Genomic DNA, 230,686 nt, shown 5'->3' with positions numbered 1-230,686 from the left:
TTTCCCTATGCATAATCAGATCTTGAATCGCTTTTAATACAATCTGCTCTTTTGTTTCCATCTGAACCTCCACTCTTAACTGGTTAATAAAATGGTACTAATAATGAAGAAAGGAGTCAAAAGAAATGTGGTTGTTAGTAAAATAATAGGTCATCAGACCTTAAAATTGTATATGTACTTTTATACTAGATTTCCCTCATCCTGTCACATGCTATAATCATGGGGATGTCATCCAAATTATCATAATGAAAAGGTGAGCTAAATGAAACCTGAACAACTAATGGCCATTCGCCAATTAGAAGAAAAGATACATCTGTTTTCCTCTGCTGTGAACGGAACCTTCCATGCATCGGACGATTTCGTTCTATCCAATACTCAAATATCGACTGACACGTTCAATTTGCTCTTACCGACATCAGCTCAAATCCAAGATCCAAAAAAAGTGAAAGCTGCCATTGAACACATGCGGTCACAGAAACTCATCTTCAGCACATGGGTCGATCACCGTTTACTCCATCCTGATTGGGCTGATTTATTAAAGGAATATCACCTTCAAGAGGTCGAACGCAATACCATCATGATGCTTGAGCATACAGGTGACATTGATCCAGTCACATCCTCATCACTTACAATCAAGGAAGTACTTGATGAGCAGACACTATTTGATTACAAACATATCTTTATTGAACTATTCAAAGGATCGACTGAGGCCGCCGCCTTAGAAGACTATTTCCAGCATTTTTCGATTAAAAAATTACACTCAAAAGCTCGCATGTTCGTGGGGTATGAACACCACAAGCCGGTCACAACAGGCTTATTATTCGAGACAAACGACAGCTACGGTATTTATGATGTCATAACAAAGGCAGAACACCGCGGAAAAGGACTTGGCAGTGACATGTTCCATTACCTTTTGACCAAGACAGAGAATAAACAAAAATGTGTCATCTTACAAGCATCAGCAGACGGCAAAAATATTTATCAACGTGCCGGCTTCCAACCAATCGGTGAAATGGCCGTCTTTGAATAGAAAGGTACTTTTCTTGTGAATTTGAAATGAACATAAAAAAGCTGCCTAAAGATAGGCAGCTATTCAGCATGATGCTGACGATCCATATAAAGCGGCGGTCTCTTCAGCGAAATCACCGCACAGCTAAAGGCAATCAGTACAAACACAGCACCGAATTTAGCCAGATCAACAGATGAACCGGTCATCGTAAACATGACTCCGCCAACCGCTGATCCAATCGAAATGCCGATTTGCAAGGCAGATGTATTTAAGCTCTGCTGAATATCAGACGTGACAGGATCTGTTTGAATCAAATAACTCTGCAAAGCAGGCGTCAGTGCCCAGCTGAGCGCTCCCCAAAGGACAACCATGACCATAAAGAGCGCGAACACCCCCGCTGTATAAGGAAGGATAAACATGACGATCGCAAACGCCATAGTCACAAGCAAAATGGCTTTTCCTGAACCCAGTTTGTCACTGAGCCAGCCGCCAAACCCATTCCCGCCTATCGACGCAAGTCCGAAGATCAAATAACAAATACTAATCCAAAACGGGGTCATATGCAGAACTTCCATCAGAAATGGAGTGAAATAAGAATAAAGCATATAATGGCCTGCAAGCATAAACAAACTGATCAAGTGTGCACTAAAAATTTTCGGATGCCCTAAAGAACGAATCTGCTCTCTAAGAGGCGTCACTTTTTCAACAGGCATTTTTTCCAATAGAAAATAGATCAGCACCATCGATATGGCAGAAAGAATACTGATTCCTAAAAACATCACTCTCCAGCCAAAGCTCTCTGTAATAAAAATACCGATCGGTACACCGAGAACAAGTGAGGAGCTAATACCAATAAAAATCAGCCCTAATGCTTTCGCACGATGCGCTGGTTCCACCAATTTGGCAGTGATCGTCAAAGACAACACCACCACAAGCGCTGTACTCATCGCAATCAACACCCTAGATATCATGACAAGGGCAAAGGTCGAACTAAAATAAGTGAACACATTTCCTATTGTAAACACCAATAACGCGATTAAGTAAAGGCGCTTTCGTTCGATTTTGGCTGTCGCAGTCAGCAGCACGGGTGCTGAAATGGCATACACAATCGCAAATACCGTAATGAGCTGTCCGGCTGTTGCAAGAGACACATTCAAATCCTCTGCAAGACTTGGCAGAATGCCACCAACCACAAGCTCAACTAATCCAACCGCAAAAGTAGAAACGGCTAATAAATATACTCTCCAGTTCATGTCTAACATCCCTTCTGTATATCATCGCTTTCACTTTTGATACAGGGTGCAGACAAACAAAAAAACCCTGATTACAAAAAAGGAAAGCGCGCTTTTGTAATCAGGATTTATCGGATCCTGGTAGAAACCCTCAAACCATATTATTGAGGTTATACAAGTCTATTTTTTTCTTCAAATATATTAGCATAGCCTTTCATAACTCGCAAGCTGTAAAAATAGAAAAATACTGCCATTCCGTTACCTAAATAAAAGGCGCCGTAAAAGGAATCAGAACAGCTTGCTTTCTCCTCCATTTACAGGTAAACTGATGAAAAATCAACGAACGAGGATCAACGTAGATCTGGAATAGTAGCTTGAATCGATCTTTAACAGAGAGGGAACGGTGCTGAGAAGTTCCTACTGACATCTTCAAGTGAACCTGCCGATTTAGTTCTGTTTCATACAGCGGTTCATACCGTTATCATGATTGAGTGTAAAGCTGTGCTTTAAATTAGGGTGGTACCACCAGGAATGGTCCCTAACTTAAAGTACAGCTTTTTTGTTTTAAAAAAGGAGGAACCTGCAATGTCAAAGAAACAATTTGTTGAGAAAATTACAAGCATGGAAGTCGACTTTGCCCAGTGGTATACAGATGTTGTCACAAAGGCGCGGCTCGTCGATTATTCAAGCGTGAGAGGCAGTATGATCATTCAGCCGTACGGCTTTAAAATTTGGGAGAATATTCGCGACGAACTTGACCGTCAGATTAAAGAAACGGGTCATGAGAATGTCTATATGCCGCTCTTTATACCAGAGAGCCTGCTTCAGCAGGAAAAAGATCATATCGAAGGCTTTGCTCCTGAAGTGGCGTGGGTGACACACGGCGGTGAATCCGAATTACAAGAAAGGCTCTGCGTCAGACCGACCTCTGAAGTGCTGTTCGCTGAGCATTACAAAAACATTATTCATTCCTACCGCGATTTACCGAAGCTATATAACCAATGGGCCAATGTCGTCCGCTGGGAAAAGACAACACGTCCCTTCCTCAGAACCCTTGAATTCCTATGGCAGGAAGGGCACACGTGCCATGAAACTGAGCAAGAAGCGATTGAAGAAACAGAAAGAATGCTTCACATTTACGCTTCTCTTTGCGAAGATCTCCTTGCCATTCCTGTCATTAAAGGGAGAAAAACAGAGAAGGAAAAATTCGCCGGCGCTCGCTTCACCTATACGGTTGAAAGCTTGATGCATGATGGAAAAGCGCTGCAAACTGCCACTTCTCATTTCTTCGGGAACGGATTTGCCAAAGCATTTGGCATCGAATTCTTAAACCGTGAAGGAAAACTAGAGCACGTCCAGCAAACCTCTTGGGGTTTCACAACAAGAATCATTGGCGCGATGATCATGGTTCATGGCGATGACAGAGGGCTCGTCCTCCCGCCAAATATTGCGCCAACCCAAGTGCGTATCGTGCCAATTGCTTCTCATAAAGAAGGGGTGCTGGATCATGCCTACGAATTGAAGGATCGCCTCGCCCGCATCGCACGTGCTGACATCGACGCAAGCGATAAACAGCCAGGCTGGAAATTCAACGAGTGTGAAATGCAGGGTATTCCGCTACGTGTAGAAGTAGGACCAAAGGACATCGAAAAAGGACAGGTGATGCTTGCAAGACGAGACACTGGTGAAAAGCAAGCTGTCACGTTAGATGCCCTTGAACAAACCATCACAGCAACGCTTGAAGACATCCAGCGGACGATGTACGAAAAAGCGAAAGAACGATTACATGAAAAGACATCACACGCCCACACAATCGAAGACATCGAGCAAATTCTTGCGGAAGAAAACCGATTGATTAAAGCCATGTGGTGCGGTGATGAAGCCTGTGAAAACGACATTAAAGAAAGAACAGGTGCGACCTCACGCTGTATTCCATTCGAACAGGAAACCATTTCTGACACATGTGTCTGCTGCGGAAAGCCTGCATCTGATATGGTGTTCTGGGCGAAAGCCTATTAAGAATATGAACGATAAAGAAGCATCTCTCATGATGCTTCTTTTTTTGTTAAAAAGACCCAAACACCCATTGACCTCACCTGCATGATCCCCTATAATTCATATTAATATAATCGGTTTTTAAGACTTTAACTGGAGTGGTGATACATGAAACGCTGGCCCTCATTCTTTGCCGAACGCTGTCCTAAATGTAAATCAGCATTAGAAGTCTCAAAGTCCAATGCCCTGCAAGGCAAAGTCGTGAAAACATGTCCCAACCTTCATTATCAAAAAGAGTACCACCCAGCACTAGAAACGTATATCGAGCACGATGACGTCCAATAAAAAAGACCAACATGCTTGCTTTGTTGGTCTTTTCTTTATAAAATATCCAGCCAAATTTTGACCGCTGTCGCCGTAATCATCACAGCAAGTGCCCATTGCAAGTAGACGGCGTTGATTTTCTGACCGACCTTCGCACCAATCGGAGCTGCCATCAAACTTGCCGCCATCAGCACAACAGCAGGAAGAAGCATGACCTGACCCGTCAATACCTTTCCAGTCGATGCGCCTATCGCAGAAAGAAACGTAATCGCAAGTGACGACGCAATCGTCATCCGGACAGGAATTTTTAAAATAGACAGCATCACAGGCACTAAAATAAAGGCGCCGCCTGCACCTAATACCCCTGAAACACTGCCAATCACAAAGGCAATACCTGATGCCAGTCCTTTATGAAAAGTGACTTCTCCCTCTGCGTCTGCACGCTGTCCTTTTTTCGGAATCAGCATGAGAATAACCGCCACAATGGCGAGTAATCCATAGACGAGATTCATCCCTTTCTCCGGTATAAAATGTGATACATAACTGCCTAATAAGCTGCCCGCCAATATACTGCTTCCCATATATAAAATCAGCGAGCGATGTAAAAATCCGCTTTTTCGATAAGCGAGTACACCACCCAGCGTCGAAAAAAGCACTTGAATGGCACCAATCCCTGATACCTCGTGAGCTGATAGTGCCATCACACCGAGAAGAGGCGGGATATAAAGAAGCATGGGATAGTTGATCACAGATCCGCCGATCCCCACCATCCCTGATAAGAAGGAACCAATACATCCGATGATAAAAAGTGTAATCAAAAATGCAAAATCCACGCTGGTCTCCTCCTTTGCAAAAGGAAAAGGGGATCTTCAGCAGATACCCCTACATCCTTTAGGACCCTTTTCTCATCCAGAACTTCAGCACGTGACCTTCTTCTGTCTGCGTGATCAATTCATGTCCGCTTGACTTCGCCCATGCGGCCAAGTCAGCTTTAGCCCCTTTATCTGTTGCATGTATTTCTAAAACTTGACCTTCCGCCAAGTCGTTCATTTTTTTCTTCGTTCGAATAATCGGCATTGGGCATGCGAGCCCTGTTACGTCTAATAGTTGATCAGATGTCATTTAATCGTTCCTCTTTTCTTATTTTATTGGACATTATCGAATCGCACAACGGTTTGGACCCATTTCCATTTCACGCTGCTCTTCCACATCTGGGTTCAGCTTCCCCATATTGGCTTGACGAATCTCTTGGAAGGCATGCGGCTGTGCAGGCAGACCTTCCGTCACCATCTTTCTAAACACATGTTGATCTTCAATATGGAGCCCATGATTTTCTTTTAAAAGTGAGCCGAGCTCCTTCCAAACACTGCCGTCTTCATTCATTTCTTCGATGGTCATGAAGTGCGCAGGCAGAACGATGTATTCCTTTGAAAACGCCATATACCGTTCATAAAGCGTCTCTCTCAAATCATCTACCCAGTCCTCCGCCATTCCAGCAAGATCAGGTCTTCCAATTGAATCAATAAACAAAATATCACCTGAAAGAAGATATTGATTGTCTACGATAAAAGATGTTGAGCCGATTGTATGTCCCGGGGAATAAATGGGTTGAATATCAATAGAAGCTGCTCCAATCGTTATCCGCTGTCCTTCTTCAAGACGTTCATATTCAAAGGTTACCTCTTCTGCATCTTTTGGCGGCAGCCAGTAGGTGGCACCCGTTTGTTCAGCCAACTTTTTCCCACCAGAAATATGATCCGCATGGAGGTGAGTATCCAGCACATGCGTCACAGAGACATCATGCTTTTTCGCAAAATCGATATAGATCTCCGTCATTCGAGCTGCATCCACAACCGCGGCTTCTCCATTGGACACGATCATATAGGACAGACACCCTTTGCCCATTCGTACAAATTGATACAGCTCTCCTCCGCCGCTTAAATCACCTATTTTCACTGGCTCTAGATGCTCACTCCATGCCTTCATGCCGCCCTGCAAATAATGAACAGGCACGCCAGCCTCTGAAAGCATCTCTGCCACCAGGATAGAGGAACCTTCCTTAGCACAAACCACCAATACTTCACGGTCACTAGGAATGTGCTGTAAAAGGTCCTCTACTCCGTCAAGCAGATCAAAATAAGGCACATTCAAATCAACGATTGCTTCCCCTTCAATCTTCCAGTCCTGCACATCTGCTTGATTTCGCACATCTAGCAAAAAGAGCGGCTCTTTGCCCACGATCTTTTTTGTTAACTGCTCTGCAGTCATGGCTTTAACCGTCATGTTTTATTCAGCTCCTATTTTTCAATGGCTCCTGTCCAGCTATTCATGCCTGGCACCACATTGATTAATTGTTGAAATCCTTTCTCTTTTAGCTTTTGCGCAGCTAATTCACTTCTTCTGCCTGAATGACAGATGAGATAAATGTCCGATTCTCTTGTTAACTCCTCAGCACGATGTTCCACCTCACCAAGCGGGATATGAACAGCTCCTGGGATATGCCCCGCTTCGTATTCATCCAGCTCTCGTACATCCAAAATAAACAGAGATTGATCTTCTTTTACCTTCTGTTGAAAGGCATTCAAAGATATTTCCGAAATCATAGGCTCTTCCTCTTGCGCTCCGCCCTTACGAATCAAATGATGGAGCACCTGTCCTTCTACTTTTGTTCCTAAAAACTCATGGCCGGCACTTTTTGACCAAGCCGCTAAATCCGCTGCTGATCCTTTATCGGTAGCTTGCACTTCAAGTACATCTCCTGGCAAAAGCTCATTCATTTGTTTTTTTGTTTTCACAATCGGCATCGGGCATGCCAATCCTTTTGCATCTAAAATGACTGTTGGTTGCTGCATGTGATGTCCTCCTTTATATAGGGGTGGGGGTATATTTTTATGCTTGCTTAATGCCAAGTATTCATACCACCCTTGATGTTTGTAATATGAGTAAATCCTTGCTTCTTCAATATTTTCGCTGCCTGCATACTTCTCATTCCGCTTTGGCATATCACGTAGATCTCTTCATTTTTCTCAAGCTGAGAAGCTCGTTCTTTTAACTGAGGTAAAGGAATGTTTCGAAACCCTTTAATATGGTTTGTTTGAAATTCTACTGGAGATCGTACGTCAATGAGCTGTTGACCTTGGTTTTTCAGTTTTTTCTTCATATCAGCTGCATCCATTTGGTTCACACCTCGAACCGGCAGGAAACGGCTCACAAGTAAGCCAATCACCAGGATGAACAAAATCGTTTGAATCATTTCATCACCTCACTAAATAAATAAATTCACATTCCCAATTTCAGCCTCTGCTAAATACGCCGCCACACCAGCATATTGAATCTCATCTAATAATTCTTTCTCCTGCAGCCCTAAAAGGTCCATCGTCATTGTACATGCTACGAGGTTGATCTCCTGTTCCTTTGCCATATCAATGAGCTGCGGCAAGGTCATGGCATTGTGCTTTTTGATGACGTGCTTAATCATCTTTGGGCCCATTCCAGCAAAATTCATCTTTGAAATGCCCATTCGATCAGCCCCGCGCGGCATCATCTTGCCAAACATTTTTTCTAAAAAACCTTTTTTCATTGGCACCATTTCATCCTTGCGCAAGGCATTCAGCCCCCAAAAGGTATGAAAAATCGTCACTTCATGATCATAGGCTGCTGCACCATTGGCAATAATATAAGCCGCCATCGCTTTATCATAATCTCCACTAAATAGCACAATCGTCGTGCGTTTTTTCTGTTCTTCCATCTTGCTCCTCCTCCACTATTACCCATGGGGGTATATAGAAAATAAAAAATATATACACATACCGGTGAGGGTATATTATAACAAGTAAAAAAATCCGTCAACCTTCAAAGGCTGATGAATTTCTTACCGGCTTTTCACCAATAGCTCAACCGCTTCTTTCACAAGACCCTCCGTATCCTTACCTTGTTCAAGGCTTTCACGGACACATTGTTCAAGATTTGTACTCACAATCACACCCATTGCACGATCAATGGCATTGCGTGATGCAGACAGCTGCGTCACCACCTCGCGGCAATCCTTTCCCTGCTCCATCATCGCAAGAACCCCTTTAATCTGCCCCTCAATCCGGCGAAGACGGTTCTTCATCTGTTGATTATATTCCATTCACAAGTACCCCTTTCTATTCTTTCTATGAACAGATAGTATACCCTAAGAGGTATTTAGTCAAACGACTTGCCCTTCTCATTGGTAGAGAATGTGAAAATAATTGCACATTCCACCATTTATTGATAAAAAGAAAATAATCAACGAACGAGAAATCATGAAGAAAAGAGGACAGCCCATGACTTTACATCATTATATTGGATCAAACAAAGAACTGCCGCTTGGTACCATTGGTCAAAATCCCACCTATAAACCATTCTCTGAACTCAATATCAACATGTTTGATAAAAAACAAAAAAAGCCAAAAACCTATCAAAAAGAAGAACTTTTGATAGAAGTATTTGAAACAGAAGAGGATTTCGAAGGCATTCACATTGATTATCTAGATACCGTCTATGAAGCGGTAAGAAACAAATTCACGCATCCTTTTGTTTATGAATTAGACATCATTCATTCTCTTCGTGCACTTTTTAAATTCATTGAAAAAGAGCTGTCACAAGGAGAAACCATCGAAATCTATTCTTGTGTAGATGGACTCGAAACGAAAGAAAAGGATGATCAATTGGATGTAGAAATTGACCTAAGCAAAAAACGGTTTGGAAAACATATCGATTTTAAAGAGATCGATGAACTGATTGATATGTTTGAATTAGAAAACTTACAATATGTGTTGGTGAAGAAATAGACCTCCTGCGGTAAAAGTATAGAGAAAAGGGGACATCATCATGAACTTGACATGTGAATCTAAAAATTTTGATGATTATTTATGTGAACTAGCTGAAGTTGATTATTCTCATCCTCTTATTCGAGCAAAATCAAATGAACTTTTCAATCCATTGCAGACAGAAATAGAAAAAGCAAAAGCAGCCTATGAGTTTGTTCGAGATGAAATTCCCCATACATGGGATATCCAATCCAAACGAGTGACTTGTCATGCATCAGAGGTATTAACTTATAAAGAGGGAATTTGCTACGCAAAATCGAACCTATTAGCTGCTCTATTGCGCTCACAAGGAATACCCACAGGTTTCTGTTACCAGCGATTAATGTTGTTCGATACGCCAGATAAAGGATATTGTATTCACGCATTAAATGCAGTATTTCTGCAATCACTTAATAAATGGATTCGATTAGACTCTCGTGGCAACAAAACAGGAATTGATGCTCAATTCTCACTGGATCATGAAAGATTAGCTTTTCATACCCAACAAGAATTAGATGAAGTCGACTATCCTTTGATATATGTAAGACCCCATCCAAAAACAATGAGTATTTTAAAAGAACATACAGACGCTATTGAGATGTATCAACACCATTTACCAGAAAAGATATAGGCTTGGGGCCAAGAACCTTCGACAAAGCCAAACGTGAAAATAAACCGGTGCTTGTTAGCATCGGTTATGTCCCTTGTCACTGACGGCTTGGGATCTATTTTATATTAACGAAACCTAGCCTTCAATCAAACGTTTTAACTTAAGCTCCGTATCAGTATCCTCAACTGGAGTATAGACGCTGCATCTTAGATCAGTATCCCCATACACTTGTAATGAAGTGAGATTAAACAACATTTTACCTGCCTTAGCATGACGAAATTCAATTAATACTTCAGGTGCATAGCTGATCTCATTTTCATTCCAAATTTTACGAAACTCAGGATATGCCTGCTCCATTTCTTCTATAAATTGCTCATACCAGTCATCTGCCACATACTGTCCGTAATACGTTCTAAATATGGCGATATATCCTCTAACAAAATGCTCCCAATTCACCGCTAAACTTTTAAATTCCTTTCTTGCGAATAGTAAGCGTATGATATTCCTTTCTGCCGGGATGATTTGTTCAAAGTCCAAAAATACGTTAGCTGCTGCTTGATTCCAGCCAACAATCTGACTTCTTCTATCAGATATAATCGTCGGGCAATAACGAAGTTCCTGCAAAATTTTCACTAAAGCCGGACTGATTTCCTTCTCATTCTCAATGATAAAGGATTGTTTCACTCCTTCCTCTAACGCTAAAGCGTACAAATATCTCCTTTCATCGTTATTTAATTGTAATGCACGAGAAATCGCATCTAATACCGAAGTTGATACTTTTATATCTCTTCCTTGCTCTAACCATGTATACCAAGTAAGACTCACACCGGCTAGTTGAGCCACTTCTTCTCTTCTCAGCCCTGGTGTTCTTCTGCGGGTTCCTACAGGTAAACCAACCATTTGGGGCGTAATTTTCGAACGTTGGTTTTTTAGAAATTCTGATAATGCTTGAAGTCTTGTTTCAGGTTTCATGAAGATCTCCCTTTAAAATATTATTAATTATACTAGGATAAACAACAACTTGTAATAGGATAACACAATGGCTAAAGTTAATAAAAACAAGGAGGGAATGATCATGAAAAGAGTTGTCATTACTGGAATGGGAGTTATTTCTCCACTTGGAAATGATGTAAATAGCTTTTGGAATCAACTAATCAAAGGACAATCGGGAATATCTCTCATTGATTCTTTTGATACAACTGATTATAAAACAAAAATAGCTGGAATCGTTCGTGATTTCGATGCAGATGAAATATTGGGAAGAAAAGAAGCAAAACGATTAGACCGTTTTAGTCAGTTTGCCTTAGCAGCAGCCGAACAAGCATTAGAAAATTCGCAATTACAGTTAGATCAAGTTGATCTTGAACGTTTAGGCGTATATGTTGGTTCAGGAATCGGGGGAATCCAATCGCTTGTTGATCATGTCAATGTATTAGATAAACGAGGTCCCTCAAGAGTAAGCCCCAGCCTTGTCCCCATGATGATTTCAAATGCAGCTGCGGCCCAAATCAGCATTAGATTAGGGGCACAAGGGCCATCATTGTCACCAGTCACAGCTTGTTCTATTGGGAACACCGCTATTGGTGAAGCTTTCAATGCGATCCGAAATGATGATGCAGATATTATATTTGCCGGAGGAGCAGAAGCTGCTGTTTCACAGATATCTTTGGCCAGTTTTGGAAACGCACACGCACTATCTACTAGAAACCAAGACCCAAGCCGGGCCAGCCGTTCATTCGATACAGATAGAGATGGCTTTGTGATGAGTGAAGGCGCAGGTATCTTAGTATTAGAATCATTAGAAAACGCGATTCTTAGAGGTGCGCCGATATTATGTGAAGTAGTGGGGTACGGAGCTAGTTCAGACGCTCATCATATGGTAGCATCCCACCCAGAAGGTAAAGGTGCCTACTTAGCCATGAAAAAGGCGTTGAGAAGTGCAAACATATCAACAGATGATATTGATGTTATTAGTGCACATGCAACAAGTACACAAGTAGGTGATCGTTCAGAAGTTCTAGCTATTAAGAAATTATTTGGTGAACGTTCAGGTGAAGTTCCAACAACGGCAAACAAATCAATGACAGGGCATATGTTTGGTGCTGCCGGCGGAGTAGAAGCCATTGCTTTAGTGGAAAGTTTGAGACGAGGAATGATTCCGCCAACTATTAATGTAGAGAATCAAGATCCAGACTGCAACTTAGATGTTGTATTAGAAGCGAGACAGCTTCCTTTGAAATACGGGCTATCCAATTCTTTTGGTTTTGGAGGACATAATTCAGCCATCTTGTTAAAGCATTACGATTGATGTAGCTATCAAGGGTTTATAGCCCTTGATTTTTTTATTTTGGGAATACCTCACAGACAAATTATGAAGGGCCTCAATCTGATATATTAACCCCACAGATTTATACTATTATACTATATTTACATTAATTGTAATATATTAGATCGAAAAGCCATTTAAAATTCTTAATGTAAAAAGGTACATTTTGGCTACGCGCAAGCAATTTGATTGCATTTCTTTGCTGCAATAGCAATACTTTCATGTCTTGACATGATAGATGTTGAAATGCAAAAAAAAAGAAAAGAGGATAACAAAAGTTATCCTCCGCTTTAATATTTATGTTCATGCTTTTCTAATCACTCAGCTTCATTGTTTGTTGTAGCGCTTGCGTTTTCAACACTATGTGCTTCACCATGACCTGGCCCGAAAAGATTTAATATTACAACTCCTACAAGTATCAAAACAATCCCAGTAACACTAGCAACGTTAATTTTTTCTTTCCAAATCAAAATCGAGATTATTGTAGTAAGAATAATACCTATACCAGACCAAAGTGCATAGGCGGTATTCAAAGGTATGGTCTTCATTGCAAGTGATAAGAAGAGCAGGGAGCCTATAAAAGAAATAATTGTACCAATAGTAGGGTAAAGTTTTGAGAAGCCTTCTGCAGCCTTGAGCATAGAAGAACCAATAAGTTCACCAATAATTGCGAGCAATAAATATAAATATGCCATTATTACTCTCTCCTCCTGTATAAAAAATCAACGACTTAAAAAACTGTATTAAACCTTTATAGGTTTACTTCACTAAATCTTTATTAAGTACAACTTTACAAGAAACCAAAAATGTTTTTAAGTCTTTATTTTTCAAAAAAATTGTGCGCAAAATGACTGGTGATCCTTAGTCCAGTAGATAAAATCTAATCTAGATAATCTAATAAGATATAAACTAAACTGCACTATGGTACAGTAAACATAAAAACAAATAATGAAAAGTGAAAGAAGGTGAACCAATGCCCACTAACAATAAGCCCAATAGATTAATCGCTGAGAAGTCTCCTTATTTACTTCAACACGCTCACAACCCAGTTCACTGGTACCCGTGGGGGCAAGAAGCATTCGATAAAGCCAAACGTGAAGATAAACCAGTGCTTGTCAGCATCGGTTATGCCACTTGCCACTGGTGCCACGTCATGGCACACGAAAGCTTTGAAGATCAACAGGTCGCTGGCATCTTAAACGAGCATTTTATTTCGATTAAAGTCGATCGTGAGGAGCGTCCAGATATCGACTCTATGTATATGTCTGTTTGTCAGATGATGACGGGGCAAGGCGGCTGGCCGTTGAACGTGTTTGTCACGCCGGATCAAAAGCCTTTTTATGCTGGGACATATTTCCCGAAAAGAAGTGCTTACGGGCATCCTGGCTTCATTGAGGCACTGACACAATTGCTGGATGCGTACCATAATGACCGAGATCATATTGAATCATTGGCAGAGAAGGCGACAAATAACCTGCGGATCAAAGCAGCAGGGCAGACAGAAAACACGCTGTCACAAGAGGCAATTCACAAAGCCTATTACCAGCTCATGAGCAGCTTTGATACGCTGTATGGCGGATTCGGCTCCGCACCGAAATTTCCTGCACCTCATATGCTCTCATTTCTGATGCGCTATTACGAATGGACAGGACAGGAGAATGCGCTGTATGCAGTCACGAAAACGTTAGATGGCATGGCAAATGGCGGTATATACGACCATGTTGGTTCGGGTTTTTCTCGTTATTCAACAGACGAGAAATGGCTTGTGCCGCATTTTGAAAAAATGCTGTATGATAACGCGCTGCTGATGGAAGCTTACACAGAAGCGTATCAGCTCACCTCAAAACCTGAGTATGAAAAACTTGTCCAACGCCTGATTCAATTTATTAAACAAGATATGATGAATCTAGGCGGCTCCTTTTATTCAGCGATAGATGCAGATTCTGAGGGGAAAGAAGGACAATATTACGTCTGGGCAAAAGATGAGATCATCACCCATTTAGGGGAGGAGCTTGGCGCTTTATTTTGCGACTTCTATCACATCACAGAAGAGGGGAACTTTGAAGGGGAGAACATCCCTCATACCATTTCTACCTCTTTTGAGGACATCAAAGCCTCTTTTTCGATCGACGATAAAACCCTTCAATCCAAGCTGCAAGAAGCGCGGCATATTTTACAATCAGTCAGACAGCAGCGACCCGCGCCGCTTGTCGATGACAAGGTGCTTACATCTTGGAATGCGCTGATGATCGCAGCTCTCGCCAAAGCAGGAAGGGTCTTTGATGCAGAGGAAGCGATCCGTATGGCGAAGCAGGCGATGTCTTTTCTAGAAACACACCTCGTCCAACATGATCGGCTCATGGTCCGCTACAGAGAAGGTGACGTGAAGCATCTCGGCTTTATCGAGGATTATGCGCATATGCTAAAAGCGTATATGTCTTTATACGAAGCGACCTTTGAGTTAGCGTGGCTGGAAAAGGCGGCAGCCATTGCCGAGAACATGTTTGAGCTGTTTTGGGACAAGGAAAAAGGGGGCTTTTTCTTCTCGGGATCAGATGCGGAAGCGCTCCTCGTTCGAGAAAAAGAAGTGTACGACGGCGCCATGCCTTCTGGTAACAGCACCGCACTCCATCAGCTTTTGAAACTCAGCACAATGACAGGACGTCAAGACTGGCTGAAAACATTAGAACAGATGTTCAAAGCCTTTTATGTGGATGTCTCTTCCTACCCAAGCGGACACACAGCGTTTCTGCAAGGGCTCCTAAGTCAATATGCGGCGAAAAGAGAAATCATCATTCTCGGAAAAAACGGCGACCCTCAAAAAGAACAGCTTTTACAGGCGCTTCAAAAACGCTTCGTTCCATTTGATATCATATTGACTGCCGAAACAGGGAAAGAATTAGCGAAGCTCGCGCCCTTTACAAAAGATTACAAAACAATCGATGGCAAAACCACCGTGTATATTTGTGAAAATTACAGCTGCCGCCAGCCAATCACCGATATCGACGAAGTGATGGAACAATTATTCCACAATTGAGTTTGTCATGAGATGACTATGAGAAGACAAAATGAGGACAAACAGATAAAAAACATGTCAATCCGCTAACAAATTGTCTGTACGGTTTTATTTTTCCTAAAAAACGGTTAGAATGCGCACTAGACGTTCTCATACCGAAGGGAGAGAAAATGATGAAAAAGGTATCATACACACTCATCGCTTGTTTGTTATCTGTTGGACTTGCAGCCTGCTCGTCAAACGATGCCAAACAAGATAAGCAAAACGACGCAGCCAAAAACAAGGAAACAACACAGGCTGATCAAAAAGAGCAGCAAAAGCAAATGGAAGAAATGCAAAAGAAATTAGACGCACAAAAAATCGATGATCAAAAGGTCGTTGCGACCGTCAACAAAGACAAAATCACAGGCAGTGAATACAATAGCGCCTTATCTACCATTCAAGGCCAGCTTCAGCAGTCCGGGCAAGACCCCACTTCTAAAGAAGGCGAGAAAGCAGTCAAGAAACAAACCATTGATGCGCTCGTAGGACAAGAGCTCATCCTGCAAGATGCTGAGAAGAAGGGCTTCAAAGCCTCTGACAAAGAGGTAGATAAGCAGCTAAAGGAAGAAAAGAAACAGTTCAAAGACAACGCTCAATTTGAAGAAGCACTTAAAAAGAGCGGACTCACATTGGATCAGCTGAAGAGTGACATTGCCGACAGCATCAAATACAGCCAATATGTCGATAAAGAAATCAAATCAGCCTCCGTCTCTGAGAAAGACGTCAAAGCGTACTATGATCAATACGCAGACCAAATGAAAAAACAAAAGCAAAAAGCACCAGAATACAAAGAGGTTAAATCACAAATTAAAAAACAGCTAGAATCTCAAGAAAAGCAAAAAGAAGTCCAAAAAGAAATTGAAAAACTAAAGAAATCTGCGAAAATTAATGTTTCTCTATAACCGCTAAGAAAAAATCCGCCATTGTGCGGATTTTTTTGTTACTTCATGAACTATATTTCCAAATTTATGACAAAAGCCTCATCATAAACGTCTCTTCCATCCGATATGATGGGAGTACAAAAGAAAGCGCTAACAATTCTTTTGTCTCTAAAAAGGTACAGGATCAAAAGCAATTCTCGTACTTTTGCTTCAGTCAATCGGACATCTACAAAAGGAGGATCATTATGTTCAAATGGTTTAAACCTGCTCCACATATCGACAGGCTTGATGATGCCAAAACAGACGAGACGTATAAGCGGCTGCGGCTGCAAGTCTTTCTAGGCATCTTTATCGGGTATGCGGGCTACTATTTGCTGCGCAAAAATTTCGCTTTTGCTATTCCATATCTACAGGAAGAGGGGTTCACAAAAAGTGAATTAGGCTTTGTACTCGCAGCCGTATCCATTGCTTATGGCTTTAGTAAATTCATCATGGGGATGATCTCAGACCGCTGTAACCCCAGATACTTTTTAGCCGCCGGACTCTTTTTATCAGCTCTTATCAATATCCTATTTGTCTCATTTCCGTGGGTCACATCCAGTGTATGGATCATGTTTTTATTCATGTTCTTAAACGGCTGGTTTCAAGGCATGGGGTGGCCGCCATGCGGACGTACGATGGCGCACTGGTTTTCGGTTAGTGAACGTGGTACGAAAATGTCCATTTGGAACGTCGCTCACAATATCGGCGGGGGGATTCTTGCACCGCTTATCACATTAGGGATTGTACTGTTTGCGACGTGGAAAAGCATCTTTTTCTTCCCTGCCATCATTGCCATTATCGTCTCCTTCGTGATCATTCTTCTTGTACGGGATACCCCGCAATCCACTGGTCTTCCGCCAATCGAGGAATATCGAAATGACTATCCGGCACAAAACTATGAGGATCAAGAAAAAGAATTAACAGTGAAAGAAATTTTATTTAAATATGTACTCAACAATAAATTCCTATGGTATATCGCCATTGCCAACGTGTTTGTATACTTCGTCCGTTACGGTGTTGTTGACTGGGCGCCGACCTACTTAACAGAAGCAAAGGGCTTTTCACCAGAGCATTCACGCTGGTCTTATTTTCTTTATGAATATGCAGGCATTCCCGGTACATTATTGTGCGGCTGGATTAGTGACCGCTTCTTCAGAAGCCGCCGCGCACCAGCTGGCGTCATCTTTATGGCCGGGGTGTTAATTGCCGTTCTTGTTTACTGGCTAAACCCTGCAGGCAATCCAATGGTCGATAACATTGCCCTTATCAGCATCGGTTTTTTGATTTACGGACCTGTCATGCTCATTGGACTTCAAGCCATTGATCTCGCTCCGAAAAAAGCGGCTGGCACTGCTGCCGGACTGACAGGCTTCTTCGGCTACATTGGCGGCTCTGCCTTTGCCAATGCCATGATGGGTGTCGTCGTGGATCACTATGACTGGACAGGAGGCTTCATTTTACTGGTTGGTTCTTGTGTGCTTGCGATTGTTTTCCTCGCCATGACATGGAATACAGGAAAGCGCGTAGAGCAAGCTTAATGAAAATCACATAAAAGATTCATATCTGCCCAACATGCTCTTTACATCTATTTCTTATGATAGAGGCAGTTACCGTAAAAGGAGGATAAAATATGAAGAAAAGTAGATTACTTGCTTTCGTGTTGCTCTCTTTTGCTTTACTGTCTTTTGCGTGGGTGCCGGCCACCGTATCGGCACATGAAAACCTTTTATCTCCAGATCGCATCTTAACCGTTGCACACCGCGGAGCATCAGGGTATGCACCAGAGCATACCCTGGCTTCCTACAAGCTCGCCAAAAAAATGAATGCAGATTACCTCGAACTCGACCTTCAAATGACAAAGGATGGACATCTCATCGTGATGCATGATGAAACCGTTGACCGAACCACAAACGGAACAGGCTGGGTCAAAGACCTCACACTTGCCGAAATCAAACAGCTTGATGCTGGTACATGGTTTAACGAAGCAAATCCCGACAGACAAAATGCCAACTATATCGGACAGAGAGTCCTTACATTAGATGAGGTGCTGCGCTATTTCGGTAAACGAGAGAATTATTATATTGAAACAAAAAAACCAGACCTTTATCCGCAAATGGAAGAAAAACTATTGGCCGCCTTAAAGAAACATCATTTTCTTGGGAAACACACAAGAAAAGGGCAGGTTATCATACAATCCTTTAGTCAGGACAGCCTGATAAAGCTGCAGAAATTAGCTCCACGCCTGCCAAAAGTACAGCTATTAGACAGAAACCAAATGACATCCATCACAGACGATCAGCTCGACTTTATCAAAACGTACGCCGTGGGTGTTGGACCGAATTTCAGAGCATTAACACCTGAAAACGTCCAGCAGGTCAGAAGCCACGGACTCCTCCTTCATCCATATACAGTCAACAGCGAAGCAGACATGACCCGTCTACTGCAATACGGCGTCACCGGTCTTTTCACCAACTTTCCAGATGTCTTTAACCGTGTAAAAGCTTCACTCTAAATAAAAAAGCCTTGCGGTCCATCCCGCAAGGCTTTTGATTATTTCACCGTTTGATCAGAAGAAGCTGTTTCAATCGGCTTTCGTTTTCCAATTCCAAATACAAAAAAGCTAAGTGCCACTAAAATCAAGAATCCAATTGCTACAATAAGAGAAATACGCGTATCCTGATTAATGAGCATAAACACAAGAACCATCAATAAAAATCCGATTGTAAGATAGTTAGAAAACGGTGCTAGCGGCATCTTGAACGGGTGCTGATCAAGCGCTGCCCCCTTCGCCTTTCTGAAGCCGATATGACTAATCAAAATGACAAACCAAGGCACCATCCCAGGAAGGACACTCGCACTATACACGTAGACGAAAATGTTTGGCGGAGAAACATAATTCAGGACCACTCCTATCGCTAAACCAATCAGCACAGCGAATGTCCCAAAATACGGTACACCGTTCTTCGAAATTTTCGTAAAGAAAGCAGGCGCCTGACCATTCACACCTAATGTATAAAGCATACGGCCCGCACTGAAAATACCACTATTACAGCCGGACATCGCTGCTGTAATGACAACAAAGTTAATAATACCAGCAGCTGCTGTAATCCCGATCTTCGCAAACGTCGCCACAAATGGACTGCCAAGGGTATTCAGCTGATCCCAAGGATACACAGTCACAATGACAAAGATCGCACCGATATAGAAAATCAAAATACGCCAGATGATACTTTTGATGGCATTTGTCAGCGTCTTTTGCGGATTTTGCGCCTCACCCGCTGTAATCCCAATCAGCTCGACACCTTGATAAGCAGCAATAACTAGAGACAATGCAAACAGGAATCCGCTAAACCCACCTGTAAAGAACCCGCCATGCGCCCAAAGGTTAGACAGCCCAATAGGAGTTCCGCCATTTCCAAAACCGAAGAAAATAATGCCTAAACCTGCAACAATCATCAAGATAATCGTCACAATTTTGATCATCGCAAACCAAAATTCAAATTCACCAAATGACTTAACCGAAATCAAGTTGGCCGCTCCTAAAATGATCATCGCAATTAACCCTGGAATCCACGCAGGCAGCTCTGGGAACCAATATTTCATATAAGCCCCAACCGCAATAATTTCAGACATTCCGACAATGACCCACTGGAACCAGTTACTCCAAGCCGTCATATACCCTGCAAGCGGATGAATATATTGATGCCCGAATGTAGCAAACGACCCTGTACTCGGCTCAAGATATAACATTTCTCCCATCGCACGCATAATAAAAAAGATAAAAATACCACACACTGCGTACGCTAGAAGAACCGATGGACCTGTCCACTGAATGGCCTTCGCTGACCCCATAAATAAGCCAACACCGATTGTGCCGCCAAGAGCGATCATTTGAATATGGCGGGCACTTAACCCTCTCTTTAATTCCTTTTGAGCCACTTTTCTTCCCCCTCATCAACAAACAACATAAAAAATAAAAATCAGAATTTTCATTCTGATTGAGAAACATCAATCTTTCGATGTATATTATCATAATAAATCTACCCTTAAAAAACAATTGTTTTTTTGAGGAAAACACTATTAACAAAATATTCTGACATAAAATTAAGTTCAAATTGTTTTATATTGATATAATCAATAACCAGAAAAATCTTCAAAAAAGACCGCTCACACGGTCTTCTAAGCTCAAACTGTAAATTTATAGGAACATCAGCAATTGCTTTCCTAAAACACTTTCCTCTGATAAATCACAGTAGAAAGTCCCCAAGACAGCAAGTAGAAGATCATAATCAGCACAGCTGACCCCGTATATAAAACAGGGATCGATAAATTCATAATAAAATCAGTGATCCCACTAAATTGCTCTGCTAAATAGAGAACAACAGGCGGTCCCATAGCAGATAATACGATAAAGCCAATGATCACTGCCGTTGTGATATAACCAGACTTTAAGATATAAAACAATGGAAACGTACACGCCGCGAACAATAAAAACAACCCGCTGCCAATCGCAATATCTGACAGCGAAAACAGCTTCCCAAACACAAATAATGCAGCGCTTGTCAGCACGATCGCAATACTCATATAGAAAATGGCGCCAAGATAACGTGATGCGATAATTTCTTTACGTGTATAGGGCAAGGAGTTTAATAGAATATTCGTTTCTGCCTTTTCATCATACGCATATGTGTTAAATGGAATGAAGACACTAGCGACTAGAAACGTCAATACTGGATGGACATCCATGAAAATAAAAAATAAGATAAACGGAATAAAAATAAGTAACTGCTTCTTTTGCAAAATCACATCACGCTTAATTAAATGAAACATGCGCAACCCCGCCTTTCAAATAAAACATGATATCCTCAAGCGACGCCGGTTCAATCACAACAGCATCCCCAAAAATAAGTTTCACCTCATCAATCCGATCTGATAATGCTTCAAAACCTGCTGATGTACGCTGAATATGGATAAACGCCTTTTCTGTGTCTCGATCCAATAACTCCAGGCTCCCTTTCACAAGCGTATAACTTTCTGCCACTTCATGAATCGACTGTTGAAAGACCAATCTTCCATTTTGTATAAACGCAATATAATCCGCGATCCGGTCTAAATCAGTCGTCACATGCGTCGAGAAAAAGATCGTCTTATTTCCATCAATCATCAATTCTTGTAACGTGCTGAGCAGCTCTCTTCTAAAAACCGGATCTAAACCAGCAGTTGGTTCATCCATGATAATCAGCTCTGCATGATGTGACAGCGCAATCGCAAGTGAAGCCTTCATCTGCATCCCTTTTGAAAATGTTTTAATCGCTTTATTCAGCGGCAGACCAAACTGTTCAATATATTGATCAAAAAGCTGGTCATCCCAACGTTTATAGGCAGGAGCCACAATCCGTTTGATGTCCTTTAAATTCAATCCTGGAAAAAAAACATTGGCATCGTAAACAAATCCGATTCGTTCCTTAATCTCTTTTTCATGAGTATGATAATCCAATCCAAAGACCTTTATGTCACCTGAATCGGGTTTTAACAAATTCATGATCATTTTAATGGTGGTCGACTTACCCGCTCCATTCTCTCCAATAAACCCTGTAACAAAGCCTTTCTTAACCCGTAAATCAAGATCCTGAACGGAAAAGTCCTTGAATCGTTTCGATACTCCTTTGAATTCAATCACATGCTCCACTCATCTCACTCCTCATATAAGAACTTTAATAACTGCTGCAATTCATCAAAAGATAAGCCTAATTCTTTCCCGTTTGTAACAACCGCTCCAAGCTGTTCCTCGATCACCTTCAATTTCTTCTCTCTCATCACTTCTAAGTTTTGTTCCGCAACAAAAGATCCCTTGCCTACAATCGAATAAATAAATCCCGCTTTCTCTAACTCTTCATACGCTCGCTTTGTTGTAATCACGCTAATTTGTAGATCCTTCGCCAGTTTTCGAATAGACGGCAGCGCTGCACCTTCCGCAAGCTCACCCGTTAAAATCATCGATTTGATTTGATTCGTAATTTGCTCATAGATAGGCTCCTTAGAATGGTTAGAAATCGTAATTTGCATATAAAAACCTCTTTTTTCAGATAGTTGAAACAAAATATTGTATATACACTATATATACATTATATACACACTAAAAGAATATTCAAGCATTTTAAAAAATGTTCTCCTCATTTTTTTAAAATAAAAAACCGCACAGCCCTTAAGCCATGCGGTTCTTTAACAAAATGCTTTACTTCCAATATACCCATTTTCCCATAAGCCACTCCACAGGACCTCTTCTCCATTTTTTCAAATAGAGATAGCTGATGAACAGCTGTGCTGTGTACAGTCCGACAGCAAGCAGCAGCCCAAACATTGATCCCAATTGTCCAAATAGACCAAGTCCATAAGAATAGAAAATCGTTGTACAAATAATCGACTGCGCCAAATAGTTTGAGAGAGACAAACGGCCAAGCCCTGCAAGCAGACGTTTGAGACCTTGAGCTGCCTTCGAATAGTAGAAAACAATAAAGGCTTGAATATACCCAATCGTGAGCACATAGGCACCCAGCGTAATCACCAATTCACTCCAAGGAGCATCAATGAACGTCGCACATTTTAAACCGAGCCCGATGATAATCATCCAAACCCAGCCTTTACGATAAGCCATGCCTCGATCTTCTTCTGTCAAATGACCCTTTTTCCCGATCGCCATGCCAAGCAGTGCAAACGGGCCAACCATGATCGTACCAAAAAGAAAACCTAATATCGGCATAAGCGTAATGGTCACGATCGCCAGAATCATGGTCACAATCATCATATCGTCTTCAACCGTAATCCGGCTGAGCAAAATATCCCCATAATCACCTTTTGCATACACATCGGTTAATAAATCATCAGTTCCATAAACAAATTTCATCATGTATGGCAAAACGACTAATGACAACGCACCTAACACACCCGACCAAATAAGCATTGTTTTAATCCGGCTGCTCAAAAACATCATCAAGAAAAACGTACAAGCTCCATAATAAAGAAGAATGTCACCGTTCCAAATAAAGATGTAATGCAGCATCCCAAGCACAATCAAACCAAAACCACGGCGAACGACAATGGCATTCGTATTCAGCCCCTTGGCCTTCGTCGATTCAATCAGCTTGATAAAAGAATACCCAAACAAAAAGGAGAAAATCGGATAAAAAGACCCTTGGAACAAAATTTCCGTCACATATACACCGAATTCCTGTCCCCAAAAACTCGAATCAAACATTTTCTCAAAATCATAATCATATTGGAAATTAAGCATATTCACAATCAAAATACCTAATAAACTAAAACCACGTAAACTATCAATAAACTCAACCCTAGATCCCTTCAACACGACAGCTCCTTCGGACAATATAAAGATAAAGCATATTTATCCTACCACACTTTTAAAAAAATGGTTTCCATCCCCATGTGAAAAAGTGCGTTTTAAGGTAAATTTAATAAAAAAACCTAGAATCTATATTCTAGGTATCATACTGAATACTTATAACTTATGACTTTCTTCTTCCCGCAGCACACGCTTCAAATAAAACAAAATTCCCAAACCGAATAAAATCAACGCCATTTCCAAGTTTGCAGAAATCGGCAGCCATTTCAGCATCATTAAAATCAGCAAAACCCCTCCAACACCTGCGAAAAAAATGACGTTTCTTTTTAATTCTTTGTTTGATTGAAACAACACTCTCTCCTCCACTGTTTATCCAATTGAATGTTTTTCTAACTTTTTCAATATTCTTTCCCAGCCGGTATCTCCCATTTTTCGATCTATTAACTGCCCCTCTTGATCAAAGAGGCAAAAGCTAGGTAATCCTTGAATCTTATACTTTGCAACAATCTCATAATCTTGATCCAATACAATAGGAGCGTTCATATTCTTTTCCTCTGCATACTCTGAAACAACATCTGCCGATTTTTCCTCTTCTGTATATGGAACATGGACACAGGTTAAATGAATACCCAGCTCATTCACACGTTGTAGGATATGATTTGTTAATTCTTCACAATGAGGACAATTGACTGACCAAAAATAAAGAAGCTGATGCTGTCCCTTAGGTACACTCCTTTGATCTGAAGGGTAAATCCAAGGAAGATTCTCAGGCCAGTTGAGTTTCTGCGTTCCCACTATACATCCCCCTTATCTTTTAGCTGAAAGGCGATGATTTTTCCTAAAGCTTCCTCAGCAGCAAAAGGAGTGACGCTGCCTGTTGGATTTTCTTGTTCTTGTTTTAAGCACTCGTACATGTTTTTTTCAATTTTTGATGGATCAATCCAAGAGATACACCATGATGCCCAGAAACAAGTAGGTCCCTCATAACGTTTAGCAAGTGCCAGAAGAAATGGCAAGCTAGGTTGCCCAATCCTCATGAGTGAAATGGCAGCGGCCATTCTTGTATCTTCTTCGTCACTTTCTAATAGCCGAGCTAGCGGTTCTGCTGCGTCCCCCGCATCTGCTCCAAATTCACCAAGTACCGCTGCTGCAATGTTCCGCAGAGAGCCTTTTTCTTTTAAAGCCTCAACAAGGACGGGCACTGCATCTTTTCCATATTTTCTTAAATCTCCTATTGCTTGAACGATCGTTACTTCATTTGTATTGGCCAATTGTTGAACTGATTGAGACAGCTTATTTTCTGGTTTCATTTACAATCAACTCCTCTTTTTAATGAACCGCACGGTATCGATAACAAAGCACATAAAATCCAGCCCCAGCCACTAGGGATACAATTGTAGTCAACAAGCCATCAGTGATGAGATGAACGATAATAATGACCATAGCACTGATCACAGACGCAAATAGCAAGGATCGATAATAGATGGCCAAAGCAAAACTCCTTTCTCGTCTCAGAGGCTGCATAAAGGCAAAGAGCCGTATGGCCAAAAACCATATATAAACTCCTCCACCAAATAAGATCCAATACAATACATCCTGAATCTCAACCAAATAAAGAGAAATCAAGTAGAAAGCATACAGCCAAAAGGTTTGAAACACTTCTAACAGAATGATTTTTTGATATAAAGCTCCTGGAAAAAGGTAGAGCACTCCTGTTTGTGCGTGTCTTACAATCCCTGCATAATATGAACTAAAAAGAACGGATGCCGCCATGACGATCAAGAATAGATTCAGCCAATCTGAAAAATAAGTAAAGACGACATAGTAAGTACCAATTAACAGCATAGTAGATAACAAATGGAAGGTCCTATACTTTTTGATCAGCAATAATTCAATCCAAAGAAAAGCCCAGATGCCCGTTAATGCTGGAAGTCCCCACCATGTCTTGCCCTTTTTTTGAACCATTGGACTTGATTGAATATGTTTCCCCTCAAATTCCTCCCAAAATACTGCCTCTTTGACTAAAGACTCCTTCATCTCTAAACGATGACTAGCCCTGTACATCATCATGAAAGATAGAAACATCACTCCAATAAAAATAAAGACAGAAAGAATGGAGAACTCTTCGATCATACGTCCAGCTTGAAACATCAAAGAATCAGCAATGTTCATCAATGAAGGCTGTTTCATCACCAATTGATTCAAAACAAGCAGTGCAAAGCTGAAAAACATCAAGACAAAACCGAGTAAGAGCAAACGCTTGTATACTCGAATGGTTCTAGCACAAGACACCGCAATCATCCAAGTTTCGACCAAACATAACAGCCCTGTCAGGATGAGTGATTTGCCAAGCAGAAACGGGTACTGCTGCGTCATAAAAAACAGAAGAAGGTCCACAGCCAAAGCAGAAATAATGAGAAGAGCCCCTCGCCAGAAAATGTGATATATCCACACACTGATAACAACCGTCCATAAAGAAGCGCCATTTCCATATAACCAAATGATATCGTTCATCTGACTAGGCAGCCGATTCGTAAACAAACCAAAACCCGTATAAAGAACAAACAAACAGACAATGATCCATCCTGCTGCAACCGCATTCCAATCACCCATACTTGAAACTGCGCTTAGCTGAAAACCAATTGCCGCTATGAAAAGAAGTAAGATCAGAAAAGGCATTTTCTTTTCTTGATTTTTACTGATCAAGCGCCTTTGAGATTTCATCCATAAAAGGGAGAGTGTGTTATTCACTTGACCACTCCCCCAGAAGTTGAATAACTTCTGCCCTCCACTCAACCTGTTCTTCCTTTAATTGAGGAACATCCATACTCTTCATGATGGCACCGTCTCGAATCAACAAAACCCTGCTAGCGGTATCAAGGACAAACTCCAGACTATGAGTCGACACAAAGACCGAGCCACCTTGACTGCTTTTTTGTCTCAGCCAATCCGACAGCCACTGTTTTGACGGTATATCTAACCCAACAGTCGGTTCATCTAATATAAAAAGGGAGGCATCTTGAACAATGGCCCCTGCTAAGACAACACGCTGCTTTTGGCCTCTTGACAGCCTTCCGCACAGTTCATTCATCTTTTTTTCCATATTTACTTCTTTCAACGCTCCATATACCTTTTCCTTGATCTGTTTTAAGCCTTTATGATATCCACGTGCACGGAATTGAACATGTTCAGCAACCGTTAGGTCTGGATACAAATAGGGGTGATCAGGAATAAGCGCGACTTGTTTTTGAACATGGGCATGACCAGGCGGGAAACCCTCAATGAGAATCTCCCCTCCATCTGGTTTATATAGACCTGTTACACACCGAATCGTTGTCGTCTTCCCGGCACCATTAGGACCAAGCAGCGCCACAACCTCACCTGCTTCGATGGAAAATGACAGACCTTCTATCCCATCACCATTGCTATATCGTTTGCTTACATTTTGAACCTCCATGAATGGCATCAAATCTCTCCTTTTGATTAGAGTGATGTATGCTTATCTATGGTGTGTTATAAAATCAAAAAACGAATGTCATTAGACCTACTAATCTATAACCCTAATATTACCATATAGAGAATAACAAGGTAATAGGAATGAGGTAATCTATTCTATATACAACGGAAAAAGAAAATAGATTATGTACAAAATAAAAAAAGATTGGGTTGCAGTATCCCAATCTTTTATCTATTAACCCAAAACGATCTCCTGACACGCCCAAGCATCCACCTCTACCTTTAAAGCAGGAGAAGCCAATGCCACCACATAAATCATTGTCATACAAGGCAGATGATCGCCTAAAAACTGCCCCATGATTCGTTTCCTGCTCTCAGCATCGAACTCTCCCACGAGATAAAAAACTAGTTTCGTTATATCTTCCACGGCCATATCAGCCGCTTCTACATTTCGTTTCACATTCTCTAACGCTAGCTCTAGCTGCTCCAACGGGCTCACTGGAATTGTTCCATCCGTCTCCATTCCCACCTGACCTGATAAGGTTAACCACCGCTGTGCTCCAGTTGTCTCTATTTGATGGATATATGGTGCAAGTGGCGGGTGAATGGTCTCAGGATTACGTGATGTTCTCATGAATAAAAACCTATTTTCTGAAAATACAGTCAATTTTTATCATCATATCAAACTTTCAACCGTATTCAGACTTTTATGCTCATGGTAAACCTGAAGAAACAATCGCAACAGCCTGCTATAATTCCTGTTTTCTAAAAAGAAACCATCCGATGAGAAAAAAGAAAACAATCAATACCGATACACCTAGAAAACTTGTAAATGCCTGATCCGAATAAGTCCCCTTATGAATCACCTCTTCGGCTGCACTTGTCACGCCTTTAGGCGCAAACTTCCCTAATGTCTCTTCATAAAATGAAGGGACGGTAAACAGAATAAGGTTGATCAAAAGCGACACACCGCCAGCTGTGACAGAACGTTGAAAGAACGCCGAAGCACAAATGGTCGATACCACAATCAGCAATAAATTTGGATAATAAAGAAGTGTTCCTTTTAACACATTGACCCAATTCACATGCCCAAATTGAATGTCCACATAATAAACAGAGGCAAGCACCGCCACCACCAAACTAAACAAAGTCAAACAGGCATAGGCGCATATTTTCGAGACATAGTAACTCATTCGACTGATCGGTTTCACCATAATCATCGCGGTTACTCCAGAGGCACGCTCTCCAGCGATCGTCCCCATCACGATCATAATCAGGATAAACACACCTAGCGAATCAAATTTACTCAATGCACTCGCCAAAGCCTCTCCTGCACTTGGCTCTGGTATATAAAATGTAGACCCTTCAGGTAAATTAGCTGATTTCGATAGAAGATCTGGCAGCATTTTGAGCGTAATAGGCTGCGTAATCATTAAAATTGTAAAAATAATAGGAACAAATAAGATTTTATAGCTAGTGAATAACTCCTTAAATTCCTTTTTCAACATCATCATGCATTCACAACCTTCATGAAAATATCTTCAAGCGTCAGCTTAGATAGTCGATAATGGAGGAGAACACCGCCAGATTCAGTGATGAGACGAGGCAGCTCCTTCAATGCTATTTGTTGATCGTTTACTCGCACCTGATAAGCATCTCCTGTCTCAAAGCATTCCTCCACCCACTCCCGCTCCTTTAACAAAGCCAATAATTTCGTATCCTGTTGTTCTAATTGAAATTCAATCACTGGCTGGATATAGTCTTCTTTGATCTGTTTCATGGAAGAAGACATCTCAATTTTGCCACTGTTGATCATAATAATATGATCTGCCACACGTTCAATGTCATCTAAAATATGGGTCGACATAAAGATCAACATCTCTTGTTTCAGACGCTCAATCAATGTCAGAACGTCTTTTCTCCCCATGGGATCAAGTGCAGACACAGGTTCATCCAGGATGAGAACCTTCGGGCTGTTGATAAGCGCTTGCGCAATGGCAAGCCTCTGCTTCATGCCTCCGCTATAGCTGCCAATGGCACGATCCTTCGCCTCATACACCCGGCAAAGCTTCAACAGCTCCTCTGTTTTGGAGCGAATGATTTTTTTCTCTAAGTGAAATAACCCGCCAACCCAATGCATCCACTCCTGCCCCGTCATATCCTGATAAAATGCAGGATGCTGCGGACAATACCCAATCACATGACTGATTTGGTCCATCTCCTTTGCGACATCCAAACCAGCCACCTTCACGACCCCAGAAGTAGGACGAGCAAGCCCCGTCAAAATCCGGATCGTCGTTGTCTTCCCCGCTCCATTGGCTCCTAAAAAACCAACACATCCAACCTCCCCAACGGAAAAAGAAACCTCTTTTAAAATTTCATGCCGTCCATACGATTTCGTCAGCCCGTGACACTCCAACATATTCAAGCGAATCCCCCCTACTAAGATTGTTTACGACCAAAAATGAAATACGCAATAGGACCGGCACTCGCCACAAACACAATCACCAAAGCCCAAACCCACTTCACCTCTCCTCTGATTCTCGATGGGTCTCTTTTCAACAAATCAAACAAACCAATCACCATCAAAATCGCTTGCAGCAAAATAAGAGGTAAAATCATTTTCACATCCATCCACGCCACTCCTTTTCAAACAACAATTTGTTTTGGTATTACTTCTTTTGACGACATGAAGAGTGAATTAGTTCAAATGGATTTTATTTTTATTGGTCGAATGATCTATAAGATATAAAAAAGCCCAGTGAAGGTTAGTTCACTGGGCTTGCTTGTTATTCTCATGATGAACCTCTTAAAATCTTTTCCATCTTCTTTCCTTTCGCTAACTCATCAATCAGCTTATCCATATACCGAATGTTTTTCATGGTTTCTTCCTCAATGTCCTCTACTCGAACACCACAAATGACGCCTTTGATTAAACTGCGGGAAGGATGAAGCTCAGGAGCCTCAGCAAAAAAGGTTTCAATGTCTATCTGTTTATCTATCTGTTCCTGCAGCTCTTCTGGACTGTACCCTGTTAACCAACAAATAATCGTATCGACTTCAGATTTCGTTCGTCCCTTTCTCTCTGCCTTTGCGATATAGAGAGGATAGACTTTTGCAAAGCTCATTGTGTAAACTTTATGTTTGGTCATGAGTTCTTCTCTCTTTCTTTGTTAAATATTTGTCCTGTATTACCTAGACCAGATGCGTTTGAAATTTCCGTTTTAATATACTTAGCATATTATACCCCATGTGAAGTTATGGTTTTAAATACAACTTATTAACGATGATAAAAAACTTTACTATTTCCCTTTTTATTCTTTTCATCTTTTTTGAAAGCCTTTTAATTAAGAAATTGAACGATACAAAATCCAAGGAATATATCATTGATCCTTCAATCGTTGTAGGACCACCAATTAACAAATAAGAGCTAGTAAACAATACGATAAAACCTATCAAGAAAAAACAATTCCTCTTTTCTCCTTTTTTAAGTATCGAATAAAAATAACATATCCCTTTTGAAAACGATCAATATATTGTAAAGAAAGCAAGCTTGAATTATTGTACCCACTAAAATATCATCGTACGATCAAATCTATAAGATCTTGATCATTTTAGTACAACAAAAAACCTCTAAAGACAATTATATCTAAAGAGGTATCAAAATGTTGTTTTGGAATAAAGATTGATTAAAATCTAATAAATTTCATGTAATATTATAACTTATTCAACAATTGCCTCTCGGAAAGTTTTCAATCAACTTTTCTATTATTAAATCCGTAAGAACTTCTATTTGTTCATTACTTACATGCTTTGTTCTTAAATAATTTTTTATTACCAATCTCATCCTGGCTTTTTTACTTTCAAACATAATCCAATCAATGGTATAATTCCCCTTGATAATTTCAATTATTTCGTCCCGATAATTTTTAATATTATTAAATCTCTCTTCTAATAAAACAATTTCTAAACTTGCTTTAATATTAGATGTTATTTCTTCTATTTCTTCTATTTCTTCTATTTCTTCTATTTCTTCTATTTCTTCTATTTCTTCTATTTCTTCTATTTCTTCTATTTCTTCTATTTCTTCTATTTCTTCTATTTCTTCTTCGTTTTTTGGAGAAAAACTAAATGATATATCAGCAATATTAATTAAATCATCTCCCATAGAAGTAGCATCTATATTATCAAGCTTAATTAATTGAATTTGCGAGCTCACTAAATTTTCAATTTCCACCACAAAATATAAAGAAGTTTTTAATTCATAGGATATACCAGTTTTTCCAGCTTTAAATTTCCCTTTTAATTTAAATTTAAACAATCCATCTCCTACTTCATTGAGATCAATTATTTTTGGTATAATTTCAAAATCTTTAACGGTACATAATATACCGTTTAATTCAACTTCTTGAAAAGCTTTATACTCTAATTCATTTATTAATATTTCAAGATATTCTTCTAAATTATCATATAGCATTTCTAATCTAATTCGAGTACTTTTTTCTACTGAATACTTTTCAATAACTAAACCTAATTGATGCGTTTCATCCTTCCCATAAATCTCTATATTATTACCTGTTATTCTTTTAAATTCCATCTTTAATTCTTTTTCTTTTTTAAAACCTTTGTCAGCTGTGTAAAAAATGAATTCTCCATCATTTTCTTCCGCAAATTCTAGGATAGATTCCCAAATTAGAGCATCCTTAAAACCTTTATCTGACTTCTTATCTTTTCCTTCAAAAGGTGCTTCTTTATTTAATGCTCTTTCTACAATTCTTACAAATTTTTCTTCTCTACATAATGAAAGGATCTTAATACCTCGTCGTGCAATGTATTGGTTTTTTTTCTTTTCTAAAAAAGGTTCATAATCAAATTTTTCATCTATTTTTAAATCTACTTCATAAATTTGATTGAATTTTAAGTAAGAGTTTTTCATCATTTCAATACCTTCATTATAAGATTGTAATTGTTGTTTAAACAGCTCTTTTACTGTAATGTCTGGAACTCTTAATTCGAACCTATCTATAACATCATTTCTTTCAATTTTCCCTTGAAATTCATCATATGTTGAATTAAATTCAAAAATCGAGAAATCTATATTTTTTTTATAAAGTGTGTTTGTATCGAAAATTATATATGTTTTCATTATTTCTACCTCATTGATAAATAAATTATCTTAATTCCCTAAAAATTTACTGCTATTACACTAACTTTTAATAATAATTAATCTACTTATAAAAAACTAGGTATGAAATAAAAATCATACCTAGTTCCTTAACTTACAATTCCAGCGCAAGTTGCTCTGACATTAATTCTGCTTGTTCAATTACCGTTTCAACTGCTTGTTTACTGATTTCTGGTGGGTAACCGTATTTTTTCAATAGTCGTCTAACCATGACACGCATTTTTGCACGTGCAGAATCACGCAGATTCCAATCAATACTCATATTTTCTTTAATAGACATTGTTAGTTCATGGGCAATAATTTTCAAAGTGTCATCACCTAAAACCTGTTCAGCTGTATCATGAGAAGCTAACGCATCATAGAACGCGACTTCTTCCTTGTCCATACCATTTTTCTCTCCACGTTTATAGGCCTCATCCATTTCTTTAGCTAATTCAATTAATTCTTCGATAACCTTTGAAGTTTCAATAGTACGTTTGTTGTATTTATTTAGCGAATTTGTTAGCATTTCTGAGAATTTACGCGCCTTAATTAAGTTACTACGCTGTACATTTTTCACTTTACCGTTTAATAAACGATTCAGTAATTCCACCGCTAAGTTCTTTTGTGGTAAAGCTCGAACATCTTCTAAAAATTGGTCCGATAAAATCGAAATATCTGGATTCTCTAGACCAAGCTCTTTATAAATATCAATCACATCTTCAGAAATAACTGATCTTGAAATCAATTGATTAATCTGTGCATCCATTTGTGTCGCTGTTTTCTTTTTGCTACCATCACTAATGGTTTTCACAATACTTGCTTTTACAGCCTTGAAGAAACCAATTTCATCATTTAGTTCCTCAGCTTCTTTCGTCGTTGCACATAGCGCATAAGCTTTAGATAATTCTGTTACCAGATCTAAAAAGCGTATCTTTTCTTCTTCACCAAGTCCAATCACATAATCCATTGTATTGATAATAGCCTTAATGCGTTGTGATGACTTTTCAGATTTAAAACCCGAATAATCATGACCATACAACATTTCTAAAATTAGTTGATGCTTCTCTAACATGATATCTACTGCAAGTGCTGTATCGACACCAGCCGTTTCACGATCACTGTCAGTATATTGTTTCAATGCTTCTTTTAAATTATCCGCAATACCAATATAATCGACGACCAAGCCACCTGGTTTGTCTTTAAATACACGGTTTACACGAGCAATAGCTTGCATTAAGTTATGGCCTTTCATCGGTTTATCAATATACATCGTATTCATTGCAGGAACATCAAACCCTGTTAGCCACATATCTCGGACAATGACGATTTTTAACGGATCATCATTATCTTTCATACGACGAGCTAAAAATTCACGACGTTTTTTCGTACCGATGAATGGCTGCCATTCTACTGGATCGCTAGAGGAACCAGTCATAACAATTTTAATCGCACCCTTATCATCGTCATCTGAGTGCCATTCTGGTCGGATTTTAATGATTTCTTTATATAAATTAATTGCAATTCTACGTGACATCACGACAATCATTGATTTCCCAAACATCGCTTTTTCACGTTCTTCATAATGGTGAACTAAATCTTGTGCCATTTTTTCAACACGTGAACTAGCACCAGCAACTGCTTCTAAACGTGACCATTTTGACTTTAGCTTTTCTTTTGTTGATAATTCTTGGTCTTCTGTAATATCTTCATAATCATCATCAATCGCTAATCCTTCTGGTAGCTCTAAAGGAATAACACGTGATTCATAGAAAATTTTAACCGTCGCACCATCTTCCACAGCCTGTGACATATCATATACATCAATATATTCACCAAATACAGCTGGTGTATTACGGTCTGTTGATTCTACTGGAGTTCCTGTGAAACCAATAAATGAAGCATTTGGTAATGCATCACGAACATATTTTGCATAACCATATTTCACTTCACCTTCATGGTTTTTTTGTTGCGATAACGCTGCACCAAAACCATATTGTGAGCGGTGAGCTTCATCTGCCATGACAATGACATTTGTACGGTCTGTTAAACACGGCATTTCACCTGTTTTTTCATCTGGTGAAAATTTTTGTAATGTTGTAAAAATAATACCGCCAGATTCTACACTTAGTAATTCTCGTAAAGAATCACTCGATTGCGCTTGGCTTGGTGATTGACGTAAAATATCCTTGGACACCGAGAACGTTTTATACAACTGATCATCTAGATCATTACGGTCAGTTAAAACAACTAATGTCGGATTATTCATAGTCTTAATAAGTTTACCTGCATAAAAGACCATCGATAAACTTTTACCAGAACCTTGCGTATGCCATACGACGCCAATTTTCTGGTCGCCATCTTCTTTTGTTGCTAGTTGTGCTTTCTCAACTGCTTTGTTGACCGCATGATATTGATGGTATGCCGCTAAAATTTTAAAAGTATTTTCACCATCAGATTGGAATAAAATAAAGTTTTGAATAATGTCTAATAAACGATTAGGCTCTAACATGCCATTAATCATCACTTCAAGTTGAGGTTCAGCTGGTCTTGCTAATGAAGTACCATCAACAGTACGCCATTTCATAAAACGTTCTTCATTTGCTGTAAGTGAACCAACGCGCGCATTAATACCATCGCTTGTAATTAAGAAAGCATTGTAACGGAATAGTGTAGGAATCGCTTGTTTATACGTTTGAATTTGATTGTATGCATCGGAAATATCAACATCTTCATTCGTCGCATTTTTGAGTTCCATGACGACAACAGGTAACCCATTTACGAACACAAGTACATCAGGGCGTTTATTTGATTGCCCTTCAATAATCGTAAACTGATTGACTGCCAGAAAGTCATTGTTTTTATAATTTTCAAAATCAAATACATAGACAGAAACAGTGGGGTTATACCCATCTGTTCCTTGTACTTGTATCTCAATACCATCTGTCGCAAGCTTATGGAATTGTTTATTATTCAAAATTAAATTTGGCGATGCATTTGCTACAATTTTTTGAACGGCTTCTTCAATCAATTTTACATCAAGTGTTGGATTAATTTTTCGTAAGGCATTACGTAAACGATCAACTAATACAACATCTTGAAAGCTAGCACGCTCTGGATTTTCACCATCAGGTGCAATATCTGGTCCTTCTACAATGTCATAACCAAGTTCCTCCAACCACTCTAATGTTGCCACTTCTAATTCTGATTCATTATATTTGAACATCCTTTACACCTCCAAATCATCTGGAATTTCAATCTCTCCCGATAACAGTTTAGGGAGAAGTGTGTCGCGAAGTTTTTGTAAATTGATATTTTCTTCTTCTAACAAACTCATTTTTTCATAAAATCTACTAACCGTATTTTCAAAATTTGTTATTAATCTTTCATTTGAATAAACATATTTCAATCGTTTCAAGTCATTCAAATTTATTGCATTAAATACCGCACCATTAGCCCCTAAAATAATTTCTTTAACTAAATTCTCTACAACATTATATAAATAAAATTGTTTATCTTCTTTATGTTTTAATGCAAAACAAGATTGATTCATTGCCATAGGTCTATTAGCCAAAGCCAGTTTTCCCACTGTACCGCGAGCTGTAATAAATAAAGTGTTCTTAGGATATAATTTGCTATTACATTTTTCTAATCCTAAATCGGTGATTGATTTTTCTGTAGTAGTTGTATAAAGATTATTTTTTGCATCTTTTGGTGTAAAAAATGGAATAGTTCCATTCCAATAGCTTTCTTCTTTTGTTTTAGGAGTACCACCGCTTAAAAAATTCACATTTTCAGAAAGATACTTTACAGTCCATCCCTCAGGTATCTCCCCTAACTCACTTTCTACCATTTCCCCACCACTTGATTTATAAGGCTGTCCTTCTTCATTTGGAAATTCAAAATCGATAAACCACTGTTTGAAAAGGGTTTGAGAGAGTTGTTCAAGATTTGAAATTATGGATTCATTAATCTTTAATTTATTATCAAACTTCGAAATAATACTTACTATTCTTTTTTGTATTTGAAGATCTGGTAAGAAAATTTCTATTCTATTTAAAGTTTCTGTTCTGAGACTTGGTATAGTTGTTCCTTCATTATAATAATCAAAATCTATTTGTGACAGATAATAATAAAGATATAAAGGAACCACTTTTTCTTCATTTATTTCAGAGTAAAATAAGGTATCTACTGTCCAAAAAGGTTTATCAATGTACTTAACTTTATTAATACTCCCTTTTCTTCCGATTAAAACAGAGGGCTTATCATATAAAAACTCCTTGGCATACCCCATTACTCCACCTGTTCCTAAAATAGGAAAATCTCCGTTCTTATCTTCTACTTTTTTTTGATTTTTTCCATATTTTAATTTTATAACGTCTTGTAATTCATAACGTTTCAAATTAAATTCCATACCCAATACCACCTAACGCCTTACGAATCTGATTTTCTAATTCCTTCGATTTCGCAAATTGCTCTGATAGTTCACATGTTAAACGGGTCATTTTTTCTTCAAATAGTTCGCCATCATCTTCTTGTTCTGCTAAACCTACATAACGTCCTGGTGTTAAAATATGGTCGTTATTGCGTACTTCTTCAACTGTTACCTCTTTACAAAAACCTAATTCATCAGTATATTCTCTTGCATTCGTACCACGCCACGCATGGAATGTGCCAGCAATATTTTGAATGTCTTCATCAGTAAATTCTTTATGTGTACGATCTGCCATAAATCCTAAATTACGTGCATCAATAAAGAGAATTTTATTATTGCGTTCACGTTTACCTGTTTTTACTTTATTTTTCGATACGAACCATAAACATACAGGAATTTGCGTTGAGTAAAATAGCTGACCAGGTAGTGTTACAATACATTCAACTAAATCATTTTCAATTAAGTTTTTACGAATTTCACCTTCGCCACCGGAATTAGAAGACATCGAGCCATTCGCTAAAACAAAACCTGCTGTACCAGCTGGTGCTAGTTTTGAAATCATATGTTGTACCCAAGCATAGTTAGCGTTACCTTCTGGTGGGATTCCATATTGCCAACGCATATCATCTTTTAGTTTATCGCCACCCCAATCTTTAATATTGAATGGTGGGTTCGCTAAAATATAGTCTGCCTTTAATCCTTTATGTAGATCATTCAGAAATGTATCTGCATTATGCGGCCCAATATTACCATCAATTCCTCGAATGGCTAAGTTCATTTTACAAAGTTTCCATGTTGTCGGATTCGACTCTTGGCCATATACAGATAAGTTGTCAATACGTCCTTGATGTTCTTTTACGAACTTAGATGATTGAACGAACATACCACCTGATCCACATGCAGGGTCATATACTCGTCCCTTATAAGGCTCTAACATTTCAACAAGTAAACGTACGACTGAAGATGGTGTATAGAATTCCCCACCATTCTTTCCTTCTGCACTTGCAAAGTTACTTAAGAAATATTCATATACTCGTCCGATAACATCTTTCTCTCGACTATCTTCATCTCCGACTTTAAAAGAGAATAAATCAATTGTTTCACCTAGACGTGTTTTATCTAATTCAGGACGTGCGAAAGCTTTTGGTAGTACACCTACTAATGAAGGGTTCTCTTTTTCAATTGCTACCATTGCTTTATCAATGAATTGACCGATTTCAGGTTTCTTCGCATTTTCTTGAATGAACGACCAACGCGCTTCTTTTGGTACGAAGAAAATATTTTCCGCTACGTATTCATCCCGATCTTCTTCATCTGCCCATTCATCTTCTTTTAACTCTAAATACTTCTCTTCAAAAGCATCTGATACATATTTTAAAAATAATAATCCTAATACGACGTTTTTATATTCACCAGAATCCATTGATCCTCGTAACTTATCAGCCATTTTCCATAACTTTTCTTCAAATCCTAGATTTGCTGTTGCCATGTTGTTGTCCTCCTGTAACCTATATCTTATCTATGTCTATTATATCATTTAAATCAAATATCAATTGAAAAAATAACAATATATTCTAATTCGCCTCAAACTTAAAATGCTTATAATCTGATCAGTTCAAGATCCTCCTCCCTTTATCAACTGATTTTCAAATATTGAAATCTAGTTCTTTTATCACAAAATACCCCTTTAGAAAACGATATCTAAAGGGGTATCAAAAATCCGATTTTATTGAAACCTACTCCACCGTCACACTCTTCGCAAGGTTACGTGGTTTATCCACATCACATCCGCGGTGAAGTGCTGCGTAGTATGCGATCAGCTGTAATGGGACAACAGATGCAAGTGGTGCAAGTGCTGGGTGTACAGCTGGAAGGACGAAACGGTCGCCTTCGTCTTCTAGGCCTTTTAGTGAGATGACACATGGGTTTGCTCCGCGTGCAACGACTTCTTTGACGTTACCGCGAATGCTGAGGTTCACGTGCTCTTGCGTTGCAAGGGCAATGACCGGTGTGCCTTCTTCAATTAAAGCAATTGTGCCGTGTTTGAGTTCTCCGCCAGCAAAGCCTTCTGCTTGGATGTAAGAGATCTCTTTTAGTTTTAGTGAACCTTCAAGGCACACATAGTAGTCAAGTCCTCTTCCGATAAAGAATGCGTTACGTGTCACTGTGAAGAAGTCACGAGCGATTTGTTCCATTTCATCCTTTTGATCCACAAGGGCTTCCATTGCGTTTGCTACAATACCAAGCTCTTTTACAAGATCAAAGTCAAGAGATTGACCATTTAATTCAGCTGCAACAGATGCAAGGATTGCAAGTACAGCGATTTGAGCTGTGTAGGCTTTTGTTGAAGCCACTGCAATTTCTGGTCCTGCATGAAGAAGCAATGTGAAGTCCGCTTCACGAGAAAGCGTAGATCCTGGTACGTTTGTGATCGTTAATGCTTTATGACCAAGCTCTTTCACTTGAACAAGTACAGCACGGCTGTCCGCAGTCTCTCCAGATTGAGAAAGGAAGATGAACAACGGCTTTTTCGATAGAAGCGGCATGTTGTAAGAGAATTCACTTGCTACATGGACTTCTACAGGTACTTTTGCCCAGTCTTCAATGTATTGTTTACCGACAAGACCAGCATGGTAGCTCGTTCCGCAAGCCACAATGTAAATGCGGTCTGCTTCTGCTACCGCGCTTGCGATATCGCCAGCGACTGACAGTTTGCCGTTTTCGTCTTGATATTCTTGGATGATTTTGCGCATAACAAGCGGCTGTTCATCCGTTTCTTTTAACATGTAGTGAGGATATGTGCCTTTCTCAATGTCGCTTGCATCAAGCTCAGCGATATAAGAAGGACGTGTCATGATATCACCGTCCAGGTTTTTAATAATAACCTCGTCTTTTGTAACAATGACCATTTCTTTATCCATTAATTCCGCATATTCGTTTGTTACTTGAAGCATCGCCATTGCGTCAGAAGCCACAACGTTGAAATCTTCGCCGAAACCAACCAATAATGGGCTTTTGTTTTTCGCCACATAGATTGTTTCTTTGTTTTCGTTATCGAAAAGGGCAATTGCGTAAGAGCCTTTTAGTTGAAGAAGCGTTTGACGGAAAGCTTCTTCTGTATCAAGACCTCTGTTTACAAATTGTTCGATGACTTGAACAACAACCTCTGTATCTGTGTCGCTTTTTAGTGTGACGTCTTGTAAATATTCGCGTGTCAATTGTACATAGTTCTCAATGACACCGTTATGAACAAGCGTAAAACGGCCAGAAGCACTTTGATGCGGATGCGCATTTAGATGACTTGGTACACCGTGTGTTGCCCAGCGTGTATGTCCGATTCCTGCTGAAGATGCTACGTTTGCATCCACGACTTCACGAAGCTCAGCGATACGTCCTTTTTCTTTGAACACATGCACACCATCTTCGTTTGCCACAGCGATACCTGCTGAGTCATACCCGCGGTACTCAAGCTTCTCTAAACCTTTTAATAAGATTTCCTTCGCATCATTCTGACCAATATAACCTACGATTCCACACATAAATATTCTTCCTCCCGATCATGTGAAAGGGACAAAGAAAGCCTACTAAAATAGAAGGGACATTTCTTCGTCCCTCTCTACATGTTTATTTTGGGAGATCATGTGTATTCCCTTTGTACAAAGAGTCACCTCTTTGGTTTAAAGAAACACTTACGGCTGTGATCTCTTTTTTTGATCAGCCGGGAGGCATCCGCCGAAAATTCGATAACCTCCATCCTCGTCAACTAAGCATCTTTCGTCCGATCGCTTAGTTCGGGCGCTATAATTATAAGAGAGTTTCTGAACATCTACCCTGCCTTTCCTGATAGAATAAAAATCCAGTAACACAAGGATGATTGTACTATAAGGTCTGACCTCCGTCAATCACAATTTAGCGGGTGATCCCCTTCATTTGAGAAAGTGAGACCTCCATACACTATATGCGATGAGGCTTGTCACGTTCTACCTTCGATGTGCTCTCCTATGTATGAAGGCAGCTGCAAGTTGCCCTCGCTTATATCATTCGTATAGATCCATCCAATTATGTCGTTTATTCGAAAAAAAGCAAACCGCTGGCAGCGGTTTGCTTTCATCTATTACTCAATTCCCATTTCTTCTTTCACAACAGCTGTAATTCGAGCCACATATTCATTACACAGCTCTTTTGTTTTCGCCTCTGCCATGACACGTACAAGCGGCTCTGTCCCCGATGGACGAACTAGGATACGGCCGTCACCATTCATCTCTTTTTCGACCTCTTGGATCACCGATTTTACTTTTTCATTTTCTTCTACTTTATATTTATCAGACACTTTCACATTCACTAAAAGCTGCGGGAACTTTTCCATTTCCGCTGCAAGCTCTGATAATGTTTTCCCTGTCGCTTTGAGCGTATTCACAAGCATGATCGCAGAAAGCATGCCATCACCTGTCGTATTATAATCAAGGAAAATCAAATGACCTGACTGCTCGCCGCCGACATTATAGCCGTCTTTTTTCATCGCTTCAACCACATAGCGGTCCCCAACAGCAGTTTGAATGCTCTTAATGCCTTGCTTCTCAAGCGCTTTATAGAAACCAAGGTTACTCATAACCGTTGACACGACGGTGTCATCCTTTAATCGGCCTTCATCCTTCAAATAACGTGCACATATGTACATAATTTGATCGCCGTCTACGATATCACCTTTTTCATCGACTGCAATTAAACGGTCACCGTCACCATCAAACGCAAGACCAATATCGGCACCCTTCTCCTTCACAAAAGCAGAAAGTGCTTCTGGATGAGTGGAGCCTACACCATCATTGATATTCAATCCGTTTGGAGATGTTCCCATTGTAGACACATCAGCATCTAAATCTGCAAATAAATGTGTCGCTAGAGAAGAGGTTGCACCGTGTGCACAGTCAAGCGCCACGTGAATACCTGTGAAATCCTCGTCCGCTGTCTGCTTTAAGAATTGCAGGTATTTCTGACCGCCTTCAAAGTAATCGTTCACCGTTCCAAGATCGGCTCCAACTGGGCGTGGTAATTGATCGACTGGCTGATCCATCAGCTGTTCAATTTCGTTTTCCTGTTCATCTGACAGCTTAAAGCCGTCACCGCCGAAGAATTTAATGCCGTTGTCTTGAACTGGATTGTGTGAAGCAGAAATCATGACACCCGCTTCAGCATCCATTGCCTTCGTTAAATAAGACACACCAGGTGTTGAGATCACACCTAGACGCATCACTTCAGCTCCAATTGAAAGTAAGCCTGCAACAAGCGCTCCTTCTAACATATGACCAGATACACGTGTGTCTCGACCAACGAGTACCTTTGGACGTTCTTTATCCTTCGTGAGCACATAGCCGCCAAATCTCCCAACTTTAAATGCGAGCTCTGGCGTTAATTCGCTATTCGCTACACCCCTTACACCATCAGTTCCAAAGTACTTGCCCATGTTTCAATCGCTCCTTTTTTACCATTCAAGAGGACGCTTCGTCCTCTTTTTTATCTTCTTTGACCCGCTGTCTTTGACTCGATTCTTTCTTTGCTTTATCTTGCGTGGATTCTTCTTTACTCTTCTCACCCTGATCATCGTCATTAGTTGATGGATCTTGTTGATCTTTTTGATCCTTCCGATCATTCGTCGAAGCCGGCTGATCCTCTGTATCAGTAGAAGTGAGTTTCACTTTGACCTTTGATCTCGATAATGTCCAAGTCACATTTTGAGGACCATTTACTTGAACTTTGACCTCATGGGTTCCTTCGTTCAAGTCCCCTGCATTGATATAGGCTTCAACATCTGAAGCCTTTAGTTTATCAATCGCACTCTTTGATCCCTTTGCTGTTAACGTGATCCGTCCAGAAGATGGGCTCACAAAATCAGATGTGAGATCCTTGCTCAAACCCACGACAGAAATCGGTACATTATCGATCTTTTTTTCTTCAGCTGTTGCAACCTTCACTTTGATCTTAACGGTTTCGGGTGATACCTTTTTCACACCATCTGGCAGGGGAATATCGGCATCAATCTCCGTATCATCTTTGATCTTGCTTAGGTCCAGCTTGACGCCATCAATAAAATCAAGGGCATCCAGCACCTTTTGAGAGCCGTACACTGTGACCTCACTCGGGCTTGTCTCAATGCTTGAGATGCTGATCCCTTCTGGCAAGCTGCCCGTCCGCTCAATTTTAAAAGGGACCTTTTTGCTTGGACTCGAGATTGGGACTGTAATATCCACCACTGACGGACTTACTTCAACTGGCAGCTCATTCCCGCTGCTATCATACACAGTGAGCTTCGCCTCTTTTTCAATTTGCTGATCGACATCTTCTAAGTTCACAAAAGCTTTAATGACAGAAATTTTGTCGATGACGTCCTTTGATCCAGTAACTGTGACCTTTTTCGGATTCACAATGGGCTGTTCAGGTGAATAGCCGTCTTTGATTTTATTTTGATTATAAAACTCGGTTTCAACAGGAAATTCAGCTGTCGTTTTTTCTTGTATCGTCACAGTCGTCACAGATGGATTAATCGATAGTGTGAGTCCCTTCGATACATCTCTTGCCTTCAGCTCCACTTTATGTGTACCTGTCGATAAGTTCTGCATGTCTGCGTAAATTTCAAAATTCTTTGTTTGTCTTGCTGTTTTCACAGCACTAGTTGATCCTTTAATCGTGACATTGACTGTCTGCGGCACACCAGTGACGACGTACTTCTCGTCATCATAATACGCTTTAACAGGAATGTCGGTTAAAGTTGCTTCATCTGTCGTCGATGTTGGGAAAAAGGATTCACCGATTTTTTTCGGCGTGGGCGCTTGCGCTGAATTGACTGCACCATACAGCAATAAAGCGAAGACCAATGCAAGAAGCTTAACGGCCCAGCGATTATTCAAAATCTTATCCATTTTTCTTGCCCCTCCAATACCATTTGGTCGAGGAAGCATCTTTGCTGTTCTTACTAAATTCAGCAATCAGCATTTCTTCAAGCGCTTCTTCTGTCAATTCTCGGTGGAGATCACCATTCCTTGCGACAGAAATACCGCCAGTTTCCTCAGAAACGATGACAGTTAAGCTGTCTGTCACTTCACTAATTCCGACTGCCGCCCTATGACGCGTCCCCAGCTCCTTAGAGATAAAAGGGCTTTCTGACAGCGGTAAATAGCAAGCTGCAGCTGCAATCTCATCCCGCTTCATAATGACAGCACCGTCATGAAGCGGTGTATTCGGAATGAAAATATTAATGAGCAGCTCTGAACTCACCTTTGCATTCAAAGGAATTCCTGTCTCTATGTAATCATTCATTCCGGTATCGCGCTCAATTGTCAGCAGTGCGCCGATTCTGCGTTTCGCCATATAGTTAATTGCTTTTGTAATTGCCTCGATCGTTTTCTGCTGCTGCTCCTCTACAGGTGTCCCGCTTCTTGAGAAGAAACGGCCGCGCCCAAGCTGCTCAAGCGCTCTCCTTAGCTCTGGCTGAAAAATAATAATGATCGCAAGGAATCCCCACGTAATCGCTTGATCCATCAGCCATTGAAGTGTGTTAAGACCGAGATACGCACTTCCCATCCTGACGAGAACAATGACCACAATTCCCTTTAAAAGCTGAACCGCTTTTGTTCCGCGGATGACCATCATTAATTTATATATCACATACCAAACAACGAGAATATCAACAGCATTACCGAGGTACTGCAAAAAAGGAATATCCCCTAAAGCCATTTCCTCGTCCTCCAGAATTTTCAGTTATTCTTCGTTTGATGCATTTTTTAATATAAAAATAGCCTATGTATCAATACATAGCGTGGCTATTATACCACATTTTGTTTCAGCAAGGAAAATAGTTGCCATATCTGGCTGAGTTGCTAGTATGCGTGAATCCCACCAATGTATAGAAAAAGAGCAGCCCCCTTAGAGACTGCTCTTTAAGCCGATTGAGTTACTTTTGCTCCTCTGGCCCAATGACCCGCATTACGTTTTGTGCTGTTGATTTCATTTTGTACCAGATCCAATCAAATACTTCATTAATTTCATTAATTTGACCAGTGACTTGTCCGGCAGAAGCAGTCAACTGTTCCCCATTGACGACGGTGACATTTCCATCAACCTTGCCTTCTACAATCAGCTTGCCATTTTTGACAGTGACATCACCCTTTACGGTTTCTCCTTTAGGTACGGTCACTGTATCATTTTCAACGACGAGATTCGGCTGCTTTGACACACTGAAATTATGATCGGTATTCCAGCTCGTAAACAGACTGCCTCCCATTAAAATGAGAAAGAGGGCAGCGGCTACCATCAGCGGGTGAGCTTTGATCCATCTTTGAACCGACACACGCTTTTTCTCCTTTGGAAGACCTGCCATCACCTTTGCAGTGAAATCAGATGGTGCTTCTATATGAGATGTACTCTGCACTAGCGCGATGGATTTCTCAATTTGTTGAAAATGAGTACGGCACTCCTCACACGATTGCAGATGGCTTTTTAATTCTTTTTCGTCTTGGGGCTCAATGTCCCCGTCTAAATACTGATGCATAAGCTGGACGATTCTATCCTGACAGCTCATCAAAATCACCTCACTCAAAGGTCTCTCAACTGTTTCCGGAGAGCCTCTCTACCCCTGTGTATTCTCGTTTTCACCGTACCAACTGGTATATTCAGAATCTCACTAATTTCTTTTAACGAGAGTTCATCAATATACTTTAATACGATGACCGAACGATATTTGTCGGGTAATCTTAAAATTTTTTGCTGAATGGTACTCGATAATTCAAGAGACACCACCTCATCCTCTGGCAAAATGCCATCAGCAGCAATTTGAGAATACATATTTAATCCTTCTGTTCCTGCCACCTCTGCATCTAAATAATAATCCGGCTTTTTTTTGCGAATACGGTCGATGGTCAGGTTGGTTGCAATGCGGTACAGCCACGTGGAAAACTTGCGATTCACATCAAAGCTTTCGATATTCACATAAGCACGAATAAACGCCTCCTGCGCAATATCCTCCGCTTCATGTGCATTCCCAAGCATACGGTAGCACAGCTGATAAATTTTGTCTTTATACAGGTCTACGATGTCTGCAAATGCGTTCTGGTCGCCTTTTTTCACTTGCTTAATTCTCTTTTTAATCATTGTGTCCATAGTATATTCAACCTCTGCCTTCACCGGTCTTTATGTATACGAACCTCTTTCCAAAAGGTTTCATTCTCCTCTAAAAAATAGTGTAACAAATTTTTGACAGTGTGTTACGCTTATCAACCGGTAAAAACCTTAACATATCCTTAAATTTTCCCAAAACAAAAAAAGAACGGGAACAAGTCCCGCTCTACAATAGCTTTTCACCCATTAATGAACCAATTAACGCAACTGCCGCTTCAGCAGTTTTGTTTTTCTCATCTAAAACCGGATTTACTTCAACAAATTCAGCAGACGTTAAAATACCCGCCTCCTCTAAAAGCTCCATTGCGAGATGACTCTCCCGGTAACTAATGCCCCCTGCTACCGGAGTACCTACACCAGGGCATTCCGCTGGATCTAATCCATCTAAATCAAGCGACAGATGGACACCATCTGTTCTCTCCTTTAGATACGCAATCGCTTCCTCCATCACCCTTGTCATCCCTAAACGATCAATTTCATGCATCGTATACACTTTAATGCCTTTCTCTCGAATCAATGCCCGCTCTCCTTCATCTAAAGATCGAGCACCAATTATAACGACATTTTCAGGCTTCAATTTAGGCGAATAACCGCCAATGTTCGTTAAATCAGCATGCCCAAAACCGAGACTGACAGCAAGCGGCATGCCATGAATATTTCCAGAAGGAGAGGTTTCCTCCGTATTCAAATCCCCGTGTGCATCATACCAAATGACCCCTAAGTTTTCATAATGCTTGGCTACCCCAGCAAGTGTGCCAATCGCAATGCTGTGATCACCGCCTAAAATGAGCGGAAACGAACCAGATTGCACAATACTGTCAACCTTCTCAGCAAGCAGCTGATTTGCCCCAGCATTCTCCGTCAAATTTTTCAGCTTTTCACTTGTATATAAACCTTTCTCATCATCTCTTTGTTCAACTGGAATATCTCCAAGATCCTCTACATCAAATGAGAGCGTTTCCAATTTTTCTTTTACGCCTGCACAACGAATCGCACTCGGCCCCATATCGACGCCCCTTCTCGTTTGACCCAAGTCCATTGGAACTCCAATAATCGTGACCTTCTTTTGCTCTCCCATATGTACATCCCCTTTCCGTTCATGCTTATATTTTACTTTCTTGATGCCTTCTGACTCAACTCGACAACATTTTGAATAGTTATACAGTCCCTCTGCCAACATAAAAAAAGACACCTTTTTCAAAAAGGTGTCTTAACTGGGCTAGCTGGATTCGAACCAACGCATGACGGAGTCAAAGTCCGTTGCCTTACCGCTTGGCTATAGCCCAAAAATGGTGGAGGGGGACGGATTCGAACCGCCGAACCCGGAGGGAGCGGATTTACAGTCCGCCGCGTTTAGCCACTTCGCTACCCCTCCACATATGGAATTGATAAAGAAAAAACAGTGCCGGCAAGAGGACTTGAACCCCCAACCTACTGATTACAAGTCAGTTGCTCTACCAGTTGAGCTACACCGGCATATGGTGGAGGATGACGGGCTCGAACCGCCGACCCTCTGCTTGTAAGGCAGATGCTCTCCCAGCTGAGCTAATCCTCCACATCATGGTGACCCGTACGGGATTCGAACCCGTGTTACCGCCGTGAAAGGGCGGTGTCTTAACCGCTTGACCAACGGGCCAGTTTGTCAAGTTTGTTGTTTCCGTGAAGCTGACAAAAGTTATTATATACAGGTTGTCCCCCTTTTGTAAAGGGGATTTTTATTTTTTTTATTTTCTAACTATTTACTCCCTATTCGTTCAACAATTTGACTGAAATATAATTTCAATATTCAAATATAATATTGAAATTTCATATCATACTCAATATACTGAAAATGAAGAAATAAGGAGGTATGTCACATGCAGCCATCTCAACTGCGTTCTTTGACAACAGAATCAAGAAACCCAAACACAATGGGAATTTCTCAAGCAGATCCGCTTGAAATACTCCAGATGATCAATGAAGAAGATATGAAGGTCGCTCAAGCAGTCAACCTTGTACTTCCACATGTCAAAACAGCAAGTGACTTTGCTTATGAATCCATCTCAAATGGAGGCCGACTCGTTTATTTAGGCGCCGGAACAAGCGGCAGAATTGGCGTAATGGATGCTGTCGAATGTCCGCCAACCTATAGCGTCTCACCTGATGTGATTATAGGCATTATGGCAGGCGGGAACTCAGCCTTTTCTCAAGCTGCCGAAGATGTGGAAGACAGTGAAGATGCCGGCAAACAGGATTTAGTACACATCCACCTGACATCAAAAGATACAGTCGTCGGTATTGCCGCAAGCGGCAGGACACCTTATATCATCGGCGCTTTAAACTACGCAAAGTCAATTGGAGCTAAAACAGTAGCACTCAGCTGCAATGAACAAGCAGAAATTAGCGAGCTTGCAGATTGCGCCATTGAGGTTATTGTAGGACCAGAAGCCATCACTGGGTCAACAAGAATGAAAGCAGCATCCGCTCATAAAATGATTTTAAATATGCTTTCCACCTCAGTCATGATCAGACAAGGCAAAGTATATGAAAACTTGATGGTTGATGTAAAAGTCAGCAATCATAAATTAAAAGAACGCGCCATCACCATCATTCAACATGTGACAAATGCTTCCTACGAACAAGCCGTGAAGACTCTTGAAGCAGCAGACTTAGAAGTCAAAACGGCCATCGTCATGCTCCAAACAAATACAGATAAGAAAACAGCCAAAGATTTACTCAACAAAACGAATGGCCATATTGACAAAGCGATCTCACGTTATCAATCCTAAAGGAGGCAGAGCTCATGTCAGCAGGTGGACTTACCCTACTACACACAATCAAATCAAAGCTTCCCCAATCTGAAAAAATCATTGCAGACTATATCCTTGCCCATCCTGACAAAGTCATTAAAAGCACAGTACATGAAATTAGTCAGGCAGCCGGCGCAAGCAGCTCTGCAGTCATCCGCCTTTGTAAATCTCTCGGGCTGGATGGCTATCAAGATTTAAAAATGCGGATCGCTGGAGACTTGATACATGACGATAAACAAGGCTACAGAGATATCGAACAAGATGAACCGCTTCAATCCATTATTCAAAAAACAGCAGGAAACTCGATTCAATCGATTAAGGACACCGCTTCTATTTTAAATGCAGATGCTTTAGAAAAGGCTGTTCAATTACTGCTGCATGCAAACCAAATTCATTTTATCGGTGTTGGTGCATCTGGCATCGTCGCAGCTGATGCCCAGCAGAAATTTCTCAGAATTAACTATGCAGCGACAGCCTTCACTGACATGCACATTGCATCTACGGTCATTGCAAATGCGGGTGAGAATGACATTGTGTTTGGGATCTCCTTTTCAGGAGAAACGTTAGACATCATTCAAGCCCTTCAGCTCGCAAAAGACAATCAAGTGAAAACCATTGCTTTAACACATCCAGGTCATACAAGCGTTTCTGCTTTATGTGATGTTCACCTATCGACGTCCGGTTCCAATGAAGCACCTTTTCGCAGTGCTGCCACTTCCTCTAGAATGGCACAGCTCTACTTAATTGATGTCTTGTTCCTCAGTTTAGCTTCTCGTCAATATGAAGAGACAGCCCAATATATTGACAAAACAAGGCATGCCATCCGCTCCATGAAACGAAAATCAAAGGGGGATTCAACATGAGTCATCAAAAGAAATATCAGCAGTTGGCGAAAGACATTCTTTCACTCTGTGGTGGTTCTGAAAATATCTCTTCCCATACACATTGTATGACAAGGCTCCGAATTACACCGTTGGACAATGAAAAAGTTCACGTCACAGCAATCAAAGAACTCGATGGCGTCATTGGCGTCGTCGAAGCAGAAACGCTTCAAATCATTTTAGGCACTGGCGTTGTCAACCAAGTATCAAGTGCGTTTGAAGAGCTGCTAAATGCCTCTGGCTCTTATGATTTAAACAACGAAGCACAAAAAAACAAGCAAGCCATTTCACAAAAGAACCGCACACCATTCAAGCTGTTCTTACGGCGGATTGCCAGCATTTTCATTCCAATTATTCCGGCACTAGTTGCCTCAGGTCTGATTACCGGGATAACAAAAGCAATCGTGCAAGCAGGCTGGCTTGACGAAAAATCTCAAGCTGCGATTATTTTAACGGTTATCGGTTCTGGACTTTTCGCTTATCTCGGGATATTAGTCGGAACAAATGCCGCAAAGGAATTTGGAGGCTCTCCTGCATTAGGCGCATTAGCTGGTATCCTCATTATTAACCCAGCCTCCGCAGACATTATGTTATTTGGCACAAATATTCTACCAGGCAGAGGCGGACTCATCGGTGTTCTTCTAGCCGCCATCTTTATGGCACTTGTGGAAACCCGAATTAGACGCTTCATCCCGCAATCACTTGATATCATCGTCACACCAACCATCACACTACTCATTACAGGCATTTTCACGTACGTTGTCTTCATGCCAGTCGGCGGATTTATATCTGATGCCATCACCTCAGGACTGACTTATCTATTGAATATGGGCGGAATTTTCGCAGGATTTGTTCTTGGTGCTACCTTCCTCCCACTTGTTGTAACAGGACTTCACCAAGGGCTGACACCCATTCATATGGAACTCATCAATTCAATTGGAGATGACCCGCTTCTGCCAATTCTCGCTATGGGCGGTGCAGGACAGGTAGGCGCTGCATTCGCCATTTATATGAAAACAAAAAAGAAAAAGCTCAAAAGAGCCATTGCTGGCGGACTTCCTTCAGGGATGCTGGGCATTGGCGAACCACTCATTTTTGGTGTCACACTCCCGCTGGGACGACCATTTCTCACCGCTTGTCTTGGTGCAGGAATCGGCGGCGCATTTCAAGCCTACTTCCAAATTGCGACGAAAGCCATCGGGGTATCCGGTCTTCCATTAACCTTTATTGTTCACACACATCAAATGCTTCTTTACTTAATTGGACTATTTATCGCATATGTTGCTGGATTTTTCTTCACATACTTATTTGGGTTTCATGATGATATGGCTGTTGAATTCGAGGATCACAATCAATAAGGAGGTCTAGACCTTGAAGAAATGTTTTCTTTTGATCACATGTCTGCTCATGCTCCTTGGTTTACCAGTACAAACATTTGCAACTAGCTCCCATCCTGTATCGTCTTTGTCTAAAACAGCACCTGAAGAATATCCCGTCTTAAAAAAAGCAAAACGACCGGAACAAGTGGGTTTTTCTTCCAGGCAGCTGAGGAAGGTTGATCAAATGATTCAAAATGACATCAAAGCAGGATTTCCAGGAGCCGCTCTCATCATTATCAAGGACGGAAAGATCGTCCATCAAAAAGCCTATGGCTACCGGCAAAAATATGATGGCACAACAGAACTCAAATCGTATAAAAAAATGAAAAAAGATACACTATTCGATTTGGCATCCAATACAAAAATGTATGCGACCAACTATGCCCTGCAAAAGCTTGTCTACGAGAAAAAACTTGATGTCAACGAAAAAGTACAGACCATCCTTCCAGATTTTCAGGATGAACCTGATGCAAAGGTAACCGGTAAAGACCAGCTTCGGGTAAAAGATCTTCTCACCCATTCTGCGGGTCTCCCTTCCAGTGTCTTATTTTATAGCAAAGAATCAGCTGGCACTTTTTATTCTCAAGACAGAAAAACAACGATGAAATGGCTGCCAAAGGTACCGCTGCAATACAAGCCAGGTACCCAGCACATTTATAGTGACATTGATTACATGCTGCTAGGCATGATCATCGAAAAGAAAACAGGCATGCCTCTTGATCAATATGTCGAGTCAACAATTTATCGGCCGCTAGGTCTCAAACATACCATGTTCAATCCGCTGCAAAAAGGGTTCAAGCCGAAGCATTTTGCAGCAACTGAACGTTTAGGCAATTCACGAGACGGTGTCATCGATTTTGAAAACATCCGACGGTACACCCTGCTAGGTGAAGTACACGACGAGAAAGCATATTACTCAATGGCAGGTATCTCCGGCCACGCTGGACTTTTCTCGAACACCTCAGATATGGCCGTGCTGCTTCAGCTGATGCTTAATAAAGGAGGCTATGGAAAAACAACCATTTTTGATCAGGCTTCTATCGATCTCTTTACAGCCTCATCTGATACGAACCCAACTTACGGGCTAGGCTGGCGAAAAAACGGTCATACTGACATGGAATGGATGTTTGGAAAATATGCAAGTAACGAAGCCTATGGGCATACTGGCTGGACCGGCACAATGACGTTGATTGATCCTAAACACAATTTAGGTGTCGTGTTGCTGACGAATAAGAAACATTCACCCGTTGTTTCACCAGAAACAAATCCTAATCAATTTGAAGGCGACCTGTTCCCAACTGGTACTTATGGAAGCATCATGACCGCAATCTACGAATCTTTTCAGTAAAAGGAGGAATTCGATGTTGAAAGCTCTCTTCCCCGCTGCACTGGTTTTAGCCCTGCTAACCTCTTCCATTCCAACGGAAAAGGTTAGCTCTGCCTCTCTGCCAACCGCTAAACAAATGGTTCAAGACATGTCACTGGATGAAAAGATAGGTCAAATGCTCATGCCGGACTTTCGCAATTGGCAAACAAAAGATGAATCCGCACCTACAGGCTTCACAAAGATGAATAACGAAGTATCTCATCTTGTAGAAAAATATCATCTAGGCGGTGTCATCTTATTTGCCGAAAATGTCGTTGATACAGAACAAACCGTGAAACTCACCCATGAATTTCAAAAAGCATCACCAAACATTCCTTTACTCATTTCCATTGATCAAGAAGGCGGAATCGTCACAAGGTTACAAAAGGGAACACATTTCCCAGGAAATATGTCGATTGGTGCCTCTAGAAGCAAAAAAAATGCATATGACACAGGAAAAATCATCGGAAAAGAATTAAACGCCTTAGGCATCAATACAAACTTCTCTCCTGTGCTTGATGTGAATAATAACCCAAACAACCCCGTCATTGGTGTCCGTTCCTTTAGCTCTGATCCTGCTCTTGTCTCTAGACTTGGCCTTCAAACCATGAAAGGACTTCAAAAGGAAAAGACCATTTCCACACTAAAACATTTCCCGGGACATGGTGATACAGCCGTCGATAGTCACTACGGCTTGCCGCTCGTAGAGCATGACCTAGATCGTTTAAAAAGGGTTGAGCTGTATCCGTTCCAACAAGCGATCAATGCTGGTGCAGATATGGTCATGACCGCTCATGTGCAATTTCCTGCCATTGATGACACAACGTATCGAAGCAAAAAAGATGGCGAGGACATCATGGTTCCAGCAACCTTATCAAAAAAAGTCATCACAAACTTATTAAAAGAAGAGATGGGCTTTCACGGTGTTGTTGTGACAGACGCTCTAAACATGAAAGCGATTGCAGATAATTTCGGACAGGAAGAAGCCGTAGTGATGGCCATTAAAGCAGGTGTCGATATCGCTCTCATGCCAGCACCAGTCACCTCATTAAAAACAGAGAAAAACCTAGAGAATGTATTCAATGCTGTCAAACAAGCGATTTTAAAGAAAGAGATTCCGATATCTCAGATTAACGAATCTGTCGAAAAAATTCTTCAATTGAAAATCAAACGCGGCATTATTTCCTCCAAAAAACCAATCAGTCTTGAGAAAAAAATCAAAAAAGCCACTCAAGTCGTCGGGAAAAAGTTGCACCTTAAAGCAGAACAAAAAATGGCATGTGAAGGAATCACCCTGCTTAAAAACAACAAAAAGACCTTACCTTTCAAGCCTAAAAAGAATGACAAAATCGTGGTCATGGCACCTTATGAAGATCAGACAAAAGCAATGTCTGTCACAGTCGAATCTCTCATGAAACAAAAAAAGATCAAGCCTGTAAGCATCCAGTCATATGCTTTTGCGGATAAAACGTTCACCAAAGATACAGCCAAACTGATTCAAGAAGCTGACTATGTCATCACTGGCTCTTACGTTGTCCAAAATGATCCAGCTGTGAATGATGGCGTAATTGATGACAATGTCCAGGATCCGAAAAAATGGGCAACCGCCTTTCCTCGTGCTGTCATGAAAGAAGCAGCAGCACAAAACAAAAAAATGGTCATCATGAGTCTTAGAAATCCTTATGATGCGGCAAATTTTGAAGAAGCCGATGCCTTACTAGCTGTGTACGGTTTTAAAGGCTACTCAAACGGACAATTCAATCAGCCAAATATTCCTGCTGGACTAGAAGTGATATTTGGAGCTGCATCACCTAAAGGGAAACTGCCAGTTGATATCCCATCTGTCACTCATCCAAATCAAACCCTTTACCCATTCGGCTATGGCCTCAACTTGAAAGGGAAACAGATCAAATAGGAGGGATTCTCTTGAAGAAAACAGTCAGTTTCATACTCGCAAGCTTTCTCATGATGAGCACATTGACCGCTGCCTCTCCCGCAGAAGAACGAATAGTCACAAAAGGGAAAAAAGCATCAGTCAAAACAGGGATCGAAACACTACTCTCAAGCAATCTTTCATGGCTAAAAGGAAAAAGAGTTGGTCTCATTACAAACCCGACTGGCATCGATGCAAATATGAAAAGCAGTGTCGATCTCCTATTTGAACATCCAAATATCAAGCTCACTGCTTTATATGGACCTGAACACGGCGTACGCGGCGATGCACAAGCAGGAGAAGGCGTCGAATCCTATACCGACGAAAAAACAGGGCTTCCTGTTTACTCTCTTTATGGAAAAACAAGAAAACCAACTCCTGAAATGCTGAAAAATGTAGATGTCCTGCTGTTTGATATTCAAGACGTTGGTACTCGTTATTACACCTATATTTACACGATGGCCTATGCGATGGAAGCCGCTAAAGAAAACAACATTCCCTTTGTTGTCCTAGACCGCCCAAATCCCATTGGCGGACTAAAAGTAGAAGGACCTGTTTTAGAGCCTGAACACGCCTCATTTGTAGGGCTCTATCCCATCCCATTAAGACATGGAATGACTGCTGGTGAGCTTGCAAAACTGTTTAACAAAGAGTTTCATATCAATGCTGATGTAACAGTCATCAAAATGAAAAATTGGAAGCGGTCCATGACATTCGATGATACAAAGCTGCCGTTCGTCCTTCCTTCTCCTAACATGCCAACAGTGGATAGTACCTTTGTATATCCTGCCACAGGATTAATTGAAGGCACAAATGTCTCTGAAGGCAGAGGAACGACAAAACCATTCGAGCTCATTGGTGCACCATATATCAATAGCAGCGAGCTGGCAGATCATTTAAATAAGCTAAAACTAAAAGGCGTTCAATTTAGACCTGTGTCATTCACCCCCACATTTTCTAAACATGCCGGTACACTATCTCATGGTGTGCAGTTATACGTCACAGACCGCTCATCCTTCGAAGCGGTGAAAACGGGGTTATCCATTATCAAAGCAATACATGATTTATACCCTAATGACTTTGAGTTCCTTCAAACAGGCAGCTTTGATAAACTCATCGGGAATGGCTGGATGAAAGAAGAAATCAATAAAGGAACTTCCGTCAAACATATGATGAAACGCTATCATCACGACCTCAAAACATTCGAAAAGAAACGAAAAAAATATCTCATCTATTAAGATCACAAAAAAACTTCCATCTATCAAAGGATGGAGGTTTTTTCATGAGAAAGATTTGGTCACAGCAGGTGCTTTCAGCTCAAAACGATTGAGTAAGAAACCAAACAAGGCAGCAAGCACTTGCTGAAACAGCATGCCAATCACCACAGGAACAGCGACAGCAGGCGGGAAAAAGCTAATGGCAAGCACAGCCCCCGCACTAATGTTTCTCATACCGCCCGTATACACGATGGCCACAATCTCTCCTTGAGTACATTTCATCGTCTTTCCAATCAACCATGCAAACGCATATCCGCTCATCGCAATGAGAAACACAGTCGCTGCCTTGCTAAAAAATGCGGCATCCAGTTCACGCAAGTATGGCGCAACAACAGAACTGTTAATCGACACCACTACAAACAAGCCTATTTTTGAAAAAGGTGACAGTGTCTGACTAATCATTTTTGTCACAGCAGGCTTTGCATATTGACGAACGAGCATCCCTAAAATAGATGGAAGCACCACCATCCCAAACAGCCCTTTCATGATCGCGACCATGTCCATATGAACCTGTGTACCGGCCAAAAGTGACAAACTGGCTGGCACTATCAATGGCGAAAGCAATGTATCAATTAAAATAATGGATAACGTTAACCCAACATTCCCCTTATACATTGCCGCCCATATTAAACTAGAAACTCCTGTGGGAATCACCATTGCAAGTGTCAAACCGGTGATCGTCATAGCATCACCCGCAAATATGAGATGTCCCGCTGACCAAGCATAAAGAGGCATCAACACGTGCAAAATCATAAACGATAAAATCAAAGGCAATGGGTGCATCACTGTATGCTTTAAAGCCGAAAAAGTAGAAGACAAACTCCCTGCAAAGGTCATAACAGCAAATACCCATGGCACTAAAAACGTAAAATCCTTTAAATAGGCCGCCAATAAAACACCGAGTAACACACTAAAAGGTGTAATGAGCGGCATCATCCGGCCGAGTACTTGATTCAAACGCACAAGCATGCCGGCCACCTCCATCCCTTCACTTTCTTGCCTTTTCTATTGTAACAGACAGAAAGGCCTTTTTAAGAACCACTCACCTGTTTCATAAGCTTTTGACTTGATGTATCCATTCCAACTACGTCCACCTGGACGCCATTTGCTTGATACCTTTCCTTTATACGTTCTATCGCTGATACACCTGATTCATCCCATATACGTGCTTCAGACAAATCAATCACAACAGATTGGAGTTCTTTCCCCTGATGGAAAGCTTGGATCAAGTCAGTGACAGAAGCAAAGAAGATTTGTCCTTTAACTCGATATTCCCAAGTACCTGTCTGGCTTTCTTTAGACGTAATATGAAGCTTCGATATCTTTGCGACAAAGAATACCGCACTAAGCAGTACACCTGCAAAAACGCCTTTTGATAAATCATGAGTCAACACCACCGTCACGACCGTGACAACCATCACAATAGAATCTGTTTTCGGATTCTTTTTTAGCTGCTGAAAAGAACTCCAATCAAATGTGCCAATGGAAACCATGAACATCACAGCCACTAGAGCAGCCATCGGAATTTGAACCACAACATCACCTAGTACAAAAATCAGCACCATTAAAAAAGCACCCGCTACAAAGGTAGAAAGCCGGCCTCGTCCACCTGCCTTCGTATTAATCACAGATTGACCAATCATCGCGCAGCCAGCCATACCACCAAAGAATCCTGCAACCACATTAGCAATCCCTTGACCTCTCGCTTCCTTGTTCTTATTACTAGACGTCTCTGTCATATCATCGACAATCTGTGCGGTTAAAAGAGACTCAAGTAAACCAACCATCGCAAGTGCTAAAGAATAAGGAAAAATGATAGCAAGTGTTTCCCAACTAAACGGAACTTGAGGAATCAGAAAAACAGGCAAAGAACTTGGAAGCTCTCCCATATCTCCAACAGTTCTAACATCAATATGTCCAAATACAGCCAATAATGTCATTACAATAATGGCAATGAGTGGGGAAGGTATCACCTTTATCACCTTAGGCAATAAATAAATGATCAGCAGGGCACCACCTGTCATCATATACATGGCTAATGATTCCCCAACGAAATGTGGAAGCTGAGCCATGAAGATCATAATAGCCAACGCATTGACAAAGCCAACCATGACGGACCTCGGAATAAATTTCATCAAACGAGATACTCGGCACAATCCGAACACAATTTGAATCAAACCCGTCAAAATCGTAGCTGCAAACAAATATTGCAACCCATGATCAGCAACCAAGTGAACCATGACGAGAGCCATAGCCCCTGTTGCAGCCGAAATCATGCCTGGGCGTCCACCAACAAACGAAATCACAATCGCAATACAAAACGATGCATACAACCCGACTTTCGGATCAACGCCCGCAATAATCGAAAACGCAATGGCTTCAGGAATTAAAGCCAGCGCGACTAATATACCCGCAAGAACGTCCTGACGTACATGTCCAAACCATTCTTGCTTTACAAATAAATCTTTCAAACCATCTACTCCTTTTTATATACATTCCGTACATGGAAAAAGAAGATCAACTATACCTGGAGATGAAGAAAGGAAAAACAAACGATACTTCACTTTCGGGGGAAAAGAGGAACGTACAGAGTCTTTTGATATAGAGGATATCACTTTAGTAAGAATAAAAGAAAGAGACTGAAGAATCAAGAACAAAAAGAAGGAGATAAGTAAAAAAGCGATGCAACAATGCTGTGCAAGCCGTTTTATTCGCTTTCCTAAAGTCATCAGTCTATTGATCATCGAGCAGTTCAATATATATGTAAACAAACAAAAAAAGCCTTCTCATCATCGAGAAACCTTGTCATATCAACATATAGAGGAAAGCTTCCAAGCGGGCTCGAACCGCTGACCTCTTCCTTACCATGGAAGTGCTCTACCTACTGAGCTATGGAAGCATGGCTCCGCAGGTAGGACTCGAACCTACGACCGATCGGTTAACAGCCGATAGCTCTACCACTGAGCTACTGCGGAATGATAAAGTAACTTCTTCCATTGGAAGGATATAAACAAAAAGCTTGGCGGCGTCCTACTCTCACAGGGGGAAACCCCCAACTACCATCGGCGCTGAAGAGCTTAACTTCCGTGTTCGGTATGGGAACGGGTGTGACCTCTTCGCTATCGCCACCAAACCTGATGGAGAGAATGTTCTCTCAAAACTAGATAACAATGTTCAAACTTCACATTAGAATATAGGTTAAGTCCTCGATCTATTAGTATCTGTCAGCTCCACGTGTCACCACGCTTCCACCTCAGACCTATCAACCTGATCATCTTTCAGGGATCTTACTTCCTTGCGGAATGGGAAATCTCATCTTGAGGGGGGCTTCATGCTTAGATGCTTTCAGCACTTATCCCGTCCGCACATAGCTACCCAGCGATGCCCTTGGCAGAACAACTGGTACACCAGCGGTGCGTCCATCCCGGTCCTCTCGTACTAAGGACAGCTCCTCTCAAATTTCCTGCGCCCGCGACGGATAGGGACCGAACTGTCTCACGACGTTCTGAACCCAGCTCGCGTACCGCTTTAATGGGCGAACAGCCCAACCCTTGGGACCGACTACAGCCCCAGGATGCGATGAGCCGACATCGAGGTGCCAAACCTCCCCGTCGATGTGGACTCTTGGGGGAGATAAGCCTGTTATCCCCGGGGTAGCTTTTATCCGTTGAGCGATGGCCCTTCCATGCGGAACCACCGGATCACTAAGCCCGACTTTCGTCCCTGCTCGACTTGTAGGTCTCGCAGTCAAGCTCCCTTGTGCCTTTACACTCTGCGAATGATTTCCAACCATTCTGAGGGAACCTTTGGGCGCCTCCGTTACATTTTAGGAGGCGACCGCCCCAGTCAAACTGCCCACCTGACACTGTCTCCCTGCCCGATAAGGGCAGCGGGTTAGAAGGTCAATACAGCCAGGGTAGTATCCCACCGATGCCTCCACCGAAGCTAGCGCTCCGGTTTCCAAGGCTCCTACCTATCCTGTACAAGCTGTACCAACATTCAATATCAGGCTGCAGTAAAGCTCCACGGGGTCTTTCCGTCCTGTCGCGGGTAACCTGCATCTTCACAGGTACTATAATTTCACCGAGTCTCTCGTTGAGACAGTGCCCAGATCGTTGCGCCTTTCGTGCGGGTCGGAACTTACCCGACAAGGAATTTCGCTACCTTAGGACCGTTATAGTTACGGCCGCCGTTTACTGGGGCTTCAATTCGCACCTTCGCTTACGCTAAGCGCTCCTCTTAACCTTCCAGCACCGGGCAGGCGTCAGCCCCTATACTTCGCCTTACGGCTTCGCAGAGACCTGTGTTTTTGCTAAACAGTCGCCTGGGCCTATTCACTGCGGCTTCTCGGGGCTTTAACACCCTAAGAAGCACCCCTTCTCCCGAAGTTACGGGGTCATTTTGCCGAGTTCCTTAACGAGAGTTCTCTCGATCACCTTAGGATTCTCTCCTCGCCTACCTGTGTCGGTTTGCGGTACGGGCACCTCTCACCTCGCTAGAGGCTTTTCTTGGCAGTGTGGAATCAGGAACTTCGCTACTAAATTTCGCTCGCCATCACAGCTCAGCCTTTACGGGAAACGGATTTGCCTATTTCCCAGCCTAACTGCTTGGACGCGGATATCCAATACCGCGCTTACCCTATCCTCCTGCGTCCCCCCATTGCTCAAATGGTGAGGAGGTGGTACAGGAATATCAACCTGTTGTCCATCGCCTACGCCTTTCGGCCTCGGCTTAGGTCCCGACTAACCCTGAGCGGACGAGCCTTCCTCAGGAAACCTTAGGCATTCGGTGGACGGGATTCTCACCCGTCTTTCGCTACTCATACCGGCATTCTCACTTCTAAGCGCTCCACCAGTCCTTCCGGTCTGGCTTCACAGCCCTTAGAACGCTCTCCTACCACTGTTCGTAAGAACAGTCCGCAGCTTCGGTGATACGTTTAGCCCCGGTACATTTTCGGCGCAGAGTCACTCGACCAGTGAGCTATTACGCACTCTTTAAATGGTGGCTGCTTCTAAGCCAACATCCTGGTTGTCTAAGCAACTCCACATCCTTTTCCACTTAACGTATACTTTGGGACCTTAGCTGGCGGTCTGGGCTGTTTCCCTTTCGACTACGGATCTTATCACTCGCAGTCTGACTCCCAAGGATAAGTCATCGGCATTCGGAGTTTGACTGAATTCGGTAACCCGGTAGGGGCCCCTAGTCCAATCAGTGCTCTACCTCCGAGACTCTTACCTTGAGGCTAGCCCTAAAGCTATTTCGGAGAGAACCAGCTATCTCCAGGTTCGATTGGCATTTCACCCCTACCCACACCTCATCCCCGCACTTTTCAACGTGCGTGGGTTCGGGCCTCCATTCAGTGTTACCTGAACTTCACCCTGGACATGGGTAGATCACCTGGTTTCGGGTCTACGACCACGTACTCATGCGCCCTATTCAGACTCGCTTTCGCTGCGGCTCCGCATCTTCTGCTTAACCTTGCACGGGATCGTAACTCGCCGGTTCATTCTACAAAAGGCACGCCATCACCCGTTAACGGGCTCTGACTACTTGTAGGCACACGGTTTCAGGATCTATTTCACTCCCCTTCCGGGGTGCTTTTCACCTTTCCCTCACGGTACTGGTTCACTATCGGTCACTAGGGAGTATTTAGCCTTGGGAGATGGTCCTCCCGGATTCCGACGGAATTTCACGTGTTCCGCCGTACTCAGGATCCACTCTGGAGAGAACAACATTTCAGTTACAGGGCTGTTACCTTCTTTGGCGGGCCTTTCCAGACCTCTTCGCTTATATCGTTCCTTTGTAACTCCGTATAGAGTGTCCTACAACCCCAAGAGGCAAGCCTCTTGGTTTGGGCTGTTCCCGTTTCGCTCGCCGCTACTCAGGGAATCGCATTTGCTTTCTCTTCCTCCGGGTACTTAGATGTTTCAGTTCCCCGGGTATGCCTTCTCATACTCTATGTATTCAAGTATGGATACTACTCCATTACGAGCAGTGGGTTTCCCCATTCGGAAATCTCCGGATCAAAGCTTGCTTACAGCTCCCCGAAGCATATCGGTGTTCGTCCCGTCCTTCATCGGCTCCTAGTGCCAAGGCATCCACCGTGCGCCCTTTCTAACTTAACCATTTCTTACTTTAGAAAGAATCACTATGTGTGATGAACTTTGCATTGCATTCAATGTGAATGTATTACTTATTGTTATCTAGTTTTCAAAGAACAATCCTGTCTCGCTAGAGACATGTTTTGAAGGAATGATCCTTCAAAACTAAACAAGACGAAAACGCACGCTGCTCCATATATCCTTAGAAAGGAGGTGATCCAGCCGCACCTTCCGATACGGCTACCTTGTTACGACTTCACCCCAATCATCTGCCCCACCTTCGGCGGCTGGCTCCATAAAGGTTACCTCACCGACTTCGGGTGTTGCAAACTCTCGTGGTGTGACGGGCGGTGTGTACAAGGCCCGGGAACGTATTCACCGCGGCATGCTGATCCGCGATTACTAGCGATTCCAGCTTCACGCAGTCGAGTTGCAGACTGCGATCCGAACTGAGAACAGATTTATGGGATTGGCTAAACCTTGCGGTCTTGCAGCCCTTTGTTCTGTCCATTGTAGCACGTGTGTAGCCCAGGTCATAAGGGGCATGATGATTTGACGTCATCCCCACCTTCCTCCGGTTTGTCACCGGCAGTCACCTTAGAGTGCCCAACTGAATGCTGGCAACTAAGATCAAGGGTTGCGCTCGTTGCGGGACTTAACCCAACATCTCACGACACGAGCTGACGACAACCATGCACCACCTGTCACTCTGTCCCCGAAGGGAAAGCCCTATCTCTAGGGTTGTCAGAGGATGTCAAGACCTGGTAAGGTTCTTCGCGTTGCTTCGAATTAAACCACATGCTCCACCGCTTGTGCGGGCCCCCGTCAATTCCTTTGAGTTTCAGTCTTGCGACCGTACTCCCCAGGCGGAGTGCTTAATGCGTTAGCTGCAGCACTAAGGGGCGGAAACCCCCTAACACTTAGCACTCATCGTTTACGGCGTGGACTACCAGGGTATCTAATCCTGTTCGCTCCCCACGCTTTCGCTCCTCAGCGTCAGTTACAGACCAGAGAGTCGCCTTCGCCACTGGTGTTCCTCCACATCTCTACGCATTTCACCGCTACACGTGGAATTCCACTCTCCTCTTCTGCACTCAAGTTTCCCAGTTTCCAATGACCCTCCCCGGTTGAGCCGGGGGCTTTCACATCAGACTTAAGAAACCGCCTGCGAGCCCTTTACGCCCAATAATTCCGGACAACGCTTGCCACCTACGTATTACCGCGGCTGCTGGCACGTAGTTAGCCGTGGCTTTCTGGTTAGGTACCGTCAAGGTGCGAGCAGTTACTCTCGCACTTGTTCTTCCCTAACAACAGAGCTTTACGATCCGAAAACCTTCATCACTCACGCGGCGTTGCTCCGTCAGACTTTCGTCCATTGCGGAAGATTCCCTACTGCTGCCTCCCGTAGGAGTCTGGGCCGTGTCTCAGTCCCAGTGTGGCCGATCACCCTCTCAGGTCGGCTACGCATCGTCGCCTTGGTGAGCCATTACCCCACCAACTAGCTAATGCGCCGCGGGTCCATCTGTAAGTGACAGCCGAAACCGTCTTTCATCCTTGAACCATGCGGTTCAAGGAACTATCCGGTATTAGCTCCGGTTTCCCGGAGTTATCCCAGTCTTACAGGCAGGTTACCCACGTGTTACTCACCCGTCCGCCGCTAACATCCGGGAGCAAGCTCCCTTCTGTCCGCTCGACTTGCATGTATTAGGCACGCCGCCAGCGTTCGTCCTGAGCCAGGATCAAACTCTCCGAAAAAGTACAAAACCGAAGTTTTGCTTTTCGCCAGTTTGACTGACTACCTATGAAGTTTCATAGGATTTTTTTATAAAAACTCGAATTAACAGGTACGTTTTGTCTTGTTTAGTTTTCAAAGATCATCTCCGCCGTTCTTAGCGGCTTTAATAATATAACATTTCGCTTCATATTATGTCAACAACTTTTTTCAAGTTTATTTCCCGAAGCGTTTTGTGTTTGTCACTGTGTGTCAGCGACGATTAATAATATATCACGAAAACATTCTATTGGTCAACGCCTTTTCGAAACTTTTTTTGAAATAGTTTTATTAAGCATCTTAAACCCTTGTCCTGCATACAATCAAGTAACAATCTTGGACAAGGCAGGAGTGTTTGAATTGAGTCGATTATATGTGTTGCCTATTAAACGGCTGAAGCAAGTTGTCATTATTCTTGTAGCAGCCCTTGCAGCTGCAACCTTTTTTTATGTACAAAAGGCACCGCCGCTGTCGGTATTTAAAACTGAACATGGACCCCGAGCCATTTATAAAGGAGAGACTTCATCAAAACATGTCTCTCTCACTTTTAATATTGGCTGGGGGGATGAGAAGGCTGTTCCTATTTTAAATGTCCTTCGAGAGTACGGTATAAAGAACGCCACTTTCTTTCTGTCTGCTTCTTGGGCTGAGCGTCATCCTGATATCGTGAAACAAATTAGGGAGGACGGCCATCAAATTGGAAGCCTCGGCTATGCTTATAAAAATTATAGCCAGCTTGAAGATAGTGAAATCAAGCAAGATCTTGTCCGTGCACAAAATACATTTCAAAAGCTTGGACTAGATGACATTCAACTATTAAGACCGCCAACTGGACAGTTTAACGAAACAGCACTGAAAATTGCCACACAGTACGGTTATACCGTTGTTCATTACAGCATCAATTCACAGGATTGGCTGAATCCGGGTGTCGACCAAATTGTTCAAAATGTAAATGATCGAATGAAAAGCGGAGACATTGTTCTCCTTCACGCCTCAGATTCAGCAACCCAAACCGCTCAAGCCTTACCAGCTATTTTGAAACAAATAAAAGAAAAGCATTTAAAAAATGTGACAGTTGGCGAACTGATCTCCAACACGAAAACAAAGTCATCAGAAGTTAAGTAGCTTTCGCTTTTGAAAACCGCGGCATCGCTAAAAGCTGAAACGCATTACAGCCTAATAGCGGGAACAGCATTAAATACAGCCAGTCCTCTTCATTGACTCTGAGCGCCGGGAACCATTCTAACGACGTGATGACGACCATGAGAAACATTGCAGAAACAAATGTTTTCTTAGAGGACTGCTGCTGTTTAAAATAAGCCACGATCAATGCAAACACACCGATAAAAACAGGCAGCCACAAGTATGGAAGAAATGAATCATTCTCCCCGAAAAACAAAAATCGCAAGTAAGCTAAATCAAACAGCACAAAAATCACAAGAAACAGCTGAATGGTATTCCATAAAGAATGTGACCGGAAAATCTCTAACGCAAACCGGTGCACCGTCAAGAAGACAACAAACCCCATCTGGCTAATGACACTAAAGATCATCCCTACACCAATGAACCAAAACAATACAGATGCGATCTCTAGAATTTCAAACGATATAAAAAGCTTCTGATATTTCCCCCACTCCAGCGCAAAGCCTACCACGCTTGTAATGACCGCTCCAACAGCTAGCACAGAGAAGAAAAAACGAACTAAATCCCGACTTTTCATTGAATTGATCCAACCCCTATTTTTGTTATGTATAAATTTACGTGAAACATTCATATTAAAAGTAAGACATGTAACGAAAGGAGCCACAGTATGTCAAAAGGCATCTTGCGTATAATGAGCTGTTTTCTTCTTTTATCTCTAACAGCTTGTGCTCCCAAAACCCAATCCTCATCTAATATGGACTATGACGAAACAAAAAAAATGGTCGTCGATATATTAAAGACAGATGACGGTAAAAAGGCCATTCAACAGTTATTAAATGACGAGGCAATGAATGAAGCTTTGGTAATGGATGAACAAACTGTGAAAAAAACGATAGAGAAAACACTGACTTCTGATAAAGGCAAAGAGTTCTGGAAGAAGGTCTTTGAGGATTCTAAATTTGCCGAGACTTTCGCAAAATCCATGCAGCAACAGCATGAAAGAATGTTAAAACAGCTAATGAAGGATCCTGACTATCAACAGCTGATGATGGATATTCTCAAGGATCCTGAGATGGAAAAGAAATACGGTGAACTGGTAAAAAGCAAAGAGTTTAGAAAACACTTAGAAAAAGTCATTACGGAAACATTAAGCAGCCCTCTTTATAAGAAGAAATTCGAAGATGAGCTCAAAAAGGCAGCATCTGAAAGCAGCAGTGATTCCGGATCGCAAGGAAGCGATTAGTTAAACATCACCCGAGTGGCATTCATCCACTCGGGCTTTCATTATGCTTTCACTGCTAATTGTTCAATGACTTTATTCGCAATGTGTTGATACACTTCTCCTGTCGGATGACTTGCATCATAGACAGAAGGCGCAAAATCATCCTCATTCCAATCAGGCTGTCTTAAAGGAATTTGGCCAAGGACTGATACACGCAGCTCTTCAGCCAGCTTGTCCCCGCCGCCTTTTCCAAAGACGTATTCCTTTTCACCTGTTTTTTTGCTTTCATAATAGCTCATATTCTCAACGACCCCGAGCACCTCATGATCTGTTTGCAGTGCCATTGCGCCTGCTCTTGCTGCAACGAAGGCAGCCGTTGGATGCGGTGTAGTGACAATAATTTCTTTACAGCTAGGCAGCATTGTATGAATATCAAGCGCTACATCTCCCGTTCCAGGCGGAAGGTCTAATAGTAAGTAATCTAATTCTCCCCACTCAACTTCGTGGAAGAAGTTATTTAACATTTTTCCAAGCATCGGTCCTCTCCAAATAACCGGTGCATTTTCTTCAACAAAAAAGCCCATTGAAATCACTTTGACACCAAAGCGCTCCACAGGAATAATTTTTTCCCCTTTAACTGTTGGTCTGACAGTGATTCCCATCATATCCGGTACACTAAAGCCATAAATATCAGCATCAATCAGCCCGACTTTTTTCCCTAGACGAGCCAGCGCTACAGCAAGGTTAACAGAAACAGTCGATTTACCAACGCCGCCCTTTCCACTCGCAATCGCTAAGAACTCAGGCGGATTTTTAGAGTTAAGCAGGGTTTCTTCCTCATCTTGTGATGGCATAAACTTTTCAAGTGTTTCCTGAGGCAGTTCCTCAAAACGAAGTCCTACTGTGTTAACGCCTGCTGTTTTCAAGGCTTGTACGATGTCTTGCTGCAGCTTCATCTGCTCAGCAGTGCCTGTTTTGGCAATGGCCACCTTTAGGCTCACATGCTCTTTCTCAGGCTTTAGGCTGATTTCCTTGATGGCATCCAGCTCACCAAGCGGTATATGAAGGAAAGGTTCGTCCATCTTCCCAACTAGTTTTCTCACATCATCTTGTCCGATCATAGCAGAACCTCACCCTTTATTGAATTCGTTTACAATCCAAGTATATCATACATATCCTTACAATGTCTGTCCTGTTTGCCTGCGATCAAAAGGAAAAAGCCCCTTATTCAGGCGGCTCTTTTTGCTCTGTTAAATATCTTAAAATCCCTTTATAAATAGAGGCAGCAATTTGATCCTGATATTTAGGTGTTGCCAGCTGGCCAGCCTCTTTCGGGTTGGAGAGAAATCCAATTTCCACAAGAGCTCCTGGCTTTGTGACATTTTGCATTAAATAAATGCCATTAATCCGCTTCGCCTTTCGATCTGTGTTTTCAAGATTCCTGCGCAATTCATCTTGAATGAACTTCGCTGCCTTTTCATTTTCTTCATACTTTCCGTAAAAAAACGTCTGAGCCCCGCTCCATTTGTTTGATGGTATCGCATTTAAATGAATGCTTAAATAGAGATCCGCTTCAGATTCATTGATGACTTTGACGCGGTTCCTTAAATCCTCCGCTTTCTTTCTGGCATATCCCCTTGTATTCTTTGATGATAAATCAGAATCATCCTCTCGGGTCATGAGAACAAGCGCTCCCTGCTCCTGCAAATAGTCACGTATCTTCATGGATACATCCAGTGCAATCTCTTTCTCAAGCAGTTCTCCTCCTACAGCCCCTCCATCTGGACCGCCGTGCCCCGGATCTAAATAGATGATCTTCCCGCTTAGAGGCAAATTCCACGATTTCCACGAATCATCATTTAGAAATTGAAACCTGAATAAGAATAAGAGGACAATAAACCCAATTAAAAACCCTGTCCACTTCAGCTTTCTTTTCATCCCTGTCCCTCCCATACACCATTATTTTATAGATATGGGACAAGGACTGGAAATATGCTTAGTGCAGCCGAAGCTTGTGTCTTTTTTCTGATTCACGAAAGCCTTCCTGCCACCACATGCTTAAAAAATCCTTTGCAAATGGATATAAACATGACATTTTCCGCTCCATACGGAACATATTCCCCCACGATTGCAAGCATCCTGCCAGCTCTTCAATCAGCTCAGCTTCCTCCTGGAAGGACCGCTTTTTGATATCGTCGAATGATTCGCCGTATTTACTCGACTCACCGTATCTCCCGCCAGCTAAGAAAGCTTCAATGGCGAAATCGATGCAGCCATCACTCATAATACCCGCTGGATCATCTGCAAATGGAAACAGCTTCTTTGTGAATTTCTCGGAAGCAGCCGTTACTTGTTGAAGAGACAATGTACGCAAAAGCTTCTTTTCAAGCGTGACATCTCGTTTTGTTTTCAGTTGATAAAATGAAAGCACTTCTGCCATGGACTGAACTCCTTTTTTCTTTGTATTGTTCGTTGGTTTGAACAAAACATGCAGTTCAGTAAATGGAAATGACGGCCTGTGAACGATCGGAATGGAAAATTGTGATAAAATAGACATTTACATATAGAAAGAAAAATAAAGGGGCAAAATCAATGAAGAAATGGATGTATATCCTGCTGCTACTTACAGTCGTCCTATCTGCGTGCAGCAGTCAAGCCAGCGAGAAAAAGAGCGATATGAAAGGAATAGCAGACATATCCTTAAAACAACTTTCAACACACAAAAACACGTATCTCGGTGACAATTCAGCCATTCGTGAAATCTTATCAGATCTTCCTGGAGGCGTCATTCGTGAATTTGAAATCATCGATAGGAAAGCATTAGACGTCACGTATGGAGTAAAAGAAAATGCAGGCTATACAGAAGAACAGTTTGACGCCTTCTGGTTTGATCAAAAGGATACGATCGAAAAAACGTATTTATACAACGCCATCGCACTTTTTATTCTGGTCGATAACGTAGAGCAAGTGACACTTAACATGAGCTCTAAAGACGAGCCGTCCGTCACGTTTAAAAGAAAACAGCTAGAAAAAGAGCTCCCTCACCCTTTTAAAAAGTACAAAGACGATACAGCGCTTTGGCAAAAGGAACTGGTTGATGGAGTTGTGAAGTCAAAAAAGAAACGCCAAGATGTATACAAAGCGTTTCCAATGCAGAAATAATAAAACAGAGGGCGATATCCCTCTGTTTATTTGATAATTATGTAGTGAAAGCCTGAATCAATCGTTGTCGAAAGTTTTGATCCCCTGCTGCAGTAAACATAAATTCGTTGAATACTTCCCCAATCCAGTGAGAATTCTTCGCTTTTGGATCATTGATAAAAAGAGAAATGCATATAGATGAGATATCCGTTTTTCGATATAAATTAGCTGTGAAAACAAACAACGTCGCTCCGCCTTTATACCAAATATATTGATCTTTTTCCGTCTTCAATGTTTCTCCAAGCACAATTTGGCTAAAAAGACCCTTTTCTTCTGTTGTTAACAACTCATCCTGCAGACGTTTCATAAAATGTGCATATTGATTGGTTGTAGACTTTGTCAGCTTTTGTGTCAGTAATGATTGAATATGAAAGCTTAATAAGTCATTTTTCATCATTTTTTCTTCTAACACCTTTTTATGCTCTGGGTCATTTTTCATGATATTAAAAATCTCACTCATTAGAGATTTATATTGCTCATGAGATACACCGCTCATTTGCTTTAATGCATCCTGCTCATGATCAGATACATAAGCGGGCCACAACAACTTTGGCGTCAGCGGCATGAGTTCATCATGTTCTATAAGACCAGCTTCTTTCATCCGATCATTGATCTTTTCTAAGCCCAGCCGGTCAATCAAATAATCCGTACAAGCATTCGAACTGAATTGCATCATCCCTTTGGCAACATCTAATAAAGTCGCATGCTCAGAAAAATTATTGACCTCCAGCCAGTACTTGTGTGAACCACCGTCTGTTCCATCAATATAATACCGTTCTATATCAGACAATGCCACTGCTGGATACAGCTTTAACAAAATGAAATAAAACCACTAATTTCACCGTACTTGCAAGTGGCGTTTTTTGATCAGCATTCCACTCTAACACCACATCTTCATTTTCAATGATTGTCACTGATACTTCCTTTTTGTTCTTTGTTACAAATGTCAAAAGGTCTTCCATCGCTTCCTTTAAACCGATTTTCTGCAACATGTTTCTCCTTTCCAAATAACAGAGGATTTACATGTTTAATATAACAAATATTTCAAATAAAGGCACAAAAAAGGCAGAGGTTCGTGAATCCTCCGCTTCTTGTTGTCCTTATTCATGGGGCAGATGCAGCTTCATTCCTTCATGTGTGGCTTCAAACCCTAATTTCTCATAAAAATGGCGTGCTTCTGGCCTCTGTTTGTCTGTTGTCAGCTGAATCATATGACATCCGCGGTCGCTTGCGCGTTGTATAGCCCACTTTATGAGCATCGAGCCGACTCCTTTTCCTCTATGGGCCGAAGCCGTACGAACTCCTTCGATGGATGCTCTCCATCCTCCTTGATGTGTAAGAAATGGCGTCATGGTTAACTGAAGAACCCCAACTGCTTCTTCCTGGTCACACGCAACAATGAGTTCAATATTTGGATCAGCATCGATTGAATGAAAGGCTTTAATATAGCTTTCTAATAACGGGCGAGTGTAACGCTCTCTCTTTTGACCTAACTTATCATCTGAAAGCATGAAAATGATTTTGTCGAGGTCTTCTTGCACAGCTTCTCTAAATGTCAATTGATTTAAATTCAATGAAAGCACCTCCTATGATGGATGGAAACCATCTTCACTTACCAAAATACCAATTGCAACCGTTTTTTTTATAAGATTTGATCAGCTGCTTTTTTTAACCACATAACTAGGCGGCAGTGTGTACCCTTGGTTTTCTTGAATGGGAAAACTCAATGATAAGAAATGCTTCAAAGATCCTCATGGCGAAGTCCCTCTTCTGCTTATTTGATCTGATTATATCAACATCGAAAGCGGAGTGATATTTGAAATGGTGAATTACTTCATATCATGAAAACTTATCAAGCCCTCTTCACGAACCATTCCTCTTGTAAGATGGCATAGTAAAACTCATCCCACCACTCATTTCCTTGTGGTATACATTTTTTAAAATACCCCTCTCTCCTCATCCCCATTTTCTCCATCACTCTCCACGATGGCACATTCTCAGGCTGACAAGTGGCAATGATCCGATGTAAGTTTAGTGTGTGAAAACCATGATGTAAGACAGCATACGCCGCTTCTGATGCATAGCCCTTGTTTTGATAGGCAGGATTGAAGACCCAGCCAATCTCATATGTGTGCTCACCAAAGTAAGAATGAAACACGATATGTCCGATGCATATCTGATCTTCTTTTAATAGAACAGCAAAATTCTTGGCTTTTTTAAGACGATTATTTTTAACAAATTCCTTCGCATTTTCTTTAGAAAAAACACCTTCCGGAATATACTTCATCACCGCCGGATCAGATGTATATGCATAAACATCATGCCAATCATCCTCAGCAAATGATCGAATGAAACACCTTTCTGTTGTTAGATTCATATGACACCCCTCCATAGACTTCGTTTTTTAAACAGAAACCTTGCTATGATCCTATTTTATATGTTTCCAAACAGAAAAAAACACAAATAAAAAAGCACCAGCAGGAGGGACTGACCCCCGTTTTTGAGACAGGGATCAAAACACCTTTATACAGCCAATTGCCGATAGTTGATCGGTGATTGGTTGTTTAGTTTTGTTTGAATACGAATGTTGTTATAATAATAAATGTATTCTTTGACAGTGCGTTCTACAATGTTGGTTGTAGTTCGATCAATGCTGTTAAGATAGAACGTTTCAGACTTTAGCGAGGAATGAAACGATTCGATGGAGGCATTATCAGCGGGCGTCCCTTTACGGGACATGCTCATGGTAATGCCTTTTATATGAACAGCTTTCTGATACTCGTAAGATGTATACACAGAACCTTGGTCGCTATGTAACACACAGTTTTCAGGCAGTGCTGGGAGCTGATCAAGTGTGTTTAAAATAAAGTCTGTGTCCTGCTTATCACCAATCGTAAACGCAATTACTTCTCCATTATATAAATCCAATATACTGGAAAGGTACAATTGTTTCTGTCCATAAGGCAAATACGTGATGTCCGTTACTAGTTTTTCAAGAGGGCGATCAGATTGAAAGTTCCGATCCAGTATATTACCGGCCACGGCATAGGGCTGCCCATTCTTCTTACGCTTTTTCATTTTAACCCGGCACTGCCACTGGTTTTTCTGCATGATACGTTGAACAGTTTTATGGTTAATATGCATCCTCATTTTTAGTATGGCTGTGATTTTTCGATATCCATATCGATACTTGTGCTCTCGGCACAACGTGCCGATTTGTTCCTCTAGTTGTTTTTTAGAATGATTCTGAGTCAGATCTTTTTTCCATCTATAGTACGAAGCGCGTGAGACGCCTAAATGGACACAGATGTCCTGTACTGTCATTGTTTTGCACAATTCTTCTACCAGTTTGATTGACGTTTCCTTATCAACTTCCTTTCCAATTCGTTGTACTTTTTTAAAACTTCATTCTGTTGACTCAGATAGCGATTTTCTGCCTGCAGTCTCTCTAATTCGGAAGAGTACTCGGGACCCTTTCTATGGGTATATTGTTTTCCAACAGGCTGTTCGAACCGGTGTGTATCCCCAGCCTTATGCCACCTCACCCATGTCTGAACCTGCGTTTTATTTTTGATATTCAATTCCCGCAAAATCTCTTTCATTGATACGCCTGCCAATCTCATTTCTACAGCCTTCTGTTTGACTTCAACCGGATAACTCACTCTTGTCCCCATAGAAAAAACACCTCCATGTTTTATTTCGGATTACAACGATCCGTTTTCAAACTTGAAGGTGTTTTTTATTTGTCTCATCTTATGGGGTCAGTCCCAGGATGCTGATGCTTTTTTTATAAGGTTTGTCTGTAACAAACCTTTGTAAAACGTCCATACAATATAAAATTGATTAACGTTTTGAGAACTGAGGTGCGCGACGTGCGCCTTTAAGACCGTATTTCTTACGCTCTTTCATACGAGGGTCACGAGTAAGAAGTCCAGCACGTTTAAGTGATGTACGGTACTCAGGATCTACTTCTAGAAGAGCACGAGAGATACCGTGACGAATTGCTCCAGCTTGACCAGAGAATCCACCACCGTGAACATTTACAAGAACATCGTAGCTGTTAGCTGTTTCTGTGATGTTCAAAGGCTGTTTCACGTCTTCGATTAAAGCAGCGAATGGAATGTATTCAGTAATTTCACGATTATTAACGACGATACGGCCTTCACCTGGAACTAAGCGAACGCGCGCTACAGAACTTTTACGACGACCTGTACCGTAATATTGAACCTGTGCCAAATTGTTAACCTCCCTTATAATTAACCGCGAAGTTCGTAAACTTCAGGTTGTTGTGCTTGATGTGGATGCTCAGAACCACGGTACACATTTAATTTTTTGAACATTTGACGACCTAGTGGACCCTTTGGAAGCATACCTTTGATAGCAAGCTCCAGCATTTTCTCAGGGTAGTTTGTACGCATCTCAAGAGCAGTTCTTTGTTTCAAACCGCCTGGGTGCATCGTGTGACGGTAGTAAATTTTGTCCGTCAATTTCTTACCTGTTAATTCAATTTTCTCAGCATTGATGATGATGACGTGATCACCTGTATCAACGTGTGGTGTATAAGTTGGTTTGTGCTTACCGCGCAAAAGTGATGCTACTTCAGTAGAAAGACGACCTAGAGTCTTGCCTGCCGCATCAACAACTAGCCATTTGCGCTCAATTGTGCTTGCGTTCGCCATTGGTGTTGTACGCATGAGTTTCCCTCCTAAATAAATCAATGAATTTTCCTTGAATCAAATGCTACGTTCTATTTCAAAACACAGATAAGTCTTCCGGGGCTTATTTGTGGGGTTGAAATACATACCATATGATATCTTATAACTTTCTGCTTCCTGTGTCAAGAACATGTTACACCTGGTTTAGTTGTCATAGAAAACTTCCCATAAATACAGTCCGTGACTAGGCGCAGTCTTGCCTGCCGCTTCGCGATTTCGGGCGGCAAGCATAGCTTTTATCTCCTCAGGGTGAAATTTACCAGAACCGATTTCAAGCAACGTTCCAGCGATAATCCGCACCATGTTGTATAAAAAGCCATTCCCTCTCACACGCATTTCAAGCCCGTCTGAGACGTTTTTCCACTCGAGGGCATAAATAACCCTCACCTTGTCCTGAACCTCTGTATTGGCCGCACAAAAGCTTGTAAAGTCATGTGTCCCAATCAGGTGCTCAGCGGCTTCTCTCATTTTATCGATATCCAGCCGGTAAGGATAGTGGCAGGCATACTGTCTCGTGAACACATTTTGGTGTGTTTCCGTTGAGACCTTATAACGGTACTCCTTCGAAACAACACCAAATCTGGCATGAAACGAGTCATCGACCTCCTCAGCCTTTAGAACACGGATATCATCCGGCAGCAAGCTGTTAAGGGCAAAAGGCCATCTCTCCATCGGGATCGAGAGCGGGGTGTCAAAATGGATGACCTGTCCCTTTGCATGGACACCGCTGTCCGTCCGGCCGGAAGCCACAATCGGAATCAGTTCATCCTGTTTGTGCATTCTTGCAAGGGCTGACTCTATCTCCGTCTGAACGGTTCGCTGCCCTGGCTGCACCTGATAGCCTTTAAAATGTGTCCCATCGTAGGATACGGTACATTTGACCTTCATCTAGGAATCACCTAATTTCTAAGCAGCACAAGGAGTGCTGTTAACAAGATGAATAAAAGCAGCGTGAACGTGTCCTTCATGCCCCAGACAAGCTGACGGTACTTCGTCCGTCCTTCTCCCCCGCGGTAGCCTCTCGCTTCCATCGCGGTCGCCAGTTCTTCTGCACGCTTAAACGCACTGACGAAAAGCGGAACAAGCAAAGGAACGATGGCTTTCATGCGATCCTTTAAAGGCCCGCTTGTAAAATCAACACCTCGTGCCATTTGTGCCTTCATGATTTTATCCGTCTCTTCTAATAACGTCGGAATAAACCGAAGAGAGATGGACATCATGAGAGCAAGCTCATGAACAGGCAGTTTGATTTTACGGAATGGGTGCAGAAGCTTCTCCATCCCGTCTGTCACTTCTATAGGCGTTGTAGTTAACGTAAGAAGTGTCGTCATCATGATGAGATAGACAAAACGGAGTGAAATGAATATTCCTTGCTTTAAACCTTCTTCATAAATATTCAGAAAACCAAAATGGAATAGCAAGGCGCCATCCTTTGTCATGAAAATATGCAGAATAAAGGTAAACAGGACAATCCATAGGATCGGCTTCATTCCCTTGAGAATAAAGTATAGCGGCACCTGAGAAACCATCACCACAAGGATGGTAAAGACACCTAAAAGCCCGTAAGTGATGTAATTATTAGCAAAAAAAACAATAAAGACAAAAAAGAAAATTGATAACAGCTTTGTCCTTGGATCAAGACGATGGACAAAGGATGAACCTGGCACATATTTGCCGATAATCATACTATCCATCATGATGTCGTGTCCTCCTGATAAAGAGCTGTTAAGGCTTCTGCCATTTCATCCATGGTCAGAAGCGGCCTTGGAAACGTAATACCAAGCTTTTCTTCTACAGTCTGCTGGAATTTAATCGTTTCTGGGAGGTCGAGACCAAACGAAGACATGTCTGTACGATTGGCAAACAACTCTCTCGGCGTGCCTGTCGCCTTCACTGTCCCTTTATGCATCACAATCATTTGATCCGCATAATGAGCGGCATCTTCCATACTGTGTGTGACCAGAATCGTGGTGAGGTTTGCCTTTTGATGAAGGTCATAGAACATGTCCATGATTTCCTTCCGCCCGCGTGGATCCAGCCCAGCAGTCGGCTCATCAAGCACAAGCACCTCTGGCTCCATCGCTAAAACGCCTGCAATCGCCACACGTCTCATTTGACCGCCGCTTAGTTCAAAGGGAGATCGAGATAATAAGGACTCAGGAAGACCAACCAGTTTCAGCATCTCCTTCGCCTTCGCTTCTGCCTTCTCTTGAGGAACGCCGAAGTTCATCGGGCCAAAGCAGATATCCTTGAGGATGGTTTCCTCAAAGAGCTGATGCTCAGGAAACTGAAACACGATGCCTACCTTTTTCCGGAGGGGTTTCATATCCTTCTGCTTTTTATTGGCTTGTAAAACTGTCTTTCCAAGCACAATGCTCCCCTTCGTTGGTTTGAGCAATCCATTTAAATGCTGCAGCAATGTAGACTTACCAGAGCCCGTATGACCAATGACAGCGACATAGCTGCCCTCTTTGATGGAAGCATTGACATCATACAAAGCGAGACGCTCAAACGGCGTTTTCATTTGATAACGATGCTCTAATTCTTTGATCGTAATGTCCATAGCTCTTTCACCAATCCTTCTTGTGTCAAATGGGCATTTGCAAGCGGCACACCTTGCTGCTTCAATTGCTTGCTCAATCGATAGGAAAATGGCAGATCAAGTCCAATCTGAACCAGCTGTTCATCTAGTTCAAATACTTCCTCTGGCGTTCCCTCGGCAAATTTCTTCCCGCCATTCATCACAATGACGCGGTCTGCTTTGGCAGCCTCGTCTAAATCATGTGTGATGGAAATGACTGTGACTGTTCCTTGTTCCTTCAGTAGTCTAACAGTCTCTAACACTTCTTCACGGCCAATCGGATCAAGCATTGATGTTGCTTCATCCAAGATCATGATGTCAGGGCTTGCGGCAAGCACACCTGCAATGGCGACTCTCTGCTTCTGCCCGCCTGATAGATGGTGCGGCTCTTGATCAAGAAACTCCTGCATATTGACCTGTTTGACAGCCCAATCTACACGTTCTATCATCAATTCCCGCTCAACCCCGTTATTTTCTAAACCAAAAGCCACATCATCACGAACTGTTGAGCCCACAAATTGGTTATCTGGGTTTTGAAAGACCATTCCAACCTTTTTGCGAATATCCCAAACACTTTCTTCTTTGAGCTCAATCTCTCCAACCTTGACCGTACCAGCATCCGGTAAAATGAGCCCATTCAGCACACGGGCAAGTGTGGATTTACCTGAACCGTTATGACCAACAATGGCGAGCCATTCATTTTGATTCACATGCAGTGACACTTGATCTAAAGCGGGCTTGTCCGCATCCTTGTGATAACGAAATACAATGTCCTTTACGTCAATTAATGTCTTCCCCATCTCTACCGGACCTCCTCTCAGCTCAACCTCTTCTTTGCTTATTCCTAAAAAAGCCGTAGTACCTAAAAAAGGGCATAGATCCAGTTATGAACTGTCCCGCCCTTTCTTAGATACACGATATGTGATTAAACTAATTCAATGACAGCCATTGGTGCGCCATCGCCGCGACGAGGTCCAAGCTTCATGATACGAGTGTATCCACCTTGGCGATCTTCGTAGCGAGTTGCAACGTCAGCGAATAATTTTTGAAGTGCATCTTGGTTTGTTTCAGCGTTAGCTACTTCATTACGAATGTAAGCTGCAGCTTGACGGCGAGCATGAAGATCTCCGCGTTTGCCAAGAGTGATCATTTTTTCAACTACAGAGCGAAGTTCTTTCGCACGTGTTTCAGTTGTTTCGATGCGTTCGTTGATGATCAAATCAGTCGTTAGGTCACGAAGCATTGCTTTACGTTGTGCACTAGTGCGTCCTAGCTTTCTGTATGCCATGTGATGTCCCCTCCTTAATTAGAGATGCTGTATGAATAAAAAACACACGAAAATCCTAGTTCACAATGAAACTAGTCAATCGTCTTTACGAAGACCCAGTCCAAGTTCTTCTAGTTTCGCTTTCACTTCTTCAAGAGATTTACGTCCAAGGTTACGAACTTTCATCATATCCTCTTCTGTCTTGTTAGCAAGCTCTTGAACAGTGTTAATACCCGCACGCTTCAAACAGTTGTAAGAACGAACAGAAAGATCAAGCTCTTCAATTGTCATTTCAAGCACTTTTTCTTTTTGGTCTTCTTCTTTCTCAACCATGATTTCAGCATGCTGAGCTTCGTCAGTTAACCCAACGAAAATATTCAAGTGTTCAGTTAAAATCTTAGAACCTAGAGCGATCGCTTCTTTCGGTCCTGTGCTTCCATCAGTCCATACATCTAGTGTTAATTTATCATAGTTTGTGATTTGCCCAACACGGGTGTTCTCCACTTGATAAGTCACACGAGATACAGGTGTATAGATTGAGTCGATCGGAATCACACCGATTGGCTGATCGTCTCTTTTGTTTGCATCAGCAGGATTGTACCCGCGACCTCTTTGTGCAGTTAAGCGAACACGGAAGCTCGCATTCTTGCCAAGAGTTGCGATGTGAAGATCTGGATTTAAGATTTCAATATCGCTGTCGTGTGTAATATCAGCAGCTGTTACAGTACCTTCATCTTGTACATCAATTTCAAGCGTCTTCTCTTCTTCAGAGTAGATTTTGAGTGCAAGCTTTTTAATGTTTAAGATAATCGTTGTAACATCTTCAACCACGCCTTCGATCGTTGAGAATTCGTGTAAGACACCATCTATCTGGATCGATGTTACAGCTGCACCAGGAAGTGAGGATAAAAGGATACGACGAAGGGAGTTCCCTAAAGTGGTACCATATCCACGCTCAAGTGGCTCTACGACAAACTTGCCATACTTGGCATCGTCGCTGATTTCAACCGTTTCGATTTTTGGTTTTTCAATTTCGATCATCTAATAAAACCCTCCTTCAAAACGTCGAAACCTCGAATAGAATCATATGAGATTCCATCCGAAATTCCTCATTGTTTAGTCCCGTATGTGCTCAGGCAACGAGTCGTGTATTCGTCTCATAAATAACTGTATCATAACCCATTATTGACAGGGACACAAAATCTATACAAACAAATTACACGCGGCGACGTTTTGGTGGACGGCATCCGTTATGAGGAACTGGAGTTACGTCTCTAATTGCAGTAACTTCAAGACCTGCAGCTTGAAGTGCACGAATTGCAGCTTCACGACCAGAACCAGGACCTTTAACAGTTACTTCAAGTGTTTTAAGACCGTGTTCGATAGAACCTTTAGCAGCAGTTTCAGCAGCCATTTGTGCAGCGAAAGGAGTAGATTTACGAGAACCTCTGAATCCTAATGCACCAGCACTTGACCAAGAAATTGCGTTTCCATGAACATCAGTAATCGTTACAATCGTGTTGTTGAAAGTGGAACGGATATGAGCGATTCCAGCTTCAATATTCTTTTTCACGCGACGTTTACGCGTATTTTGTTTACGAGCAGCAGCCATTCTTTAACTACCTCCTTTACTTATTTTTTCTTGTTAGCTACAGTACGACGCGGACCTTTACGAGTACGCGCGTTGTTTTTTGTGTTTTGTCCACGAACAGGAAGTCCTCTACGATGACGGATTCCGCGGTAGCTTCCGATTTCAATTAGACGCTTAATGTTAAGTGAAACTTCACGACGAAGGTCACCTTCTACTTTAAGTTTGTCAATGATATCACGGATTTTACCAAGTTCGTCTTCAGTTAGATCGCGAACGCGAGTGTCTTCAGAAACACCTGCTTCTTTAAGGACTTGTTGCGCAGTCGTACGACCAATTCCAAAAACATATGTTAAAGAAATGACAACACGCTTATCACGTGGAATATCTACACCAGCAATACGAGCCATGATTTGGGCACCTCCTTGTTATTAGCCTTGTTTTTGTTTATGTTTTGGGTTTTCACAGATCACCATTACTTTTCCTTTTCTGCGAATCACTTTACATTTTTCACAGATAGGTTTAACAGATGGTCTCACTTTCATGTGTTTCCAACCTCCTTCTTCCGGAGTTGCTTTATTTGTAACGGTACGTAATTCTACCACGAGTTAAGTCATATGGAGATAATTCTACCGTAACTTTGTCTCCAGGTAAAATGCGAATGAAGTGCATACGGATTTTTCCTGATACATGAGCCAAAACTGTATGACCATTCTCTAGTTCAACTTTGAACATTGCGTTTGGCAAAGTTTCTGCTACAGTACCTTCCACTTCAATTACATCGTCTTTCGCCATTCAAGTGTTCTCCCTTCTTCAAATCAGTAACTTGCTCTCTGACAAATGTCCAAATGAGAATCTCTCAATTGTTCATCTATCACCCGACCTGTTTTGAATATACTGTTCTGAACTTCCGGAGATACGCAATCATAAAAGGTTATATGATTGATATTTTTTCTTAGGAGAATGAAATTTACGCTTTTCTCCGTCTGCGATTAGTACATGGCAGCCAACGAACATGCCGATGACACCTGTATACTGATCTTGTTCTTTCTTTGGACTATACAGACAACCTGCCCGATTTGGGCCTGAAAGGCTTCAGTGAAGACCTAAATCTTAGTCAGTATATCAAAACCTGTATCTGTAATCGCAATCGTATGCTCAAAATGAGCACACTTTTTCCCATCAACCGTTACAACCGTCCAGTTATCAGCCAATGTTTTCACATATCGGCTGCCTGCGTTCACCATCGGTTCGATGGCCAACACCATCCCAGGTTTTAGCCGCGGGCCTTTGTTGGGCGGACCATAATGAGGAATTTGAGGGTCCTCATGAAGATCCTGTCCGACCCCATGTCCAACATATTCTCTAACAACTGAAAAATTTTCATTTTCAACATACGTTTGTATGGCATGGGAAATGTTCGACAGACGTTCGCCTGGCTTTGCTTCCTGTAAGCCTTTATATAGAGATTCCTCTGTGACTTCCAGTAGTTTGCGGTCTTCATCACTGATTACCCCAACTGGATAAGTCCAAGCAGAGTCACCATGATAGCCATTTAACTTTGCGCCAATATCGATACTAATGATGTCACCATCACGTAAAACCCGTTTACCAGGAATACCGTGAACGAGTTCTTCATTCACCGAAACGCAAATGCTCCCGCGAAAACCATTATACCCTTTAAAAGATGGGATTGCACCCTGCTTTGTAATAAAACGTTCGGCAATTTGATCCAATTCTTTTGTCGAAATACCTGGTTTTATATGTTTCTTCAGCTCTTCATGAGTCAGTGCGACAATACGTCCAGCTTCTCTCATAATCTCAAGCTCGCGAGGAGTTTTACAGATAATCATTTATTTAATCCTCCAAGCAGGTCCTTGATATCTGCATACACATCGTTAATGTGCTTCGCACCATCAATGTTTACAAGATATCCTTTTTCTGAATAGAAGTTCAGTAAAGGTTCAGTCTGCTTTAAGTTTACTTCAAGTCTAGTCGAAACGGTTTCTGCATTATCATCTGCACGTTGATAAAGCTCGCCTCCACACTTGTCGCAAACATTTTCTTTCGCAGGTGGATTGAATACTAAATGATATGTTGCTCCGCAATTTTTGCAAATTCTTCGGCCAGTCAGACGCTCCATCAAAGCATCTTTATCGACTTTAATATTAATGACATAATCAATCGTTCTGCCAAGGTCCTTTAGAATTTCTTCTAAAGCTTCAGCCTGAGCGACTGTTCGCGGAAATCCGTCCAGAAGAAAACCTTGTTCACAATCATTTTTGCCAAGTCTTTCTCTAACAATACCGATTGTGACCTCATCAGGAACAAGCTCTCCTTTATCGATAAAGGATTTTGCTTCGAGCCCAAGTTGTGTCTCCTCTTTCATAGCAGCGCGGAACATATCTCCTGTTGAGATATGAGGAATCCCATAATCATCAACAATTCGTTCTGCCTGAGTGCCTTTACCAGCACCCGGAAGCCCCATTAAGACTAAGTTCATTTCGGATTTCCCCTTCCTTACTTAGAGAGGTTGGGCAGCTGCCCAGCCCTCTGTTTTATTTCATAAATCCACGGTAATTTCGTTTCACTAATTGGCTTTCAAGCTGTTTCATTGTTTCAAGTGCAACACCTACAACAATGAGAAGACTTGTGCCGCCAATTTGTGCAGCGGAAGGTAATCCAGCGAATTGAATGAAAAAGATAGGAAGTATTGAAATCACGGCTAAGAAAATGGCGCCCACAAACGTGAGTCGGTACAAAATGCTCGTAATTCTATCTTGAGTCATTTTCCCTGGACGAACTCCCGGGATATAGCCACCCTGCTTTTGCAGATTTTCAGCCATTTGTTCAGGATTGACTTGGACAAAGGCATAAAAATATGTGAAAGCAACAATCAGTGCTACATAAATCGTCATACCGATTGGCTTAGTATAGTCAAAGTTGTTGGTTATCCAAGTTGTCACATTATTGGTTCCGAAGAACGATGCGATCGTCTGCGGAGTAATAATGAAAGAAACGGCAAAGATGACTGGAATCACCCCTGCTGGATTCACTTTTAATGGAAGGTGCGTTGCTTGACTAGCAGACATTTGTGCACGGCCAGTTCCCTTTGAATATTGAATTGCAATCTTTCTCACTGCCATTTGAATGTAAATAACACCGATAACAATGACAAGAATGGCAATGACAATAAGGGCAATTTTAAGGATTTGCATGAACAGCTGTCCATCTCCACCTACAAATTGTTGAGCGTACACTTGTTTTAATGTTTGAGGGATACCAGCGATGATACCGGCAAAGATAATAATCGAAATACCGTTACCAACACCGTGAGCAGTAATCTGCTCACCCAGCCACATTAAAAATGCTGTTCCCGCAGTGAGTACGACCGCAATTAAGAGATACGTTGAAACACCAGGGTTTTCAATCAGCATGCCTCCTGCCATATTGTTAAATCCATATGACATTCCTAGCGCCTGGATAAATCCTAGAACAATTGTAAAATACCTTGTGAATTGTGCTAATTTTCGGCGGCCAACCTCTCCTTGCTTTGACCACTCAGTAAACTTCGGAACAACATCCATCTGCAAGAGCTGAATGATGATCGAAGCAGTGATATACGGCATAATCCCCATTGCAAGAATGGAGAATTGGAAAAGTGCCCCGCCCCCAAACGTGTTGAGGATTCCGAAAACACTCATTTGATCCTGTGCCTGGAGAACTTCGGCGTTCACATTAGGCACAGGGATGAAAGCACCTATACGAAAGACGACTAACATTAAAAGTGTGAATATAATCTTATTCCGTATATCTTTCACGCGCATAAAATTGGAGATTGTCTTAAACAAGTTAGATCACCTCGGCTGTACCGCCAGCAGCTTCAATCGCTTCTTTCGCAGAAGCAGAGAATTTATTGGCTTTTACAGTTAATTTTTTTTCTAATTTACCGTTGCCAAGAATTTTTACTCCTGCTTTTAACTTGCTTATTGCACCAGTCTCTAGAAGAAGTTCAGGAGTTACTTCCGTTCCTTCGTCAAAACTGTTTAATCTGTCTAAGTTGATTACCGCGTAATCTTTACGGTTGATGTTTGTAAAACCACGTTTTGGAAGGCGTTGGAATAAAGGCATCTGACCACCTTCGAAACCAGGGCGTACACCGCCGCCAGAACGAGCGTTTTGACCTTTATGACCTTTACCAGAAGTTTTACCGTTACCTGATCCAATACCACGACCAACACGGTTGCGTACTTTACGTGAACCTTCTGAAGGCTTCAATTCATGAAGTTTCATTTGGGCACCTCCTTATCGATTAAAAATGTTTTATTGTTCTTTAACAGAAACTAAATGAGACACCTTGTTAATCATGCCGCGGATCGCTGCATTGTCTTCATGTACGACTGTTTGGTTTGTTTTCTTAAGACCAAGAGTACGAACAGTGACACGCTGATCTTCAGGGCGACCGATTACACTGCGTTTGAGGGTAATTTCTAATTTATTTGCCATTATTGTTCCCTCCTTATCCTAACAGGTCTTCTACAGATTTTCCACGAAGCTTCGCTACATCTTCAGCACGTTTAAGCTCACTTAAACCTTGAAGTGTTGCGCGGATCATGTTGATCGGTGTATTAGAACCTAGAGATTTAGAAAGGATATCAGCTAGACCAGCAAGCTCAAGTACCGCACGAACTGGGCCTCCAGCGATAACTCCTGTACCTTCTGAAGCAGGCTTCAATAGAACGTTTCCTGCACCGAATCGACCGATGATTTCATGTGGAATTGTAGTTCCAACCATTGGTACTTCAATTAAATTCTTTTTCGCATCTTCAACAGCTTTGCGGATCGCTTCTGGTACTTCTTGTGCTTTACCAGTACCGAAACCTACATGACCGTTTTTGTCACCGACAACAACTAAAGCTGCAAAACGGAAACGACGTCCACCTTTAACAACTTTCGCTACGCGGTTAACCGTAACTAAGCGTTCTTCTAACTCTAATTTGCTTGGGTCAATACGACTCATTCGGATGTGTCCCTCCTTCTTTTATTAAAATTTAAGTCCAGCCTCACGAGCAGCTTCAGCTAGAGCTTTTACACGTCCATGATATAGGTATCCTCCGCGGTCAAATACCACGTTAGAGATTCCTTTTTCAACAGCACGTTTTGCAACAAGTTCGCCAACTTTCGTAGCAGCTGCAGTGTCAGAACTATTCTCGATCTTTAACTCTTTATCAAGAGTAGAAGCACTTACAAGTGTTACACCGTTAACATCATCAATTACTTGAGCGTAGATATTCTTGTTAGAACGGAAAACGTTAAGGCGAGGTCTTTCAGCAGTACCTGAAAGTTTCGCACGAACACGAGCATGTCTTTTAAGACGAGTAGCGTTTTTGCTAGTTTTCGTAATCATCCGAGTCACTCCTTTCTTCACATTAAGCGATCTTACTTACCAGTTTTTCCTTCTTTACGGCGAACGAATTCACCTTCGTAACGAATTCCTTTACCTTTGTAAGGCTCTGGAGCACGGACAGCGCGGATGTTAGAAGCTAGAGCTCCTACACGCTCTTTATCGATACCTTTAATGATTACTTTCGTTTGAGATGGAACTTCGATTTCAACTCCAGCCTCAGGAACGATTTCAACTGGATGAGAGTATCCAACGTTAAGAACAAGTTTGTTTCCAGATTTAGCTGCACGGTAACCGACACCGATAAGTTCTAAACCTCTTTCGAAACCTTTAGATACACCTTCAACCATGTTTGCAATCAAGCTGCGTGTTGTACCATGTAATGCACGGTGTTCTTTATTTTCAGACGGACGGCTTACAGTTAAGACGTTGTCCTCAATTTTAATTTCCATATCAGGGTGAAATGCACGAGTTAGTTCACCTTTTGGTCCCTTTACTGTCACTGTGTTATCGTTGTTTGTCACAGTAACTCCTGAAGGGATCTCGATTAGTTTTTTACCTATACGAGACATACCAAGCACCTCCATTCATCTTAAACTTTTTTTACCATACGTAAGCAAGTACTTCTCCACCAGCTTGTTTAGCACGGGCTTCTTTGTCCGATAAAACACCTTGTGATGTAGAAATAATTGCGATTCCAAGTCCGTTAAGTACACGTGGTACTTCATTTGATTTCGCATATACGCGTAAACCAGGTTTACTGATTCTTTTAAGACCAGTGATAACACGTTCGTTGTTTTGGCCGTATTTAAGGAACAAACGGATAATTCCTTGTTTGCTGTCTTCGACGTACTCAACGTCACGGATAAAACCTTCACGCTTTAAGATTTCAGCAATTTCTCTTTTGATTTTTGAAGCCGGTACTTCTAGCTTCTCATGACGTACCATGTTCGCATTGCGAATACGAGTCAGCAAATCTGCAATCGGATCTGTCATAACCATTATTTAATAACCTCCTTCCCATTTATGGGGATTACCAGCTGGCTTTTTTAACGCCAGGAATTTGTCCTTTATATGCAAGTTCGCGGAAACAAATACGGCAAAGTTTAAACTTACGAATAACTGAATGTGGACGACCACATCGTTCGCAGCGCGTATACTCTTGAACTTTAAACTTTTGTTTGCGTTGTTGTTTCGCAATCATAGACTTTTTAGCCACGATTTCGCCTCCCTTTCATTGATTATTTCTGGAACGGCATACCTACTTGAGTTAATAACTCACGTGCTTCTTCGTCCGTATTGGCAGTAGTAACGATAACGATATCCATACCGCGGACCTTTGTTACTTTATCGTAATCAATTTCTGGGAAGATTAACTGTTCTTTAATACCAAGCGTGTAGTTTCCACGACCGTCGAAAGATTTCTTAGAAATCCCGCGGAAGTCACGTACACGTGGTAAAGACACAGAAATAAGTTTATCAAGGAAATCATACATGCGCTCTCCGCGAAGTGTTACTTTCGCACCGATTGGCATTCCTTCACGTAGACGGAATCCAGCAATAGACTTCTTCGCACGAGTAACGACAGGTTTTTGACCAGCGATAAACGTTAATTCTTCAACAGCAGTATCGATTGCTTTAGCGTTTTGAACAGCGTCACCAACACCCATGTTGATCACGATTTTTTCGATTTTTGGCACTTGCATTACTGATTTGTATTCAAACTTAGAAACTAATGCAGGTGTAATTTCTTTTACATACTTTTCTTTAAGGCGGTTCATGAGAAAGACCTCCCTTCCTTATTTACTATTTATCTAGAACTTGCCCAGATTTTTTCGCTACACGGACTTTCTTTCCGTCCTCAACTTTATACCCAACACGTGTCACTTCACCCGTTTTAGGATCAAGCGGCATTACGTTTGATACGTGGATCGGCGCTTCTTGTTCAGAAATTCCGCCTTGAGGGTTAGCTTGGGTTGGTTTAGAGTGTTTTTTCACAAGGTTAATACCTTCTACTAAAACACGTTCCTTTTTAGGGAAAGCAGCAAGGATGACACCTTGTTTACCTTTATCTTTACCAGAGATAACCACTACTTTATCGCCCTTTTTAACATGCATTTAATCGCACCTCCTTGAGTCGCGGATTGTATTCATTAAAGTACTTCTGGTGCTAGAGAAACAATTTTCATATAGTTGTTTTCACGAAGTTCACGTGCTACTGGTCCGAAGATACGAGTTCCACGTGGGCTCTTGTCGTCACGAATGATGACACATGCATTTTCGTCGAAACTGATGTAAGATCCATCGTTTCTGCGAGCTCCGCTCTTAGTACGAACGATAACTGCTTTCACAACTTCACCTTTTTTGACAACGCCTCCAGGTGTTGCTTGTTTAACCGTACAAACAATGACATCACCGATGTTAGCCGTTTTACGTCCAGAGCCACCAAGAACTTTAATCGTTAGTACTTCGCGTGCGCCAGAGTTGTCAGCTACTTTTAAACGAGTCTCCTGTTGAATCATTAATGTTACCTCCTTTCGGAAAAAGAAATCCGAACTTTATTAGATAATAACGGCTTCTTCGACAACTTCAACTAGACGAAAGCGTTTAGTCGCAGATAAAGGACGAGTTTCCATGACCTTTACGATGTCTCCGATTTTTGCTTGGTTGTTTTCATCATGTGCTTTGAACTTCTTAGAGTATCTTACACGTTTGCCATAAAGTGAATGCTTTTTGTATGTTTCAACTACAACAGTGATGGTTTTATCCATTTTGTCAGAAACAACACGACCTTGATACACTTTACGTTGGTTACGTTCGCTCATGTTTGCGGGGCCTCCCCTCTAATTATTATTTATTAGCAGCGATTTCTCTTTGACGAATCACAGTTTTCATGCGTGCGATTGATTTACGCACTTCACGAATGCGAGCAGTGTTTTCAAGCTGCCCAGTCGCTAATTGGAAACGAAGATTGAAAAGTTCTTCTTTAAGAGACTTTACTTTTTGTTCAATTTCAGCAGTGGTAAGGTCACGAATTTCATTAGCTTTCATTTGATTCACCACCAATTTCTTCACGTTTTACGAACTTCGTTTTAATTGGCAATTTGTGAGATGCAAGACGAAGAGCTTCACGAGCAACTTCTTCAGACACACCAGAAATTTCAAATAAAACTTTGCCCGGTTTTACTACAGCTACCCATCCTTCTGGAGCACCTTTACCGGAACCCATGCGGACCTCTAGAGGTTTAGCTGTGTATGGCTTAGAAGGGAAAATTTTAATCCAAACTTTACCGCCACGTTTCATGTAACGAGTCATAGCAATACGAGCAGCTTCGATTTGACGGTTTGTGATCCAAGAAGCTTCAAGAGCCTGGATACCGTACTCACCGAAATGTACTTCAGTACCGCCTTTTGCACGACCACGCATTTTTCCACGATGTTCTCTGCGATACTTCACGCGTTTTGGCAATAACATATTATTTTCCTCCTTCCGCAGTATTCTTCTTAGTTGGAAGGACTTCTCCACGATAGATCCATACTTTTACGCCAAGCTTACCATAAGTAGTGTCAGCTTCAGCAGTAGCATAGTCGATGTCAGCACGAAGTGTGTGCAATGGAACAGTACCTTCACTGTAATATTCAGAACGAGCAATATCTGCACCGCCAAGACGACCAGAAACCATTGTTTTGATTCCTTGTGCTCCAGCACGCATTGTGCGTTGGATTGTTTGTTTTTGTGCACGACGGAATGAAATACGGTTTTCAAGTTGACGAGCGATGTTTTCAGCAACTAGCTGAGCATCAAGATCTGCTCTCTTGATTTCAAGAATGTTGATGTGTACACGTTTGCCAGTTAGGCTGTTAAGAGCTTTACGAAGTGCTTCAACTTCAGATCCGCCTTTACCAATTACCATACCTGGTTTAGCCGTGTGGATTGTGATATTTACGCGGTTTGCAGCACGTTCGATTTCTACTTTAGAAACAGACGCGTCAGACAAACGCTTGCTGATGAATTCACGGATTTTCAAGTCTTCATGTAAGAAGTCAGCGTAATCTTTTCCTGCGAACCATTTAGATTCCCAATCACGAATGACGCCAATACGAAGACCTACTGGATTTACCTTTTGACCCACGGATTATCCCTCCTTCTTTTCTGATACAACGATTGTAATGTGGCTAGTACGTTTGTTAATTGCGCTCGCACGACCCATAGCACGTGGACGGAATCTCTTAAGTGTTGGACCTTCGTCAACGAATGCTTGAGTAATCACTAGGCTGTTAGCGTCCAACTCGTAGTTGTGCTCAGCGTTTGCGATAGCAGATTTTAATACTTTTTCAATAATTGGTGAAGCAGCCTTAGGTGTAAGGTTTAAGATAGAAACTGCTTCTCCTACTTGCTTACCTCGGATCAGGTCCATTACTAGACGTGCTTTACGAGGAGCAATACGGACTGTTCTTGCGACAGCTTTAGCTTGCATTTAAAAGCCTCCTCTCATTAGCGTCTTGTTTTTTTATCGTCACTAGCATGACCTTTGTAAGTACGGCTTGGTGCGAATTCGCCCAATTTGTGACCTACCATATCTTCAGAAATGAAAACAGGTACATGTTTGCGTCCGTCATAGACAGCGATTGTGTGACCGATGAATTGTGGGAAAATTGTAGAACGACGAGACCAAGTTTTTACGACTTGCTTTTTGTCAGTTTCATTCAATTTCTCGACTTTAGCCATCAAATGATCATCAACAAATGGTCCTTTTTTTAAGCTGCGAGCCATTGTGGAACCTCCCTTCGTGATTGAACTACGGTCCTAAATGAACCGTAGACAACCCCGTTACTTGTTTTTACGACGACGTACAATGAATTTATCAGACTTGTTGGTTTTCTTACGAGTCTTGAATCCAAGAGTCGGTTTACCCCATGGAGACATTGGTGATTTACGTCCGATTGGAGCGCGTCCTTCACCACCACCGTGTGGGTGATCGTTAGGGTTCATTACAGAACCACGAACTGTTGGGCGTACGCCTTTCCAGCGAGAACGTCCAGCTTTACCGATGTTGATTAATTCGTGTTGCTCGTTTCCAACTTGACCGATAGTCGCACGGCAAGCAGAAAGAATCATGCGAACTTCTCCTGAGTTCAAACGTACAAGAACGTATTTACCTTCTTTACCTAGAACTTGAGCAGAAGTACCAGCAGAACGAACTAATTGTCCACCTTTACCTGGTTTTAATTCAATGTTATGCACAACTGTACCAACTGGGATGTTGATAAGTGGAAGAGCATTACCTGGTTTGATGTCAGCTTCTGGTCCAGAAGTAACTTCAGTACCAACTTGGATTCCTTTCGGAGCAAGAATGTAACGTTTCTCACCATCTGCATAGTTTACAAGAGCGATGTTAGCTGAACGGTTTGGATCATACTCGATTGTAGCAACGCGTCCAGGTATACCGTCTTTATCACGCTTAAAGTCGATGATACGGTATTGACGTTTGTGACCGCCACCTTGATGACGAACAGTCAATCTACCTTGGTTGTTACGTCCGCCTTTTTTGTGTAGCGGTGCAAGCAACGATTTTTCTGGTTTGTCAGTCGTGATTTCAGCAAAATCTGAAGTAGTCATGCCACGACGACCATTACTGGTTGGTTTATACTTTTTAATCGCCATTTTGAATTTCCCTCCTTCTTTTTAAGATTTACGCTTCAAAAATTTCGATTTCTTTGCTGTCAGCAGTTAATTTCACGATCGCTTTTCTGCGACGGCTAGTCATACCAGTGTAGCGTCCAACGCGTTTTGATTTTCCTTTGTAGTTTTGAACGTTGACTTTCTCAACTTTCACTCCAAAGATTTCTTCAACAGCGTCTTTCACTTCTGTTTTGTTAGCTCTGACATCAACTTCGAACGTGTACTTCTTCTCTGTCATTAGATCAGCAGAACGTTCAGTAATGATAGGGCGCTTTAGAACATCACGAGGATCTTTCATTATGCAAGTCCCTCCTCTACTTTTTCAACCGCTGCTTTAGTGATCAGAAGTTTGTCGTGGTTGACAACGTCAAGAACGTTGATACCGTTAGCTTCAACAACTGTTACTCCAGGGATGTTACGAGCAGATAAAGCAACTGTTTCGTTTGCATCCGCAGTGACGATCAACGCTTTCTTCTCAACAGATAATCCTTTAAGGATGCCTGCGAATTCTTTCGTTTTCACTGCATCAAGAGTCAGATCTTCAAGAACGATGATGTTGTTGTCGATTACTTTAGAAGACAATACTGACTTGATAGCCAAGCGGCGAACTTTTTTAGGTAATTTATAAGAATAACTGCGTGGTGTTGGACCGAATACGATACCGCCTCCGCGCCATTGTGGTGAACGGATAGAACCTTGACGAGCACGACCTGTACCCTTCTGTCTCCAAGGTTTACGACCTCCGCCACGTACTTCAGAACGAGTTTTTACTTTGTGAGTTCCTTGACGTAAGGAAGCTCTTTGCATAAGAATAGCATCGAATACTACGCTTTCGTTTGGCTCGATTCCAAACACAGAAGCGTTTAATTCGATTTCACCGTTAGTAGAACCGTTTTGGTTATATAATGCTACTTTTGGCATGACTTGTTTCCTCCTTTCCTAAGAGAGTTATTTAGATTTAACTGCACTCTTTACAGTTACTAGAGATTTTTTAGCTCCTGGTACGTTTCCTTTGATCAATAGAAGATTGCGTTCTGCATCAACTTTAACGATCTCAAGGTTTTGGACAGTGATTTGCTCTCCGCCCATACGACCTGGAAGAAGTTTACCTTTGAATACACGGTTTGGATCAACAGGTCCCATTGAACCAGGACGACGGTGGTAACGTGAACCGTGAGTCATTGGTCCGCGTGATTGTCCGTGGCGTTTGATAGCCCCTTGGAATCCTTTACCTTTTGATGTTCCTGTTACATCTACGATATCTCCATTTGCGAAAATATCAACTTTGACTTCCTGACCAACTTCATACGCATCTAACTCCGCACCGCGTAATTCTTTTACGAAGCGCTTAGGAGCAGTTTCCGCTTTAGCAACGTGGCCTTTCTCTGGTTTGTTAGAAAGCTTTTCACGTTTGTCATCAAAACCGATTTGGATTGCTTCATAGCCATCCGTGTCAACAGTCTTCTTTTGAAGAACAACGTTAGTAGCAGCCTCAACAACAGTTACAGGGATAAGATCACCGTTTTCTGCGAATACTTGCGTCATACCAATTTTTCTACCTAAGATTCCTTTGGTCATTAGTCACACCTCCTATAATATGTGTTTTCTATTTGAATTAAAGTTTGATTTCGATATCTACACCAGATGGTAAATCTAAACGCATAAGTGCATCAACTGTTTGCGGAGTTGGATTCACGATGTCGATTAGACGTTTGTGAGTACGCATCTCGAATTGCTCACGAGAATCTTTGTACTTATGCACCGCACGAAGGATTGTGTAAACTGATTTTTCAGTTGGAAGCGGGATTGGACCAGATACACTAGCACCAGAACGCTTAGCCGTTTCAACAATCTTCTCAGCAGATTGATCAAGAATTCTATGATCATATGCTTTTAAACGAATACGAATTTTTTGTTTTGCCATTATTTTCCCTCCTTTTCGCCTACTTACGTTAGACAGTTCTCCGTGAGAAAAACCTGATCACCTCGCCATGGCAAAGCGGCCGGGTGTGTCAGCAACCTCTCACTTCATCGCAGTCAAAGACCAACATGCACTATTGTACCAAATTGGCCTGCGTGTTGCAATAATAAATCGGATAAATTTATGATTTGCACACTTTTCATATTATACAGGGATTCAGCCTATAAATCAAGCTTTCCCTGAAGATGATGTATAGCAGTCTTTCTTATGATACGTATAAATTCATCTGGCTCCTCAAGATGCGGGGAATGTGCAGATTCTTTAAAGACAAACCATTCTTTGATTGGTGCTTTTAATTGATCAACATATGGTTTTGATACAGCAGCTGGTGTAATCATGTCGTGATCGCCAATGAGAAAGTAGCACGGTATTAATATAGTAGAAACTCGGTATTGAATACTCTCATTCATTAGCTGATCCCATAACTTGTCTTGACTAAACTTCTGCCCTTTTATGAACTTCCATTTATCTTTAAGCTGATATTGCTTACTAAAAAGAAACCCTTTTAGTATTTGAAAAACCGGCTTCCATCTATGTGTGAGACCTACGCTCGCAAACTCTTTATATAGAGAAAACAAGGCATGAGCTGATGTCCGTTTCCATGGAGGAGGCGTCAGTAATCGCAGACACCCAGTAAACAGCCGATTGCGACGGTATTTCTTCAAAAGGAGCTCGTACGATACGATATCTTCCTTTAACACATCTACTACCTGACTAATTCCATAATAAGCATGATAAAGATCCGGACGCTTATGTACTGCTTGTATGGCAATTAATGATCCCCACGAGTATCCTGCAATATACAATTTTGAATGACCTAGATAAGATAGAAGCTTCTCTGTCAGTTCAATCGTGTCTTCAATAAATTGCTGAATGGTCATCGATGCATCGGAAAGATTCTCTTGATAGGAAAGTCCTGCGCCTCTCTGATCCCAATGAACAACTGTAAAGTCCTGATTAAGTTCCTCGAGAAAGGAATCAATATAACTGATTTGAGCAGAGCCGGGCCCTCCGTGTAAAAATAAAAGTACAGGCTTCGTTTCACTCGTCTGGTCTTCTTTCATCATAATCCATTGGTCAATCCCGCCGATCGACCATTTTTTCAAATATGTCTTTGCCATTCCAGCGATCCTCTCGGTTCCATTTAGATTCTATAGCTTATAGTAGCCGTTCTGATCTGGAAAAGCAAAAAAAGAGACCCTTTTGCAAGGAGTCTCTTTTGTATGTTTATTACTTAATGATAGTTGAAACGACACCAGAACCTACAGTACGTCCACCCTCACGGATAGAGAAACGAGTTCCTTCTTCGATAGCGATAGTAGAGATAAGTTCAACTTCCATCTCAGTGTTATCGCCAGGCATTACCATTTCAGTACCTTCTGGAAGATGTACGATACCAGTTACGTCAGTTGTACGGAAGTAGAACTGCGGACGGTAGTTAGCGAAGAATGGAGTATGACGTCCACCCTCTTCTTTAGAAAGTACATAAACTTCAGCTTTGAAACGGCTGTGTGGAGTGATTGTACCTGGTTTAGCAAGTACTTGACCACGTTGGATATCTTCACGAGATACACCACGAAGTAGTGCACCGATGTTGTCACCAGCTTCAGCATAGTCAAGAAGTTTACGGAACATTTCAACACCTGTAACAGTTGTTTTACCGTTTTCTTCTTGAAGACCGATGATTTCAACTTCGTCACCGACTTTAACTTGTCCACGCTCAACACGACCAGTAGCAACTGTTCCACGACCAGTGATTGAGAATACGTCCTCAACTGGCATCATGAATGGTTTCTCAGTGTCACGCTCTGGAGTTGGGATGTACTCATCAACCGCATCCATAAGTTCAAAGATTTTTGCTTCGTAATCAGCATCTCCTTCAAGAGCTTTAAGAGCAGAACCTTTGATAACTGGTACATCGTCACCAGGGAAGTCATAGTCAGAAAGAAGGTCACGAACTTCCATTTCAACAAGTTCAAGTAACTCTTCATCGTCAACCATGTCACATTTGTTAAGGAATACTACGATGTATGGTACACCTACGTTACGAGAAAGTAGGATGTGCTCACGTGTTTGTGGCATTGGACCATCAGCAGCAGATACTACTAAGATCGCGCCGTCCATTTGAGCAGCACCAGTGATCATGTTTTTAACATAGTCAGCGTGTCCTGGGCAGTCTACGTGTGCATAGTGACGAGATTCAGTTTCATACTCAACGTGTGCAGTAGAGATTGTGATTCCACGCTCGCGCTCTTCTGGAGCACCATCGATTTGGTCATAAGCCATAGCTGTACCTTTACCAGATTTCTTATGAAGAACTGTTGAGATAGCAGCAGTTAGAGTTGTTTTACCATGGTCAACGTGTCCAATTGTACCAATGTTAGCATGCGATTTGGAACGGTCGAATTTTTCTTTAGCCATTCTAAAAATCCTCCTTAAAGGTTCATTGTATTTGGTATAGAGTGATAGAAAGTGAAGAGTTACCTCTCACTTTCTGATCTTCAATAGTAGTTATACTTTAGTTTAAAGGCAAAATCAATTATTCACCTTTATTTTTTTTGATGATTTCTTCACTGATGCTCTTAGGCACTTCTTCGTAGTGATCCATGTGCATAGTGAAAGTACCGCGTCCTTGTGTGTTAGAACGGAGTGCAGTAGCATATCCGAACATTTCAGAAAGTGGAACCATAGCGCGAACAACTTGAGCGTTACCGCGAGCTTCCATACCTTCTACACGTCCACGACGAGATGTGATATCACCCATGATGTCTCCCATGTATTCTTCAGGGATAACAACTTCCACTTTCATCATTGGCTCAAGTAGAACTGGGTTACATTTGCTGACAGCATTTTTCAATGCCATAGATGCAGCAATTTTGAACGCCATTTCGTTAGAGTCAACATCGTGGTAAGATCCATCAAATAATTTTGCTTTGATGTCGATTAATGGGAATCCAGCTAATACACCATTTTCAAGTGAATCTTCAAGACCTGCTTGAATTGCTGGGATGTATTCACGTGGAACAACCCCACCGACGATTGCATTTTCAAATTCGAATCCTGCGCCTTCTTCGTTTGGTTCGAATTCGATCCAAACGTGTCCGAACTGACCGCGTCCACCAGACTGACGTACGAATTTACCTTCAACTTTTGCACCAGAACGGAATGTTTCACGGTACGCAACTTGAGGAGCACCTACGTTAGCTTCAACCTTGAACTCACGCTTCATACGGTCAACAATGATATCAAGGTGAAGCTCACCCATACCAGAGATGATCGTTTGACCAGTTTCAGGGTTTGTTTGTGTACGGAATGTTGGATCCTCTTCAGCTAGTTTAGCTAAAGCGATGCTCATTTTATCTTGGTCAGCCTTAGATTTAGGCTCGATAGCTACATCGATAACTGGCTCTGGGAATTCCATAGACTCAAGGATAACAAGATTTTTCTCGTCACAAAGAGTATCACCAGTAGATGTATCTTTAAGACCTACAGCTGCTGCGATATCCCCTGCATATACAGTAGAGATTTCTTCACGGCTGTTTGCGTGCATTTGAAGGATACGTCCAACGCGTTCACGCTTGTTCTTAGAAGAGTTCTTCACGTATGAACCAGAATCAAGTGTTCCAGAGTATACGCGGAAGAAAGTTAGTTTCCCAACATAAGGGTCAGTCATAACTTTAAATGCAAGAGCTGCGAATGGTGCGTCATCAGTAGACTCACGAACAACCTCTTCATTTGAATCTGGCAGGATACCTTTAATTGCAGCAACATCAGTTGGTGCAGGCAGGTAGTCAAGCACAGCGTCAAGTACAAGCTGAACACCTTTATTTTTGAAAGCAGATCCAACAAGAACTGGGTAGAATTCAACATTCAATGTTCCTTTACGGATTGCAGCTTTCAATTCAGGAATTGTGATTTCTTCACCCTCAAGGTATTTTTCCATAAGCTCTTCATCAAGCTCAGCAACAGCTTCAATTAGGCTGCTGCGAAGCTCTTCAGCTTTGTCTTTATACTCAGCAGGGATTTCTTTAGCATCAGAGCGAGTTCCAAGGTCATCTTCGTAGAAGTATGCTACGTTTTCTACAAGGTCGATGATTCCTTCGAATTGATCTTCAGCGCCGATCGGCAATTGAATTGCATGAGCGTTCGCTTGAAGACGATCTCTTAATGTGCTTACAGAGTAAAGGAAGTCCGCACCAGTTTTATCCATTTTGTTAACGAATACGATACGAGGTACTCCGTAAGTTGTTGCTTGGCGCCAAACTGTTTCAGTTTGTGGCTCTACACCTGATTGTGCATCAAGAACAGCAACCGCACCATCAAGTACACGTAAAGAACGTTCAACTTCAACAGTGAAGTCTACGTGTCCTGGTGTATCGATGATGTTTACACGGTAACCCTTCCATTGTGCTGTAGTAGCAGCAGAAGTGATTGTAATACCACGTTCTTGCTCCTGCTCCATCCAGTCCATTTGTGAAGCTCCTTCGTGAGTTTCACCAATTTTATGGATACGACCAGTGTAGTACAAGATACGCTCAGTCGTTGTCGTTTTACCGGCATCGATGTGAGCCATGATACCAATATTACGAGTTTTGTCTAAGGAGAACTCTCTTGCCATTGGGTAATTTCTCCTTCCTCATTAGGGAATAGTTTTTTTAGTTTGGTATAAATCCTACCAGCGGTAGTGAGCGAATGCTTTGTTCGCTTCTGCCATTTTGTGTGTATCTTCACGTTTCTTAACAGCAGCACCAGTGTTGTTAGCTGCGTCAAGGATTTCGTTAGCAAGACGCTCTTCCATCGTTTTTTCTCCACGAAGACGAGCATAGTTTACTAACCAGCGAAGACCTAAAGTAGTACGACGGTCTGGGCGAACTTCTACAGGAACTTGGTAGTTAGCTCCACCTACACGACGTGCTTTAACTTCAAGAACTGGCATGATGTTTTTCAAGGCTTGTTCGAAAACCTCCATCGCTTCATTACCAGTACGTTCTTTGATGATATCAAATGACTTGTAGAGGATTGTTTGTGACTTTCCTCTTTTACCGTCGATCATCATTTTGTTGATCAAACGAGATACAAGTTTAGAATTGTAAATTGGATCTGGCAATACGTCTCTTTTTGCTACAGGACCTTTACGTGGCATCTGAATAGCCTCCCTTCTCTTTTAAAAGGATTTCTATCTGTCTCTCATCTCAATATCATTGTCAGCTGCCTGACTCCACTGATCTGATATCAACTTCTAAAAACCCTTATGTTTGTTTTTATTATTTGCTTTGTTTAGGGCGTTTTGTTCCGTATTTAGAACGTCCTTGCATACGACCGTCAACTCCGGCAGTATCAAGCGCACCACGAACGATGTGGTAACGTACACCCGGTAAGTCTTTTACACGTCCGCCACGGATAAGTACTACACTGTGCTCTTGTAGGTTATGTCCGATACCAGGAATGTAAGCTGTTACCTCAATCAGGTTAGACAAACGTACACGAGCATATTTACGTAGTGCTGAGTTTGGTTTTTTCGGTGTCATTGTACCGACACGAGTACAAACCCCGCGCTTCTGTGGAGATGTTACGTTAGTGTGCTCTTTTTTGAAACTGTTGTATCCTTTGTTAAGTGCAGGTGACTTTGAGTTTTCAACTTTACTCACGCGTCCTTTGCGTATTAGCTGATTAATTGTAGGCATGTTGTTATTCCTCCCTTCATTACTTTTTTTATAACCCACATACCCAGGTGGTTCATCAAAAGGCAAAAAACAATGCTTTTGCATTTTATACATGCAAAAACAAAACAAGTACGCTATAACATAATGGCAACAGCTGCTGCCCCAACTTCAATTCCGCAGGCCTTGCCGAGCTTTTTCATGGAATCTACCACTAAGATGTCTACACCCTTCTCTTGCGCTAGTTTCAATACATTAGCGGTTAAAGCAGGATCAGCATCTTTCGCTACGACGACTTCCTTAACTGAATCTCGTTTCAGAGCTTTTACTGTTTGCTTCGTACCAATAATAATGGATTGAGCCTGTGATACTTTATCATAAGACATCGAATATCCTCCAAAGTAACAGGTTTTATTTTGAGCACCTTGGTTATATTATCATCATGGCAGAAGGATGTCAATATCGTATGACAGATTATCTTGACATCCTTCACCATTTTTTGATGATTTTATAGGAATCTCACGAGAAAGATTACTCTACAGGAACCATGTCGTCAGACGGCTGCACTTGCGAAACCGGCTTAACTTTACGGTAGTTTGGCATTCCCGTTCCAGCAGGAACAAGTTTACCAATGATAACATTCTCTTTCAAGCCAAGCAGTTCATCACGTTTTCCTTTGATCGCCGCATCTGTTAGGACACGAGTCGTTTCTTGGAAGGATGCCGCAGACAAGAATGAGTCTGTTTCAAGTGAAGCTTTTGTAATACCAAGAAGAACTGGACGGCCTGTTGCAGGACGTTTGCCTTCGAATAGTACTTTTTTGTTCGCTTCAGTGAATTGATGTACATCAAGAAGTGTGCCTGGTAATACATCTGTATCCCCTGCATCAGCGACACGCACTTTACGAAGCATTTGGCGAACCATTACCTCTACGTGCTTATCTCCGATTTCTACCCCTTGCATACGGTATACTTTTTGTACTTCATGAAGCAGATATTCTTGAACAGCTGTCATGTCAGTCACTTTAAGAAGTTCTTTCGGATCGATCGAACCTTCTGTAAGTACTTGACCACGAGTAACTGTGTCACCTTCAACAACTTTCAGACGTGCATTGTAAGGAGCTGTGTAAGAACGAGTTTCAACTTCGCCTTGAACCACAATTTCCTGCTGCTTGTCACGAACATCGTTAATTTCAGCAACGACACCATCAATTTCAGAAATTGTCGCTTGCCCTTTCGGATTACGCGCTTCAAATAGCTCTTGGATACGAGGTAGACCTTGTGTGATATCGTCTCCTGCTACCCCACCGGTGTGGAACGTACGCATTGTAAGCTGTGTTCCTGGCTCACCGATTGATTGTGCAGCGATGATTCCAACTGCTTCACCGACTTCAACGTCAGTACCAGTTGCAAGGTTACGGCCGTAGCATCGTTTACATACACCATGAGGCGTGTTACATGTAAATGCTGAACGGATCCATACTTCCTCAATTCCTGCTTCAACTACTTCAAGTGCTTTATCTTCATCAATTAGTTCGTTTTCGGCTACAATGACTTCGCCTGTTTCAGGATGAACAATTGGTTTTCTTGCAAAACGTCCGATCAGACGTTCTTCAAGTTTCTCAATAATTTCATTTCCTTCTTTAATGGACTTCGCCAAGATTCCACGGTCTGTACCGCAATCTGTTTCACGGATGATAACATCCTGTGCAACGTCAACGAGACGACGCGTGAGGTAACCTGAGTCAGCTGTTTTAAGGGCTGTATCGGCAAGACCTTTACGCGCTCCGTGAGTGGAAATAAAGTATTCCAATACGGTTAAACCTTCACGGAAACTAGATTTAATCGGAAGTTCGATGATACGTCCAGCCGGGTTGGCCATCAGACCACGCATACCAGCCAGCTGAGTAAAGTTAGATGCGTTACCACGCGCTCCAGAGTCACTCATCATGTAGATTGGGTTGACTTCATCAAGGGACTTCATCAGTTTACCTTGGATGACATCTTTAGAAGAACTCCAGATTGAAATAACTCTCTCATAACGCTCTTCTTCAGTAATCAAACCACGTCTGAATTGCTTCATGACGTTATCTACTTTTGCTTGTGCTTCTTCAAGAATTTGCTGCTTATCATCTAATACGACGATATCAGACACACCAACCGTAATACCGGCTTTAGTAGAGTATCTGAAACCAAGATTTTTCATGCGGTCAAGCATTTTAGATGTCTCAGTGATATGGAATCTCTTAAAGATTTCTGCAATGATTTTCCCTAAAATACCTTTTTTGAACGGCGCATTGATTTCTTGTTTCTCGATCGCAGCTTTTACATCCTCACCTTTTTCAAGGAAGAAACGATCAGGCGTTTTTTCTTCAATATTGCTCTTTGTCGGCTCATTCATGTATGGGAATGATTCCGGTAAGATTTCGTTAAAGATCAGTTTTCCAACTGTTGTAATCAACAATTTAGAACGCTGTTCATCAGTGAATGTCACATTCTTCAACGAGCTAGCTGCAACAGCTACACGTGTATGAAGATGCACATAACCATTTTGATAAGCTAGAAGGGCTTCGTCAGTATCTTTGAAGACCATACCTTCTCCGATAGCACCTTTGCGCTCAAGTGTAAGGTAGTAGTTACCAAGCACCATATCCTGAGATGGCGTAACAACAGGTTTTCCATCTTTCGGGTTCAAAATGTTTTGAGCAGCAAGCATTAAGATACGAGCTTCAGCTTGAGCTTCAGCAGATAATGGTACGTGAACCGCCATTTGGTCACCGTCAAAGTCAGCGTTGTAGGCTGTACATACAAGTGGATGCAGACGAATTGCGCGTCCTTCCACAAGTGTAGGTTCAAACGCTTGAATACCAAGTCTGTGAAGAGTCGGTGCACGGTTTAGTAAGACTGGATGCTCACGAATAACTGATTCTAAAACATCCCATACTTCCGGCTGCACGCGCTCAATTTTACGCTTCGCACTCTTGATGTTGTGAGCTAATCCTTTTTCAACAAGCTCCTTCATCACGAATGGTTTGAATAATTCAAGAGCCATTTCTTTCGGAAGTCCACACTGATACATTTTCAAATGTGGCCCTACGACGATAACGGAACGTCCAGAATAGTCAACACGTTTACCAAGCAAGTTTTGACGGAAACGTCCTTGTTTCCCTTTCAGCATGTGAGAAAGAGATTTCAATGGTCGATTTCCTGGTCCTGTTACTGGTCGGCCTCTACGTCCATTATCAATCAAGGCATCGACAGCTTCTTGAAGCATACGCTTCTCGTTCTGAACGATGATGCTTGGCGCGCCAAGATCTAATAAACGCTTCAGACGATTGTTACGGTTGATGACACGACGATAAAGGTCGTTCAAGTCAGAAGTAGCAAAACGTCCACCATCAAGCTGAACCATTGGACGTAATTCTGGCGGAATAACCGGAAGTACATCAAGAATCATCCAAGATGGTTTGTTTCCTGAGTTACGGAAGGCTTCTAACACTTCAAGGCGTTTGATCGCACGTGTACGGCGCTGTCCTTGAGCAGTTTTCAGCTCTTCTTTCAGTGTATCTACTTCTTTTACAAGATCGATATCTTGAAGAAGTTTGTTGATTGCTTCTGCACCCATAGCTGCTTGGAATGTATTACCGTATTTATCTAAATAAGCACGGAATTCTTTCTCAGAAAGAAGTTGTTTCTTCTCAAGCGGTGTATTGCCCGGATCTGTCACAACGTAAGAAGCGAAGTAGATCACTTCTTCTAACGCACGTGGTGACATATCAAGAACAAGACCCATACGGCTTGGGATACCTTTGAAATACCAAATGTGGGAAACTGGGGCAGCCAGTTCGATATGCCCCATTCTCTCACGACGGACTTTTGCCCGTGTTACTTCTACACCACAACGGTCACATACAACACCCTTATACCGAACGCGTTTATACTTCCCACAATGACATTCCCAGTCTTTTTGCGGTCCGAAGATACGTTCACAAAAGAGACCATCTTTTTCAGGTTTCAGTGTACGATAGTTAATCGTTTCAGGCTTTTTCACTTCACCAAAAGACCAAGAACGGATTTTATCAGGTGATGCGAGACCGATGTTCATATACTCAAAATTGTTCACATCTAGCAAGGGGCCTACCTCCCTTTTAATCTTCGGGTTATACCCTAGTCACTTGCTCTAATCGTTTCTGCTATTCTTTTGTGACTGCGTCACGTTCAAGATCGACAGGTGCGAGGTCTGCAGCATCTTCGTCATTAGATAACGCTAATCCGTCTGCTTTCTTCGTTTCCTCATCGTCTTCTAAATCTCTCATTTCTATCTCTTCTTCATCGCCAGATAGGATTTTCACATCCATACCTAAACTTTGAAGTTCTTTGATTAACACTTTGAATGATTCAGGGACACCTGGTTCAGGTACGTTATCCCCTTTGACGATGGCTTCGTATGTTTTCACACGACCCACAACGTCATCCGATTTAACTGTTAAGATCTCTTGAAGTGTATATGCTGCACCGTAAGCTTCAAGTGCCCATACTTCCATCTCTCCGAAACGCTGACCACCAAACTGTGCTTTACCGCCAAGTGGCTGCTGCGTAACAAGTGAGTATGGTCCAGTTGAACGAGCGTGAAGTTTATCGTCAACCATGTGAGCCAGTTTGATCATGTACATGATTCCGACAGATACACGGTTGTCGAATGGTTCACCAGTTCGACCGTCATAAAGGACTGTTTTCGCATCACGGGACATACCTGCTTCTTCAAGCGTTTCCCAAACATCTTCCTCGCGCGCACCATCAAATACTGGTGACGCAATGTGGATGCCAAGGTAACGTGCAGCCATACCCATATGAAGCTCAAGTACCTGACCGATGTTCATACGAGATGGTACCCCTAGAGGGTTCAACATGATATCGATCGGTGTTCCGTCTGGAAGATAAGGCATATCTTCTTCTGGAAGGATTTTAGAGATAACCCCTTTGTTACCATGTCGTCCGGCCATTTTGTCACCTTCAGAAATCTTACGCTTCTGAACGATGTATACGCGGACTAACTGGTTTACACCTGGAGGTAATTCATCTCCATCTTCACGGTTGAAGACTTTTACATCGTGGATAATTCCGCCGCCGCCGTGTGGAACACGTAGTGACGTATCACGAACTTCACGAGCCTTTTCACCGAAGATTGCATGTAATAGACGTTCTTCAGCTGTTAGTTCAGTTACACCTTTAGGCGTTACTTTACCTACAAGAAGGTCTCCGTCTTTTACTTCTGCACCAATACGGATGATTCCGCGCTCGTCAAGGTTGCGTAAAGCATCTTCCCCAACGTTTGGAATATCACGAGTGATTTCTTCTGGTCCAAGCTTTGTATCACGAGCTTCTGATTCATATTCTTCAATATGAATAGACGTGTAGACGTCATCTTTTACAAGGCGCTCACTCATGATGATCGCATCCTCGTAGTTGTAACCGTCCCAAGTCATGAAGCCGACCATGACGTTACGTCCTAGAGCCAATTCACCTTTTTCCATAGAAGGACCGTCTGCAAGGATTTCCCCTTTAACGACTTCATCTCCAACACTTACGATAGGACGCTGGTTGTAGCAAGTCCCTTGGTTAGAGCGGACAAATTTCAGCAGGCTGTATTTGTCTAGGTTTCCTTTGACTTGTTGTCCGTCAACGTCTTCATAACGGCGAACCCAAATATTTTTTGCTTCTACACGTTCTACAACACCTGGGTAGCGGCAGATGACAGCAGCACCAGAGTCTTTACCTGATACGTACTCCATACCTGTACCAACAATCGGTGATTCTGGCTGCATCAAAGGCACAGCCTGACGCTGCATGTTCGCTCCCATTAGAGCACGGTTAGAGTCATCGTTTTCTAAGAATGGGATACATGCTGTCGCTGCAGAAACAACCTGCTTTGGCGAAACGTCCATGTAGTCAACGCGGTTTCGAGGAACAACGGTGTTTTCCCCTCTGAAACGAGCAATGATATTATCATCGATAAACGAACCATCATCAGCTAACTGAGCGTTCGCTTGTGCTACTACGTAGTTATCCTCTTCATCAGCAGTTAAGTAATCGATTCTCGGTGTTACTTTACCAGTCTCAGGATCAACCCGGCGGTAAGGTGTTTCGATAAATCCGAAGCGATTCACTTTTGCAAATGAAGATAGAGAGTTGATCAAACCAATGTTTGGACCCTCTGGTGTTTCGATCGGACACATACGTCCATAGTGAGAGTAGTGAACGTCACGAACTTCCATTCCTGCACGCTCACGTGTCAAACCACCCGGTCCAAGCGCTGACAGACGACGTTTGTGCGTCAATTCAGCAAGCGGGTTTGTTTGATCCATGAACTGAGAAAGCTGAGAACTACCAAAGAACTCTTTGATAGAAGCGATCACAGGACGAATGTTGATCAGCTGCTGAGGTGTGATCGTGTTTGTGTCTTGAATCGACATTCTTTCACGAACAACACGCTCCATTCTGCTTAAACCAATACGGAATTGGTTTTGCAGAAGTTCACCTACAGAACGCAGACGACGGTTACCAAGATGGTCGATATCATCTGTGTCACCTACACCATGAAGAAGGTTGAAGAAGTAACTGATTGATGCAATGATGTCAGAAGGCGTGATGTTTTTCACAGCTTCCTCTACATATGCATTACCAATCACGTTAATCACTTGCTCGCCTTCTTGATCAGTCGGTGCATAAATCTTAATAGATTGAAGTTCTACTTCATCTTCTACTACGCCACCATTAGGATAAAGCTTTCTAAATCCGATGCCGTTTTCTAAGTATGGAAGAACTTTATCAAGAACTCTTCTGTCTAAAATTTGACCTTTTTCTGCTAGAATTTCACCTGTTTCAGGATCAACTAACGTTTCAGCCAATTTCTGATTGAACAGTCTATTTTTAATATGAAGCTTCTTATTAATCTTGTAGCGTCCAACATTTGCTAAGTCATATCTCTTCGGATCGAAGAAGCGAGAGTCTAGCAAGCTTTTCGCATTTTCAACAGTTGGCGGCTCTCCAGGACGGAGGCGCTCGTAGATTTCGAGAAGTGCTTTATCTGCATTCTCTGTATTGTCTTTTTCCAGCGTATTGCGTAAGTATTCATTCTCACCAATGAGGTCAAGAATCTCTTGATCAGAGCTGAAGCCGAGAGCACGCAAAAGAACCGTAACCGGCAACTTACGTGTGCGATCGATGCGTACATAGACTACATCCTTCGCATCAGTTTCGTATTCTAACCATGCGCCACGGTTTGGAATGACAGTCGCAGTAAAACCTTTTTTACCGTTTTTGTCTACTTTACCACTGAAATATACACTTGGAGAACGCACTAGCTGAGAAACGATTACACGTTCCGCACCATTAATGATAAAAGTACCTGTGTCTGTCATGATTGGGAAATCACCCATGAACACATCTTGGTCTTTTACTTCTCCAGTTTCTTTGTTAATTAAACGAACTTTTACTCTTAGTGGAGCAGAGTAAGTTACATCACGTTCTTTTGATTCTGCTACAGGATACTTAGGATCCCCTAGGCTGTAATCAATGAATTCAAGAGAAAGGTTACCAGTAAAATCCTCAATTGGGGATATATCTTGAAACATCTCTCTAAGACCCTCATCAAGAAACCACTGATAAGAAGAGGTTTGAATTTCAATGAGATTTGGTAATTCTAACACTTCGCTTATGCGTGCGTAGCTTCTGCGCTGGCGGTGTCGTCCATACTGAACTAGTTGACCTGTCAACTGATTCACCCCTCAAATCATGCGTATTATATGTGTAAAAAGTATTTCTGTCTTTCAAATGTCAGTAAAGAAATACTTTTACAAGACAAAAGAAAAAAGGGTTTCTAAAATAAGAAAACCACATCCAAAAACAAATACCGATTTTATTAGTTTTCCCAAGTATGCATAATTTATACAAAATAGTTGTTTTTTAAGCCTATCAAGCAAAATATACACATTGGCATTTTATAATGTTAACACAGCTAGGAAACTGCGTCAAACTTTTTTAGCTTTGATTATATAGTAGCCCTTTTTTTTCAGCACAACCTCGACTTCTCCAAAGAGCTGCTCTAATTTTTCAATCGCAGATGGTCCACCTTGCTTTTTCTGAATAACCACCCACAACTCACCTTCCGGCAATAAATGATCAGCACTTTTTTCAAAGATCGCATGTACAACTTTCTTCCCTGCCCGTATTGGGGGATTGGTCAGTATAGAGGCAAAAGCAGCTGAGGAATGAACATTCGAGAACAAATCACTTTGATAGATGCGAACATTATCAATGCGATTATGTTTAGCGTTTTCCTTTGAAAGTTCGACTGCTCTTTCGTTCACATCAATCATATGAATGGTACGGCTAGTCATTTCGTTTGCTAACGATAAGCCAATCGGTCCATAACCGCAACCGACATCTAAGACATCGCCATCCAAATCAGGTTCTTCGAAAGCTTCAATTAAAAGCCTTGAACCAAAGTCGACTTCTTTCTTAGAAAACACTCCACTGTCACTTGTAAAAGTAAAGGTACGGTTTCTCAAGGTGAAGTCCCATGTCTGTTTATTGCTTTTCACTGATGGCTTTTCCGTATAATAGTGGTCACTCATGGTGAATGGACCTCCTCTGGATTCAATCGTTTCAGGAGATTAGAAAAGAAAAAGCCCGCCAGTAAAAGCGAGCTTTCCCAAAAGATTAGGCGAAGATTACTTAACTTCTACAGAAGCGCCAACTTCTTCAAGCTTAGCTTTAAGTTCTTCAGCTTCTTCTTTAGCAATACCTTCTTTAAGTGGTTTTGGAGTGTTGTCAACAAGTTCTTTAGCTTCTTTCAAGCCAAGACCAGTGATTTCACGAACCACTTTGATAACTTTGATTTTTTGGTCTCCAGCACCAGCAAGTACTAGATCAAAATCAGTTTTTTCTTCAGCAGCAGCACCGCCACCAGCAGCTACAGCTACAGGAGCAGCAGCAGTTACGCCAAATTCTTCTTCGATTGCTTTTACTAAGTCGTTTAACTCAAGTACAGTTGCTTCTTTAACTGAAGCAATGATTTCTTCGATATTTAAAGCCATTTGTAATTCCTCCATTTTAAGTTTTTTTACGCAAACGTAAAGTACGCATTAAGCGCCTTGTTCTTCTTTTTGATCTGCAACTGCTTTAGTAGCAAGAGCAAGATTACGAACTGGAGCTTGAAGAACGCTAAGCAACATAGAAAGTAAGCCTTCGCGAGACGGAAGTTCCGCAAGAGCCTTCACTTCTTCTACAGTCGCTACGTTTCCTTCGATGACACCAGCTTTGATTTCTAAAGCTTCGTGGCTTTTCGCAAATTCGTTGATGATTTTCGCAGGTGCGATAACATCTTCGTTACTAAATGCGATAGCGTTTGGACCTGTTAAGAAATCGTTTAAACCCGTTAGTTCAACTTGTTCAACTGCACGGCGAGTCAAAGTGTTTTTGTAAACTTTGAATTCTACGCCAGCTTCACGAAGCTGTTTACGAAGTTCAGTCACTTCAGAAACTGAAAGACCGCGGTAATCTACAATGACAGTAGACATACTATCTTTAAATTTAGAAGTAATTTCATCAACGACAACTTTTTTAGTATCGATTGCATTGCTCATGGTTACACCTCCTGTACATTCTTTGTGTAACACTTATACCGATCAGGCCATCACGTTCCTAACGAACGGTTCTCCATATAAAAAGCCTCCATTAAGACATGGAGGCTGTATATACAAGCATACGTTAACGTAAGACTGTGACATATACACCTCGGCGGGTTAATTAAGCCATAAGGCCCCTGCTGTCTACGGTATAAATGGACATTATTCTATTTTACAACATTTTGATATTATCAAAATGGTTGTCATAAGTCAAGAATTATTTTGCAGAGAAAGAAGATGGATCCACTTTCACGCCAGGGCCCATAGTAGATGTAACAGAAACGTTTTTCACGTATACACCTTTAGCCGCTGCAGGTTTTGCTTTAAGGATTGTGTCATAGATTGTTGCAAAGTTCTCAACAAGCTTTTCGTCCTCGAAAGAAACCTTTCCGATTGGCGCGTGGATGTTACCAGCTTTATCAACGCGGTATTCTACTTTACCAGCTTTGATTTCATTGATTGCTTTTTCAACTTCGAACGTTACAGTTCCTGTTTTAGGGTTTGGCATAAGACCTTTTGGTCCAAGTACACGACCGATCTTACCAACTTCACCCATCATGTCAGGTGTCGCAACGATTACATCGAATTCGAACCAGCCTTGTTGGATTTTAGTGATGTAATCAGAATCTCCAACGTAGTCTGCTCCAGCAGCTTCTGCTTCTTTTGCTTTTTCGCCTTTAGCGAACACAAGAACGCGTTGAGTTTTACCAGTTCCGTTAGGAAGTACAACTGCACCGCGGATTTGTTGATCGTTTTTACGAGGGTCTACGCCCAAACGAAAAGCAACTTCTACAGTCGCATCAAATTTAGCTGTATTTGCTTTTTTTGTAAGAGAAACAGCTTCAGCTACATCATACGCTTTAGTACGATCGATCAGCTTAGCAGCTTCTACATACTTTTTACCTTTTTTAGCCATTATAAAAATCCTCCTTATGTGGTTTTAGCGGAATAACCTCCCACGAATAAGGGTTGCGAACTTGTCAAAACCAAACTCGCAACCCAACAAGACAAAAAATTAATCTTCGATGACAATACCCATACTGCGTGCAGTACCTTCAACCATGCGCATAGCTGATTCAACGCTAGCAGCGTTTAAGTCAGGCATTTTTGTTTCCGCGATTTCGCGTACTTTATCACGCTTAACAGTTGCCACTTTATTACGGTTAGGTTCACCAGAACCAGACTCAATACCAGCTGCTTTTTTAAGTAAAACTGCAGCAGGTGGAGTTTTAGTAATAAATGTAAATGAACGGTCTTCAAAAACCGAAATTTCAACAGGAATGATAAGACCAGCTTGGTCAGCTGTACGAGCGTTAAACTCCTTACAGAATCCCATGATATTAACACCGGCTTGACCTAGTGCAGGTCCAACTGGTGGAGCTGGGTTAGCTTTTCCAGCAGGAATTTGCAATTTAACAACTTTAACTACTTTTTTAGCCACGAGACACACCTCCTTAAAGTCCGTGATGTGGTAATAGGGGAATCCCCCTCCCACTCAACAACTTCATTCTTTATATGAATGACGAAATAACTAGCTAGCGATCTTGAGTGAACTCAAGACGTACCTTTGCTATATTACCACTTCTATACACTCATTTCAAGCTCTTTTAAATTACAATTTATCGATCTGTGTGAACTCAAGTTCAACAGGTGTTTCTCTACCAAACATATTAACGAATACTTTGACTTTGCTTTTATCGTAATCAATTTCTTCAATCGATCCAGTGAAGTTAGCAAATGGTCCATCGATGACCTTAACTGTTTCTTTCAGTTCAAAGTCGATTTCTGTTTTGCGTTCTTCAAGACCCATTCTCTTCAGAATGGTTTCGGCTTCGCCTGGCAGCAGTGCAGTCGGCTTTGAGCCTGATCCAGCTGATCCAACGAATCCAGTGACACCTGGTGTATTACGAACAACATACCAAGAGTCGTCAGTCATCACGATTTCCACTAGGACATAGCCAGGGAATACTTTCTTTTTGACGACTTTTTTCTTACCATTTTTAATATCCGTTTCTTCTTCTTCTGGTACGACGACGCGGAAGATTTTATCCTGCATGCCCATTGATTCAACACGCTTTTCCAAATTCGCTTTTACTTTGTTTTCATAGCCAGAGTACGTATGCACAACATACCAATTCTTTTCCATTTTCGTTCAGGACTATTTAGTCCTTCCCTCCCCACATTTCATAATGTCTATTTGACGAATCTCGAGTAACGGTAAATATTTTCAAGCAATTGAAAAAACCCGTAAAACGGGTTTTTTGGCAAGTCATATTATGATCTATTATAGCACGTTCAGCAGACCATTATTCAAGTATTAATGAATTAATTCGATTAATTGTGAGATTCCTATATCAAGAAAAGAGAAAAAGATGGCAAAGAATACGACTGTTAAAATAACAGTGATTGTGTAGCGGACCATTTCGTTCTTCTTTGGCCAGCTGACCTTTTTCATTTCTTTTCCGACACTTTTTAAGAAACTGATAATACGCATGTAAAAGACCTCCACAGATTAAAGAACGCAAATCTTACTTCGTTTCTAAATGTGTTTTATGTGAATTACAAGTCTTGCAATATTTCTTAACTTCTAATCTTTCAGCTGCTGAAGCAACACTTTTCATTGTCGTATAATTGCGGCTTCCGCAGTCTTTACAGGCTAGAGTAATCTTTTTCCTCATATTTACACCTATTTTCTCGACATCATTTCATTAGTACCTTATCACAGTGTCGAAAAAGCTGTCAATATAGGTTTGATTAGAGACTAATCTCGCGAAGCTCTAAATATTTCTCTAATTTTCTCTTTACTCTTTGGAGTGCGTTATCAATTGATTTCACATGACGGTTTAAATCTTCCGAAATCTCCTGATAGGATCTGCCATCAAGATACAGCACAAGTACCTTTCTTTCCAGCTCGCTTAGCAGTTCACCCATCTTCATTTCGATATCATCAAATTCTTCTTTGCTAATAATTAAGTCTTCTGGGTTAAGCGCTTTAGCACCGGAAATGACATCTAATAATGTTCTGTCCGATTCTTCATCGTAGATCGGCTTGTCTAATGATACATAGGAATTTAACGGGATATGTTTTTGGCGAGTAGCTGTTTTAATTGCGGTGATAATTTGGCGGGTAATACATAATTCTGCAAAAGCCTTAAATGAAGTAAGCTTGTCCTCTCTGAAATCGCGGATAGACTTATAAAGTCCGATCATTCCCTCTTGGACAATGTCCTCTCGATCCGCTCCTATCAAGAAATAAGATCTTGCTTTCGCACGTACAAAATTGCGGTATTTCGTTATTAAATAATCTAGCGCATCACTATCTCCGACATGAACCCTTTCAATGACTTGTTCATCTTCCAACTGGCAAAATTGCTCTCTGATGGACTTACCCTTGCTGTTGTTTAGATTCACTTCGATCCCCCCGACCGCACCTAGATAGAAATATTATACATTAATGGTTGAAATATCGTCAAGCTATTCCAGATTCCCGCGCCGCCATTTTTCAAACGTTTTCAATACATCTTCTGACAATTCAATCTTAGATGCTGGTTTATCAGAAGTAATCTTTTTGACCCTCGTTTCAATCTTTCGTTCTATCACTTCAATCTCTCTTAAAAGCTCACGAGCCGACTTCCGAAGAGCTCCTTGTCCAAAAATAGCCCATTGTTCCGTAAAATCTGAGGTTGCCACATGAATTTGCGTCCGGATATTATTCAAATCCTGCGCCAGCTTTTCAATCCGCTCATCCGCCGTTTCATTCTCTCTCGTAAAGATGACCTCTACTCGGTGGTTGGTCCGCTTTTTTTCAATTCCTTTGACCATATGGGCATCGAATACGACAATGACTCGATACCCTGTGTATGCTTGATATTCTGCTAAATGTTGAATCAGCACGTCTCTGGCTTCTTCAAAGCTGTTTTCCTTTAAGTGCTGCAGCTGAGGCCATGCACCTATCATGTTGTATCCATCGACTAAGAGGATATCCATCTCTATTCTCCTAACGGATAACGTTTTCGATACACTTCATACATCAATAGACCAGCCGCAACTGATGCGTTTAACGAAGTAACCTTCCCGGCCATAGGCAGTTTAATCAGAAAATCACACTTTTCTTTAATCAATCGGCCAATTCCTTTTCCTTCACTGCCAATCACAAGAGCCAGCGGCATTGTGCCATCAAATTGTCTGTAATCCTGTTTAGCAGACGCATCTGTTCCCGCAACCCAGATTCCTCTTTCTTTCATTTCATCAAGGGCTCTTGAAAGATTGGTCACTTTTGCAACAGGAATATGCTCAATTGCTCCAGTGGATGCCTTAGCAACTGTTGTTGTTAGACCGACCGCTCTCCTTTTCGGAATGACAATCCCATGTGCACCTACAGCATCTGCCGTACGCATAATAGATCCTAAATTATGCGGGTCTTCAATTTCATCTAAAATCAGAAAGAAAGGCTGTTCATTCCGCTTTTCAGCGATTTGATACAGATCGTCCAATTCTGCATATTCATATGCTGCTACTTGTGCAACGATTCCCTGGTGCTGACCTGTAACCATTTGATCAAGCTTTTTCCTCGGAACATACTGAATGGTGATATTTTGCTTTTTAGCGAGTTCAATGACCTGCTGGGCTTGTCCTTTTACAGTGTTTTCCGCCATCCAGAGCTTGTATAACTCCCGATCTGACTTCAGTGTTTCAATCACTGCATTTTTCCCAATGACATAATCATGTTGCTGACTCATTTGTCTTCCTCCCTGACGTTCCGATTTCAATCGCCTGACCAATCAGCTCTTCTAAGCGTTCGTCCTGCTTTTCGATAAATAAATACCCCATGAGCGCTTCAAACGCTGTACTATAACGATACGTTTGAACGTCTGTGTTTTTAGGCACTGTGCCTGATTTTGCGTTTCTTCCTCTTTTCAGCACCGCTTCTTCTGCTTCAGTGAAAAAGCCTTGCTGCTGAAGCGTAAATAAAATAGCAGCCTGTGATTTAGCTGAAACAATTTTGCTTGCTCGTTTGTGCAGCTCATTTGGTTTTGTCGCCCCCGTTTGGAGGAGGTGATGCCTCACATACACTTCAAAAATGGCATCACCCATATAAGCCAGCGCAAGTCCGTTCAGCTGTTTACCGTCTTTCAGCTTTTCAAAATTCAACATTGCCTATTCTCCTCTTTTCCAACGAGTACCTTGAGGAGTGTCCTCCAACACAATATTCATGTTCTTTAATTGATCACGAATTTGATCAGATAGGGCAAAGTCACGATTTCTTCTAGCTTCATTGCGTTTTTCAATTAACGCTTCTACCTCTTCGTCAAGCGTGTGCTTTTCTTCTAATGAGAAGCCGAGAACAGACGTAATTTCTTGGAACAAGCCGATAAATGCCTTGATCACTTCCTCCGAAGTATGATCATTTTCCATATAATAATTCGCCTGTTTCGCTAATTCGAATAAAACAGAGATCGCATTTGCCGTATTGAAGTCATCATTCATTTCAGAAATAAATGTCGCACGCTGCTCTTCAATTTTTTCCAGCCATTCAGCATTGTCTTCCGTGATATTCGTACTGCTCTCAAGACGGTGATGTAAATTCGCATACGATGTCTTGAGTCGGTTAAACGCACTCTTTGTACTTTCTAATAAATCCATTGAGTAGTTAATTGGGTGGCGATAGTGAACCGACAACATAAAGAAGCGGAGCACATCAGGATCTTGTTCTTTCACAATGTCATGCACGAGCACAAAGTTGCCAAGTGATTTTGACATTTTTTCATTATCAATATTAATATACCCGTTATGCATCCAATACTTCGCAAAAGGCTTCCCTGTCAAAGCCTCAGATTGGGCAATTTCATTCTCATGGTGAGGGAATGTTAAATCCTGTCCGCCAGCATGAATGTCGATCGTATCACCTAAATATTTTTTGACCATTGCCGAGCATTCGATGTGCCAGCCTGGGCGTCCTTTGCCCCACGGGCTATCCCAAGAGATTTCCTGATCCTTTGCAGCCTTCCAAAGAGCAAAGTCCAGCGCATCTCGTTTCTTTTCACCTACACGAATACGAGCACCTGTCTTCAGTTCATCAATTGATTGGTGAGAAAGCTTTCCATAACCTTCAAATGAGCGTGTGCTGTAATACACGTCACCATCTGCTTCATAGGCGTAGCCTTTTTCAATCAATGTCGCAATAAACGCAATGATATCATCCATGTTTTCCGTCACTCGCGGGTGAAGGTCTGCTTTTTTGCAGCCGAGCGCACTGACGTCTTCGAAGTAGGCTTGGATAAAACGATCAGCAATTGTCGGCACATCTTCTCCGAGTTCATTGGCTGCCTTGATGAGTTTATCATCCACATCTGTAAAGTTTGATACAAAGTTCACATCGTAACCGCTGTATTCTAAATACTTACGTACAGTGTCATAAACAATAGCAGGTCTAGCATTCCCGATATGAATGTAGTTATAAACGGTTGGTCCGCACACATACATCTTGACCTTTCCTGGCTCAAGCGGGACAAATTCTTCCTTCTTACGTGTCAATGTATTATAAATATTGATTGTCATGATTGTTCTTCCTTTCTGCTCAATGAAGCCAGCTCACCTTTTAGCTTTTCCATTTCTCGTTCCAATTCTTTAAAACGATCGGAAACTGGATCTGGCAAATCTTGATGGTTGAGATCACGATTGATTTTCTTTCCATTTTGAACGACCACTCGCCCAGGTATACCTACAACAGTGGAATGGTCTGGGACGTCTTTTAACACGACCGACCCTGCACCAATCTTGGACCCTTTTCCAACCGTGATAGAACCAAGCACCTTGGCACCTGTCGCAATGAGGGCATCATCTAAAATGGTCGGATGCCGCTTTCCCTTTTCTTTCCCTGTTCCCCCTAATGTCACGCCTTGGAAAACAGTGACGTTGTCTCCAATTTCACATGTTTCCCCGATCACGACGCCCATGCCGTGATCAATGAAGAACCGCCTGCCAATGGTTGCCGCCGGATGAATTTCCACCCCTGTGAAAAAGCGGCTGACCTGAGAAATGATCCGCGCAATAAAATACAGCTTCCGCTTATAAAATGCGTGCGCAATACGGTGAGCCCAAATCGCATGAAGCCCTGAATAGGTTAGCACTACTTCAATATAGCTTCTAGCAGCAGGATCTTGATCAAACACAGTATCAATATCTTCTTTCAGCATTTTGAAAAACACATGCTCCCCCCGTTCTTCCCCATGAATCTCTCTTAGGACTTGCTCTCTTTTTTTGGACAAATAAAAAACGCCTCTGCCAAATGACAGAGACGTTTTGAAAACGCGGTTCCACTCTGTTTAGAAAGCTACTTATCTTTCAGCCTTCTCAACTTAATCCCATAACGGAGGGTACCGCCCTTGCATACTAACGTACGTGTTCCTCAAGGGTCTTGAGGGTGCATTTCCAATGTCTGCCCATAAGTCTCTTTCAGCCGGTGGAGACTCTTTCTGTGATGGACGAGTACATTGTACTTCTCCCTCGCAACGATTTCCTTATATTTGTTTAATGCGGTTTAATACCGTTTCTTTACCTAGTAATTCAATACTTTGCGGAAGTTCTGGGCCATGCGTTTGTCCTGTGACAGCCACACGAATCGGCATGAATAGTTTCTTGCCTTTATGCCCTGTTTCTTTTTGTACCGCTTTAATGGCAGCCTTGATTTCATCAGGTGTGAAAGACTCAAGCTGTTCAAGCTGACCTGCAAAAGATGCCATCACTTCTGGTACTTGCTCCTCTGCTAGAACTTCCTTTGCCTCTTGATTATACTCAATTTGCTCCTTAAAGAACAACTCTGTTAACTCAACAATTTCTGCTCCGTAGCTTAATTGTTCGTGATACAGAGAAATAAGCTTGCGTACCCACGTGTTTTCTTCTTCAGTCAGCTGCTCACTTACCTTGCCTGCTTTTTGAAGATGCGGAAGTGTTAGTGCCACAACCTGATCAAGATCAAGTGCTTTCACGTATTGGTTGTTCACCCATTTTAGTTTATGCATATCGAATAGAGCTGGTGACTTAGAAAGTCGGTTTACATCGAAAATGTCGATGAATTGCTCTTTTGTAAACAGTTCTTCTTCGCCTACTGGAGACCATCCAAGTAATGCAATGAAGTTAAACAGGGCTTCAGGTAAATAGCCTAAATTCTTATATTGCTCGATGAATTGAATAATTGATTCATCACGTTTACTTAATTTCTTGCGGTTCTCGTTCACAATCAACGTCATATGTCCGAATAGCGGAACATCCCAGCCAAATGCATGAAAAATCATGATTTGTTTAGGGGTATTTGAAATATGATCTTCTCCGCGAAGAACGTGAGTCATTTTCATCAAATGATCATCCACGGCTACGGCAAAGTTATAAGTTGGCGTGCCATCTTTTTTCACAATAACAAAGTCACCAATGCCGTCTGTTTCAAATGAAATTTCACCTTTGACCATGTCGTCAAATTTGATGATTTCTCCTTTTGGTACTCGGAAGCGGATGCTTGGCTCTCTTCCTTCAGCAATCAGTTTGTCCTCTTCTTCTTTTGATAAATGACTGCATTTACCAGAATATCGAGGCATTTCACTGCGGGCGATTTGTGCTTCACGCTCTGCCTCTAGCTCTTCTGCCGTACAATAGCACTTGTACGCCAAGTCCTTCTCTAACAGCTCGTCATAATATTTTTTGTAAATATCATTACGTTCTGATTGTCTATAAGGACCGTAACCGCCATCTTTATCAATGCTCTCATCCCAATCAATACCGAGCCATTGCAGGTGGCGAAGCTGGCTTTCCTCCCCGCCTTCTACATTACGCTTTTGGTCCGTATCCTCGATTCGAATAATAAATTTGCCGCCTTGGCTGCGTGCGAACAAATAGTTGAAAAGAGCCGTTCTAGCATTCCCAATATGTAAATGACCAGTTGGACTCGGTGCATAACGAACACGCACTTCATTTCCCATGAGTTTAACTTCCTTTCATCTGCATCATGTTGTCTGACACCAATTTTTTATAAACGTATTTTATCATCAAAACCTATTCTCATCAAAATGGATTTTACTTTTTCTGAAGAAGCACTGTTGCCTGAGAGGCAATTCCTTCTCCTCTTCCTGTAAATCCGAGTTTCTCTGTCGTTGTTGCTTTGACATTCACCTGTGTGACATCGGCCTCAAGCGCTTCTGCAATTTTCTCACACATTGGTTGAATGTAAGGTGCCATTTTTGGCTTTTGCGCCATGATGGTGCAGTCAATATTCACAAGTGTGTAGCCCTTTTCTTTCACAAGTGCCCACACATGCTGCAATAATTTAAAAGAATCTGCATCCTTAAACTCAGGATCTGTGTCTGGGAAATGTCTGCCGATATCTCCTTCAGCAATCGCACCCAGGCATGCATCTGCCACTGTGTGAAGCAGTACGTCAGCATCTGAATGCCCTAGCAGTCCCTTTTCATAAGGGATGGTGACCCCGCCGATAATTAGAGGTCTTCCCTCTGTTAATTGATGTACATCAAAGCCTTGTCCTATTCTCAACATGATCTAGTACCCTCTTTCCGCATCCATAATTGCCTTGGCAACCAATAAATCATCCGGTGTTGTCAGCTTAATATTGGTATAGTCTCCTTGGACAATATACACATTCTCACCTTGTAATTGTTCAACAAGACTGGCGTCGTCTGTTCCAAGGAAGCCTGTCCGCTCCGCATATTCATGCGCTTCTTTTAAAATAGAATGACGAAAAGCTTGTGGGGTCTGGACTGCCCACAAGCTCTGACGTTCAATGGTTTGTTCCACTTTGCCTTCTTGAACGCGTTTGATTGTGTCTTTCACTGGTACCGCTACAACTGCGGAGCCTTTTTCAATCGCCGCTTTAACGAGCAAGTCAATCTGTGTATGCTTAATAAAAGGCCTTGCCCCATCATGAACAAGCACGATGTCCGCATCTTTCACAGCCTTTAATCCTTCGTATACACTTTGCTGACGTTCTTCACCGCCAGTGACAAGTGAAACAGGCGTTTGAAAAGCGTGTACCTTGAGTAGCCTTTCAAAGTCTTGACGCTCCTCTTCATTGATCGCTAGGATCATTCGTTTGCATTGCGCATGAGCGTCAAACACCTTTAGTGTATGAATGATGACCGGCATTCTTTTCAGCTCAATAAAAAGCTTATTGCGGCCGGCCTTCATTCGTTTCCCCTGCCCCGCAGCCGGAATAACTACTTCATAATACATGTTCGTTCTCCCTTTAGAGCGCCTTCTCCAGAAGTTTTGGCTTCGCAAAAATCATTCTTCCAGCAGCAGTCTGCAGCACACTTGTGACGAGCACGTCAATGTCTTTTCCAATGTAATTGCGTCCTTCCTCGACCACAATCATCGTCCCGTCATCTAAGTAAGCAACACCTTGGTTATGCTCTTTCCCATCTTTGATGACCTGTACCTTCATTTCTTCCCCAGGCAGTACAACCGGTTTAACGGCATTGGCTAGATCATTGATGTTTAACACTGCTACTTTTTGAAGTTCGCATACTTTATTTAAATTAAAATCATTGGTCACAACAACACCTGAAGTTAATTTCGCCAGCTTCACAAGCTTGCTATCAACCTCTTGAATGTCTTCGAAGTCACCTTCGTAAATTTCAACTTTGATATCCAATTCTTTTTGAATACGATTTAAAATATCAAGACCTCTTCGGCCTCTATTTCTCTTTAATACATCTGAAGAGTCTGCAATATGCTGTAATTCCTCGAGTACAAATTGAGGAATGACCATGACACCTTCTAAGAATCCAGTTTGGCAAATATCTGCGATTCTTCCATCAATGATAACACTTGTGTCTAAAATTTTCAGCTTTTTATCTTCTATTTCAGGTTCATCATCAGCTGCTCCTTTTTTCTTTGTGACCTTTGCAGATCGGGAGAACAGCCCTATCATTTCATCCTTCTTCTTAAAGCCTACCTGAAACCCAAGGTATCCTAAAAAGAAAGCCAGGAAAATCGGAATAATGGTACCAAAAATATGATATGGGATATTGTTTAGCGGGATCACGTTTACAATAAGATATGCTAGAATAAGTCCAAATACTAATCCGAAACTTCCAGATATAAGATCAGGAAGAGGCGCCTTCAATAGAGAATCCTCGATCCATTTCACCCAATTTACCACATAACCTGTGCACCATTTACCAATGATGAAGAACACAACGGCTCCTATTAGTGCTGAAGAGTAAGCATTTGTTATGAAAGGTATGTCCTTTACATTTAAAAGCAGAAATAACTCTGGAATGATAAAAATCCCCACAACTGCACCCAAAATGATAAAAAACGCCTGAACGATTCTTTTTAACATACCTTCACCTCCTTTATTTTTCATCTGTCAATCCACCTTCATCTGACATTGATATATGTTTAAGTTTCCTATCATGAGCAACAGAAAACAAAACCATCATTAATATACCCATATTCATCCATTTTTAACCGTAGTAGAGGAAAATTTCTCTTCTTAAAGCTGACGGTCGATATAATGTTTTTCTTGTAACCTTTTTAATCCTTTTTTTATCTTTTTCGCTCTTACTTCTCCAATTCCTTCTACTTCATCCAATTCTTGTACATCTGCTTCCATAATTCGATCTAGCACACCGAATGCTTCAACCACATTTTCGACGATTGGCATTGGCAGTCTAGGGATTTTATGGAGCAATCTGTATCCTCTTGTGTACACATATTCGTCAATATTTGTAGAAGCTGGATATCCAAGTAACTTGTACAGAATGGAATCATCTAAAAGCTCAAAGCTCGACATATCTTGAAGTTGTTTAAGCAGCACATACGGATCTTTAATCTTTTCTTTCACGTAATCTTTAATAAATAAAGCCGCTTCCTGCTCCATATCTGTAATCAATTCATTGACCTGCAGACGGATCAAGTGTCCCTCTGTTCCAAGCTCTTTGATATACATATTGATTTCATTTTTGATTCTGAGTACCATTTCGTAGCGGTGCAGCACGGATAATACATCACCAAAGGTCACAAGCTCTTCGAATTCTAGGGCGCTTAACGCAGAAATGGCGTGATCTAAAATCGTTTTATATTTCTCAAGTGTTTGAATGGCTTGATTAGCCTTTGTTAAAATAAAGCCAATATCTTTCAGCGTATAACGACGATTCCCTTGGTATAAGGTAATGACGTTCCTCCGTTCAGAAATAGCAATAATTAAGCAGCCTGTCTGCTTTGCTACACGTTCAGCCGTCCGGTGCCTCATGCCTGTTTCCGATGAATGAATGGTTGCATCTGGCATCAGCTGTGTATTCGCATACAAGATTTTTTGACCAGAATCGCTAAGAATAATGGCCCCATCCATCTTCGCCAATTCATATAAATGTGCTGGGGAGAAGGCTGAATTAATGTGAAATCCTCCATCTACCACACTCTTTACTTTGTCATTATAACCAACTACAATGAGCCCGCCAGTATTGGCTCTCAGGACGTTTTCAATCCCTGCCCGCAGAGGTGTTCCTGGTGCCACAAACTGTACAATATCTAAGAGATCGAGTTCTCTCGCTCCTTTTTTCTCTTTTTCCATTTCTATGATCCCCCTAGTGAAATTCGAAGTGCCTCCGCTACATTTTCTACACCAACTAACTCAATCCCTCTCGGCTTTTTCCATCCGTCTAGATTCGCCTGAGGAATAAACATTCGCTTAAATCCTAGTTTTGCAGCTTCCTGCACTCGCTGTTCAATTCTTGATACTCTTCTGACTTCTCCCGTCAGACCGACCTCTCCTATAAAGCAATCCGCTTGATGCGGCGCTGCATCTTTAAAGCTTGATGCAATACTGACGGCAATAGCTAAGTCAATCGCCGGTTCGTCAAGCTTCACACCGCCTGCGACCTTTAAATAGGCATCTTGGTTTTGCAGCAGCAGCCCCACGCGTTTTTCTAAAACTGCCATGAGCAGCGATACTCGATTATGATCAAGGCCAGTGGCCATTCTTCGCGGATTCCCAAAGCTTGTCGGGGAAATTAATGCCTGTATCTCGACAAGTACGGGTCTTGTTCCTTCCATTGAGGCAACAACACACGAACCAGATACACCTGCCGACCGCTCTTCTAAAAAGATTTCTGATGGGTTTAATACTTCCGTGAGCCCTTCCTCTCTCATTTCAAAAATTCCCAATTCATTCGTTGAACCAAATCGGTTTTTGACCGCCCGTAAAATACGAAACGTATGATGACGCTCGCCTTCAAAATAAAGAACTGTGTCCACCATATGCTCTAAAAGGCGTGGACCTGCGATCGAGCCTTCTTTGGTCACGTGACCAACGATAAAAATAGGAATACCATTTGTTTTGGCAATCTTCATCAGCTGTGCTGTACATTCTCTAACTTGAGATACAGAGCCGGGAGCTGACGTAATATCGCTTTGATAAACGGTTTGAATCGAATCCACCACAACAAACGCAGGTTTCATCTCCTGTATAGCAGACGTTATATACTCCATATCGGTTTCAGCCAAAACATGTAAAGAGGCGCTTTCAATGCCAAGGCGGTCCGCTCTTAGCTTCGTTTGTTTAATAGACTCCTCACCAGATATGTATAACACATTCTGATTTTTGTCTGAGAGCTGTGCTGATACTTGTAATAACAATGTGGACTTCCCAATCCCAGGATCTCCGCCGATGAGAACAAGAGAACCTTTGACAATTCCACTTCCTAATACTCGGTTAAATTCTTCTAAATTTGTTTTAATTCGGGGTTCTTCGGATGTTTCAATTGCAGATATAGGTGAAGGTTTTTGAATGGTTTGAACAGAATGATTAAAAGCACTTCGACGGTTTGCCGGCTCTTTGCGAACGACCTCTTCTGTCATACTGTTCCACGTGCCGCAGCCTGGACATTTCCCCATCCATTTGGCTGACTCATAACCGCACGATTGGCATATAAATTTTGATTTTGTCTTAGCCATAGATTGAAGAATACAACTCCTTATACTGGTCAGAAAATAAGTAAAGGGAGGCATACACCTTGCTGGTATGCCTCACACTTTTTTCTTACTATATTAGTTCGTAGCAGCCGTCGCTTTTACGACAATTTCTCCATCTTCCACATCTAATACGATATGTTGACCTTTTTCAATATTCCCCTTCAGAAGCTCCTCAGAAAGTCGATCTTCTACATGCTTTTGAATCGCTCTTCTTAACGGACGCGCACCGTACTCAAGATCTACTCCTTCGTCGGCAATTTTCGCTTTTGCTGCTTCCGTCAATTCAATTGATAGGTCTTGTTCTTTTAATCGTTTTGTCAATTGATCAGACATGAGAGACACGATCTCTTTGAGATGTTTCTTCTCAAGCGAGTGGAAGACAATGATTTCATCAATACGGTTGATAAACTCAGGTCTAAACGCACGTTTCAACTCGCCCATCACTTTGCCTTTCATATCCTTGTAATTTTGACCTTCATCCTGCACGTTAAAGCCAACATATTTATTGCGCTTCAGCTCACTAGCTCCAACGTTTGATGTCATGATCAAAATCGTATTTCTAAAGTCAACGGTACGCCCTTTAGAATCAGTCAGACGACCATCTTCTAACACTTGCAGTAAGATATTAAATACATCTGGATGCGCCTTTTCAATCTCGTCTAAAAGAACGACAGAATAAGGTTTTCTTCTCACTTTTTCAGTCAGCTGTCCACCTTCATCATAGCCCACATAGCCTGGAGGTGACCCAACAAGTCTGGATGTAGAGTGTTTCTCCATGTATTCAGACATATCAATACGGATCATTGCTTCTTCATCACCGAAAATAGACTCAGCGAGTGCTCTTGCAAGCTCTGTTTTACCAACCCCTGTTGGACCCAAGAAGATAAAGGAGCCGATTGGACGTTTTGGATCTTTCAGGCCAGCACGTGCACGTCTCACCGCTTTCGCTACAGCGACAACGGCTTCATCCTGCCCGATCACACGAGAGTGGAGCAATTGTTCCATATTTAGAAGCTTATCTGTTTCCGTCTGAGCAATTTTCGAAACAGGTACTCCCGTCCAGCTGGAGACAACCATTGCGATATCATCTACAGATACCTCTGAATTCTCTTGTCCCTGCTTTTCTTTCCATGATTTCTTTGTCACTTCTACTTTTTCACGCAAACGCTGCTCTGTATCACGAAGAGAAGCTGCTTTTTCAAATTCTTGACTTTGAACAGCCGCATCTTTTTCCTTGCGTACTTCATCCAGCTTTTGCTCTAGTTCTTTTAGGTTAGGCGGTGTTGTGAACGAACGTAAACGGACTTTCGAACCTGCCTCATCAATTAAATCAATCGCCTTATCTGGAAGGAAACGGTCAGAAATATAACGGTCAGACAGCTTCACCGCCGCCTCAATCGCTTCATCTGTAATAGACACACGGTGATGTGCTTCATACCGGTCTCTAAGTCCTCTTAAGATTTGAATACTTTCATCAACAGACGGCTGATCTACTTGAATTGGCTGGAAACGTCGTTCAAGCGCAGCGTCCTTTTCAATGTATTTACGGTACTCATCTAACGTTGTCGCTCCAATACATTGAAGCTCACCACGTGCTAAGGATGGCTTCAAGATATTAGACGCATCAATCGCGCCCTCTGCTCCACCAGCACCAATGAGTGTATGAAGCTCGTCGATAAAGAGAATGATATTTCCTGCCTGGCGAATTTCGTCCATCACTTTTTTCAAACGATCCTCGAATTCACCACGATATTTCGTCCCAGCTACAACAGTTCCCATATCCAGTGTCATCACTCGTTTATCGCGCAGGATTTCAGGCACTTCGTTATGAATAATTTGCTGTGCAAGACCTTCTGCGATGGCTGTTTTACCAACACCAGGCTCACCAATCAGCACGGGGTTATTTTTTGTTCTTCTACTTAGGACCTCAATGACACGTTGAATTTCTTTGCTTCGGCCAATGACAGGGTCCAAGCTGTCCTCTTTTGCGATAGCTGTCAAATCTCTTGCCAAGCTATCTAGTGTTGGTGTATTTGCATTGCTATTAGAGCCTGCCGCAGATGCACCGGTTTCATTGCTTCCAAGCAGCTGCAGGACTTGCTGACGTGCTTTATTTAAGCTCACTCCGAGGTTATTTAAGACACGGGCAGCGACACCCTCTCCCTCACGAATAAGACCTAATAGAATATGTTCTGTCCCTACATAGGAATGACCTAGCTTTCTTGCTTCATCCATTGAAAGCTCAGTGACCTTCTTCGCTCTAGGCGTATAATGAGGAATAGCTTGAGACACCTCTTGCCCTCTTCCAATCAAGCTTTCGACTTCTTTTTGGATTTTATCTGAAACAAGGCCCAGTGCTTCTAACGCTTTGGCAGCGATGCCCTCACCTTCACGTACAAGGCCAAGTAAAATGTGCTCAGTACCTATGTTTTTATGGCCTAGGCGAATGGCTTCTTCTTGTGCAAGTGCTAATACCTTTTGAGCTCTTTCAGTGAATCTTCCAAACATCATATCGTTTCATCCTCCTGTCCATTCCTATGCATTTCTAAGCGCAGCCTTTCTCTAATAATCGCTGCTCGTTTTATATCTCGTTCATTTGGCTCTAAGGCTCCTCCTGAATATTGTTGAAGGAAGCCGGGCTGAGTCAAAATCATGAGTTCATTCAGTATATTACTTGAAAGCCCCTTAATGATACCTAAATCAATTCCAAGCCGCACATCTGACAAACACTTTGCTGTTTCCTTTGATTCAATCATACGACAATTGGCCAAAATCCCTAAGGAACGGTACACTCTGTCCTCAAGTTCAATTTTAGATGTTTGATATAAAGCTTTTCGTGCAGATCGCTCTTGTTCAATGAGCTGAGCGGTCACACTATTCAAGTCATCTACAATGTCTTCTTCTGATTGACCAAGTGTCATTTGATTTGATATTTGAAAGATGTTTCCTATTGCTTCGCTGCCCTCACCATAAATTCCTCTGACCACAAGACCTAATTGATTAATGGCCGGAATAATCCGATTCATTTGTCTTGTGAGCGCTAATGCTGGTAAATGCATCATGACCGAAGCCCTAATACCTGTACCTACATTGGTCGGACAGCTTGTTAAGTATCCTCGCTTTTCAGAAAACGCATAATCCACTTGCTCTTCAATCCAGTCATCTACCTGATTAGCCGCTTTTAGTGCATTGGCTAGCTGAAAACCTGGGAATAAGCATTGGATTCGAATATGGTCTTCTTCATTCAGCATCACACTGATTTCTTCATTTTCAGAAAGCAAACAGCCGCCAAATCTTGATTCAGCTAAATTGGGGCTAATCAAATGCTTTTCAACAAGTACCCTCTTTGCTAAAGGCTGCGTTTCATTCATTCGAATCAGAACAAAGTTTCCAATGTCCTTCACTTCCTGGCTAGCAAACTTTTGTTCGAATTGCTGGAGAACAGCTTCAGCTTCAGCTTGAGAAAACTGAGTTGGGAAACGAACATGCTCTAGATTGCGAGCTAGCCGGATACGACTGCTTAGAACAATGTCACTTTCTGGTCCTTTTTGTTTCATCCACTGACTTAGAGCGTCTTGAATAAAATGCTGGAGCGACATGTCGTTAATCTCCCTCCCTCTGCTGAGATTGCTCATGCTCTAATGCACGAATTTGATCTCGAACTTCCGCTGCCTTTTCGAACTCTTCTTGTTCAATCAGCTGCTTCAGCTCTTGCTGCATTAACTCAAGTTTCCGGCGAACATGCAGGCTGCCGGCAATTCGTTTTGGGACTTTTCCATTATGGACTGTATTTCCACTATGGACTTTCCTTAAAACAGGGTTCAGATACTGATCAAATGTACGATAGCATTCTGCACAGCCAAATCGGCCTGTTTTTCTGAACTGCTGAAAGGTTAAGCCACACTTAGGACATTGATCCACTTCTTTCGCTTCTTGAAAAATAGACGAGCCCTTGTTAGCACTTGTGGTGAAGCTAGGATCAATATTCAATAAGCCTGATAATAAGTTGTGAATCGAGAAACCTTGGTTTCCACTCATAGCATATGAATCACTGTTTTCTTTTGCACATTGTTCACATATGTGCATTTCTTGTTTTTCTCCATTTATAACTTTCGTAAAGTGAAAAGTGGCTGGTCTCTCATTACATTCTTGACAAATCAATCTTTTCACCCGCTTTACTTTAATTTCAAAGCATTTAACATCGCTTTCATCATCCGAGCACGCAGTTCATCACGTTCAGGTAAATCAATATGCAATACAGAACGGTCCATGACACTAATCATCATCTTAGCTTCTCTTTCAGATAAAATGTTATTTTCAACAAGACGCATGATGATATGATCAGATGCAGCCTGTGATAAACGATGATATATTTGGGAAATAATGTTGTTCAATAAGTCGACTTCATCATTCATTTTGACTTTAATGATGCGGATATAGCCACCGCCGCCACGCTTACTTTCAACGATATAGCCTCTCTCGCTCGTAAAGCGTGTATTGATAACATAGTTAATTTGTGAAGGTACGCATTGAAATTTATCTGCAATTTCATTGCGCTTAATTTCTAATATTTCTCGACCGTTCTGATCCAAGACTTCCTTCAAATACTGCTCGATGATATCAGAAATATTTTGTGCCACTCCGCCTCCTCCTCCATTGACTTTGACTATATTTGACTTTAATCTTACTATAAATTTTTTCGATCGATTTTTCAAGATAATCGCTCAACTAACAATATTATTTCCACATTTATATGGTATCAAACCTCTCAAAAACACAAAAAAGACCAGTTCCGACTGGAACTGATCTTTATAGAAGCTTGGCGGCGTCCTACTCTCACAGGGGGAAACCCCCAACTACCATCGGCGCTGAAGAGCTTAACTTCCGTGTTCGGTATGGGAACGGGTGTGACCTCTTCGCTATCGCCACCAAACCTGATGGAGAGAATGTTCTCTCAAAACTAGATAACAATGTTCATGCTTCACATTAGAATATAGGTTAAGTCCTCGATCTATTAGTATCTGTCAGCTCCACGTGTCACCACGCTTCCACCTCAGACCTATCAACCTGATCATCTTTCAGGGATCTTACTTCCTTGCGGAATGGGAAATCTCATCTTGAGGGGGGCTTCATGCTTAGATGCTTTCAGCACTTATCCCGTCCGCACATAGCTACCCAGCGATGCCCTTGGCAGAACAACTGGTACACCAGCGGTGCGTCCATCCCGGTCCTCTCGTACTAAGGACAGCTCCTCTCAAATTTCCTGCGCCCGCGACGGATAGGGACCGAACTGTCTCACGACGTTCTGAACCCAGCTCGCGTACCGCTTTAATGGGCGAACAGCCCAACCCTTGGGACCGACTACAGCCCCAGGATGCGATGAGCCGACATCGAGGTGCCAAACCTCCCCGTCGATGTGGACTCTTGGGGGAGATAAGCCTGTTATCCCCGGGGTAGCTTTTATCCGTTGAGCGATGGCCCTTCCATGCGGAACCACCGGATCACTAAGCCCGACTTTCGTCCCTGCTCGACTTGTAGGTCTCGCAGTCAAGCTCCCTTGTGCCTTTACACTCTGCGAATGATTTCCAACCATTCTGAGGGAACCTTTGGGCGCCTCCGTTACATTTTAGGAGGCGACCGCCCCAGTCAAACTGCCCACCTGACACTGTCTCCCTGCCCGATAAGGGCAGCGGGTTAGAAGGTCAATACAGCCAGGGTAGTATCCCACCGATGCCTCCACCGAAGCTAGCGCTCCGGTTTCCAAGGCTCCTACCTATCCTGTACAAGCTGTACCAACATTCAATATCAGGCTGCAGTAAAGCTCCACGGGGTCTTTCCGTCCTGTCGCGGGTAACCTGCATCTTCACAGGTACTATAATTTCACCGAGTCTCTCGTTGAGACAGTGCCCAGATCGTTGCGCCTTTCGTGCGGGTCGGAACTTACCCGACAAGGAATTTCGCTACCTTAGGACCGTTATAGTTACGGCCGCCGTTTACTGGGGCTTCAATTCGCACCTTCGCTTACGCTAAGCGCTCCTCTTAACCTTCCAGCACCGGGCAGGCGTCAGCCCCTATACTTCGCCTTACGGCTTCGCAGAGACCTGTGTTTTTGCTAAACAGTCGCCTGGGCCTATTCACTGCGGCTTCTCGGGGCTTTAACACCCTAAGAAGCACCCCTTCTCCCGAAGTTACGGGGTCATTTTGCCGAGTTCCTTAACGAGAGTTCTCTCGATCACCTTAGGATTCTCTCCTCGCCTACCTGTGTCGGTTTGCGGTACGGGCACCTCTCACCTCGCTAGAGGCTTTTCTTGGCAGTGTGGAATCAGGAACTTCGCTACTAAATTTCGCTCGCCATCACAGCTCAGCCTTCACGGGAAACGGATTTGCCTATTTCCCAGCCTAACTGCTTGGACGCGGATATCCAATACCGCGCTTACCCTATCCTCCTGCGTCCCCCCATTGCTCAAATGGTGAGGAGGTGGTACAGGAATATCAACCTGTTGTCCATCGCCTACGCCTTTCGGCCTCGGCTTAGGTCCCGACTAACCCTGAGCGGACGAGCCTTCCTCAGGAAACCTTAGGCATTCGGTGGACGGGATTCTCACCCGTCTTTCGCTACTCATACCGGCATTCTCACTTCTAAGCGCTCCACCAGTCCTTCCGGTCTGGCTTCACAGCCCTTAGAACGCTCTCCTACCACTGTTCGTAAGAACAGTCCGCAGCTTCGGTGATACGTTTAGCCCCGGTACATTTTCGGCGCAGAGTCACTCGACCAGTGAGCTATTACGCACTCTTTAAATGGTGGCTGCTTCTAAGCCAACATCCTGGTTGTCTAAGCAACTCCACATCCTTTTCCACTTAACGTATACTTTGGGACCTTAGCTGGCGGTCTGGGCTGTTTCCCTTTCGACTACGGATCTTATCACTCGCAGTCTGACTCCCAAGGATAAGTCATCGGCATTCGGAGTTTGACTGAATTCGGTAACCCGGTAGGGGCCCCTAGTCCAATCAGTGCTCTACCTCCGAGACTCTTACCTTGAGGCTAGCCCTAAAGCTATTTCGGAGAGAACCAGCTATCTCCAGGTTCGATTGGCATTTCACCCCTACCCACACCTCATCCCCGCACTTTTCAACGTGCGTGGGTTCGGGCCTCCATTCAGTGTTACCTGAACTTCACCCTGGACATGGGTAGATCACCTGGTTTCGGGTCTACGACCACGTACTCATGCGCCCTATTCAGACTCGCTTTCGCTGCGGCTCCGCATCTTCTGCTTAACCTTGCACGGGATCGTAACTCGCCGGTTCATTCTACAAAAGGCACGCCATCACCCGTTAACGGGCTCTGACTACTTGTAGGCACACGGTTTCAGGATCTATTTCACTCCCCTTCCGGGGTGCTTTTCACCTTTCCCTCACGGTACTGGTTCACTATCGGTCACTAGGGAGTATTTAGCCTTGGGAGATGGTCCTCCCGGATTCCGACGGAATTTCACGTGTTCCGCCGTACTCAGGATCCACTCTGGAGAGAATGACATTTCAGTTACAGGGCTGTTACCTTCTTTGGCGGGCCTTTCCAGACCTCTTCGCTTATATCATTCCTTTGTAACTCCGTATAGAGTGTCCTACAACCCCAAGAGGCAAGCCTCTTGGTTTGGGCTGTTCCCGTTTCGCTCGCCGCTACTCAGGGAATCGCATTTGCTTTCTCTTCCTCCGGGTACTTAGATGTTTCAGTTCCCCGGGTATGCCTTCTCATACTCTATGTATTCAAGTATGGATACTACTCCATTACGAGCAGTGGGTTTCCCCATTCGGAAATCTCCGGATCAAAGCTTGCTTACAGCTCCCCGAAGCATATCGGTGTTCGTCCCGTCCTTCATCGGCTCCTAGTGCCAAGGCATCCACCGTGCGCCCTTTCTAACTTAACCATTTCTTACTTTAGAAAGAATCACTATGTGTGATGAACTTTGCATTGCATTCAATGTGAATGTATTACTTATTGTTATCTAGTTTTCAAAGAACAATCCTGTCTCGCTAGAGACATGTTTTGAAGGAATGATCCTTCAAAACTAAACAAGACGAAAACGCACGCTGCTCCATATATCCTTAGAAAGGAGGTGATCCAGCCGCACCTTCCGATACGGCTACCTTGTTACGACTTCACCCCAATCATCTGCCCCACCTTCGGCGGCTGGCTCCATAAAGGTTACCTCACCGACTTCGGGTGTTGCAAACTCTCGTGGTGTGACGGGCGGTGTGTACAAGGCCCGGGAACGTATTCACCGCGGCATGCTGATCCGCGATTACTAGCGATTCCAGCTTCACGCAGTCGAGTTGCAGACTGCGATCCGAACTGAGAACAGATTTATGGGATTGGCTAAACCTTGCGGTCTTGCAGCCCTTTGTTCTGTCCATTGTAGCACGTGTGTAGCCCAGGTCATAAGGGGCATGATGATTTGACGTCATCCCCACCTTCCTCCGGTTTGTCACCGGCAGTCACCTTAGAGTGCCCAACTGAATGCTGGCAACTAAGATCAAGGGTTGCGCTCGTTGCGGGACTTAACCCAACATCTCACGACACGAGCTGACGACAACCATGCACCACCTGTCACTCTGTCCCCGAAGGGAAAGCCCTATCTCTAGGGTTGTCAGAGGATGTCAAGACCTGGTAAGGTTCTTCGCGTTGCTTCGAATTAAACCACATGCTCCACCGCTTGTGCGGGCCCCCGTCAATTCCTTTGAGTTTCAGTCTTGCGACCGTACTCCCCAGGCGGAGTGCTTAATGCGTTAGCTGCAGCACTAAGGGGCGGAAACCCCCTAACACTTAGCACTCATCGTTTACGGCGTGGACTACCAGGGTATCTAATCCTGTTCGCTCCCCACGCTTTCGCTCCTCAGCGTCAGTTACAGACCAGAGAGTCGCCTTCGCCACTGGTGTTCCTCCACATCTCTACGCATTTCACCGCTACACGTGGAATTCCACTCTCCTCTTCTGCACTCAAGTTTCCCAGTTTCCAATGACCCTCCCCGGTTGAGCCGGGGGCTTTCACATCAGACTTAAGAAACCGCCTGCGAGCCCTTTACGCCCAATAATTCCGGACAACGCTTGCCACCTACGTATTACCGCGGCTGCTGGCACGTAGTTAGCCGTGGCTTTCTGGTTAGGTACCGTCAAGGTGCGAGCAGTTACTCTCGCACTTGTTCTTCCCTAACAACAGAGCTTTACGATCCGAAAACCTTCATCACTCACGCGGCGTTGCTCCGTCAGACTTTCGTCCATTGCGGAAGATTCCCTACTGCTGCCTCCCGTAGGAGTCTGGGCCGTGTCTCAGTCCCAGTGTGGCCGATCACCCTCTCAGGTCGGCTACGCATCGTCGCCTTGGTGAGCCATTACCCCACCAACTAGCTAATGCGCCGCGGGTCCATCTGTAAGTGACAGCCGAAACCGTCTTTCATCCTTGAACCATGCGGTTCAAGGAACTATCCGGTATTAGCTCCGGTTTCCCGGAGTTATCCCAGTCTTACAGGCAGGTTACCCACGTGTTACTCACCCGTCCGCCGCTAACATCCGGGAGCAAGCTCCCTTCTGTCCGCTCGACTTGCATGTATTAGGCACGCCGCCAGCGTTCGTCCTGAGCCAGGATCAAACTCTCCGAAAAAGTACAAAACCGAAGTTTTGCTTTTCGCCAGTTTGACTGACTACCTATGAAGTATCATAGGATTTTTTATAAAAACTCGAATTAACAGGTACGTTTTGTCTTGTTTAGTTTTCAAAGATCATATTGGTGGAGCCTAGCGGGATCGAACCGCTGACCTCCTGCGTGCAAGGCAGGCGCTCTCCCAGCTGAGCTAAGGCCCCATAAAAGATGGTCGGGAAGACAGGATTCGAACCTGCGACCCCTTGGTCCCAAACCAAGTGCTCTACCAAGCTGAGCTACTTCCCGATCTTAATGGCGCGCCCGAGAGGAGTCGAACCCCTAACCTTTTGATCCGTAGTCAAACGCTCTATCCAATTGAGCTACGGGCGCTTATTTATAATGCCGAGGGCCGGACTTGAACCGGCACGGTAGTCACCTACCGCAGGATTTTAAGTCCTGTGTGTCTGCCAATTCCACCACCCCGGCGTGGATGGTATAAGCGGAAGACGGGATTCGAACCCGCGACCCCCACCTTGGCAAGGTGGTGTTCTACCACTGAACTACTTCCGCATTACAGGATTTTTTCATTTTATTTGGCAATGCGGGTGAAGGGACTTGAACCCCCACGTCATAAAGACACTAGATCCTAAGTCTAGCGCGTCTGCCAATTCCGCCACACCCGCATGAAACATGGTGAGCCATGAAGGACTCGAACCTTCGACCCTCTGATTAAAAGTCAGATGCTCTACCAACTGAGCTAATGGCTCGCTTTAAAAGCGACTTGTCTATCTTACCATATGAAAGTGGTGCCGGCAAGAGGACTTGAACCCCCAACCTACTGATTACAAGTCAGTTGCTCTACCAGTTGAGCTACACCGGCTTTATCTATCCTAACATTATGTAAGAATAAATATGGTGGAGGATGACGGGCTCGAACCGCCGACCCTCTGCTTGTAAGGCAGATGCTCTCCCAGCTGAGCTAATCCTCCATATTGTGTCGTTTCGAAGTGTCTCTCGATCTGACAAATAGTATTATATAACGATAAGATATTGTTTGTAAAGACTTTTTTAAAATAATTTTTGAATTTATTTTAAAGCTGTTTTTTCATCTTTTCGTTAAGGCACCTAAAGAAGTTTACCACTTGTCTCATCATTTTAAAAGCCTTTTTTTCATTTTTTTATGTTTTTTTGTTAAAAAGAGTACTAATAAGGCTTTATTCCTTTGAAAACAGCGATTTCGAAGCTTTCATACCCTTGATTTTATTTCATATATCTCTGGATAAAAACATTCAAAAAAGAAATTCTGTTATTATTTTATTTTTCTGAGAAATCTTTTTTGCATAAAAAAGTGTGAAAATACTGCTGGTCTTTACTATTTTTCAACAAAATCGTTTCACATCATTTTTCTACTGCTTCAAATAATTTTAACAGGAGAAATAAAATGAGTATTGTTTCTTTCATTTCTTCTATCCTTTTAAATTGGAAATGCAACAATAGCTGACCATACCTTTCGGGATGAGGTCTTTCTATTTAGTGACCCTATACTTGGCCTTTCTAGATCTATTTAGCCGAAGGTGAGGTTTTCTATGCTTTTAGTGTAGACCCTTGATAATTTGAGCTGCTGGTTCATATGATGACCGACATGTTAAATTGAAAGAGCGTAAATTTTGATTCATTTAGCAATCAACGAGGGAACAACGTATTTTCACTTTAAGAACCTATTATATAGAAGCAAGTCATGCAAAACACAAAAAAGACCAGTTCCGACTGGAACTGATCCTTATAGAAGCTTGGCGGCGTCCTACTCTCACAGGGGGAAACCCCCAACTACCATCGGCGCTGAAGAGCTTAACTTCCGTGTTCGGTATGGGAACGGGTGTGACCTCTTCGCTATCGCCACCAAACCTGATGGAGAGAATGTTCTCTCAAAACTAGATAACAATGTTCAAACTTCACATTAGAATATAGGTTAAGTCCTCGATCTATTAGTATCTGTCAGCTCCACGTGTCACCACGCTTCCACCTCAGACCTATCAACCTGATCATCTTTCAGGGATCTTACTTCCTTGCGGAATGGGAAATCTCATCTTGAGGGGGGCTTCATGCTTAGATGCTTTCAGCACTTATCCCGTCCGCACATAGCTACCCAGCGATGCCCTTGGCAGAACAACTGGTACACCAGCGGTGCGTCCATCCCGGTCCTCTCGTACTAAGGACAGCTCCTCTCAAATTTCCTGCGCCCGCGACGGATAGGGACCGAACTGTCTCACGACGTTCTGAACCCAGCTCGCGTACCGCTTTAATGGGCGAACAGCCCAACCCTTGGGACCGACTACAGCCCCAGGATGCGATGAGCCGACATCGAGGTGCCAAACCTCCCCGTCGATGTGGACTCTTGGGGGAGATAAGCCTGTTATCCCCGGGGTAGCTTTTATCCGTTGAGCGATGGCCCTTCCATGCGGAACCACCGGATCACTAAGCCCGACTTTCGTCCCTGCTCGACTTGTAGGTCTCGCAGTCAAGCTCCCTTGTGCCTTTACACTCTGCGAATGATTTCCAACCATTCTGAGGGAACCTTTGGGCGCCTCCGTTACATTTTAGGAGGCGACCGCCCCAGTCAAACTGCCCACCTGACACTGTCTCCCTGCCCGATAAGGGCAGCGGGTTAGAAGGTCAATACAGCCAGGGTAGTATCCCACCGATGCCTCCACCGAAGCTAGCGCTCCGGTTTCCAAGGCTCCTACCTATCCTGTACAAGCTGTACCAACATTCAATATCAGGCTGCAGTAAAGCTCCACGGGGTCTTTCCGTCCTGTCGCGGGTAACCTGCATCTTCACAGGTACTATAATTTCACCGAGTCTCTCGTTGAGACAGTGCCCAGATCGTTGCGCCTTTCGTGCGGGTCGGAACTTACCCGACAAGGAATTTCGCTACCTTAGGACCGTTATAGTTACGGCCGCCGTTTACTGGGGCTTCAATTCGCACCTTCGCTTACGCTAAGCGCTCCTCTTAACCTTCCAGCACCGGGCAGGCGTCAGCCCCTATACTTCGCCTTACGGCTTCGCAGAGACCTGTGTTTTTGCTAAACAGTCGCCTGGGCCTATTCACTGCGGCTTCTCGGGGCTTTAACACCCTAAGAAGCACCCCTTCTCCCGAAGTTACGGGGTCATTTTGCCGAGTTCCTTAACGAGAGTTCTCTCGATCACCTTAGGATTCTCTCCTCGCCTACCTGTGTCGGTTTGCGGTACGGGCACCTCTCACCTCGCTAGAGGCTTTTCTTGGCAGTGTGGAATCAGGAACTTCGCTACTAAATTTCGCTCGCCATCACAGCTCAGCCTTCACGGGAAACGGATTTGCCTATTTCCCAGCCTAACTGCTTGGACGCGGATATCCAATACCGCGCTTACCCTATCCTCCTGCGTCCCCCCATTGCTCAAATGGTGAGGAGGTGGTACAGGAATATCAACCTGTTGTCCATCGCCTACGCCTTTCGGCCTCGGCTTAGGTCCCGACTAACCCTGAGCGGACGAGCCTTCCTCAGGAAACCTTAGGCATTCGGTGGACGGGATTCTCACCCGTCTTTCGCTACTCATACCGGCATTCTCACTTCTAAGCGCTCCACCAGTCCTTCCGGTCTGGCTTCACAGCCCTTAGAACGCTCTCCTACCACTGTTCGTAAGAACAGTCCGCAGCTTCGGTGATACGTTTAGCCCCGGTACATTTTCGGCGCAGAGTCACTCGACCAGTGAGCTATTACGCACTCTTTAAATGGTGGCTGCTTCTAAGCCAACATCCTGGTTGTCTAAGCAACTCCACATCCTTTTCCACTTAACGTATACTTTGGGACCTTAGCTGGCGGTCTGGGCTGTTTCCCTTTCGACTACGGATCTTATCACTCGCAGTCTGACTCCCAAGGATAAGTCATCGGCATTCGGAGTTTGACTGAATTCGGTAACCCGGTAGGGGCCCCTAGTCCAATCAGTGCTCTACCTCCGAGACTCTTACCTTGAGGCTAGCCCTAAAGCTATTTCGGAGAGAACCAGCTATCTCCAGGTTCGATTGGCATTTCACCCCTACCCACACCTCATCCCCGCACTTTTCAACGTGCGTGGGTTCGGGCCTCCATTCAGTGTTACCTGAACTTCACCCTGGACATGGGTAGATCACCTGGTTTCGGGTCTACGACCACGTACTCATGCGCCCTATTCAGACTCGCTTTCGCTGCGGCTCCGCATCTTCTGCTTAACCTTGCACGGGATCGTAACTCGCCGGTTCATTCTACAAAAGGCACGCCATCACCCGTTAACGGGCTCTGACTACTTGTAGGCACACGGTTTCAGGATCTATTTCACTCCCCTTCCGGGGTGCTTTTCACCTTTCCCTCACGGTACTGGTTCACTATCGGTCACTAGGGAGTATTTAGCCTTGGGAGATGGTCCTCCCGGATTCCGACGGAATTTCACGTGTTCCGCCGTACTCAGGATCCACTCTGGAGAGAACAACATTTCAGTTACAGGGCTGTTACCTTCTTTGGCGGGCCTTTCCAGACCTCTTCGCTTATATCGTTCCTTTGTAACTCCGTATAGAGTGTCCTACAACCCCAAGAGGCAAGCCTCTTGGTTTGGGCTGTTCCCGTTTCGCTCGCCGCTACTCAGGGAATCGCATTTGCTTTCTCTTCCTCCGGGTACTTAGATGTTTCAGTTCCCCGGGTATGCCTTCTCATACTCTATGTATTCAAGTATGGATACTACTCCATTACGAGCAGTGGGTTTCCCCATTCGGAAATCTCCGGATCAAAGCTTGCTTACAGCTCCCCGAAGCATATCGGTGTTCGTCCCGTCCTTCATCGGCTCCTAGTGCCAAGGCATCCACCGTGCGCCCTTTCTAACTTAACCATTTCTTACTTTAGAAAGAATCACTATGTGTGATGAACTTTGCATTGCATTCAATGTGAATGTATTACTTATTGTTATCTAGTTTTCAAAGAACAATCCTGTCTCGCTAGAGACATGTTTTGAAGGAATGATCCTTCAAAACTAAACAAGACGAAAACGCACGCTGCTCCATATATCCTTAGAAAGGAGGTGATCCAGCCGCACCTTCCGATACGGCTACCTTGTTACGACTTCACCCCAATCATCTGCCCCACCTTCGGCGGCTGGCTCCATAAAGGTTACCTCACCGACTTCGGGTGTTGCAAACTCTCGTGGTGTGACGGGCGGTGTGTACAAGGCCCGGGAACGTATTCACCGCGGCATGCTGATCCGCGATTACTAGCGATTCCAGCTTCACGCAGTCGAGTTGCAGACTGCGATCCGAACTGAGAACAGATTTATGGGATTGGCTAAACCTTGCGGTCTTGCAGCCCTTTGTTCTGTCCATTGTAGCACGTGTGTAGCCCAGGTCATAAGGGGCATGATGATTTGACGTCATCCCCACCTTCCTCCGGTTTGTCACCGGCAGTCACCTTAGAGTGCCCAACTGAATGCTGGCAACTAAGATCAAGGGTTGCGCTCGTTGCGGGACTTAACCCAACATCTCACGACACGAGCTGACGACAACCATGCACCACCTGTCACTCTGTCCCCGAAGGGAAAGCCCTATCTCTAGGGTTGTCAGAGGATGTCAAGACCTGGTAAGGTTCTTCGCGTTGCTTCGAATTAAACCACATGCTCCACCGCTTGTGCGGGCCCCCGTCAATTCCTTTGAGTTTCAGTCTTGCGACCGTACTCCCCAGGCGGAGTGCTTAATGCGTTAGCTGCAGCACTAAGGGGCGGAAACCCCCTAACACTTAGCACTCATCGTTTACGGCGTGGACTACCAGGGTATCTAATCCTGTTCGCTCCCCACGCTTTCGCTCCTCAGCGTCAGTTACAGACCAGAGAGTCGCCTTCGCCACTGGTGTTCCTCCACATCTCTACGCATTTCACCGCTACACGTGGAATTCCACTCTCCTCTTCTGCACTCAAGTTTCCCAGTTTCCAATGACCCTCCCCGGTTGAGCCGGGGGCTTTCACATCAGACTTAAGAAACCGCCTGCGAGCCCTTTACGCCCAATAATTCCGGACAACGCTTGCCACCTACGTATTACCGCGGCTGCTGGCACGTAGTTAGCCGTGGCTTTCTGGTTAGGTACCGTCAAGGTGCGAGCAGTTACTCTCGCACTTGTTCTTCCCTAACAACAGAGCTTTACGATCCGAAAACCTTCATCACTCACGCGGCGTTGCTCCGTCAGACTTTCGTCCATTGCGGAAGATTCCCTACTGCTGCCTCCCGTAGGAGTCTGGGCCGTGTCTCAGTCCCAGTGTGGCCGATCACCCTCTCAGGTCGGCTACGCATCGTCGCCTTGGTGAGCCATTACCCCACCAACTAGCTAATGCGCCGCGGGTCCATCTGTAAGTGACAGCCGAAACCGTCTTTCATCCTTGAACCATGCGGTTCAAGGAACTATCCGGTATTAGCTCCGGTTTCCCGGAGTTATCCCAGTCTTACAGGCAGGTTACCCACGTGTTACTCACCCGTCCGCCGCTAACATCCGGGAGCAAGCTCCCTTCTGTCCGCTCGACTTGCATGTATTAGGCACGCCGCCAGCGTTCGTCCTGAGCCAGGATCAAACTCTCCGAAAAAGTACAAAACCGAAGTTTTGCTTTTCGCCAGTTTGACTGACTACCTATGAAGTATCATAGGATTTTTTATAAAAACTCGAATTAACAGGTACGTTTTGTCTTGTTTAGTTTTCAAAGATCATGTTCGTTATCACTCGTAAGCGACTTTAATATCTTACCATTTTGCATCGGTTAAAGTCAAGAACTTTTTTCAATTTCTTTTTTTAACCTCGTTGCTGTTTTGCGGCAACGAATAATAATATACCATCTGGAATCTTTCCTTGCAATAGTTTTTTTAAAAAAAGTTTCATTTTATGAAAAATAAAAAGCGCCATAGATAAAATGGCGCTTTGATTGATGTATTAGCGGTTTCTCATTTGCGGGAAAAGCAGTACATCTCTGATTGATGGAGAATTTGTTAAAAGCATGATTAATCGGTCGATCCCGATTCCTAAACCACCTGTTGGAGGCATGCCGTATTCTAATGCTTCAACAAAATCGTCATCCATTAGATGTGCTTCGTCATTTCCTTCTTCACGTTCTTTTAATTGAGCTTCAAAGCGTTCTCTTTGATCAATTGGATCGTTTAGCTCTGTGAATGCATTTGCATGCTCACGGCGCACGATAAACAGCTCAAAGCGATCTGTGAAGCGAGGATCTTCAGGATTTTTCTTAGCTAATGGAGAAATCTCCACTGGATGTCCGTAAATGAATGTAGGCTGAACCAATGTTTCTTCTACTTTTTGCTCGAAGAACTCATTGATAATATGACCTACTGTCATATTTTTCGTGATTTCAACACCATGATCAGCAGCATGCTGTTTTGCTTCTTCTATAGACATCTCCTGCCAGAAGTCTACACCTGTTGCTTCTTTGACCGCTTCAACCATATGCAGTCTCTTCCATTCAGGTTTGAGATCAATTTCATCTTCTCCATATTGAATGGTTGTTGTTCCCAGCACCTCTTGGGCAATATGGGCAATCAAGTTTTCAGTCAGATTCATGATGTCTTTGTAGTCTGCGTATGCTTCATACAGTTCGATCATAGTGAATTCTGGGTTATGACGAGTCGATACACCTTCATTACGGAATACGCGGCCAATCTCGTATACTTTCTCTAGACCACCGACAATTAGGCGTTTTAAGTGCAGTTCGATCGCAATACGCATATAAAGCGGCATATCAAGTGCATTGTGATGAGTAATGAAAGGACGCGCCGATGCACCACCAGGAATGCTGTGCATTGTTGGTGTTTCAACTTCTAAGTATCCTTTAGAATCCAAGTATCTTCTCATGGATTGAATGATTTTGCTTCGCATAATGAATGTCTGCTTACTTTCTGGATTTACAATGAGGTCAAGGTAGCGCTGACGATAGCGTTGTTCAACATCTTTTAATCCATGATATTTATCAGGAAGCGGGCGAAGTGCTTTTGTCAGAACCTCAAAGCTAGTCGCTTTAATAGAAAGTTCTCCGACATTTGTTTTAAAAACAGTCCCTGTTACACCGATGATATCGCCTAGGTCTGAGCTTTTAAATAATTCGTAAGCTTCTTCCCCTACACTATCTTTACGAACGTAGATTTGAATTTGTCCTTCTAGGTCTTGAATATGCGCAAAGCCAGCTTTACCTTTTCCGCGCTTTGTCATCATACGTCCAGCGATTGTTACTTGAGCCGCTTTTCCTTCTAAGTCTTCTTTAGAAAACTCGTCATATTCAGCGATAATTTGCGCAGATTGATGAGAACGGTCATATCGTTCACCGAATGGATCGATACCCTCTTCTCTCATTTTATTCATTTTGTCACGTCTGACCTGGAATTGGTCATTTAATTCTTCGTTATTAAGCCCTTCATTACTCATTTTATATCACTCCAATAATGTATTTTGCAGAGAAAAGCAGAAAAACTGCCAGTACATGCACTAGCAGTGAGCTACAAAAAGAAAGATAATCTTATCCTACTTTTATACTTTGAAGCTCTTTTGCCTCGGCTTCGATCGTAAAGTCATCAAGAACTTGTACAAGCTCCGCTCTCGTTTCACTTTGATTGATTTGATTTCTTACATCCGCATTGCCTCGGACACCTTTTAAGTACCATGCTGCGTGCTTTCTCATTTCTCTAACAGCCACATGCTCGCCTTTTAGATCGATGAGTCTATCTAAGTGAAGCTTGCACACTGACATTTTCTCACGCACGTTTGGCTCTTCTTTCAGTTCACCCGTTTCTAAATAATGAACCGTTCGATAAATCATCCACGGGTTTCCAAGTGCGGCTCTTCCGATCATAACAGCGTCCACACCTGTTTCATCAAGCATACGTTTTGCATCTTGAGGGGTTTTGACATCGCCATTGCCGATGACAGGAATTGATACAGATTGTTTAACCTCTTTTATAATATCCCAATTCGCAGTTCCTTCGTACATTTGCACGCGTGTCCGTCCGTGAAGCGCAACCGCTTGTCCACCAGCTCGTTCAACAGCACGGGCATTGTCGATAGCAAAGATATGGTCTTCGTCCCAGCCCATTCTCATTTTCACTGTAACTGGTTTGTCTACAGCTTCTACGACAGCAGAGACCATTTCATAAATCTTGTTTGGATCAAGGAGCCATTTCGCTCCTGCATCACATTTCGTAATCTTTGGTACAGGACAGCCCATGTTGATATCAATAATATCAGCTGTGGTATTCTGGTCTACGAACTTTGCCGCTTCGACGAGTGTGTCTTTTTCCCCTCCAAATATCTGAAGGCTCAAAGGCTTTTCCCGTTCATCAATGTATAGCATACCCATTGTTCTCGCGTTGTTGATCAGGATCGCTTTGTCACTGACCATTTCAGCGCAGACTAAGCCCGCTCCAAACTCTTTCACCGTCAGTCTGAAGGCAGAGTTGCACACACCAGCCATTGGTGCGAGCACTACTTTGTTTTTAATCTCGATATCTCCGATTTTAAACATTTTTCCCCCTCCTTTCTTCTTCAAGAATTGGCGAAAGTTCTTCCACCGTTATATTTAAAGCATCTGCTATTTGACCAACCAATTGGTTTGTTGGTAATCGATTGCCTCGCTCAATTTCTCCTAAGACAGAGACAGAGATGCCCAGTCTTTTCGCGAACCCTTCCTGAGTATACCCTTTTAGCTTTCGGTATGCACGAATTCTTCTACCCCACATGTCTTTTTCCATATGCTTACACCTTCTTGGTCTGTTACGGCATTTATTTGTACTTCGCCGATTTCTGGGCAAATCTCACTCATCGGGACAAGAACGAATAAACGTTCGTACATTCTAGGATGCGGCACTACAAGTTGTTCTGTTTCAATATTTTCACGATTATAAAGTAAAATGTCAAGGTCAGCCGTTCGCGGTCCCCATCTCACTTCTCTTGTTCTGCCTAACTCCTGCTCGATTTTCTGAGTAAGAGACAGCAGTTCCTCCGGACGAAGTGAAGTGGTAATTTTCACGGCCATGTTTAAAAAGTCATCTTGGTTTTCATAGCCTACAGGTGCTGTTTCATATATCGATGAGATTAATTCCACTTGAACCTCTGGATGTTCATGCAGTTTTTTGACAGCTTCTTTTAAATAGGTTTCTTTTTTACCTATGTTTGAGCCTAATGCGATGTATGCTGTATTGTTCATGTGCGCGATCTCGTCATTTCAATTGCAACGGACTGATAGTGTCCTGGAATTGGCGGATCTGGTTTGATCACCTTCACTGTACATTCCTGAACTGTCGGAAAGTCCTTTAACACTTGGTTTGCAATTCTTTCTGTCAGTGTTTCAACGAGATTGACCGGCTCACCTTCTACAATGCTTTTGCAGATTTGGTAAAGCTCTGCATAGTTGATGGTCTCATTGAGGTCATCAGTTTGTCCGGCTTTACTTAAATCAAGTGAAGCTGTTAAGTCCACGCGGAATCGCTGCCCTAATTTATTTTCTTCTGCAAATACACCATGGTACCCGTAAAACTCCATTCCATTTACATATACTTTATCGATGATAAGCGCCTCCCTTATTCAGCATAGCATCCATCATTTTTGCCATTCTTGCTATTTCTTTTACATCATGTACACGGACCATCGCACTGCCCTTTTGAATCCCAAGGCAAACTGTCGCACCTGTTCCTTCAGTACGTTCTTCAGGGGGCAGGTCTAAAACAGCACCAATGAATCGTTTTCGTGATGTAGCTAGCAGCAGTGGATACCCAAGGTGACAAAAATGTTCGAGTTCATTCATGACCTTCAGGTTGTCCTCTTTATTTTTCGCAAATCCTACCCCTGGATCTAATATGATCATGTCATCACGGACACCCGCTTGCTGGGCAATTTGGACACTTTCTTTCAAATCGGCGATCATATCTGAAATCAGATGTGTGTAGTTTCGTTCTGGCCGATTGTGCATTAAAATGATTGGGACATTGTGCTTCGCTGCCACATGTGCCATTTGGGGATCTGCCTTCGCTCCCCATACATCATTAATGATGGAGGCTCCAGCTTTCACCGCTTCATCTGCGACACGGGCTTTATACGTATCAATAGAGATAGGTACATCTAATTCTTTTGTGATCTTCTCAATGACAGGAATGACCCTTGAAAGCTCCTCTTCTTCCGAGACAAGTGCCGCTCCCGGGCGAGTCGATTCTCCGCCAATATCAATAATATGCGCCCCGTCTTCTATTAGCTGCGCTGCATGAGCCAGCGCTTTATCTACTTGATTAAACTTTCCTCCATCTGAAAAAGAGTCAGGAGTGACATTTAAAATGCCCATGACCAATGTCTTTTCTTCATAGCTAAGGGTGTGATGCTTGGCCTGTATGATTTTAGGCTGTTTTATCAATTGTTGTGTCATTGTGTCCACCTACTCTTTATGATCTTGACGTTCTTTTGTGTATTGCATTCTTAACTTTGTTGAGATGGTCCGGCTGTTTTTGGGCAAGTGGATGTCTCCTATACTCCCGAAAGGTACAACTCCCTGAACAGAATTAGTCATCCATACCTCATCAGCTGAGAGCAAATGTGAGACTGGGTATCGTCCTTCCTTTAGCGAGATCCCCATCGCGTGGAGCGTTTCCATACAGTATCGACGAGTGACCCCATTTAAAATGCCTGTATCAAGTGACGGTGTATAGACCACATCATCTTTCCGCCAAAAAACATTCGAGGTAATACCTTCTGCCACATCATCTTCTTTCGTTAAAAAGATGCCTTCTAACGCCGGGTCGTTCCCCACTTCTCTTTTGGCGAGCAGGTTGTTCATATAGTGATGAGACTTGAGGCGCCTTGGCCCTTCTGGTGTATTTCTTCTTGTTTGAAGAATGACTCCCTTTTTCTCATCTAAAATAGATTCTGGACGGAATGGAGAGATCATGACAAAAACGACAGGCTCTTCATAAGGATCTGCAGAAAACCCATTGCCTCTGCCCGCAGAAACATTCAAGCGAATTCTCGCATGGCCGCCGGCTATTTGGTTTTTATTCAGTAAAGTATAAATGATGTCGAGTACAAATGGTTTCTCTATTGTGGATTCGATGCAAAGGTCACGTAATGATTGATTGAGCCTTTCAAGATGCCAATCTAACAGGAAGACTTGTCCTGCCAGGCTGGTAAATGTTTCGAATACACCGATGCCATATAGAAAACCATGATCAAAAGGAGAAAGAGTCGCGTCTTTCTCCTCTATATACTGACCGTTCAGATAAATGATCATGCGTTTACTTCTTGCCCCTTTTTACGATAGGTTTCAATGAAATTTTTCAGCATTTCTTTTCCGAAGGACGTCATAATCGATTCAGGATGGAATTGCACACTTTCAATCGGCAGTTCTTTATGGCGAATCGCCATGAGCTCGCCTTCTTTTGTGCTGGCTGTTGCGTCAAAGCACTCTGGCAGTGTCTCGTTTTTGACAATTAACGAATGATATCTCGTTGCGACGAGCGGATTTTGTAGTCCTGTGAAGACACCTTTTCCGTCATGTTTAATCTCTGACGTTTTACCGTGCATTAAGCGCTCTGCTCGAACGACATCCCCGCCAAAGACTTGTGCGATGGATTGGTGACCTAGACACACACCGAAGATCGGAATACTTCCTGCAAAGTGCTTGATCGCCTCCATACTAATCCCCGCTTCATCAGGACTGCATGGCCCTGGAGAAATCATGAGGAAATCCGGCTTGAGCTCTTCAATTTCTTGAATGGTTACTTGATCATTCCGTTTCACGATCAATTCTTCTCCAAGCTCACCTAAATACTGGACCAGGTTGTACGTAAATGAATCATAATTATCAATCATTAAAATCATACTCTGCTCACCTCTAACTCAAAATAGTCTCTTCTTTGCTCAGCTGTAATGCTTTTTTCACTGCATAGGCTTTTTTAATCGATTCTTTATATTCGTGTTTTGGGACAGAATCTATGACGATCCCCGCACCTGACTGCATAAAGGCTTTTCCTTCTGTACAATACGCAGTACGAATGACGATATTAAAGTGCATATCTTGATTGAATCCAAACCAGCCTATAGATCCAGTATAAAGCCCACGTCTTGTTGGCTCAAGTTCTTCTATGATTTCCATCGTCCTCACTTTTGGAGCACCTGTAATCGTTCCACCTGGGAATACAGCTCTCATGACATCTACCGCGTCACATTCATCACGCAGCTCTCCTTGTACATTGGATACAATATGCATCACGTGTGAATATTTCTCAATCGCCATAAATTCGTTCACTTTTACGGATCCATAAGTGGATACGCGTCCAAGGTCATTCCGCTCAAGGTCAACAAGCATCACATGCTCTGCGCGTTCTTTTTCATTTTCAATGAGCTCTTTTGCCAGCGCTTGATCCTCAGCGTCGTCTTTGCCTCGTGATCTTGTTCCGGCAATTGGTCTGGTTTCTAGCTGAGTTCCTTTTTTCTTAATAAGCAGCTCTGGAGATCCACAAACAATCTGGAAGTCAGGCGTATGCAGGTAAGACATATAAGGAGATGGATTGACTTGACGTAACGTTTTGTATAAATCATACGGATGAGTGTGAAGCTGTTCATCTTGTCTGATGGATAAGTTCACTTGGAACACATCACCGTTTGCGATATATTGCTTAATTTTCTCTACTGCTTCCCCAAAGGTTTCTTCAGTGAATGGTGCTGCTGGTACAAATTCTGTGGAAGGTTCACTGACAGGTGATTGTGCTGATTCTTCTGAAGAGCTTGTCCATTTTTGCTTCCATTCTTCAAGCCTTTGGTTCGCTTTACTCCCTGATTCCGTTTCCTCTATGTGCGTAATCAGCCACAGGGCGTGCTCTTTATGATCAAAAACTGCAACATCGTTAAATACGAGGAAATAAAGGTCTGGTGTTTGAAGATCATCAATTGACAGCATCTTAAAATGCTCGATGTATCTAGCATAATCGTAGCTTAAAAACCCAATTGCTCCACCTTGGAAGTCTGGGTATTCGTCGTTTGTTTCGGTTTGAAGGGTTTGAAACCAATCCGTAAAGGCTCTGAATGGATCACCTTCTTTGAACAGCACCTCATCTTGATAATGGATAGTCGTCATTCCATCTTTCCCCTTCGCTTTAGCGATCGGGTGAATACCAGCGATGCTATAAGAACCGCCGCGCGCACTTTCAAGAAGCACATGATGTGTTTCTCGAGCAGTTAATTGTTCGTATCTTTTCAAGAATGCATCTTTCGTAAAAGGAATTTTGATGCCCATCGGCCTGCGTTGTGTCATGTTATCATCCTTTTTCATTTTCATTAACCTTATTGTAATGCAATCCAATTTATTTAGAAAATAGTATTTGCTTTCCATCTTCAGAATTCATGAAAAAACCCCAGCAAATGCTGGGGTGATTGGTTTAATCGAATTGATAAAGAGGTGTACTGAGGTAACGCTCACCGTTACTTGGGATAATTGCGAGAACCTTTTTCCCTTTACCAAGCTTTTTCGCTGTTTGAAGTGCTGCGTAAATAGCTGCTCCGGAAGAAATACCGCCAAGGATTCCTTCTTCTTTCGCTGCTTTTCTTGCAAGCTCAAATGCATCTTCGTTTTTCACTTGGATGATGCCGTCATATATTTCTGTGTTCAGGATTGAAGGGACAAAACCTGCTCCAATTCCTTGAATTTTATGCGGACCCGGCTTTCCGCCTGACAATACAGGGGAATCTGTCGGCTCTACTGCATAAAGCTGGATGGATGGGATGGCTTCTTTTAGGACTTCACCAGCACCTGTAATCGTACCACCCGTACCAACACCTGCAATAAATGCATCAAGCTCGCCGTCAAACTGTTCAAGGATTTCTTTCCCAGTTGTACGACGGTGAATCTCTGCATTGGCTTCGTTGCTAAATTGCTGAGGCATGAAATAACCATGCTCTTCTGCTAATTCTTCCGCTTTTTTGATGGCACCTTTCATTCCTTCTGCACCTGGTGTTAAGACAAGTTCCGCACCATAAGCGCGTAAAAGGTTGCGGCGCTCCTGACTCATTGTGTCCGGCATAACCAAAATCGCATTGATTCCTTTAGCAGCCGCTACCATTGCAAGGCCGATTCCTGTATTTCCGCTTGTTGGTTCAATAAGCGTATCGCCGGCTTTTAATGTACCTTTTGCTTCAGCATCTTCGATCATCGCTAAAGCAATACGATCTTTGACACTGCTGCCCGGGTTCATATATTCAAGTTTCAAGTAGACATCCGCACTGTCTTCATCTACTAAACGGTTTAATTTAACGACTGGTGTATTTCCTATTAGTTCAAAAACTGAATTTGCAATACGAGCCATCACTAACACCTCTATCTCCGAGTAATTTTATTGTATTAATATTAAATTATCAATTTCAAAAAATTTTGTCAATGCTTTTAGTCCTGCTCTCCATCGTAAAACCATGTGACTTTTGCTTCTTTCCACAGGGTTTTAACATTCGCCTTTTCACCTAGATCTTCCATGGCGATCTGCCTTTTAATCTGGTCTTTGACTTCGTCATAGGAGAAAGAGCGGCCATTTAATTTTTCTTTTAACTGAATAATGGCATACCCGTTTTTGGTCTGAATCGGCTCTTTCGTCCATTCATCTGGCTGAAGCTTTTGAGCTTCTTGTATGTATAGGGCTGGGATACTTTCCTGCTCTTCTGTCACAAATCCAAGATCTCCGCCGTATGGTGAGGTGTAACGGTCGATTGAACGTTCAGCTGCCACGGCTTCGAAGCTAGACCCACCTTTTAAATCTTTTAATACATTTTCAGCCTCGCTCTTTGTCTTCACGACGATATGGCGAATGCGGTATGAATCATCATATTGATATAAGTCCTTGTTTTTTTCATAAAACGATTTCGCTTCTTTTTCAGAAACGACGGCATCTCTTGTTAAAAGCTGCTCTAATAAAATTTGATAACGAATCTGTTCTTTCCATTCCTTCTCACTTGTATGTCCATCTTCATAGAAATTATTAGACACCGCTTTGAGCATGAGCAATTCACGATTGATCTCTTTTGAAGACACTTCCAGCTTGTTTTGCTTGGCAAGCTGATTGACCACTTTCTGATTGATCATTTGCTCAAGAGTCGCCTTTCCGTAGCGGTCTTCCATTTTCTTTAGCCATTCTTGACGCGTCACCTTCTCTTTTCCAATCGACGCAATTTCTTCACCACTCTTCCCGTTAGAAGAAGCCTGTGACATTTGTGACTTTGTTAATACATATGCAATGACAACGGCATTAATCATGAGCAACACGAGAATAAATGTCCATACCACTCTTGCTTTTAGTCTCATCTTTCGTCTCCTTTCCATTCTAAAAAGAAAACCCGCTGCTTAGAGCTTAGCGGGTTAATTCTTCACGCAGCTCTTCTAGCTCTTCTTTTGTAAATACATACGTTTCGTTACAAAAATGGCATTGAGCTTCTGCTTGTCCGTCTTGTTCAATCATATCGTCAATTTCGGTTTTTCCTAGGCTGATAATGCCATTTGCAAACCGTTCTTTTGAGCAGTTACAAGCAAATTCGACAGGTACAGTTTCTAAAATTTGAGGCTTTTCACCAAGTACTTCTTCTAATATTTGTTCTGGTGTCATCCCTTTTTCAATGAGTTTAGAGATTGGTTCAATAGTTGACAGGCGCTTTTCTAGTCTTTCAATGACAGCATCTTCTGTACCAGGCAGCAATTGAATGATGAAACCGCCTGCTGCGAGAATCGAATTATCTGGATTGACAAGGACGCCTACGCCTACAGAAGAAGGCACTTGCTCAGAAGAAACTAGATAATAGGTGAAGTCATCTCCAATTTCACCTGAGACAATTTCTGTTTGTCCTGTAAAGTGGTCCTTCAGCCCGATATCTTTGACAACACTTAACGTTCCAGATGTTCCGACTGCACGTCTAACATCCAGCTTGCCATGTTCATTTAAGTCAAAGTGAACTTGTGGATTTGAGACATATCCTCGTACCTGGCCTTTTGCATTTCCATCAGCAATAATGGCGCCGATTGGTCCACCGCCTTCTATTTTGACAGTTAGCTTATTCTCACCTTTCAGCATAGCACCCATCATGACTGTTGCTGTCATCGTTCTGCCGATGGCTGCTGATGCAGTCGGCCACGTATGATGTCTTCTTTGTGCTTCGTTGATTGTATCTGTTGTGTTTGCAGCATATGCGCGGACTTTTCCGTCATATGCTAACGCTTTAACTAAATAATCCATTTGATTTAAACCTCCTATAATACACCGACGCGATTACGTTCATAAATGAGCTGCAGTCCTTTTAATGTAAGGAACGGATCGACAATATCAATACAGTCTGATTCATTTCCAATCAATGTAGACAAACCGCCTGTTGCAATGACTTTCGGTGTTTGCTTGGCTTGCTGCTTCATCCGTTTCACTATTCCCTCGACTTGGCCAACATATCCATAAAGGATGCCGGATTGCATCGCACTGATGGTGTTTTTCCCAACAATGTGATCTGGACGGACAATCTCAATTCTCGGCAGCTTCGCCGCTCTTGTATATAAAGCCTCAGTTGAGATGGTAATACCCGGTGCAATCGCTCCACCCATGTATTGTTTTTGTTCATTGATATAACAGTAGGTTGTTGCTGTTCCAAAGTCTACCACAATAAGAGGTGCCCCATATAGGTGAATGGCCGCTACTGCATTGACAATTCGATCTGCACCGACTTCCTTTGGATTGTCACACATAATGTTTAATCCAGTCTTCATTCCAGGCCCTACAATTTGGGGTGTTATGTGAAAATACTTTTCGCACATTCTTTCAAGGGCGAACATCATTGGCGGGACAACAGACGAGATGATAATCCCTTCTATTTGGTCAAACATCAGCCCCACATAATCGAATAAAGCCCTGATGGACATACCAAATTCGTCTTCTGTTTTATGACGGCTTGTTTCAATTCGCCAATGGTAGTTTAGATCGCCATTATGATAAACACCTAAAACGGTATTTGTGTTTCCTACATCTATCACGAGTAACAACTTCATCACCACTTTGAATAGTTTCTCAAAAAGAGCATTTTTCGACTTTCTATCATACCATACACGAATTGAGTTCCATTTGTAAACAATTCGAAACCGATCCATTCATGAATCGAAATAAAAAAAGCTGCCGGTGATCCCGGCAGCTTTCACAGAAGGAGATTAGATCTCCTCATCTTCTTTTTTCTTGATGTTTACTTTCACATCATCGTTTTTCTCTTCGTCATCTGCGTATACACGCTCTGGAAGCTTTCCAGTTTCGTAAAGAGATTTAATTTGTTCAGCATCTAATGTTTCAACTTCTAGAAGAGCTTGTGCGATGATTTCTAGCTTATCTTTATTCTCAGTGAGAATTTGTTTCGCACGTTCGTAGCTCTCCTTAATGAAACGCTGAACTTCTTGGTCAATTTCGTAAGCGATCGCTTCACTATAATTCGGCTCATTGTTGAAATCACGTCCAAGGAAGACTTGACCTCCTTGTGATTGACCGAATTGAAGCGGACCAAGTTTATCAGACATACCGAACTCTGTGACCATTCTTCTTGCAATGCCTGTTGCACGCTGGAAGTCGTTGTGAGCGCCTGTACTTACTTCACCAAACGTAATTTCCTCTGCAACACGACCGCCGAGCAAGCCGACAATCTTATCAAGAAGCTCTGGCTTCGTTTGGAAATAACGGTCTTCTCTTGGAAGCATGACCGCATATCCGCCTGCCTGACCACGAGGAACGATCGTTACTTTATGCACCATGTCCGCTTCGTCTAGGATAAGACCAATGACGGTATGACCTGCTTCATGGTAAGCCACGATATTACGTTCTTTCTTCGAAATGACACGGCTTTTCTTCGCCGGCCCAGCGATGACACGGTCAGTCGCTTCGTCAATATCACGCATATCGATTTTCTTTTTGTTATGACGGGCAGCAACAAGTGCAGCTTCGTTTAGTAAGTTCTCAAGATCCGCTCCAGAGAACCCTGGTGTTCTGCTTGCAATGGCTTTTAAGTTAACTGACTCGTCAAGCGGTTTGTTTTTCGCATGAACTTTCAGTACTTCTTCACGGCCAATAACATCTGGGCGGTCAACCGTAATTTGACGGTCAAAACGTCCCGGACGCAGCAATGCAGGGTCTAGAATATCTGCACGGTTTGTCGCAGCAATGATAATAATACCTTCGTTGGCACTAAAACCATCCATTTCAACAAGAAGCTGGTTAAGCGTTTGTTCACGCTCGTCATGACCACCGCCAAGACCGGCTCCACGCTGACGACCCACTGCATCAATCTCATCAATAAAGATTAAGCAAGGTGCATTCTTTTTCGCATTTTCGAATAAATCACGTACACGTGATGCACCGACACCGACGAACATCTCGACGAAGTCAGAACCACTGATGCTGAAGAAAGGAACGCCTGCTTCTCCTGCAGATGCTCTCGCAAGCAATGTTTTACCTGTACCTGGAGGTCCTACTAGTAAAACCCCTTTAGGGATTCTTGCGCCAAGCTCCGCAAATTTACGTGGGTCCTTCAGGAATTCAACCACTTCTACAAGCTCTTGCTTTTCTTCATCTGCACCGGCAACATCTTTAAATTTCACACGTTTCTTCTCTTCTGTGTAAAGCTTCGCCTTACTCTTACCAAAGTTCATGACTCGGCTTCCGCCGCCCTGAGCTTGGTTCAATAAGAAGAAGAACAGGATAAAGATGATGATAAACGGAATGATGGTTGTCAGAACTTGCAGCCATCCATTTGTTTCAGGTGCTGGTTCTACTTTTACATCTGTATTCTTCAGTGCACTGTAAATTTGGTCAACACCTTGACCATCTGGAACATGGGTAATGAAGTATTGATCTTTCTTCGCGCCATCTAATTGACCACGAATTTCATAAACCCCTCTTACAGGCTGAATGGAGATACTCTCCACTTTTCCCGCACTTAGATTTTGCGAAAATTTGCTGTAAGACATGTTCTCAGGCTTTTGATTTGGGGATCCTAACCAACTGACGACCCCTATCACAAGTAATAAAATAAGTATATAAAAAATCGTATTACGAAAAACCCGATTCATTCCTTACCTCCTCCCACAGTAAGCACAACTATGTTCAATAGTATCATAGAAAATCATTCCAACACAACCAATAACCTCATGTATACGTATGCTGATTAGCCTTCGTAAACAGATGGTTTTAACACTCCAATATACGGGAGGTTTCGGTAACGTTCAGCGAAATCCAATCCATAGCCGACAACAAATGCATCTGGCACTTCAAATCCAACATAATCTGCTTTGATGTCTGCTTTGCGGCCGCTTGGTTTATCAAGCAATGTCACAATTTTAATGGAATTTGCTTTACGGTATCGGAAAAGCTCTACCAGATAGCTCAAAGTTAACCCACTGTCGATGATATCTTCCATAATCAAAATATCTCTTCCTTCAACAGAAGTATCTAGATCCTTAATGATCTTTACTTCTCCAGAAGATACGGTAGACTTTCCGTAGCTAGATACATCCATAAAATCAAGTTCTAAATATGTATCAATGTGTTTGATCAGGTCTGCCATGAATGGAAGAGCCCCTTTCAAAACACCAATAGCCAGGGGAAATTTACCATCATAATCACTGGTTAATGTTGCACCCAGTTCCTTCACTTTTTGCTGGATCTCTTCTTCTGAGATCAAAATCTTTTCAATATCTTGTTTCATGCTTTTGCTTGCCCCCTACAAATTTTCGTGCTGTCTATATTGTAATACAATGAGATCGCTGTTTGTCATATCAATTTCTTCAAAAACGGATTTTTTCAGACCTGGGATCCAGATGATTTGATGATCCGAGTCAGTGACGATCGGCCAGCTGTCTCTTTCTGCAAGAGGCACTTTTTTATCAATAAATATATCCTTCACCTTTTTTGACCCATTCATCCCTTTAAGTTTGATTCGATCACCATTTTTTCGTGAGCGAATGATCAAAGGGAGACGAACATGATCTTTTTGAAGCAAGAAAAAATGGTTTCCGTTCCGTGCATCCTTCGGAACATGATTTGATACGGCGATAGACTGTCCATTTGGGAGAAAAAGCTCTTCTCCGAGCTCAACCTTTAAGTGAAGAGCATAAGACTGGTCTAATACATGCGATCGCTCAAAGGTAAACATACAGTGATCATAAGACTTGACAGCTTGTAAACCTTTTGGCAAATCTAATGATCCAGACGGTTGATCGGTATGAGATAACCAGTCTAAAGTCCCTAGAATATGCTGGTTTGAAAACGCTGATTGAGTGTTTTCATAAAGATAGTTTAATATTAGTTGAATGCCTCTTCTTTGTAAAGGCAAAGGCAGGTCAAGCAAAGGCTTCGTTTTAATCTCAATTTGCTTAGGCGATTGACTCGTTATCACTTGGTTCATTTGTTCCTTTGTTAAAGCCTGCAAGTATTGCTCATCCTCAGTCAGCATGTCACTTACAAACTGAAAGCTTTCATGTACATGAGGTGCCTCTTCTTTTAACACGGGAAGAATGTGTCTTCTTACCCGGTTTCTCAAGTAGTCATCCGTATGATTGCTTTGATCAATGACATAGGGTACATGTTCTTTTTCACAAGCTTTTAGTACGTCGTCCTTAGAGTATCCAATGAGCGGACGAATCAGCCACCCATTTTGAAAAGGACGTTTTGCTTGGATACCTGCGAGTCCTATACCAACAGTCCCTCTCGCAAGTCTCATCAACATTGTTTCTACTTGGTCGTCTCCATGATGTGCAAGCGCTATAAATTGAGCGTTGTATTGCTCCATCAATTGACGAAAGAAAGCATATCTGCACTCCCTTGCAGCTGCCTGTTTGTTTAAGCGGTTTTCTTTTGCATATTGGGTGACCTGTATGCGGGACGATTCAAAAGGGATCTCGTGCTCCTTACAGTAAGCCTCAACAAATGCCAAATCAGCAAAGGACTCTTCTCCTCTGAACATGTGATCTACATGGGCTGCAATCAGCTGATAGGAACCTTTGCGACGCTTGTTAAGTTCATGCAGTAAGAGCATAGAATCCGGTCCGCCGGAAACCCCGACAATGACTGTCGTATTTTCAAGGTAAACATCATGTTTTTTCAAAAAAGATTCAATTCTATTCACAACTTCCTCCTCACAAAGAGCAGGTAATTTAAAGATATACATATCCTATCACTTTCAGTAGCTCCAAGCAAAGAAGAAGCCTGATTTTTTACAGCTCTACAACAGGAACAAAACCACATATGCACAGTAAAGGGCGAGTACACTGCATACGATAAGAATGGTTTCAAAAAGCCCGCCTGATTTTTTACGTACTGACGTTCTTTTTGCTGCTGCAGCCCGCGATCGTGAAGTCACTTGTTGATTTTGATTAACAGCGGGTTTTGGCTGCTGCTTCTTTTGGCGTGATTTTCTTGATGCAATCAGCTGTCCTTCTTTCAGCATCGCGCTTTTCATGTCTGCTGCTGATTGATATTTACCTTGTAGAGCAGCCTTTAACACCCTTTCATATCGCTTTAATAAAGGATGTCCTTCAATGGCTCGATAAAGCTGTTTATCTGGTTCTGCTCCTTTTTTGAATTCTTTCTTATACGCACAGTTGACCATCACCATGGTCAGGGCAAATAAATCATAGGTTGGTTCAGCTTTTCGTGTACCGAATCCCCAATAGCCTCGATCAAAAAACTCGGTATACTCTTTAATTGCCCTGCCCGCTTTCGTCGTTCCTCCCACATCAATGCACCGGATTGTGGCAGGGGGACCAGAAACAATAAGATTATCCGGCTTTAAATCACCAAAAATCCAACCTTCCTGATGTAAATGAGCCAGACTGGATAAAAGCTGAATCATTAAAACCACAATCCACTCATCACCCTTTTGTTTCACAAATTCAAGCAGTAATGGGCCTCTGACATATTCCATCACATAAAAAGAGCGTTTTTGAGGCATACCGGGATAAATTGCATCATCCATATCATAAAAAGAAGGCCCCATGGTTTTCACAGGAGCCTTTGAAAAGGATTTTAATACATTGACTTCAGATGCAATGAGCATACTGTCATCACTCACTTTAAGGGCCGCTTGCCCATGTGGCGATTCGGCCAGATAGACAACACCGTTCGCCCCTTTTCCAAGCTCTTTTACAATACGGTAATGATGGTGGTGCCATTTCCCTTGAATCACCGTGCCTAACGGGATGTTAGAAGCCGAATTCATCATCATGCTCTTCCTTTGCTTCAAGCAGCCCTTTGCGTGAACGAACTGATTTGAAATGCTGAAGTGCTTCCCGAAGCGCTGGTCCCGTTGGGGTGATGCCTCCAGTGGTCAGTTTTGGGAAAATAGATGATAATGAATCGAATCGAGGCGTCCAATTCAACACAATTTCAGCATCTGAGTTTTTCCCGGGAAATACACACATCCCAAACTGATTTTCTCCAATTCTTGAATTTAAACTGATGGAAAGGTCGATAAGTGCCTCTTTGACGGTTGGCAGCTTCGGTTTCATACTTGCACTTGTATCAACAAGCACGAGTACTTGAAGGTGAACCGTTTCTCCTAACTCATCGACAACCTCCATTACTTCCCCGCGCTTATCAGGTGGAAGCTCTTCAATTTCAGTGTCTTTGCCGAGTATTTGCTGCAATTCTTTATTCACAACACCTTGCAGGGTTTGTGTCATTGCTTTTTTCGTGACCATTTGTACTGTTTGAGATAACTGCTGAACGTAGACAACTTGATGGATGCCTCCGCCTGCGAGAGCAATCCCCTCTACTTCCTTCATCGCTTCATGATCGTGTCTGTTTTCTTCCATAATGCCAATGACATTGACTGTAATCCCTTGTTCCTTTGCCAATGAGGCAATCGCAAGCGGATCTTCCCCGTGATTTGAGCAGCCATCTGTAATCAATAAGATTTGGTTGACGTGACCTTTTCGCATCTTCATTCCTCCTGGGATTGTAACTGAATGCTTATATCCCCATCATCGCCAGAAGAAATTCATATTATACGATATTTTAAGAAATCTCTTGTTTCTCAAGATAGAATGTACCGGTCGGAATGGAAGCCCATTTTGGTGTGTTGTGGTCGAGCCTGATGACAACAACCGTCATATCATCGTCAATTTGGCCTGCTCTTGTTCGAATGACCTCTTCCATTAATAAATCAGCAATTTCTTGGGGATCTTCTGTTTTAAAGCTTTTCATTTTCCGTTTCACCCACAGATCATGATTTTCAATATGCTTCGGCCCCTCAAAAATACCGTCACTCATCATAATCAATAGGTCTCCTGCCTTCATCTGTTCGCTCACAACCTCGACTTCAAATTCATCAATAATGCCAATCGGCAAGTTGCTTGCTTGTACCTTCATCACCTGATCACCCCGTTTAATAAAGCTGGGTGTTGAACCAATCTTGAGGAACTTACAGCTCGCATCCTGTAAATCAATGATCGATAAATCCAATGTGGAATAGATCTCGTCCGTCGTTCGTAAAGATAAAATACTATTAATGGTTTTAATCGCCACTTTTTCATTGATACCTGACGCCAATATTTTTTCTAACAGCTTAATCGTTTCATTGCTTTCAAAATGAGCACGTGCTCCGTTGCCCATTCCATCACTAATAGCTGCGGCATACTTGCCTGCTCCAAGCTCCATCATGCTGTAGCTGTCTCCAGATACCAGTCCTCCGCCTTTTGCTGCATGTGCCACGCCTGTAGCCACTCGGTATGATTTAGCAGAGCCAAATACAACGTGGCAATAGCCTGTTGGATGCTCTGCACACTGTTCTGCTTTGACTAAAATCTGTTCTTCTAATATATCTGAAAGCATTGGCGCAATGATTTTTTCACATTCCCCATGCCCTTGGCAATATGGGATTCTCATTTCAATATCCACATTTCCCTGCTCCAAGCTATAGATTTCTACTTGCTGAATTTCAATGCCAAAGTGCTGAAGTGCTTCTATCATCTGCTCTTCCTGAATAAAATGCTGCTCTCTTTCTCGTTTTATTTCCCGGGAAAAATCCTCCATCACTTGTGAGACCCCCATCAGCTGTTCAGCCACAAGACGCCTGCTGTCTTGGACTTTTTTCTTCAGTGTCTGGTTGGCTTTATAGTAAGCGATCTCCTCTTCGATCAATTCCTCAACATGTTTTGATTTTGAGCAGTGCTGACTAAATTTCTTTTTCAATTTTCGGTTATGCTCATACGTTTTTTCATCAGATTCATGCATAACTTGTTTCATTAGTTCATAGGTTGTATCAAAGTTCTGCACCCAGCATTTATTTTTCTTATAGCACGTTTGACAGGATCGTTCTGTGATCGTACTTAAAAAAAGATCTACATCCTCTTCCTGCTTCTTCTCTTCAGGAATGGATTCGTAAAATGTCGCAAAACTCTCAGACAGCGCATGAAATACATGAGAGAATTGATCTACCTTTTTTGCTGTCACGTCTCGTACCTTCCGAGCATATTGCTGCTGCTCTTGTACATGCTCTACCGTACCAGGAATGTATTTCGCTACCTTGGAAGTAACTGATTGCGGCGTGAGTAAAAAGAGCGCAACCGCTATAAGTGACTCATACAGTGTGGTCATGAGACCTGCTGACCCTTCCCCGTACAGTGAAATGAGTAAGGAACCCACAATTAAGCCGATGGCTGCCCCTGCTTTCTTCCCTTCTTTCAGCAATCCGCCTAATAAGCCTGAAAAGGCAAGAAGACTCATCTGATAAAGGTTTCCGATGTTAGCGAGACCGAGAATTAATCCTGTCACAACACCGACCGTACACCCAATACTGGCTCCGCCAATAAAGGCAAATGTCAGCACTACATAACGTGACAAAATATGCTCTGCCTGCATTCCTTGAAATGTGATCCCAGCAAGACCAGTTAAAACTGAGGCAATTAAAATCATAAAACAAATAATTTCTTCGACCTTTAATGAGTGTTTAATTTTCCTGACTGTAAAAATCGGCAGGCTTTGAAGAAAAATCAGAGTCAAAATGAAGGCAAGTCCTGCTTCGACACCCGCCATGACGTAATCATAGCTTTGCACAGCACCTTGCTCTAAGTAAACAAACGCTCCTCGGGTGATCAGCATTGAGAGAACAATGACAACCGGTAATGTTTTCACTGGGTCTTTGATGATGAAAGAAACCACCTTTGACATAAGGAGAAACATGAGCAGCGACGCAAACACAAACAATGCATTTTGAGGTGATATCGTCATCGCCCCTGCGAGTAAAGCTAGACAAGCAAGCATCGCCTTATCTCTTTTAATAAGCAGCATGGAGCCAAAGAAAGGCAGAGCAAACGGCATAATTTCAGATAATATAAAGGCTCGTCCTAATAAAAAGCCTAGAACAACATAAATAAACCCTTTATAGAAAAAAAGAGAATGCGTGTGATGAAGAAACAGGTTTTTCATCTTTTTTAATCCCGCACTGATTCTTTCAAACCCCGCTCCTGTTAAATCAGTTCTTCTTTCTAGTTTTTCCATCTTCTCATCCCCCACCTGATATTCGTTGCTTGTCATTATAGCGAAGGTGAAAAAGAAATTTTGTCAAAAGAAGTTGTCGTTTCCATAAAACGTTCGACGCTTTATTCGTCAAAGAGGCATACTTTCATGAAAGTCGATGTCTTTCATCAGAATTTTACGAAGGCACAAAAAAACAGCTTTCCTATAGAAAGCTGTTTCGAAGATGACCCGTACGGGATTCGAACCCGTGTTACCGCCGTGAAAGGGCGGTGTCTTAACCGCTTGACCAACGGGCCTTGCTTTATGTTCTAGTTAAAAGGATAGCGGCGGAGGGGATCGAACCCCCGACCTCACGGGTATGAACCGTACGCTCTAGCCAGCTGAGCTACACCGCCATAATGAAAATGCGCTAAGAAGCACAAGAACTATAATACAAAGGATTCGCTTGTCCGTCAATAGAAAGTTTTAAATTAAATGACGAAATCTCAAAAAATGTCGTATGGATCATGAAAAAAAGCACCTGCTGAACAGCAGATGCTTTGTTGTGAAAATATATAGAAAGCAGCAACAAGTTAACCTCTTCTTGCTCCGCGCCCCCCACGTTTTGATTCCGTGTTACGTTTTAAAGATGTTAAGCGATCTTCGCTATCTTTTAAGAATTTGTTCATTTTTTGTTCAAACGATTCCTTCGGACGGAAATCATTTCTGCTTGGTCTTGATTGTTGTTGAGGACGATCTTTTGCTTTTTTAATGGACAAGCCGATTTTACCGTCTTTTTCAACGTTAATCACTTTCACTTCAACTTGTTCACCGACTTTTAAATGCTCATTAATATCTTTTACATAGTTATCGGCTACCTCACTGATATGAACGAGACCAGTTGAACCGCCTGGCAACTCCACAAAAGCTCCAAAATTTGTAATGCCCGTAACTTTCCCTTGTAACTTGCTGCCAACTTCAATCGACATAAAAAAAGTGCTCCTCCTTAGACTTATAAAAAAATCTCATTTGTTCAATTATACATAAACTGAATTTTAAGTGTCAACAAGGCTAATCGCTCTTATTGCCCACATCAAAGATTTTTTCGCCTTTTTTGGACATATAATAGTCCCGTCGTGCCAGTTCGAGTACGTATTCCTTGCTTTTCAGCTTCTTAATTTCATCAGAAATATCTTCCTGCTTTGTTTGTAATTGCTTCAACTCTTTTTCGAGCGCAACCTTCTTCTCTTCTTTTTCCTTTAGTGAAGACGATTGCGACCAGAGGGCACTTGTCACCAAGACAGCAAACATGAGCACGATTACACCAAACACGGTAAGCCTTCTAAGGAGTCCGCGACGTTTGCGTTTTAAGCGCTGCGCTTGCTGTTCCATTTGTTTTTGGTAATCATTTTGAATTTGTGCGATATTTCTTTTTCTCTTGTTCAAGATTGAAGGCCTCCTCTCTCACTTTGTCCAGAATTGTTTCCATTTCGTTTTGATGGTACCAGATAATTTCTTGGCCCCTTGTAAAATTCCTGCTCCTTTTGAGAAAAACAATCTCATTGATGTTCGCCATTTTTCGGGAATCCGATGAATAATGGTCACATTGAGTAACCAGATGAGCGGATAACAAACAATCGACAGCACCTTCCACACGAGCCGAAACGTAAAACGAACTAGACGTAAGAGCGAGTGGAGCAAGAACAGTATAGCACTTATTACCAATGTGATCATCCAGCGGATCGGCTGGAAGACAATCGACATGACCAGCCTTTTCAGGAAGAGAACGGTCTGATATACACACATCATGATAAACTTGAGAATCTTAAGATACAGATGTTTCATCAATGCCTGATACATCGAGAAACCTAGAGCAACGGCTAGAAAAATATAAAGCCTGAATTCTCCCTCATTTGTCAGCAGCAGGACGTAAAAGAATAAGAGACCCTGTACCATCCAAAAAAGGAGATCGTGGATAACCAAAAGCCATTTTGCTGTTTTTTCCCGATTCACAAACAGCTTGTACGTATCAAGCGATGCGCCCAGCCAGATGCCCATCGCCGCCATGGAAAGCATCGTATAAAACTGGACTGTCAGCGTCATTTAAACAGCTTGCTAAAAAATCCTTTAGCTTTCTCCCCGTGCTGCTCATCCACATAGATTAAATCAAAAACACGCCCTTTAATCGACACAACGCCCTTTTCGACGTCTAGGTTTTTCATTTGCAGATTTTCTCCGCGGATGGCGAGAATCCCCATGACCGTCTCCAGCAGAAATTCCTCACTATCAAAACTTTCCACTTGTTTGACACCAGTAATATCTAAATGCTTTCTGTTTCGCATTGTGACATTATGCTCCGCGTCTGATGACAGCTTCGTGCCTTGAGGTTGATTATAATATTGATTCATCTATACATCCCCCATATCTCATACTTGCATGTTACTGCATTGTATGTGATAAGAGGGTCATTTAGAACAAGCCCTATTCTGCTGTTTTTTCTTCTTTTAGCACAGTATACATGCCAGCCGCTTCTTCTTTTTTCGTCGTGTCCTTTAACTCGTTGACTTGAACAGTCACTAGTTTTTGACCAAAGCGGATTTGCAGCTCATCTCCTTCTTTCACGTCAGAGCTTGCTTTCGCCTGTGTTCCGTTAATAGAAATCCTGCCTTGATCAGCTACTTCTTTTGCCAATGTTCTTCTTTTAATTAAACGGGACACTTTTAAAAATTTATCTAGTCTCATGTGTCTTCACCTCTTTCTATGCGTTTCGCATCGTTCCATAGATCGTCCATTTCCTCTAGCGTTAAGTCATCTAATGAACGGCCTATGTCCTTTGCTTTTTGTTCGATATGCTGAAAGCGCCGTATAAATTTTGTGTTGGCAGAAGCGAGTGCCGTTTCAGGCTCTAAGTGATAGAACCGGCCAATATTGACGAGAACAAACAAAAGATCTCCAAATTCATCTTTCATCTGCTTCGTTGCACCTTCGTCCGTCTTCTCTGCCACTTCATCGAGAAATTCCTGCTTTTCTTCTTCGTATTTGTTCCAAATATCTTGAACATCTGTCCAATCAAAGCCTACCTTGGCAGCTTTCTTTTGGAGCTTATATGCCTTTGTTAGTGCTGGAAGTGTCGCCGGAATCGATTGCAAAATAGAACCGGTCCGCTCTGGCTTCTCCTGCTGCTTGATTTTTTCCCAGTTGGCAACCACATCTGCTGCCTCAGAAACATTCGTGTCACCAAACACATGGGGGTGCCGCCGAATCATTTTTTCTGTGACATGCTGAATGACGTCATCGATTGAGAAATAACCGTCATCTTCGCCAATTTGAGCGTGAAGCAGCACCTGCAGCAGCACATCGCCAAGCTCTTCCACCATATGATCTGGGTCATCTTCATCTATCGCTTCAAGCAGTTCATAGCATTCTTCAATTAAATATGGTTTGAGTGATTCATTTGTTTGTTTTTGATCCCATGGACAGCCGCCCGGACCTCTTAATGTACGTATGACGTCACGGAAGGTGTCAAATTGTTGATAAAGCAGCTGTTCATCTTGAATTGGAGGAACATAAACACTCGTTAAGTTATTTATCGACACATCTCGATCAAGTTCAAATAAAGGAACGGCAGTAATCTGTTCCTGACTGCTTCCAGCTGCAGTCACAATATAAACTTCATAATCGTCGGGAAGCTTTTCCATCAGTGTGAGTTTCACATTCGAAGCTGTCATCTGATCATATACCTGACAAATCAGGACGTGCTGGGTTAATTTCAGATCATCCGCTCTCATATCCCCTGCATCAACGAATTGTAATCCCTCGATGGGATCAATCTGCAAGGAGTTGAATGTCGCATCTAGAAAGCTTTGTCCACCAGCGACAGACACCTCAATCCCGCGCTCTTTCTGCCCGGAAACGAGCAGCTGTACGGTCTTTTCCGCCACAAATGGATGACCAGGTACTGCGTACACAATGTCTTTTTCCGCTGCCTCTGAAAATAATATTTCGGTAATTTCCTGATACACCTGATCAAACTGATCGTGCTTTTCATAAATTTCATCAAAAAAGGTGAGAGCTGGGACCTCCTGCATCAACTCTGCGGTAAGCGGATGATCCTGCGTTCTCATAAATACTTCTTTCGCCTGCTTCAGCTGCTTATATACACCGAGCGTCAGCTGATCCATGTCGCCTGCCCCGAGACCGACGACGGTAATCTTACCTGCCATTTTGATTCCCTCTCATCTGTTTAAAATATAAAATCTTTTCTCCTAATGGAATGAGTCTCCATTCCTCGTCCGTAAATACTTCTAGCTTAAGAATACTATATAAAAAGGCGAAACCACCAATAAAAACTGATGTCAGGCTCTCTAAAACGGAAAACGGACGTTTTTCAAAGGGGATGACCCATGAAAACAGAGCCTGATATCCTATTAAGACCACAGCCATGAAGGCGGCTGATAAAAGAATTTTCACCGGGAACAGCTCTCTCAACGAAATCCATCCTTTATGCTTCAAATAAACGGCATTGAGCACAGCTGCTGTGAGAAAACCACATACAGTTGACCATGCGGCACCTTGGATGCCAAATAACGGTACAAGCGCAATCGTTAGAATCCATTTCACCAGCACGCTGAGGACCACCACAACAGCAGGGTACACAGTATGCCCGAGCCCTTGCAGTAAAGCCGTCTGCGTAATGGCAATCGATGTAAAGGCGATCGATATACAGAATATTTGCAAGGCATCGGTGCCTAAATCATTACGAAAAAGCATTGTATTGACTGGTGCTAAAATACAAATCAGTCCAACCGCTGACCCTATCCCTAATACCGACGTGGTCTTAACCGATGACCGAACTTTTTGCCGTATCGTTTCATGCTCTCCATTCCTCATGGCTGCTGATAAAAATGGCACAAGTGAGGTTCCGATGCTGATGGCAAACACCGTTCCGAGCTGTAAGAAAGGCTGGCCTCGGTCATATACACCTTTCGCCGCCTTTGCCGCCGCTTCACTGAGACCCTCGCTGCGCAGCAACGCATACAGATGAAAAGCATCAATCATTTGCATCCATAAAATGAGCAAACCGCTGACACAAATCGTCAATGTATACAGCACCAAACTCTTCATAACATCTTTTTTTCGAAGTGTCACCTGTTTGCCTGACATACTTGCAGCAGACTGCTTTCGATAGGTCAGCCAAAGGAAAAGAAGCAAAATGAGCGAGGCCGCACTTCCCGCGATAGAAGAGAACACTGCACCCGCCCCTGTTTCATAAAGCGAATAGCCATGCCTCACGAAATAGAAGGATAAAACAAGCAGGACACCTACCCTGATGAGCTGCTCAACCAACTGAGAAACAGCCGTTGGAAGCATCAGACCGTCACTCTGAAAAACTCCCCTCAGCATCACAGTGAGCGGCAGAAATAGAAACACAAAAGCACTCATCTGGATGAGCAGAATTAATTGACTGTCTGCCATAAGACCCGCAATTGTGCCTGCTCCTATGTAAAGACAAAGAAATAAGACCAGGCTCAGTAAAGTGATATAGATCAAGGATACCCTTGTAATGATCCGTCGATTCTCTTCCCCATGCTCACTCAAAAGCTTGGACACCATGACAGGAAAACCTGTTGTACCAAGCATGATGGCAATGCCAAGGAAAGGATATACCTGCTGATAAATATAAAACCCTGTGTCCCCTACGATGTTTTGAAACGGGACACGGTAAACGGCACTTAGTACCTTTGATAACAAGCCTGCGATGGTCAAAATCACCGCACCCTGGAAAAGCCAGTGCGGCTGATTCACAGCATTTTTCATGGATGACTCCTTTAAAATAGATCTACAGTTAAACGCACTCATTATATCATACGTGAAAAAGACGTTCCTTTCTAAGGAGTAGACGGCACATGTCTCGTTTTGTTTCATTCCATATAAAAAACCGACAAAATCAAATGATTTCATCGGCATTCTTTCGTTTTATCAAAATGATATAGAGTTATTAGACCTAATGTTCCATTTGACGGGCTAAGAAGCCAGCTGCTGTCTCTGCCGCTTTATGCTCCACTTCTCCCATTGAACGCTCTTTAGAAAATAAGACGACGGCGCCAATCGGATCTCCGTTTGCAACAATAGGTGCAATGGTATAAGAAGATACGTCATCATCAATACCATCGACAAGTTGAATTTCTTTTTTGCTTTCTTCTAACACAGAATTACGCTGATCCATTGTTCGTTCAAGTAAATCACTGATGGATTTGTTTAAGTACTCTTTTTTCGAACTGCCGGATACAGCAATATACGTATCTCGATCACAGATCAGGATGGAATGACCCAAACTGTCGAATAATGCATCAGCATATTCCTTCGCAAAGTCTCCTAGCTCACTAATCGGCGAATACTTCTTCAAAATCACTTCTCCATCGCGGTCGACGAAAATCTCAAGCGGATCTCCTTCCCGAATGCGCAATGTTCTGCGAATCTCCTTCGGAATAACCACTCTACCTAGATCATCGATGCGGCGTACAATTCCAGTTGCTTTCATTCACTGCTGCCTCTCTTTCGTTTGATGATGTGTTGGGTGAATGGAACAAAAGCGTCCACTTTATGCAACATTCACCACTTGACCCTGAGTTTAGTATCCGTCACATCAAACGTAATATACACGAGAGACAAACAAAATTTTATGAAGATGGAATGGTTTCTTTTTTCACATCTTGAAGGCCTCGAAGCATGTTAAGAACAACCTCAAGCCATTCCTCTGTCTTCTTGCCTTTCGTTTGGACAGAAATAATCAGCTTGCTGCCTTCCATTCCCAATCCGATTTCACGTCCATATTTACTGCCGAGCTCAAATAATTTTTGGCCGTCGATTTCACCGCTTGCTTTCTCATCAAGGGTCATTCTGACAATGCCTTTCTCCATCTTGATCAGCTCGACACGTTCCTGGACAGCGTACACCTTCATTGTCGCAATCGTAAACAAGTCAGCCACTTCTTGCGGATATTCACCAAATCGGTCGATCATTTCATCCTGAAGCTCTTTTCTCTCTTCAATCGATCCAATTGCTCTGAACTGTTTATACATTTCAATCTTTTGCTTGCCATCCGAAATATAAGTGTCTGGGATGTAAGCATCAATTTGCAGATCAATTTCTGGCTCGAATTTATCTTGAGCCGTAGTATCGCCTCTTCTTTCCTCAATGGCTTCTTTCAGCATTTGAGAATAGAGATCGAATCCAACCGAATCAATGAAGCCATGCTGCTGAGCACCAAGTAAATTCCCTGCTCCTCGAATCGTTAAATCACGCATCGCAATTTTAAACCCAGATCCGAGCTCTGTGAATTCTTTAATGGCTTGAAGTCTTTTCTCCGCAACTTCAGAAAGAACTTTATCTTTTCGATACGTGAAATAAGCATAAGCGACACGGTTCGAACGCCCGACTCGTCCTCTTAGCTGGTACAGCTGAGAGAGCCCCATTTTATCGGCATCGTGGACGATGAGTGTATTCACATTTGGAATATCGACTCCCGTTTCAATGATGGTGGTACTGACCAATACATCTGATTCACCTTCAAGAAAATTGATCATCACTGATTCCAGCTCGTTCTCACTCATTTTCCCGTGCGCATAACTGACTTTTGCGTCTGGGACCAGCATGGAGATTTCGTCTGCTTTTCGTTCAATATCCTCAACACGGTTGTAAAGGAAGTACACTTGACCGCCGCGTGCTAATTCTCGCTCAATCGCTTCTCTGACTAAAGCGCCATTGTACTCGACCACATAGGTTTGAACAGGGAATCGATTTTCAGGCGGTGTTTCAATCACTGATAAATCCCGCACGCCTAGCATGGACATATGAAGCGTACGCGGAATTGGCGTAGCCGTTAATGTCAGTACGTCGATATTGGCTTTCATCTGTTTAATTTTCTCTTTATGCGTCACACCAAAACGCTGTTCCTCATCAATGATCAACAGGCCTAAATCCTTGTAGACGATGTCTTTTGAAAGAAGACGGTGTGTGCCGATAACCATATCGATCGTTCCGTTTTTCAGTCCTTTTAACGTTTCAGTTGTTTCTTTTCTTGTACGGAAACGGCTCAGCTGCGCGATTTTGACAGGGTAGTCTTGGAATCGGTCCATGATTGTGTCAAAATGCTGCTGCGCTAAGATGGTTGTCGGAACTAGCAGGGCTACCTGCTTCCCGTCAGCAATGGCTTTGAAGGCCGCTCGAATGGCCACCTCCGTTTTTCCGTAACCCACATCTCCACAAAGCAGACGGTCCATTGGACGTTCCCGCTCCATATCCTGTTTAATTTCGTGAATTGAACGGATTTGATCATCTGTTTCCTGGTAAGGGAACGCGGATTCAAACTGGCGCTGCATCTCATGATCAGGCGAGAAGGCATATCCTTTGCTTGCCTCGCGTTCTGCGTACAGTTTAATCAGATCATCTGCGATGTCCTGTACAGATGTTTCCACTTTTTTCTTCACACGTTTCCAATCGCTGCCGCCTAGTTTGTACAGCTTTGGTTCTTTACCTTCTGATCCTACATATTTCTGCACCTGATCAATTTGTTCAACCGGTACATAAAGCTTGTCGCTTCCTTGATAATGAATATTTAAATAATCTTTATGAATGCCGCCGATTTCAAGCGTTTCAATTCCTAAATATTTACCGATCCCGTGGTTAATGTGCACCACATAATCGCCGACTTGAAGCTCTGAATAGCTCTTGATTCGCTCTGCATTGGTCAGCTTTTGCTTACGTGCCTGTTTTTTCACACGTTTCTTGAAGAGTTCACCTTCTGTGATCACAGCAATTTTTGATAACGGCAATTCAAAGCCCGTTTGCAGCTCACCTTGTAAAATATACACCTGTCCGCTTACAAGCTCAGCGTCCGGTTTAGCAAGAGCGGCTTCAATGTCATAATCATGCAGAACAGACGACAGCTTTTCTGTCCGCTCTTCATCAGCACCTAAGAAGACAACCGTGTATTGCTGTTTTTTATAGCGTTCAATTTCACTCGCCAGCACATTCATCTGCCCGTGGAAATTCTGCATTTGCTTACTAGATACATTGACGATATTTTGCGGATTTGTCTGCTGGACATGTCTCAGGAACAAAGAGTAGTACAGAATGGATCTCGATTGCTGATTGATCAGTTCTTGGAACGGGAAAGATAGAGATAAATCATGAAGAATATTGCCTTCTTCAAGCAGACTAATTGTCCAATCGGCTTCTTCCTGTTCAAGCTGTTCTTCCATCTCCTGAATTCTGCTGATTTCATCTAAAATAATAATCGTATCCTGCGATGTGTAATCTAGCAAACTAGCAGGCTTTTCATAGAAATAGGACAGGTACTTCGTCATTTCCTGTGTCACGATGCCTTCTAGCAGCTTCTCGCGATCAGCAGAAATATTTTGATGAAGCAGTTCTTTTTGCTGATCTGAGTTGAATTTCTTTAAGCTCTTCGCCAGCCCTTGATCAAGCTGTTCAATGGCTCTCACTCGTTCAGGACCTCTCACAATTAACTCTTTTGCAGGACCTATTTTGATTTCTTGAAGGGTTTCTAATGAACGCTGTGTATCCGAATGAAACGTTCGAATCGAGTCTACTTCTGTATCAAACAGTTCAATACGGATTGGATGATCTTCCGTTAATGCATAGATGTCGATAATTCCTCCGCGCACACTAAAATCTCCGGGCGCTGCAACCATCGACGTCCGGTCATAACCAATTTGTACGAGCTGTTTTGAAAACGCCTCCAAATCAATTTCTTCACCGATCTTTAAATGGATCTGACTCTCCTTCCAGAGCTCAACTGGCGGAAGCATCCTGCGAACCGCAGCAGCGGGAGTGACGATAATGGGGTTTTCTCCATTCGCAAGTCGATTCAAGACATCCAAACGCTGTGCTCTCAGCTCAGGACTGGCCACTGCAATTTCTGAAGCGATGAGTTCATTGACAGGATAGAGAAGAACCGAGCGATCCGGCATCACACTTGCTAGATCATCTGTTACCTTCTGCGCCTGATATAAATTGTGAGTCACAATAAACATTGGCCGCTTCAGTTCGTCTGATATCGCGGCTGTAAATAAAGATCTGACGGAGCCTGATAGTCCGGCAAGCAGCTGTTCTTTTAACCCTTCCTTTAGCCCATTAAAAATGGACTGAAAATCATCACTTTGTTTGATAAATGATTGTATGTTTTTCATTTGGCTCCTCCTCCCTGTTTGTTTAAAACAGAAAAACGCTTTGGTCTAATATCTACACCAAAGCTTTTTTATTGAATAAAAGTATGATACTGATGGTAATCAGGATTTCTTTCAAGCGCCTCTTGGCAATCCTCACAAATGGTTTGTACATGTAAATCACCATTTTCCCTATAAGAAATCATATCGTTTCTTTCCTCATTTGTTAAGTGATGAAATCCAAGCGCTTCACTTTGGACAGCAGATTCATCTAGACTGCCAACCTTTACACCACAGTGGCGGCAGTAATAATGCAAAGCCATACGTGATCCTCCCATGCTGAGATTTTATGATCAGTATGTGCTTCGCTTATCATTCTTATACCTTCTTGTTAAAATCATTCATCACTTCTAAAAATGGCTTTTTTAAAGCCGCTTCACAAGCCTCGACAGACGATTGAATGGCTGATGCGATGTCAGGCTGTTCTTCTTCTGAGAAACGTCCTAGTACGTAATCAACGACCTTCATGCCGTTTTGAGGACGTCCAATGCCGATACGGAACCGGTCAAATTCAGGTGAACCTAAATGCTGAATTAATGTTTTGATTCCATTATGCCCGCCTGCACTTCCTTTTGTACGTAAGCGAATCCGGCCAGTTGGCAAATCAAGATCATCATAGATCACTTTCAAATGTTCAAGGGGAATATCGTAATAGTCCATTAGCGGACGCACACATTCTCCTGATAAGTTCATATATGTAAGCGGCTTTACAAGTAGAACCTTTTGCCCCGAAACAAACCCAGTTCCAAATTGTCCATGGAATTTTGATTGATTTAAAGGAATGTCCCATTTTTTTGATAATTCATCTATTGTCATAAACCCGACATTATGTCTTGTTTTTTCATATTCTTTTCCTGGATTGCCTAATCCAACGAATGCAATCATGAAACCAATAACCTCCTTTGTCACACAGCACACGCCTAAAAAATGAGCCAATCAGATTGCCTCATGTAAAAACGTATGAATTCTTTTCATTCTAGCACAAAAGACGCAACCGCGGGAGGGTTACGTCTCTAAATGACCAGTTATTCTCCATCGTCATCCTTTTCTTTAATGGCCTCAGGCTCTTGCGGCTCTTCTTCGCTATCTGGCTCAGGAACCTCTGATTGCTGAGGCGGCAGAATGGAGGCAACGACTTCTTCTGGATCGTTATTGATTTGATAAGATGACTGAACAGGCAGATCAGCAACTGTTAAGACATCATTGACTTCTAAGTTTGTAATATCAGCTTCAATATTCTGCGGAATATCTTTTGGTTTCGCTGTAACAGATAGTTCAAATAGTGGCTGCTGAAGCACACCGCCATCTTTTACCCCTTTAGACTCGCCAATCAGCTGTATTGGTACATCTGCCTCAATTTCACGCTGTAAGTCAACGACTTGGAAATCAGCATGAACAAGTTCGTTTTTCAGCGGATCTGTTTGTAATTCTGTCACCATCACAGATTTCGTTTCACCACCCACATCTAAGGTGATGATTGTATTCTTCCCTTCATCACGTAAGGTTTTTAATAAATCGATGCTGTCTAATGAAACAGCCAGATTGTCTGTATTTTTTCCGTATATGACACCAGGAACGTGTCCTGAATGACGGATTTTTTGCAGTGTGGAACGTTTGAAATCAGTTCTTTTATTTGCTTTTAAAGTTGCCATATTCAGCACCATCCTATTTCTTTTTTGTCACTACTCTCATAATTACCCATAACCGAATCATTTTAAACCTATTTGCCGTGAATGATGATAGCAAAAAGACCCTAAGCTTGATGCCTAGGGCCTTTTTTAATCAGATAATCAGCTAAAAAGGTAGCTCACAGATTCTTCTTCATGTACACGGATGATGGCTTCTGCAAGCAAAGGCCCAACTGAAAGCGGAATGAATTTTCCAACTTTCTTGTCATCAGTTAATTGAATACTGTTTGTTACAACTAATTCTTTAATTTTAGAGTTTGTGATGCGTTCTACTGCTGGTCCAGACAAGACTGGGTGCGTACAGCAAGCATATACTTCAGCTGCTCCATTTTCGACTAGCGCATTTGCAGCAAGTGTAATAGTACCAGCTGTATCAATGATATCATCGATTAGAATGGCCGTTTTGCCTTCAATGTTACCAATAATGTTCATGACTTCAGCAACGTTTGGCTTTGGACGGCGTTTGTCGATAATTGCGATTGGCGCTTTCAGGCGGTCTGCCATTTTACGCGCACGTGTCACACCACCGTGGTCAGGAGACACAACAACGATATCATTCAAATTCTTCTGTTCGAAATAGTTTGTTAAGATTGGCACAGCCATTAAGTTATCGATTGGAATATCGAAGAAACCTTGGATTTGCGGCGCATGAAGATCAAGCGCAATCACACGTGTAGCACCTGCTGTTTCAAGCAAGTTTGCAAAAAGCTTCGCAGTGATTGGCTCACGAGGTTTTGCTTTACGATCTTGACGTGCATATCCGTAATAAGGGATCACAATATTGACAGTTTTCGCAGAAGCGCGTTTTAGCGCATCCACCATAATGAGCAGTTCCATAATATGCTCATTGACTGGCGCACTTGTTGATTGAATAACATAACAATCACAGCCGCGGATACTTTCTTCAATATTGATTTGGACTTCACCGTCACTAAAGCGTTTAACAGAGCTCTTTCCTACATCAACTCCGATACGATCGGCAATTTCTTTGGCAAGTTCAGGGTTTGAATTCAAAGAGAATATCTTTAAATTCGCATCAGCATAACGATTAGACATGGTAAACCTCCGGGTATTTGGATTATTTTTTATGAATATTTTTCACATAATCTTCTTTATTGACTTGTCTTGCTCTAGCAATAGACAATGCATCCTGCGGTACATCTTCTGTAACCGTTGAACCGGCTGCAACATATGCCCCTTTTCCGACAGTGACTGGTGCAACGAGATTTGAATTACAGCCAATAAATGCGCCGTCTTCAATCTTCGTTAAGAATTTGTTTTTCCCATCATAGTTGACTGTAATGGAACCACAGCCAAGATTTACATCAGTTCCGACCTCTGCGTCTCCAATGTAGCTTAGATGAGATGCTTTGCTGCGGTCTCCAAAAACTGTTTTCTTGATTTCGACAAAATTTCCGATTTTTACTTCATCGCCAATTTTCGACAATGGGCGAATATGAGCAAACGGTCCAATTGTCACATCAACTCCAACCTCACTATCGCAGACGACAGATTGCTTAATAACTGTTCGATCTCCGATGATGCTGTCAACAATTTCAGTGTTTGGCCCAATAGTGGCGTCTGCACCGATTTTTACATTCCCTTTGATGACCGTCCCAGGATAAATAACTGTATCTTCACCGATGACAGCATCTGGCGAAATATACGTGTTCTCAGGATCAATCAAGGTCACACCATTCTTCATATGCTGATGATTAATACGTCGCTTCATGAATTGCTCTGCTTGTGATAGAGCGATACGGTCATTGACTCCAAGTGTTTCTTCAAAATGCGGTGTTTGATAAGCTGCAACTGTTTGCCCTTCATTTTTTAGAATTTCAATAACGTCTGGCAAGTAGTATTCACCCTGTGCATTTTCATTCGACACTTGCTCAATCACACGGAAGAGATCTTCATTTGAAAAGCAATAAGTCCCTGTATTAATTTCATTCACTTGACGCTCTGCATCGTTCGCATCTTTATGCTCCACAATTTTCACGACAGCACCTGTTTCGTCACGAATAATACGGCCATAGCCTGTTGGATCATCCGCATGTGCTGTTAAAATAGTGACTTTTGCTTGATGTTTTTGATGCTCGCTTAACATGGCTTCCATTGTTTCCGCTGTCAATAATGGCGTATCACCACAAATGACAATGGTTGTTCCCTTTTCCTGCGCGAGGAACGACTTTGCTTGTTTAACGGCATGGGCTGTTCCCAGCTGTTCTTCTTGAAGTGCATACTCACTTCTGTCTCCAAGCTGCTCTTTCACGTCCTCTGCACCATGACCGACAATCGTCACTAGCTTGGCTAAAGAAAGCTTTAACGCTTCATCTGCCACATGCTCGACCATTGGCTTTCCGCAAACTGGATGAAGTACTTTATATAGCTTTGACTTCATTCTCGTTCCTTTTCCCGCTGCTAAAATCACTGCGAACCGCTTATCCATTGATTGGCCTCCAATATCCCTATTATCCATAGAAAAATATATCCTAAATAAAGACTGATTTCAAGGATACATAAGGAAGTACAATAATTTTCTAACAGATGAAAGACTTAAGAAACAAGAGAAAGAACGCAAAAAAGACAGCATTTAAAAGAAAACATTCATTTTCTCTTAAAGCTGTCTTTTTAGGTTCACGTATGATTAAGAAGCTCCAGCTTCTTCATATTCAATTGTTTCTTCCTCTTCGCCTAAGCGATGATATTCATTTAATACAGCATCTTGGATTTTACCCCGAGTGCTTGAATTAATTGGATGTGCAATATCGCGAAACTCTCCATCGGGCGTGCGTTTGCTAGGCATTGCAACAAACAACCCATTATTTCCATCAATCACACGAATATCATGAACAACAAATTCGTGGTCCAGCGTGATGGATGCAATCGCCCTCATGCGACCATCGGTATTCACGCGGCGTAATCTTACGTCAGTAACTTCCACAGTAGTTCACCACCTTTTCCCAATATAAAAGCATTACTTAGGTATTCAACGATCGTGGTGATTCTCCTGCTCTTTTTTTAAACTTTTTTTGAAATATCGGGATATTTATACATTATTTGTCATATTCGTGACGACGCTTACATTCTCAGCATAAAAAAAGACATCATGATGATGTCTTTCCCTGCATATGATGAAACCAAACGGCTTTCATTGAGAGTGCCTGTTTATTTCACTAATGCAACTACTTCTATTTCTACAAGCGCATCCTTTGGAAGTCTTGCCACTTCCACACATGAACGAGCTGGCTTATGTGTATGGAAATACTCACCGTACACTTCATTCACTTCAGCGAATTGTTCCATATCTTTGATGAAAACAGTTGCTTTCACGACTGTTTCAAAGGAAGCACCTGCTGCTTCAAGTACAGCCTCAAGATTACGGAATACTTGATGTGTTTGTTCTTTAATATCTCCATTGACAAAATCTCCAGCTGGGGTTAATGGAATTTGCCCTGAGCTGTAAAACATGTTATTGACAATAATTCCTTGAGAGTAAGGTCCAATGGCTGCTGGTGCATGTTTGGTTTGAACAACTTTTGTCATATCAATCTCTCCCATTCAAATACATGTTTAATCAAAGCTTACGCTTTCGGATGAAAAAACTCGTGGAAATTGCCTTCATTGATCTCAATGATTTTTTGCTTCATATCAATGGTTGAAAGCTTTAACAATGAGACATATTCATCGACAAGACGTTCATCTACGCCCTCATCTTCTAAAAGAACACCGATCCCTGCAACATTTGCATTAAATTCCTCAAGCAAATTCATCATGCCGTTAATGGTTCCGCCCGCTTTCATAAAGTCATCAATGATCAGCACATTGGAGCCTTTATCTAAGCTGCGCTTTGCAAGGGACATGGTTTGAATTCGGTTAGACGAACCTGACGCATAATTAATACTGACTGTTGATCCTTCGGTTACCTTATTATCTTTTCTAACGATCACAACAGGCACATTTAAATAACCCGCAACAGAATAGGCAATTGGAATACCCTTTGTCGCAACGGTCATGACGACATCAATCGCACGGTCCGCAAAGATGGTCGCAAACAGCTTACCGATTTTCGCAAGAATCGATGGATTGCCTAAAACATCGGTTAAATATAAATAACCGCCAGGAAGTACACGTTCAGGAGTTGATAATGCCTCTCCGATATCGTTTACTACGTCATCTGCTTCTTTTAGGTGAATTTTAGGAATATATTTCACTCCGCCAGCAGCGCCAGGTACAGTAAGCAATGTGCCTATTCCCTGCTGTTCGAAGGTCTGTTTGATAATCGTTAAGTCTTCACTAATGGAGGACTTTGCAGATTGATAACGTTCTGCAAAAAAAGTTAAAGGTACTAGTACGTGCGGGTGGGCTAACAAATAATTTGTTAAGTCCACCAATCTGCCGCTTCGACGAAACTTCATGAACTTACCCCCAGAACCCGAATAATTTATGAATAATATAACTTAATATACGGATTTAATCAAGGGCATTTTGTTCGCCGATCATGCGGACAGCGTATACTTGATCACAAAATCCTCTCAGTCCGTTATATATTCTTTGTACCTTCGATTCATATTGAATCAAGCCAAATACAGTTGGGCCGCTTCCACTCATTAATACAGCATCAGCACCGAAACGCTTCATCTGTCTTTTGATCATATCTACTTCCGGATACATCTTTAATGTCACAGACTCCAGAACGTTACCGAGTGAGCCGCACATCTCTTTATAATCTTTCGCTTCAATGGCTTCAATCATACGCTGTACATTTGGGTGTTCTACTTTGCTTGCGTCATATTGTCTATAAACTTCAGCTGTAGATACCCCAATCACCGGCTTCGCTAAAATCACCCAGCAATGCGGCGGTGTCGCGATATGCTTCAGTTTTTCTCCACGTCCTGTCGCTAGTGCTGTGCCTCCGTGTACACAAAAAGACACATCTGAGCCGATCTCCGCTCCAAGCTCAGCTAGTTCATCTAACGTGAGATTCAACTTCCACAAACGGTTTAAACCGCGAAGCGCTGCTGCAGCATCACTGCTGCCTCCAGCTAAACCTGCTGCAACAGGTATTGCTTTTGTGATGACAATCGATACTCCTTTTTGAATACCGAACCTTGTTTTGAGTAATTTAGCCGCCTGATAAGCCAAGTTACGCTGATCATCTGGCACAAATCGATTATGAGATGATACACGGATTTCGTCTTTGTCCAGCTCCGTCAGCTCAAGTCGATCTGCAAGGTCTATTGTTGTCATCACCATCTCTACTTCGTGATATCCATCCGGTCTTTTTCCATGAACATCAAGTGAGAGATTAATTTTTGCCGGTGCTTTTTCTAAAATACGCAAACATTTCACCTACTTCTCCATCTAAACATAAGTATCAATATTGTATCACATTTGATGGATCTGATGAATATTGGCTTTTACGCCCAGCACACTGACTTTTTCAGCAAAAAAAGCCAGAGACACCTGAGGTATCCCTGACCATTTTTCTATCGTTGATTCTCATCCTGAGCCATGTGCTGCTGAGCTAATTCGATGGCACGTTTGACCATATTACCTGCGTCACGCGCACGAATTTCTCCCCAGCCTCCATTTTTGACGGTATCATAAAATCCAAGATCCTTCGCCAGCTCGTATTTGAACTCATCTGACATAATGCCTCGGCGTCTACCCAAACGAAACAGCCCCTTTAGTCGAGAATTCGAATCAGTGCCACTGCTTTTGTGGCTTTCTTATTTTGTATCGAATCCTTTCTTTTACCCCTTTCAAAAAATGGACAGACTCCCATTCAGAAAAAAAGGCAAAACAAAAAGCAGTAAACAAGAAGTTCACTGCCCATTAATAGGCGACTGAGCTAGCGGTATCATCGAACGTTAATTCGACCGTCTCAGTCAGTATATCTGCATAACTGTAAGAAACTCTTTCAAACGAATTCTCATCTTGATCTAATTGAATCACAAATACAGAAGGGTACGTTTCAGCTAAAATGCCCGAACGCTCAATTGTTTTACGGCGGCCTCCGTTAGCCTTTAACGTCAAACGTTTACCTAAGTTACCATCAAGCGATCTTTTGATGTCGGACAAAGTCTTCGCCATTGCATCCACCTCACTGAGATAATTATACAACAACGGCCCATTTTTGTCAAATAAAAATTAAATTATATCAACCAACACGAGCCATTGTCAACAAAATAATTTTGACAAACTTCTACCTTTTCTCCTCCCTATTTTTCTCAAATTCCGGTGAATTATGTATCCGTTTGAAATTTCTTTTTACACATAAAAAAAACCAGACTGAAATCAGTCGGGTTATGTCGATTCATGGTCTTTTTTATATGGCATACCTACCCTTAAAACACCCTTCGTCTCGATGCCTCCGAGACCTTTTTCTCTTGTTAATGTATTACGAAGCACATCCCACACATTGATTCGATCTACAAATGGAGTGAAGCTGATCTTCGCAACGATATAGACGGGATCGAGCGCATGGATGTTCACACGTGAAGGTGAGCTTGCAAAATTGGCACCTGCTTGGATCAATGATTCGAAATGAGATTGACAGGCGCCTGCAAAGATCACAAGCTGATCTAAATGAGGAATTTTCTTTCTTGCTTTTTGAACCGTCTCAACGAAATGACGAGAATGGCGATAGGCACCGATATCATTTACGCCGCCCTTTTGCTTGGAATACGCATCATGCCCTGTAATGACCAAAATATCAGGCCGATATTGATCAAGTAACGAATCGATCACGCTTGGCATTTTCTTCTCATGACAATGCACTCCGTACACAGGTACACCAATTCGTTCATATACATCTAAGCATTTCTTTAAGTATGAAGCATCTCCATCTAAATGAAGGACCTTTCCAGGCATGTGAAAATACTGCTCCTGATGCTGATATTGTCCAGATGTATAATACTCTTGTTTTTCACGCAGCAGCTGATAATCCTGTCTTAGTAAGTCGAGCGATTCGTTAATTTTCCGTTCGTCGTCCTTTTCCCTTGTCAGCTGCTCCTCTTTTTGAATTAAGACGAGATCCGACATCTTAGCATCAGCAATCAGCCTTACTTCATTCCCATGCAATATGGCAGTGGCTTCGTGCTGATCTGTCTCATCAATTCGAATGATTCGAAACATAATATCCATTTGATAGGATGCCCTCGTCACCATATCTCCTATTTGAAATTGCATGCTGTTCACTCCACAATCAGGCTCATATCCTGTTGGTATCGTCTTTCATATATGCTGTTCTTTCTAGCCTATGCCCGAACAGTTGAAGTGGTGAAAAACAAAAGAAAAAAGCCCTTACGATAGGGCTTTTTGTAAAACATTCGACAAACGGGCAAATTCCTCAATGGATAATGATTCTCCGCGGCGCTTTCCATCAATATCTGCTGTTTGAAGTGCTTCTTCGATGATGGCTTTATGTTTTTTTCCATCAGGGAGATTGTTCATCAAATTATTCATCAATGTTTTCCGGCGCTGGCCAAAGCTTGCTCGGATCAATTGAAAGAAAAACGCATCATTTTCTACTGAGACAGCAGGCGTTTCACGAACAGTCAGCTTAATCACAGCCGAATCAACATTGGGCTGAGGAACAAAAACCGTTTTAGGCACAACCATCACCGTTTTTGCTTCGGTATAATATTGAACTGCGATAGACAGTGAATTATATTCCTTTGATGAAGGGGCAGCTGCCATACGATCTGCTACTTCTTTTTGCAGCATGACCACAATCCCTTTCAATGGAAGGTTTTCTTCAAGCAATTTCATAATAATCGGTGTTGTCACGTAATATGGAAGGTTGGCTACGACCATCACTTCTTTACAGTCAGCAAAATTCTCCTCGATGACCTTTCTCACATCGGCTTTTAATACATCTTGATGAATGATCGTGACATTATCATATGGAGAGAGCGTATCGTTTAAAATAGGCAATAAACGCTGATCGATTTCAAAAGCGGTGACTTTCTTTGCACGTTTAGCGAGCTGCTCTGTCAATGCGCCGATACCAGGCCCAATTTCAATGACGCCGGTCTCATCTGTAACCTCTGCGTGATCAACAATGCGATCTAAAATATTTGTATCAATTAAGAAGTTCTGCCCTAAGCTCTTTTTAAAAGAGAAACCGTACTTCTTCAGTATTTCCTTCGTTCTGACGGGTGTCGCAATATCTTTATTCATCGGCTTCCTCCTGCATGACGGTCTTTAAGGCCGCAATAAAATCATGTTTGGTTATTTGGAACATGTGAAGGCGCTTTTGCAGCTGCTTCGCATTGGTATATCCTATATTTAAAAGCACTCCTAGTCGTTCGCGGCGGCGTTTCGATGCTTCGCCTCCGATAAGGCCTGCGTCAAATATGTCATCTAAAGTAATGTCACTTTCCGTTACTTCCATTTCTTCATGGACATGGGCAAGACATTCCCGAATACTGTCCAAGGAAGCATGCTCGACACCAATTCCTTTATCCCGCTTCGCCTTCGCAAGATGTTTTGGCAAAAAAGCGTGCTTACAGCCAGGAACTGCCTCTGCGATGGTTTTACGGATCTTCTCACCAGGAAAATCAGGATCTGTTAAAATAATGACCCCTCTCGTCTCCTGAGCAAGACGCACTTGTTGAATGACTGTATCGCCAATGGCAGATCCGTTTGTTTCGATCGTATCTGCATCCACTGCCATCTTCACTCTGGCAGTGTCATCACGACCCTCCACCACAATGATTTCTTTGATTTTCATGTATTCCTCCGCTTGCAAAAACAATCTACATTTTTTGGTTAAAAAAACGAAACCTTTCATGTTGCTTTTGCGTCTAATTAATTAGAAAACAGTGCTTCTATTATAACCAAAAAAACAGAGGGTGCGCAAAGCCCTCTGTTCATATAAATGATTTGATGTGTTTATTTGAGTACTCTAATTTTTACTCGTTTATTTCCCCATTGATAAGCTGCCGACTTACTTGGGACGAACACATCAATTTTATTCCCTTTTATAGCAGATCCAGTGTCTGATGCAACGGCATATCCATAGCCTTCCACATACACTTTTGAGCCCAGCGGAATGACACTCGGATCAACTGCTATAACCTTTGCACCTGGATTTGCTTTTAAATTAAAGCCTGTAGACGTTCTGCCCGTACATCCAGCACAGCTCGCTGTATAGGCTGTTGATGCCACATAAAATTCTTTTCCTGACGATTCATTGCTTCGTGAAACCGCAGGGGACGCTGTAGGTTCCTTTTTGGCCACTTGTGTACCAATAGCCACTAATCGGTCCTTACTATCTTTTTCGGTCACTTCTTTAATCAATTCTTTAGACACCACTTTGCCGTTTTCTTTCACAATGGCATAGTGCTTCTTCAATTTACCTTCTTCACCTTTTTTAAGTACCTTCTCTTTCCCTTTTTCAAGAGAATGATCCTTTTTATGTTTGGTATCAAAAGCAATTTTCTCTTCCACTACATCGGTGACCTTTTCCACCCGAGTGATCTTTATATCTGCGCTCTTTTTAGAAAGGTTACTATGTAACGCAGGCTTGATCTTATCGTGCTTCTTGAGCTTTAGCTCTTGTTGCTTTAAAAAGTCAGCGACCGTAGTCGAAGTGGTCCACACTTTTTTATCTTTTCCTCCATCATTTAAGCTGACCTGGAAGGCCTGCTGAACCACAAGATTCATATCCTTTTTTAACTTGTCATTCTTTCCTGGTGTTACTTGATCGTGCTTCCCTATATCTATCTTCTCATTCTTCAATAATGCTCCAACCGTCTGATCTGTAGTCCATATCGTTTTCTCTTTCCCATCTAGGGTCAGATGAACCGGTATAGCCGCATCATACACAATGTTCATATTGTCTTGAATCTTTGTATTTAGACTTGGAGAGATATGATCCTCCGCCTTGGTCCTTATTCCAAGGTCTGAAAGCAGCTGTGCTACTGTCTCTTCATGTGTACGAATTGTCTTCTCTTTACCATTGATTGAAATGGTAATAGACTGCTTAGTGAGCTCATGCGCACCGTAAGCCGTTCCAGTTCCAGCTAAAAGCAAGCAAACCACTAGTAATAAAACCTTGCCTTTTCCTAGCTTCACAGAAAACAGATTTTTCATTTTTTGTACGATGAAAAACGCCTCCTTCTCCTCGGAGAGATTATATAGAGTATCTCAAAACCTGTCAACCCTTCCACCCACTGTACAAAAATGCTCGATTGTAAACCTATTATGGGAGATTTATGGAAGGAAGGGAAGAAAGACTTATCGACAACTTATCCTATGAGGAGGCGCAAACGTGTAGAACTTTTTCGTTATGTTTCACAATTGGACAAGCTTAAACAAGGATTGACATCATATACTGTCAGTTTATACGGAAAACTTTTTTTGCATTTTTTGTTGTCAATTCAGCAAGCTCTTCAAAGCTGATTTCTCTCAGCTCCGCAATCTGTTCCGCGATATATTTGACATAACTTGGCTCATTACGTTTCCCTCTAAATGGCACTGGCGTTAAGTATGGGCAGTCTGTTTCAATCAAAAGCTTGTCACTTGGTATCTCCTTTACAACTTCCTTTGGCTTTTTGGCATTTTTAAATGTCACGGGTCCACCGAATGAAATATAAAAGTTCATCTCCATACACGCTTTTGCAGTTTCCAGACTGCCAGTAAAGCAGTGCATAATACCTCCAACCTCAGCTGCTCCCTCTTCCTTTAAAATCGTCACGACATCTTCCGTTGCGTCACGATTATGAATAACGATTGGAAGCTTCACTTCCTTCGCAAGAGCAATTTGGCGTCTAAATACTTCCTTTTGCACATCTTTTGGCGACTTGTCCCAATAGTAATCCAGACCCATTTCTCCAATTGCAACCACTTTTTCGTGTTGAGATAAATCTTTGATCCAAGCCAAATCCTCATCTGTCATATCAATAGCATCGACTGGATGCCAGCCGATAGCTGCATATATGAAATCATACTCTTCAATTAATTCCATCGCTCTCGTAATTGTCGGGCGGTCAAACCCTACCACCACGATTTTCTCAACTTTTTCGCTTTTCGCTCTTTCGATCACCTGCTCTAAGTCTTCATTGTATTGTTCTGCATTTAAGTGGGCATGTGTATCAAATAACATGGTTGATTGCTCCTTTCGACAATTCTCCTAAAAAACAAAAGGTGTTCGACGAAATGTTACACGTGGAACACCTTTGTTAATTTATAAAATTTTTGTTCCATTTGCTAGAGATTGATCTACTTCAAGAACCTGCAATTTCCCGCCAGTTTCTCCAGTTAAAATCATTCCCTGGGAAATTTCCCCTCGGAGTTTAACTGGTGTAAGATTCGCTACGCAAACAAGCTTCTTCCCTACTAATTCCTCTGGTTGATAGTGCTTGGCAATCCCAGAGACTATTTGTCTTTTTTCAAATCCAAAATCAAGCTGAAGCTTTAAGAGACGATCCGCTTTTTTCACTGGGGCTGCTTCCAATACCTGTGCAACTCGAAGATCAACTTTTGAGAAATCATCAAATGCAATTTCTGCTCCCAGCTCAGGTAATTCCGTTTCTTCGATTTCCACTTTTTCTTCTTCTACCTTAGGTGCACTTCCCTGCATTTTTTCTTTAATGTAGGCTACTTCTTCTTCAACCTCTAAACGCGGGAACAAAGGCTCTCCTTTTTGTACCGTCGCTTGTTGAATCGCACCAAATGATAGGATACTATCCCAGCTTTTGAGCTTCTCTTCTTCAATCCCAAGCTGGAAGAAGATTTTCTCAGGTGTTTTCGTTAGGAATGGCGTTAAGAGTACTGCAGTGATTCGAAGTGATTCTGCTAAATGATACATAACAGAATGCAGTTCTTTTCGTTTTGTTTCATCCTTTGCCAGCACCCATGGAGCTGTTTGATCAATATATTTATTGGTTCTGCTGATTAATGTCCAAACATTTGAAAGAGCCACAGAGAATTCAAGATTTTCCATCGCTTCTTCATAGGCTTTGACTGTTTGTTCAGCTACTGCTTTCAGCTCCTCATCAAACTCATTAACAGGACCCTTATAGCTGCTTAAAGTGCCGTCAAAATATTTTTGCACCATCGCAACTGTACGATTAAGCAAGTTACCTAAATCATTGGCAAGGTCATAGTTTACACGTTCCACGAATCCTTCTGGTGTAAACACACCATCCGCACCAAATGGTACTTCGCGAAGCAGATAATAACGAAGGGCATCGAGGCCATAGCGATCAATTAATGTGACCGGATCTACCACATTCCCTTTTGATTTAGACATTTTGCCATCTTTCATGAGCAGCCAGCCGTGTGCAAAAATTTGTTTCGGCAGAGGCAGATCTAATGCCATCAGCATAATCGGCCAATAAATCGTATGGAAGCGTACAATTTCTTTTCCTACGAGATGAACGTTGGCAGGCCAATATTTTTTATATTTTTCATCTTGATCTGTTCCATAGCCAATCGCAGTTAAATAGTTGAATAACGCATCAATCCATACATAAATGACGTGTTTTGGATTGTTAGGAACTTTAATTCCCCAATCAAAGGTTGTTCTTGATACTGCTAGATCCTCTAAACCTGGTTTAATGAAGTTATTAATCATTTCATTCTTTCTTGATTCAGGCTGAATAAACGATGGATTTTTTTCGTAATAATCGAGCAAACGATCCGCATACTTACTCATGCGGAAGAAATATGATTCTTCTTTAATTAATTCAACAGGGTGGCCGCTGTCAGGGCTTTTCCCGCCAATGACTTCCCCTTTCTCATTACGCTCAACATCAACAAGCTGTGTTTCTGTATAGAATGTCTCATCAGGAATACTGTACCAGCCCTCATATTGATCTAAATAAATATCTCCTTGATCAAGCAATTTTTGAAAGACTTGCTCAATGATTTTCGTATGTCTTTTTTCCGTTGTACGGATGAAGTCATCATTAGAAATGTCGAGTTTCTTCCATAATGATTGAATGTCTTCTACGACTGGATCTAAATACTCGATCGGTGTGATATTTTGTTCTTCAGCTTTTTGCTGAATTTTTTGTCCGTGCTCATCTGTACCCGTTAAATACATCACATCATAGCCTTGAAGACGTTTATAACGAGCCATAGCATCTCCTGCTACTGTCGTATAAGCATGTCCAATATGTAATTTTCCGCTCGGATAGTAAATAGGTGTTGTCAGATAAAACGTTTTTTTCTTTTCTGGCATGTCGGAACCTCCTGCGTGTGTGTAAATGTCAAAAACTCCCGCCCAATGGACGAGAGCGGTTATCATCATTACATGAAAATGTGTCAGATCAATTCATTCAATTTTGCACTTGTGCTTTCTCTATGATACCATCTTAGCCTTTAAGATCAAGCATATATACATAGAACAAGATGAAATGATCGAAAAAGATGAGTTTTTCGAAAAAAACGACAAACCCGTCGACATTTTGTCGAATATTGTCGTATGAAATCTATTTCCAGATTTACAATTGGCTAAATTAGGGCGAAAGTCTTGTTAATCTGATCTCGTCATTTCTTATATTTTCATAGAAAAAGCCTACAAAATCCTTATACACCAGTAGTTTCAAGGTCTTTTGACTTTAAGAGTCATATTTTACAAACAATAGTAAACAAAATGATTGACGATTTATGGAAACCTTGTTATGCTAGGAATGTAAGGAATTTGTCGAATAATGACGAAGATAATATTATATTAAGAATAAGTTCTTTTTGGGAGGAGAATGAAGATGAAATCTACAGGTATTGTACGTAAAGTTGACGAATTAGGACGCGTGGTGATTCCAATCGAACTTCGCCGTACGCTAGGAATCGCTGAAAAAGACGCTTTGGAAATTTATGTTGATGATGAAAAAATTATCCTAAAAAAATATAAACCAAACATGACTTGCCAAGTAACAGGTGAAGTATCAGACGATAACCTTAAGCTTGCTAATGGTAAATTAGTTCTTAGCCGTGAAGGTGCAGAGCAAATCATTAACGAAATTCAAAACCAACTTCAATCACAAAAATAAGGTTCATATAAAAAAGGTTCTTGCACCGTTTGCAAGAACCTTTCTTTATTGTTCAATATGAAAGGCATCGTATATCGTGCGCTTTGGCACACCACGTTCGACAGCTGTACGTTTAATGGCTTCCTTCGACGTTAATCCTTCCTCTATGTAATGGATCACATGTTCTTTTTCAGATAAGGACGTCCACCAAGCTTCTTCATTCAGCTCTTCTTCAGCTTGATCATTTCCTTGTACCACAAGACAGAATTCACCTCGGATTTGATTCTCCGCAGCCCATGTCAGCACAGACTCTAAATCTCCACGAATAAACTCTTCGAATTTTTTCGTCAGTTCTCTCGTAATTGCGATGTTCCGATTCCCCCACACTTCCTTCATCAAAGTCAGCGTTTCTTTTAATCGATGGGGTGCTTCATAGAAAATGATCGTTTCTTGGCGTTTCTTCAAGGCTTCAAGCTGCTTTTTCTTTTCTTTTTTTTGACGGTCGAGAAAACCGTAAAAGAAAAATGGCTGAGGCGCGATTCCTGATGCAATGAGTGCCGTTAGTGCAGCATTAGCGCCAGGTAACGGAATGACATAGCCCCCAATGCTAGTAAAATCTCGAACCACTTCGGCCCCTGGATCTGAAATCGTCGGTAAACCGGCATCACTCACGAGTGCGATATTTTTCCCTTCTTTTAGCCATTCGATTAACTTGTGGCCGCTGCTGTCTTTGTTATGCTCATGATAGCTGGTTAAGGGTGTATCAATTTCGTATACATGACAAAGCTTTTTCGTTTGCCTTGTATCTTCTGCGGCAATATAGTCTACATCTTTTAATGTTTGTATCGCTCGGAACGTCATATCTTCTAGATTTCCGATCGGGGTTGGGACAAGATAAAGAATCCCCATACCAGATTGACCATCAAAGCTTTTCTGTGTCTTTTTCATGTGCCGTCTCCTTTTCTATTCGCATTTCTTCTATATAAATGTCTTTCTTTTTCCGCGTCCACGTTTTGAAACGATATTCTTGCTGCATGGCTTCTCTTTTGGTTGCAAAACATTCATGATAAAAAAGCTCAACCGGCCGTCTCGCTCTTGTATACTTTGCTCCCTTTCCACTATTGTGGGTCATCAATCTCTTTTGTAAATCATTTGTATAACCCGCATACAGGCTGCCATCTGCACATTTTAATACATAGAAGTAATGATTATGCTTCTCCATACAGTATCGTCCTGATTTCATCTGTATACTCCTGATCTTCCCCATAAACAAAAAGAGGCGGGAGAATTTTCAGATCTGGTTTTCCATCTTTTATGCCCTCTACCAAGATGGTATTGGCTTCTTTCCCTTGTTTGGGATAAACAAATTGAATTCGTTTTGGCTCAATTCGGTATTTCTTCATTAATTCCACAATCTCAAGCAGCCGTCCTGGTCGATGAACCATCGCCAGTTTTCCCCCTTGCTTTAGCAGCGTGGAAGAAACACGAATAACATCTTCTAATGTACAATGAATTTCGTGCCGTGCAATCGCCAAATATTCATTTTCATTGATTTCATCCTTAAAAAGTGTTTTAAAATATGGCGGGTTACATGTAATCACATCAACTTTATGGTTGCCGTAGCGTTCCGGCATATCATTCAAATCACCATGAATCAATTCAATCTGGTGCGCAAGTTGATTATACTCCACACTTCTTTTTGCCATATCAAACAGCCGTTCTTGAATTTCAACACCCGTAATCGAGGCCTTAGAACGAGTCGAAAGCAGCAATGGCACGATACCGTTTCCGGTACAAAGATCAATGATCTCCCCTTTTTGGATCGGTACATACGCAAATTTAGCTAATAATACTGCGTCCAATGAAAAGGCAAACACAGTTTTACTTTGTATAATCTTCATATCTTCGGCGAGCAGGTAATCTAAACGTTCATCTTCTCTTAACGAAACCATGATGTATCCTTTCTTTTCCTGTGAAAAAGGCTCCCGGTTCAGCGGAAGCCTTTTCTCATTTTTTATTTAAAAATGACAGACAGAACAAACAGTCTCCCTCTTTACGAATGCTTCCATAATGTACATTACAAATATGGAAGCCCTCCTGATATAACCGGGCCAGGTTATCATGACCTTCTCCTATATCAGAATGACTTGGCTTCTGGGCAGAATCATTCTCTGCCTCAGACGATTTGTCTCGATCCGACTGATCCAGACGTTCACGCAAGTGCTGATTCTCCATCTGCAGCTGATGATTTTCTTCAATCACTTCACCGATATGATTTTTCAAATCACCTAACTGGCGATAAAGAGAACCGATTTGTTCTTCTAAATTAATCACCGTATCAAATAGTTCCTTTTTATCCAAGGTGGCACACCTCGTTACTCAGTTGTTTGTGCAGATACAACGCCTTCTTGTAATAATTCTTCCCATGTATATTCTATCACTTTTTCTTGCCCGGTTAATTCAACTTGCAAAATTCGTTCTAAAATATTGAGCCCTACTACCTTGGCAGAGCCATTAGACGTTTGAATCGTTTCGCCGATATCCGGTAATTGTTCCTTCGCTGTTTCATACTCATCATTCTCATATTTCAAGCAGCACATCAAACGGCCGCATAGTCCGGAAATTTTTGTCGGATTTAACGACAGGTTTTGATCCTTTGCCATCTTAATCGACACTGGTTCAAAGTCTCCTAAGAATGTCGAACAGCAAAGCATTCGCCCGCAAGGACCAATGCCGCCAAGCATTTTTGCCTCGTCTCTTACGCCAATCTGGCGAAGTTCAATTCTCGTTTTGAAAATTGATGCAAGATCCTTCACTAGCTCACGGAAATCAACTCTGCCATCTGCTGTGAAGTAGAAGATGACCTTGTTTCGGTCAAATGTAAATTCAACATCGACCAATTTCATTTCCAGCCCATGTTCACTTACCTTCTGAAGACATGTATCAAAGGCTGTCATCGCTGCTTCTTTGTTTTCCTCAACGATGAGCCGGTCTCGTTCGTCTGCTACACGAATGACTTTACGCAGAGGGAGAACCACATCGTGTTCATCTACTTTTTTGTTGGCGATGACCACTTGTCCGTACTCAACCCCTCTGACCGTTTCTACAATGACACAACTATCATTTTCTATATGAAATCCATTAGGATCGAAATAATAGATTTTGCCCGCTTTTTTAAAGCGAACACCAATTACGTTGTACAAGCTTATCCCTCCTGCAACATCAACACCAATTGCTCCATCAGCCCTTGGGCATTCACGTTGGATTGAAGTCTCTTTTTCGCTTCTAATACAGCAAGGATCTGGCTGGTCACCATCTGCTGTGTGGAATGCAGCGCATGCTGCTTCATTGTCTGGAATAAGTCTTGATAAATGACTTTATCTTCATTTCCTATTTGAATCGACAATACATCACGATATATAAATAAAAGCATATCCAGACCTGTTTCTTGAAGGTCTTTCTCTTTGAAAAAAGGCATCCATTGATCCTGTATATAAAAAAATGCATGTTCTTTTCGCTGGTGTAAGACTTCATACAATTTTATCACTTTCGCTCTAGACTCTGCAAACTGATCATTTCGACTTAATTCGAGTGCTTCTGCTAAATTATTGGTTAAATTCGACAAAAGCCTTGCGAGATGCTGAGATACGCCTTCTTGTAAAAGCTGCTGCTCCAAGGATTGCGGCTGCAGCGGCTGAAAGCTGAGCATCTGACATCTTGAAATAATCGTATCCAGCATTTTATGCGATTGCTCAGTGATTAAAACCGCCATCGTTTCCCGATTAGGCTCCTCTAGGAACTTCAATAAACTGTTCGCGGCATTGACCGTCATTTTGTCCGCATGAAGAATAATATACATTTTCCGGTGAGATTCTACACCGGCTTTTGTAAATTCCTCTTGCAGTGCCTGCACTTGCGCCTTCTTAATTGATTGGCCATCAGGCTGCACAAGATGTAAATCGGGATGGTTTCCTGATGCAATCCTTTTGCAGTTTTGACAGGATTCACATGGTTTCACTCCTGATTCCAAGCAAAAAAAGCTTTTAGCCAAAAGTATCGCTGCATCCAGTTTTCCGGTTCCTTTTTTTCCTTCAAATAAGTAGGCGTGCGCAAGTCGGTCTTTATCAATACTATTAAAAATCAGCCGCATGACGCGCGGCTGCAAATCATTCATGTCATCCCAGCTAATTGCCATGTTATCACTCTCTATGTGTAAAGGTTAATCAATAAACCTTTTATTTCTCCAATACGTTCAAGCAAATCAATAGATGGTTTTTCTTGATCCATCATTTCCTCGGTTAATTCAATCAGCTTTTCATCTAAGGCTTTGACCAAAGCAAGTGTACGTGTGTTTCCATAAATGTCAAAGCTCCTTGATGTTTCTATATTTAATCCATTATCGACTGTCTCTTTCACAAAGCGCTTCACCAGACCTTTAAACCTAGCCAAATCCTTTAGGTTTCGTGACTTTGCGAGCTTTTTTCCGAACACTTCGATATCACTCAGCATGACCGTCAGCTGTTCTAAGCGCAGTTTGCCGCTTTGCGTCTCCATCGAAGCTTTAAAGGAGGCAGATGTCTGGCTTCCTTTCATCGCTTGGAGTTCACGCTTTTCTAAACGCAGCCGCATATCTTGATTAATTTTCACAGCAACCCATCCTTAAAATTGATGAAATTGTTCAACTGGCAGAATAAAAACAGTAGCTCCGCCAACTTCAACCTCAACAGGGTATGGTACGTATGAATCTGCATTTCCGCCCATTGGGGAGACAGGCGCGATCATTTGATCACGTTTACGGCAATTTTCTTTTATAAGCTGTAATGCTTTATCCACTCGGACATCATCACAACCAATAATAAAAGTCGTATTCCCAGACTTTAAAAACCCACCAGTTGAAGCTAATTTTGTCACGCCGAAATGATGTTCAGTCAATATTTTCAACAACTTGCTGCTATCTTGGTCCTGTACAACGGCAACAATTAATTTCATTTGATTGGCCTCCTTTATTTTAGGCACAGATGACATGCCGATGTCTTCCTCTATATTATAACAACGATTGGGAATTAGGTCATATTTGATTTTGCTTTAATGTGTCCTGAATCAATTGAAGGACTTCTTTATAGACAGCCTGCATCGGTTGAGACGCATCCACTACACGGAATCGTTCTGGCGATTGTGCAATAAGCAGTTCATAGCCTTCTCTGACAAGCTGGTGGAAATTCAGCGTCTCCATGTCTAATCGATTCTTTTCTCTTCCCTGGTTGGCATCAATTCGCTTTAGCCCTTCCTCAGGTGTAATTGAAAAATAAATGGTCATTTGCGGCATCGTGCCATTGATAGCAAAGTCGTTAATTGACTTTACTTCTTCAATCCCAAGCCCTCTCGCATAGCCTTGATAAGCAAGGGAGCTATCAACAAAACGATCACATAAAACCGTCTGCCCGCGCTGTAATGCCGGTTCTACCTTCTCAGCCAAATGCTGCCTTCTTGCGGCTGCATACAGCAAAGCTTCTGTTTTCGCATCCATTTTTGTGTTTTTTTCATTTAAAATGACTTCACGAATCTGCTCTGCAATGTCAATGCCGCCAGGCTCACGTGTCGCCATCACTGCATATCCTTGGCGTTCCATTTCTTCATACACTTTTCGAATCACTGTCGTTTTTCCAGCACCCTCTGGCCCTTCAAACGTAATAAACATACCGCTCATAGTGTCTCCTCTTCTATATAAACATATAATTTTCTCTGATGAATCACCTGACTGGCTTGAACATGAACCTGATGTCCAAGCAAACGGCTTAAAGCCGCAATCTGATCGATTTCAATACGCTCTCCCTTAACGATCAAAGGAATACCCGGTGGATATGGAATAACCGATTCTGCACTAACCCGTCCTGCTGCACGTTCAAATGGGACGGCTTCTATATCCTGTCTATGCTCCTCGTTGTCATCAGCCAGCGCCTCTCTTTGGAAATGATCTTTTCCTTTGAGCAATGAATTGCTTTGATTAAGAACCTGCTCTATTCGTTTAAAAGGTATATCCTTCTTCTGTTCAAAACCAAAGACAAGTAAAACCTGATGTTCGTCCGCAAGCTCTGGGTGAACCTCCACTGATTCAAAAACTCGTTTTAGTTCATAACCAGTCAGCCCTTTTGTTGATCGAATCACACATTTTAATGGATCGTTAGAAAGCAATTCAGACTCGACCACTTCAAGCTGAGGTATACGGTTGAACTCATTTTTCAGCTCTGCCAGCCCTTTCATGATTCCATCCAAGATCCCTTTTTTCTTGATCTCCTCGACATAAGCTCTTGCCACATCTAATGAGGCCATAATTGGATAGGATGGAGAACTGCTTTGAAGCATCGTGAGGAATGTTTTCAAACGTTTTGCATCCATTCGCTCCCCCTGTAGATGAAGGTAGGATCCCATCGTCATGGCCGGAAGGGTTTTATGTGCTGATTGTACCACCACGTCAGCTCCATAGGAAAGAGCAGATGGGGGAAAAGCGCCGCCTAATACAAAATGTGCACCATGTGCCTCATCAACCAAAACGATCATGCCTGCTTCGTGGCACATGTCAATCAGCTTTGATAAATCAGCTGCATGTCCGTAGTAGTTCGGATAAGTCAAAACGATCGCCCGGCAATTAGGATGTTTGGCTATGGCTTTTTTGACTGTTTCATCCGTCACATGTGTTGGAACATACAGGTGTGGATCTACCTCAGCTTCTACCATAATAGGCGTGGCTCCTGCAAGCTCAATCGCATGGTAAACAGACTTATGACAATTTCGCTGGACGAAAATCTCATCTCCCGCACGACAGGCTGCCATCACCATCGCTAAATTTCCGACAGTTGTCCCATTCACAAGGAAAAAGCTTTGATCTGATCCATATAGCTTTGCCAATAAATGTTCAGCCTCTTGTATCACACCAGTTGGATGATGGAGATCATCTAACCCTTCAAGCTCTGTTACATCCAGCTGAAGAATTGAGTCATAATAAGTCCGTGCCTCATCAAAAAAGACATCTCCATTGTGATGTCCTGGAACGTGGAAAGAATAAGGTTTCTTTTCCGCATGTTGTGCTAATGCTGTATATAAAGGTGTTTTCAAACAAATCGATCCTTTTCACTTTAACGATATCTTATGTCTATTATAACGTTCATACAAGGGAACCGAAAGATGGATTCTCATTCCTTAATTGGCTGGTGATTCGTCAGCTGCTGTTCTGCCTCATACATTCTGTTTTTCAATTGGGCTCGCTCTTGGCTTCCATGCTCTTTCACCTGTAACGTTTCCTGTAAGGTTTCAGCTAATTGGCGTTGAACCTTTTTCAACGTATCTATAGGTGCAAAAGCTGCCTCTTCAAGAAGCTCCCCCTGCTGCTTTGATACCTGTTCATATGTTTTTTTGATTCGATTCTCAAGAGCTGAATTGGCACGCTGCTGAATATGCGTTAACGCAATCGACATTTGGTTGATCCATAGAGGAATAGATGCAGAAACAGTTGATTGAATGTGATTGGCCAATGTATGATTCGTATGCTGGATCATTCGAATTTGGGCATTACATTGCAACGCAATTTGCCGGCTTAGCAGCAAATCATATTTCCGTTCTTTCAACCTCTCCATATATTCTTCTGCATTGACTTCCTGACTCATCAATTGCTCCTCTATAGTCCGATTACCAGTCTGCTCCGTTTCTGATATGATCTGCTTCTCTAAATCTGTCATTTTCGCTTCAACTGCTGCAACCTGCAGCGTCATCTCTTGGAAAAAGGTTTGATTTTCTTCAAATAAACGCTCTAATAACATGTGATCGGAAATTAATCCGCCTTTTGCGTAACGAAGCCTTGCTGATAATCTCTCGATCTGTGATTTTGCATGTTGAAAACGCGATATGATTTCCTGAGTAGAACGCTTCTCCCGCCGAAATAACTTCGAAAAAAAGCCCTGCTTCTTTGGCAGTAAGTCCTCCGGTTCTACTACATGGAGCTGGTGCAAAAAGTCCTCAAGCACGTCTCCTATTTGATCGATATCTTTTTTCTCAACATATTTCATCATTTGTTGTGATTGTTCCAATAATCGTTCCTGAACACGTGTACCATAGAAAAGCAGCTTTTGCGGATTGTCAGGGATTTGCTCAGCACGCTGCAAGGCTTCTTGTTTCTCCTCATCAGATAAGGTATCAAACACTTGAAACTGAAGATCTGTAGTGGCAGCAGATGATGTTGGGATGTGATCTTCTGGTTTCATTACGTTTGACTCCTTTCATTATTTCTTTATCATTTTATCTGCCACTTCAAGCTCAATATGAAGGGCTTCTATGTCTCTTCCTAATACTTGCTGCAAATCATTCGTCAATTGCTTTTGCAGTTCTGTCAGCGTCACCCGAGTTTGGCTCAGTGTCATTTCCAGCTCATGACTGCGTTCAGGCTGGTTATACAATAATGCATATTTTTCAGTTAGTTCAACGACAGAATCCAAGGTTTCGAAATAAAAACGCTGTGCATCATAAAATCGGGTCGGCTCTTTTTTTGTAATCATATAGATTCGTCGTGCAAGTCGGAGAATTTCATAATTATGTTTGATCGTCTGTACGTTCTTCACAGCAAATAAAGCCTTCTTTAAACGTACGAGCTTTTGTCCTGCTTCTTTTAAATGCTGTTTGATATATACATAATCACTACGAGACAGTCCGTGTTTCTTTAAAAACAACTGGAAAGCAACCCATCTGCTCCCTGCAAACATCACGCCCCACCCCATCATCGCATACAGTATCGATAGTCCAACATGATGATGGAAAACCCCAATACTGACGGTTAAAATCACAAGCGAAAAAAAAGTAGAGAGGATGGCCCATATAAATGTATAAAAAATTGATTTCATGTTCATCGACTCCTATGAATAATCAGGCTCTCTGTTTATCTTATTATTAATTACGGATGATGTCCAAACTAAGTTCCAAAAAACAGGCCCAATCCTCCATAGATCATAAAAAAAGACCATCTAATGGTCTATGAATACAAAGGCGGTGTATGAAGATTTTTTAGCTTTCTAACATAATCGGCATAGCTAGGATCCGAGGTCGATGTAGAAATTAACTTTCTCTCACATTCTCGGCACAAAAACTGATGATATAAATAAATTCCCTTTGTTTTTTTCTCTTCACAAATCAAACAAATCGCTTCTCGCTCTTTTTTGCTCATTGTGACACCTCCACTTATAGCTTCAGTATGCCCTAGCGCTTTCAATTGTATACAAAATTAAGAATGTTTTAGATGGTAGTTTAGTATATGTATCCATGTCAGATCGAGTGTTTGTTCCTTTTCTTAAAAAACAAAAAAGACCAGTTCCGACTGGAACTGATCCTAATAGAAGCTTGGCGGCGTCCTACTCTCACAGGGGGAAACCCCCAACTACCATCGGCGCTGAAGAGCTTAACTTCCGTGTTCGGTATGGGAACGGGTGTGACCTCTTCGCTATCGCCACCAAACCTGATGGAGAGAATGTTCTCTCAAAACTAGATAACAATGTTCATGCTTCACATTAGAATATAGGTTAAGTCCTCGATCTATTAGTATCTGTCAGCTCCACGTGTCACCACGCTTCCACCTCAGACCTATCAACCTGATCATCTTTCAGGGATCTTACTTCCTTGCGGAATGGGAAATCTCATCTTGAGGGGGGCTTCATGCTTAGATGCTTTCAGCACTTATCCCGTCCGCACATAGCTACCCAGCGATGCCCTTGGCAGAACAACTGGTACACCAGCGGTGCGTCCATCCCGGTCCTCTCGTACTAAGGACAGCTCCTCTCAAATTTCCTGCGCCCGCGACGGATAGGGACCGAACTGTCTCACGACGTTCTGAACCCAGCTCGCGTACCGCTTTAATGGGCGAACAGCCCAACCCTTGGGACCGACTACAGCCCCAGGATGCGATGAGCCGACATCGAGGTGCCAAACCTCCCCGTCGATGTGGACTCTTGGGGGAGATAAGCCTGTTATCCCCGGGGTAGCTTTTATCCGTTGAGCGATGGCCCTTCCATGCGGAACCACCGGATCACTAAGCCCGACTTTCGTCCCTGCTCGACTTGTAGGTCTCGCAGTCAAGCTCCCTTGTGCCTTTACACTCTGCGAATGATTTCCAACCATTCTGAGGGAACCTTTGGGCGCCTCCGTTACATTTTAGGAGGCGACCGCCCCAGTCAAACTGCCCACCTGACACTGTCTCCCTGCCCGATAAGGGCAGCGGGTTAGAAGGTCAATACAGCCAGGGTAGTATCCCACCGATGCCTCCACCGAAGCTAGCGCTCCGGTTTCCAAGGCTCCTACCTATCCTGTACAAGCTGTACCAACATTCAATATCAGGCTGCAGTAAAGCTCCACGGGGTCTTTCCGTCCTGTCGCGGGTAACCTGCATCTTCACAGGTACTATAATTTCACCGAGTCTCTCGTTGAGACAGTGCCCAGATCGTTGCGCCTTTCGTGCGGGTCGGAACTTACCCGACAAGGAATTTCGCTACCTTAGGACCGTTATAGTTACGGCCGCCGTTTACTGGGGCTTCAATTCGCACCTTCGCTTACGCTAAGCGCTCCTCTTAACCTTCCAGCACCGGGCAGGCGTCAGCCCCTATACTTCGCCTTACGGCTTCGCAGAGACCTGTGTTTTTGCTAAACAGTCGCCTGGGCCTATTCACTGCGGCTTCTCGGGGCTTTAACACCCTAAGAAGCACCCCTTCTCCCGAAGTTACGGGGTCATTTTGCCGAGTTCCTTAACGAGAGTTCTCTCGATCACCTTAGGATTCTCTCCTCGCCTACCTGTGTCGGTTTGCGGTACGGGCACCTCTCACCTCGCTAGAGGCTTTTCTTGGCAGTGTGGAATCAGGAACTTCGCTACTAAATTTCGCTCGCCATCACAGCTCAGCCTTTACGGGAAACGGATTTGCCTATTTCCCAGCCTAACTGCTTGGACGCGGATATCCAATACCGCGCTTACCCTATCCTCCTGCGTCCCCCCATTGCTCAAATGGTGAGGAGGTGGTACAGGAATATCAACCTGTTGTCCATCGCCTACGCCTTTCGGCCTCGGCTTAGGTCCCGACTAACCCTGAGCGGACGAGCCTTCCTCAGGAAACCTTAGGCATTCGGTGGACGGGATTCTCACCCGTCTTTCGCTACTCATACCGGCATTCTCACTTCTAAGCGCTCCACCAGTCCTTCCGGTCTGGCTTCACAGCCCTTAGAACGCTCTCCTACCACTGTTCGTAAGAACAGTCCGCAGCTTCGGTGATACGTTTAGCCCCGGTACATTTTCGGCGCAGAGTCACTCGACCAGTGAGCTATTACGCACTCTTTAAATGGTGGCTGCTTCTAAGCCAACATCCTGGTTGTCTAAGCAACTCCACATCCTTTTCCACTTAACGTATACTTTGGGACCTTAGCTGGCGGTCTGGGCTGTTTCCCTTTCGACTACGGATCTTATCACTCGCAGTCTGACTCCCAAGGATAAGTCATCGGCATTCGGAGTTTGACTGAATTCGGTAACCCGGTAGGGGCCCCTAGTCCAATCAGTGCTCTACCTCCGAGACTCTTACCTTGAGGCTAGCCCTAAAGCTATTTCGGAGAGAACCAGCTATCTCCAGGTTCGATTGGCATTTCACCCCTACCCACACCTCATCCCCGCACTTTTCAACGTGCGTGGGTTCGGGCCTCCATTCAGTGTTACCTGAACTTCACCCTGGACATGGGTAGATCACCTGGTTTCGGGTCTACGACCACGTACTCATGCGCCCTATTCAGACTCGCTTTCGCTGCGGCTCCGCATCTTCTGCTTAACCTTGCACGGGATCGTAACTCGCCGGTTCATTCTACAAAAGGCACGCCATCACCCGTTAACGGGCTCTGACTACTTGTAGGCACACGGTTTCAGGATCTATTTCACTCCCCTTCCGGGGTGCTTTTCACCTTTCCCTCACGGTACTGGTTCACTATCGGTCACTAGGGAGTATTTAGCCTTGGGAGATGGTCCTCCCGGATTCCGACGGAATTTCACGTGTTCCGCCGTACTCAGGATCCACTCTGGAGAGAACAACATTTCAGTTACAGGGCTGTTACCTTCTTTGGCGGGCCTTTCCAGACCTCTTCGCTTATATCGTTCCTTTGTAACTCCGTATAGAGTGTCCTACAACCCCAAGAGGCAAGCCTCTTGGTTTGGGCTGTTCCCGTTTCGCTCGCCGCTACTCAGGGAATCGCATTTGCTTTCTCTTCCTCCGGGTACTTAGATGTTTCAGTTCCCCGGGTATGCCTTCTCATACTCTATGTATTCAAGTATGGATACTACTCCATTACGAGCAGTGGGTTTCCCCATTCGGAAATCTCCGGATCAAAGCTTGCTTACAGCTCCCCGAAGCATATCGGTGTTCGTCCCGTCCTTCATCGGCTCCTAGTGCCAAGGCATCCACCGTGCGCCCTTTCTAACTTAACCATTTCTTACTTTAGAAAGAATCACTATGTGTGATGAACTTTGCATTGCATTCAATGTGAATGTATTACTTATTGTTATCTAGTTTTCAAAGAACACGTTGGTGGAGCCTAGCGGGATCGAACCGCTGACCTCCTGCGTGCAAGGCAGGCGCTCTCCCAGCTGAGCTAAGGCCCCGATTTAATAGAAGATGGTGGGCCTGAGTGGACTCGAACCACCGACCTCACGCTTATCAGGCGTGCGCTCTAACCAGCTGAGCTACAGGCCCATCTTTCATATCGAAGATATGATGTTGTAGGATCTTTTGCAAGTTCCTTCAAAACTAAACAAGACGAAAACGTACGCTGCTCCATATATCCTTAGAAAGGAGGTGATCCAGCCGCACCTTCCGATACGGCTACCTTGTTACGACTTCACCCCAATCATCTGCCCCACCTTCGGCGGCTGGCTCCATAAAGGTTACCTCACCGACTTCGGGTGTTGCAAACTCTCGTGGTGTGACGGGCGGTGTGTACAAGGCCCGGGAACGTATTCACCGCGGCATGCTGATCCGCGATTACTAGCGATTCCAGCTTCACGCAGTCGAGTTGCAGACTGCGATCCGAACTGAGAACAGATTTATGGGATTGGCTAAACCTTGCGGTCTTGCAGCCCTTTGTTCTGTCCATTGTAGCACGTGTGTAGCCCAGGTCATAAGGGGCATGATGATTTGACGTCATCCCCACCTTCCTCCGGTTTGTCACCGGCAGTCACCTTAGAGTGCCCAACTGAATGCTGGCAACTAAGATCAAGGGTTGCGCTCGTTGCGGGACTTAACCCAACATCTCACGACACGAGCTGACGACAACCATGCACCACCTGTCACTCTGTCCCCGAAGGGAAAGCCCTATCTCTAGGGTTGTCAGAGGATGTCAAGACCTGGTAAGGTTCTTCGCGTTGCTTCGAATTAAACCACATGCTCCACCGCTTGTGCGGGCCCCCGTCAATTCCTTTGAGTTTCAGTCTTGCGACCGTACTCCCCAGGCGGAGTGCTTAATGCGTTAGCTGCAGCACTAAGGGGCGGAAACCCCCTAACACTTAGCACTCATCGTTTACGGCGTGGACTACCAGGGTATCTAATCCTGTTCGCTCCCCACGCTTTCGCTCCTCAGCGTCAGTTACAGACCAGAGAGTCGCCTTCGCCACTGGTGTTCCTCCACATCTCTACGCATTTCACCGCTACACGTGGAATTCCACTCTCCTCTTCTGCACTCAAGTTTCCCAGTTTCCAATGACCCTCCCCGGTTGAGCCGGGGGCTTTCACATCAGACTTAAGAAACCGCCTGCGAGCCCTTTACGCCCAATAATTCCGGACAACGCTTGCCACCTACGTATTACCGCGGCTGCTGGCACGTAGTTAGCCGTGGCTTTCTGGTTAGGTACCGTCAAGGTGCGAGCAGTTACTCTCGCACTTGTTCTTCCCTAACAACAGAGCTTTACGATCCGAAAACCTTCATCACTCACGCGGCGTTGCTCCGTCAGACTTTCGTCCATTGCGGAAGATTCCCTACTGCTGCCTCCCGTAGGAGTCTGGGCCGTGTCTCAGTCCCAGTGTGGCCGATCACCCTCTCAGGTCGGCTACGCATCGTCGCCTTGGTGAGCCATTACCCCACCAACTAGCTAATGCGCCGCGGGTCCATCTGTAAGTGACAGCCGAAACCGTCTTTCATCCTTGAACCATGCGGTTCAAGGAACTATCCGGTATTAGCTCCGGTTTCCCGGAGTTATCCCAGTCTTACAGGCAGGTTACCCACGTGTTACTCACCCGTCCGCCGCTAACATCCGGGAGCAAGCTCCCTTCTGTCCGCTCGACTTGCATGTATTAGGCACGCCGCCAGCGTTCGTCCTGAGCCAGGATCAAACTCTCCGAAAAAATACAAAACCGAAGTTTTGCTTTTCGCCAGTTTGACTGACTACCTATGAAGTTTCATAGGATTTTTTTATAAAAACTCGAATTAACAGGTACGTTTTGTCTTGTTTAGTTTTCAAAGAACTTGTTTACCGCTTCAGAAGCGACTAGAACATCTTATCACATCCAAGTTGTTAGTGTCAACAACTTTTTTGTTATTATGTTTTTTCGTTTCTTCGTCATCAGCGACGTATATTAATTTACCACCCTATCCAATCAAAGTCAACAATATTTTTCATTAAATAATAAACTTTTCAATGACGATTAAAGCTGCTACGCCCGGAATACCCAATAAACCACTAATTCCACTCGTTACAGGGTTAATAGAGACATGTAATCCTAGACTCTCGCCAAATAGGTTGAGGCAAAATAAAAAAAGAGCGCCTGCTACAAACTTCACTCCGATAAGCCCTAACCATTTGAATGGATTCGCCTGCACACCTGACATAAACAACAATAGCACAGCTAGCAAAATTGACCCGATCACAATAACAGGTTCCATAATCCTCTCATCTCCTCTTCATATGAATAGTACAAGCATATGAGAGGACTATGTATAATAGACCTGCTATTTCCAGTTGTTTAAACGTAAATTCCTCTTTTTCGCTTCTCTCAGATAGAAAAAGTACTTCGCTTGAGCAAGCTTTAATTCGAATAGAATGTCCGGTGAAGGCTCAACGCTATTTGCGACAAGCTTTTTTTGTCTGTTCCATTCTTCCTTTTGCTTAAAAAGCTGTTGAATTAATTTCTCATCGAATTCTTTTCGAATTGATTTTCTGCGAAGAAAACCCATGTACCGTACTTCTCCTTCCTACATCTCACGTCTGCCTTCTAGAGCCTTAGACAGTGTAACTTCATCCGCATACTCTAAATCCCCGCCTACTGGAAGTCCGTGAGCAATGCGAGAGAGTTTAATTCCTGATGGTTTTAACAATCTGGAGATATACATGGCTGTTGCTTCTCCTTCAATGTTTGGATTGGTTGCAAGGATCACCTCTGTCACTTGATCGTCTTGCAATCTTTTTAATAGGTCAGGAATTTTAATATCCTCTGGGCCAATTCCGTCCATTGGCGAAATGGCACCATGAAGCACATGATATAAGCCGTTGTATTCTTTCATTTTTTCCATTGCGATTACATCTTTTGGATCCTGCACTACACAGATAACAGATTGATCTCTTCTTGTATCTTCACAAATATAGCAAGGATCTTGGTCTGTGATATGACCGCATACCGAACAATAAGTTAAATTACGCTTTGCATTTACAAGCGCCTTCGCAAAATCTAGTACGACATCTTCTTGCATACTAAGAACAAAAAAAGCCAGACGGACCGCAGTTTTCGGTCCGATTCCTGGCAATTTCATAAAGCTGTCAATCAGCTTTGATATTGGTTCAGGATATTGCATCTTCAGTTATTCCTCCTAGAATAAACCTGGCATGTTCATTCCTTTTGTGAATTGACCCATCGTTTCATTCGTTAGCTCATCGACTTTTTTCAATGCATCGTTTGTCGCAGCAAGTACAAGATCTTGAAGCATATCGATATCTTCTGGATCAACAACTTCTTCATTAATTGCTACATCAACGACTTCTTTTTGTCCATTTACTTTTACAGTGACCATACCGCCACCAGCTGTACCTTCAAGGACTTTTTCTGCAAGCTCTTCTTGAGCCTTCGCCATATCCTTTTGCATTTTTTGCATTTGTTTCATCATTTTTTGCATATTTCCCATTCCACCGCGCATATGAACACCACTCTCTTTCATTTTTATTAATCTTTAATTTCAATTAAATCGGTTCCTACTAATTTCTTTGCTTCCGCAATCAATGGATCCTCTTCAGAAGAAGTTTCCTGACCATCTGCTTGTTCATCCGGCTGATGATCTCTTAAAAATTCTTCTCTTATTTTACCCCATTGAGCGTCAGGAACGCCAACTAATTCCACTCTTTTTCCTAACATAGACTCTAGCAGTTGTTCAAGATTGGTCCGAACACCACTTTTATCTTCAGCAACCATTTTACAATGTATTTCAAATTTGAATTTTAAAACAAAGGCATGCGAAGCAGCCGCAACTGGCTCACTGTCCGTTAATAACGCAGCGTGAGACACCTTATTCTGCTGTTTCAACTGGGCAAGGAGCTCTCCCCATTTGCCTTTAATTTTTTCTAACTCAGGCCGTTTCGCTTCTTTTAGAATCTCATGAATTCGGCCGACAGGAGCACGATAGCCATTTTTGTTACTTGTTTGTGGTCGAGGCGCTTCCTTTTTTTCTTGAGGACTATGAGATGGAGACATTGGTACACCTTCGGCTCTTAGCCTTGATAGTTCCTGTTCCAGCCTGTTTATTTTATCTGTTAGCGCCGTTAAATCAGCGTCAGCATGACCTTGTGTCAATCCTGCTGTTGACTGACACAGCTTTACAACAGCTACCTCAAAGAAAATCCTTGGATGATTTGTCCATTTCATTTCTTGGTGGCTTTTATTCAGGACTTCAATTGTTTCATACAGAAATTGAGGTGTCACACGATCTGACAGCGCCACGAAACTTTCGTCGACCTTTACCTTTTCAAGGACCCCCTCGAGATCTGGTGCCGTTTTATAAAGCAGCATATCTCTAAAGTAAAAAATCATATCCTCTATTAATTTAGCAGCATCTTTCCCCTGCTGGAGCAACTCATTTAATGTATCTAACGCTGTCGCAATATTTTGATCAAAAATTGCTTCAGCAAGCTGACTAATGAAATGCTGAGATACAGCACCTGTAATGAGCAGCGCATCATCAATTGTCAATTGTTCACCACTAAATGAAATCGCTTGATCCAAGAGACTTAGTGCATCACGCATACCGCCATCAGCTGCACTAGCAATAATCTCGAGCGAACCCTCCTGTACGTTAAGGCCTTCTGCATCTACAATTTTCTCCATTCTTCCAACAATATCTTTAGTCGTGATTCGTTTGAAATCAAATCGCTGACAACGAGATATGATGGTAAGAGGAATCTTATGGGGCTCTGTGGTAGCCAAAATAAAGATACAATGAGCAGGCGGTTCTTCCAGCGTTTTAAGGAGGGCATTAAATGCCCCGATAGAGAGCATATGTACTTCATCTATAATATAAACCTTATACGTAACCGCCGAAGGAGCAAATTTCACTTTATCACGTATATCACGGATTTCATCTACCCCGTTATTCGAGGCAGCATCTATTTCAATCACGTCTGAAATTGAACCGTTTGTAATCCCTTTACAGGCATCACATGCATTACACGGCTCACTAACAGGTGACTTTTCACAGTTCACTGCCTTAGCAAAGATTTTGGCAGCACTTGTTTTACCTGTTCCTCTAGGACCTGAAAATAAGTAAGCATGAGAAAACTTTTTCTGCAAAAGGGCATTTTGCAACGTTTTTGTGATGTGTTCTTGTCCAACAACATCCTCAAAAACTTGAGGTCTGAACACTCGATATAAAGCTTGATAACTCACAAATACGCCCTCCTCCATTTATCATCTTTTTCATTATACATGATGCACCGATCAATTCAAAAGCACACCTTTATTTTCTAATATGCCAAAAAGATGATTTCAACTATAGATTTTCTACTTTCCATGCATTAAAAACGTATTTTCTAGCTTTGTAAAAAAACCCGAAACCCCAAACAGAACACCAGTTCTTGTTACGATTAGTGAAAAAAACAAATGGCTCCAAAAAGACTTTTTATCTATTTGTATAACCAAAGCAGTTCAGCTATTCTTTGAACAGCAACAAAAAACTCACCTAGTTAAACTAGATGAGTTACATTTAATATTGATTTACCGTGCACCTTCTGTCGATTCGCTACCCCAAGCGTTACTTAAACAGTTAGCTCGGCCCAGGCAACCCTGCGGCACATGAGAGGTTTCACTTAATGCTGCTTCCTTCCGGACCTGACATGGTTCATGAATTCCCATTGCGCAGGACCCAGACGTCAACACCACTTATTTAAGGCAGACCTTGAAGTAAACGAACCTCGAGAAGGGATTCGGCCTCGCTAGAGCGGATTGCGAGTACAGGGCACCGCTACCTCCCCGCTTAGCACGGCAAAATGAATATTAAATTGTTAGTGACGCAGACATAAGTATACCTTCTTATAGCTCAAATTGCAAACGGCATCCATTCATTTACTTTTGGCTTGTTTCTTTCGCTGACGGAGATTTCGGAAGAACTGACTTAACAGCTCACCACACTCATTTTCAAGTACACCACCGATGACCTCAGACTGATGATTGAACCGTTCATCATCCAGTAAATTCATTAAAGTACCTGCGCATCCACCTTTTGGATCGTATGCACCAAAAACGACCTTTTTCACTCTAGAGAGAACAATAGCACCCGCACACATTGGGCATGGCTCAAGCGTAACGTAAAGCACAGCATCTTCTAAACGCCAGCTCCCTGTCGCTTTACATGCTTCATCAATAGCAAGTAATTCTGCATGTGCAATCGAACGCTGCTCACTTTCCCTTAAATTATGAGCCCGGCTCACAATTTGATCATCAACAACAATGATCGCACCAATCGGCACTTCCCCTATTTGTTCTGCTTTTAAGGCTTCAGAAATGGCTTCTTGCATAAACTGTTCATCTTTCGTCATAGCACGGCTCTCTTTTCATGTTTTTTAAAAGGAAATTGAGGTTAACATATTATCACAATCTTTTAAAGGGGGTCTTATTTTGTCAAAGCACCAAAAGGCGCTACTTATTATCGACATGATTAATGATTTTGATTTTGAAATGGGACATGTGCTTGCAGAAAAAACAGAGCAAATGACCAATAAAATTTTAGCTCTTAAACAACATGCTTTCAAGGAAAATTGGCCAATCATTTATATCAACGATCACTACGGACTTTGGAAGGCTGATATCCAAGCTGTTCTGGAAACATGCAAAAACGAAAGAAGCGCTCCTATTTTAGAGAAAATGACACCATCTAAAGATAATTACTTCTTAATTAAACCTAAGCATTCTGCCTTCTACGGTACTGCACTAGAGACACTCTTAAATGAATTAGGTGTTGAGGACATTATTCTAACTGGAATTGCCGGAAACATTTGCGTTTTGTTCACTGCAAATGACGCATACATGCGAGAATACAATCTAATTGTACCTAAAGATTGTATCGCTTCAAACGACGACAGAGATAACGACTACGCTTTAACAATGATGGAGAACGTTCTTCTAGCCAAAATCACTACCGCTAAGGAAATCACGAATGAAAATCAAACATGATTTAGCCATAACCCTCATAAATTGTTAGCAATAACAAAGGGGGCGTTGACTATTCAAATTTATGTTGTCAAAAGAGGAGATACTTTAAACGACATTGCTATGCGTTTTAAAACGACAGTCAATGAAATCATCCGTACTAACGAAATCGAAACACCAAATCAACTCGTCATTGGACAAACAATTGTCATTCCAATTAGAGGTCAATTTTATGAGGTCAAACAAAATGACACACTATATCAAATTGGTAGACGGTTTCAAATCTCAGTGGAAGAATTGGCACGCGTGAACAGAATTCGGCCTGAAGCAATACTGCCTGTTCGTTTCTTGCTCTATATTCCACAAAGACCGAAAAGGAACATTAATTCCAATGCTTATATTGAACCACGGGGAAATCAAGTCAGTGAAAACTTAAAGCAGGCAGCTAGAGAGGCCTCCCCATACTTAACCCATTTAGACATCTTTAGTTTTCAAGCACAAAGAGATGGGACACTGCGAGAACCACCGTTAGACCAACTACCCCAGATTGCCGCTCAGAACAGAACTGTATTAACCATGGTGGTGACAAATCTAGAGAATGAAAAATTCAGTGATGAACTTGGGCGTATTCTTTTAACTAACCAATCTGTCAAAACGGCATTTTTAGATGAAATTGTTCGTGTTGCCAAAAAGTATCAATTCAAGGAAATCCATTTTGATTTTGAATATTTACGCCCTGTTGATAAAGATGCTTATATTCAATTTTTAAGAGAAGCAACAGCCCGTTTCCATCAAGAAAGATGGACAATATCTGTTGCACTTGCACCAAAAACAAGTAGTCAGCAAAAGGGCAAATGGTATGAAGCCCATGACTATGAAGCGATCGGTAAGATCGTCGATCATGTTGTGCTGATGACCTATGAATGGGGGTACAGCGGTGGCCCTCCACAAGCTGTCTCTCCAATTGGGCCTGTCCGCCAAGTCATTGAATATGCACTAACTGTCATACCGGCCAATAAAATTGTAATGGGGCAGAATTTATACGGCTATGATTGGACACTTCCTTTCGTCCAGGGCGGCCCCATCGCCAAAGCCGTCAGTCCTCAACAAGCAATTGCACTAGCTAGAGAGCACAATGTCTCTATCTTATACGACGAAACAGCACAAGCACCCCATTTTCGTTATACAGATGCCAACAACAAAGAGCATGAGGTCTGGTTCGAAGACGCTAGATCGATTCAAGCAAAATTCAATCTCATCAAAGAGCTAAAATTGAACGGCATTGCTTATTGGAAATTAGGTCTATCTTTCCCACAAAATTGGCTCTTATTATCAGATCAATTTAATATTGAAAAAAGAACGACATCGTAATCCATTCACTCTATCAATTAGAAGGGGTATGGTACAATATACATTGGTTTGACAACTTTAACTTTATAGATAGAGGAGAACGCCTATGTATCCTGCCCCTTTTATTGCAGTGGAAGGCCCAATTGGAGCCGGAAAAACAACTTTGGCTACAATGCTTGCGAAGGAATTTCAATTTCCTTTAGTAAAAGAGATTGTAGAAGAAAATCCATTCTTAGATAAATTTTATGAAGATATGGAACAATGGAGCTTTCAGCTTGAGATGTTCTTTTTATGCAATCGGTTCAAACAGTTAGAATCAATTGAAGAAAACTATGTAAATAAACAGCAGCCGGTTGTCACTGATTATCACGTCTATAAAAATATGATATTTGCAGAAAGAACATTATCAAAAAAGCACATGGATAAATACAGAAAGATCTATCACCTGCTAACAGATGATCTTCCTAAACCAAATGCCATGATCTATATAAAAGCCAGCCTTCCCACCTTACTTGAAAGAATACAGATGAGAGGACGCTCTTTTGAAGAAGACATTGACCCAGCTTATTTAAAAACACTCATTGAAGATTACGAGCTGGCCATTGAACATTTAAAACAGACTGAGCCAGGGCTTCCCATCATTACAATTGAAGGAGATCATACAGACTTCGTTTCCTCACAGCAAGATTACCAGCAAATTGTACAGAACATAAAGGAGCAAGTGCTATGAACAATATCAAAATACCAAAGGACGCAGTCATCACAATTGCCGGGACTGTTGGTGTCGGCAAATCAACTATGACCAAAACAATAGCGGACAAGCTAGGGTTTCAAACCTCTCTTGAAAAAGTAGATGATAACCCATATTTAGAGCCTTTTTATTCAGATTTCCAAAGATGGAGCTTCCACTTACAGGTCTATTTCCTAGCTGAGCGTTTTAAGGAGCAAAAGCGGATTTTTGAATCTGGCGGAGGATATGTACAAGATCGTTCCATTTATGAGGACACTGGCATTTTTGCAAAAATGCATGCGGACAAAGGTACGATGTCTGAGGTCGATTATGAAACGTATACAAGCCTATTTGAGGCGATGGTGATGACACCTTACTTCCCTCACCCTGATGTCCTCATCTATCTACACGGGAATTTAGATCATATTTTACATCGTATTGAGGAACGCGGCAGAGAGATGGAAACTCAAACTGACCGGGCTTATTGGGAAGAAATGTACACTCGATACACGGAATGGATCGAACAATTTGATTTATGCCCAGTGATTAAAATTAATATTGAAGATTACGACTTACTTCATGATGAAAGCTCACTTGATCCCATTCTTCATGAAATAGCTTCTGTTATTCAAAAAAATCGCAATCAAACAAAATAAAAAAAACCGCTGCATTCGCGAAATGCAGCGGTTTGACAATTTCCAATTTTTATGCTTGCGTTCAATTCAACTAAGGTAAAAAATCAATATGGCGGAGGAAGAGGGATTCGAACCCCCGCGGGCTTTGACACCCCTGTCGGTTTTCAAGACCGATCCCTTCAGCCGGACTTGGGTATTCCTCCGTATCGACAAGAATTAATATACCATATCATTTTATTTGAAGTCAACACCTTTTCGTAAAAAAATTTCAATATGTGATTTTTGCATGATGTTTGCCTATAAAAAAGCAGCCATTGACGGCTGCTCTTGATCTATTTCGTATCCTGTCTAATTTCTTCAATAAACTGATTCATCTCTACTTTAAACTCATTTAATGACTCGATAATCTTCGTAAAGTCTGTCACTTGTTTGGCTTGTTCATTTGTTGAGCTGCTGATTTGTGAGATGTTTTCAGACAAAGTGCCAATGCTGTCTTGGATTTCTTTTAAAAATGTATTAATGGTTTCAGCCGCTTCCTTCGAGCCATCTGATAATTTGCGAACTTCATCAGCAACGACAGCAAACCCTTTTCCGTTCTCACCTGCTCTTGCGGCTTCAATTGCAGCATTTAAACCAAGTAGATTTGTTTGTCTAGCAATTCCGCCAATGGTTTTGACGACTTCTTCAATATTCGCAGATTTCTCTTCCGCTCTTCCTGCCTGTTCGCTTATTTCTAAACTTGTGGCAGCCAGTTCTTGTGAATGTGCAGCAATTTGCTCAATTCCACCTTGGAGTTCTTTCGCTACTTTATTGATTTGCTCCATATAACCGCTTAATTTCTTTTCGCGATGATGTGAAAATGCCACTAAAAAAGAGCCGATTACTTTTCTATCTTCATCAAAAATCGGGTAACCTTTTACAGCAATTTCATAACCATATAAATGCTCTGGTAAATGACCGTCATATTCTTGTCCTCTTAATGTCGTCGCCACATTTTGGTCTTCTGGGTTCAATGGGTCTCCAACTTTCATACCAAAATCTATTGTGTTAGACGGGTAATAACAAAGTATCTTCTCTGTATCTGTGATGCCGAAAAGAATACTTTCATCTAGTACCTTTCTAAGTAAATGAGCCATTTCAACATAATAGTCAAGCCTATTCACGGTTATTCCTTCTTTCCTAGAAGCTTTTAATTTTTTTATCGGCTAAATTCAGGAAAACTGTAGGACTTTTGGTAAAAAGAAAAAGATGCCTTGACGGCATCTTATTTCATCACTTCTTTATTTCCCATATAAGGACGCAGTACTTCAGGAATGATTACTGTGCCGTCCTCTTGTTGATAGTTTTCTAAAATAGCCGCTACGGTTCTTCCTACCGCTAATCCAGATCCATTTAATGTGTGGACATGTTCTGGCTTCGCTTTAGGTTCTGGACGGAAACGAATGTTTGCACGTCTTGCTTGGAATGCTTCGAAGTTACTGCAAGAAGAAATTTCACGGTACGTATTCTGGCTCGGAATCCACACTTCGATATCGTATTTCTTCGCAGCTGTGAATCCTAAATCTCCCGTACACATGCTCATGACACGGTATGGAAGGTTCAATAGCTGAAGAACTTTTTCTGCTTGATTTGTTAGTTTCTCTAATTCTTCATAAGAATCTTCTGGTCTGACAAATTTAACAAGCTCTACCTTGTTAAATTGATGCTGACGGATGAGTCCGCGTGTATCTCTTCCGGCAGATCCTGCTTCTGATCTAAAGCAAGCACTGAATGCTGCATAGTTGATTGGCAGCTGTTCACCTTCGAGAATTTCGTCACGATGCATGTTCGTAATTGGCACTTCAGCTGTTGGAATGAGGAAGTAATCTTCTTCACGTATTTTAAAGGCATCCTCTTCGAACTTTGGAAGCTGACCAGTTCCTGTCATGCTCGCTCTGTTGACCATATAAGGTGGAAGCACTTCAGTAAAACCAAACTCATCCACATGTAAATCAAGCATAAAGTTATACAATGCGCGTTCTAAGCGTGCGCCAAGCCCTTTATAAAAAACGAAACGGCTTCCTGTCACTTTTCCTGCACGTTCAAAATCAAGGATTTTTAGCTCATCAGCTACGTCCCAATGTGGTTTTGGTTCAAATGAGAAGGCTGGCTGTTCGCCCCATTTTCTCACTTCCACGTTGTCGTCTTCTGTTTCACCAACTGGTACAGAGTCATGGGGGATATTTGGAATTGAGAACAGGATGTGCTGCAGGCTTTCTTCTACTGTTCTTAGCTCATCATCCAGCTTCTTGATCTCATCTCCTACCTCACGCATTTCTTGAATAATGTGATCGGCGTCTTTCTTTTCTCTTTTTAGAACGGCCACTTGCTGTGATACTTCATTTCTTCGGCTCTTTAATTCTTCTGTTTTCCCGATTAATTCTCTTCTTTTTTGATCTAGCTCACCAAACTTATCAAAATCCGCTAAATCTTCGCCTCGGTGTGCTAATTTTTCTTTGATTTGATCAAAGTCCGTGCGCAGTTGTTTAATATCCAGCATGTGTAACACTCCTTTTTTTATCGAAAAATAAAAAGAGCCCTCATCCCATGAAAGGGACGAGAGCTCTCGCGTTGCCACCCTGATTGAAAACATGCAAAGGCATGCTTTCCTCTTTCCTCTGTAACGGTATCACCGTAAATGCTTACTTCTCTAGTTTCAGCATTTCGCTCAAGGATGGATTCAGAATGCATCTTTCACCGATTCTCACCAACCATCGGCTCTCTGAGAAAGAGGGGCTTCTTACTATTTCCCGTCAACGCTTTTTCGATCTTTGATTGTGACTTTAATGTACTATAAGTTTTATCTCTTTTCAACCGTTTTATACAGCAAGCTTCGTTTTGTAGGACTTCACCATGTCTACAAACAGCTGTGTTAACCGGTGATCGTCTGTCAGCTCTGGATGAAAGGAGCAACCTAAGATATTGTTTTCTTTCGCCATCACAATCCTGCCATCATATTCAGCCATGATTTCTACGCTATCATCTGCGCTGATGATATGAGGCGCACGGATGAATACGCCCGTAAACGGCGCATCCAGTCCTTTTACTTCTAAATCTGCTTCAAAGCTGTCTACCTGTCTGCCAAAAGAATTCCGTGCAACAGATACATTTAACAGTCCAAGATGAGCATCTTCTCGATCTTCGATATGCTTTGCCAGCATAATCAGACCGGCACATGTCCCGAAAATCGGTTTCCCTTGAGCAGCGAACGCTTTGATCGGATCAATGAATTGGTACGTATCCATGAGTCTTCTCATCGTCGTACTTTCTCCACCAGGGATAATCAAACCGTCAACGGATTCTAGCTCTTCTACGCGTTTGATAATCTTTCCTTCTGCGCCGCAGGCTTCAATCGATTGAATATGTTCTCTCACTGCTCCTTGAAGCCCTAGTACACCAATTGTCAGCATGTTCGTTTGCGCTCCCTTAATTACCAGCCACGCTCTTGCATACGTTCTTCTGGCAGTAGATTTGAAATTTCAATTCCTTTCATAGCTGTTCCAAGCTCTTTTGAAAGTTCTGCAATGAGACGGTAATCTGTGAAATGAGTTGTTGCTTCAACAATCGCTTTTGCAAATTTCGCTGGATTGTCTGATTTGAAAATACCAGATCCGACAAATACACCGTCTGCTCCAAGCTGCATCATTAACGCAGCATCTGCTGGTGTTGCAACTCCGCCTGCAGCAAAGTTCACAACTGGCAGCTTGCCATCTCTTTTGATTTGCAACAATAATTCATAAGGTGCCCCAAGATTCTTAGCTTCTGTCATCAGTTCATCTTCACTCATGGCTGATACTTTACGAATCTGAGCATTAACCTTTCTCATATGACGAACAGCTTCGACAATGTTGCCTGTCCCAGGCTCCCCTTTTGTACGAAGCATAGAAGCGCCTTCTGCGATACGGCGTGTTGCCTCACCTAGGTCGCGGCATCCACAGACAAAAGGTACTGTGTATTCATTTTTATTTAAATGGAATTCCTCATCTGCGGGCGTCAGCACTTCACTCTCATCGATATAATCAACACCAAGTGCTTCAAGAACACGAGCCTCGACGATGTGGCCGATACGTGCTTTTGCCATGACTGGAATCGTTACTGCATTTTGTACTTCCTCTACGATTCTTGGGTCTGCCATACGGGCAACACCGCCTGCTGCACGGATATCAGCTGGTACTCGTTCTAGTGCCATGACTGCCACCGCACCTGCTTCTTCTGCAATTTTTGCCTGCTCCGCATTGACGACATCCATAATGACGCCACCCTTTTGCATTTCTGCCATTCCACGTTTCACTCGTTCAGTTCCCTTATTGCTCACAATAGTTTCCTCCCATTTGTCTATTCGATTGATTCAACATCTTTATCATACAAGCGAGAAAGTATAACAATAAAGAGAATAGTATAACAATTCAACCAACCGGGAAATAAAGATAAACCCTTGTAAACAAAGGATTTCCAGCTTAAAACATGTCATTTTCTCTTTCAAGTATGATTTACATGCTATAATACAACTATAACAATTAAAATTCATGTATAACAATTTTGCATTCTTTGGAGGGGTTTCATGCATATTGATATCCATCGACACTCTGATACATCTCTTTCAAATCAAATTTACTTTTCAATCATTGATCACATTCAATCGGGTTTGCTTCAGCAAGGAGAAAAGCTGCCGACTGTCCGTGATTTAGCTAAGCAGCTGAATGTGAGTCTTGTCACGGCAGCAAAGGCATACACACGATTAAAGGACGACGGATATTTAACAACGGTGCAAGGTAAAGGAACTTTTGTGAATGAGCAGCAAGAGCAGGCAGATATCCCGATTCCTTCATCTACCTCTTTCGATTGGCAGTTGTCGATTCCAGATTACTTACCACGCTCTCAATTCGCTCAGTATCACTATGTCGAAGAAGCCATTAACCTTTCTTCCTCTATGATCGATCCAGGGCTTTTGCCAAACCGGTATTTAGAAAAAGAAATGCAGCATGTACTAGCCAGACATCCTCAAATCATGTCGAAGTATGGAGAAATACAAGGTGATCTTCAGCTGCGACAGGTCATTCAATCTTTTTTAGAAAAGTTGGATGTGCCATCTACACCTGAAAATATTCTCGTAACAAGTGGTTCTCAGCAAGGGCTTGATTTGGTGGCACGTACGTTTATTGGACCGGATGATGTGGTCGTCATGGAAGCACCAACATATCCAGGGGCCATCGATGTCTTTATGGGCAGAGGAGCAAGAATCATTACCGTCCCTGTCGATCATGAAGGGATGAACATGAAGCAGCTTCAAAGCATTTGTGATAAATATAAACCGAAGCTCATCTATACGATTCCTACTTTTCACAGTCCGACAGGGGCCAGTATGTCGATGAAACGCAGAAAACAGCTTCTCTTACTGGCTCAAAGCATAGATTGTCTCATTGTAGAAGATGACCCATATCGTGAGCTTTATTTTGAAAAGAAGCCGCCAGCACCTATTAAAAGCTTGGACCATGATGGACACGTCATTTATTTACGAGGATTAAGTAAAACACTGGCTCCAGGATGCAGAATAGGGATTATCACCGCATCAGGCTCGATATTTAACCGCTTATTAGCTGCAAAGGCCAATAATGACTTAGGCAGCCCTCTCCTCACACAAAAGGCCATATTGCCGTTTCTGACATCGAAGAAAATGATTGATCATACGAAGAAGCTAAGAACCGCCTTGAAGGTGAGACGCGATTTGATGATGGATGTGTTAACGAAGCACGCACCGAAAGATGTAACGTGGCAAATTCCACAGGGCGGTCTCAATTTATGGCTCAGCTTTCCTTCCTGGGTCGATACACGAGCACTGTTACATGAGGCCCGTAAGCAGCAAATTACTTTTCTACCTGGCTCTGTCTGCTATCCTGGAGAGCCGAAACAGAATTATATCCGCCTCAGCTTTTCTTATGTGAATGAAAAAGCACTGGCCGAGGGCGTGGAAAAGTTATGTGGTATTTTTCAGCAAGCCTTGTCCACTCCTCAAAATCAGAAGCAATCGCTCTTCTTTTAACGATAAAAAAACTGCTCTCATGTATAGAGAGCAGTTTTTTTATTAGAACCAGCCTTTTACTGTGTCAACGATTCCACCCCAAATGCCAGCGAAGAATCCACCTACACCACGCATTGCAAGGATGAACCAGTTTGCTTTTTCATCGCTTGTTTTCGTCACAAGCTCAACACCTGATTGGTCTTTATTTAAATAGCCGTAGTCCTTCTCATCACCAGAATAAGAAGTCGTCAGCATGCCAACCTTCGTTCCTTTTTTAATAGGAGCTTCTAGTTTCTTTTTCTCGATATTTACTTTTGCTTTATAGCTCTTTTCATCACCATTTTTTACTGGCACAGAAAATGCTTCTTTCGTCACAACAGGTACTTCTTTATCTTTGCCTTTATCCACTTCGATGTTTTCATGTCCTTTAATTTGTTGACCTTTTTTGTACATTTCTTTCATCGTGAAGTTTTTAAACGCATAGTCGAATAGTTTTTTTGCCACGTCGAAACGTGCTGTATGAAGATTACCTTTTGCATTCAAGATAACTGCGATGACACGCATGTCACCTTGTTTTGCTGTACCTGTGAAGCTAGAACCGGCTGAATCTGTAGATCCTGTTTTCAGCCCGTCTACACCTTTATATTCCTTCACAAGTCCTTTAAGCATGAAGTTCCAGTTAGGCATGTCCATTTCATCGTCAGTGCCTTCTCTGAACTTTGTTTTCGCAATACTTGCTGTTTCAAGAATTTCTGGATGGTCTTTGATGAGATGCTGTGCAAGCAAAGCCATATCTTTTGCAGATACTTCACTTTCTTCATCAGGACCTGTACCTTTTGGCTGTTGGCCATGTAAGTCTTTATTTTCCAGACCAGTTGCATTCACGAATTTGTAGTTTGTTAAACCAAGTTCTTTTGCTTTTGCGTTCATTTTTTCAACAAACTTCGATTCTGATCCAGCGATCACTTCTGCTAAACCAATCGCTGCTGCATTTGCCGAATAAATAGCCGTTGCTTGATAAAGTTCTTTTACTGTATACGAACCATCTTTTCTCAAAGGAACGTTGGATAAGCTGCGGTCCTGAGAAATTTCGTATACATAATCATCTGGCGTATACTTTTGATCCCATTTCACTTTTCCTTCAGCAATTGCCTCTAGTAATAGATACTCTGTCATCATTTTTGCCATACTTGCAATAGGCAGTCTTTGATCTGCGTTTTTACTATAAAGAATTTTACCTGTAGAAGCTTCAATAAGGATCGCTGCTTTCGCATTCACACTGAATGGATCTTCAGCAGCTTTTGCTTTGGACATTGGTGTAAATGCTGTAACAATCAATGCCAATGCAAGGATAGAGACCATAAGCTGTTTCATCATCTTGCTGTTCAATCGTCATACCTCCGTATTCATCTTTTTTCGACGTTTTTCATATATATGTAATCCACAAGGGCTTATCTCAACACAACAGTATAAATTTTATCACAATAAAGACAAAAAAAATAGACAGAGTCATAGACCCTGTCAAATGTAATTTGATTGTCACAATTTATCAAGAAATTGTGTAGTTTGGTGATTCTTTTGTAATTTGTACATCATGTGGATGACTCTCACGAAGTCCTGCACCCGTCATACGAATGAATTGTGCTTCTTCTCTAAGAGTGCGTAAATCTTGCGTTCCACAATAGCCCATACCAGAACGAATACCGCCAACTAGTTGATACACTGTATCAACGACTGGCCCTTTGTATGGTGTACGGCCTTCGATACCTTCAGGAACGAATTTTTTATTATCTTCTTGGAAGTAACGATCTTTACTTCCTTTTTCCATTGCAGCGACAGAACCCATACCACGATAAACTTTGAAACGTCTACCTTGGAAAATTTCTGTTTCTCCTGGGCTTTCAGATGTACCAGCTAGAAGGCTTCCCAGCATAACAGCATGTCCGCCAGATGCTAATGCTTTCACGATATCACCTGAATATTTAATTCCACCATCTGCAATAATAGCTTTACCATGTTTTCTTGCTTCTGTTGCACAGTCATAGATCGCTGTGATTTGTGGTACACCGACACCTGCAACAACACGTGTTGTACAAATAGATCCTGGTCCGATACCAACTTTCACAATATCTGCTCCTGCTTCAAACAATGCTTTAGTTGCTTCAGCTGTTGCAACATTACCAGCAATGATGTTAAGAGAAGGATACGTTTCACGGATTTTCGATACAGTGTTTAGAACACCTTGAGAATGACCGTGTGCTGTATCAATGACAATGACATCCACATTGGCTTCGACTAATTTTTTCACACGTGTCATTGTATCGCCAGTGACACCAACAGCGGCACCAACAATTAAACGGCCATGTGCATCTTTAGAGGAGTTAGGGAATTCAATCACTTTTTCAATATCTTTGATTGTGATAAGTCCTTTTAACGTTCCTTCGTCATCTAAAAGAGGTAATTTTTCAATCTTGTACTGCTGTAGGATTTTTTCAGCTTCTTCTAATGTTGTACCAACAGAAGCTGTCACAAGTTCCTCTTTTGTCATCACGTCGCTAATCTTCATTGAATAATCCGAAATAAAACGAAGGTCACGGTTCGTAATAATACCAACAAGCTTTTGGTCTTGTTCGTTGTTGACAATCGGCACACCTGAAATACGGTATTTACCCATCAAATGCTCTGCATCAAATACTTGATGCTCTGGTGTTAAGAAGAATGGATTTGTAATAACGCCGCGCTCTGAACGTTTTACTTTATCCACCTGTTCTGCTTGCTGTTCAATGGACATGTTCTTATGAATAATACCAAGACCACCTTGACGTGCCATTGCAATCGCCATTTGTGATTCCGTCACTGTGTCCATTCCCGCACTGATAATTGGAATGTTTAGCTTTAATGTGCTTGTTAGCTCCACTGATAAATCGACATCACGCGGAAGTACTTCAGACTTTGCTGGAACAAGCAAAACATCGTCAAACGTCAAACCTTCTTTTGAAAATTTACTTTCCCACATTAGTAAATCCCCCTCTTTTCGGCAAAATATTATATGTAGATTATCAACTAGCAAACAGCATGTCAAGGAAGCAACAAACAGTTGCAATTTTTAGAAAATATAAAGAGAGTTGAGGAAGAAGATGAAAAGTTCAGGATGGAAGGATTTAAAACGTTTTTACTCGCTCGAAACCTCCCAAAAGTTTCTATTTCAACAATATGAGAAACGGAACATTCAAGATGCAAACCAGCAAGCCTATAAAAACTGTGAACGATTTATTTACTTTCTAAAACATGGCCATACGTTCTATGAACAGGCAGCGATCGCGCCTCTAGAACTTAAACCCATTTTATTGTTTTATGGAATGGCACAGCTGCTTAAAGCATGTTTGCTGACAGTTGATCCCCATTATCCTTCTCAAACCTCTGTTTTAGCTCATGGCGTAACATCGAGAAAGAGAAAGAAACAGCATTACCGTTTTAGTGAAGATGAGGTAAAAATCCAAAGAAATGGGCTATGTATGCATGTGTTAAAGCATCTATTTCAATTAAATGGTCTTGAAGATGAACGATTTACGATGATCCATCTCCTGTCTAAAATACCTGAAATGAGTCATATTCTTGAGTTTCAAAAGCAGCCCTCGACATTAGTTAAAGTAGAAAAGGCTAATGGAATGATGATTCAAGATCATATTCCATTACTTTATAACATGTCTGCTGAACGCTTTATTGAATACTTTGAGTTCCATACAAGCTGGAAACTCAAACAGAGAGAGGCTAAAAAACTAACGTTTGATGTATTTCTTGAAGAAAACCCAGCTCTTGCTACTCATCTTCATTATGATTTAGAAATGGATCAATGGTTTATACCGTCAACACGAGATGCTTTTCTAGGGATTCCTGAAATCATCAGCCATTACTTATTGATGTATAACCTTAGTATGATTGCCCGCTACGAAACAGAATGGTGGTACGAGCTGCTGTCTCAATACATTAGCGATGATTACGTCATGATTGAACGCTACATGGAGATTGCAGAAGAGAAGTTCCCAGCATACATCATGATGCTGTTAGAAGAAAAAACAAAAAAGACCAGTTCCGACTGGAACTGATCCTAATAGAAGCTTGGCGGCGTCCTACTCTCACAGGGGGAAACCCCCAACTACCATCGGCGCTGAAGAGCTTAACTTCCGTGTTCGGTATGGGAACGGGTGTGACCTCTTCGCTATCGCCACCAAACCTGATGGAGAGAATGTTCTCTCAAAACTAGATAACAATGTTCATGCTTCACATTAGAATATAGGTTAAGTCCTCGATCTATTAGTATCTGTCAGCTCCACGTGTCACCACGCTTCCACCTCAGACCTATCAACCTGATCATCTTTCAGGGATCTTACTTCCTTGCGGAATGGGAAATCTCATCTTGAGGGGGGCTTCATGCTTAGATGCTTTCAGCACTTATCCCGTCCGCACATAGCTACCCAGCGATGCCCTTGGCAGAACAACTGGTACACCAGCGGTGCGTCCATCCCGGTCCTCTCGTACTAAGGACAGCTCCTCTCAAATTTCCTGCGCCCGCGACGGATAGGGACCGAACTGTCTCACGACGTTCTGAACCCAGCTCGCGTACCGCTTTAATGGGCGAACAGCCCAACCCTTGGGACCGACTACAGCCCCAGGATGCGATGAGCCGACATCGAGGTGCCAAACCTCCCCGTCGATGTGGACTCTTGGGGGAGATAAGCCTGTTATCCCCGGGGTAGCTTTTATCCGTTGAGCGATGGCCCTTCCATGCGGAACCACCGGATCACTAAGCCCGACTTTCGTCCCTGCTCGACTTGTAGGTCTCGCAGTCAAGCTCCCTTGTGCCTTTACACTCTGCGAATGATTTCCAACCATTCTGAGGGAACCTTTGGGCGCCTCCGTTACATTTTAGGAGGCGACCGCCCCAGTCAAACTGCCCACCTGACACTGTCTCCCTGCCCGATAAGGGCAGCGGGTTAGAAGGTCAATACAGCCAGGGTAGTATCCCACCGATGCCTCCACCGAAGCTAGCGCTCCGGTTTCCAAGGCTCCTACCTATCCTGTACAAGCTGTACCAACATTCAATATCAGGCTGCAGTAAAGCTCCACGGGGTCTTTCCGTCCTGTCGCGGGTAACCTGCATCTTCACAGGTACTATAATTTCACCGAGTCTCTCGTTGAGACAGTGCCCAGATCGTTGCGCCTTTCGTGCGGGTCGGAACTTACCCGACAAGGAATTTCGCTACCTTAGGACCGTTATAGTTACGGCCGCCGTTTACTGGGGCTTCAATTCGCACCTTCGCTTACGCTAAGCGCTCCTCTTAACCTTCCAGCACCGGGCAGGCGTCAGCCCCTATACTTCGCCTTACGGCTTCGCAGAGACCTGTGTTTTTGCTAAACAGTCGCCTGGGCCTATTCACTGCGGCTTCTCGGGGCTTTAACACCCTAAGAAGCACCCCTTCTCCCGAAGTTACGGGGTCATTTTGCCGAGTTCCTTAACGAGAGTTCTCTCGATCACCTTAGGATTCTCTCCTCGCCTACCTGTGTCGGTTTGCGGTACGGGCACCTCTCACCTCGCTAGAGGCTTTTCTTGGCAGTGTGGAATCAGGAACTTCGCTACTAAATTTCGCTCGCCATCACAGCTCAGCCTTCACGGGAAACGGATTTGCCTATTTCCCAGCCTAACTGCTTGGACGCGGATATCCAATACCGCGCTTACCCTATCCTCCTGCGTCCCCCCATTGCTCAAATGGTGAGGAGGTGGTACAGGAATATCAACCTGTTGTCCATCGCCTACGCCTTTCGGCCTCGGCTTAGGTCCCGACTAACCCTGAGCGGACGAGCCTTCCTCAGGAAACCTTAGGCATTCGGTGGACGGGATTCTCACCCGTCTTTCGCTACTCATACCGGCATTCTCACTTCTAAGCGCTCCACCAGTCCTTCCGGTCTGGCTTCACAGCCCTTAGAACGCTCTCCTACCACTGTTCGTAAGAACAGTCCGCAGCTTCGGTGATACGTTTAGCCCCGGTACATTTTCGGCGCAGAGTCACTCGACCAGTGAGCTATTACGCACTCTTTAAATGGTGGCTGCTTCTAAGCCAACATCCTGGTTGTCTAAGCAACTCCACATCCTTTTCCACTTAACGTATACTTTGGGACCTTAGCTGGCGGTCTGGGCTGTTTCCCTTTCGACTACGGATCTTATCACTCGCAGTCTGACTCCCAAGGATAAGTCATCGGCATTCGGAGTTTGACTGAATTCGGTAACCCGGTAGGGGCCCCTAGTCCAATCAGTGCTCTACCTCCGAGACTCTTACCTTGAGGCTAGCCCTAAAGCTATTTCGGAGAGAACCAGCTATCTCCAGGTTCGATTGGCATTTCACCCCTACCCACACCTCATCCCCGCACTTTTCAACGTGCGTGGGTTCGGGCCTCCATTCAGTGTTACCTGAACTTCACCCTGGACATGGGTAGATCACCTGGTTTCGGGTCTACGACCACGTACTCATGCGCCCTATTCAGACTCGCTTTCGCTGCGGCTCCGCATCTTCTGCTTAACCTTGCACGGGATCGTAACTCGCCGGTTCATTCTACAAAAGGCACGCCATCACCCGTTAACGGGCTCTGACTACTTGTAGGCACACGGTTTCAGGATCTATTTCACTCCCCTTCCGGGGTGCTTTTCACCTTTCCCTCACGGTACTGGTTCACTATCGGTCACTAGGGAGTATTTAGCCTTGGGAGATGGTCCTCCCGGATTCCGACGGAATTTCACGTGTTCCGCCGTACTCAGGATCCACTCTGGAGAGAACAACATTTCAGTTACAGGGCTGTTACCTTCTTTGGCGGGCCTTTCCAGACCTCTTCGCTTATATCGTTCCTTTGTAACTCCGTATAGAGTGTCCTACAACCCCAAGAGGCAAGCCTCTTGGTTTGGGCTGTTCCCGTTTCGCTCGCCGCTACTCAGGGAATCGCATTTGCTTTCTCTTCCTCCGGGTACTTAGATGTTTCAGTTCCCCGGGTATGCCTTCTCATACTCTATGTATTCAAGTATGGATACTACTCCATTACGAGCAGTGGGTTTCCCCATTCGGAAATCTCCGGATCAAAGCTTGCTTACAGCTCCCCGAAGCATATCGGTGTTCGTCCCGTCCTTCATCGGCTCCTAGTGCCAAGGCATCCACCGTGCGCCCTTTCTAACTTAACCATTTCTTACTTTAGAAAGAATCACTATGTGTGATGAACTTTGCATTGCATTCAATGTGAATGTATTACTTATTGTTATCTAGTTTTCAAAGAACACGTTGGTGGAGCCTAGCGGGATCGAACCGCTGACCTCCTGCGTGCAAGGCAGGCGCTCTCCCAGCTGAGCTAAGGCCCCGATTTAATAGAAGATGGTGGGCCTGAGTGGACTCGAACCACCGACCTCACGCTTATCAGGCGTGCGCTCTAACCAGCTGAGCTACAGGCCCATCTTTCATATCGAAGATATGATGTTGTAGGATCTTTTGCAAGTTCCTTCAAAACTAAACAAGACGAAAACGTACGCTGCTCCATATATCCTTAGAAAGGAGGTGATCCAGCCGCACCTTCCGATACGGCTACCTTGTTACGACTTCACCCCAATCATCTGCCCCACCTTCGGCGGCTGGCTCCATAAAGGTTACCTCACCGACTTCGGGTGTTGCAAACTCTCGTGGTGTGACGGGCGGTGTGTACAAGGCCCGGGAACGTATTCACCGCGGCATGCTGATCCGCGATTACTAGCGATTCCAGCTTCACGCAGTCGAGTTGCAGACTGCGATCCGAACTGAGAACAGATTTATGGGATTGGCTAAACCTTGCGGTCTTGCAGCCCTTTGTTCTGTCCATTGTAGCACGTGTGTAGCCCAGGTCATAAGGGGCATGATGATTTGACGTCATCCCCACCTTCCTCCGGTTTGTCACCGGCAGTCACCTTAGAGTGCCCAACTGAATGCTGGCAACTAAGATCAAGGGTTGCGCTCGTTGCGGGACTTAACCCAACATCTCACGACACGAGCTGACGACAACCATGCACCACCTGTCACTCTGTCCCCGAAGGGAAAGCCCTATCTCTAGGGTTGTCAGAGGATGTCAAGACCTGGTAAGGTTCTTCGCGTTGCTTCGAATTAAACCACATGCTCCACCGCTTGTGCGGGCCCCCGTCAATTCCTTTGAGTTTCAGTCTTGCGACCGTACTCCCCAGGCGGAGTGCTTAATGCGTTAGCTGCAGCACTAAGGGGCGGAAACCCCCTAACACTTAGCACTCATCGTTTACGGCGTGGACTACCAGGGTATCTAATCCTGTTCGCTCCCCACGCTTTCGCTCCTCAGCGTCAGTTACAGACCAGAGAGTCGCCTTCGCCACTGGTGTTCCTCCACATCTCTACGCATTTCACCGCTACACGTGGAATTCCACTCTCCTCTTCTGCACTCAAGTTTCCCAGTTTCCAATGACCCTCCCCGGTTGAGCCGGGGGCTTTCACATCAGACTTAAGAAACCGCCTGCGAGCCCTTTACGCCCAATAATTCCGGACAACGCTTGCCACCTACGTATTACCGCGGCTGCTGGCACGTAGTTAGCCGTGGCTTTCTGGTTAGGTACCGTCAAGGTGCGAGCAGTTACTCTCGCACTTGTTCTTCCCTAACAACAGAGCTTTACGATCCGAAAACCTTCATCACTCACGCGGCGTTGCTCCGTCAGACTTTCGTCCATTGCGGAAGATTCCCTACTGCTGCCTCCCGTAGGAGTCTGGGCCGTGTCTCAGTCCCAGTGTGGCCGATCACCCTCTCAGGTCGGCTACGCATCGTCGCCTTGGTGAGCCATTACCCCACCAACTAGCTAATGCGCCGCGGGTCCATCTGTAAGTGACAGCCGAAACCGTCTTTCATCCTTGAACCATGCGGTTCAAGGAACTATCCGGTATTAGCTCCGGTTTCCCGGAGTTATCCCAGTCTTACAGGCAGGTTACCCACGTGTTACTCACCCGTCCGCCGCTAACATCCGGGAGCAAGCTCCCTTCTGTCCGCTCGACTTGCATGTATTAGGCACGCCGCCAGCGTTCGTCCTGAGCCAGGATCAAACTCTCCGAAAAAATACAAAACCGAAGTTTTGTTTTTCGCCAGTTTGACTGACTACCTATGAAGTTTCATAGGATTTTTTTATAAAAACTCGAATTAACAGGTACGTTTTGTCTTGTTTAGTTTTCAAAGAACTTGTTTGTCACTCTCTTAAAGCGACCACTTAAATATATCATATATCTCTATCAACAGTCAACATTTTTCTTGAAAAACATTTTATTTTTTTAAGAAGTTTCCACTGTAAAAGAGATAAAAAATAGAGCCTCTTTTTGCTCCTTTGAAAGATTAACACATATCTATGAAAAAAGCATTATAAATTTCAAAAAAACATGAGTTTTTTTAGAAAAAAATAAAGCCGGTGAAAAACCGGCTTTATTTTTACTCAGATTGCTCTTGATCTGACTCTATAGTTTCTACGTTTTCTTCACTATTCTCTTCATCATCTTCTTGTGATTGTTCAACTAATGCCACTGTAGCGACATGTTCATCATCACCTAGACGAATCAGGCGGACACCTTGAGTGACTCGACCTGTTGTTGAAATATCTGAAACGGCCATACGAATGATCACGCCGCTTCCTGTAATAATCATCAAGTCCTCTTCAGCTTCAGCATTCGTCGCCTTCACTGCGACAAGCGGACCGTTGTTGTCAGTGATTTTACATGTTTTAAGACCTTTACCGCCCCTACTTTGAACACGGTATTCTTTTTCAGGTGTTAACTTACCATACCCTTTTTCGGTGACGATCAATACGTTTGCATCTGGCTCAAGGATTTCCATCCCAACGACGATGTCATCTTCAGAAAGCGTAATTCCTTTCACGCCAGCTGCCGTACGCCCCATTTCACGAACATCTGTCTCGTCGAAACGAATCAGCATACCTTTTTTCGTTCCAATGATGATTTGTTTTTCTCCATTGGTTAAACGGACAGCCATCAGTTCATCTTCGTCACGAAGACTTAATGCGATAAGTCCATTGTTTCGAATGTTGGCAAACTGAGACAATGAGGTTCGTTTTGATACACCATGTCTTGTTGTAAAGAAGAGATACGAATCTTCATCAAATTCGCTTACCGGAATAATGGCATTAATCCACTCTCCCTTTTCTACTTCAAGCAGGTTAATAATCGGAATCCCTTTCGCTGTCCGTCCGAATTCAGGAATCTCATATCCCTTCGCACGATAAACCTTCCCTTTATTAGAGAAGAAGAGGATTGTATCATGGGTAGATGTTGAAATCAGCTGTTCTACGAAATCATCCTCATTGGTTCCCATCCCTTGAACACCTTTACCGCCTCTTTTTTGACTGCGGTATGTTGATGCAGGCAGACGCTTGATATAACCATTATGAGTCAGCGTAATCACGATGTTCTCAACAGGAATCAAATCTTCGTCTTCAATTGTTTCAATACCCGCTGTCACAATTTCAGTACGGCGCGTATCATTGAAACGTTCTTTGATTTCTGTTAATTCTTCTCTAATGATTTCAAGAACTTTCTCATTGTCTGCTAAAATGGCTTTCAACTCAGCAATCAAATCAACAAGTCCTTTGTATTCTTCTTCTATCTTTTCTCTTTCCAAACCAGTTAAGCGCTGAAGACGCATATCAAGAATGGCCTGTGCTTGTTTTTCGGACAAGCTATAGTTCTCCATTAAGCCATTTCTCGCGATTTCAGCAGTTTGAGAGCTTCTAATTAATGCAATGACTTCATCTAAGTGGTCAAGGGCAATTCTTAAACCTTCTAGAATATGAGCTCTTGCTTCGGCTTTACGAAGTTCATATGCTGTTCTTCTGCGAATAATCACTTTTTGATGCTCTAAATAATATTCAAGACATTGTTTGAGGGACAAGACTTTCGGCTGTCCATCAACTAGTGCCAATAAGTTGATCCCAAATGACGTTTGAAGTGTCGTTTGTTTATAAAGATTGTTTAATAGAACGTGGGCGTTCGCGTCTCTTCGCAGTTCAATCACGATCCGCATTCCATTACGATCAGACTCGTCACGGAGATCTGTAATGCCATCGATCTTTTTATCGCGCACAAGATCAGCGATTTTTTCGATCAAACGTGCTTTATTGACCTGATATGGAATTTCATTAATGACAATCCGCTGCTTACCGCTGGATGTTTCTTCGATGATAGACTTTGCACGTAATGTAATAGAACCTCGGCCTGTTTCATATGCTTTGCGGATTCCGCTTCGGCCAATGATTTGTCCCGCAGTTGGGAAGTCTGGTCCTGGAATGATCTCCATTAGTTCCTGTGTAGTCATTTCTGGGTTTTGACTTATCGCCAGTACCCCATCAATCACTTCACCTAGCTGGTGAGGCGGAATGTTTGTTGCCATCCCTACAGCGATACCTGTTGCCCCGTTGACTAATAAGTTCGGGAAACGAGCAGGCATGACGATTGGTTCTCTTTCACTGCCATCGTAGTTATCTTGATAATCAATCGTATCCTTAGTGATATCACGCAGGATTTCCATTGAAATTTTAGATAGACGCGCCTCAGTATAACGCATTGCCGCTGCACCGTCTCCATCGACAGAACCAAAGTTCCCGTGGCCTTCAACCAGCATATTTCGATAGTTGAAGTCTTGCGCCATACGAACCATCGCTTCGTATACAGCGCTGTCACCGTGAGGGTGGTACTTACCGATAACTTCCCCAACGATACGTGCAGATTTCTTAAATGGTTTATCACTTGTCATACCTAGGTCATTCATCGCATACAAAATTCTTCGATGCACGGGCTTCAATCCGTCTCGCACATCTGGTAATGCACGCGAAACAATAACACTCATTGCATAATCTAAAAAGGACGTACGCATTTCTTGACTAATATTTACTTCGCGTACATTTGGTGTATGTTGTTCACTCACTATAAGAACCTCCCTTTACGTATCACATGAAATAAATTATGTGGGAGTAAAATATGTATTTATCTTCACAAGACTATTCTCCATTATATCAATAATCTCGGCTTTATACACATTTATTTACTAGAAAATCAACGAAAACACGGAAAACCAGGACATTCGTTACACGCCCCTATTTCTTGAAAAACAACCTTATTCCAAACAAGAAATAAGGTTGTTCTCAGGAGGGATCTATCTAAATATCAAGGTTTTTCACGTATTGCGCATTTTCTTCGATAAAGTTTCGTCTCGGTTCTACTTTATCTCCCATCAGCATTTCAAATGTCTCATCAGCATCGATCGCATCCTCAAGTGTGACTTGAAGAAGTGTTCTCGCATCAGGGTCCATTGTTGTTTCCCAAAGCTGAGCAGCATTCATTTCTCCAAGACCTTTATAACGCTGAAGTCCAGGCTTTGGTGTTTGAGGAAGTGATTTTAACAGCTCATCCAGCTGTTTATCGTTATACACGTACTCCACACGTTTTCCTTGCTGCACTTTATATAAAGGCGGCTGCGCAATATACACATAACCGTTTTCAATGATTTCACGCATGTAGCGATAGAAGAATGTTAAGAGCAGCGTTCGAATGTGTGCTCCATCCACATCGGCATCTGTCATGATCACAATTTTGTGATAGCGTGCTTTCTCTAAAGTAAAGTCTTCTCCGATTCCAGTTCCTAACGCTGTAATCATTGAACGAACCTCGTTGTTCGATAAAATTTTATCTAAACGAGCTTTTTCTACGTTTAGGATCTTCCCTCTTAACGGTAAGATCGCTTGGAAGTGGCGATCACGGCCTTGCTTAGCAGATCCGCCCGCAGAATCTCCCTCTACAATATAGAGTTCAGAGATGGAAGGATCTTTAGAAGAACAGTCCGCTAGTTTCCCAGGTAAGCTGGAGACTTCCAGTGCACTTTTACGTCTTGTCAGCTCACGAGCCTTTTTGGCAGCCATTCTTGCACGAGCCGCCATCAGTCCTTTTTCCACAATTTTTTTCGCAGAATCAGGATTTTCAAGCAAGAATTTCTCAAGTGCTTCAGAGAAAAGGGAGTCTGTGATGGTTCTCGCTTCTGAGTTCCCAAGCTTTGTCTTCGTTTGTCCTTCGAATTGAGGGTCTGGATGTTTGATGGAGATAATGGCTGTTAAGCCTTCTCGCACATCTTCACCACTTAAATTCGCATCCCCATCCTTGAATACGCCATTTTTACGAGCATAGTCATTGATGACACGCGTTAGACCGGTTTTAAAACCAGCTTCATGTGTTCCGCCTTCATACGTGTTGATATTGTTGGCGAAGGAATAGATATTGCTTGTATAGGAATCGTTATATTGTAATGCTACTTCAACCGTGATTCCGTCTTTCTCACCTTCGATGTACACAGGCTCTTCATGAACGACTTCTTTTGAGCGGTTTAAATGTTCTACATAGCTCTTAATACCGCCTTCGTAGCAGTATTCATTTCTCCGCTCTTTGCCTTCACGCAAGTCTTCTATGATGATGTTTACACCTTTTGTTAAGAAGGCTAACTCACGAACACGGTTAGCAAGTGTATCGTAATCAAATTCAATGGTTTCCGTGAAAATTTCTGGATCTGGCACAAAGTGAGTGGTTGTCCCGGTTACATCAGTTTCACCAATAACCTCTAAATCTCCCACTGGAACGCCGCGTTTGAACTGCTGATAATGGATTTTCCCGTCACGGTATACAGTCACGTCTAAGGTAGTAGATAATGCATTTACAACAGATGCCCCTACACCATGCAGACCGCCTGATACTTTATAACCGCTGCCGTCAAATTTACCGCCAGCGTGAAGAACAGTCATAATGACCTCTACGGCAGGACGCCCCATTTTCTCATGAATTCCAACAGGAATCCCGCGGCCATTATCTTTTACTGTAATGCTGTTATCTTTTTCAATTTGCACTGTAATGTCTGTACAATAACCAGCTAATGCCTCATCAATACTGTTGTCGACAATTTCCCATACAAGATGGTGAAGCCCTTTTGCATTGGTTGACCCAATGTACATTCCTGGACGTTTTCTAACAGCTTCTAATCCTTCAAGCACCTGTATCTGATTTTCATCATAACTATTATGTTGCTGTTCCATTGCCACGTACATTCACCTACACTTTTCTTAAACGATATATTTATATGAATTGAGTTTTTAGACTTCAATTTCAACCACAAACGAAGCACGTTTTTTGAGCGTGCTTGAGGAAAGAGGAGAGTAATAAACAGATTCAGTTGTGACGACAATGGATTTGGGTGTCCCTTGTGATAACGAAATGATATGTTTCTCTTGTTTTTGTAGAAATTCTTCTACAACAGAAGACGACCTCATTTTGTAATCAACAATTGCGACAATCTCTCGTGTAGAAACAACACAATCATCACCTAAATGAATATACAAGACTCACACCTCATTTATCAGTCAATTACTTTTCCACTGGCTACTCTGAAAATTTCCGCTTCTTTCAGGGTGGCGTGATCAATGCCTTCAACACTTGTTGTGGTGACGAAGGTCTGTACACGTCCCTGAATGGTATGGAGCAAATGAGACTGTCTGTAATCATCAAGTTCAGATAACACATCATCAAGTAGAAGAATAGGATATTCTCCGATTTCTTCATGTATCAGATCAATTTCTGCCAGCTTTAGTGAAAGAGCTGTTGTTCTTTGCTGCCCTTGAGAGCCATATGTCTGAACATCCCGACCATTCACAAAGAAAAGCAGGTCATCTCTGTGAGGTCCCCACAGTGTCACCCCTCGGTCGATTTCTCTCTCTCTTAGTTTCTGAAACGATTCTTCATAGCTATTCTTTATTTTCGACAAGTCTGACGCTTCTGATACCTCTATTGCCGTCTGGTATTGGAGCGTAAGTGTTTCTAGCTCTCTAGAAATCCCAAAATGCAGCGGCTGCGCCCATTTTTCGAGCTGTTTCGTAAAAGTCAGTCGTCTTTTGACCACTTTCGCTGCCGCATCAATCAACTGCTCTGTTAAAATCTCCAGCATCGCTTGATCCGTTTGCTTTCTTGTCTGCAATTGTTTCAAGTAATGATTCCGCTGAGAGAGGATTTTTTGATAGAGCGATAAATCATGCAAGTAGACAGCAGAAACTTGTCCAATCTCCATGTCGAGGAATCTTCTGCGGATTTGCGGGCTGCCCTTCACAAGACTTAAGTCCTCTGGCGCAAACATAATGGTGTTTAACGCACCAACATAATGACTGAGCTTCTGTTGTTCAATGTGATTGACCTTGCCCTTTTTCCCTTTTTTTGAGATCACGAGCTGCATTGGGAGTGGACCATTTTTTTTAATGACTCTACCTTCTATTTTAGCATAGTCTTGGTCCCATCGGATAAGTTCTTTATCATTTGACGTACGATGAGACTTTGCCATCGACAATACATAGATCGCTTCCATCAAGTTCGTTTTACCTTGGGCATTCTCACCGATCATGACATTCACCTTATTGTCGAATTGAAGCTCGGTGTGTTCATAGTTTCGGTATGAAGTTAACGCCAGACTTTGAATGTACATGTATTGTCACCCGTTTCTAATTCACAACTTGAAATGTGCCGTAACCTTCAATCTCGACAACATCTCCTGGGTATAGTTTGCGTCCCCGTCTATTATCTGGCTCTTGATTAATGAACACCTCATGTTCACTTAAAAACCATTTCGCCATTCCGCCAGATTGGATGACTTCGGCTAATTTCAAAAACTGCCCTAATGTAATCATTTCTGTTTCAATGGTTATAAGATTAGGCATTGTATCGACCTCTTTCAATATCACTAATATCTAATTGTACTAAAAAACAAGACAAGAAGGAAAGGGGGAAAGCGAACTGGGATGAAAGAAAGCATGGAAAACGAGAAGAAAAGCTGCTGTGCACTCACACAGCAGCCATTTTAGATTGAATTAATACGTTCTTACCGGAAGAATCAATTGCAAGATAGAATCATCATTCGGCGTACGCAGCAGGAACGGTCTCATTGCACCAGTGAAGCTTACATGAATATCTGTTCCCTCTAATACTTTTAACGCATCCAGCATATATTTTGGACTGAAGGAGATTTTAAGATCTTCCCCTTTAATGTCATCTGCTTGAACCGTCTCCACCACTTTACCGATCTCAGGCGAATTAGAAGAGATTTCAAGGCTTTGTTCAGGATCAGCTGACAGTTTCACGACATTATTACGTCCTTCTCTTGCCAAAAGTGATGCACGATCAATGGCTTGAAGGAACTCTTTCGTGTTGACCACGACATCCGTTTTACTTTCTTGCGGGATCAGACGGGCCGTATCTGGATAATTTCCATCCAGCAACCTTGAGAAGAACAGTACGTTTTGTGCTTTAAAAAGAACTTGGGTTTCTGTAATGACGATGCTCACAAGATCTTGTCCATCATCAAGAATTTTACTTAGCTCAGTTAAACTCTTCCCTGGAATCACGACATTATACGAACTTTCCTCGTTAATATCTAACTTCGCTTTTCTTAAAGCAAGACGGTGGCTATCCGTTGCTGTGCATATTAATTCACCTTTTTCAACCTTCCAGTTTACACCTGTCAAGATAGGTCGTGTTTCTGAGGTGGACACTGCAAAAACAGTTTGACGAATCAAGTTTTTAAGCAGATCTGTCGGAATTTGAAATGCATGATGCTCTTCAATTTGTGGAAGATGCGGATATTCTTCAGCATCTAAGCCGTTTAAGTTAAATTCCGCTGAACCAGAGCGGATGATAGTCAGGTGATTTTGTTCTACTTCAATTTCGACAGTAGACATAGGCAGTTTCTTTACAATTTCACTAAAGAAGCGGGCTTGAAGCACAATACTTCCCGGACGATCAATGGTGATAACCTCTAAATCTCCATCTCTTTGAGGAATGAAAGATTCAATTGAGATATCAGAATCGCTTCCTGTTAGAGAAACCCCTTCATCAGACGCAACAATTTTAATCCCTGTCAAAATAGGAATCGTTGTTCTAGAGGATACGGCCTTTAATACATCTTGGACACTTTGGACAAGACGATCTTTTTGAATCGTGAATTTCATAGTGGTCCTCCTAAATTTTCTTAATGACATGTATATATATTTTATTAATAAAAATCGTAGAAGTAATAGTAGGGCTTGTGAATATGTGGATAAGTCGAGAAAAAGAAAGGAAAGACAGCCTATCCACATGTGGACAGACTGTGTATGACTATGCTCTAGTTATTCACATTTTCCCGTACTCATTATATCAGCTTGATTATTTTAATTGTTCTTTGATCTCTTTGACATGCTGCTGAAGCTGTTCATCTTCAACAATTAATTTCGAAATCTTTTCATGAGCATGAATGACAGTCGTATGATCACGACCGCCAAATTCTTCTCCGATTTTAGGCAGAGAGGAATCGGTCATTTCTCTAGAGAGGTACATGGCAATTTGTCTTGGATAAGCAACTGACTTTGTACGTTTCTTTGCTTTGAAATCCTCTAATCGAATATTAAATTGCTGCCCTACAATTCTTTGAATATCTTTAATTGTAATGACCTTAGGCTTTGATGAAGGAATGATGTCCTTTAGCGCCTCAGCTGCTAGATCTGCATTAATGTCTTTATTAATTAAAGATGAGTAAGCAACGACACGAATCAAAGCACCCTCCAGCTCACGAATGTTGCTGTCGATTTGATTGGCAATGTACAGCATGACTTCATTTGGAATGTCTAAGCCTTCTGCCTTTGCTTTTTTTCGAAGGATCGCGATACGCGTTTCTAGATCTGGCGGGGTAATGTCTGTAATTAAGCCCCATTCAAATCGAGAGCGTAATCTGTCTTCAAGTGTCGGAATTTCCTTCGGAGGCCGGTCACTAGAAATGACGATTTGCTTACTTTCTTCGTGAAGTGTGTTGAATGTATGGAAAAACTCTTCTTGTGTTTGTTCTTTTCCTGCTAAAAATTGAATATCATCTATCAAAAGCACATCTACATTCCGATAGCGGTTACGGAAGTCGACAGCTTTGTTATCTCGGATTGAGTTGATAAATTCATTAGTAAATTTTTCAGATGATAGATAGACCACTTTGGCTGATGGATTATGGTCGATCACGTAATGACCAATCGCATGCATCAAGTGAGTCTTTCCTAAACCAACGCCCCCATAAATAAAAAGCGGGTTATATGCTTTTGCTGGTGCTTCCGCGACTGCAAGTGAAGCGGCATGAGCAAAACGGTTGCCTGAACCAATAACAAAAGTATCAAATGTATATTTTGGATTCAGCATATTTTGTGGAATGTCAACGGGCTCTTCTTTAGACATTTTTTTGATAGGAGACTTTGGCATGGCTTCCTCTTCATCCTGATTTTGAGGAATAATAAATTTAATGCTGAGCTCTTCACCTGTTAGTTCATAGATGGTATCAGCAATTAAGTGAAGATATCTTGACTCTAGCCAATCTCTAGCAAATTCATTAGGTGCCGTAATTGTAAGCGTATCTCCCTGAAGAGAATGGGCTTTTGTCGATTTCATCCATGTCTCAAAACTGGGTTTGCTCAATTTTGTCTCTATTTTTTGAAGTGCTTTATTCCACAGATCCAAAATATTTTCCAT

219 protein-coding genes, 23 tRNA genes, 15 rRNA genes, 1 other RNA gene, 1 pseudogene, 1 riboswitch and 3 other annotated features (1 of these 263 cut by a window edge) are annotated in these 230,686 nt (G+C 42.6%); of the genes and pseudogenes, 26 read left to right on the top strand and 233 right to left on the bottom strand.

From position 1 onward, the window contains the following. Window positions 1–61, bottom strand: the start of a protein-coding gene (locus MHH65_RS01295; RefSeq protein ID WP_034283105.1) for a MarR family transcriptional regulator. 398 nt of this gene lie to the left of the window's left edge; 61 of the gene's 459 nt are visible here — the first part of the coding sequence; it begins with the start codon at window positions 59–61; the stop codon falls past the left edge of the window. A gap of 201 nt (window positions 62–262) precedes the next feature. On the opposite strand from MHH65_RS01295, the gene MHH65_RS01290 reads away from it, so the two are divergent. Continuing rightward, window positions 263–1,030, top strand: a complete 768-nt coding sequence (locus MHH65_RS01290) for a GNAT family N-acetyltransferase (RefSeq protein ID WP_098677700.1) — start codon at window positions 263–265, stop codon at window positions 1,028–1,030. A 59-nt stretch (window positions 1,031–1,089) separates the two neighbouring features. On the opposite strand, the gene MHH65_RS01285 is transcribed toward MHH65_RS01290, so the two are convergent. Then, window positions 1,090–2,262 (bottom strand): MFS transporter, encoded by a 1,173-nt coding sequence (locus tag MHH65_RS01285; protein WP_041115248.1) that lies wholly within the window; start codon window positions 2,260–2,262, stop codon window positions 1,090–1,092. Window positions 2,263–2,339: 77 nt separating this feature from the next. Then, window positions 2,340–2,439: riboswitch (purine riboswitch) on the bottom strand. Between the two features lie 387 nt (window positions 2,440–2,826). Here MHH65_RS01285 and proS point away from each other — a divergent pair. Then, window positions 2,827–4,260, top strand: a complete 1,434-nt coding sequence (proS, locus tag MHH65_RS01280) for a proline--tRNA ligase (RefSeq protein ID WP_024427450.1) — start codon at window positions 2,827–2,829, stop codon at window positions 4,258–4,260. Window positions 4,261–4,404: 144 nt separating this feature from the next. Continuing rightward, on the top strand, window positions 4,405–4,581 hold the full coding sequence (locus MHH65_RS01275; RefSeq protein ID WP_162860209.1) for a hypothetical protein: 177 nt from the start codon (window positions 4,405–4,407) through the stop codon (window positions 4,579–4,581). 35 nt (window positions 4,582–4,616) lie between these two features. On the opposite strand, the gene MHH65_RS01270 is transcribed toward MHH65_RS01275, so the two are convergent. From MHH65_RS01270 to MHH65_RS01240, 7 genes are all read right to left on the bottom strand, one after another. Further along, on the bottom strand, window positions 4,617–5,393 hold the full coding sequence (locus MHH65_RS01270) for a sulfite exporter TauE/SafE family protein (protein WP_024427451.1): 777 nt from the start codon (window positions 5,391–5,393) through the stop codon (window positions 4,617–4,619). 58 nt (window positions 5,394–5,451) lie between these two features. Then, a complete protein-coding gene (locus MHH65_RS01265; protein WP_024427452.1) occupies window positions 5,452–5,682 on the bottom strand; it encodes a sulfurtransferase TusA family protein in 231 nt (76 codons plus the stop codon). 33 nt (window positions 5,683–5,715) lie between these two features. Continuing rightward, window positions 5,716–6,843 carry an MBL fold metallo-hydrolase gene (locus MHH65_RS01260; RefSeq protein ID WP_024427453.1) on the bottom strand — a complete coding sequence of 376 codons (1,128 nt, stop codon included), beginning with the start codon at window positions 6,841–6,843 and terminating at the stop codon, window positions 5,716–5,718. A 14-nt stretch (window positions 6,844–6,857) separates the two neighbouring features. Further along, window positions 6,858–7,412 (bottom strand): sulfurtransferase TusA family protein, encoded by a 555-nt coding sequence (locus tag MHH65_RS01255; protein ID WP_024427454.1) that lies wholly within the window; start codon window positions 7,410–7,412, stop codon window positions 6,858–6,860. A gap of 47 nt (window positions 7,413–7,459) precedes the next feature. Then, a complete protein-coding gene (locus MHH65_RS01250) occupies window positions 7,460–7,813 on the bottom strand; it encodes a rhodanese-like domain-containing protein (protein ID WP_024427455.1) in 354 nt (117 codons plus the stop codon). A 12-nt stretch (window positions 7,814–7,825) separates the two neighbouring features. Then, window positions 7,826–8,308, bottom strand: a complete 483-nt coding sequence (locus MHH65_RS01245; protein ID WP_024427456.1) for a DsrE/DsrF/DrsH-like family protein — start codon at window positions 8,306–8,308, stop codon at window positions 7,826–7,828. Window positions 8,309–8,431: 123 nt separating this feature from the next. After that, complete coding sequence (locus tag MHH65_RS01240) at window positions 8,432–8,692, bottom strand: metal-sensitive transcriptional regulator (protein ID WP_003217059.1); 261 nt, start codon at window positions 8,690–8,692, stop codon at window positions 8,432–8,434. A 178-nt stretch (window positions 8,693–8,870) separates the two neighbouring features. On the opposite strand from MHH65_RS01240, the gene MHH65_RS01235 reads away from it, so the two are divergent. Beyond that, window positions 8,871–9,377, top strand: a complete 507-nt coding sequence (locus tag MHH65_RS01235; RefSeq protein ID WP_098677705.1) for a hypothetical protein — start codon at window positions 8,871–8,873, stop codon at window positions 9,375–9,377. Between the two features lie 40 nt (window positions 9,378–9,417). Continuing rightward, window positions 9,418–10,026, top strand: coding sequence for a transglutaminase family protein (locus tag MHH65_RS01230; protein ID WP_025092498.1), 609 nt, complete (start codon window positions 9,418–9,420; stop codon window positions 10,024–10,026). 114 nt (window positions 10,027–10,140) lie between these two features. Here MHH65_RS01230 and MHH65_RS01225 read toward each other — a convergent pair whose 3' ends face one another. Continuing rightward, entirely contained in the window at window positions 10,141–10,977 is an 837-nt protein-coding gene (locus MHH65_RS01225) for a helix-turn-helix transcriptional regulator (protein WP_039176112.1), read from the bottom strand. 103 nt (window positions 10,978–11,080) lie between these two features. Here MHH65_RS01225 and fabF point away from each other — a divergent pair, with 103 nt between their 5' ends. Further along, complete coding sequence (fabF, locus tag MHH65_RS01220; protein ID WP_098677706.1) at window positions 11,081–12,313, top strand: beta-ketoacyl-ACP synthase II; 1,233 nt, start codon at window positions 11,081–11,083, stop codon at window positions 12,311–12,313. A gap of 335 nt (window positions 12,314–12,648) precedes the next feature. On the opposite strand, the gene MHH65_RS01215 is transcribed toward fabF, so the two are convergent. Then, window positions 12,649–13,026: a multidrug efflux SMR transporter gene (locus tag MHH65_RS01215; RefSeq protein WP_034284218.1), complete on the bottom strand. Its 378-nt coding sequence runs from the start codon at window positions 13,024–13,026 to the stop codon at window positions 12,649–12,651. Window positions 13,027–13,304: 278 nt separating this feature from the next. Here MHH65_RS01215 and MHH65_RS01210 point away from each other — a divergent pair, with 278 nt between their 5' ends. The 4 genes from MHH65_RS01210 (at window position 13,305) to MHH65_RS01195 (ending at window position 18,824) form a co-directional block, all read left to right on the top strand. Beyond that, on the top strand, window positions 13,305–15,368 hold the full coding sequence (locus MHH65_RS01210) for a thioredoxin domain-containing protein (protein WP_098677707.1): 2,064 nt from the start codon (window positions 13,305–13,307) through the stop codon (window positions 15,366–15,368). 152 nt (window positions 15,369–15,520) lie between these two features. Continuing rightward, window positions 15,521–16,291, top strand: coding sequence for a SurA N-terminal domain-containing protein (locus tag MHH65_RS01205; protein WP_039176104.1), 771 nt, complete (start codon window positions 15,521–15,523; stop codon window positions 16,289–16,291). A 224-nt stretch (window positions 16,292–16,515) separates the two neighbouring features. Continuing rightward, entirely contained in the window at window positions 16,516–17,850 is a 1,335-nt protein-coding gene (gene glpT / locus MHH65_RS01200; RefSeq protein ID WP_024424430.1) for a glycerol-3-phosphate transporter, read from the top strand. Window positions 17,851–17,942: 92 nt separating this feature from the next. Further along, window positions 17,943–18,824, top strand: coding sequence for a glycerophosphodiester phosphodiesterase (locus MHH65_RS01195; protein ID WP_268414622.1), 882 nt, complete (start codon window positions 17,943–17,945; stop codon window positions 18,822–18,824). 38 nt (window positions 18,825–18,862) lie between these two features. On the opposite strand, the gene MHH65_RS01190 is transcribed toward MHH65_RS01195, so the two are convergent. From MHH65_RS01190 to MHH65_RS01040, 31 genes are all read right to left on the bottom strand, one after another. Beyond that, a complete protein-coding gene (locus tag MHH65_RS01190) occupies window positions 18,863–20,251 on the bottom strand; it encodes an amino acid permease (RefSeq protein WP_034621697.1) in 1,389 nt (462 codons plus the stop codon). 285 nt (window positions 20,252–20,536) lie between these two features. Next, window positions 20,537–21,142 carry an ABC-2 transporter permease gene (locus MHH65_RS01185; protein ID WP_254001536.1) on the bottom strand — a complete coding sequence of 202 codons (606 nt, stop codon included), beginning with the start codon at window positions 21,140–21,142 and terminating at the stop codon, window positions 20,537–20,539. Then, window positions 21,126–22,001, bottom strand: a complete 876-nt coding sequence (locus MHH65_RS01180; RefSeq protein ID WP_034284225.1) for an ABC transporter ATP-binding protein — start codon at window positions 21,999–22,001, stop codon at window positions 21,126–21,128. Before MHH65_RS01180 ends, MHH65_RS01185 begins: the two co-directional genes overlap by 17 nt. A 5-nt stretch (window positions 22,002–22,006) precedes the next feature. Beyond that, entirely contained in the window at window positions 22,007–22,378 is a 372-nt protein-coding gene (locus MHH65_RS01175) for a GntR family transcriptional regulator (RefSeq protein ID WP_003217079.1), read from the bottom strand. Window positions 22,379–22,547: 169 nt separating this feature from the next. Continuing rightward, a complete protein-coding gene (locus MHH65_RS01170; RefSeq protein ID WP_065215415.1) occupies window positions 22,548–23,675 on the bottom strand; it encodes a DUF418 domain-containing protein in 1,128 nt (375 codons plus the stop codon). 153 nt (window positions 23,676–23,828) lie between these two features. Next, window positions 23,829–24,023: a hypothetical protein gene (locus tag MHH65_RS01165; protein ID WP_098677712.1), complete on the bottom strand. Its 195-nt coding sequence runs from the start codon at window positions 24,021–24,023 to the stop codon at window positions 23,829–23,831. Between the two features lie 18 nt (window positions 24,024–24,041). Then, window positions 24,042–24,467 carry a TlpA disulfide reductase family protein gene (locus MHH65_RS01160; protein ID WP_098677713.1) on the bottom strand — a complete coding sequence of 142 codons (426 nt, stop codon included), beginning with the start codon at window positions 24,465–24,467 and terminating at the stop codon, window positions 24,042–24,044. After that, on the bottom strand, window positions 24,467–24,982 hold the full coding sequence (locus MHH65_RS01155; RefSeq protein WP_268414615.1) for a HEAT repeat domain-containing protein: 516 nt from the start codon (window positions 24,980–24,982) through the stop codon (window positions 24,467–24,469). Before MHH65_RS01155 ends, MHH65_RS01160 begins: the two co-directional genes overlap by 1 nt. 19 nt (window positions 24,983–25,001) lie before the next feature. After that, a complete protein-coding gene (gene skfF, locus MHH65_RS01150; protein ID WP_268414613.1) occupies window positions 25,002–26,423 on the bottom strand; it encodes a sporulation killing factor system integral membrane protein in 1,422 nt (473 codons plus the stop codon). Next, complete coding sequence (locus tag MHH65_RS01145) at window positions 26,416–27,138, bottom strand: ABC transporter ATP-binding protein (RefSeq protein WP_268414611.1); 723 nt, start codon at window positions 27,136–27,138, stop codon at window positions 26,416–26,418. The genes skfF and MHH65_RS01145 overlap by 8 nt, the downstream gene beginning before the upstream one ends. Before the next feature lie 225 nt (window positions 27,139–27,363). Continuing rightward, window positions 27,364–27,762, bottom strand: a complete 399-nt coding sequence (locus tag MHH65_RS01140; RefSeq protein ID WP_098677727.1) for a RidA family protein — start codon at window positions 27,760–27,762, stop codon at window positions 27,364–27,366. A gap of 115 nt (window positions 27,763–27,877) precedes the next feature. After that, entirely contained in the window at window positions 27,878–28,642 is a 765-nt protein-coding gene (locus MHH65_RS01135; RefSeq protein ID WP_098677715.1) for an ABC transporter permease subunit, read from the bottom strand. Continuing rightward, the gene (locus tag MHH65_RS01130) at window positions 28,639–29,556 is read right to left on the bottom strand and encodes an ABC transporter ATP-binding protein (RefSeq protein WP_326355818.1); all 918 of its coding nucleotides are present in this window, start codon (window positions 29,554–29,556) and stop codon (window positions 28,639–28,641) included. The genes MHH65_RS01135 and MHH65_RS01130 overlap by 4 nt, the downstream gene beginning before the upstream one ends. 14 nt (window positions 29,557–29,570) lie before the next feature. Further along, window positions 29,571–29,762: a PLD nuclease N-terminal domain-containing protein gene (locus MHH65_RS01125; RefSeq protein ID WP_248351624.1), complete on the bottom strand. Its 192-nt coding sequence runs from the start codon at window positions 29,760–29,762 to the stop codon at window positions 29,571–29,573. A gap of 161 nt (window positions 29,763–29,923) precedes the next feature. Then, window positions 29,924–30,280: a DUF2200 domain-containing protein gene (locus MHH65_RS01120; protein ID WP_098677717.1), complete on the bottom strand. Its 357-nt coding sequence runs from the start codon at window positions 30,278–30,280 to the stop codon at window positions 29,924–29,926. 575 nt (window positions 30,281–30,855) lie between these two features. Next, window positions 30,856–32,274 carry a PIN domain-containing protein gene (locus MHH65_RS01115; protein WP_327800411.1) on the bottom strand — a complete coding sequence of 473 codons (1,419 nt, stop codon included), beginning with the start codon at window positions 32,272–32,274 and terminating at the stop codon, window positions 30,856–30,858. A gap of 133 nt (window positions 32,275–32,407) precedes the next feature. Then, complete coding sequence (locus MHH65_RS01110; protein WP_098677719.1) at window positions 32,408–35,518, bottom strand: type I restriction endonuclease subunit R; 3,111 nt, start codon at window positions 35,516–35,518, stop codon at window positions 32,408–32,410. Window positions 35,519–35,521: 3 nt separating this feature from the next. Further along, a complete protein-coding gene (locus MHH65_RS01105) occupies window positions 35,522–36,706 on the bottom strand; it encodes a restriction endonuclease subunit S (protein WP_098677720.1) in 1,185 nt (394 codons plus the stop codon). Then, on the bottom strand, window positions 36,696–38,216 hold the full coding sequence (locus tag MHH65_RS01100) for a class I SAM-dependent DNA methyltransferase (RefSeq protein ID WP_098677721.1): 1,521 nt from the start codon (window positions 38,214–38,216) through the stop codon (window positions 36,696–36,698). The genes MHH65_RS01105 and MHH65_RS01100 overlap by 11 nt, the downstream gene beginning before the upstream one ends. A 247-nt stretch (window positions 38,217–38,463) precedes the next feature. Beyond that, window positions 38,464–40,266 carry a glutamine--fructose-6-phosphate transaminase (isomerizing) gene (gene glmS / locus MHH65_RS01095; protein ID WP_007498541.1) on the bottom strand — a complete coding sequence of 601 codons (1,803 nt, stop codon included), beginning with the start codon at window positions 40,264–40,266 and terminating at the stop codon, window positions 38,464–38,466. Window positions 40,267–40,841: 575 nt separating this feature from the next. After that, the gene (gene glmM, locus MHH65_RS01090) at window positions 40,842–42,188 is read right to left on the bottom strand and encodes a phosphoglucosamine mutase (RefSeq protein ID WP_024424446.1); all 1,347 of its coding nucleotides are present in this window, start codon (window positions 42,186–42,188) and stop codon (window positions 40,842–40,844) included. 25 nt (window positions 42,189–42,213) lie between these two features. Next, the gene (locus MHH65_RS01085; RefSeq protein WP_024427485.1) at window positions 42,214–43,641 is read right to left on the bottom strand and encodes a YbbR-like domain-containing protein; all 1,428 of its coding nucleotides are present in this window, start codon (window positions 43,639–43,641) and stop codon (window positions 42,214–42,216) included. Continuing rightward, complete coding sequence (cdaA, locus tag MHH65_RS01080; protein WP_008344027.1) at window positions 43,634–44,455, bottom strand: diadenylate cyclase CdaA; 822 nt, start codon at window positions 44,453–44,455, stop codon at window positions 43,634–43,636. The genes MHH65_RS01085 and cdaA overlap by 8 nt, the downstream gene beginning before the upstream one ends. A gap of 217 nt (window positions 44,456–44,672) precedes the next feature. Then, complete coding sequence (gene rsiW / locus MHH65_RS01075; protein WP_024424448.1) at window positions 44,673–45,299, bottom strand: anti-sigma-W factor RsiW; 627 nt, start codon at window positions 45,297–45,299, stop codon at window positions 44,673–44,675. 14 nt (window positions 45,300–45,313) lie between these two features. Further along, window positions 45,314–45,877 (bottom strand): RNA polymerase sigma factor SigW, encoded by a 564-nt coding sequence (sigW, locus tag MHH65_RS01070; RefSeq protein ID WP_024424449.1) that lies wholly within the window; start codon window positions 45,875–45,877, stop codon window positions 45,314–45,316. Between the two features lie 184 nt (window positions 45,878–46,061). Then, window positions 46,062–46,973 (bottom strand): arginase, encoded by a 912-nt coding sequence (gene rocF, locus MHH65_RS01065; RefSeq protein WP_024424450.1) that lies wholly within the window; start codon window positions 46,971–46,973, stop codon window positions 46,062–46,064. Window positions 46,974–47,109: 136 nt separating this feature from the next. Then, window positions 47,110–47,181, bottom strand: a tRNA-Gln gene (locus MHH65_RS01060). A 4-nt stretch (window positions 47,182–47,185) separates the two neighbouring features. Continuing rightward, window positions 47,186–47,270: transfer RNA gene (locus MHH65_RS01055), tRNA-Tyr, on the bottom strand. 28 nt (window positions 47,271–47,298) lie between these two features. Beyond that, window positions 47,299–47,371 (bottom strand) — tRNA-Thr (locus tag MHH65_RS01050). Window positions 47,372–47,374: 3 nt separating this feature from the next. Beyond that, a tRNA-Val gene (locus MHH65_RS01045) sits at window positions 47,375–47,450 on the bottom strand. Between the two features lie 6 nt (window positions 47,451–47,456). Further along, window positions 47,457–47,531, bottom strand: a tRNA-Glu gene (locus tag MHH65_RS01040). Between the two features lie 220 nt (window positions 47,532–47,751). Between MHH65_RS01040 and murQ the strand changes: the two genes are divergently transcribed. From murQ to MHH65_RS01010, 6 genes are read left to right on the top strand one after another with little or no spacing between them, the layout of a single operon-like run. Beyond that, window positions 47,752–48,663, top strand: a complete 912-nt coding sequence (murQ, locus tag MHH65_RS01035; protein WP_024427486.1) for an N-acetylmuramic acid 6-phosphate etherase — start codon at window positions 47,752–47,754, stop codon at window positions 48,661–48,663. Window positions 48,664–48,677: 14 nt separating this feature from the next. Continuing rightward, window positions 48,678–49,547, top strand: a complete 870-nt coding sequence (locus MHH65_RS01030; RefSeq protein WP_024427487.1) for a MurR/RpiR family transcriptional regulator — start codon at window positions 48,678–48,680, stop codon at window positions 49,545–49,547. Further along, window positions 49,544–50,923, top strand: a complete 1,380-nt coding sequence (locus MHH65_RS01025) for a PTS transporter subunit EIIC (RefSeq protein WP_024427488.1) — start codon at window positions 49,544–49,546, stop codon at window positions 50,921–50,923. Before MHH65_RS01030 ends, MHH65_RS01025 begins: the two co-directional genes overlap by 4 nt. Before the next feature lie 13 nt (window positions 50,924–50,936). Further along, complete coding sequence (pbp4b, locus tag MHH65_RS01020) at window positions 50,937–52,292, top strand: penicillin binding protein PBP4B (protein WP_024427489.1); 1,356 nt, start codon at window positions 50,937–50,939, stop codon at window positions 52,290–52,292. 13 nt (window positions 52,293–52,305) lie between these two features. After that, complete coding sequence (locus MHH65_RS01015) at window positions 52,306–54,225, top strand: glycoside hydrolase family 3 protein (protein WP_268414606.1); 1,920 nt, start codon at window positions 52,306–52,308, stop codon at window positions 54,223–54,225. A gap of 11 nt (window positions 54,226–54,236) precedes the next feature. Next, window positions 54,237–55,481 (top strand): DUF1343 domain-containing protein, encoded by a 1,245-nt coding sequence (locus MHH65_RS01010; RefSeq protein WP_098677726.1) that lies wholly within the window; start codon window positions 54,237–54,239, stop codon window positions 55,479–55,481. 42 nt (window positions 55,482–55,523) lie between these two features. On the opposite strand, the gene MHH65_RS01005 is transcribed toward MHH65_RS01010, so the two are convergent. The 7 genes from MHH65_RS01005 to MHH65_RS00975 all read right to left on the bottom strand — a co-directional run bounded on the left by MHH65_RS01005 (window position 55,524) and on the right by MHH65_RS00975 (window position 63,376). Then, window positions 55,524–56,489, bottom strand: a complete 966-nt coding sequence (locus MHH65_RS01005; protein ID WP_034283929.1) for a bile acid:sodium symporter family protein — start codon at window positions 56,487–56,489, stop codon at window positions 55,524–55,526. A gap of 62 nt (window positions 56,490–56,551) precedes the next feature. Continuing rightward, window positions 56,552–57,991 (bottom strand): SulP family inorganic anion transporter, encoded by a 1,440-nt coding sequence (locus MHH65_RS01000; RefSeq protein ID WP_065215429.1) that lies wholly within the window; start codon window positions 57,989–57,991, stop codon window positions 56,552–56,554. A gap of 355 nt (window positions 57,992–58,346) precedes the next feature. Next, window positions 58,347–58,419: transfer RNA gene (locus MHH65_RS00995), tRNA-Thr, on the bottom strand. Between the two features lies 1 nt (window position 58,420). Beyond that, window positions 58,421–58,495: transfer RNA gene (locus MHH65_RS00990), tRNA-Asn, on the bottom strand. A 42-nt stretch (window positions 58,496–58,537) separates the two neighbouring features. Continuing rightward, a 5S ribosomal RNA gene (gene rrf, locus MHH65_RS00985) occupies window positions 58,538–58,653 on the bottom strand. A gap of 61 nt (window positions 58,654–58,714) precedes the next feature. After that, a 23S ribosomal RNA gene (locus tag MHH65_RS00980) occupies window positions 58,715–61,645 on the bottom strand. 182 nt (window positions 61,646–61,827) lie between these two features. Then, window positions 61,828–63,376 (bottom strand): 16S ribosomal RNA (locus tag MHH65_RS00975). The 16S, 23S and 5S rRNA genes sit together here with 2 tRNA genes alongside, the layout of an rRNA operon. A gap of 376 nt (window positions 63,377–63,752) precedes the next feature. Between MHH65_RS00975 and pdaB the strand changes: the two genes are divergently transcribed. Beyond that, entirely contained in the window at window positions 63,753–64,517 is a 765-nt protein-coding gene (gene pdaB / locus MHH65_RS00970; RefSeq protein ID WP_024425619.1) for a polysaccharide deacetylase family sporulation protein PdaB, read from the top strand. Here the strand turns inward: pdaB and MHH65_RS00965 are convergent. Continuing rightward, the gene (locus MHH65_RS00965; protein ID WP_034283864.1) at window positions 64,510–65,112 is read right to left on the bottom strand and encodes a KinB-signaling pathway activation protein; all 603 of its coding nucleotides are present in this window, start codon (window positions 65,110–65,112) and stop codon (window positions 64,510–64,512) included. The two genes, pdaB and MHH65_RS00965, sit on opposite strands and share 8 nt — an antisense overlap. A gap of 90 nt (window positions 65,113–65,202) precedes the next feature. Between MHH65_RS00965 and gerD the strand changes: the two genes are divergently transcribed. Continuing rightward, entirely contained in the window at window positions 65,203–65,778 is a 576-nt protein-coding gene (gene gerD / locus MHH65_RS00960) for a spore germination lipoprotein GerD (RefSeq protein ID WP_098677672.1), read from the top strand. Between the two features lie 41 nt (window positions 65,779–65,819). Here gerD and MHH65_RS00955 read toward each other — a convergent pair whose 3' ends face one another. The 3 genes from MHH65_RS00955 to MHH65_RS00945 form a co-directional block, all read right to left on the bottom strand. Then, the gene (locus MHH65_RS00955) at window positions 65,820–66,878 is read right to left on the bottom strand and encodes an Mrp/NBP35 family ATP-binding protein (protein ID WP_098677673.1); all 1,059 of its coding nucleotides are present in this window, start codon (window positions 66,876–66,878) and stop codon (window positions 65,820–65,822) included. A gap of 103 nt (window positions 66,879–66,981) precedes the next feature. Then, a complete protein-coding gene (gene cwlD / locus MHH65_RS00950) occupies window positions 66,982–67,695 on the bottom strand; it encodes an N-acetylmuramoyl-L-alanine amidase CwlD (RefSeq protein WP_034283867.1) in 714 nt (237 codons plus the stop codon). Window positions 67,696–67,753: 58 nt separating this feature from the next. After that, a complete protein-coding gene (locus tag MHH65_RS00945; RefSeq protein ID WP_034283869.1) occupies window positions 67,754–68,197 on the bottom strand; it encodes a DUF2521 family protein in 444 nt (147 codons plus the stop codon). Between the two features lie 152 nt (window positions 68,198–68,349). Here MHH65_RS00945 and MHH65_RS00940 point away from each other — a divergent pair, with 152 nt between their 5' ends. Continuing rightward, window positions 68,350–68,919 (top strand): DUF4825 domain-containing protein, encoded by a 570-nt coding sequence (locus MHH65_RS00940; RefSeq protein WP_098677674.1) that lies wholly within the window; start codon window positions 68,350–68,352, stop codon window positions 68,917–68,919. A 37-nt stretch (window positions 68,920–68,956) separates the two neighbouring features. Here MHH65_RS00940 and MHH65_RS00935 read toward each other — a convergent pair whose 3' ends face one another. From MHH65_RS00935 to metG, 136 genes and pseudogenes are all read right to left on the bottom strand, one after another. Further along, complete coding sequence (locus MHH65_RS00935; RefSeq protein ID WP_242026033.1) at window positions 68,957–69,775, bottom strand: serine hydrolase; 819 nt, start codon at window positions 69,773–69,775, stop codon at window positions 68,957–68,959. Further along, entirely contained in the window at window positions 69,741–69,947 is a 207-nt protein-coding gene (locus MHH65_RS00930) for a hypothetical protein (protein WP_242026031.1), read from the bottom strand. The genes MHH65_RS00935 and MHH65_RS00930 overlap by 35 nt, the downstream gene beginning before the upstream one ends. Window positions 69,948–70,058: 111 nt before the next feature. Continuing rightward, complete coding sequence (locus MHH65_RS00925) at window positions 70,059–70,532, bottom strand: GNAT family N-acetyltransferase (protein ID WP_141545668.1); 474 nt, start codon at window positions 70,530–70,532, stop codon at window positions 70,059–70,061. A gap of 278 nt (window positions 70,533–70,810) precedes the next feature. Next, window positions 70,811–71,335, bottom strand: a complete 525-nt coding sequence (locus MHH65_RS00920; RefSeq protein ID WP_034283874.1) for a GNAT family N-acetyltransferase — start codon at window positions 71,333–71,335, stop codon at window positions 70,811–70,813. 146 nt (window positions 71,336–71,481) lie between these two features. Beyond that, window positions 71,482–72,632, bottom strand: a protein-coding gene (locus tag MHH65_RS00915; protein WP_098677243.1) for an IS3 family transposase whose coding sequence is annotated in 2 segments (ribosomal slippage) — window positions 71,482–72,359 and window positions 72,359–72,632 — 1,152 coding nt in all. Because the reading frame shifts where the segments join, the coding sequence is not laid out codon by codon here. Between the two features lie 169 nt (window positions 72,633–72,801). Next, window positions 72,802–73,194 (bottom strand): 30S ribosomal protein S9, encoded by a 393-nt coding sequence (rpsI, locus tag MHH65_RS00910; RefSeq protein WP_039175996.1) that lies wholly within the window; start codon window positions 73,192–73,194, stop codon window positions 72,802–72,804. A gap of 20 nt (window positions 73,195–73,214) precedes the next feature. Then, window positions 73,215–73,652, bottom strand: a complete 438-nt coding sequence (rplM, locus tag MHH65_RS00905) for a 50S ribosomal protein L13 (protein ID WP_003217042.1) — start codon at window positions 73,650–73,652, stop codon at window positions 73,215–73,217. A 165-nt stretch (window positions 73,653–73,817) separates the two neighbouring features. Further along, the gene (truA, locus tag MHH65_RS00900) at window positions 73,818–74,561 is read right to left on the bottom strand and encodes a tRNA pseudouridine(38-40) synthase TruA (RefSeq protein WP_034283879.1); all 744 of its coding nucleotides are present in this window, start codon (window positions 74,559–74,561) and stop codon (window positions 73,818–73,820) included. Between the two features lie 11 nt (window positions 74,562–74,572). Then, window positions 74,573–75,370 carry an energy-coupling factor transporter transmembrane protein EcfT gene (locus MHH65_RS00895; RefSeq protein WP_034283880.1) on the bottom strand — a complete coding sequence of 266 codons (798 nt, stop codon included), beginning with the start codon at window positions 75,368–75,370 and terminating at the stop codon, window positions 74,573–74,575. Next, window positions 75,367–76,236, bottom strand: a complete 870-nt coding sequence (locus MHH65_RS00890) for an energy-coupling factor ABC transporter ATP-binding protein (RefSeq protein ID WP_176967284.1) — start codon at window positions 76,234–76,236, stop codon at window positions 75,367–75,369. The genes MHH65_RS00895 and MHH65_RS00890 overlap by 4 nt, the downstream gene beginning before the upstream one ends. Next, a complete protein-coding gene (locus MHH65_RS00885; protein WP_008356549.1) occupies window positions 76,212–77,054 on the bottom strand; it encodes an energy-coupling factor ABC transporter ATP-binding protein in 843 nt (280 codons plus the stop codon). The genes MHH65_RS00890 and MHH65_RS00885 overlap by 25 nt, the downstream gene beginning before the upstream one ends. Window positions 77,055–77,179: 125 nt before the next feature. Beyond that, on the bottom strand, window positions 77,180–77,542 hold the full coding sequence (rplQ, locus tag MHH65_RS00880) for a 50S ribosomal protein L17 (RefSeq protein WP_003216944.1): 363 nt from the start codon (window positions 77,540–77,542) through the stop codon (window positions 77,180–77,182). 75 nt (window positions 77,543–77,617) lie between these two features. Beyond that, complete coding sequence (locus MHH65_RS00875) at window positions 77,618–78,562, bottom strand: DNA-directed RNA polymerase subunit alpha (RefSeq protein ID WP_003217009.1); 945 nt, start codon at window positions 78,560–78,562, stop codon at window positions 77,618–77,620. Between the two features lie 175 nt (window positions 78,563–78,737). Beyond that, window positions 78,738–79,133, bottom strand: a complete 396-nt coding sequence (gene rpsK / locus MHH65_RS00870) for a 30S ribosomal protein S11 (protein ID WP_003217231.1) — start codon at window positions 79,131–79,133, stop codon at window positions 78,738–78,740. A 20-nt stretch (window positions 79,134–79,153) separates the two neighbouring features. Next, on the bottom strand, window positions 79,154–79,519 hold the full coding sequence (gene rpsM / locus MHH65_RS00865; RefSeq protein WP_003217023.1) for a 30S ribosomal protein S13: 366 nt from the start codon (window positions 79,517–79,519) through the stop codon (window positions 79,154–79,156). 21 nt (window positions 79,520–79,540) lie between these two features. Further along, complete coding sequence (gene rpmJ, locus MHH65_RS00860; RefSeq protein WP_003156543.1) at window positions 79,541–79,654, bottom strand: 50S ribosomal protein L36; 114 nt, start codon at window positions 79,652–79,654, stop codon at window positions 79,541–79,543. Window positions 79,655–79,685: 31 nt separating this feature from the next. After that, a complete protein-coding gene (gene infA, locus MHH65_RS00855; RefSeq protein WP_003217190.1) occupies window positions 79,686–79,904 on the bottom strand; it encodes a translation initiation factor IF-1 in 219 nt (72 codons plus the stop codon). After that, window positions 79,882–80,170 (bottom strand): annotated as a pseudogene (locus tag MHH65_RS00850) (RNA-binding protein). The gene infA and the pseudogene MHH65_RS00850 overlap by 23 nt, the downstream one beginning before the upstream one ends. A 45-nt stretch (window positions 80,171–80,215) precedes the next feature. Next, window positions 80,216–80,962 (bottom strand): type I methionyl aminopeptidase, encoded by a 747-nt coding sequence (gene map, locus MHH65_RS00845; protein WP_003217210.1) that lies wholly within the window; start codon window positions 80,960–80,962, stop codon window positions 80,216–80,218. Continuing rightward, window positions 80,959–81,612 (bottom strand): adenylate kinase, encoded by a 654-nt coding sequence (locus MHH65_RS00840; RefSeq protein WP_034283883.1) that lies wholly within the window; start codon window positions 81,610–81,612, stop codon window positions 80,959–80,961. Before MHH65_RS00840 ends, map begins: the two co-directional genes overlap by 4 nt. A 55-nt stretch (window positions 81,613–81,667) precedes the next feature. After that, window positions 81,668–82,960 (bottom strand): preprotein translocase subunit SecY, encoded by a 1,293-nt coding sequence (gene secY / locus MHH65_RS00835; protein ID WP_007496334.1) that lies wholly within the window; start codon window positions 82,958–82,960, stop codon window positions 81,668–81,670. A 1-nt stretch (window position 82,961) separates the two neighbouring features. Then, window positions 82,962–83,402 (bottom strand): 50S ribosomal protein L15, encoded by a 441-nt coding sequence (gene rplO / locus MHH65_RS00830; RefSeq protein WP_003216888.1) that lies wholly within the window; start codon window positions 83,400–83,402, stop codon window positions 82,962–82,964. Window positions 83,403–83,432: 30 nt separating this feature from the next. Next, window positions 83,433–83,615 carry a 50S ribosomal protein L30 gene (rpmD, locus tag MHH65_RS00825; protein ID WP_003217067.1) on the bottom strand — a complete coding sequence of 61 codons (183 nt, stop codon included), beginning with the start codon at window positions 83,613–83,615 and terminating at the stop codon, window positions 83,433–83,435. Window positions 83,616–83,628: 13 nt separating this feature from the next. Continuing rightward, window positions 83,629–84,129 carry a 30S ribosomal protein S5 gene (gene rpsE, locus MHH65_RS00820; RefSeq protein WP_007496332.1) on the bottom strand — a complete coding sequence of 167 codons (501 nt, stop codon included), beginning with the start codon at window positions 84,127–84,129 and terminating at the stop codon, window positions 83,629–83,631. Window positions 84,130–84,153: 24 nt separating this feature from the next. Next, window positions 84,154–84,516, bottom strand: coding sequence for a 50S ribosomal protein L18 (gene rplR, locus MHH65_RS00815; protein WP_008356544.1), 363 nt, complete (start codon window positions 84,514–84,516; stop codon window positions 84,154–84,156). Window positions 84,517–84,548: 32 nt separating this feature from the next. Continuing rightward, a complete protein-coding gene (gene rplF, locus MHH65_RS00810; RefSeq protein ID WP_024425602.1) occupies window positions 84,549–85,085 on the bottom strand; it encodes a 50S ribosomal protein L6 in 537 nt (178 codons plus the stop codon). Between the two features lie 31 nt (window positions 85,086–85,116). Further along, a complete protein-coding gene (rpsH, locus tag MHH65_RS00805) occupies window positions 85,117–85,515 on the bottom strand; it encodes a 30S ribosomal protein S8 (protein ID WP_007496327.1) in 399 nt (132 codons plus the stop codon). Window positions 85,516–85,546: 31 nt separating this feature from the next. Next, on the bottom strand, window positions 85,547–85,732 hold the full coding sequence (gene rpsN, locus MHH65_RS00800; protein WP_008356542.1) for a 30S ribosomal protein S14: 186 nt from the start codon (window positions 85,730–85,732) through the stop codon (window positions 85,547–85,549). A gap of 22 nt (window positions 85,733–85,754) precedes the next feature. Next, window positions 85,755–86,294, bottom strand: coding sequence for a 50S ribosomal protein L5 (gene rplE / locus MHH65_RS00795; protein WP_003217159.1), 540 nt, complete (start codon window positions 86,292–86,294; stop codon window positions 85,755–85,757). Window positions 86,295–86,319: 25 nt separating this feature from the next. After that, on the bottom strand, window positions 86,320–86,631 hold the full coding sequence (gene rplX, locus MHH65_RS00790) for a 50S ribosomal protein L24 (RefSeq protein ID WP_008356538.1): 312 nt from the start codon (window positions 86,629–86,631) through the stop codon (window positions 86,320–86,322). Window positions 86,632–86,666: 35 nt separating this feature from the next. Further along, a complete protein-coding gene (rplN, locus tag MHH65_RS00785; protein WP_003216882.1) occupies window positions 86,667–87,035 on the bottom strand; it encodes a 50S ribosomal protein L14 in 369 nt (122 codons plus the stop codon). Between the two features lie 39 nt (window positions 87,036–87,074). Continuing rightward, the gene (gene rpsQ / locus MHH65_RS00780) at window positions 87,075–87,338 is read right to left on the bottom strand and encodes a 30S ribosomal protein S17 (protein WP_003216906.1); all 264 of its coding nucleotides are present in this window, start codon (window positions 87,336–87,338) and stop codon (window positions 87,075–87,077) included. 25 nt (window positions 87,339–87,363) lie between these two features. Continuing rightward, window positions 87,364–87,564: a 50S ribosomal protein L29 gene (gene rpmC / locus MHH65_RS00775; RefSeq protein WP_003217155.1), complete on the bottom strand. Its 201-nt coding sequence runs from the start codon at window positions 87,562–87,564 to the stop codon at window positions 87,364–87,366. After that, window positions 87,554–87,988, bottom strand: a complete 435-nt coding sequence (gene rplP / locus MHH65_RS00770; protein ID WP_003156478.1) for a 50S ribosomal protein L16 — start codon at window positions 87,986–87,988, stop codon at window positions 87,554–87,556. The genes rpmC and rplP overlap by 11 nt, the downstream gene beginning before the upstream one ends. A gap of 1 nt (window position 87,989) precedes the next feature. Further along, complete coding sequence (gene rpsC / locus MHH65_RS00765) at window positions 87,990–88,646, bottom strand: 30S ribosomal protein S3 (protein ID WP_003217241.1); 657 nt, start codon at window positions 88,644–88,646, stop codon at window positions 87,990–87,992. A 3-nt stretch (window positions 88,647–88,649) separates the two neighbouring features. Continuing rightward, window positions 88,650–88,991 (bottom strand): 50S ribosomal protein L22, encoded by a 342-nt coding sequence (rplV, locus tag MHH65_RS00760; protein WP_007496316.1) that lies wholly within the window; start codon window positions 88,989–88,991, stop codon window positions 88,650–88,652. A gap of 17 nt (window positions 88,992–89,008) precedes the next feature. Then, window positions 89,009–89,287 (bottom strand): 30S ribosomal protein S19, encoded by a 279-nt coding sequence (rpsS, locus tag MHH65_RS00755; protein ID WP_003216920.1) that lies wholly within the window; start codon window positions 89,285–89,287, stop codon window positions 89,009–89,011. A 57-nt stretch (window positions 89,288–89,344) separates the two neighbouring features. After that, a complete protein-coding gene (gene rplB, locus MHH65_RS00750) occupies window positions 89,345–90,178 on the bottom strand; it encodes a 50S ribosomal protein L2 (RefSeq protein WP_024425599.1) in 834 nt (277 codons plus the stop codon). 28 nt (window positions 90,179–90,206) lie between these two features. Next, window positions 90,207–90,494, bottom strand: a complete 288-nt coding sequence (rplW, locus tag MHH65_RS00745; RefSeq protein ID WP_003217016.1) for a 50S ribosomal protein L23 — start codon at window positions 90,492–90,494, stop codon at window positions 90,207–90,209. Further along, window positions 90,494–91,117: a 50S ribosomal protein L4 gene (gene rplD, locus MHH65_RS00740; protein ID WP_024425598.1), complete on the bottom strand. Its 624-nt coding sequence runs from the start codon at window positions 91,115–91,117 to the stop codon at window positions 90,494–90,496. The genes rplW and rplD overlap by 1 nt, the downstream gene beginning before the upstream one ends. A 27-nt stretch (window positions 91,118–91,144) precedes the next feature. Further along, window positions 91,145–91,774, bottom strand: coding sequence for a 50S ribosomal protein L3 (gene rplC / locus MHH65_RS00735; RefSeq protein WP_098677677.1), 630 nt, complete (start codon window positions 91,772–91,774; stop codon window positions 91,145–91,147). Between the two features lie 37 nt (window positions 91,775–91,811). Then, complete coding sequence (gene rpsJ / locus MHH65_RS00730) at window positions 91,812–92,120, bottom strand: 30S ribosomal protein S10 (protein WP_003156464.1); 309 nt, start codon at window positions 92,118–92,120, stop codon at window positions 91,812–91,814. A gap of 218 nt (window positions 92,121–92,338) precedes the next feature. Beyond that, window positions 92,339–93,298 carry an alpha/beta hydrolase gene (locus MHH65_RS00725; RefSeq protein WP_098677678.1) on the bottom strand — a complete coding sequence of 320 codons (960 nt, stop codon included), beginning with the start codon at window positions 93,296–93,298 and terminating at the stop codon, window positions 92,339–92,341. Window positions 93,299–93,407: 109 nt separating this feature from the next. Then, window positions 93,408–94,598: an elongation factor Tu gene (gene tuf, locus MHH65_RS00720; RefSeq protein ID WP_047203802.1), complete on the bottom strand. Its 1,191-nt coding sequence runs from the start codon at window positions 94,596–94,598 to the stop codon at window positions 93,408–93,410. A 118-nt stretch (window positions 94,599–94,716) separates the two neighbouring features. After that, window positions 94,717–96,795 carry an elongation factor G gene (gene fusA / locus MHH65_RS00715; protein WP_024425594.1) on the bottom strand — a complete coding sequence of 693 codons (2,079 nt, stop codon included), beginning with the start codon at window positions 96,793–96,795 and terminating at the stop codon, window positions 94,717–94,719. Between the two features lie 54 nt (window positions 96,796–96,849). Beyond that, window positions 96,850–97,320, bottom strand: coding sequence for a 30S ribosomal protein S7 (gene rpsG, locus MHH65_RS00710; protein ID WP_003216884.1), 471 nt, complete (start codon window positions 97,318–97,320; stop codon window positions 96,850–96,852). A gap of 121 nt (window positions 97,321–97,441) precedes the next feature. Further along, window positions 97,442–97,861, bottom strand: a complete 420-nt coding sequence (rpsL, locus tag MHH65_RS00705; RefSeq protein WP_003216962.1) for a 30S ribosomal protein S12 — start codon at window positions 97,859–97,861, stop codon at window positions 97,442–97,444. A gap of 113 nt (window positions 97,862–97,974) precedes the next feature. Beyond that, window positions 97,975–98,223 carry a 50S ribosomal protein L7ae-like protein gene (locus MHH65_RS00700; RefSeq protein ID WP_098677679.1) on the bottom strand — a complete coding sequence of 83 codons (249 nt, stop codon included), beginning with the start codon at window positions 98,221–98,223 and terminating at the stop codon, window positions 97,975–97,977. A 145-nt stretch (window positions 98,224–98,368) separates the two neighbouring features. Beyond that, window positions 98,369–101,968, bottom strand: coding sequence for a DNA-directed RNA polymerase subunit beta' (gene rpoC, locus MHH65_RS00695; protein WP_024425592.1), 3,600 nt, complete (start codon window positions 101,966–101,968; stop codon window positions 98,369–98,371). A 61-nt stretch (window positions 101,969–102,029) separates the two neighbouring features. After that, the gene (rpoB, locus tag MHH65_RS00690; RefSeq protein ID WP_024425866.1) at window positions 102,030–105,611 is read right to left on the bottom strand and encodes a DNA-directed RNA polymerase subunit beta; all 3,582 of its coding nucleotides are present in this window, start codon (window positions 105,609–105,611) and stop codon (window positions 102,030–102,032) included. 255 nt (window positions 105,612–105,866) lie between these two features. After that, a complete protein-coding gene (locus tag MHH65_RS00685) occupies window positions 105,867–106,472 on the bottom strand; it encodes a class I SAM-dependent methyltransferase (protein WP_024425591.1) in 606 nt (201 codons plus the stop codon). 96 nt (window positions 106,473–106,568) lie between these two features. After that, window positions 106,569–106,934 carry a 50S ribosomal protein L7/L12 gene (gene rplL / locus MHH65_RS00680; RefSeq protein WP_008345418.1) on the bottom strand — a complete coding sequence of 122 codons (366 nt, stop codon included), beginning with the start codon at window positions 106,932–106,934 and terminating at the stop codon, window positions 106,569–106,571. A 48-nt stretch (window positions 106,935–106,982) separates the two neighbouring features. Further along, window positions 106,983–107,483 carry a 50S ribosomal protein L10 gene (rplJ, locus tag MHH65_RS00675; protein WP_024425590.1) on the bottom strand — a complete coding sequence of 167 codons (501 nt, stop codon included), beginning with the start codon at window positions 107,481–107,483 and terminating at the stop codon, window positions 106,983–106,985. A 69-nt stretch (window positions 107,484–107,552) separates the two neighbouring features. Further along, window positions 107,553–107,693 (bottom strand) — a sequence feature (ribosomal protein L10 leader region). Between the two features lie 49 nt (window positions 107,694–107,742). Beyond that, window positions 107,743–108,441 (bottom strand): 50S ribosomal protein L1, encoded by a 699-nt coding sequence (rplA, locus tag MHH65_RS00670; RefSeq protein ID WP_017359164.1) that lies wholly within the window; start codon window positions 108,439–108,441, stop codon window positions 107,743–107,745. A gap of 99 nt (window positions 108,442–108,540) precedes the next feature. Further along, on the bottom strand, window positions 108,541–108,966 hold the full coding sequence (gene rplK, locus MHH65_RS00665) for a 50S ribosomal protein L11 (protein WP_003216956.1): 426 nt from the start codon (window positions 108,964–108,966) through the stop codon (window positions 108,541–108,543). A 171-nt stretch (window positions 108,967–109,137) separates the two neighbouring features. After that, entirely contained in the window at window positions 109,138–109,671 is a 534-nt protein-coding gene (gene nusG, locus MHH65_RS00660; protein WP_003217197.1) for a transcription termination/antitermination protein NusG, read from the bottom strand. 171 nt (window positions 109,672–109,842) lie between these two features. Beyond that, entirely contained in the window at window positions 109,843–110,019 is a 177-nt protein-coding gene (secE, locus tag MHH65_RS00655; protein ID WP_008345422.1) for a preprotein translocase subunit SecE, read from the bottom strand. A gap of 34 nt (window positions 110,020–110,053) precedes the next feature. Then, window positions 110,054–110,203: a 50S ribosomal protein L33 gene (gene rpmG, locus MHH65_RS00650; RefSeq protein WP_008356502.1), complete on the bottom strand. Its 150-nt coding sequence runs from the start codon at window positions 110,201–110,203 to the stop codon at window positions 110,054–110,056. Between the two features lie 76 nt (window positions 110,204–110,279). Further along, window positions 110,280–110,936 carry an RNA polymerase sporulation sigma factor SigH gene (gene sigH, locus MHH65_RS00645; protein ID WP_008345424.1) on the bottom strand — a complete coding sequence of 219 codons (657 nt, stop codon included), beginning with the start codon at window positions 110,934–110,936 and terminating at the stop codon, window positions 110,280–110,282. A gap of 63 nt (window positions 110,937–110,999) precedes the next feature. Then, window positions 111,000–111,512, bottom strand: a complete 513-nt coding sequence (rae1, locus tag MHH65_RS00640; RefSeq protein ID WP_024425589.1) for a ribosome-dependent mRNA decay endonuclease Rae1/YacP — start codon at window positions 111,510–111,512, stop codon at window positions 111,000–111,002. A gap of 2 nt (window positions 111,513–111,514) precedes the next feature. After that, complete coding sequence (gene rlmB / locus MHH65_RS00635) at window positions 111,515–112,264, bottom strand: 23S rRNA (guanosine(2251)-2'-O)-methyltransferase RlmB (RefSeq protein WP_024425588.1); 750 nt, start codon at window positions 112,262–112,264, stop codon at window positions 111,515–111,517. Next, a complete protein-coding gene (locus MHH65_RS00630) occupies window positions 112,248–112,679 on the bottom strand; it encodes a Mini-ribonuclease 3 (RefSeq protein WP_024425587.1) in 432 nt (143 codons plus the stop codon). Before MHH65_RS00630 ends, rlmB begins: the two co-directional genes overlap by 17 nt. 3 nt (window positions 112,680–112,682) lie before the next feature. Then, window positions 112,683–114,083, bottom strand: a complete 1,401-nt coding sequence (cysS, locus tag MHH65_RS00625; RefSeq protein ID WP_024425865.1) for a cysteine--tRNA ligase — start codon at window positions 114,081–114,083, stop codon at window positions 112,683–112,685. Continuing rightward, on the bottom strand, window positions 114,080–114,733 hold the full coding sequence (gene cysE / locus MHH65_RS00620; protein WP_024425585.1) for a serine O-acetyltransferase: 654 nt from the start codon (window positions 114,731–114,733) through the stop codon (window positions 114,080–114,082). The genes cysS and cysE overlap by 4 nt, the downstream gene beginning before the upstream one ends. Before the next feature lie 82 nt (window positions 114,734–114,815). After that, window positions 114,816–115,046 (bottom strand) — a binding site (T-box leader). After that, window positions 115,046–116,497 (bottom strand): glutamate--tRNA ligase, encoded by a 1,452-nt coding sequence (gltX, locus tag MHH65_RS00615; protein ID WP_025092232.1) that lies wholly within the window; start codon window positions 116,495–116,497, stop codon window positions 115,046–115,048. It overlaps the preceding feature by 1 nt. 94 nt (window positions 116,498–116,591) lie before the next feature. Continuing rightward, the gene (ispF, locus tag MHH65_RS00610) at window positions 116,592–117,068 is read right to left on the bottom strand and encodes a 2-C-methyl-D-erythritol 2,4-cyclodiphosphate synthase (RefSeq protein ID WP_003216928.1); all 477 of its coding nucleotides are present in this window, start codon (window positions 117,066–117,068) and stop codon (window positions 116,592–116,594) included. A gap of 3 nt (window positions 117,069–117,071) precedes the next feature. Continuing rightward, a complete protein-coding gene (gene ispD / locus MHH65_RS00605) occupies window positions 117,072–117,761 on the bottom strand; it encodes a 2-C-methyl-D-erythritol 4-phosphate cytidylyltransferase (RefSeq protein WP_024425583.1) in 690 nt (229 codons plus the stop codon). Window positions 117,762–117,774: 13 nt separating this feature from the next. Then, window positions 117,775–118,875 (bottom strand): PIN/TRAM domain-containing protein, encoded by a 1,101-nt coding sequence (locus MHH65_RS00600; protein ID WP_024425582.1) that lies wholly within the window; start codon window positions 118,873–118,875, stop codon window positions 117,775–117,777. A 153-nt stretch (window positions 118,876–119,028) separates the two neighbouring features. After that, window positions 119,029–120,108, bottom strand: coding sequence for a DNA integrity scanning diadenylate cyclase DisA (gene disA, locus MHH65_RS00595; RefSeq protein ID WP_024425581.1), 1,080 nt, complete (start codon window positions 120,106–120,108; stop codon window positions 119,029–119,031). A gap of 2 nt (window positions 120,109–120,110) precedes the next feature. Continuing rightward, complete coding sequence (gene radA / locus MHH65_RS00590) at window positions 120,111–121,490, bottom strand: DNA repair protein RadA (protein WP_024425863.1); 1,380 nt, start codon at window positions 121,488–121,490, stop codon at window positions 120,111–120,113. A gap of 93 nt (window positions 121,491–121,583) precedes the next feature. Beyond that, window positions 121,584–124,019, bottom strand: a complete 2,436-nt coding sequence (gene clpC / locus MHH65_RS00585; protein ID WP_048240170.1) for an ATP-dependent protease ATP-binding subunit ClpC — start codon at window positions 124,017–124,019, stop codon at window positions 121,584–121,586. Beyond that, window positions 124,016–125,107, bottom strand: coding sequence for a protein arginine kinase (locus tag MHH65_RS00580; RefSeq protein ID WP_024425579.1), 1,092 nt, complete (start codon window positions 125,105–125,107; stop codon window positions 124,016–124,018). Before MHH65_RS00580 ends, clpC begins: the two co-directional genes overlap by 4 nt. A 4-nt stretch (window positions 125,108–125,111) precedes the next feature. After that, window positions 125,112–125,669 carry a UvrB/UvrC motif-containing protein gene (locus tag MHH65_RS00575; protein ID WP_024425862.1) on the bottom strand — a complete coding sequence of 186 codons (558 nt, stop codon included), beginning with the start codon at window positions 125,667–125,669 and terminating at the stop codon, window positions 125,112–125,114. 14 nt (window positions 125,670–125,683) lie between these two features. Further along, the gene (locus MHH65_RS00570) at window positions 125,684–126,148 is read right to left on the bottom strand and encodes a CtsR family transcriptional regulator (RefSeq protein WP_003217184.1); all 465 of its coding nucleotides are present in this window, start codon (window positions 126,146–126,148) and stop codon (window positions 125,684–125,686) included. Window positions 126,149–126,325: 177 nt separating this feature from the next. Next, window positions 126,326–126,441, bottom strand: a 5S ribosomal RNA gene (gene rrf, locus MHH65_RS00565). A 61-nt stretch (window positions 126,442–126,502) separates the two neighbouring features. Beyond that, window positions 126,503–129,433, bottom strand: a 23S ribosomal RNA gene (locus MHH65_RS00560). Window positions 129,434–129,615: 182 nt separating this feature from the next. Next, window positions 129,616–131,164, bottom strand: a 16S ribosomal RNA gene (locus tag MHH65_RS00555). 124 nt (window positions 131,165–131,288) lie between these two features. Next, window positions 131,289–131,364: transfer RNA gene (locus MHH65_RS00550), tRNA-Ala, on the bottom strand. Window positions 131,365–131,372: 8 nt separating this feature from the next. Beyond that, window positions 131,373–131,449, bottom strand: a tRNA-Pro gene (locus MHH65_RS00545). 7 nt (window positions 131,450–131,456) lie between these two features. Next, a tRNA-Arg gene (locus MHH65_RS00540) sits at window positions 131,457–131,533 on the bottom strand. A 10-nt stretch (window positions 131,534–131,543) separates the two neighbouring features. After that, a tRNA-Leu gene (locus MHH65_RS00535) sits at window positions 131,544–131,629 on the bottom strand. Between the two features lie 12 nt (window positions 131,630–131,641). Beyond that, a tRNA-Gly gene (locus MHH65_RS00530) sits at window positions 131,642–131,713 on the bottom strand. A gap of 30 nt (window positions 131,714–131,743) precedes the next feature. Further along, a tRNA-Leu gene (locus tag MHH65_RS00525) sits at window positions 131,744–131,826 on the bottom strand. Window positions 131,827–131,834: 8 nt separating this feature from the next. After that, window positions 131,835–131,910: transfer RNA gene (locus tag MHH65_RS00520), tRNA-Lys, on the bottom strand. A gap of 37 nt (window positions 131,911–131,947) precedes the next feature. Further along, a tRNA-Thr gene (locus tag MHH65_RS00515) sits at window positions 131,948–132,023 on the bottom strand. A gap of 33 nt (window positions 132,024–132,056) precedes the next feature. Further along, window positions 132,057–132,132: transfer RNA gene (locus MHH65_RS00510), tRNA-Val, on the bottom strand. Between the two features lie 799 nt (window positions 132,133–132,931). Further along, window positions 132,932–133,047, bottom strand: a 5S ribosomal RNA gene (gene rrf, locus MHH65_RS00505). A 61-nt stretch (window positions 133,048–133,108) separates the two neighbouring features. Then, window positions 133,109–136,039, bottom strand: a 23S ribosomal RNA gene (locus tag MHH65_RS00500). Window positions 136,040–136,221: 182 nt separating this feature from the next. Then, window positions 136,222–137,770, bottom strand: a 16S ribosomal RNA gene (locus tag MHH65_RS00495). A gap of 341 nt (window positions 137,771–138,111) precedes the next feature. Beyond that, complete coding sequence (lysS, locus tag MHH65_RS00490) at window positions 138,112–139,611, bottom strand: lysine--tRNA ligase (protein ID WP_024427180.1); 1,500 nt, start codon at window positions 139,609–139,611, stop codon at window positions 138,112–138,114. Between the two features lie 91 nt (window positions 139,612–139,702). Then, the gene (gene dusB / locus MHH65_RS00485) at window positions 139,703–140,704 is read right to left on the bottom strand and encodes a tRNA dihydrouridine synthase DusB (RefSeq protein ID WP_024425662.1); all 1,002 of its coding nucleotides are present in this window, start codon (window positions 140,702–140,704) and stop codon (window positions 139,703–139,705) included. Next, window positions 140,697–140,930: a helix-turn-helix transcriptional regulator gene (locus MHH65_RS00480; protein ID WP_024425661.1), complete on the bottom strand. Its 234-nt coding sequence runs from the start codon at window positions 140,928–140,930 to the stop codon at window positions 140,697–140,699. The genes dusB and MHH65_RS00480 overlap by 8 nt, the downstream gene beginning before the upstream one ends. Then, the gene (gene folK / locus MHH65_RS00475) at window positions 140,882–141,385 is read right to left on the bottom strand and encodes a 2-amino-4-hydroxy-6-hydroxymethyldihydropteridine diphosphokinase (protein WP_024425660.1); all 504 of its coding nucleotides are present in this window, start codon (window positions 141,383–141,385) and stop codon (window positions 140,882–140,884) included. Before folK ends, MHH65_RS00480 begins: the two co-directional genes overlap by 49 nt. Then, window positions 141,382–141,744 carry a dihydroneopterin aldolase gene (gene folB, locus MHH65_RS00470; protein ID WP_024425659.1) on the bottom strand — a complete coding sequence of 121 codons (363 nt, stop codon included), beginning with the start codon at window positions 141,742–141,744 and terminating at the stop codon, window positions 141,382–141,384. The genes folK and folB overlap by 4 nt, the downstream gene beginning before the upstream one ends. Further along, the gene (gene folP / locus MHH65_RS00465) at window positions 141,737–142,594 is read right to left on the bottom strand and encodes a dihydropteroate synthase (RefSeq protein WP_024425658.1); all 858 of its coding nucleotides are present in this window, start codon (window positions 142,592–142,594) and stop codon (window positions 141,737–141,739) included. The genes folB and folP overlap by 8 nt, the downstream gene beginning before the upstream one ends. Window positions 142,595–142,603: 9 nt before the next feature. Beyond that, window positions 142,604–143,452, bottom strand: coding sequence for an aminodeoxychorismate lyase (gene pabC / locus MHH65_RS00460; RefSeq protein WP_024427181.1), 849 nt, complete (start codon window positions 143,450–143,452; stop codon window positions 142,604–142,606). Further along, on the bottom strand, window positions 143,449–144,042 hold the full coding sequence (gene pabA / locus MHH65_RS00455; RefSeq protein ID WP_024427182.1) for an aminodeoxychorismate/anthranilate synthase component II: 594 nt from the start codon (window positions 144,040–144,042) through the stop codon (window positions 143,449–143,451). Before pabA ends, pabC begins: the two co-directional genes overlap by 4 nt. 13 nt (window positions 144,043–144,055) lie before the next feature. Further along, window positions 144,056–145,474, bottom strand: a complete 1,419-nt coding sequence (locus MHH65_RS00450; protein WP_075621317.1) for an anthranilate synthase component I family protein — start codon at window positions 145,472–145,474, stop codon at window positions 144,056–144,058. Between the two features lie 124 nt (window positions 145,475–145,598). After that, a complete protein-coding gene (cysK, locus tag MHH65_RS00445; protein WP_024425655.1) occupies window positions 145,599–146,522 on the bottom strand; it encodes a cysteine synthase A in 924 nt (307 codons plus the stop codon). Window positions 146,523–146,599: 77 nt separating this feature from the next. Continuing rightward, complete coding sequence (locus MHH65_RS00440; protein WP_024425654.1) at window positions 146,600–147,508, bottom strand: peptidyl-prolyl cis-trans isomerase; 909 nt, start codon at window positions 147,506–147,508, stop codon at window positions 146,600–146,602. Window positions 147,509–147,554: 46 nt separating this feature from the next. Further along, window positions 147,555–148,430: an Hsp33 family molecular chaperone HslO gene (gene hslO, locus MHH65_RS00435; RefSeq protein WP_044334307.1), complete on the bottom strand. Its 876-nt coding sequence runs from the start codon at window positions 148,428–148,430 to the stop codon at window positions 147,555–147,557. 14 nt (window positions 148,431–148,444) lie between these two features. Then, on the bottom strand, window positions 148,445–149,221 hold the full coding sequence (locus tag MHH65_RS00430) for a type III pantothenate kinase (protein ID WP_024427185.1): 777 nt from the start codon (window positions 149,219–149,221) through the stop codon (window positions 148,445–148,447). A gap of 162 nt (window positions 149,222–149,383) precedes the next feature. After that, a complete protein-coding gene (gene ftsH, locus MHH65_RS00425; RefSeq protein WP_024427186.1) occupies window positions 149,384–151,285 on the bottom strand; it encodes an ATP-dependent zinc metalloprotease FtsH in 1,902 nt (633 codons plus the stop codon). Window positions 151,286–151,380: 95 nt separating this feature from the next. After that, complete coding sequence (hpt, locus tag MHH65_RS00420) at window positions 151,381–151,920, bottom strand: hypoxanthine phosphoribosyltransferase (protein WP_008357399.1); 540 nt, start codon at window positions 151,918–151,920, stop codon at window positions 151,381–151,383. A 15-nt stretch (window positions 151,921–151,935) separates the two neighbouring features. Further along, on the bottom strand, window positions 151,936–153,339 hold the full coding sequence (gene tilS / locus MHH65_RS00415; RefSeq protein WP_041105731.1) for a tRNA lysidine(34) synthetase TilS: 1,404 nt from the start codon (window positions 153,337–153,339) through the stop codon (window positions 151,936–151,938). 96 nt (window positions 153,340–153,435) lie between these two features. Beyond that, complete coding sequence (locus MHH65_RS00410) at window positions 153,436–154,431, bottom strand: serine/threonine protein kinase (protein ID WP_098677777.1); 996 nt, start codon at window positions 154,429–154,431, stop codon at window positions 153,436–153,438. Beyond that, entirely contained in the window at window positions 154,415–155,152 is a 738-nt protein-coding gene (locus tag MHH65_RS00405) for a VWA domain-containing protein (protein WP_034325063.1), read from the bottom strand. The genes MHH65_RS00410 and MHH65_RS00405 overlap by 17 nt, the downstream gene beginning before the upstream one ends. A 76-nt stretch (window positions 155,153–155,228) precedes the next feature. After that, on the bottom strand, window positions 155,229–157,712 hold the full coding sequence (gene spoIIE / locus MHH65_RS00400; RefSeq protein ID WP_024425648.1) for a stage II sporulation protein E: 2,484 nt from the start codon (window positions 157,710–157,712) through the stop codon (window positions 155,229–155,231). A 203-nt stretch (window positions 157,713–157,915) separates the two neighbouring features. After that, a tRNA-Glu gene (locus MHH65_RS00395) sits at window positions 157,916–157,987 on the bottom strand. A gap of 25 nt (window positions 157,988–158,012) precedes the next feature. Further along, window positions 158,013–158,086: transfer RNA gene (locus MHH65_RS00390), tRNA-Met, on the bottom strand. Window positions 158,087–158,263: 177 nt separating this feature from the next. Beyond that, window positions 158,264–158,659, bottom strand: coding sequence for a S1 domain-containing RNA-binding protein (locus MHH65_RS00385; RefSeq protein ID WP_008357409.1), 396 nt, complete (start codon window positions 158,657–158,659; stop codon window positions 158,264–158,266). Between the two features lie 82 nt (window positions 158,660–158,741). Continuing rightward, window positions 158,742–159,116, bottom strand: coding sequence for a septum formation initiator family protein (locus MHH65_RS00380; RefSeq protein WP_003217952.1), 375 nt, complete (start codon window positions 159,114–159,116; stop codon window positions 158,742–158,744). 18 nt (window positions 159,117–159,134) lie between these two features. Continuing rightward, window positions 159,135–159,773, bottom strand: coding sequence for a spore cortex biosynthesis protein YabQ (yabQ, locus tag MHH65_RS00375; RefSeq protein WP_041115217.1), 639 nt, complete (start codon window positions 159,771–159,773; stop codon window positions 159,135–159,137). Next, entirely contained in the window at window positions 159,770–160,078 is a 309-nt protein-coding gene (yabP, locus tag MHH65_RS00370; RefSeq protein WP_024425646.1) for a sporulation protein YabP, read from the bottom strand. Before yabP ends, yabQ begins: the two co-directional genes overlap by 4 nt. 73 nt (window positions 160,079–160,151) lie before the next feature. Continuing rightward, window positions 160,152–160,412: an RNA-binding S4 domain-containing protein gene (locus MHH65_RS00365; protein ID WP_008341839.1), complete on the bottom strand. Its 261-nt coding sequence runs from the start codon at window positions 160,410–160,412 to the stop codon at window positions 160,152–160,154. After that, a complete protein-coding gene (mazG, locus tag MHH65_RS00360; RefSeq protein ID WP_268414577.1) occupies window positions 160,409–161,893 on the bottom strand; it encodes a nucleoside triphosphate pyrophosphohydrolase in 1,485 nt (494 codons plus the stop codon). Before mazG ends, MHH65_RS00365 begins: the two co-directional genes overlap by 4 nt. Next, the gene (locus MHH65_RS00355; RefSeq protein ID WP_046314454.1) at window positions 161,883–163,487 is read right to left on the bottom strand and encodes a polysaccharide biosynthesis protein; all 1,605 of its coding nucleotides are present in this window, start codon (window positions 163,485–163,487) and stop codon (window positions 161,883–161,885) included. The genes mazG and MHH65_RS00355 overlap by 11 nt, the downstream gene beginning before the upstream one ends. A gap of 187 nt (window positions 163,488–163,674) precedes the next feature. After that, complete coding sequence (gene spoVT, locus MHH65_RS00350) at window positions 163,675–164,211, bottom strand: stage V sporulation protein T (protein ID WP_034284159.1); 537 nt, start codon at window positions 164,209–164,211, stop codon at window positions 163,675–163,677. A gap of 139 nt (window positions 164,212–164,350) precedes the next feature. Continuing rightward, window positions 164,351–167,884 carry a transcription-repair coupling factor gene (gene mfd / locus MHH65_RS00345; RefSeq protein ID WP_041115203.1) on the bottom strand — a complete coding sequence of 1,178 codons (3,534 nt, stop codon included), beginning with the start codon at window positions 167,882–167,884 and terminating at the stop codon, window positions 164,351–164,353. Window positions 167,885–167,952: 68 nt separating this feature from the next. Beyond that, window positions 167,953–168,183: an anti-sigma-F factor Fin family protein gene (locus MHH65_RS00340; protein WP_003217967.1), complete on the bottom strand. Its 231-nt coding sequence runs from the start codon at window positions 168,181–168,183 to the stop codon at window positions 167,953–167,955. A gap of 55 nt (window positions 168,184–168,238) precedes the next feature. Continuing rightward, window positions 168,239–168,805 carry an aminoacyl-tRNA hydrolase gene (pth, locus tag MHH65_RS00335; protein ID WP_342497884.1) on the bottom strand — a complete coding sequence of 189 codons (567 nt, stop codon included), beginning with the start codon at window positions 168,803–168,805 and terminating at the stop codon, window positions 168,239–168,241. Window positions 168,806–168,945: 140 nt separating this feature from the next. Next, window positions 168,946–169,572, bottom strand: coding sequence for a 50S ribosomal protein L25/general stress protein Ctc (locus MHH65_RS00330; RefSeq protein ID WP_034284155.1), 627 nt, complete (start codon window positions 169,570–169,572; stop codon window positions 168,946–168,948). A 138-nt stretch (window positions 169,573–169,710) separates the two neighbouring features. Further along, window positions 169,711–170,664, bottom strand: a complete 954-nt coding sequence (locus MHH65_RS00325) for a ribose-phosphate diphosphokinase (protein WP_024425641.1) — start codon at window positions 170,662–170,664, stop codon at window positions 169,711–169,713. 22 nt (window positions 170,665–170,686) lie between these two features. Then, window positions 170,687–172,057, bottom strand: a complete 1,371-nt coding sequence (glmU, locus tag MHH65_RS00320; protein WP_024425640.1) for a bifunctional UDP-N-acetylglucosamine diphosphorylase/glucosamine-1-phosphate N-acetyltransferase GlmU — start codon at window positions 172,055–172,057, stop codon at window positions 170,687–170,689. Window positions 172,058–172,255: 198 nt separating this feature from the next. Next, the gene (gene spoVG / locus MHH65_RS00315) at window positions 172,256–172,552 is read right to left on the bottom strand and encodes a septation regulator SpoVG (RefSeq protein ID WP_008357439.1); all 297 of its coding nucleotides are present in this window, start codon (window positions 172,550–172,552) and stop codon (window positions 172,256–172,258) included. Window positions 172,553–172,776: 224 nt separating this feature from the next. After that, window positions 172,777–173,154 (bottom strand): 2-iminobutanoate/2-iminopropanoate deaminase, encoded by a 378-nt coding sequence (gene ridA, locus MHH65_RS00310; protein ID WP_024425639.1) that lies wholly within the window; start codon window positions 173,152–173,154, stop codon window positions 172,777–172,779. 38 nt (window positions 173,155–173,192) lie between these two features. Then, window positions 173,193–174,026, bottom strand: a complete 834-nt coding sequence (gene purR / locus MHH65_RS00305; protein WP_024427197.1) for a pur operon repressor — start codon at window positions 174,024–174,026, stop codon at window positions 173,193–173,195. 55 nt (window positions 174,027–174,081) lie between these two features. Next, window positions 174,082–174,951, bottom strand: a complete 870-nt coding sequence (ispE, locus tag MHH65_RS00300) for a 4-(cytidine 5'-diphospho)-2-C-methyl-D-erythritol kinase (RefSeq protein WP_019743558.1) — start codon at window positions 174,949–174,951, stop codon at window positions 174,082–174,084. Between the two features lie 146 nt (window positions 174,952–175,097). Next, entirely contained in the window at window positions 175,098–175,283 is a 186-nt protein-coding gene (locus MHH65_RS00295) for a small, acid-soluble spore protein, alpha/beta type (RefSeq protein ID WP_012008653.1), read from the bottom strand. A 163-nt stretch (window positions 175,284–175,446) separates the two neighbouring features. Continuing rightward, window positions 175,447–175,704, bottom strand: a complete 258-nt coding sequence (locus MHH65_RS00290; protein ID WP_003217979.1) for a Veg family protein — start codon at window positions 175,702–175,704, stop codon at window positions 175,447–175,449. Window positions 175,705–175,917: 213 nt separating this feature from the next. Beyond that, on the bottom strand, window positions 175,918–176,802 hold the full coding sequence (gene yabG / locus MHH65_RS00285) for a sporulation peptidase YabG (RefSeq protein WP_024427198.1): 885 nt from the start codon (window positions 176,800–176,802) through the stop codon (window positions 175,918–175,920). Window positions 176,803–176,916: 114 nt separating this feature from the next. Continuing rightward, window positions 176,917–177,795 (bottom strand): 16S rRNA (adenine(1518)-N(6)/adenine(1519)-N(6))-dimethyltransferase RsmA, encoded by an 879-nt coding sequence (rsmA, locus tag MHH65_RS00280; RefSeq protein WP_024427199.1) that lies wholly within the window; start codon window positions 177,793–177,795, stop codon window positions 176,917–176,919. Next, window positions 177,788–178,348 carry a ribonuclease M5 gene (rnmV, locus tag MHH65_RS00275; RefSeq protein WP_342497883.1) on the bottom strand — a complete coding sequence of 187 codons (561 nt, stop codon included), beginning with the start codon at window positions 178,346–178,348 and terminating at the stop codon, window positions 177,788–177,790. The genes rsmA and rnmV overlap by 8 nt, the downstream gene beginning before the upstream one ends. A gap of 161 nt (window positions 178,349–178,509) precedes the next feature. Then, window positions 178,510–179,712, bottom strand: coding sequence for a G5 and 3D domain-containing protein (locus tag MHH65_RS00270; RefSeq protein ID WP_041105711.1), 1,203 nt, complete (start codon window positions 179,710–179,712; stop codon window positions 178,510–178,512). Window positions 179,713–179,956: 244 nt separating this feature from the next. After that, window positions 179,957–180,724, bottom strand: a complete 768-nt coding sequence (locus tag MHH65_RS00265; RefSeq protein WP_024425634.1) for a TatD family hydrolase — start codon at window positions 180,722–180,724, stop codon at window positions 179,957–179,959. Window positions 180,725–180,805: 81 nt separating this feature from the next. After that, window positions 180,806–182,806: a methionine--tRNA ligase gene (gene metG / locus MHH65_RS00260; protein ID WP_048239539.1), complete on the bottom strand. Its 2,001-nt coding sequence runs from the start codon at window positions 182,804–182,806 to the stop codon at window positions 180,806–180,808. A 520-nt stretch (window positions 182,807–183,326) separates the two neighbouring features. Between metG and MHH65_RS00255 the strand changes: the two genes are divergently transcribed. Beyond that, on the top strand, window positions 183,327–183,617 hold the full coding sequence (locus MHH65_RS00255; protein ID WP_087975202.1) for an AbrB/MazE/SpoVT family DNA-binding domain-containing protein: 291 nt from the start codon (window positions 183,327–183,329) through the stop codon (window positions 183,615–183,617). 45 nt (window positions 183,618–183,662) lie between these two features. Here MHH65_RS00255 and rsmI read toward each other — a convergent pair whose 3' ends face one another. The 25 genes from rsmI to tadA all read right to left on the bottom strand — a co-directional run bounded on the left by rsmI (window position 183,663) and on the right by tadA (window position 202,662). Then, window positions 183,663–184,544 carry a 16S rRNA (cytidine(1402)-2'-O)-methyltransferase gene (rsmI, locus tag MHH65_RS00250; RefSeq protein WP_098677772.1) on the bottom strand — a complete coding sequence of 294 codons (882 nt, stop codon included), beginning with the start codon at window positions 184,542–184,544 and terminating at the stop codon, window positions 183,663–183,665. Further along, the gene (locus MHH65_RS00245; RefSeq protein ID WP_098677773.1) at window positions 184,519–184,818 is read right to left on the bottom strand and encodes a GIY-YIG nuclease family protein; all 300 of its coding nucleotides are present in this window, start codon (window positions 184,816–184,818) and stop codon (window positions 184,519–184,521) included. Before MHH65_RS00245 ends, rsmI begins: the two co-directional genes overlap by 26 nt. Then, on the bottom strand, window positions 184,805–185,548 hold the full coding sequence (locus MHH65_RS00240; RefSeq protein ID WP_098677774.1) for a tRNA1(Val) (adenine(37)-N6)-methyltransferase: 744 nt from the start codon (window positions 185,546–185,548) through the stop codon (window positions 184,805–184,807). The genes MHH65_RS00245 and MHH65_RS00240 overlap by 14 nt, the downstream gene beginning before the upstream one ends. Before the next feature lie 55 nt (window positions 185,549–185,603). Continuing rightward, window positions 185,604–185,957, bottom strand: coding sequence for a DNA replication initiation control protein YabA (yabA, locus tag MHH65_RS00235; protein ID WP_024425629.1), 354 nt, complete (start codon window positions 185,955–185,957; stop codon window positions 185,604–185,606). A gap of 14 nt (window positions 185,958–185,971) precedes the next feature. Next, window positions 185,972–186,799 carry a stage 0 sporulation family protein gene (locus MHH65_RS00230; RefSeq protein ID WP_024425628.1) on the bottom strand — a complete coding sequence of 276 codons (828 nt, stop codon included), beginning with the start codon at window positions 186,797–186,799 and terminating at the stop codon, window positions 185,972–185,974. Window positions 186,800–186,801: 2 nt separating this feature from the next. Then, on the bottom strand, window positions 186,802–187,791 hold the full coding sequence (gene holB, locus MHH65_RS00225) for a DNA polymerase III subunit delta' (RefSeq protein ID WP_120206887.1): 990 nt from the start codon (window positions 187,789–187,791) through the stop codon (window positions 186,802–186,804). Window positions 187,792–187,802: 11 nt separating this feature from the next. Next, on the bottom strand, window positions 187,803–188,243 hold the full coding sequence (locus tag MHH65_RS00220) for a YaaR family protein (protein WP_024425626.1): 441 nt from the start codon (window positions 188,241–188,243) through the stop codon (window positions 187,803–187,805). Between the two features lie 12 nt (window positions 188,244–188,255). Continuing rightward, window positions 188,256–188,585 (bottom strand): cyclic-di-AMP receptor, encoded by a 330-nt coding sequence (locus MHH65_RS00215; RefSeq protein ID WP_024425625.1) that lies wholly within the window; start codon window positions 188,583–188,585, stop codon window positions 188,256–188,258. A gap of 79 nt (window positions 188,586–188,664) precedes the next feature. Then, window positions 188,665–189,303 carry a dTMP kinase gene (tmk, locus tag MHH65_RS00210; RefSeq protein WP_034284135.1) on the bottom strand — a complete coding sequence of 213 codons (639 nt, stop codon included), beginning with the start codon at window positions 189,301–189,303 and terminating at the stop codon, window positions 188,665–188,667. Continuing rightward, entirely contained in the window at window positions 189,300–190,709 is a 1,410-nt protein-coding gene (locus tag MHH65_RS00205; RefSeq protein WP_268414586.1) for an aminotransferase class I/II-fold pyridoxal phosphate-dependent enzyme, read from the bottom strand. Before MHH65_RS00205 ends, tmk begins: the two co-directional genes overlap by 4 nt. A gap of 77 nt (window positions 190,710–190,786) precedes the next feature. Next, on the bottom strand, window positions 190,787–191,851 hold the full coding sequence (locus MHH65_RS00200; RefSeq protein WP_061109537.1) for a toxic anion resistance protein: 1,065 nt from the start codon (window positions 191,849–191,851) through the stop codon (window positions 190,787–190,789). 18 nt (window positions 191,852–191,869) lie between these two features. Beyond that, the gene (locus MHH65_RS00195) at window positions 191,870–192,484 is read right to left on the bottom strand and encodes a 5-bromo-4-chloroindolyl phosphate hydrolysis family protein (protein ID WP_061109536.1); all 615 of its coding nucleotides are present in this window, start codon (window positions 192,482–192,484) and stop codon (window positions 191,870–191,872) included. A gap of 128 nt (window positions 192,485–192,612) precedes the next feature. Then, window positions 192,613–192,804 (bottom strand): sigma factor G inhibitor Gin, encoded by a 192-nt coding sequence (locus MHH65_RS00190; RefSeq protein WP_024425620.1) that lies wholly within the window; start codon window positions 192,802–192,804, stop codon window positions 192,613–192,615. 171 nt (window positions 192,805–192,975) lie between these two features. Further along, window positions 192,976–193,091: ribosomal RNA gene (gene rrf, locus MHH65_RS00185) — 5S ribosomal RNA — on the bottom strand. A 61-nt stretch (window positions 193,092–193,152) separates the two neighbouring features. Further along, window positions 193,153–196,083: ribosomal RNA gene (locus tag MHH65_RS00180) — 23S ribosomal RNA — on the bottom strand. A gap of 98 nt (window positions 196,084–196,181) precedes the next feature. Then, window positions 196,182–196,257, bottom strand: a tRNA-Ala gene (locus MHH65_RS00175). Between the two features lie 14 nt (window positions 196,258–196,271). Next, window positions 196,272–196,348 (bottom strand) — tRNA-Ile (locus MHH65_RS00170). Window positions 196,349–196,443: 95 nt separating this feature from the next. Next, window positions 196,444–197,992 (bottom strand): 16S ribosomal RNA (locus MHH65_RS00165). Window positions 197,993–198,266: 274 nt separating this feature from the next. Then, the gene (locus tag MHH65_RS00160; protein ID WP_034284261.1) at window positions 198,267–198,530 is read right to left on the bottom strand and encodes a pro-sigmaK processing inhibitor BofA family protein; all 264 of its coding nucleotides are present in this window, start codon (window positions 198,528–198,530) and stop codon (window positions 198,267–198,269) included. Window positions 198,531–198,596: 66 nt separating this feature from the next. Further along, a complete protein-coding gene (locus MHH65_RS00155) occupies window positions 198,597–198,821 on the bottom strand; it encodes a YaaL family protein (RefSeq protein ID WP_024425764.1) in 225 nt (74 codons plus the stop codon). Between the two features lie 18 nt (window positions 198,822–198,839). Continuing rightward, window positions 198,840–199,436, bottom strand: coding sequence for a recombination protein RecR (recR, locus tag MHH65_RS00150; protein WP_003218094.1), 597 nt, complete (start codon window positions 199,434–199,436; stop codon window positions 198,840–198,842). A gap of 15 nt (window positions 199,437–199,451) precedes the next feature. Beyond that, window positions 199,452–199,775, bottom strand: coding sequence for a YbaB/EbfC family nucleoid-associated protein (locus MHH65_RS00145; protein ID WP_008342011.1), 324 nt, complete (start codon window positions 199,773–199,775; stop codon window positions 199,452–199,454). A gap of 26 nt (window positions 199,776–199,801) precedes the next feature. Continuing rightward, window positions 199,802–201,514, bottom strand: a complete 1,713-nt coding sequence (gene dnaX / locus MHH65_RS00140; protein ID WP_046314485.1) for a DNA polymerase III subunit gamma/tau — start codon at window positions 201,512–201,514, stop codon at window positions 199,802–199,804. A gap of 330 nt (window positions 201,515–201,844) precedes the next feature. Then, window positions 201,845–202,109: signal recognition particle sRNA large type (gene ffs, locus MHH65_RS00135), an RNA gene on the bottom strand. A gap of 76 nt (window positions 202,110–202,185) precedes the next feature. Then, entirely contained in the window at window positions 202,186–202,662 is a 477-nt protein-coding gene (gene tadA / locus MHH65_RS00130; protein WP_034284264.1) for a tRNA adenosine(34) deaminase TadA, read from the bottom strand. Between the two features lie 79 nt (window positions 202,663–202,741). Between tadA and MHH65_RS00125 the strand changes: the two genes are divergently transcribed. From MHH65_RS00125 to MHH65_RS00110, 4 genes are all read left to right on the top strand, one after another. Further along, a complete protein-coding gene (locus MHH65_RS00125; protein WP_034284265.1) occupies window positions 202,742–203,296 on the top strand; it encodes an isochorismatase family cysteine hydrolase in 555 nt (184 codons plus the stop codon). Between the two features lie 45 nt (window positions 203,297–203,341). Continuing rightward, window positions 203,342–204,643, top strand: a complete 1,302-nt coding sequence (locus MHH65_RS00120) for a glycoside hydrolase family 18 protein (RefSeq protein ID WP_046314483.1) — start codon at window positions 203,342–203,344, stop codon at window positions 204,641–204,643. A gap of 85 nt (window positions 204,644–204,728) precedes the next feature. Next, window positions 204,729–205,352 carry a deoxynucleoside kinase gene (locus tag MHH65_RS00115; protein ID WP_024425759.1) on the top strand — a complete coding sequence of 208 codons (624 nt, stop codon included), beginning with the start codon at window positions 204,729–204,731 and terminating at the stop codon, window positions 205,350–205,352. Continuing rightward, the gene (locus MHH65_RS00110; RefSeq protein WP_041115176.1) at window positions 205,349–206,008 is read left to right on the top strand and encodes a deoxynucleoside kinase; all 660 of its coding nucleotides are present in this window, start codon (window positions 205,349–205,351) and stop codon (window positions 206,006–206,008) included. The genes MHH65_RS00115 and MHH65_RS00110 overlap by 4 nt, the downstream gene beginning before the upstream one ends. Before the next feature lie 89 nt (window positions 206,009–206,097). Here the strand turns inward: MHH65_RS00110 and MHH65_RS00105 are convergent. The 5 genes from MHH65_RS00105 to pdxS all read right to left on the bottom strand — a co-directional run bounded on the left by MHH65_RS00105 (window position 206,098) and on the right by pdxS (window position 210,341). Next, window positions 206,098–206,190 (bottom strand) — tRNA-Ser (locus MHH65_RS00105). 129 nt (window positions 206,191–206,319) lie between these two features. Next, complete coding sequence (locus MHH65_RS00100) at window positions 206,320–207,150, bottom strand: methyl-accepting chemotaxis protein (protein WP_024425758.1); 831 nt, start codon at window positions 207,148–207,150, stop codon at window positions 206,320–206,322. Window positions 207,151–207,251: 101 nt separating this feature from the next. Next, the gene (gene serS / locus MHH65_RS00095; RefSeq protein ID WP_024426746.1) at window positions 207,252–208,526 is read right to left on the bottom strand and encodes a serine--tRNA ligase; all 1,275 of its coding nucleotides are present in this window, start codon (window positions 208,524–208,526) and stop codon (window positions 207,252–207,254) included. A gap of 49 nt (window positions 208,527–208,575) precedes the next feature. Then, window positions 208,576–208,792 (bottom strand) — a binding site (T-box leader). 53 nt (window positions 208,793–208,845) lie between these two features. Then, complete coding sequence (pdxT, locus tag MHH65_RS00090; protein WP_098677510.1) at window positions 208,846–209,436, bottom strand: pyridoxal 5'-phosphate synthase glutaminase subunit PdxT; 591 nt, start codon at window positions 209,434–209,436, stop codon at window positions 208,846–208,848. Between the two features lie 20 nt (window positions 209,437–209,456). After that, the gene (pdxS, locus tag MHH65_RS00085) at window positions 209,457–210,341 is read right to left on the bottom strand and encodes a pyridoxal 5'-phosphate synthase lyase subunit PdxS (RefSeq protein ID WP_047203776.1); all 885 of its coding nucleotides are present in this window, start codon (window positions 210,339–210,341) and stop codon (window positions 209,457–209,459) included. A 246-nt stretch (window positions 210,342–210,587) separates the two neighbouring features. Between pdxS and MHH65_RS00080 the strand changes: the two genes are divergently transcribed. After that, window positions 210,588–212,066, top strand: a complete 1,479-nt coding sequence (locus tag MHH65_RS00080; RefSeq protein WP_098677511.1) for a PLP-dependent aminotransferase family protein — start codon at window positions 210,588–210,590, stop codon at window positions 212,064–212,066. 42 nt (window positions 212,067–212,108) lie between these two features. On the opposite strand, the gene MHH65_RS00075 is transcribed toward MHH65_RS00080, so the two are convergent. Next, complete coding sequence (locus tag MHH65_RS00075; RefSeq protein ID WP_065214475.1) at window positions 212,109–213,434, bottom strand: D-alanyl-D-alanine carboxypeptidase family protein; 1,326 nt, start codon at window positions 213,432–213,434, stop codon at window positions 212,109–212,111. 160 nt (window positions 213,435–213,594) lie between these two features. Continuing rightward, window positions 213,595–215,061, bottom strand: coding sequence for an IMP dehydrogenase (gene guaB / locus MHH65_RS00070; protein ID WP_024426749.1), 1,467 nt, complete (start codon window positions 215,059–215,061; stop codon window positions 213,595–213,597). Window positions 215,062–215,182: 121 nt separating this feature from the next. Between guaB and MHH65_RS00065 the strand changes: the two genes are divergently transcribed. After that, a complete protein-coding gene (locus MHH65_RS00065) occupies window positions 215,183–216,151 on the top strand; it encodes a YaaC family protein (RefSeq protein ID WP_024426750.1) in 969 nt (322 codons plus the stop codon). Between the two features lie 11 nt (window positions 216,152–216,162). On the opposite strand, the gene rrf (MHH65_RS00060) is transcribed toward MHH65_RS00065, so the two are convergent. The 12 genes from rrf (MHH65_RS00060) to dnaA form a co-directional block, all read right to left on the bottom strand. After that, window positions 216,163–216,278 (bottom strand): 5S ribosomal RNA (rrf, locus tag MHH65_RS00060). Window positions 216,279–216,339: 61 nt separating this feature from the next. After that, window positions 216,340–219,270 (bottom strand): 23S ribosomal RNA (locus MHH65_RS00055). A 98-nt stretch (window positions 219,271–219,368) separates the two neighbouring features. Continuing rightward, a tRNA-Ala gene (locus tag MHH65_RS00050) sits at window positions 219,369–219,444 on the bottom strand. 14 nt (window positions 219,445–219,458) lie between these two features. Beyond that, window positions 219,459–219,535 (bottom strand) — tRNA-Ile (locus MHH65_RS00045). Between the two features lie 95 nt (window positions 219,536–219,630). Further along, a 16S ribosomal RNA gene (locus MHH65_RS00040) occupies window positions 219,631–221,179 on the bottom strand. A 364-nt stretch (window positions 221,180–221,543) separates the two neighbouring features. After that, complete coding sequence (gene gyrA, locus MHH65_RS00035; protein ID WP_024424078.1) at window positions 221,544–224,048, bottom strand: DNA gyrase subunit A; 2,505 nt, start codon at window positions 224,046–224,048, stop codon at window positions 221,544–221,546. 232 nt (window positions 224,049–224,280) lie between these two features. Next, window positions 224,281–226,197: a DNA topoisomerase (ATP-hydrolyzing) subunit B gene (gyrB, locus tag MHH65_RS00030; RefSeq protein ID WP_024424077.1), complete on the bottom strand. Its 1,917-nt coding sequence runs from the start codon at window positions 226,195–226,197 to the stop codon at window positions 224,281–224,283. Between the two features lie 57 nt (window positions 226,198–226,254). After that, on the bottom strand, window positions 226,255–226,500 hold the full coding sequence (locus MHH65_RS00025; protein WP_056766786.1) for an extracellular matrix/biofilm biosynthesis regulator RemA family protein: 246 nt from the start codon (window positions 226,498–226,500) through the stop codon (window positions 226,255–226,257). A 17-nt stretch (window positions 226,501–226,517) separates the two neighbouring features. Beyond that, complete coding sequence (recF, locus tag MHH65_RS00020) at window positions 226,518–227,630, bottom strand: DNA replication/repair protein RecF (RefSeq protein ID WP_024424075.1); 1,113 nt, start codon at window positions 227,628–227,630, stop codon at window positions 226,518–226,520. A 16-nt stretch (window positions 227,631–227,646) separates the two neighbouring features. Further along, window positions 227,647–227,862 (bottom strand): S4 domain-containing protein YaaA, encoded by a 216-nt coding sequence (gene yaaA, locus MHH65_RS00015; RefSeq protein WP_008360916.1) that lies wholly within the window; start codon window positions 227,860–227,862, stop codon window positions 227,647–227,649. Window positions 227,863–228,012: 150 nt separating this feature from the next. Then, entirely contained in the window at window positions 228,013–229,149 is a 1,137-nt protein-coding gene (gene dnaN, locus MHH65_RS00010) for a DNA polymerase III subunit beta (protein WP_024424074.1), read from the bottom strand. Between the two features lie 196 nt (window positions 229,150–229,345). Beyond that, window positions 229,346–230,686 carry a chromosomal replication initiator protein DnaA gene (gene dnaA / locus MHH65_RS00005; protein WP_024424073.1) on the bottom strand — a complete coding sequence of 447 codons (1,341 nt, stop codon included), beginning with the start codon at window positions 230,684–230,686 and terminating at the stop codon, window positions 229,346–229,348.

The sequence above is a fragment of the Bacillus sp. FSL L8-0654 genome (assembly GCF_038629965.1).
GTDB classification, from domain to species: Bacteria; Bacillota; Bacilli; order Bacillales; family Bacillaceae; genus Bacillus; species Bacillus safensis.
Note: the sequence above shows the minus strand (reverse complement) of the source record. Positions and strands in the feature narration are given on the sequence as shown.

Coding starts and splice junctions, on each gene's coding strand:
- MHH65_RS00965 (WP_034283864.1), bottom strand. CDS start 65,112: ATGAAAAGTCGGGATTTAGTTCGTTTTTTCTTCTCTGTGCTAGCTGTT.
- MHH65_RS00290 (WP_003217979.1), bottom strand. CDS start 175,704: ATGGCGAAGACTTTGTCCGACATCAAAAGATCGCTTGATGGTAACTTA.
- MHH65_RS00330 (WP_034284155.1), bottom strand. CDS start 169,572: ATGGCAACTTTAAAAGCAAATAAAAGAACTGATTTCAAACGTTCCACA.
- rpmG (WP_008356502.1), bottom strand. CDS start 110,203: ATGAGGAAAAAGATTACTCTAGCCTGTAAAGACTGCGGAAGCCGCAAT.
- MHH65_RS01290 (WP_098677700.1), top strand. CDS start 263: ATGAAACCTGAACAACTAATGGCCATTCGCCAATTAGAAGAAAAGATA.
- MHH65_RS01145 (WP_268414611.1), bottom strand. CDS start 27,138: ATGCCATTCATGGAGGTTCAAAATGTAAGCAAACGATATAGCAATGGT.
- MHH65_RS01215 (WP_034284218.1), bottom strand. CDS start 13,026: ATGGCATATTTATATTTATTGCTCGCAATTATTGGTGAACTTATTGGT.
- yabQ (WP_041115217.1), bottom strand. CDS start 159,773: ATGACGCTGACAGTCCAGTTTTATACGATGCTTTCCATGGCGGCGATG.
- MHH65_RS00450 (WP_075621317.1), bottom strand. CDS start 145,474: ATGACACAACGCAGGCCGATGGGCATCAAAATTCCTTTTACGAAAGAT.
- rpmC (WP_003217155.1), bottom strand. CDS start 87,564: ATGAAAGCTAATGAAATTCGTGACCTTACCACTGCTGAAATTGAACAA.
- MHH65_RS01135 (WP_098677715.1), bottom strand. CDS start 28,642: ATGATGATGTTGAAAAAGGAATTTAAGGAGTTATTCACTAGCTATAAA.
- MHH65_RS00160 (WP_034284261.1), bottom strand. CDS start 198,530: ATGGAACCTGTTATTGTGATCGGGTCAATTTTGCTAGCTGTGCTATTG.
- rplA (WP_017359164.1), bottom strand. CDS start 108,441: ATGGCTAAAAAAGGTAAAAAGTATGTAGAAGCTGCTAAGCTGATCGAT.
- murQ (WP_024427486.1), top strand. CDS start 47,752: ATGCAGCCATCTCAACTGCGTTCTTTGACAACAGAATCAAGAAACCCA.
- MHH65_RS00940 (WP_098677674.1), top strand. CDS start 68,350: ATGAAGAAATGGATGTATATCCTGCTGCTACTTACAGTCGTCCTATCT.
- MHH65_RS01210 (WP_098677707.1), top strand. CDS start 13,305: ATGCCCACTAACAATAAGCCCAATAGATTAATCGCTGAGAAGTCTCCT.
- MHH65_RS00190 (WP_024425620.1), bottom strand. CDS start 192,804: ATGAGCAAAAAAGAGCGAGAAGCGATTTGTTTGATTTGTGAAGAGAAA.
- MHH65_RS01005 (WP_034283929.1), bottom strand. CDS start 56,489: ATGCTTGTGCGTTTGAATCAAGTACTCGGCCGGATGATGCCGCTCATT.
- recF (WP_024424075.1), bottom strand. CDS start 227,630: ATGTACATTCAAAGTCTGGCGTTAACTTCATACCGAAACTATGAACAC.
- MHH65_RS00600 (WP_024425582.1), bottom strand. CDS start 118,875: ATGTTAAAAAGAATCGTTCAGGCGTTTTTTATCATTTTGGGTGCAGTT.
- rplW (WP_003217016.1), bottom strand. CDS start 90,494: ATGAAAGATCCTCGTGATGTTCTAAAGCGCCCTATCATTACTGAACGT.
- MHH65_RS00840 (WP_034283883.1), bottom strand. CDS start 81,612: ATGAACTTAGTCTTAATGGGGCTTCCGGGTGCTGGTAAAGGCACTCAG.
- MHH65_RS00580 (WP_024425579.1), bottom strand. CDS start 125,107: ATGTCGCTCCAGCATTTTATTCAAGACGCTCTAAGTCAGTGGATGAAA.
- MHH65_RS01015 (WP_268414606.1), top strand. CDS start 52,306: ATGTTGAAAGCTCTCTTCCCCGCTGCACTGGTTTTAGCCCTGCTAACC.
- truA (WP_034283879.1), bottom strand. CDS start 74,561: ATGAAGGTCAAATGTACCGTATCCTACGATGGGACACATTTTAAAGGC.
- rpmJ (WP_003156543.1), bottom strand. CDS start 79,654: ATGAAAGTGAGACCATCTGTTAAACCTATCTGTGAAAAATGTAAAGTG.
- dnaN (WP_024424074.1), bottom strand. CDS start 229,149: ATGAAATTCACGATTCAAAAAGATCGTCTTGTCCAAAGTGTCCAAGAT.
- rpmD (WP_003217067.1), bottom strand. CDS start 83,615: ATGGCAAATAAATTAGAAATTACCCTCAAACGCAGTGTAATCGGTCGC.
- fabF (WP_098677706.1), top strand. CDS start 11,081: ATGAAAAGAGTTGTCATTACTGGAATGGGAGTTATTTCTCCACTTGGA.
- MHH65_RS00385 (WP_008357409.1), bottom strand. CDS start 158,659: ATGTCGATTGAAGTTGGCAGCAAGTTACAAGGGAAAGTTACGGGCATT.
- nusG (WP_003217197.1), bottom strand. CDS start 109,671: ATGGAAAAGAATTGGTATGTTGTGCATACGTACTCTGGCTATGAAAAC.
- MHH65_RS01245 (WP_024427456.1), bottom strand. CDS start 8,308: ATGGAAGAACAGAAAAAACGCACGACGATTGTGCTATTTAGTGGAGAT.
- MHH65_RS00890 (WP_176967284.1), bottom strand. CDS start 76,236: ATGGACATTACGATCAAAGAATTAGAGCATCGTTATCAAATGAAAACG.
- recR (WP_003218094.1), bottom strand. CDS start 199,436: ATGCAATATCCTGAACCAATATCAAAGCTGATTGACAGCTTTATGAAA.
- pth (WP_342497884.1), bottom strand. CDS start 168,805: ATGATTGCATTCGTTGGATTAGGCAATCCAGGAAAAGAATATGAAAAA.
- guaB (WP_024426749.1), bottom strand. CDS start 215,061: ATGTGGGAAAGTAAATTTTCAAAAGAAGGTTTGACGTTTGACGATGTT.
- spoIIE (WP_024425648.1), bottom strand. CDS start 157,712: ATGGAAAAACTAGAAAGAAGAACTGATTTAACAGGAGCGGGGTTTGAA.
- gerD (WP_098677672.1), top strand. CDS start 65,203: ATGTCAAAAGGCATCTTGCGTATAATGAGCTGTTTTCTTCTTTTATCT.
- MHH65_RS00255 (WP_087975202.1), top strand. CDS start 183,327: ATGAAGATGAAATCTACAGGTATTGTACGTAAAGTTGACGAATTAGGA.
- MHH65_RS01025 (WP_024427488.1), top strand. CDS start 49,544: ATGAGTCATCAAAAGAAATATCAGCAGTTGGCGAAAGACATTCTTTCA.
- MHH65_RS00340 (WP_003217967.1), bottom strand. CDS start 168,183: ATGGCTTTGCATTATTACTGCCGCCACTGTGGTGTAAAGGTTGGCAGT.
- MHH65_RS01085 (WP_024427485.1), bottom strand. CDS start 43,641: ATGGATAAGATTTTGAATAATCGCTGGGCCGTTAAGCTTCTTGCATTG.
- MHH65_RS01125 (WP_248351624.1), bottom strand. CDS start 29,762: ATGGATGTGAAAATGATTTTACCTCTTATTTTGCTGCAAGCGATTTTG.
- MHH65_RS01195 (WP_268414622.1), top strand. CDS start 17,943: ATGAAGAAAAGTAGATTACTTGCTTTCGTGTTGCTCTCTTTTGCTTTA.
- MHH65_RS00325 (WP_024425641.1), bottom strand. CDS start 170,664: ATGTCTAATCGTTATGCTGATGCGAATTTAAAGATATTCTCTTTGAAT.
- rsmI (WP_098677772.1), bottom strand. CDS start 184,544: ATGAAAAAGACACAGAAAAGCTTTGATGGTCAATCTGGTATGGGGATT.
- rae1 (WP_024425589.1), bottom strand. CDS start 111,512: ATGGATATCCTCTTAGTCGATGGATACAACATGATAGGTGCATGGCCT.
- lysS (WP_024427180.1), bottom strand. CDS start 139,611: ATGAGTAATGAAGGGCTTAATAACGAAGAATTAAATGACCAATTCCAG.
- tuf (WP_047203802.1), bottom strand. CDS start 94,598: ATGGCTAAAGAAAAATTCGACCGTTCCAAATCGCATGCTAACATTGGT.
- MHH65_RS01105 (WP_098677720.1), bottom strand. CDS start 36,706: ATGGAATTTAATTTGAAACGTTATGAATTACAAGACGTTATAAAATTA.
- MHH65_RS00245 (WP_098677773.1), bottom strand. CDS start 184,818: ATGGAGAAGCATAATCATTACTTCTATGTATTAAAATGTGCAGATGGC.
- MHH65_RS01155 (WP_268414615.1), bottom strand. CDS start 24,982: ATGAAACCAGAAAATAAGCTGTCTCAATCAGTTCAACAATTGGCCAAT.
- MHH65_RS00685 (WP_024425591.1), bottom strand. CDS start 106,472: ATGAGTGACCACTATTATACGGAAAAGCCATCAGTGAAAAGCAATAAA.
- rpsG (WP_003216884.1), bottom strand. CDS start 97,320: ATGCCACGTAAAGGTCCTGTAGCAAAAAGAGACGTATTGCCAGATCCA.
- MHH65_RS01185 (WP_254001536.1), bottom strand. CDS start 21,142: ATGTTTCATTTAATTAAGCGTGATGTGATTTTGCAAAAGAAGCAGTTA.
- ridA (WP_024425639.1), bottom strand. CDS start 173,154: ATGACAAAAGTTGTTCAAACCAAACATGCACCAGCAGCCATTGGACCT.
- MHH65_RS01225 (WP_039176112.1), bottom strand. CDS start 10,977: ATGAAACCTGAAACAAGACTTCAAGCATTATCAGAATTTCTAAAAAAC.
- rsmA (WP_024427199.1), bottom strand. CDS start 177,795: ATGAATAAAGATATTGCGACACCCGTCAGAACGAAGGAAATACTGAAG.
- purR (WP_024427197.1), bottom strand. CDS start 174,026: ATGAAGTTTCGTCGAAGCGGCAGATTGGTGGACTTAACAAATTATTTG.
- MHH65_RS00115 (WP_024425759.1), top strand. CDS start 204,729: ATGTATCCTGCCCCTTTTATTGCAGTGGAAGGCCCAATTGGAGCCGGA.
- rplO (WP_003216888.1), bottom strand. CDS start 83,402: ATGAAACTTCATGAATTGAAGCCTTCAGAAGGTTCACGTAAAGTACGC.
- MHH65_RS00145 (WP_008342011.1), bottom strand. CDS start 199,775: ATGCGCGGTGGAATGGGAAATATGCAAAAAATGATGAAACAAATGCAA.
- MHH65_RS00410 (WP_098677777.1), bottom strand. CDS start 154,431: ATGAATTCGGCTTCTAACATCCCGTTAGGCACGGTGATTCAAGGGAAA.
- rplC (WP_098677677.1), bottom strand. CDS start 91,774: ATGACCAAAGGAATCTTAGGTAGAAAAATTGGTATGACGCAAGTATTC.
- MHH65_RS01240 (WP_003217059.1), bottom strand. CDS start 8,692: ATGGAATATAATCAACAGATGAAGAACCGTCTTCGCCGGATTGAGGGG.
- metG (WP_048239539.1), bottom strand. CDS start 182,806: ATGCCAGAAAAGAAAAAAACGTTTTATCTGACAACACCTATTTACTAT.
- rplX (WP_008356538.1), bottom strand. CDS start 86,631: ATGCATGTTAAAAAGGGCGATAAAGTAGTGGTTATCTCTGGTAAAGAT.
- rplV (WP_007496316.1), bottom strand. CDS start 88,991: ATGCAAGCTAAAGCTGTCGCAAGAACAGTCCGTATTGCTCCTCGTAAA.
- cysS (WP_024425865.1), bottom strand. CDS start 114,083: ATGACAATCAATATTTATAATACATTGACACGTAAGAAGGAAGAATTT.
- rplP (WP_003156478.1), bottom strand. CDS start 87,988: ATGTTATTGCCAAAACGCGTGAAGTATCGCAGAGAACATCGTGGAAAA.
- MHH65_RS00215 (WP_024425625.1), bottom strand. CDS start 188,585: ATGAAATTAATTGTTGCCGTTGTACAGGACCAAGATAGCAGCAAGTTG.
- glmS (WP_007498541.1), bottom strand. CDS start 40,266: ATGTGTGGAATCGTAGGTTATATTGGTCAGAATGATGCGAAGGAAATC.
- rocF (WP_024424450.1), bottom strand. CDS start 46,973: ATGGGAGAGCAAAAGAAGGTCACGATTATTGGAGTTCCAATGGACTTG.
- disA (WP_024425581.1), bottom strand. CDS start 120,108: ATGGAAAAAGAGAAAAAAGGAGCGAGAGAACTCGATCTCTTAGATATT.
- rplE (WP_003217159.1), bottom strand. CDS start 86,294: ATGAACCGCCTTAAAGAAAAGTATGTAAAAGAAATTACACCTGCATTA.
- MHH65_RS00200 (WP_061109537.1), bottom strand. CDS start 191,851: ATGAAACCAGAAGATCACATCCCAACATCATCTGCTGCCACTACAGAT.
- MHH65_RS00920 (WP_034283874.1), bottom strand. CDS start 71,335: ATGAATCTAACAACAGAAAGGTGTTTCATTCGATCATTTGCTGAGGAT.
- MHH65_RS00065 (WP_024426750.1), top strand. CDS start 215,183: ATGAAAAGTTCAGGATGGAAGGATTTAAAACGTTTTTACTCGCTCGAA.
- MHH65_RS00895 (WP_034283880.1), bottom strand. CDS start 75,370: ATGATGGATAGTATGATTATCGGCAAATATGTGCCAGGTTCATCCTTT.
- sigW (WP_024424449.1), bottom strand. CDS start 45,877: ATGGACACAATGATTAAAAAGAGAATTAAGCAAGTGAAAAAAGGCGAC.
- rplM (WP_003217042.1), bottom strand. CDS start 73,652: ATGCGTACAACACCAATGGCGAACGCAAGCACAATTGAGCGCAAATGG.
- secE (WP_008345422.1), bottom strand. CDS start 110,019: ATGCGTATTATCAGTTTCTTAAAAAGTGTCGGAAAAGAAATGAAAAAG.
- infA (WP_003217190.1), bottom strand. CDS start 79,904: ATGGCGAAAGACGATGTAATTGAAGTGGAAGGTACTGTAGCAGAAACT.
- cysK (WP_024425655.1), bottom strand. CDS start 146,522: ATGGCTCGTATTGCAAATTCAGTTTTTGAACTAATAGGAAATACACCA.
- MHH65_RS00110 (WP_041115176.1), top strand. CDS start 205,349: ATGAACAATATCAAAATACCAAAGGACGCAGTCATCACAATTGCCGGG.
- hpt (WP_008357399.1), bottom strand. CDS start 151,920: ATGAAACAAGATATTGAAAAGATTTTGATCTCAGAAGAAGAGATCCAG.
- rpsE (WP_007496332.1), bottom strand. CDS start 84,129: ATGAGTCGTATTGACCCAAGCAAATTAGAGTTAGAAGAACGCTTAGTT.
- MHH65_RS00440 (WP_024425654.1), bottom strand. CDS start 147,508: ATGAGACTAAAAGCAAGAGTGGTATGGACATTTATTCTCGTGTTGCTC.
- glmU (WP_024425640.1), bottom strand. CDS start 172,057: ATGGATAAGCGGTTCGCAGTGATTTTAGCAGCGGGAAAAGGAACGAGA.
- pabC (WP_024427181.1), bottom strand. CDS start 143,452: ATGATCATTTATCTGAACGGTCAGTATATAGAGGAGAAAGACGCGACT.
- MHH65_RS00270 (WP_041105711.1), bottom strand. CDS start 179,712: ATGAAAAATCTGTTTTCTGTGAAGCTAGGAAAAGGCAAGGTTTTATTA.
- clpC (WP_048240170.1), bottom strand. CDS start 124,019: ATGATGTTTGGAAGATTCACTGAAAGAGCTCAAAAGGTATTAGCACTT.
- MHH65_RS01255 (WP_024427454.1), bottom strand. CDS start 7,412: ATGCAGCAACCAACAGTCATTTTAGATGCAAAAGGATTGGCATGCCCG.
- yabP (WP_024425646.1), bottom strand. CDS start 160,078: ATGAATCAATATTATAATCAACCTCAAGGCACGAAGCTGTCATCAGAC.
- rplJ (WP_024425590.1), bottom strand. CDS start 107,483: ATGAGCAATGCAATCGATACTAAAAAAGTTGTCGTTGATGAAATTACT.
- glpT (WP_024424430.1), top strand. CDS start 16,516: ATGTTCAAATGGTTTAAACCTGCTCCACATATCGACAGGCTTGATGAT.
- MHH65_RS01230 (WP_025092498.1), top strand. CDS start 9,418: ATGAACTTGACATGTGAATCTAAAAATTTTGATGATTATTTATGTGAA.
- rpsM (WP_003217023.1), bottom strand. CDS start 79,519: ATGGCTCGTATTGCTGGTGTAGATATTCCACGTGATAAGCGTGTTGTC.
- MHH65_RS01285 (WP_041115248.1), bottom strand. CDS start 2,262: ATGAACTGGAGAGTATATTTATTAGCCGTTTCTACTTTTGCGGTTGGA.
- glmM (WP_024424446.1), bottom strand. CDS start 42,188: ATGGGCAAGTACTTTGGAACTGATGGTGTAAGGGGTGTAGCGAATAGC.
- rpsK (WP_003217231.1), bottom strand. CDS start 79,133: ATGGCTGCTGCTCGTAAACAAAATACGCGTAAACGTCGCGTGAAAAAG.
- MHH65_RS00885 (WP_008356549.1), bottom strand. CDS start 77,054: ATGGGGAAGACATTAATTGACGTAAAGGACATTGTATTTCGTTATCAC.
- rplB (WP_024425599.1), bottom strand. CDS start 90,178: ATGGCGATTAAAAAGTATAAACCAACCAGTAATGGTCGTCGTGGCATG.
- ispD (WP_024425583.1), bottom strand. CDS start 117,761: ATGTATTATGAAGTAGTTATTCCGGCTGCGGGGCAGGGGAAACGAATG.
- cdaA (WP_008344027.1), bottom strand. CDS start 44,455: ATGGCTTTAGGGGATATTCCTTTTTTGCAGTACCTCGGTAATGCTGTT.
- radA (WP_024425863.1), bottom strand. CDS start 121,490: ATGGCTAAGACAAAATCAAAATTTATATGCCAATCGTGCGGTTATGAG.
- gyrB (WP_024424077.1), bottom strand. CDS start 226,197: ATGGAACAGCAACATAATAGTTATGATGAAAATCAGATACAGGTGCTT.
- dusB (WP_024425662.1), bottom strand. CDS start 140,704: ATGTTTAAAATCGGAGATATCGAGATTAAAAACAAAGTAGTGCTCGCA.
- ftsH (WP_024427186.1), bottom strand. CDS start 151,285: ATGAATCGGGTTTTTCGTAATACGATTTTTTATATACTTATTTTATTA.
- MHH65_RS01110 (WP_098677719.1), bottom strand. CDS start 35,518: ATGTTCAAATATAATGAATCAGAATTAGAAGTGGCAACATTAGAGTGG.
- rpsS (WP_003216920.1), bottom strand. CDS start 89,287: ATGGCTCGCAGCTTAAAAAAAGGACCATTTGTTGATGATCATTTGATG.
- serS (WP_024426746.1), bottom strand. CDS start 208,526: ATGCTGGATATTAAACAACTGCGCACGGACTTTGATCAAATCAAAGAA.
- rsiW (WP_024424448.1), bottom strand. CDS start 45,299: ATGAGCTGTCAGGATAGAATCGTCCAGCTTATGCATCAGTATTTAGAC.
- map (WP_003217210.1), bottom strand. CDS start 80,962: ATGATTATCTGTAAAACTCCTCGCGAGCTTGAGATTATGAGAGAAGCT.
- spoVT (WP_034284159.1), bottom strand. CDS start 164,211: ATGAAAGCAACTGGAATTGTACGCCGCATCGATGATCTAGGTAGAGTG.
- MHH65_RS01235 (WP_098677705.1), top strand. CDS start 8,871: ATGACTTTACATCATTATATTGGATCAAACAAAGAACTGCCGCTTGGT.
- MHH65_RS00240 (WP_098677774.1), bottom strand. CDS start 185,548: ATGGTTTCGTTAAGAGAAGATGAACGTTTAGATTACCTGCTCGCCGAA.
- MHH65_RS00355 (WP_046314454.1), bottom strand. CDS start 163,487: ATGAAAAATGCTGTGAATCAGCCGCACTGGCTTTTCCAGGGTGCGGTG.
- MHH65_RS00875 (WP_003217009.1), bottom strand. CDS start 78,562: ATGATCGAAATTGAAAAACCAAAAATCGAAACGGTTGAAATCAGCGAC.
- MHH65_RS00405 (WP_034325063.1), bottom strand. CDS start 155,152: ATGCGAAAAGGTCACGTCAACCAAATCTTATTGATTACAGATGGCTGC.
- MHH65_RS00365 (WP_008341839.1), bottom strand. CDS start 160,412: ATGAGACTAGATAAATTTTTAAAAGTGTCCCGTTTAATTAAAAGAAGA.
- rpsL (WP_003216962.1), bottom strand. CDS start 97,861: ATGCCTACAATTAATCAGCTAATACGCAAAGGACGCGTGAGTAAAGTT.
- MHH65_RS01100 (WP_098677721.1), bottom strand. CDS start 38,216: ATGGCAACAGCAAATCTAGGATTTGAAGAAAAGTTATGGAAAATGGCT.
- MHH65_RS01175 (WP_003217079.1), bottom strand. CDS start 22,378: ATGCAAATTACGATTTCTAACCATTCTAAGGAGCCTATCTATGAGCAA.
- MHH65_RS01205 (WP_039176104.1), top strand. CDS start 15,521: ATGAAAAAGGTATCATACACACTCATCGCTTGTTTGTTATCTGTTGGA.
- MHH65_RS01275 (WP_162860209.1), top strand. CDS start 4,405: ATGAAACGCTGGCCCTCATTCTTTGCCGAACGCTGTCCTAAATGTAAA.
- MHH65_RS00630 (WP_024425587.1), bottom strand. CDS start 112,679: ATGTTGAATTTTGAAAAGCTGAAAGACGGTAAACAGCTGAACGGACTT.
- holB (WP_120206887.1), bottom strand. CDS start 187,791: ATGGCAATTAGCTGGGATGACATGAATGATTTGCAGCCGCGCGTCATG.
- rplF (WP_024425602.1), bottom strand. CDS start 85,085: ATGTCTCGTATAGGTAAAAAACTAATCGAGATCCCTTCAGGAGTTACT.
- MHH65_RS01265 (WP_024427452.1), bottom strand. CDS start 5,682: ATGACATCTGATCAACTATTAGACGTAACAGGGCTCGCATGCCCAATG.
- dnaA (WP_024424073.1), bottom strand. CDS start 230,686: ATGGAAAATATTTTGGATCTGTGGAATAAAGCACTTCAAAAAATAGAG.
- rpsJ (WP_003156464.1), bottom strand. CDS start 92,120: ATGGCAAAACAAAAAATTCGTATTCGTTTAAAAGCATATGATCATAGA.
- folK (WP_024425660.1), bottom strand. CDS start 141,385: ATGAACAATACAGCATACATCGCATTAGGCTCAAACATAGGTAAAAAA.
- MHH65_RS01115 (WP_327800411.1), bottom strand. CDS start 32,274: ATGAAAACATATATAATTTTCGATACAAACACACTTTATAAAAAAAAT.
- MHH65_RS00945 (WP_034283869.1), bottom strand. CDS start 68,197: ATGGCAGAAGTGCTTTCATTTTATCAACTGAAAACAAAACGAGATGTC.
- MHH65_RS00265 (WP_024425634.1), bottom strand. CDS start 180,724: ATGTTATTTGATACACATGCCCACTTAAATGCAGAACAATACAATGAA.
- MHH65_RS00700 (WP_098677679.1), bottom strand. CDS start 98,223: ATGTCTTATGATAAAGTATCACAGGCTCAATCCATTATTATTGGTACG.
- pdxT (WP_098677510.1), bottom strand. CDS start 209,436: ATGCTGACAATTGGTGTACTAGGGCTTCAAGGAGCAGTGAGAGAACAT.
- MHH65_RS00195 (WP_061109536.1), bottom strand. CDS start 192,484: ATGAAATCAATTTTTTATACATTTATATGGGCCATCCTCTCTACTTTT.
- rplL (WP_008345418.1), bottom strand. CDS start 106,934: ATGGCTTTAAATATCGAAGAAATCATTGCTTCAGTTAAAGAAGCAACT.
- MHH65_RS01120 (WP_098677717.1), bottom strand. CDS start 30,280: ATGACCAAACATAAAGTTTACACAATGAGCTTTGCAAAAGTCTATCCT.
- MHH65_RS01260 (WP_024427453.1), bottom strand. CDS start 6,843: ATGACGGTTAAAGCCATGACTGCAGAGCAGTTAACAAAAAAGATCGTG.
- tmk (WP_034284135.1), bottom strand. CDS start 189,303: ATGAGCGGTATGTTTATTACGTTTGAAGGGCCAGAGGGTGCTGGAAAA.
- hslO (WP_044334307.1), bottom strand. CDS start 148,430: ATGGATTATTTAGTTAAAGCGTTAGCATATGACGGAAAAGTCCGCGCA.
- ispF (WP_003216928.1), bottom strand. CDS start 117,068: ATGTTGAGAATAGGACAAGGCTTTGATGTACATCAATTAACAGAGGGA.
- rpsQ (WP_003216906.1), bottom strand. CDS start 87,338: ATGAGCGAACGTAACCAACGTAAAGTGTATCAAGGTCGTGTTGTTTCT.
- MHH65_RS00080 (WP_098677511.1), top strand. CDS start 210,588: ATGCATATTGATATCCATCGACACTCTGATACATCTCTTTCAAATCAA.
- MHH65_RS00155 (WP_024425764.1), bottom strand. CDS start 198,821: ATGGGTTTTCTTCGCAGAAAATCAATTCGAAAAGAATTCGATGAGAAA.
- mazG (WP_268414577.1), bottom strand. CDS start 161,893: ATGGCAGGTAAGATTACCGTCGTCGGTCTCGGGGCAGGCGACATGGAT.
- cwlD (WP_034283867.1), bottom strand. CDS start 67,695: ATGAAAAGAAAGCTGAAGTGGACAGGGTTTTTAATTGGGTTTATTGTC.
- MHH65_RS00725 (WP_098677678.1), bottom strand. CDS start 93,298: ATGGCAAAGACATATTTGAAAAAATGGTCGATCGGCGGGATTGACCAA.
- folP (WP_024425658.1), bottom strand. CDS start 142,594: ATGACACAACAATTGATAAAACAGCCTAAAATCATACAGGCCAAGCAT.
- proS (WP_024427450.1), top strand. CDS start 2,827: ATGTCAAAGAAACAATTTGTTGAGAAAATTACAAGCATGGAAGTCGAC.
- pabA (WP_024427182.1), bottom strand. CDS start 144,042: ATGATTTTAATGATTGATAATTATGATTCATTTACGTACAACCTGGTC.
- fusA (WP_024425594.1), bottom strand. CDS start 96,795: ATGGCAAGAGAGTTCTCCTTAGACAAAACTCGTAATATTGGTATCATG.
- gltX (WP_025092232.1), bottom strand. CDS start 116,497: ATGGGAAATGAAGTGCGTGTTCGTTATGCACCGAGTCCAACTGGTCAT.
- MHH65_RS00480 (WP_024425661.1), bottom strand. CDS start 140,930: ATGGAAAAAGACATGTGGGGTAGAAGAATTCGTGCATACCGAAAGCTA.
- rplN (WP_003216882.1), bottom strand. CDS start 87,035: ATGATTCAACAGGAGACTCGTTTAAAAGTAGCTGACAACTCTGGCGCA.
- MHH65_RS01030 (WP_024427487.1), top strand. CDS start 48,678: ATGTCAGCAGGTGGACTTACCCTACTACACACAATCAAATCAAAGCTT.
- rplQ (WP_003216944.1), bottom strand. CDS start 77,542: ATGGCATACAGAAAGCTAGGACGCACTAGTGCACAACGTAAAGCAATG.
- rplD (WP_024425598.1), bottom strand. CDS start 91,117: ATGCCAAAAGTAGCATTATATAACCAAAACGGTTCTACTAACGGTGAA.
- rnmV (WP_342497883.1), bottom strand. CDS start 178,348: ATGAAAATCAAAGAAATCATTGTGGTGGAGGGTCGTGATGACACTGCC.
- rplR (WP_008356544.1), bottom strand. CDS start 84,516: ATGATTACGAAAACTAGCAAAAACGCTACTCGTCTTAAAAGACATGCT.
- MHH65_RS01140 (WP_098677727.1), bottom strand. CDS start 27,762: ATGAGAACATCACGTAATCCTGAGACCATTCACCCGCCACTTGCACCA.
- mfd (WP_041115203.1), bottom strand. CDS start 167,884: ATGAAAAACATACAATCATTTATCAAACAAAGTGATGATTTTCAGTCC.
- yabG (WP_024427198.1), bottom strand. CDS start 176,802: ATGCAATTTCAAATAGGAGATATGGTGACGAGGGCATCCTATCAAATG.
- MHH65_RS00955 (WP_098677673.1), bottom strand. CDS start 66,878: ATGATCGGACAAGATGATGTGAGAAAACTAGTTGGGAAGATGGACGAA.
- rpsH (WP_007496327.1), bottom strand. CDS start 85,515: ATGGTTATGACAGATCCGATTGCAGATTTGCTGACTCGTATTCGCAAT.
- yaaA (WP_008360916.1), bottom strand. CDS start 227,862: ATGCCTAATCTTATAACCATTGAAACAGAAATGATTACATTAGGGCAG.
- MHH65_RS01250 (WP_024427455.1), bottom strand. CDS start 7,813: ATGATTCAAACGATTTTGTTCATCCTGGTGATTGGCTTACTTGTGAGC.
- rlmB (WP_024425588.1), bottom strand. CDS start 112,264: ATGAGTCAGCAACATGATTATGTCATTGGGAAAAATGCAGTGATTGAA.
- tadA (WP_034284264.1), bottom strand. CDS start 202,662: ATGACGAAAGATGAACAGTTTATGCAAGAAGCCATTTCTGAAGCCTTA.